Raw genomic sequence first — 229,997 nt, 5'->3', positions numbered from 1 at the left:
CCGCCCGCTGCCCCTGATCCCCGTCGGCCAAGACACGCCCTCCCGTTGCGGTGTGCAGTGCCGGGCATCGTCGCATCCCCGGGCGCGGCCGACAACGCCGCCCGGCCGGCGTTACGGTTCGGGACGTGGCTACCTTGCTGATCGTGCATCACACGCCTTCGCCCAACTGCCAGGCGATGTTCGAAGCCGTCGTGTCCGGCGCGACGGACCCTGAGATCGAGGGGGTACGGGTCGTACGGCTCGCCGCGCTGTCCGCGACGGCGTCGGACGTACTGGCCGCGGACGGCTATCTGCTCGGCACTCCGGCGAACCTCGGCTACATGTCCGGCGCCCTGAAGCATTTCTTCGACCAGGTGTACTACCCCTGCCTGGACGCGACACGGGGCCGCCCCTTCGGCTTCTACGTGCACGGCGGAAGCGACGTGACAGGCGCCCTGCGCGGGATCGAGTCGATCACGACGGGCCTCGGCTGGCGCCGCGCGGCCGAGCCGGTGACCGTCACCGGCGAGCCGGGCAAGGCCGACATCGAGGCGTGCTGGGAGCTCGGGGCGACGGTCGCGGCGGGTTTGATGGGCTGACGGCAGGTCCTTTTGCCGGGAGCGTCAGGACATGCGCCTCCAACTCTCGCTTCAACATGCCGGACCGGGATGAGAACACCACCTACGACGTGGTGTCCGTGCCCCTCGCCTGACGTGGAGGAAGCAGGGCCGGAACACGGCTGGACCCCGCCCCGGGGACGCGGGCGGGGTCCAGCCGTATTTGCTTCTGTCCTTGCGGTCCGTACGTACCTGCTTCTATCCCTGCGTTGTGATGGTGTGCGGTTCCGTGAACGAGAGCAGGCCGTCCGGGCCCATCTCGCGTCCGATGCCGCTCTGGCGGAAGCCGCCGAAGGGGGCTCGGTCGTCGCAGGCGACGGCGTTGGCGTGGTTGATCCAGGTGGTGCCGGTGCGCAACCGCTCCGCGAGGGCCGCCGCGCGGGCGGGATCGGCGCTCCAGACCGAGGAGCAAAGGCCCGACCAGTCGTTGTTGACCTGGTCCAGCACGGAGTCGACGTCGTCGAAGGGCAGGATCGGCAGGGCGGGGCCGAACTGCTCCTCGGTGACGATCCTCAGGCCGGGGTCGGGATCGAGGACGAGAGCGGGTCGCAGGAAGTGTCCGCCTGAGGAGGCGGCGGCGGGGGCCAGGGTGCCCAGTTCGCGGATCTCGGCTCCCGCGCGGGCCGCCTCGGCCAGCATGGCGTTCACCTTGTCGCGCTGGGCGGCGCTGTTGAGCGGGCCCATGGTCGAGGCGGGGTCGGTGCCCGGGCCCACGCGCTGGGTGTCGAGGGCGGAGGTGAGTTCGTCGACGAGTTCGCCGTAACGGGAGCGGTGGACGTACACCCGCTTGACGGCCATGCAGACCTGGCCGCTCGTCAGGAACGCGCCCGTGACGAGCCGTCCCAGGTGCTCCTCGTCGAGTACGGCGTCGTCCATGACGATCGCGGGGTCGTTGCCGCCGAGTTCGAGGGTCACCGAGGCGAGGTTCTGCGCGGCGGCGGCCATGATGTTCTTGCCCGCGGCCGTGCTGCCGGTGAAAACGATCTTCCGGACGCGGGGGTCGGTGAGCAGCGGGGAGACCGCGTCGTTGCTGCCGGTCACGACGTTGAGTACGCCGGCGGGGAGTCCGGCGGCGAACAGTTCCAGGGTGCGCACCATGGACAGCGGCACGGTGGGCGGGGGCTTGACCACGGCCGTGTTCCCGGCGAGCAGCGCGTACGGCAGACTCGCTGCCAGGATCGCGATCGGCCAGTTGAACGGCACGATGACGGTGACGACGCCCATGGGGAGCCGGTGGATGTGCGAGGTCAGCGGCGGGCCGTCGAGGCGCCGTACCTGGTCGAGGTTGTCGACCAGGTCGATCGCCGCCCGGGTGCGGGCGACGAAGACTCCCATCTCGATCTGGCTCTCGAAGGAGATCTTGCCGTTCTCGCGCGTCATCAGGGCCGCTCGCTCGGCCGCGCTGTCCTCGAGCAGGGTGAGCGCCTCGCCGATGATCTCCGCTCGCCGGCGGGCGGGCATCGCGGCCCAGCCGGGGAACGCCGCGTCCGCTGCCGCCACCGCCGCGCGGGCCTGGTCGGGGGTCGCCGCGGCGGCATGGCCGACGATCCGGTCGGGGGCGGCGGGGTCGTGGACGGCCGTCCACTCGTCGGTCTCGACGGTCTTGCCGTCGATGAGCAGTCCGGTGCGGACGGCTTCCGTCCGGGTCTCCTCCGGGTCTGTTTCGAGTTTCTCGGACATGCGGCTCTCCAAGGGATCAGGCATCGGGGATCGGGGAGGTTGATTTGTCAGCGGACGGATATTCGGATGACGGACGAACTGCGGTCAGCGTCACTGCGGTTGCCTGGGTTTGTCCATCCCTCCTCCAGCAGAAGCTCCGGAAACCGGCCCTGTCCGCATCGCGGACACCCGCTAGTCTGAGCGGGAAGCGCAAGCGGACCGCAGCCGAGGAGCCACGTGCCACGTCAGGGAGCAGGACCGGACTTCATCGAGGCGCTGGCCCGGGGCCTGGAGGTCATCGCCGCGTTCCGGCCCGGACAGCCGGCCATGTCGCTGTCCCAGGTCGCCGGCGCCACCGGACTCGCCAGGCCGACAGCCCGCCGCATCCTCCTGACCCTCGAGGAACTCGGCTACGTCCGCTCGGACGCGGCGGGGTTCGCGCTGACCCCGAGAGTGCTCGAACTCGGGGTCGCGTACGTGCGCTCCATGGGCCTGTGGGACATCGCGCGGCCCCACATGGAGCGGCTGGTGGAGCGGACCGACGAGTCGTGCTCCGTGGCCCAGCTCGACGGATCGGACATCGTCTACGTGGCGCGGGTGTCCGTCCCGAAGCTCGTAACCCTGTCGGTGCAGATCGGCACGCGTTTCCCGGCGCTGCCGACCTCCCTGGGCAAAGTGCTCCTCGCGTCCTTGCCGGCCGGCGAACTGGAGAAGGTGCTCGCGCAGCCGTCGCGCTCGGGACTGACGCCTTGCTGGCAACCCGACCCGGAGGAACGCGAGACGGTCCTGCGCGAGGTGCGGGCCCGCGGCTGGGCACTGACCGACGCACAGCTGGCGCCCGGCATCCGCTCGGTCGCGGCCCCGCTGCGGGACGGCTCCGGACAGGTCATCGCGGCACTCAATGTCAACGCTCACGCAGCCGAGACGTCGGTCGAGCGGCTCGTCGAGACCCATCTGCCGCTGCTGCTGCAGACCGCCGGAGACATCAGCGCGGACTTCGCCCGCGTCGCCGCGGTACCGCACGTCTGAGGGTCCCCTGCCGGAGAGGCTCACGGCTGAGAAGCAGACGCCTGAACGGACACTCGTCCGGTGTGCGTCATGATGACCTCCTGCGCTGGGAGCCGGTACGCCGACTCCCTGAGCGTAGGAACGCTCCCGGGCTCAAGGATCCTTCCGATGACGGCACCTGACGGCGACGGATGTCCCGGTCGGTCCGGGACATCCGTCGCGGTCGGCAGGACAGGCGGCCTCTTCAGGACGGGTCCATGGTTCAGACGGCGGTGAACGTCCACAGCAGGTTGGTGCTGGTGTCCCACGTCCACTGCTTGGCGGCGGAACCGGAGGAGACGTTGCCGCCGCTGTCCAGGACGAGTCCCGTGGTGCGGTTGGCGATGGAGTACCTGCCGTCGCCGCGGTGGGTGAGCAGCCACTGCTGGTCGGTGTGGCCGTTCCAGTCCTGTTGTCTGACGGTGGCGCCGTTGCCGGTGGCACCCCATCCGTCGGCGACCATGCCGTTGGTGCGGTTCTCCAGCTTGCAGTAGCCGTTGCCGAGGTCGACCGCGTGCCACTGCAGGTCGGCCCCACCGTCCCAGGTCCGCTGCTTGAGGTCGGAGCCGCCGGAGACGTCGCCGCCGCTGTCCAGGGCCAGGCCATTGGTGACGTTGGTGATCCGGAACCAGGCCGACGGGTCGAGGATGACTTTCAGCGAGGTGATCTTCTTCCGGATGCCGGTGCTGTCCGCGGTGAAGGTCCAGGACGTACCGGTGAAGTCGTCGCCGGAGTAGCCGACGATCCGGTACTCCGGAGCCAGCTTGAGTGAGGAGAGGGTGCGCGGCGGCATTCCGGCGAGGGTCAGCTGTTCGGCGGTGTAGCTGCCGAGGGCGAGTACGGCGCTGTCGCCGCGGTAGTCGGCGTCCTTGAAGAGCAGAGCGCCGGTGAGGGGCTGAAGTACGGGAATCCGGCCGGAGAAGCGGAGCTTCAGGACGTACGCGGGGGCGTCGAACGGCGCCGTCGACGGAAGGGTCACCTGTAGCCCGGTCGCGTCCTGGGCCGGGGTGGCGAGGTCGATGTACTCGCCGGCCGTCGAGCCGAGCAGCTTCACCGAGGACAACGCGTCCAGATCGATCCGGTCGGAGCTGAGCGTGGCGACCGTCAGCGAACTCCCTGGCCAGCCCAGGACCGTGGCGTACAGGACGGTGCCCGCCTTGTCTCGGGTGAACCGTATGTCCTGTGCGGTGCCGGCCGTGGGCCTGGTGAAGGAGCCACCGCCCATCTTCGTCGGGCCCTCGCCGTACGCGGTCCAGGCCCGGGTGCTGTAGATCGACTCGCCGAAGCGCCTGAGGTAGTCGCCGATGCCGAGCAGGAGGTCGCGCTGGCCCTGCGGGATGGTGCCGTCGGCCTTCGGGGCGATGTTGAGCAGCATGTTGCCGTTCTTGCTGACCCGGTCGATGAACGAGTGCAGCACCTGCGGGAGCGTGTAGTAGCCGATGCCCTCGGTATAGCACCAGCTGGAGCTGGAGATGCTGTCGTCGGTCAGCCAGTAGGGCGCGGTGAGGTCGGCCGGGCCGCCCCGCTCGTAGTCGAAGACCTGGCCGTGGTTGTTGAAGCCGTCCTTGTAGGTGGCGACGACTTCCTTGCCCCACTTGTCGGCCTGGTTGTAGTAGTACGCCAGGAAGTTCAGCCGCTGCTGCTCGTCGACCTCGGTCAGGTTGAAGTCCTGCCACAGGATGTCCGGCCTGGCCCGGTCGACGACCTCCTTGAGCTTGTCGTACCAGAGCTGGTTCTCCTGCTCCGGACTGAGCTGCCCGTAGAACTTCTTCAGGCTCGGGTCCGACTGCGCCGGCGCGTACTCGAAGAAGCCGGTGAAGTTGTACGCGTGGTGCATCGCCACCAGCAGCTTCAGGTTCCTGGCGCGGATGGCGTCGGTGAACAGCTTCAGCAGGTTCAGCCGCGGGCCCTTGTCCACGGAGTTCCACTCGTTGACCTGGCTGTCCCACATCGAGTAGCCGTCGTGGTGCTCGGCGACCGGCCCGGCGTACTTCGCGCCGGCGTCGACGAACAGCTGGGCCCACTCGTCGGGGTCGAAGGCGCCGCCGTCCGACTTGAGTTCCGGCGCGAACTCCTTGTGGTTGCCCGCCAGGTCGTCCGCTCCGTTGACGAAGTTGTGGTAAGGCCACACGGACGGGCTGCCGTACGTGGCGACGTGGTGCCGGTTAGCCTTGCTGCCGTCCTCGTACATGTTGCGCGGGTACCACTCACTGTCGTACGCGGGCACGCTGAACGCGCCCCAGTGGAAGTAGATGCCGAACTTGGCGTCCCGGAACCACTCGGGGGCAGCGGGGTGTCGGTTCACTGAGTCCCAGGTGGGTTTGTAGGTCCTCGGAGCGGCCAGGGCACCCCCGGCTGCTAACACGTCGGTGGCCGCCGTGGCCGCCACGACGGCCGTGGTGCCGGTCAATAACCTGCGCCTGCTGATCGATTGCGACATACGCACGAACGTCAGGCACGCCACCCGCTACTGTCAACGGGTGTGAAGCGATGAATACGCCTGCAAGACCAAGGGAATTGACCGTTTTATTGCTTGATTGCACTGTTTATCCAGGGAGAGACATCACATGTCTCTGGGCAACGATCCACTGGTCAGCAACACCGAGCAGTGGCTACGAGAGCACGTCGACGACTCGGGGGGCGATTCCTCCCGGGCGTGAACGTCGTTCGCCACTCAGGCCCGCGGCGGCACCAGTCCCTGCCGTACCGCGAACAGCGCGGCCTGCGTCCGTGATGTGAGCCGGAGTTTGCGCAGGACGTTGCTCACGTGGGTGCGGGCGGTGCGTTCGCTGATCACCAGCTCGTCGGCGATCTGCTGGTTCGACCGGCCCTCGGCGACCAGGACGAGGACGTCGCGTTCCCGGCCGGTGAGCGCGGCGAGACCGGTCGGCGGGGAGACGATCTCCTGGGTGAGCCCCCTGGCCACCTCGGGGTCGAGGAAGACCTGACCCCGGGCCGCCGCGCGGATCGCGGCGACCACCTCGCTCGCTTCGGCGTCCTTGAGCAGATAGCCGGCGGCGCCCTGCGCGAGCGCGGCGTGGACGCGTTCCATCTCGCCGAAGCTGGTGAGCACGACGACCCGCACCTCGGGATGACGGTTCTTGATCACTCCGATCGTCGTCGCCCCGTCCATCCTCGGCATGAGCAGGTCGATGAGCACCACGTCCGGAAGTTCCCGGTGCGCGGCCATCGCGTCCAGCCGGGCGAGCGCCTCCTGCCCGTCGGCGGCCTCCGCGGCCACCTCCATGTCGTCCAGGACCTCGAGGTACGCGCGGATTCCGCGGCGTACGACGGCGTGGTCGTCGACGATCAGGACCCGGATCGGGCGGGCTTCGCCTCCTCCGGGAGCGGGACCGCCGACTGGGCGCTCCGGGACCTCTCCGGGTCCGTGGGGGGCGACTCCGGCACCCGCACGGGGAGGGGAATCACGACGCGCACGGTCGTGCCGCTCTTCGCTCCGGATCTGATCCTCATGGTGCCGCCCCATCGTTCAGCCCTTTCCCGCATGGTCGTCAGTCCGTAGCCGTGATGGCGGGCCGTCCGGCCGGCCTTCCCCTCCGGGGCGCTCCCTCGCCCGGCGGACGCCGCAATCCCGCGCCCGTCGTCTCGTACGCTCGCGGTCAGTGTGTGGTCGCGGACGCCGAGGCGGATGGTGACAGTGGTGGCCTCCGCGTGCTTGACCACGTTGTGGATGGCTTCCGCGATGATCCGGTACATGTCCTCGGCCGGTTCCGGTTCGATCACGTCCAGTTCCTGATCGCAGATGAGGCGGATGCGGAGGCCCGTACGGTTCTCGGTGCTCTTGACGAGCGCGCTCACCGCGTCCTCCAGTCCGAGCCGGGCGGAAGAGGGCGGACGCAGCTCGTGCACCATCGCCCGCAGGTCGGCGAGCACCGTCCGGGAGAGTGCTCCGACCTCGGCCGCGAACTGCTGGACGGCCTCCTCGGGAACCGGCCCGCCGCGGGTGCCCAGCACCCCGGCCGCGTTGGCCTGCATCCCGATGGAGAACACCTGCTGAACGATCGAGTCGTGCAGATCCCGGGCGAGCCGCTGGCGCTCGTTCCGGCGTGCCCCTTCGCGTTCGCTCTGCAGCAGTGTGGCGTAGTCGACGGCGAGGGCGGCCTGTTCCGCCATGGCGCCGAGGAACTCCAGCGTGCGGCTGCCGATCTCCTGCCCGGGTGCGAAGTACGCGTTCAGTACGCCCCCGGGACGGCCGCGCGCCATCAGCGGAACGCTGACGAACGAGTCCCAGTTCAGCTCGCCGAGGTAGGCGTGCAGCGGCTCCCAGGCCGGGTCCTCACGGATCTGGGCCCACCGGTGGGGGACGACGATGGGCTTACGTTCCTTGAGGCTGTCGAGCATGCACAGCCGAGCGCCCCGGTCGCGGCACTCCAGCAGCCGGTCGAGGAACACATCCCAGTGCCGCAGCCCCGCGGAGCCCATCAGCCGCAGTTCCCGGCCCGAGCTGTCCAGGGTGAGGATCTGGGCGCCGGCCAGTCCGTCGGCCTGCACGATCTGCTGGGCCACGGCGTCCAGGGTCGAGCCGAGCGAACCCTCCGTGGCCAGCGCGATCGACGTACGGGCGATCGCCACGAGCCTGCGCTGCCGGTGCGATTCATCGGTCACATCGCGGAACGACACGACGGTGAACTTCGGGTCGGACGCCAGCGTACGGGCCCGGTAGGCGAACTCGTGCCGGGCTCCGGATGCGGACACCCAGTGGGCCACCTGCGCGTCCGACCGCTCCTCCGACGGCTCGTCCGAGTGGCCCTCCGGCTGCTCCTCCAGCAGGCCCACCCAGCAGGCGCCATCACCCTCCGCGAGCGCGAAGGGAGCCGGCGCACCGAGCAGCTCGGCCTCCTCCCCCGCGCCGCACAACGCGACCGCGGCCGGGTTCAGCCGTACGAACCGGCCCACGCAGTCCACTACCGCGAGGCCGTCGGGCGCGACGGCCGCGATGTCGTCCCAGCCCACGAGCGGCGTACCTGGCATGACCGATCCATCTCCTCACCATCGTCATCATCGACGAGCGACGAACCCGCCCCGAAGACCATTGCGAAGGCCATTGCACACTGCACCATGTCGACACATCGACGAAGGGGCGGGCTGGCGAGCGGACCGAGGCGAGTCGCGGTCGGCCCAAGCATCGTAGCCCGGCGAATTCGGACCGGGCCTACGTCATTCGACCTGTTCACCGCCCGGTCGAAGCGCCGAGCCGGTCGCGTCATTGCTCGCGTTCCCGCGGCGGACGACACCTGCCTACCTTGAGGAGGGCGCCCCGTGGATCCACCGGACCCCCGCGCTCCGGGACCACGGGGCCGCACATGAGGCGTGTCCGGCCACGCGGTCTGTCCGAGCCCCGAAGCCCCCGAAGACAAGGAGGTCTGAGGAAATGGACGTGTCCATCGGCACGATCTGGGAGGCGGTCTCCCGTGCGCTGCCCGATGCCGTCGCCGTCGCGGAACCCGGTCGTGAGACCACCTACCGGGAGTTCGACGAGCGCGCGTCACGGATGGCCACCGCGCTGGAGGTGGCCGGGGTACGCGAGGGCGACACCGTGGCCTGTTACCTCTACAACGGCGCCGCCTACCTGGAGACGGTCTTCGCCGCCTTCAAGCTCGGTGCCGTGCCGGTGAACGCCAACTACCGCTACACCGGCGAGGAACTCTCCGAACTCCTCACCGACGCCGACGCGGCGGCACTCGTCTTCAGCGGCACCCTGGCCGACCGGGTCACGCATGCGGCGCAGCATGTGCCCACGCTGAAACTGCTGGTCAGGGCAGGTGAGACACATGCCGACGGCCCGACCGGACCGGCCGTACCCGAACTGGAGGACCTGCTGGCGGCGCACGCACCGCGCGAGCCGCAGCAGCGCCCCGGATCGGACCGCCTCTTCATGTACACCGGCGGGACCACGGGCAAGCCGAAGGGCGTCGTATGGCGGCAGAGCGATCTGCTGCACTCCCTCGTGGTCCCGATCTTCCACCCGCTCGGTGTCAAAGAACTCCCCGCGACCCTCGACGAGGTCGTGGCCATCGCGGTCGAGGCACACCGCGAGGGCCGCGCCCCGACGACCATGCCCGTGGTGCCGCTGATGCACGCCACCGGGCTGTTCAACACCATGGGCGCGCTGATGGTGGGCGGCCGGGCGGTCACCGCGCGGCCAGGCGGTCTCGATCCGGAGCACGTCTGGCACACGATCGCCGAGCAGCGGGTCGACACGGTCATCGTTGCCGGCAACGCCGTATGCCGGCCGCTCGTCGACGAACTCGTCCGCGCGGAACAGGCCGGAACGCCGCATGACTTGACCTCCGTACGCGGAATCCTCAGCTCCGGCACCGCTCTCAGCGATCCGCTCAAGCAGGCCCTGCACGAACGCGCCGAGGTCACGGTCATCGACGCCATCGCGTCGAGCGAAGGGGGCCCGTTCGCCTTCGCGATGACCTCGTCCGTACGAGATCTGCCCGCGCGCTTCTTCCCCGTGCCCGCGACGCGGGTGATCGGCACCGACGACCGCTTCGTCGAACCGGGCAGTGACGAGGCCGGGCATCTCGCCTACTGCGGCCCCATGCCGCTCGGCTACTACAAGGACACGGAGAAGAGCGCGACGACGTTCCGCACCATCGAAGGGGTCCGGTACGCGATCCCCGGCGATCTCGCCCGGATCGAGGCCGACGGCGCGATCCGGTTCCTCGGCCGCGGCTCGGGCGTGATCAACACCGGCGGCGAGAAGGTACACCCCCAGGAGGTGGAGAACGTCCTGCTGACGCACCCCGCGGTGACCGACTGCGTCGTCGTGGGCATCCCCGACGAGACCTGGGGAGAACGGGTGGCGGCCGTCGTGGCGGTCCCGCCGGGCGCGACCGCCACCGTCGATGAACTGCGCGACTGGGTACGGCGCAGCCTCGCCGGCTACAAGGTGCCGCGCTCCGTCGTCCTGACGGAGACCCTGCCGCGCACCCCGACCGGCAAGCTCGAGATCGCCTGGGCCAGGAAGACCGCCCAGGACTCCGCCGCGGGCGACCGATCGTGACGGCCGAGCGCGAGACGTACTGAACGGCGGTCTCGGCGACGGAGTCGACCTCATTCGGTCCCGCCCTCTCACTCGATTCCTCATTGATCCGTCGATTCCTCACTCGACCCCAAGGAGCCCCGATGACCCTCGACACCTCCACCCCGTCCGACGGCTGTACTGGCATGACGGCGCGAAGCGGGACGAGTGACCGTGGGGCCACGCACATCTGGGTGCCCTTCCGCGACACATCCCTCTACGTGGAGTTCGCGGACGAGGCAGGCGAAGCGGTCCGTACGTCCGATCGCCGGGGCCTGTTGGCCGACGCCGTACCGCAGGGCGGCATCACGCGTGACGACCGCTACGGCTCACCGATGTGGCGCATCGACGTCCGGCGGCTGCATGCCGTGGTGGAAGCTCTCTGGAACGACGACGACCGCCAGGTGCGGATCCACCTCGACCAGGCACCGCGGCCCCGACCGGGGCGATGGGGCGCCGGCCCAGCGCGACGGATGACGTAGTCCGTGCCACGACCTTGCGCCGCCCCCGGTCCGGTCATTCGAGCGATGACCTGGGCATTCCCTGGTCGCTAGCGTCGATCGTGCCGCCGCCCACCGCGGCCGGAGCGACGCCCGCCGACCGTACCGAGGAGATGACGAACGTGACGAGCCCTTCAGCCGCCGCCCCGGACACGCGCCCCGTCGGTGCTTCCGAAAGGCGCGGAGCCGAGTTCGAGGGCACCGTCACCGTGCTGTCCCGGCAGACGGTGGCGGAGGGTGTCGTATCGCTGGAGCTCGCACCTGGCTCCAGCGAAGGCGAAGGCGGAGGCGAGGCCGCCTCCCTGCCGCCCTGGCGGCCGGGAGCGCACATCGACGTCGTGCTGCCCACGGGCGTCACCCGGCAGTACTCGCTGTGCGGCCCGGTGGACACGGCAGGGCACTCGGACCGCTGGCGTGTCGCGGTGCTGCGGGAGCCCGACGGGCGCGGCGGCTCGCAGTGGATCCACGACCATGTCCGCGAGGGCGACGAACTCCAGGTGCGCGGCCCGCGCAACAACTTCCCCCTGCGGCCCGCGGCCCGGTACCTGTTCGTCGCCGGAGGCATCGGCATCACCCCCCTGCTCCCGATGATCGCCGAGGCAGAGGCCGCGGGGGCCGAGTGGTCCCTGCTCTACGGCGGCCGGACCCACGGTTCCATGGCCTTCCTGCCGGAACTGGAGGGCTACGGCGAGCGGGTGTCCGTACGGCCGCAGGACCGGTACGGACTGCTCGACCTCGCCGGCTTCCTCGGCGGTCCCGACCCGACCGCCCTGGTGTACTGCTGCGGCCCGGCGGGGCTCATCGACGCGGTCGAGGCGTACTGCGCGGGCCGGCCGTCCGGGTCCCTGAACGTCGAGCGGTTCGCCGCGGCGGCCGTACCGGGGACCGCCGAAGGTGCGGCCGAGCAGCCCATCGAGGTGGAGCTGCGGGCGTCCGGGGTGACGCTGACCGTGCCGGCGGAGCTGTCGGTCCTCGCGGCGGTGGAACAGGCGGGCGTCCCGGTCCTGTCCTCCTGCGAGGAGGGCATCTGCGGCTCGTGCGAGACCCCCGTCCTGGACGGCGAGGTCGATCACCGCGACTCACTGCTCACCGAGGACGAGCGGGCCGCGAACGACACGATGCTGATCTGCGTCTCCCGCGCGCGGGGCGGCCGCCTCGTGCTGGACCTATGACCCCACGACTCTGACACACCGTCACTCGGTGTTCTGCCCAAGGAAGGACCGCCATGACACTGACACAGCACGTGCGCAACGGCTGGTACCTGGGAGCCTGGTCCGACGAGATCGGCCGGACACTCAAGCAGCGCTGGATCACGGACATCCCGGTCTGCTTCTACCGCCTCCCCGACCAGACCGTCACCGCCGTCGAGGACCGCTGCCCCCACCGCAAGTACCCCTTGTCCTTGGGCCACTTGGACGGCGACGGCACCCTACAGTGCGACTACCACGGCTACCGCTTCGACGGACAGGGCGTATGCGTCGGGGTCGCCGAGCAGGCCGACCGGCCCAAGGCGGCGCTGCGCCGGTTCCCGCTGGTCGAGCGGGAGGGCGCGATCTGGATCTGGCCCGGTGACCCGGACCTTGCCGACGAGAGCCTGCTGCCCGACACCTCGTGGCTCACCGACCCGGACTGGACGCACGTACACGGTGTGGTCCCGTTGAAGGCACGGCACATGCTGCTCCTGGAGAATCTGCTCGACCTCACCCACGAGACGTTCCTGCACCCGACGAGCATCGGCAACGCCGCCGTCGCCGCCACCCCCATCGACGTCACCGTGGACGGGGACCGGGTCAGCTTCAGCCGCCGCATGGTCGGCATCGAGGCCCCTCCGTTCTACGAGAAATCGTGCGGGCTGACCTCTCCGGTGGACCGCTGGCAGGACGGCGACTTCTACCCGCCAGGCATCTTCGTCCTCAACATCCGCGTCGCGGCCACCGGTACCGAGGAGCCGGAGGGCTTCCACATGAAGGTGCTGTACGGGCTGACACCGGGACGCGGCAACGAGACGCACGACTTCTACGCACTGGGCCGCGACTACCTCATCGACGACCAGGAACTCACGAAGTTCCAGCATGAGCAGCAGCTCGCCGTGATGCAGGAGGACGTCGACGCCCTGGAGGCGCAGGAGGTCATGTACGCCACCGACCCGGGCGGCAATGCCGAGTCCAGCATCAAGTCCGACCTGGCCGCCCTCCGCGGACGCCGCGCGGTGGCGAAGATGCTGGCCCGCGAGCAGCGTGAACAGGAAGAGCAACAGCAGGGCGCCCGCATCCCTCGCAGCAGGGCGTCCGTATGAGCGGCCGCCACGTCTTCGTACTCCTCCACGGCGCCTGGCACGGCGGGTGGGTGTGGCAGCACGTCACACCGCTGCTGCGTGCGGCCGGGCACGAAGTGCACTCCCCCACGCTGACCGGGGTGAGCGACCGCGCCCATCTGCTCAGCCCGCAGGTCGGGCTCAGCACGCACATCGAGGACGTCGTGGCACTGATCGAGGCCCACGACGCCCGGGACGTCGTACTCGTCGGGCACAGTTACGCGGGCCAGGTCATCACCGGGGTCGCGGACCGCATCCCCGACCGGCTGGCCAAGCGCGTTCACCTCGATGCCTTCGTGGGCGACGACGGGGACGCGGCGATCGACCTGCTTCCCGAGCGCATCGCCGGACACTACCGGGAGTCCGTGGCCGGGCCCGGCTTCGGCTGGCTCGTCCCGGTGCGCTCGCTGAGCGTGCTCGGCGTCGAGGAACAGTCGGACCTGGACTGGCTCGCCCCCCGGCTGACCCCACACCCGTGGCTGACCTACACCGAGCCGCTCCGGCTGACCGGCAAGGCCGACCAGGTCCCCGGCGTCTTCATCGAATGCACCGACTGGATGCGGGTGTTCACCCCGCACGCCGAACGGGCCGCGGCCCGCGGCTGGCCGGTCCACGAGATCGCGACCGGTCACGAGGCCATGGTCACCGCCCCCGGCCGACTGGCCGAACTGTTGCTGGACATCGCGGCAGCCTGACCCGAGATGGGACGCCCCATGGAATTCCTCGTGCGCACCGAGAACCTCCTTCCCCCGGACACCCCCGACGACGTACGCGAGTCCCTGCGCAAGGGCGAGCGCGAACGCGCCATGCAGCTCAGGGAGGCGGGCATCCTCAAGCGGCTGTGGCGAGTTCCGGGCCGCAACGCCACGATCGGCCTGTACGAGGCCGCCGACCCGGCGGAGCTGCATGACGCGCTCGCCTCTCTGCCGATGTGGAAGTGGATGGACATCACCGTCGAGGCGCTCGCCACCCATCCGCAGGAGAAAGCGCCTTGACCGGCCAGGACAGCGGGGACGTCCGACGGGTCGCCGTGGTGACGGGCGCCGCGGGCGGCCTCGGGCAGGCCATCGCCCGCCGGCTGGCGAGGGACGGATTCACGGTCGCCGCACTCGACATCGCCGAACCGGACCCGGACGGCAGCGGCGAGGCTGCCGGCGTGCGGCCGTGGCACTGCGACATCAGCGACCCGGCCGCGACCCGCCGGGCCGTGGGCGAGATCACCGAGGCGTACGGCGGCATCGACGTACTGGTGAACAACGCCGGCCTGCTCTCCGGCCGCGCACCACTGCTCGAGACAACCCCGCGGGAACTGCACCGATTCTTCGACGTCAACGCCGTCGGCCCGCTGTTGATGGTCCAGGCGTGCGTGCCCTGGCTGAGCAAGAGCCCGTACCGCGGACGGGTGGTCAATGTCGCGTCCCGCACCTTCTTCACGGGGTCGCCGGGCCAGATCGCGTACGTCGCCAGCAAGGGCGCGCTCATCGGCATGACCCGGGTGATGGCGCGCGAACTGGGCGAGCACCGGATCACGGTCAACGCGGTGGCGCCCGCGCAGGTGGCCACGCCGGGCACCCGGGCGCACTCCGGCGACGAGGTGTTCGCCGCGACCATGCGCCAGCAGGCGATCAAGGAGTTCGTCACCCCGGAGCATTTCGCGGGGCTCGTCTCGTATCTCGCCTCACCGGACGCGGAGTTGGTCACCGGCCAGACGTTCGTCTGCGACGGCGGCGGACTCCTGCACTGACGGCGCCCGCACAGGAGAGGAGAGGAACGGTATGTCCAGCAGCACACCCCAGGTCCCCGGCACGTACGTCTTCGACGCCGCCGAGAGCCGCCGCGGCCGAGCGCTGAACCGGCTCTGCGGGTCCCTCAAGGACGCCGGGAGCCGGGAGAAGTTCAAGGCCGACCAAGCCGCGTACTGCGACGCGTACGGGCTCACGGCCGAACAACGGGACGCCGTCCTGCGGCGGGACTGGAACCGGATGATGGAGCTGGGCGGCTCCATCTTCTATGTCTTCAAGCTCGCCATGGTCGACCAGAAGTCCATGCAGTACCTCGGTGGGGTCTTCACCGGCATGACCACCGAGGAGTTCGCGGAGGCGCTCAAAGCGGGAGGGCGGAACTTTGGCTGAGGTGATCTGGGGTCTGGCCACCTCGCATGTGCCGTCGATCGGTGCGGCCATGGACCACGGGAAGACCCAGGACCCGTACTGGAAGCCGCTGTTCGACGGGTACGGGCCGGCGCGGGAGTGGATGGCCGAGCACACCCCCGACATCGCGGTCGTCATCTACAACGACCATGCCAACGCCCTCGACATGAGCGTCACCCCGACCTTCGCGCTCGGGACGGCCGAGTCGTACCGAGTGGCCGACGAGGGGTGGGGCAGCCGCCCCGTGCCGTCGGTCATCGGCAACCCCGAGTTCTCCGACCATCTCGTCGAGAGCCTGATCGACGCCTCTTTCGATTTGACGGTCTATCAGGAACTGGACGTCGACCACGGTCTGACCGTTCCACTGTCGGTGTACTGCCCCGACCCCGGCGAACGCTGGCCGTGCGCGGTGGTGCCCCTCCTGGTGAACGTCATCCAGTACCCGCAACCCACCGCCGCACGCTGCCTGGCCCTCGGCCACGCGCTCGGCGAGGCGATCCGCTCCTTCCCCGAGGACCTCAGGGTCGCCGTCTTCGGCACCGGCGGCATGTCGCATCAACTCGCGGGCGCCCGCGCGGGGTTGATCAACCAGGACTTCGACCGGATGTACCTCGACGCGATCGAGCACGACCCGGAGAAGCTGGCCGCGCTGACGCGCGAGGAGTACATCCGCGAGGCCGGCTCCGAGGGCATCGAGTTGATCATGTGGCTGATCATGCGCGGCGCGCTGGGACCCCGGATCCGACGCGTGCACGAGACGTACCACGTGCCCGCGTCGAACACCGCGGCCGGGATGGTCCTGTTCGAGAACCTGAGCCCGGGAAACCGAGCCGGAGAATCTGAGCCGGAGAATCTGAGCCGGTGAAGGGCCCGTCAGCCCAGCTCGGCCAGCGCCCGTGCCGCCGGTGCGGCATGGTGCTCGATCCACTGAGCCGGGGCGGCGACCGGCGGCGCGACGATGGCCTCGTCGACACCGTGCTTGGCGTATTCGGCCATGGCCGCGGGGAGGCCCTCGAGGTTTCCGCTGGGATCCATGTAGAGGACGGTCTTGTGAATGGCGGCGTAATCGCGGCCGACGGCCTCGCAGTGACCGCGCAACACCCCCAGTTTGTACGCGAGTTCGTCGGTGTCGGAGGCGAAGAGGTTGCAGGCGTCCGCGTACTGGGCGACGAGCCGCAGGGTCTTCTTCTCCCCACTGCCGCCGATCATGATCTCCGGCTGCGGGCTGCTCAGCGGCGCCGGTATGCACAGCGTCTCGGCCAGCTGGTAGTGCTCGCCCTCGAAGGGGCCGTTGTTCCCCGGGTCCCACATCTGCCGGCAGATGCGCAGGGTCTCCTCCGGCCGCTCGAAGCGCTCGGCGACCGGCGGGAACGGCACACCCAGGCCCTTGTGCTCTCGCTCGTACCAGACGGCGCCGGCACCGAGGAAGGCCCGGCCGCCGGAGAGTACGTCGAGCGTGGCGACGATCTTGGCCAGCAGGCCGGGATGACGGTATGTCACCCCCGTGACCAGCAGACCCAGTCGGGTCGTGGAGGTGTGGGCGGCGAGATGGCCGAGGGTGGTGTAGCCCTCCAGCATGGGCTCCGTCGCTTCGAGCCCTTATGCCTCCATCATCTGGAAGTAGTGGTCCATGACGGAGAGTCGGCTGATGCCGGCCGCCTCCGCCGCCGCGCCCGTCGCGGCCAGTTCGGGGCCCAGAGCTGCCGGGCCGTCGGGGTGGTCGAAGCGGGTGATGTGTACGCCCAGTCGCATGAGGTCTCCAGTTCAGCCGGCGCGGTACCGAAGTCCGTCGAGGAGCAGATCGAGCATGCGGCCCGCGCGGTCGCGTTGTTCTTTGTCACTGGTGATCAGGAGGATGCCGCCGAGGGCGAACCCGACGTCGAGAGGATCGACGTCCGAGCGCAGGACGCCCGCCTTGGCCCCGGCGTCCAGCACTGTGCTGATGGCCGTGCTGAGCCGGTCGAGACTCTCGGCGAACGGATCGGCGCCGGAGGCGACGACGGCCTTCAACGCCTCCGCCATGCCCTCCTTGGTGGCCAGGTAGTCGATGAACCGGTCCATCCACAGTCGCCGTACGGCCTCGGCCCACTCGTGACGAAGCACCAAGGGCATCCGCTCAGATGGACTTTCGGACTGGGAAGGCCGCCCGGACCTCCCAGCCGTAGCCGGCCCGGGGCCCGGCCCACAGCGTGCCGCCCAGGGCGGTGACGCGTTCCGTCAGGCCGACGAGGCCGAAGCCGCCACCGCGTGCGGCGGCCGGGAGCTGGGTGCCGCCGCGGCCGTCGTCCGCGACCGCGGCCATCAGGCGGTGGTCCTCGCACCACAGGCCGACGCTGACCTCCGTGGCGTCGGCCGCATGGCGTCGTATGTTCGTCAGGGCCTCCTGGACGACCCGGAAGGCGGCCGCCTGCACCTCGTGCAGGAGGTCGTCGCGGACGGACGGGTCTCGGTCGAGCGTGACCTTCTGGACCGGGCTCGCGAACCCCTCGATCAGGCCGGAGATGCCCGCGAGATCGCCCACCGGCCGGTGGGCGATCTCCTCAGGACCGGTGTCGCGCAGCACGCCCACCGTGCGGCGCATGGAGGCCAGGGCCTCGGTGGCGGCGCGTTCGATACCGGCCAGGACCGGGTCGAGGTCGTCGCTCCGGGAGGTCCGGGAGGTCTGGGAGGTCCGGGAGTCAGCCATCATGCGCGCCATCTGCGTCTGCACAAGGATCCCGGTGACATGGTGGGCGACGAAGTCATGCAGGTCGGCGGCGATGGCCACGCGCTCGTCACGGCGGGTCTCGGCCACCGCGACCGTCCGCCGGAAGTCCAGCGAGCGCAGATAGCCCGCGAGCAGGCCGACCAGGCCGATCAGGAGCAGTCCGATCACCAGGTATCCCAGTGTGTCCTCGTCCTGCAGCGAGGGGGAATAACCGACGGGCAGGGCGAGCCCGGCGACCGCGTCGAGCGTGCCGCACACCACGGCCCAGCGTGGCGGGCAGTGCCGTACGGCGATGAACAGCAGGCACAGCATGATCGTGATCTCGCCGGGACCGAAAACGCGCTGCTCGCCGGCCAGCGAGATCCCGACCGTGCCGGCCAGGGAAACGACGGCGGGCACCGTGGTGCGGACCTGAGGGGTGAGCCATGCGGGCCGCAGGCCGGCCGGCCACAGGAGGGCGAAGAGGCCGACGGCGATCACGACGGCGGTCGGCCAGACGTCGGGCCCCTCGGAACTCACCGCGGCGAAGTCGAGGACACACAACCCGAGCAGCGCGCCGAAGCCGAAGCCGCGGGCACAGCCCTGGGCTGAAACGGATTTCATGCGGTCACCGTAGGCGAGGCCGCCGACCCCGGGGATCGGCCGAACGGCCGAGGAGCCCGGCTCCGGGACATGGCATTGTGACCGTTCGGCCGAGGTGGGGGCGCGCCCGTGCCCGCGGGCGACAGTGGAGCGACCGCCCTCCCCGGACAGCTGGACTTCAGGAGTACGTACGTGATGCAGCGCAGCAGGTTCCTCGTCGGTGCGGTCGGCGGTGCCGTCGTCGCGGTCGCACTGGGCGGGGTCGGCACCTGTCTGCTCTCCGGGACCGAGTCGAACACCACCCTGGATGAATACAGCACGGTGACGGTTGACGGTCAGAAGGCTCTGTCTCCGGACATCGTCGCGACCCGCACCCAAGGCAAGTACAACCCGCTGCCCTGGGTCGGGAAGAAGATCACCGACGACGATTCCGGTGCATCGCTGTGCGGCCAGGCCGAGTCCGGCCGCACAGCGGTTACTTCAGCGACACTCGAGTACTGGAAGCGCTCCTCCCAGCCCCCCAGGCGAGCAGCGCGAAGCCCAGGGCGAGGCCGAGCATCGTCCACACGCCGCGTGGCCAGAAGATGTGGCTGTCGACGAAGGACCAGCCGGCCACGAGGAGCACGATCGTGCCGGGAAGGATACGGGCGCCGTGCCTTGGGAGCAGCGCGACGGCCGTGGCCACGACGGCTGCGATGAGGGCGTAGGCACCGGCTTGCCCGAGTGCCTCGCCCGTGTCGTAGAGCGGGCGTTTGACCGGCCCGAGGGCCGCTGTGCCGGCCGCGTGCTCGACCGCGGTTCCGGCCGCGATGCCGGCGACCGCGTCGAGACCGGTGTAGAAGGCCGCGTAGACGAAGGCCCCCACCCACGCCACCACTGTGGCGACGCCCGCGAGGTCGAGTCGGGGCCGATGCCACAGCGGGACCAGGAGACCGATCGTGAGCAGTGGAAAGACCGGCAGCAGTGCGATGTGCAAGTGGGCCCAGTCGGCGGCCGTCGACCTGGACAGCCCGTGTGGATGCGCGATGCCCGCCGCGGCGAGAAGGAGAGGGGCGGCGGTGACGAGGGCGGTGCTTCGGATGGTTGACATGCCTGCGAACGTAGGCGCGTCACGTCACCTGATGCGGCCGCGTAAGGGACTCGTAAGACAGTACGTGCCTACTCGGCCGCCGACTTGACGGGCCCGAGGTGATCGATCGACCGCAATCAGGTGTCCGCGACGGTGAAGGTCTAGTTCCAGCGCATGCCTACCGGCTTTCTGCATGGACGGGCTTCCTGAAGGCCCGGCGTGTGACGCGAGACCTCAGCGGATCTCGAGCAGGAGGTCGCCGCCCTCGACCTGCTGGATGGAGCCGATCGCCAGCCGGGCGACCGTGCCGTCGCGTTGGGCGGTGATGGCGGCCTCCATCTTCATGGCCTCGATGGTGGCGACGGTCTGCCCGGTCTCGACGGACGCCCCTTCCTCCACCTGCAGGGTGACTACACCGGCGAAGGGCGCGGCGACCTGGCGGTCGTCGCCGCGATCGGCCTTCTCGGCGACCTTGACGTCGGTGGCGATCGAGGTGTCGCGCACCGACACCGGCCGAAGCTGCCCGTTCAGGCTGGCCAGCACGCTCCGGTAGCCGCGCTCGTCGGCCTCGGAGATCGCCTCCAGTTCGATCAGCAGCGTCACGCCCTGTTCCAGGGTGACGGTGTGCTCGGTGTCGGGTTCGAGGCCGTAGAAGAAGTCCTTGGTCGAGAGCACCGAGGTGTCGCCATAGGCCTCACGGTGTGTGTCGTACGCCTTGGTCGGGCCGGGGAACAGCAGCCGGTTCAGCGTGGTCCGTCGCGCGTCGCGCAGCCCGCTCCGGTCGTCGTCGGAAAGCTGCGGCGGCTGCGCCTGCGCGGGCCGGCCTTCGAGGGCGCGGGTCCTGAAGGGTTCCGGCCAGCCTCCGGGCGGATCGCCGAGTTCGCCGCGCAGAAATCCGATCACCGAGTCCGGCAGGTCGAACTTGGCGGGGTCGGACTCGAAGGCGCTCGCCTCGACTCCTGCACCGACCAGGTGGAGCGCGAGATCACCCACGACCTTGGAGGAAGGGGTGACCTTCACCAGCCGGCCCAGCATCCGGTCGGCGGCGGCGTAGCAGTCCTCGATCAGCTCGAAGCGGTCCCCGAGTCCGAGCGCGATGGCCTGCTGGCGCAGGTTGGACAGTTGCCCGCCGGGGATCTCGTGGTGGTAGACGCGGCCCGTGGGCGAGGCCGGCCCGGACTCGAACGGCCGGTAGACCTTGCGTACGGCCTCCCAGTAGGGCTCGAGGTCGCCGACTGCCTGCAGAGACAGGCCGGTGGCCCGGTCGGTGTGGTTGGTGGCCGCGACCAGGGCGGACAGCGAGGGCTGGCTCGTCGTGCCCGCCATCGACGCGACGGCCGCGTCGACGGCGTCCACTCCGGCGTCGATCGCCGCGATCAGGGTGGCCAGCTGCCCGCCCGCCGTGTCATGGGTGTGCAGGTGCACCGGCAGGTCGAAGCGTTCCCGCAACGCGGTGACCAGCTTCCTGGCCGCCGGTGGGCGCAGCAGCCCGGCCATGTCCTTGATCGCCAGGACGTGTGCACCGGCCTCGACGATCTGCTCGGCCAGCCGCAGGTAGTAGTCGAGGGTGTAGAGCTGCTCGGCCGGATCGGACAGGTCGCCGGTGTAGCACAGGGCCACCTCGGCCACCGCGGTCCCGGTCGCCCGTACGGCGTCGATGGCCGGGCGCATCTGTGCGATGTCGTTGAGCGCGTCGAAGATGCGGAAGATGTCCATTCCGGTCGCGGCGGCCTCGGCGACGAACGCGTCGGTCACCTCCGTCGGGTAGGGCGTGTAGCCGACGGTGTTGCGGCCGCGCAGCAGCATCTGCGTGCAGATGTTCGGCACCGCCTCGCGCAGCAGCGCGAGCCGTTCCCACGGGTCCTCCGCCAGGAACCGCAGGGCGACGTCGTAGGTCGCGCCGCCCCAGCACTCCAGGCTGAGCAACTGTGGTGCCGTGCGCGCGACGTGCGGCGCCACGGCGAGCAGGTCGCGGGTCCGCACCCGGGTCGCCAGCAGCGACTGGTGGGCGTCGCGGAACGTGGTGTCGGTGACTGCGACCGCGCTGTGCCGGCGCAGTTCGGCGGCGAACGCTTCGGGGCCGAGCGCGGCGAGGCGCTGCCGGGAGCCCTGGGGCGGTGGATCGGAGAGGTTGGTGGAGGGGAGCTTTTCGGCGGGTTCGACGACGGCGGGCCGCGGCCCGTGCGGCTTGTTGACGGTGGTCTCGGCAAGGTGGTGCAGGATGCGGCTGCCGCGGTCGGCCGGGGGCCGGGCCCGCAGCAGCTGGGGGCGTTCGTCGATGAAGCTGGTGGTGACGTGCCCGGCCTGGAAGTCCGGGTCGTCGAGGACGGCGGCCAGGAAGGGCAGGTTCGTGGAGACGCCGCGGATACGGAACTCGGCGATGGCGCGCCGGGCCCGGCGGGCGGCGTTGGGGAAGTCGTGGCCGTAGCAGGTCAGTTTGACCAGCATGGAGTCGAAGTGGGCGCTGACCTGGGCACCTGTGTGGACGGTGCCGCCGTCGAGCCGCACGCCGGGGCCTCCCGGGGACCGGTACGCGGAGATGGTTCCGGTGTCGGGCCGGAATCCGTTGCCGGGGTCCTCGGTGGTGATGCGGCATTGCAGGGCAGCGCCGGACAGCACGATGTCGTCCTGGGTGAGGCGGAGTTCGGGCAGTGTGACGCCGGACGCGATCCGCAGCTGCGCCATCACCAGGTCCCGGTCGGTGACCTGCTCGGTCACCGTGTGCTCCACCTGGATCCGGGGGTTCATCTCGATGAACACGTGGTTGCCGCGCTCGTCGACCAGGAACTCGACCGTGCCCGCGTTCACGTAGCCGATGTGGCGGGCGAAGGCGACGGCGTCGGCGCAGATCCGCTCCCGCAGCCGCGGGTCCAGGTTCGGAGCCGGGGCGATCTCGACGACTTTCTGGTGTCGGCGCTGCACCGAGCAGTCCCGCTCGTAGAGATGGACGACGTTGCCGACGCCGTCGGCGAGGATCTGCACCTCGATGTGGCGCGGGTTCACCACGGCCTGCTCCAGGAACACGGTGTCGTCCCCGAAGGCGGACTTAGCCTCCCGCATGGCCGCCTCGATGGCGTCGCGCAGCTCTCCGGGCTCGGCGACCCGCCGCATGCCGCGTCCGCCGCCGCCGGCGACGGCCTTGACGAACAGCGGGAACCCGACGTCGGCGGCCGCGGTCAGCAGGGCCTCGACGTCCGTGGACGGCGGCGACGACGACAGGACCGGGACCCCGGCCTCGCGGGCCGCCGCGATCGCACGGGACTTGTTGCCCGTCAGGTGCAGCACATGCGCGGGCGGACCGATGAACGTGATGCCCGCGTCCGCGCAGGCGGCGGCCAGGTCGGGGTTCTCCGACAGGAAGCCGTAGCCGGGGTAGACCGCGTCCGCACCGGCTTTGCGCGCGGCCCTGATCACCTCGTCGACCGACAGGTACGCCCGCACCGGGTGCCCGCGTTCCCCGATCAGGTACGACTCGTCGGCCTTGGCCCGGTGCAGCGAGTTGCGATCCTCGTGCGGGAACACCGCCACTGTGGAGATGCCCAGCTCGAATGCTGCCCGGAAGGCCCGGATCGCGATCTCGCCGCGGTTGGCCACAAGCACTTTGGCGAACATCCCACTCCTCAACGTCGGTGGAGAAACACGGTGGGTCTGGCTTGGCGGGGGGTGGGGATACGGACTCCACGACCATATCGATGTGGAACCGCGTCCGCAGGCACCCGTTCGCCCGGCATCAAGGGAGCGTCTACGAAGACCGGGTTGAACCAGGTGATGAGTCCGCCGGCCGGACCCGGGGGTGAGTGCGACGTATACCAGCGGGTTGCCGGCGTGGACGCGTTGCGTCTGTGGCGGGTCAGCGGCTGGTGAAGACCACGTCGTGCCAGGACTTGTGCTGCTCGCCGGTGTTCTCCGACATGACGTGCTTGACGTTGGTGTACTCGTCGAAGGAGTACGCCGACATGTCCTTGCCGAAGCCGGAGGCCTTGTAGCCGCCGTGCGGCATCTCGCTGATGATCGGGATGTGGTCGTTGATCCAGACGCAGCCCGCCTGGATCTCTCGGCCGGCGCGTCCGGCGCGGAATACGTTGCTGGTCCAGGCCGAGGCGGCAAGGCCGTACGGGGTGTCGTTGGCCAGGCGGATGGCGTCGTCGTCGCTGTCGAAGGGCAGGCAGACGAGGACCGGGCCGAAGATCTCCTGCTGGACGATGGCGGAGTCCTGCGACGCGTCGGTGATCAGGGTGGGCTCGTAGTAGGCGCCCTGGCCCAGCGGCCCGTCAGGGATCCTCCCGCCGCGCACGACCGTGGCTCCGGCCTCACGCGCGTTCTCCACCATTGCGGCGACCCTGTCGCGCTGCCGGAGGGAGATCAGGGAGCCCATGTCGGTGGCGGGGTCGTCGACCGGGCCCAGCCGTACGCCGTCCATCAGCTCGGCCACGCGGGTCACGAACGCCTCGTACAGGGGGCGTTGGACGTAGGCGCGGGTGGCGGCCGTGCAGTCCTGGCCGGCGTTGATGAGGGCACCGGCCACGGCGCCGCGGGCGGTGGCCTCCAGGTCGGCGTCGTCGAAGACGAGGAAGGGTGCTTTGCCGCCGAGTTCGAGGTGGACGCGCTTGACCAACCCGGCTGCCTGCGCGGCGACTTGGCGGCCGACGCCGGTGGAGCCGGTGAACGAGACCATGGCGATGTCGGGGTGGGTGACCAGCGCCTGCCCGGCGACGGTGCCACTGCCGGTGACGATGTTGATCACGCCGTCGGGAATGCCGGCCTCCTGCGCCGCCTCGGCGAACATCACCGAGGTGAGCGGGGTGAGTTCGGACGGCTTGAGGACCACGGTGTTGCCGGCGGCGACGGCGGGCAGCACCTTCCAGACGGCCATCTGGAGGGGGTAGTTCCAGGGGGCGATGGAGCCGATGACCCCGATGGGTTCGCGGCGGACGGTGGAGGTGTGGTCGCCGGAGTACTCCGCCGAGGCGCGGCCTTCCAGGTTGCGGGCGGCACCGGCGAAGAACCGTACGTTGTCGATGCTGCCGGGGATGTCGAAGCCGCTTGCCAGCCTGATCGGCTTGCCGCCGATGCGGCTTTCCGTGTCGGCGAACTCCTCGCTGCGGGCCTGGAGTTGGTCCGCCCAGCGCAGCATGGCCTCGGAGCGTTCGGCGGGGGTGGTGCGCGACCATTCGGCGAAGGCGGCGCGAGCGGCGGTCACCGCCTCGTCGACGTCCTCGGGTCCTGCCAGGGTGTCGGTGGCCAGGACCTCGCCGGTGGCCGGATTGGTCACCTGGTACTGCTCGCCGGACGTGCCGGAGCGGCGCTTGCCCGCGATGAACTGCTGTCCGGTGGTCTCCATCAGTCACGTCTCCGATTGCGTTTCGGGAGTGGAGCTCTGCTCGCCCCACAGGTCGCCCAGGTGCAACCGTGCGGGAAGGGGTCAGTCTGGTCCAGGACGTACTGGCTGTACGCGACGCTCTCTGCTCTCCAGCCATCGGACACGACATCGGAAGCCATCATGCACCGCGTCGAGGACACCCGGCCGCGGGCAGCAGGACACTAATAGGATCTGAGCTGCCGTGACGGCCGCACCAACACATGGGTTCGCGTGTGGGCGGCGCCGTTCCGGCAAGCTGGGAAGGTGCCAGCGGTGCATTTTTTCCGGAGGGAGCGGGAATGGCGGAGAGTCCGGCCGAAGAGCGGAGGGGCGGTCCGGCGGCACCCCAGTTGCGGCTGGACGAGCTGCTGGAGGGCCTGCAGGCGCAGGTCGCCCAGGTACGCGCGACCCGGGACCGGGTGCACACGTTGCTGGACGCGGTACTGGCGATCGGCTCCGACCTGGACCTCGATGTGGTGCTGCGGCGGATCACCGAGTCCGCGGTGGCCGTGGTGGATGCCGAGTACGGGGCGCTGGGGGTGCTGGGCGAGGAAGGCCGGATCAAGCAGTTCATCACGGTCGGCGTGGACGAGGAGACCATCAAGGCGATCGGTCACTATCCCGAGGGCGAGGGCATCCTGGGGCTGCTGATCAGGGAGCCGGAGCCGCTGCGCCTTGCCGACCTCGGCACACATCCCGAGTCGGTGGGCTTCCCTGAGGGGCATCCGCCGATGACCACGTTCCTGGGGGCTCCTGTGCGCGTACGCGACCGGGTCTTCGGCAATCTGTACCTGACCGACAAACGCGGCGGAGCGCAGTTCGACGACGAGGACGAGGCGGTGCTGCGCACGCTGGCGGCTGCGGCCGGCGTGGCCATCGACAACGCCCGGCTGTACGAGGACACGCTCCGACGGGAGAAGTGGCTGGCGGCGAGCAGCGAACTGACCCGCACCCTGTTGTCGGGTACCGACCCGGATCAGGTGCTGCACCAGGTCGCCATCACCGTACGGTCGCTGGCAGGGGCCGATCTGGTGACGGTGGCCGTGCCGATCGACGACGGTGACGAGTTGGTGATCGAGGCCGCCGACGGCGAGGGCTCCGAGAGGGTGCGGGGCCTGGTACTGCCGGCCACCACGCTGGCCGCGAAGGTGTACCGCTCCAACGAGCAGATCACCAGCAAAGCGCTGTCCCGGGAGCCGCAGGAAAGCGCCGGCGCCGCAGCTCGTGTGGAACTGGGGCCCGGGTTCCTGCTCCCGCTGGGCGGGCGCGAGCACGCCCGCGGTGTCCTGCAGCTCGCCAATCTGCCCGGCGGCGAGGAGTTCTCCGACGCCACCATGACCATGATCAGGGGCTTCGCCGACCAGGCCGCACTCGCCCTGGAGATCGCCGATCACCGGCGCGAGGCCGAGCATCTCCTGGTCCTGACCGACCGCGACCGCATCGCGCGCGACCTGCACGATCTGGCGATCCAGCGGCTGTTCGCCTCCGGGCTGACGCTGAACTCCGTACTGGGACGGATTTCCGACCGGCCCGAGGCGGCCGAGCGCATCCAGCGTGTGGTCGACGACCTCGACGACACCATCAAAACGGTGCGGACGACGATCTACGCCCTGCGCGAGCGCGACCGCTCCGAGGGGCGTGCCGGACTGCGCGCGAAGCTGCTGTCCGAGACCGACCAGGCCGCCGAGGCCCTCGGCTTCAGCCCCGCCCTGCGCATGACCGGCCTGCTGGACACCGGTGTACCCGCGGGCCACGCCGATCACCTGCTGGCGGTACTGCGCGAGACCCTGTCTAACGCCGCCCGGCACGCACACGCCACCGCCGTCGAGGTCATCGCCGAGACGGACGGCAGTCGGCTGCGCCTGCGTGTGTCCGACAACGGACGGGGGGTCGACCCTGCCGTCACCCGCCGCAGCGGCCTCGACAACCTCCGTCGCCGCGCCACCGACCTGGGCGGCAGCCTCACGCTCACACCGAACGAGCCCACCGGCACCGTCGTGGAGTGGACGGTGCCCCTCCCTGCGGAGGCGGATGAGTAACTCGCGTCTCAGGCCGGCTGTTCAGGACCCCACGCGGTCCCAGCCGCGGCGCGGGGCGCGCGCGCCGAGCTCGGTGTCGCGGCTGCGGTAGACGATGTAGGGGCGGGTCAGGTAGCCGAGCGGTGCGGTGAGCATGTGGACGAGCCGGGTGAAGGGCCAGGCCGCGAACAGGAGCAGGGCGCTGATCGCGTGCAGTTGGAAGAGCACCGGGGCGCCGGTCATCAGGTCCGGGTCGGGCTGGAAGTAGAAGATGGAGCGGAACCAGGGGGAAATGGTCTCGCGGTAGTCGTATCCCCCGCCGACGACGTTCGCGGCCACGGTGGCGGCCAGACCGAGCACGATGGTGACGGTCAGGGAGACGTACATGGCCTTGTCGTTGCGGGTGGTGGCCGAGAACACCGGGCCGACGGTGCGACGGCGGTAGATCAGGATGGCAAGGCCGCCCAGGGTCGCGACGCCGGCGATGGTGCCGAGGACGACCGCGCCGATGTGGTACATGTCCTCGCTGATCCCGGCCGCCTCGGTCCAGCTCTTGGGGACGACGAGTCCGCCGATGTGGCCGAGGAGCACGACGAGGACGCCGAAGTGGAACAACGGGCTGCCGATGCGCAGCAGCCGGCTCTCGTAGAGCTGGGAGGAGCGCGTGGTCCAGCCGAACTTGTCGTAGCGGTACCGCCAGACGTGGCCGAGCACGAACACCGCGAGCGCCACGTACGGCAGCACGACCCACAGCAGGATGCCGCCGGTGCCGGCCTCGACCGCCAGGGTGACGGGCTGCGCGGGTGCGGTCATCGGGGACCTCCTACGACGGGATCGGGCAGGAACACGGGGGATGACGTGGGGGGCGGGTACGCGTCGAGGCCGACTTGTTCCTCGGGCGGGCCCTGGGCGGCGAGGCGCATGACGGCTGTGCGTTCGTCGCCGGCGAGGGCGGGCAGGGTGGCGGACACGGAGTCCAGGACGTGTGCCCAGGGCGACTTGGCGTCGCGCAGGGCGAGGCGCAGGAGTTCCAGGCCGGCGCGGTGGTCGGTGAGCAGCCGGGATCCGAGGGCGGGCTCGGCGGCGGCGAATTCGAGGACGACGGCGAGGTGGTCGGGCAGTTCGTCGTCGGTGACTTGCCATCCGGCATCGGTGTATGTCTGTTTCAGACTCAGCAGGGCGAGGCCGCGCTTTCGGGTGTCGCCGTGCGCGTAGTAGGTCAAAAAGAGGCAGCAGCGTTTGCGGTGGTCGAAGGTGGCGACGTAGTCGGCGGCCAGCTCCGGCAGGGGGGTGCGGGCGGCGTGTTCGGCGAAGCGCACGAGGGGGCCGGCGACCGTCTTCGGCTGGGTGGCGGCGACCTTGAGGGCCAGGGTGAGGCGGTCGGAGAGCTGCTCGTCGGGGTAAGCGAGCAGCAGGGACTGGGCCTGCCAGGCCAGAGAGTTACGGGCGTCAGCGGCGGCGGACTTCATGACGCGGAACCGTTCTCGTCGTCCGCACCGGGTGGGAAGAGGCCGGGAGGGGAGCCCTTGCCGTCCCAGTTGAGGAGGTTGACTCGGGTGGCCTTGTCGGTCGGGGCGGCGGGGGTCTCGGAGGTCTGGCGGTCGCGCAGGGCGTGGAAGTTCTCCACCGCTATCGGGGCGGCGCCGCCGGAGGCCTCGCCGAAGGGGCCGGAGCCGCCCATGCCGGGGCCGCCCTCGTAGTCCAGGCTGCACTCCGTCGCCAGCTCCTCCAGCTTGTGGGCCTGTTCGGCGTGGGCGGGCGGAATGACATAGCGCTCGTCGTACTTGGCCAGGGCCAGCAGCCGGTACATGTCGTAGATCTGCTCGCCGGTCATGCCGACGGACTTGGGGATGGTGTCGTTCGGTTCGCGGCCGAGGTTGATGTCGCGCATGTACGAGCGCATGGCGGCCAGGCGGTGGAGGACCGCGTCCACCGGGGCGGGGTCCCCGGCGGTGAAGAGCTGGGCGAGGTAGTCGACGGGGATGCGCAGGGAGTCGACGGCGGCGAAGAGGTTGTGGTGGTTCTCGGCGTCCTGGCCGGTGTCGCGTACGGCGTCGACGACCGGCGAGAGTGGCGGGATGTACCAGACCATGGGCATCGTCCGGTACTCCGGGTGCAGCGGCAGGGCCACCTTGTAGGTGTTGATCAGGGAGTGGATCGGGGAGCGCTGGGCGGCCTCGATCCAGTCCCGGGGGATGCCCGCCTGCTCGGCTGCGGCGATGACGTCCGGGTCGCTCGGGTCGAGGAAGACCTTCCGCTGCGCCTCGTACAAGCCGGTCTCGTCCGGGGTGGAAGCGGCTTCCAGGACGCGGTCGGCGTCGTAGAGGACGAGGCCGATGTAGCGCAGCCGGCCCACGCAGGTCTCGGAGCAGACGGTGGGCAGGCCGACCTCGACGCGGGGGAAGCAGAAGGTGCACTTCTCGGCCTTGCCGGTGCGGTGGTTGAAGTAGATCTTCTTGTACGGGCATCCGGTCACGCACATCCGCCAGCCGCGGCAGCGGTCCTGGTCGACCAGGACGATGCCGTCCTCCTCCCGCTTGTAGATCGCGCCGGAGGGGCAGGAGGCGGCGCAGGACGGGTTGAGGCAGTGCTCGCAGATGCGCGGCAGGTAGAACATGAAGGTCTGCTCGAACTCGAACTTGATCTTCTCCGAGACCTCGTTCAGCAGAACGTCCTGCTCGCTGGTCGCGGCCGATCCGCCGAGGTCGTCGTCCCAGTTCGCCGACCAGGAGATCTTCATGTCCTTGCCGGAGATCAGGGACTTGGGGCGGGCGACCGGGGTGTGCTCCTGGAGCGGGGCGTTGGTCAGGGTCTCGTAGTCGTACGTCCAGGGCTCGTAGTAGTCGTCGAGGGCCGGCAGGACGGGGTTGGAGAAGATCTGGATGAGCTTCTTGAACCGGCCGCCGGCCTTCAGCGCCAGGCGCCCCCGCTTGTTGAGTTCCCAGCCGCCCTTCCAGGTGTCCTGGTCCTCGTAGCGGCGGGGGTAGCCCTGGCCGGGGCGGGTCTCGACGTTGTTGAACCACACGTACTCGACGCCGGTGCGGTTGGTCCACGCCTGTTTGCAGGTGACCGAGCAGGTGTGGCAGCCGATGCACTTGTCGAGGTTCATCACCATCGCCATCTGAGCCATCACACGCATGATCAGTACTCCACGTCCTGGTTGGCGCGACGGCGGATGACGGTGACCTCGTCGCGCTGGTTGCCGGTCGGGCCCAAGTAATTGAAGGCGTACGACAGTTGGGCGTAGCCGCCGATCAGATGACTGGGCTTGATCAGCAGGCGGGTCAGGGAGTTGTGGATGCCGCCGCGTCGGCCGCTGGTCTCCGTTCGGGGCACGTCGATGAGGCGGTCCTGGGCGTGGTGCATGTAGACGGTGCCTTCCGGCATGCGGTGCGAGACGACCGCCCGGGCGGCGACCACACCGTTTCGGTTGACGGCTTCGACCCAGTCGTTGTCCTTCACGCCGACCTTGGCCGCGTCCTGCGTGCTCATCCAGATCGTCGGCCCGCCCCGGGAGAGCGAGAGCATGAACAGGTTGTCCTGGTACTCGGAGTGGATCGACCACTTGTTGTGCGGCGTCAAGTAGCGGACCGTCACACCGAGTTCGCCGACGTCTCCGAGGCGCGGCTCGTCGAAAAGCGCGTCCATGCTCAACGGGGGCCGATAGACGGGCAGTTGCTCACCCAGCGCGGTCATCCAGTCGTGGTCGAGATAGAAGTGCTGGCGTCCGGTGAGGGTGTGCCAGGGCTTGAGGCGCTCGACGTTGACCGTGAACGGCGAGTAGCGGCGCCCGCCGGTCTCCGAACCGGACCACTCCGGGGAGGTGATGACCGGCACCGGAGCGGCCTGAGTGTCGGCGAAGGTGATCTGCTTGCCCTCGTGCTCGGCGGCCAGGTCCGCAAGTCGTGTGCCTGTGCGGGCTTCGAGGGTGTGGAAGCCCTGGGTGGCGAGATGGCCGTTGGTGGTGCCGGAGAGGGCGAGGATCGCCTCGCAGGCGTTCACATCCCGGGCGATCGAGGGCCGCCCGTCGGCCACTCCCCCGCGCACGGTGCCGTTCTTGTGGCGCAGATACTCCAGCTCGCGGTCGAACTTGAAGGTGATGCCCTTGGTGGTGGCGCCGAGGGAGTCCAGCAGCGGGCCGAGGGCGGCCATCTTCTCCGCCACGGCCCCGTAGTCGCGCTCGACCGTGATGAGCTTCGGCATCGTGCGGCCGGGGACCGCCTCGCACTCCCCCGCCTTCCAATCCCGCACCTCTCCCCGCGGGTTGGCCATTTCGTCGGGGGTGTCGTGGAGCAGCGGCGCGGCGATCACGTCCGTCCGGACGCCGAGGTGGCCTGCGGCCTGGCGGCTGAACTCCTTGGCCAGGGTGTGGAAGGCGTCCCAGTCGGTACGGGTCTCCCAGGGCGGGGAGATCGCCGGGTTGAAGGCGTGCACGAACGGGTGCATGTCCGTACTGGACAGGTCGTGCTTCTCGTACCAGGTGGCGGCGGGCAGGACGACGTCGGAGAAGACGGTCGTGCTGGTCATCCGGAAGTCCAGCGTCAGCAGCAGGTCGAGCTTCCCGGCCGGCGCCTCCTCCCGCCACACGACGTCCCGCGGACGGGCGTCCGGCGGTGCCTCGGTGGCACGCACCGACGCATCGGTGCCGAGCAGGTGCTTGAGGAAGTACTCGTTGCCCTTGGCCGAGGAGCCCAGCAGATTGGCCCGCCATACGGTCAGTACGCGCGGGAAGTTCTCCGGCGCGTCCGGGTCCTCGCCCGCGAACCGCAGCCGCCCCGACTTGAGTTCGTCCACGATGTGCTCGCCGGCCGGGCGGCCCGCGGCCTGTGCCTCGTCAGCGAGGTCGAGCGGGTTGCGGTCGAAGGTCGGATACGAGGGCATCCAGCCCATCCGTGCGGACTGGGCGATGACGTCGGCGGTGGTCTTCCCGGCAAAGGGACCCCCTGCACCGGCCGCCGAGAGCGTGTCGGCCGCGAAGGGGTCGTAGCGGAACTGGTCGCTGTGCAGATACCAGTACGCGGTCTGGATCATCAACCGGGCGGGGCGGTTCCAGTCCGCGGCGGTCGCGATGGCCGAGTAGCCGGTGATCGGGCGGACCTTCTCCTGACCGACGTAGTGGGCCCAGCCGCCGCCGTTGACGCCCTGACAGCCGGTCAGCGTAGTGAGGGCCAGGAAGGCCCGGTAGATGGTGTCGGAGTGGAACCAGTGGTTGGTGCCCGCCCCCATGATGATCATCGAACGACCGCCGGACTCCTCGGCGTTGGTCGCGAACTCCCGCGCGATACGGGCCGCCCGGCCCGCATCCACACCGGTGATCGCCGCCTGCCAGGCCGGGGTGTACGGCTCCGACTCGTCCTCGTACGACGACGGCCAACTGCCCGGCAGGCCCGGCCGCTTCACCCCGTACTGGGCGAGCAGCAGGTCATACACCGTGGTCACCAACCGCCCGGCCACGCGCCGCACCGGCACCCCGCGTCGCAGCCGCCCCGCGCTGCCGTCGGGCGCGTCGAAGCGGGGGAGGCCGACCGCGACCGGCGCCTCGTCACCGCCCTCGACGGACAGCTGGGGCCGGGTGTCGCCGAGGTCCAGGTTCCACTTACCGGCGCCAGCCTCGCCGAAGCGGTCGCCGAGGGTTCCGTTCGGGACCACCGGCCGGCCCGTGGCCGCGTCCAGCAGGACGGTGCGGAACTCGGCGTGCTCGGCCGCCGCATGCTCGCCACCGAGATCGGCGGCGGTCAGGAACTTGCCGGCTGTGTACGTTCCCGCCTCGCCTTCCTCCAGGGTCACCAGGAAAGGCAGGTCCGTGTACTTCTTGACGTAGTCGGTGAAGTACGGCGTGGCCCGGTCGACGAAGAATTCCTTGAGGATCACATGTCCCATGGCCATGGCGAGGGCGCCGTCGGTGCCCGGCTGGGCGGGCAGCCACTCATCGGCGAACTTCACGTTGTCCGCGTAATCCGGGGAGACCGCCACCACCTTCTGGCCTCGGTAGCGGGCCTCCGCCATCCAGTGCGCGTCCGGCGTCCGGGTCACCGGCAGATTGGAACCCCACATGATCAGATAGCCGGCGTCCCACCAGTCCCCCGACTCGGGCACGTCGGTCTGGTCGCCGAACATCTGTGGTGAGGCCACCGGCAGGTCGGCGTACCAGTCGTAGAACGACAGCATCGCGCCGCCGAGCAGCGAGTAGAACCGTGCGCCGGCCGCGTGCGAGACCATCGACATCGCCGGGATCGGCGAGAACCCGGCCAGCCGGTCCGGCCCGTACTCCTTGATGGTGTGTACGTGCGCGGCCGCGACCAGCTCCACCGCTTCGTCCCAGCTCGCCCGCACCAGGCCGCCCTTGCCGCGTACCGCCTTGTAGCGGCGGGCACGCTCCGGGTCGGAGACGATGTCCGCCCAGGCCTCCACCGGGTCTCCGAGGCGGGCCTTGGCCTCCCGGTACATCTGCAGCAGTACGCCCCGCACGTACGGATAACGCACCCGGGTCGGCGAGTACGTGTACCAGGAGAAGGCGGCTCCGCGCGGGCAGCCCCGCGGCTCGTACTCGGGCCGGTCCGGCCCCACCGACGGATAGTCGGTCTGCTGCGCCTCCCACGTGATGATGCCGTCCTTGACGTACACCTTCCACGAACACGACCCCGTGCAGTTCACCCCATGCGTCGAGCGCACCACCTTGTCGTGCGACCAGCGGTCCCGGTAGAACTCGTCCGCCTGCCGCCCGCCCTTGCGGTGCAGGGTGCGCAGGTCATCGGAGACCTCCGCCCGGCTGAAGAACCGGCGGCTGCGCACCAGCGCCTCCGCCAGATCGCCGTCCAAGCCCGCCTGTGCCTGTTCGCCGCTGGTCTCCGTGCTCACCGTGCCACTCCGCCCCGGGCACACCGGGCACCCGTTCGAATTGTGATCGGTCCGGCCGCACACGACTCTATGACCGCTGTCCCCCGGAAGGTCAACAGCCACACCACGAACAACGCGGGGCTCGGTAGAGATCGTCTGCGTGCAGCGGCGGTTACCCCGGCTCCGCTCGGCCATTCCGGCGTGCGTGGTGTGTCGCTGCCTGCCGGAGCTGGAGTGCGATCGGTCAGGCGGTCGGCCGGGACAGGGCGCCGCCCGCCTTCAGGCGCTCGGCCTCGACCGTTTCCCACTCTTCGGTGCTGAGATTGGCGAGTGCGGCCGGGAAGACGCCGTCCTGCTCCTTGAGGATGTGATCGCGCAGCATGGCCATCGCTTCCAGCAGCCGGTCCGGCCAAAGCGGATCCGGGGGCGTGCCGCCGTCGGCGGCCTCGACCAGGACGGCCTCGATGCGGCGGTGCTCAGCCTCCAGAGCGGCGATCTGCTCGGGGAAGTCCCCGGCCATCGCGGGGAACAGCCCGTGCTCCTCCACCTGGGTGTGGGGGCCGAGCACGGTCGCGATCTCGCGGGCGACCTGTGCCATCCGGTCCACGTCACCGTCCCGGTGAGCGGGGCGGAGGTGGCTGATCAAGCGGACGACCTCGTCGTGCTCCCGGGTCAGCTCGTCGATCGACGCCAGAGACTGGCAGCCGCAGTACTCGCACACCGGTCTTCTCCCTGTCCTTGGTTCCCGTTTGTTCCGTCCGTGTGCCCTTACACGGTGGTGCCGGCGGTGGTGCCGGCGGTGGTGCCGTGCCGGCGCCGGCGACCCGTGCGGGGCTTCCGCTCCCCGCCTTCGGCGGCCGCGCGGACGGCGGTGAGGGTGAAGCCCAGTGCTGCGGCGGCCACGATCGCGAGCAGGGCGAGGCCGATCGCGTACGACTCGTACGCCCCGTACAGCGAGCCCATGACCAGCGGCGGCAGGAAGCCGCCCAGGCCGCCCGCGGCGCCGACGACGCCGGTGACGGAGCCGACCTGGTTGGCCGGGGTCAGCAGGGCCACCAGGGCGAAGGTCGCCCCGCTGCCCGCGCCGAGCGCGGCGGCCATGGCCAGGAAGGCGATGGTGCCCAGCGGTGCCAGCGGCGGACTGAACGACTGCACGACCGCCCCGGCCACGACCACGGCGAGCGAGCCGGCGAGCACGCGTGCCGGGCCCATGCGGTCGGAGAGCCAGCCGCCCATCGGGCGCATCGCCACGGCGAGGAGCACGAACCCGGCCATCCGGTTCGCGGCGTCCGCCTGGGTCAGGCCATAACCGGTCTTGAGGTAGGTGGGCAGGTAGACGGAGAACGCCACGTAGCCGCCGAACGCGACCGCGTACAGCGCGGACGCCTGCCAGGTGATGGGCAGCCGGGCGGTGGCGGCCAGTCTGCGGGCCAGCGGCTCGGTCGGCACGGTGCGGCCGGGGGCGTCGCGCAGCAGCAGCGCGGCGGCCACGACGTACACGGCCAGCACGGCGGCGGTGATCAGGAACGGGGTGGCCATGGTGCCCGCGTCGACGAGCTTCACGGTGGTCAGGGCGCTGATGGCGGTGCCGCCCATGCCGGCGCCGAAGACGCCTACGGCAAGACCCCGCCGCTCGGGCGGGAACCAGGCGTTGACCAGCGGCACGCCGACGGCGAAGGCGGTGCCGCCGATGCCGAGGAAGAACCCGCCGATCAGCAGGGCAGCCAGCGAGGAGTGGCCGGCCAGGCCGAGGTAGAGCACCGGCACGATGGTGGCCGCCGACACGATCGGGAACATGACCCGGCCGCCGAACCGGTCGGTCAGCGCACCCACCGGGATCCTCCCCAGCGAGCCGACCACGACCGGCACCGCCACGAGGAGTGACTGCTCGAACGACGACAGGTCGAGCCCGTCCTTGAACCGCGGGCCGAGCGGGCTGAGCAGCGCCCACGCCCAGAAGTTCACGGCGAAACCGACCGTGGCCAGGGCCAGCATCAGCCACGCCCGGCGCGACACCGGCGTACCGGGCGTCGGCACACCCGACGGTGAACTGGCGCTCTTCGACTTCGACGGCTGGACCATGTTGTCCGTCCCTTTCCTCGTGATGGTGGTACGGCGCCACCGGGCTCGCACGCGTTCCGCGGGCCCCTTGCCCGCGGAACGGCGTCACGTCCCCACTCTCCGCATCAGGACTCACCCGAGGCATGGGCCATGAGTCCCTGCCGACGGACAGACGTCCCCTGATCCGGACCGGGCAGTCCCTGCGTACTTCCGCCGTACGGCCCCGGTACCGCGTTGCCCCGCGGCTCGCGCGAATCAACGGCTTCGATCGGCCGTCCTCGCGTCACAAGAGGGCCAAGGGAGTAGGGCCGGTCGGCCCTACCCCCGCACCGCGACCGCGGAGACCATGGACGGATGTTCCAGAACGACGCCGTTCGCGCACTCGACCGGCATGAGAGCCTGCGCCTGCTCGCCGAGGTGCCGGTCGGCCGCGTGGTCTACACCCGGCAGGCTCTGCCCGCGGTCCTGCCCATCAACTTCTCCCTGGACACGGACGCCTCCGTCCTGCTGCGCACCTCAACGGACTCGGACCTCGTACGCGCCATCGGCGGCGTCGTGGTCGCCTTCGAGGTGGACGAGTTCGACGCGGCGACCCGGTCCGGCTGGAGCGTGGTCGTCACCGGCCGGGCCACCGTGGTGACCGATCCGGCCGAGCACGAACGGCTGTCGCAGGCCGGTCCCACGTCCTGGATGCCCCTGCGGGACCCGGTGTTCGTACGGATCGAGTCCGAGATGGTCACCGGACGCGAACTCAGGGGTACGCGCGGCACGCAGTGAGGCGCAGCCCGCAGCGGGCCGATGGGTTGGGGCCGGTCACCCGCCCGTGACCCCGTCACGGATGGTAGATGTCCCAGATCGTCGACCTGGTGGGTGAGGGGTCGGCCGTCGGCCGGTGCGTGGTGCATGCGGTGGGATCCTGCGGCGGGAGCAACCGATGGGCGCCGACCCGATCTGTCCCGAACCGCACGTCCACGTCCTCGGCGATGGCCAAGTCCCGTGTCGTCCATGGCAGTTCCCGATCGCTCAGGGGCGCGCCCGCGTACGCCGCCACAAGGACGCGGGTGCAGATGCCGTCCTGTCCGGCGGGAAGGTCCCTGGGGAACTCGACGATACGGGTCCTGCTGCCGTCCGCGGACAGTTCGTAGCGCATGACGGACGACGTCACCGTCCCCGTCTCCGTCCCCGTCGCCCTGGCCGAGAGGGTCCAGAACTCGACCCGTACACGGAGCGGTTGGCACAGCACCCGGACATCACCCTTGGGCTGTGCGCGGACGACGACCGAAGCGTCCTCGTACGACGGGCCTGCCCCGTCGGCCGTCCCGCGGAAGGCCACCGCGGTCCGCAGCCATGCGGCCTGTTCCCGTCCCGACCAGTGGCCGTCGTCGCGGCAGTCGCCGGCCTGCGCCTCCGCGGACGCCTTCGAGCAGCCGGCGGCGAGCAGCACGAGAGCCGCCGCACACGCCGTCAGGGCTCCGTGGCGGAGGCGGGTCTGGGTGCTGTGCATGGTCTCCCTCGATCGGAACAGGGCGGGCCGCGGACGTCGCGCGGCTCGGGCGGCGAGCAGTCTGCTCACGCCTCGCCCGCGGCGGGGGCGTCGATGGCCCGCTGTGTCCGTCCCGTGATCAAGGAGACGAGCATGTGCCCTGCGGAGGGCGCGCCGTCCGTCTCGTACCAAAGGTCCCGATGGGCTCGGCGGGAGACGGTTTGCCGATCACCTGCCTCGATTTCGGCGATTCGTAGCCGAATTTCCCAAACAGTTGAGCGCTTGTCGTCCTCTCTTCACGATTTGCCTGTCAAGTGCCCGACGGCGAGGCCTCGGGCCCCAGCGCTGCAGAAGCGAGTCCAGCATGGTGCGTGTCCGTGCGTCCCTGTCCCAGCTGCCCGCCTACGTACCGGGCCGCAAACTGCCCGGGGCCGTCGTGCTGGCCAGCAACGAATCCCCGCACGGGTTGCTGCCGGGGGTGGCCGCAACCCTCGCGGAGGCCGCCGGCGGTGTGTCGCGGTACCCCGATCTGCACGCCGCCCCGCTCGTCGAGGCCCTGGCCGCGCACCACGGGGTCGAGCCGGACCGGATCGCGGTGGGCGCCGGTTCCTCCGAGGTGTGCGGGCAGTTGCTGCACACCGTCGTGGGACCCGGTGACGAGGTCGTCTTCGGCTGGCGGTCGTTCGAGGCGTACCCGATCCTCACTGCCGTAGCGGGCGGTACGGCGGTGCGGGTGCCCCTGCGCGAGCACGCCCTCGACCTCGACGCCATGGCGGCGGCGATCACCGCCCGGACCCGGCTGGTCTTCGTGTGCAACCCCAACAACCCGACCTCCACGGCGGTCGGCGCGCGGGCCCTGACCGACTTCGCGGACCGGGTGCCGCGGGACGTGCTGATCGTCGTCGACGAGGCGTACCGGGAGTACACCGATCCCGCCCGGGTCCCCGACGGCCTGACCCTCCTCGGCGACCGGCCGAACGTGGCGGTGCTGCGGACCTTCTCGAAGGCGTACGGCCTGGCTGGGCTGCGCGTCGGGTACTGCGTCGCGCCGTCCGGGATCGCCGCGCACGTGCGCCGGACTCAGGTGCCGTTCAGCGTCAGCGCCCTCGCCCAGCGGGCCGCCGTCGTCGCCCTCGGCGAAGGCGCGGAGGTCGGCCGGCGGGCCGCCCGCACGGTCGCCGAACGCGACCGGGTCACCGAGCGGTTGCGGGCGCTCGGCCACGATGTGCCCGACTCCCAGTCCAACTTCGTCTGGCTGCCGCTCGGCGGCGACAGCGGGGACTTCGCCCTGCACTGCGCGGACGGGAAGGTCATGGTCCGCCCGTTCCTCAGCGAGGGCGTCCGGGTGACGATCGGGCTGCCCGAGGAGAACGACGCCCTCCTCGCGCTCGCGGCGAGCTGGAGAGGCTGACGGACATGCGCCCCGGTCCCTACGAACGGCACCGCGAGCTGCTTCAGAGCATCGTTCGCGCGAGCGCCGCCGGTGAGTGCCGGCGCCACTTCACCGAGGCGACCGGCCAGGACGCGGCCGACGCGGGCATGAGGTCGACCCGTACCGCGGGAAAGGTGTTCCGCTCGCTGCTGGGACGGACCTTCGCCCTGCCGCAGCCCGGCGAGCTCGGTCTTGTGCGCACGGAGTCGTCGCCGTACGGCGTCGGTCCGGCCATCGCCTACCCGCGCTGCGATCCCGCGGAACTGGTCGCGGCGGCGGGGCGGGCGGCGGCCGGCTGGCGGGTGGCCGGGCCGTACGAGCGCGCCGGGCTCGCCGTGGAGATCCTGCGCCGGCTCAACACCCGCAGCCACGAACTGGCCCTCGCGGTGCACCACACGACCGGCCAGCCCCTCCAGGCGGCCTTCCGCGCCGCCGGGCCGCGTGCCCAGGACCGTGGCCTGGAGGCGGTGGCCCAGGCCTTCGCCGAGTCGGAACGTGTGCCGGTCGACTCGCACTGGAAAAGCGCCCAGCGGGGCGGGCCGCCGCGCGCCCTGAGGGGCACCTGCACACTCGTGCCCCGTGGGGTGTCGCTGCTCGTCGGCTGTCCCGACTTCCCGCTCTGGAACGGGTATCCGGGGCTGTTCGCCAGCCTGGTGACCGGCAACCCGGTCGTCGTGGCTCCGCACCCGCGCTCGATACTGCCGCTGGCGATCACGGTGCGGGTCGCCCGGCAGGTGCTCGCGGAGGCAGGTCACTCCCCGGACCTCGTGACCCTGGCCGTGGCGGAACCGGAGCGGCAGGTGCACCGGCGGCTGGCCACGGACCCGGCGGTGCGCATCGTCGATTTCACGGGCTCCGCGCGGTTCGCCGACTGGCTGGAACAACACGCCCACCAGGCCGCCGTGTTCGCCAACCGGACCGGACTGAACACCGTCGTCGTGGACTCGACCGACGACTACCGGGGCCTGGTACGGGGTCTCGCCCTCTCCTCGTGCCGGTGCAACGGCACGGTGCGCACCACGCCGCAGAACATCCTGGTACCGGAACGGGGCTTCAGCACCGACGAGGGGCACAGGACGCTGCGGGACCTCGGGGCCGACGTCGGTGACGCCGTGGTCCGGCTGCTGGGGCATCCCGCCCGCGCGGCAAGGGTGCTGGGTGCGATCACCGCGGACGAGGTACGCGGCGCTCTGACGGAGGCGGCGCGGTGCGGCCCGGTCCTGCACGCGTCCGGTCCCGTGGCCCATCCCGACCACCCGTACGCCGATCTGCGCAGTCCGCTGCTGGTGCGGCTGCGCGCCTCGGACGAGCGTGTCTACACGCGCGAGTGGCCCGGGCCCATCTCCTTCCTGGTGGGCACCGACTCGACCTCGCACAGCCTGGCGCTCCTGGGCCGTACGGTGGCGCGGCACGGCGCGCTCCACGCCTCGGTGCACTCCACCGACCCGCTGGTGCTGGCGGCGGCCGAGACGGCGGCGCTGGACGCCGGGGTGCATCTCGTGGAGAACCTCGACGACCTGCCCGCCGACCCGTCCTCGGCCCTCGCCGAACTGCCGGGCGCCGACGCCCACTTCGTCACGGGACGGTTCCGCGTGGTGCGCTCCCGGCGGCGCGCACCGGCGGCGGATCCCGTCCGGGCACCTGACCGTCCGGAGGTCGCCGCGGGGAGCCCTGCCGCCACCGCCGCGCTGATCGACGTATGACCGCGCCGGTCCCTCAGTCCGTCCAGTTGGCGCCGCGCCCCCGCACTTCGTCGAAGACCAGCCAGGTGCGGGTGGAGCGCACACCCGGCACCGCCTGGATGCTCTCCAGCACCACCTTGCGCAGCGCCAGGTTGTCCGGTGCGCGCACCAGCACCAGGACGTCGAAGTCGCCCGTGACGAGGGCGACATGCTCGACGTACGGGATCTCGCGCAGTTCGCGGGAGATGTTCCGCCATGCGTTCTGGTCGATCATCACCGTCACGTACGCACTCGTGCCCAGGCCCGCCCGCTGGGCGTTGAGCTGCGCGGTGAAGCCCGTGATGACGTCCTCGGCCACCAGCCGGCCGATGCGCGTGTAGGCGTTGGCCCGGGAGATGTGCACCTGCTCGGCGAGGGCGCGGACCGAGATCCGGCCGTCCTCGAGCAGCCGGCTCAGGATCTGCCGGTCGATGTCGTCGAGCGGGACGGCAGTTCGTCCGGTCACTGCCCCCGGCAGGGCGCTTTCCTCGGACACTTTGTCCTCCCGATCTCTTCGATTCGGCAGTTCGTCGCCTGTTTCGCCGAACTATTGAACACATATTCCGCGACGGCGACCATTCTCCTGTCAAGTGTCCAGAGAAAGCGAGTGCCCTCCATGTCTGTGAAGAGCCTCCGCCAGACGGTGCAGGGCCTCCTGCCGTCCCTGTCGCCGGTACGGTTCGTGGCCGAGGACGGCACACCGGTCGCGAAGCAGCCGGCCGACTACACCGAGCCCGAGGTCGAGGCCCTGCTCGAGGCCTGGCGGCGAATGGTCCTGGGCCGCCGGTTCGACACCCAGGCGACCGCCCTCACCAAGCAGGGCCGCCTCGCGGTCTATCCCTCCAGCCGCGGCCAGGAGGCCTGTCAGATCGGCGCCGTGCTCGCGCTGCGCCCGGACGACTGGCTGTTCCCGACCTACCGCGACTCCGTCGCCCTGGTGACCCGTGGCATCGACCCGGTCGAGGTGCTGACACTGCTGCGCGGCGACTGGCACTGCGGCTACGACCCCGCCGCCACCCGCGTCGCACCGCAGTGCACCCCGCTTGCCACCCAGGTGCTCCACGCCGTCGGCATGGCCGAGTCCCTGCGCCGCAAGGGCGAGGACGGCGTGGCGATGGCACTCGTCGGGGACGGGGCGACCAGCGAGGGCGACTTCCACGAGGCGCTGAACTTCGCGGCCGTCTTCCGCGCCCCGGTCGTCTTCTTCGTGCAGAACAACAAGTACGCGATCTCCGTCCCGCTGGCCCGGCAGACCGCGGCGCCCGCCCTCGCCTACAAGGGCATCGGCCACGGGGTGCGCGCCGAGCAGGTCGACGGCAACGACCTGCTCGCGGTGCTGGCAGTGCTGACCGCGGCCGTCGAGCACGCCCGCGCCGGGAACGGCCCGGTCCTGGTCGAGGCGCACACCTACCGCATGGACGCACACACCAACGCCGACGACGCCACCCGCTACCGGGAGGACGACGAGGTGGACCAGTGGCGGGGCGCCGACCCGGTCGACCGCCTGGAGACCTATCTGCGCTCGCGCGGCGCGCTCACCGACGAGGACGTGGCGGCGCTGCGGGAGGAGGCCGAGGAGCTGGCGGCGCGGGTGCGTGCCGGCCTGAACGCGGACTCCGTACTGGATCCGCTGGAGCTGTTCGACCACGTATACGCCGATCTCACCCCGCAACTGCGCGAGCAGCGTGCCCAGTTGGCGGCCGAGCTCGCCGAATCCGCCCAGGCCCAGGAGGACTGACGACCATGGCCAAGGTCACGATGGCGCAGGCGCTCAACACCGCCCTGCGCGACGCACTCGGCGAGGACGAACGAGTCCTCGTCTTCGGGGAGGACGTCGGCCCGCTGGGCGGCGTGTTCCGCATCACCGACGGGCTGACCCGCGACTTCGGCGAGCAGCGCTGCTTCGACACCCCGCTCGCGGAGGCCGGCATCGTCGGGCTGGCGGTCGGCATGGCGATGGGCGGCTTCCGGCCCGTGGTGGAGATGCAGTTCGACGCCTTCGCCTACCCGGCGTTCGAGCAGATCGCCTCGCACGTCGCCAAGCTGCGCAACCGCACCCGCGGGCGGATCGGCCTGCCGATGGTGATCCGCATCCCCTACGCCGGCGGAATCGGCGGAGTCGAGCACCACTGCGACTCCAGCGAGGCCTACTACGCCCACACGCCCGGCCTCAAGGTCGTCACCCCGGCCACCGCCGAGGACGCGTACTGGCTGCTGCGTGACGCGGTGGCCGACCCCGACCCGGTGGTGTTCCTGGAGCCGAAGAAGCTGTACTGGTCGCGCGAGGACACCGAACTGGAGACGCGCGGGGCGCTGCCGTTCGGGCGGGCGGCGATCCGGCGCGCCGGGCGTGACGCCACCGTCGTCGCCTACGGCCCCTCGGTCCCGGTGGCCCTGGCCGCTGCCGAGGCAGCCGCCGAGGACGGAATCGAGCTGGAGGTCGTGGACCTGCGGACGCTGGTGCCCTTCGACGACGAGACCGTCACGGAGTCGGTGCGCAGGACGGGGCGCTGTGTGGTCGTTCAGGAGGCGCAGGGCTTCGCCGGGGTCGGCGCGGAGATCGCCGCCCGGGTGCAGGAGCGCTGCTTCCACTCGCTGGACGCGCCCGTGCTGCGGGTGGCCGGCTTCGACATCCCGTACCCGCCGCCGAAGCTGGAGCACGCGCACCTGCCCGGCGTCGACCGGATCCTCGACGCCGTCGACCGACTGCAGTTCTCCGACGAGCCCGACACCCGGCACCTGTCGAAGGGAGCCATCGCATGACCACCGCAACGCTGCGCGAGCAGCTGTTCAAGCTCCCCGACCTCGGCGAGGGGCTCACCGACGCCGAGATCATCGAGTGGAAGGTCGCCGTCGGCGACACCGTGACGATCGACCAGATCGTCGTCGAGGTGGAGACCGCCAAGGCCGCGGTCGAGGTGCCGGTGCCGTACGCGGGCACGGTGCTGCGGCTGCACGCGGAGGCGGGCGCGGCGCTGGGGGTGGGGGAGCCGCTGATCACCGTGGGCGCGAACACGAATGCCTCCGGCGGGGGCGGCGGCACGGGTGGCTCGGGCGATCCGTCGCCCGCCGCAGTCGGTACCGGGGCTCGCCGGCCCGGCTCGACGAGCGGGCCGGGCGGCGACGGCGACATGGGTGAGGCCCTCGGTTCGTCGCCGTCGGGCGAGCCCATGGCGGGACCGGCGCCATCCGACCCGGCCGGGTCGGCCAGGTCGGCCAGGTCGGCCCGGTCGGCCCGGTCGGCCGCAGAGCGGTACCGGGAGGAAGAGCAGGCCGGATCGGGCAACGTGCTGATCGGCTACGGCACTGGACACGAACCGGTGTCGCGTCGGCGCCGCAGACGAGCGGGGGCCGCGGCGGCGACCGACGGGCCCGTGCCCCAGGCGGCGTCCGCCGGGCCCGTGGCCGAGACGGCAACCGCCTGGCCGGTCGCCGCCACGGCGATCCCCGGACCCGTGGCCGAGACGGCGCCCGCCATGCCGGGGGCCGCCGTGGCATCCGCCGGGCCCGTGGCCCCGGCGGCGCCCGCCGGACCGGTAGCCGGGACGGCGCCGGCGATCGGGCCGCACGCTCCCCGGGTCATCTCGCCTCTCGTGCGCAGGATGGCGCGGGACCACGGGATCGACCTCACCGCGCTTGTGCCGTCCGGTCCCGCCGGGGTCGTCCTGCGGCGGGACGTGGAACAGGCCGTCGCCCAGGGCGCACGGCACGCGGAGGTCCCGTCCGGCGCGCGGACCATCACGGAGCCCACGCCTGCGTCACGGCGGGAACCCACGCCTGGGTCACGGCCGGACACCGCGCCCGTCTCCCGGCCGGACACCGTCTCCAGCGGTCCCGTCCGCATCCCGCTCCGAGGCGTCCGCAAAGCCGTCGCGGACAAGCTCTCGCGCAGCCGCACCGAGATCCCCGACGCCACGACCTGGGTCGACGTGGACGCGACCGGACTGCTCCAGGCCAAGAAGGCGCTGGAGGCCGCCGAACCCGGCCGCCGCGTCGGCCTGTTGGCCCTGTTCGCCCGGATCTGTGTCGCCGGTCTGCGCCGCTACCCCGAGCTGAACTCGGCCGTCGACACCGAACGCCGGGAGATCCTGCGCCACGACGAGGTACACCTGGGCTTCGCCGCCCAGACCGAACGCGGCCTTGTCGTCCCCGTCGTCCGCGACGCCCACCGGCTGACGACGGTCCAACTCGCCGCGGAGCTCGCCCGGTTGACCGAACTGGCGCGGACCGGCAGTCTGCCGCCCGACCGGCTGACCGGGGGCACCTTCACCCTCAACAACTACGGCGTGTTCGGCGTCGACGGCTCCACCCCCATCATCAACCACCCGGAGGCGGCGCTCCTCGGCGTCGGCCGCATCGTGGACAAACCCTGGGTGGTGGACGGCGCGCTCACCGTCCGCAAGGTCACCCAGCTGTCACTCAGCTTCGACCACCGGGTCTGTGACGGCGGCGTGGCCGGCGGCTTCCTGCGCTTCGTGGCCGACTGCGTGGAACGCCCGGCGACCCTGCTCGCCGACGTCTGACCCGACCTGCTTCCCCCTCCCCCTCCCCCGTACCTGGGCGCACTGCACTCACCAACCGACCGAACGTTCGGCCTGGAGCCTCCATGTCCACCGACCAGCATCCCGACCTCCCCGACTTCTACGCACGCCACGCGGACCTGCTCGACCAGGCGGTGGCCCGCACCGTCGACCGCGACTACTGGACGCCCTACCCGGAGGCCCCGAGCACCTCCGTGTACGGCGCCGGAGCACCCGAGGCGGGCGAGGCCGCCTTCCGCGGCCTCCTCGACCACCCCTTCCCACTCGACGGGCACCCCACCACCGGCACCGTCCCCGCCACGGAGGTGTCGCCGTACGGCTTCCCCCTCGGCGTCAGCTATCCGCATCTGGCGCCCGAGGCCGCCGTGGCGACGGCCAAGTCCGCGGCCCCGGCATGGCGTTCCGCGAGCCCCGACGTCCGGGCGGGAGTGGCGGCGGAGATCCTCGCCCGCCTCAACGCGGCGAGCTTCGAGATCGCGCACGCCGTCCAGCACACCACCGGCCAGCCCTTCGTGATGGCCTTCCAGGCGGGCGGCCCGCACGCCCAGGACCGCGGCCTCGAAGCGGTGGCGTACGCCTGGGAGGCCCAGCGGCGCCATCCGGCCACCGCGCGCTGGAGCAAGCCGCGGCGCCGGGGCGGACCGCTGATCATGGACAAGACGTACACGCCGGTCGGCCGGGGCGTCGCCGTGCTCGTCGCCTGCAACACCTTCCCCACCTGGAACGGCTATCCGGGCTTCTTCGCGAGCCTGGTCACGGGCAACCCGGTGATCGTCAAGCCGCACCGGCGGGCCGTGCTGCCGCTGGCGATCACCGTGCGGATCGCCCGCGAGGTGCTGGCGGAAGCCGGGTTCGACCCGGACGTGGTGCTGCTGGCCTCCTCCCGCCCCGAGGAACGCACCGCTCCCGCCCTGGCCACCCACGCCGACGTACGGATCGTGGACTTCACCGGCTCCAGTGAGTTCGGCGACTGGCTGGAGGACAACGCCCGCCAGGCCGTCGTACACACGGAGAAGGCGGGTCTGAACACCGTCGTAGTGGACTCCACGGACGACTACGCCGGACTGCTGCGCAACCTCGCGTTCTCGCTGTCGCTCTACAGCGGCCAGATGTGCACCACCCCGCAGAACATCCTCGTGCCCCGCGACGGGTTCCGCACCGACCAAGGGCCGCGTACCGCCGACGAGTTCGCCGCCGATCTGGGCTCCGCGCTGGACGACCTCCTCGGCGACCCCGCCCGCGCCGCCGCCACCCTCGGGGCGATCGTGAACGGCGGAGTTCTCGCGCGTGTGGAGGAGGCGGCAGCCCTGGGCCGTACCGCGCATCCCTCGCGGGCCGTGTCGCACCCCGACCACCCGGACGCCGTCGTCCGCACCCCGCTGGTGGCCCGGCTCGACGCCGAGGCCGACGAGAAGACCTACACGAGCGAGTGGTTCGGGCCGGTCTCCTTCGTCATCGCCACCGACGACACCGCGCACTCCCTGCGCGTGCTGCACGACACCGTAGGGTGCCACGGCGCGCTCACCGCCTGCGTCTACGCGACCGGCGGGGACGTGCTGGCGGCGGCGCGGGCGACGGCCCTGGAGGCGGGCGCGCACCTGTCGGAGAACCTGACCGGCGACGTGTTCCCCAACCAGTCCGCCGCCTTCAGCGACTTCCACGGCACGTCGGCCAACCCGGCCGCCAACGCGACGCTGACCGACCCGGCGTTCGTCACGGGCCGCTTCTCCGTCCTCCAGTCCCGCCGTCACGCACCGGCCGAGGAGCACGCCGATGTCCGATGAGGTCTATCTGATCGACGGTGCCCGTACCCCGCAGGGCCGTTACGGCGGTGCCCTGTCCTCCGTGCGCCCCGACGACCTGGCCGCGCTCGTCGTCGGCGAGGCCGTGCGCCGCGCCGGGATCCCGGCCGACTCCGTGGACGAGGTGATCCTCGGCGCCGCGAACCAGGCCGGGGAGGACAACCGGGACGTCGCGCGGATGGCCGTACTGCTGGCCGGACTTCCGCACACCGTGCCCGGATACACGGTCAATCGGCTGTGCGCCTCGGGGCTCACGGCCGTCGCGTCCGCCGCGCACTCGATACGGGCGGGCGAGGCCGAGCTGCTCGTGGCCGGCGGGGTCGAGTCGATGACCCGTGCGCCCTGGGTGATGGCCAAGCCGGGCACACCCTGGTCCCGGCCCGGCGACGTCCACGACACCTCACTCGGCTGGCGCTTCACCAACCCGCGCTTCCCCGCGACGACGACCTTGTCGATGGGCGAGACCGCGGAGGAGGTCGCCACCCTCGACGGCATCAGCCGCCTGGACGCGGACTCCTTCGCGCTGCGCAGCCACCGCCGGGCGGTGGCCGCACAGACGGCGGGCCGCTTCGCGGCGGAGATCGTCCCGGTGCCGGTGGCGGACGGTGAGGTCACCCAGGACGAAGGGCCGCGCCCGGCCACCACGTTGGAGAAGCTGAGCGGCCTGCGCACCGTCTTCCGCCCGGGCGGCATCGTCACCGCGGGCAACTCCTCGCCGCTGTCCGACGGGGCTGCCGCCCTGGTGGTGGCGAGCGGGGCGGCGGTGGAGCGCTACGGGCTTACTCCCCGGGCCCGTGTCATCACCGCCGCCTCGGCCGGGGTCGAGCCCCACCTGATGGGGCTCGGCCCCGTGCCGGCCACCGCCAAGGCTCTCGACCGGGCGGGCTGGACGGCCGGGGATCTCGACGCGGTCGAACTCAACGAGGCCTTCGCCGCCCAGGCCCTTGCGGTCGTGCACCGGCTGAAGCTCGACCCGGACCGCGTCAACGCCGACGGCGGCGCCATCGCCCTCGGCCACCCCCTGGGCTGCTCCGGCGCCCGCATCCTGCTCACCCTGCTGGGCCGACTGGAGCGGGAGGGTGGCCGGCGAGGTCTGGCGACCCTCTGCGTCGGGGTGGGACAGGGCGTGGCCATGCTCGTGGAGCGCGTATGAACAAGACACCCGCGGAACGCCCGTACGAGAACCAGTCGTACGAGACGCTCTCGGTCGAGGAGGGCACGGACCGGGTGGTCGTCACCTTGTGCCGGCCCGCCGCCCGCAACGCCATCAACGGCCGCATGATCGCCGAACTGCACGGGGTGTGCGAGGAGTTGGAGCGAGCCCCGAAGTTCCTGCTGCTCACCGGGCACGGCGGGGTCTTCGCGGGCGGTGCCGACATCGGCGAACTGCGCGCTCGGGGCCGCGACGAGGCCCTCCAGGGCATCAACAGCCGCCTCTTCGAGCGGGTGCGCAGGCTGCCCCTGCCCACCGTGGCCGCGGTGCCGGGCTGGGCGCTGGGCGGGGGCGCCGAGTTGGCGTACGCCTGCGACCTCAGAATCGCCGGGCCGGACGCGGTCTTCGGCAATCCCGAACCGGGCCTCGGCATACTCGCCGCCGCCGGTGCGTGCCGGCGGCTGCGCGAACTGGTGGGCGAGTCGGTGGCCAAGCAGGTCCTGCTCGCCGGACGCACCCTCAACGCGCCGGCCGCACTCGCCTGCGGGCTCGTCATGGACGTCGTACCGACGGACCGGCTGATCGACGAGGCGCACGCGCTGCTCGACCGGATGGCCCGCTCCTCGGCCCTCGCCCTGCGGCTGACGAAGCTCGTCACCGATGCCCCGGGTGCCCATCCCGTGGCCGACGACCTTGCTCAGGCGGTGCTCTTCGAGAGCCCGGACAAGGAGGAGCGCATGACGCGCTTCCTGGAGAAGACGGCGAAGACGGAGAAGACGGGAGGCCTGGCATGAACTCGGCAGCAGCACCGCCCTCCGTGGTGGGGGTGATCGGCGGCGGCCGCATGGGCGCCGGTATCGCCCAGTCCTTCGCGGCCGCCGGGTCGCGCGTGGCCGTCGTGGAGCGCGACGGCTCCGCGGGCGCCGCCGCTCTGGAGCGAATCGCCAAGGGACTTCGGCAGGCGACCGAGCGCGGGACGCTCGCACTCGCCGGGCCGTCGGATCTCGACGTGCCGGACCGGGTCGCCGTCGTTTCCTCGATCGCCGCACTGCCCCACGACACCGACCTGGTCGTCGAGGCGGTCCCGGAGGACCCGGCGCTCAAGGCCGAGTTGCTCACCGCCGCCGAGGACGTCGTACACGACGGATGCGTGCTGGCCAGCAACACCAGCTCCCTTTCCGTCACCGAACTCGCGGCGACCCTGCGGCGTCCCGGGCGGTTCCTGGGGATGCACTTCTTCAACCCCGTTCCCGTCTCCGCCCTCGTCGAACTGGTCCTGACCCCCGACACCACCGAAACGACCCGGTCCGCGGCGGTCCGCTGGACGCACGCCCTCGGCAAACAGGACGTCGTCGTCAAGGACTCGCCCGGCTTCGCCAGCAGCCGCCTCGGCCTCGCCCTCGGCCTTGAGGCGATCCGCATGGTCGAGGAGGGGGTCGCCGACGCGGAGGCCATCGACACGGCCATGCACCTCGGCTACCGGCACCCGATGGGCCCGCTGCGCCTCACCGACGTGGTCGGACTCGACGTACGGCTCGCCATCGCGGAGCACCTGCACGCGACGCTCGGCGAGCGGTTCGCGCCGCCGCGGCTGCTGCGGGACAAGGTCGCCCGCGGTGAGCTGGGCCGCAAGAGCGGTCAGGGGTTCTACCGATGGTGACAGGAACTCCGGAACCTCCCAGAACAGGGAACGCCGCGCCCTGGTCTTCCGCGGTCACTGACCGCTCCCCCTCAACGGACCCCTCCCCCGACCCACGACAGGACACGCCATCGTGAACACCCCCACCGCAGCGCCCCCGCCGCCGTACGACCCCGAGGCCGCCTTCGAGAACACCATCGCCCGTGACCAGCGCGTCGAACCCCGCGACTGGATGCCCGACGCCTACCGGGCCACGCTCGTCCGGCAGATCGCCCAGCACGCCCACTCCGAGATCATCGGCATGCAGCCGGAGGGCGAGTGGATCACCCGGGCGCCCTCGCTGCGCCGCAAGGCGATCCTCTTCGCCAAGGTGCAGGACGAGGCGGGCCACGGGCTCTACCTCTACTCGGCGGCCGAGACGCTCGGCGCCGACCGCACGGAGCTGACGGAGCGGCTGATCGACGGAGGTCAGAAGTACTCCTCGATCTTCAATTACCCCACCCGCACCTTCGCCGACGTCGGGGTGATCGGCTGGTTCGTGGACGGGGCGGCCATCTGCAATCAGGTCCCGCTGTGCCGCACCTCGTACGGCCCGTACGGACGTGCCATGGTCCGCATCTGCAAGGAGGAGTCCTTCCACCAACGGCAGGGCTACGAACTGCTGCTGACCATGATGCGCGGCACCGACGAACAGCGCGCCATGGTGCAGGACGCCGTCGATCGCTGGTGGTGGCCGTCCCTGATGATGTTCGGCCCGCCCGACGACGACTCCCCCAACTCGGCACGGTCCATGGCCTGGAGGATCAAGCGGCACAGCAACGACCAACTGCGGCAGCGCTTCGTCGACATGACCGTCCCGCAGGCCGAGAAGCTGGGCGTCACCCTGCCCGACCCGGACCTGCGATGGAACGAGGAGCGCGGCCACCACGACTTCTCCGCCCCCGACTGGGACGAGCTGAAGCGGGTCGTCTCCGGTGACGGACCGTGCAACGCCGAGCGGATCGCCCGTCGCCGGGCCGCGCACGAGGAGGGCGCCTGGGTACGGCGGGCCGCCGCCGCGCACGCCGACAAGCGGACGGCCCGGCTGCGGGAAGGGGCGGCGGCATGAGTACGACGACAAAGGGCGACTGGCCGCTGTACGAGGTGTTCGTCCGCGGCAAGCGCGGGCTCAACCACGTCCACGTCGGCTCCCTGCGCGCCGCCGACGACGAGATGGCCCTCCTGCACGCCCGCGACCTCTACACACGGCGCAACGAAGGCGTGAGCATCTGGGCCGTGCGCTCGGACACCATCGCCGCCTCCGCACCCGACGAGAAGGATCCCTTCTTCGCGCCCAGCGGCGACAAGGTCTACCGGCACCCCACCTTCTACGACATCCCCGACGACGTCCCCCACATCTAGGGAACATCCAGGAACATTTAGGAGCAGCGCATGACCGACGAGGATGTGTACGTCGACGGCGACAGCGCGCGCTGGGCATTCGGCACCGGCTTCACCGACCCCCTGCACGGCGTCGACCAGGCGGTGCCCGACGGGGTCGACGCGGAAGACCTGGCCGCCTGCTGTGCAGCGCTCGGCGACGACGCCCTGGTGTCCGCGCAGCGGCTGGCCGAATGGTGCACCCGCGCCCCGGAGTTGGAGGAAGAGCTGGCACTGGCCAACATCGGACTCGACCTCCTCGGCCAGGCCCGTCTGCTGTACGCCAGGGCGGGCCGGGCCGACGGCACGGGCCGCGGCGAGGACGCGTACGCCTACTTCCGCGAGCCGGAGGACTTCCGCAACGTACGCCTCGCCGAACTGCCGGGCGGGGACTTCGCGTTCACCGTCGTCCGTCTGCTGGTGCTGTCCGTCTGGCGGCTGGCCGTGTGCGAGGCGCTCGCCGCCGCACCCGACCCCGTGCTGGCCGCGATCGCCGCGAAGAGCGTCAAGGAGCTGGCCTACCACCGCCGTTACGCGGCGGAGTGGACGGTACGGCTCGGTGACGGCACCGACGAGTCCGCCAGTCGTGTACGGGCCGCGCTGGACGCCCTCGCCCCCTGGCTGGACGAGCTGCTGACGGACCGCGCCGCCGCACGCCTGGGCGTGGAGCCGGTGGACGTCGCCGCTCGGACCCGGCTGGAGCTGTTCCACGTGCTGGCCGATGCCGGGCTGAACCGGCCCGACGACGTGTCCCGGCTCGATGCGCCGGTGTCCTCGGTCCCGGGCTCCGGCAGGGACGGCGAGCACACCCCGCATCTGGCGCCCCTCCTCGCCGAGCTGCAGAGCGTCGCCCGCGCACACCCGGACGCGTCGTGGTGACGGCGTCGGCGGCACGGGCGTTGCGGATCGCCGCCGAGGTCCCCGACCCCGAACTGCCCATGCTGACGCTCGCGGACCTCGGGGTGCTGCACGGCGTCGACGTGACGCCCGACGGAACCGTCGTCGCACGGCTCACCCCGACATACGCGGGCTGCCCCGCCGTGGCCGAGATGCGTGCCGAGGTGGCGGCCCGGCTGCGGGCCGCCGGCTTCACCGACGTACGGGTGGTCACGGTGCTCGATCCGCCGTGGACCACGGACCGGATCACCGAAGAGGGCCGCCGCAAGCTGGCGGAGCACGGCATCGCGCCGCCCGGGCCACGCAGCGGGCCGGGCCCGGAACCGGGCCGGACCTGGCTGACCCTGTCGACCACACCGACCGAAGTTCCCTGCCCGCGCTGCGCCTCGGTGGACACCGAGGAGATCTCGCGCTTCGCCGCCACCGCCTGCACGGCACTTCGGCGCTGTCGTGCCTGTCTGGAGCCGTTCCCTCACGTCAAGGACCTGCTATGACCCTGCCTCCCGTTCGGTCCCGCCGCCCGGCCTTCCACGCCCTGCGCGTGTCCTCCGTGGAACCGCTGTGCGCCGACGCGGCCGCTCTCACCTTCGACGTACCCGACCGCCTGGCCGCCGAGTTCGCGTTCCGTCCGGGTCAGTGCCTCACCGTGCGCCGCGAGATCGACGGTCGTGACGAACGGCGCTCGTACTCGATCTGCGCACCGGCCGGTACGGCACCGCGCATCGGTGTCCGCGTGGTACCGGGCGGGCTGTTCTCCTCCTGGCTCGTGCACGGCGTACGCCCCGGGGACACTCTGCAGGTCATGGCCCCGACCGGCGCGTTCGCCCCGGATCTGACCGGTGCCGGCGGCCTCGGCCACCAGGTACTCGTCGCCGCCGGGTCCGGTGTCACGCCGATGCTGTCCATCGCCGCGTCCGTCCTCGCCGCGGACGAGGACGCGCGCGTCACGCTCCTGTACGGCAACCGGCGCACCGGCACCGTGATGTTCGCGGACGAGCTCGCCGACCTGAAGGACCGGTACGCGGCCCGTTTCCAGCTCGCCCACGTCCTGTCCCGCGAGCCGCGCGAGGCCGCGTTGCTCTCCGGCCGTCTCGACACCGAGCGGCTCACCGCACTGCTGGACGCTCTCCTCGACGTCCGGGAGGTCGCCCACTGGTGGCTGTGCGGCCCGCACGGCATGGTGCGCGACGCCCGCGCGCTCCTCACCGGACTCGGCGTCCCGGTGGACCGTGTCCACCAGGAACTGTTCCACGCGGACGATGAGCCCCCCGCACCGCCCGCCACGCCCACCACCGACCGCGACGACGCCCCGGGCCGGGGCCCGACGAGCGAGGTCACCGTGGTCCTCGACGGCCGGGCGACCACGTTCGCCGCGCCACGCCACCGCGGCATCCTCGACGGCGCCCAACAGGTCCGCCCCGACCTGCCGTTCGCGTGCAAGGGCGGCGTCTGCGGAACGTGCCGCGCCCTGGTCACCGACGGTACAGCGGACATGCGCCGCAACTACGCCCTGGAACCGGCGGAGGTCTCAGAGGGCTACGTCCTCACCTGCCAGACCTACGCCGCCTCCGACACCCTCACGGTCGACTACGACAGCTGAGCCCCCATCAGCGGCCTCGCGGTGTGCCGGCGCCGTCCGGGCCGTAACCGAAGCGGATCAGCACCTGCGGATGGCATCGCTTGTCTCGCGGGAGGGCTGTCGCGGCCCGCAGGTCGGACCATTCCATGGCCTGGTGCAGGAGTGAGGTGCGCAGTCCGCGCGCGGTCGCCGTGAGGAGTACGTACTGGAGTGCCTGGCCGGCGCGCAGCCAGTCCTCCCGCCGGTCGTGGAGCGTCCACAAGAGGCCCAGCTGGACGTGGCGTTCGAACCACAGGGCGGGCAGACGGAGGGCGGGCAGTGTGCTGGTGAAATCCCGCATCGGCATCCGCCCGGCCGCGTCGGGCGGGCCCAGGGCGGTGACGGGAATGCCGTACGAGGCATTGGAGCCGGGGGCGGTGAGCCAGGTGAGGGTTTCGGCGGAACGTTCCGGGTGTGCACGGTTGCGTTCCTCGGCTGCGGCGGTCAGGCGCAGCAGTTGCCGGGTTCCGGCGATGTCCGGTATGTGCAGGCGCGCGTCGGCGGACCGCGCGGCCGAGGCCATCTCCGCCACGATCGGCTCGGGCACCGGGCGGCCGGTGAAGGGCATCCGGCTGGTGTGCCGTCGTGCGATGGCCTCGTAGAGACCCGGGTCCGACGGCTGGTCGTCCGCGCCGAGGGGACCGGTCAGTCGTACGGCGGCCAGCAGGCCGGGGGTGTGACGGTCCGGCAGCAGCCTCACCTCGGGACGCCGGCCCAAGTGGACTGCGGCGAGGCGGAGGTTGAAGACCGCGGCGCCCACGGACAGATACTGGGCCCGGTGCATCGGGTCGGTGAGCGGCAGGGTGCGCTCCGGTGCCGAATGGACCTCCAGCACCTGGCGGTCGGGGTCCAGGCGAAAGCGCCAGGGCTGTGTGTTGTGGATCGACGGGGCCGCCACGGCCGACGCCAGGAGCGACTCCACGGTGGCTGCGTCCAGCGGGGCTTCGGTGCGCATGATGCCTCCTCTTTTCTTTGTCCCGGGCCATGGGTCATGTGGCCGGGAGAGCGGTGGCCAGTAGGACGACGCCGAGTGAGCCGACGAGGGAGACGACCGCCAGGGCGCGGGCCAGGTCGGAGCGGCCCTTGGCGTGGGCGATGCCGTGTCCGGCCGCGGCGAGCATCACCACCACGAACAGGGCGAGTTTGGTGGCGAGGGTGCGGCCGTAGCCGGGTTCGGCGAGGGAGGCCCAGGTGACGCCCTTGTGCCAGGCCATGGCCCAGCCGGTGGCCAGCTGCACGGGCAGGAACACCGCCCCGGTCAGCATCCCGAAACGGCGGCCCGCCGCGGCGGTGAAGCTGTCCTTGGCCTCCGGGGCGAGCAGATGGCGGGCCAGCGGCAGGATCACCAGGGAGAGGGCCAACTGCCCACCGACCCACAGGGCGGCGCCGGCCACGTGCGCGAACCGCACCAGGGACCACAGGCCGACGGTGTCCATCAGTCGCTCACCTCCACCATGCCATGCGCTCCCGCCTCGGCGTGGCGCATGTCGTGGTCGACGAAGGCGTAGTGGCCGGCCTCGGGGAACGTCGTCTCGACGAAGCCGCCCTGTGCCGGGGCCAGGTCCAGCACCTGCGCGCCGCCCGGATCACCGGGCTTGAGCAGGTAGGCGCCCTCCTTGTAGACGGTGTCGAAGACGGTTCCCACGAGGTGGAAGGCGATGCCGTCGCCGGGTCCGGCGGCGACCACCCAGAAGCGGGCCCGCTCACCGGCCTTCACCTTCAGCGGCTCCTTGGCGTACTGGTTGGCCATGCCGTTGAACACCCAGGCGTCCGGGGTGTTCTGACGCATCTTCGTCACCTGCGCGGTACTGCCCGGGGTGCCGAGGTACAGCTCTGAGGAGACCAGTACGTACTCGTGGTCCACCCTCGCGAGGCCGGGCGGGTCGATGACGATGGCGCCGTACATGCCGTTGCCGATGTGCTGGAGCATCGGTGCGGTGCTGCAGTGGTACAGCCAGGCCCCGGCCTTCTCGGCGCGGAAGCGGTAGACCAGACGCTCGCCGGGCTGGATGGTGCGCATGGGCCGGTCGGGGGCGAGGGAGCCGGCGTGGAAATCGATGCCGTGGCCCATGCCGTGGTCGTCGTTGACGAGGGTGATCTCGAAGACGTCGCCGACCTTGCCGTGCAGGGTGGGGCCTGGTGCGGTACCGCCGAAGGTCCACATCTGCTGCTTCACGCCGGGGGTGACCTCAACTGTCGTATGGGCGGCGTGCAGTTCGACCTTGTGGACCGTCCCGCCGGGCGCGGGGGCCAGGTCGGCGTCGCGTGGCCGCCAGCCGGTGGAGTAGTCGGCGGCGAGGTCCGGACCGGCGTCGTCGTTGTCGGCGGCCGATGCGTGTCCCTCGTGTCCGCTGCTGTCCTTCGCCGTGTCGCCGCCCTTGACGACGATGTCCATGGTCATCCCGGCCGCCTTGTGGCCCGGCAGGGTGCACCACGCCTCGCGGTTCTCGGTGACCTCCCCGAGGTCGAGTACGCGGGTGTCGCCCTTGGCCAGCATCGGCGTGGCGGGACCGTCCTCGACCTTGAGGTCGTGGCGCTGGGCGTCGTCGTTGGTGACCTTCAGCCGCAGCGCGGTGCCTGCCGCGACCTCGATGCGAGCCGGGCGTATGCGCATGTCGGCCAGGGTGACGTTGACGGTACGAGTCGCGGTGGCGGCACCGCCTCCCGCCGCGGAGGCGACGGCCGGGTCGCCCGTGTCCCCTCCGCTGTTGGCCACGAGCACGGCCAGCACGGTCAGTACGGCCCCTGCGGCGGTGCCCCACAGCACGGGGCGCCGTGACGCAGCGGCCGCACGTGCCTCCGACGGCAGTCCCCGGCCGCTGCGTACGAGCACCGGCACCGCGAGGGCGACAAACGAGGCCCCCGCCAGCGCGGCCAGCAGCATGCCCGTCGTCGCGGCCGGGCCGGGCAGCGGGAGTGCCGCCAGAGCGACACCGGTGTTGAGGGCCAGCGTCCTTGCCGGCCAGCCCCGTTCGAGCAGCGCCCGTACCGCCGCCCGGTCCTTCGGGCCGCTGCTGAGGACGACCGGCAGCAGGTACGTGAGCGCGCCGATGAGGATCTGGGCGACGAAGCCGATGAGCAGCACCGGGAGCAGAGCGTCGATCCCGTTCTGTGCCGCCGCGAGCGGCCGGGTGACCAGCCACGCCAGATCCGCCGCCACCGCGGTCAGCAGCCAGCTGGTGGCCGCGGCGAGCATCCAGGCCGCCGCGGCGCAGACGGGGCGGTTGCCGCGTACGGTGCGGACGAGGAGGTTGACGGCGAGGGCCGCTCCCTCCACGTACAGGGCGAGGCCCGCCGCGGCCGGCCAGCGCCAGCCGAGTGCCAGAGCGGCAACCGCGACCAGCAGTCCGCTGCCGGTGAACCACAGCACCCACCGGGACACGTTCGTGGTGCGGTCCTCCATCCGTACGCCCAGCACCGTCGGCCACAGCATGAACAGCGTGCCCAGTACGGGCAGACCGATCCAGCCGAGCAGCGTGACGTGGATGTGCGCCAGGCGCAGCCCGGCGTACCGGTCGGGTCCGCCGACGCCACCGGTGGCCAGCAGCCAGCCGAGAACGGCACCGGCCATCAGGGCCGCTGTGGCCGCCCGGTAGTAGGAGACGACCGGCTTCAGCCGCCCGCCCAGCGCGCCCCGCCCGAGGCGGACCAGCACCACCAGGTGCGCGGTGGCCGCGGCCACCAGGAGCGCGGCGGAGACGGCGGTCAGCACGGGCAGTGCGGTCCACACGCCGATGAGCAGCCCGGCCACGGCGAGGTTGGCGGTCGCGAGCCGGGCGGTGCTCCAGCGCTCGTCGGGGATCTTCGCGTGCAGCAGGGCGACGGCAAAGTGCTCGCTCCAGATCAGGATGGCGGTGGTGACGGCACCGAGCAGGAACATGTGCACCGCCTGCCAGCGGGCCACCGGCAGCGACTCCTGCGCCGCGACCGCCAGCAGGGCCAGGCACAGCCACCCCACGACCAGAACATGGGCGCGCAGATGCCGGGCCTTCACGCCGGACGCGTTGGACCTGCTCCGGTACGGGCGGGGCACGCTCGCGTGGCCGTTCCCGGGTGGCCCACTGGCGATGCTGGTCATGCCATTCCCAGACGCTTGGAGGGATGACGCGCCCGGCCGCAAGGGGCGGCCGGGCGCGTGACCGAACCGGGCGCCACGCGCCGTACGCGCTACACCTGCGGCAGCCAGGGACGGGGGAATCGGCCGCCTGGCAGGCACGGAATGCGGTCGTACAGACAGTTGGGCACCTGCGGTTCGATCAAGGCCAGCATGCAACGCCGACCCCGACCGGCTCCCCGGCCGACCGGACCCACCACCGGGACCATTGGGCCCTATTACGGCCGCTCAGAGTGGGCCGGAAGGTCGCCCGGCAGGGACCGCCGGACCCAGGTGCGAGGCGGCGCGCGACACATAGCGTTCCGGGCCATGGAGAACGATCAGAACGCACGACGCCAGGAGTCGCGCGCCGGTGAAGGCTGGCCGCTGGCCGCCCGGCGACTCCTCACCCGACGCGAGGTGTCGGCCGACGGACGCGCCGTGTTCGGCACGGGCGATCCGCAGTGGGAGGGCTTCTACCGGGACCGCTGGGCGCACGACAAGGTGGTGCGCTCCACGCACGGGGTGAACTGCACCGGTTCCTGTTCCTGGATGGTGTACGTCAAGGACGGCATCATCACCTGGGAGCACCAGGCCACCGACTACCCGTCGATCGGCACGGACTGCCCCGAGTACGAGCCGCGCGGCTGCCCGCGGGGGGCGTCGTTCTCCTGGTACACGTACTCGCCCAGCCGGGTTCGCTACCCGTACGTGCGGGGCGCGTTGCTGAAGCTGTGGCGCGAGGCCCGCAAGCGCCTCGGCGACCCGGTGGCCGCCTGGGCCGAGATCACCGGCGACCCCGCGAAGGCCCGCGCCTACAAACGGGCCCGCGGCAAGGGCGGCCTCGTACGCGCCGACTGGGACGAGGTCAGCGAGCTGGTCGCCGCCGCGCACGTGCACACCATCAAGCAGTACGGCCCCGACCGCGTCGCCGGCTTCTCCCCCATCCCCGCCATGTCGATGGCCTCCTTCGCGGCCGGCGCCCGCTTCATGTCGCTGATCGGCGGCACGCTGCTGTCCTTCTACGACTGGTACGCCGACCTGCCGATCGCTTCCCCGCAGGTCTTCGGCGACCAGACGGACGTCCCCGAGGCGGCTGACTGGTGGAACGCGGGCTACCTGATCATGTGGGGCTCCAACATCCCGGTCACCCGTACGCCCGACGCGCACTTCCTCACCGAGACCCGCTACAACGGCACCAAGGTCGTCGCGGTCAGCCCCGACTACGCGGACAACGTCAAGCACGCCGACGAGTGGCTCGCCCCGCACCCCGGCACGGACGGCGCGCTGGCGATGGCCATGGGCCACGTCATTCTGCGCGAGTTCCTCGTCGACCGCGAAGTGCCGTACTTCCAGGACTACATGCGCAAGTTCACCGACGCGCCGTTCCTGGTGACCCTGCGCGAGCACGACCACGGACTCGTCCCCGACGGGTTCCTGACCGCCGCCGATCTCGGCCATGAGGACGAGCATGCCGAGTTCAAGACGGTCCTCCTGGACGCGGCCACCGGTGAACCGGTGGTCCCCGGCGGCTCGCTCGGCTTCCGGTGGGGGGAAGCCGGGCAAGGCCGCTGGAATCTTGAACTGGGCGATGTCGTACCAGAGTTGACTCTCATCGACCGCGCCGAGGACACCGCCGAGATCGCGCTGCCCAGGTTCGACGAGGGCGGCACCGAGGGCGGTTCGTTCATGGTCCGGGGCGTTCCGGTCCGCAGGATCGGCGGACGGCTCGTCACCACCGTCTTCGATCTGATGCTCGCCCAGTACGGGGTGAAGCGGCCGGGGCTGCCGGGCAGCTGGCCGTCGTCGTACGAGGACGCGACGGAGCCGTACACCCCCGCCTGGCAGGAGACCATCACCTCCGTCCCGGCCGAGCAAGCGGCCCGTATCGCCCGGGAGTTCGCCCGCAACGCGGAGCGGACGCAGGGCCGTTCGATGATCGCTCTGGGAGCCGGCACGAACCACTGGTTCCACTCCGACACCATCTACCGGGCGTTCCTGGCGCTGGTGACGATGACCGGCTGCCAGGGCGTGAACGGCGGCGGCTGGGCGCACTACGTCGGCCAGGAGAAGATCCGCCCCATCACCGGCCTGCAGCACCTGGCCTTCGCCTTCGACTGGCAGCGGCCCACCCGGCACATGGCGGGCACCTCGTACTGGTACCTGAACTCCGACCAGTGGCGGTACGAAGCCTTCGGGCCCGACGAGTTGGCCTCGCCGCTCGGCAACGGGCGGTTCAAGGGCAAGGCGTTCGCCGACTGCCTGGCGCAGGCCGTGCGGCTGGGCTGGACGCCCGGCCACCCCGGCTTCAACCGCAACCCGCTCGACCTGACCGACGAGGCGGCGGCTCAAGGGCGCGAGGTCGCCGAGCACATCGTCGACGAACTCAAAACCGGAAGCCTGAGGTTCGCCGCCGAGGACCCGGACGATCCCGCCAACTTCCCCCGCGTACTGACCGTTTGGCGGGCGAACCTGCTGGGCTCCTCCGGCAAGGGCAACGAGTACTTCCTGCGGCACCTGCTGGGCACGGACGCCGCGGTCCGCTCCGAGGAGACACCGCACGAGGGCCGCCCGAAGGACGTGGTGTGGCGGGACGAGGCCCCCGAGGGCAAGCTCGACCTGCTGGTCACCGTGGACTTCCGGATGACGTCGACCGGCCTGCTCGCCGACGTCGTGCTGCCGGCCGCGACCTGGTACGAGAAGGACGACCTGTCCAGCACGGACATGCACCCCTTCGTGCACGCCTTCACCCCGGCCATCTCCCCTCCGTGGCAGGCCCGCACCGACTACGACACGTTCCTGACCATCGCCGACAGGTTCAGCGACCTGGCCGCCGAGCACCTGGGCACCCGTACCGACGTACTCGCGGTGCCGCTGCTGCACGACACCCCGGACGAACTCGCCCAGCCGGGCGGGGTGGTACGGGACTGGAAGACGGGCGAGTGCGAGCCGATCCCGGGGCGGACGATGCCGAAGCTTGTCGTCATCGAACGGGACTTTGCCGCCGTGGCGCAGAAGATGCGCGCGGTCGGCCCCCTGCTGGACACCTTGGGCACCACCACCAAGGGCATCACCGTCCACCCGAACCAGGAGCTGGACGAGCTGCGCCGGCGCAACGGAACGGTCCGGGACGGAATCGCCGCCGGGCGCCCCTCCCTCGCCACCGCCACCGACATGTGCGAGGCCGTCCTCGCCCTGTCCGGCACCACCAACGGACGGCTGGCCACCGAGGGCTTCCGTGAGCTTCAGCGCCAGACCGGTAGCGAGGGCCTGGTGGAACTGGCTTCCGAGCGCGAGGCGGAGCGCATCACCTTCGCCGACACCCGCACCCAGCCCCGGGCCGTGATGACGTCGTACGAGTGGTCGGGCTCGGAGACCGGCGGGCGCCGCTACTCGCCCTTCGTCATCAACACCGAGCACAAGAAGCCCTGGCACACCCTCACCGGCCGCCAGCACTTCTTCGTCCAGCACGACTGGATCAGCGAGATGGGTGAGCAACTCCCGGTCTACCGGCCGCCGTTGAACACACCCCGGCACTACGGAAACGAGGAACTCGGCGGCGACCGCGCAGAGGTCACGGTCCGCTATCTGACCCCGCACTCCAAGTGGTCCATCCACTCGAACTACCAGGACAACAGGTACATGCTCGATCTGTCCCGCGGCGGCCCGGTGATCTGGATGTCCACCGCCGACGCCGAGAAGATCGGCGTCAAGGACAACGAGTGGATCGAGGCGTACAACCGCAACGGCGTCGTCGCCGCCCGGGCCGTGGTCACCCACCGCATGCCCGAGGGGACCGTGTACATGTACCACGCCCAGGACCGCAACGTGAACGTCCCGAAGACCGAGGTCAGCGGCAAGCGCGGCGGCATCCACAACTCCCTGACCCGGCTCCTGCTCAAGCCCACCCACCTCGCGGGCGGCTACGCCCAGTTCACCTACGCCTTCAACTACTACGGCCCGACCGGCAACCAGCGCGACGAGGTCACCGTCATCCGCAGGCGGTCCCAGGATGTGGAGTACTGACATGCGCGTGATGGCACAGATCGCGATGGTCATGAACCTCGACAAATGCATCGGCTGCCACACCTGCTCGGTCACCTGCAAGCAGACGTGGACCAACCGCACCGGCGTCGAGTACGCCTGGTTCAACAACGTCGAGACCAAGCCCGGCGTCGGCTACCCCCGCCGCTACGAGGACCAGGAGCAGTGGAAGGGCGGCTGGATGCTCGACAAGCGCGGACGCCTCGTCCTGCGCTCCGGCGGCCGGATCAAGCGGCTCCTGTCCCTCTTCTCCAACCCCGACCTGCCGAGCATCGAGGACTACTACGAGCCGGTCACCTACGACTACGACAACCTCGTCAACGCCCCGGCCGGCAAGGACATACCGGTCGCCCGCCCGCGCTCCGTCCTCACCGGCAAACCCACGTCCATCACCTGGGGCGCCAACTGGGAGGACGGCCTGGGCGGCGCCCCCGAGAATGCCGGCGGCGACCCGAACCTGACCGGCGAGTGGGCGCAGAAGGTCAAGTTCGAGTTCGAGCAGACCTTCCTCTTCCACCTCCCCCGCTTGTGCGAGCACTGCCTCAACCCGGCCTGTGTGTCGGCCTGTCCGTCGGGTGCGATGTACAAGCGGGTCGAGGACGGCATCGTCCTGGTCGATCAGGATCGTTGCCGGGGGTGGCGGATGTGCGTGACGGCATGCCCGTACAAGAAGGTGTACGTCAACCACGCCACTGGCAAGGCGGAGAAGTGCACCTTCTGCTTCCCGCGCATCGAGGCCGGCCAGCCGACGGTGTGCTCCGAGACCTGCGTGGGACGACTGCGCTACCTGGGTCTGCTGCTGTACGACGCCGACCGCGTCGGCGAGGCGGCGGCCACCCCGAACGAGCAGGACCTGCTGGACGCCCAGCGCGGCGTCTTCCTCGACCCGCACGACCCCGAAGTGCGCGCCGCAGCACGCGAGTCGGGCATCCCGGATAACTGGCTGGACGCCGCCCGCCACTCCCCCGTGTACGACCTGGTCATGCGGTACAAGGTCGCGCTGCCGCTGCACCCGGAGTACCGCACGATGCCCATGGTCTGGTACGTGCCCCCGCTCTCCCCCGTCCTGGACGCCGTCGACGCGGCGGGCGGAAACCAGGACGACCCCGACCACGTCTTCGCCGCCGTCACCCGGCTGCGCATCCCGCTGGAGTACCTGGCGGAACTCTTCACGGCCGGAGACACGGACGTCGTCGCCGGCGTGCTGATGAAGCTCACCGCCCTGCGCTCGTACATGCGCGAACGCACCCTCGGTGAGGACGGCGACGAGGCGGCGCTGAAGGCCGTCGGACTCACCGTCCGCGAGGCAGAGGACCTGCACCGGCTCCTCGCCGTGGCCAAGTACCAGGACCGGTACGTCGTCCCCGCCGCCCACAAAGAGGACGCCGCCGCGCTCACCGCGATGGAGAACCGCTGCCCGGTGGAGTCCGCGGACGAACCGTCCGACCGCAAGGTGATGCTCGGCATCCCCACCCTGCGCCGCCGTGTGCCCGAAGCCCCTGCCGGAGGCCGTCCGTGAGCCCGCTCCCCGCCACGATTCCCGCCATCGTCCGCACCCGCGTCCGGGCGGCCGTACGTCGCCCCGCCCGCCTCACCCCCGAGGAGGCCGAGGCACGCACCCTGCTCCTGCGCCTGTGCTCGCTGCTCCTGCAGTACCCGGACGCCGAGCTGGCCACCGCCCGACCGGTGTTGACCACGACCGTCGAGGCGCTGCCGCCCTCGCCCGCCGCCGACCACCTGGCCGCCTTCACCACCTGGTTCACCGACCAGGAACCGGAGGTCCTGGAGCGCCACTACGTCGAGATGTTCGACCTGCGCCGCAAGAGCAGCCTCTACCTCACCTACTACCTGCACGGCGACACCCGTCGCCGGGGCATGGCCCTCCTCACCCTCAACCAGCGCTACCGGGCGGCGGGCTGGGACACCGACGGCGGCGAACTGCCCGATCACTTGCCGGTCGTCCTTGAGTTCGCCGCCCTGACGGGCCCCGGTGGTGGTGAGGCACCGCTGCGCCAACACCGGCGCGGTCTTGAGCTGATCCACCGCGCCCTGACCGACGCCGACTCCCCGTACCGGCACGTCCTGGCCGCGCTGCTCACCCTGCTGCCGCCGCCCACCGAGGCGGACCGTGCGGCGGTGGCCCAGCTCGTTGCGGAGGGCCCGCCGAACGAGGAAGTCGGCCTCGACCCCTACGGGACGTACGGGGACGGGGAGTTCGCCCCGCCGGGCACCTTCGTGCCGCCGATGCCCGCTCCGCCGACCCGAGTGCAGCCGACCGCCCCGACCAGCCGTACAGAAGGAACCCGATGAACACCTCGCTCTCCGCCTCGGCGAGCGGCGCCGATCTGCTCCTGTGGGTCGCCGTTCCCTACATCTGCCTCGCCGTGTTCGCCGTCGGGCACGTCTGGCGCTACCGGCAGGACCAGTTCGGCTGGACCTCCCGCACCAGCCAGCTCCTCGAACACCGCTGGCTGCGCTGGGGCAGCCCGCTGTTCCACCTGGGCGCGTTCATGGTGATCGCCGGGCATGTCGTGGGGCTCGCCATTCCCGACTCGTGGACCGAGGCCGTCGGCATCAGCGAGCACACATACCACACAACTGCCGTATGGGCAGGCTCAGTTGCGGGTGTCGCCATGGTCGCGGGGCTTGGCATGCTGTGCGCCCGTCGGCTGCTGACCCGCCAGATCCGCCTGGGTACCGACCGCAGCGACAAGTTCCTCTTCCCGCTGCTGTCCGCCACCGTCCTGCTGGGCATCACCGCCACCGCCGCGCACAACGTCTTCGGCGCCGGCTACGACTACCGCTCCACCGTCTCCGTATGGTTCCGCGGCCTGTTCGTCCTCCAGCCTCAGCCGGAGGCCATCGCGGGAGCCCCGCTGCTGTTCCAGCTGCACGCCCTGACCGCCTTCCTGCTCTTCGCGGCCTGGCCGTTCACCCGGCTCGTGCATGTGTGGAGCGCCCCGATCGGCTACCTGACCCGGCCGTACCTGGTCTACCGGCGGCGGGCCACACCGGCGGCAGTCCCGACGACCGCGGGCCGGACGCGGTCGGCCTCCGGTTCCGGCTCGCGGCGAGCCGCATGAGTTCAGAGCCCGCGCTTGGCGACCCGCGGCGGCGCATGTCGCGAGCGCCGACCGTGACCAGGGCCTCCCGGAGCCAGACGGCCCGGTTGCAGCCAGCCCGCGGCAGAGACCCTCACGAGGGGGAGCGGGGGTGGTTCTGGTCGCGCCAGGCGCGAGGCGAGATTCCGTACGCCTGTTTGAACACCTTGCTGAAGTGGGTCGCGTCCACGAAGCCCCACCTTCGTCCAATCGCTGCGATGGTCCGCAGCCGCCCGTTCGGGCCGGCCAGTTCTCGCCTGCATGCGGCCAGGCGGCGTGTGCGGATCCAGTCTCCGAGGCTGATGCCCGACCGGGACAGCACCGCGTAGAGATGACGTACGGAGATGCCGTGTGCGGCAGCGATCCGTGCCGCCGACAGATCGGGATCAGCCAGGTGGGCCCGGAGGTACTGAGTGATCCGCAGGCTGAGTGTCGCCTCCAACGGCCCCGTGGCCAGGCTGGAGTTGCCGTGCTGGGACGCCAGGACGGCACGGAGGAGTTCGACGCTGGGTTCCACGACGGCGTCGGCGTGCACACCGTGCTGCAGTTCGTCGCTGACGGCCAGTTGGGAGAAGTAGGTGAAGGCGAGGCGCGCAATGGGGTTGTCGGATCCCAAGGGGACCGCGGTGATGTCGCGCAGCAACCGGTCGGGGAGCGCGAGTGCCGCGCGGGGGAAACGGATGAAGCGGTGGTCGACTCCCTCGTCGAAGAGAAGTGTGTAGGGAGCGATCGATTCGTAGACGGCGCAGTCCCCCGGCCTCAGCAGGCACTGGCGACCGTTCTGCACCACCAGGCTGCTGCCCGTCATCTGCACCCCCAGAGTGACGGCCGGCTCCTCGTCCTTTCTGGCGAGCCGCTCCGTGCGACGGAGGGTGACCGCGGTCGCCCGCGCCGAACAGATCCTGATGGGCCCCACGGCACCGAGCCCTACGCGGGCGGAGATGCCCTCAGCCGGAGGACGGTGCTCGATATCGACCGTCACCATCGATTCCCACACCGCGTGCCGGAGCACTTCCTCCCGGTCCCGCGGCGGTATGAACGCGGTGTCCAGGACCGGGCTCATGAGGCAGACCCTCGTCTGCCTCGGTCATAAAACCGGCCTGACAATACTTCGGCCCGTTCCCCCACAAGTCCCCCTCGACACGGACGGTTCAGACATCAGTTTGGCTGGATTCGATCTCGCCGCGCAACGGCTTCGGCGGGCACTCACAGGACCCTCACCTGATACAGCCTCAACTTGATGCGGTGGCACTGCTGACAAAGCTCCGCGTCGTGTACCGCGACGACCCCCTGCGCGTGGCCGGCTTCGCCTCCGCCGCCGGCCAGGAACTGACCGAACACACGTCCGTCCTGCCTGCGGTCATCCAGGTCGTCCAGGGCCGCCTCGACCTGGTCCTGGGCGACGAGCAGACCGAAGCGACGCCCGGGGGTTGGATTCATCCGCCCGTACGGCTGCCGCACTCGGTGTACGCCACCGAGCCGAGCGGGCGGGACGGCCGCCGCAGAGGCTGTTTGCGATCCCGCCCACGCGAGCGGAGTTGCTTTTGCCGGCAGTCAGGCTTGCACGGTGGGCCGGACGACGACCTCGCTGATGTCGATGCCGGCGGGCTGCTCGATCGCGTAGCCGATCGCGGATGCGATGGCGGAGGGCGGGACAGCGATCTCGTCGCGCTGTCGGACCATCGCCGCCGCTGTCTCGGGGCTCGCTCCCTTACCCACACCCTCAGTGTTGGTGAATCCGGGCGAGACGAGGGTGACGCGCAGGTCGGGACCGGACTCCAGCCGCAGCCCCTCAGTCAGTACCTTCACCGCCGTCTTGGTGGCCGCGTAGACGCTCTGCGGGGTTTTCACGATGTAGGCCGCGGTGGAGGCCACGTTGACGAACTGGCCGGAATGCTGCCGCCGGAAGACAGGCAGCGCCGCTCCGATGCCGTTCAGCAGGCCGGTGATGTGCGTCGCGACCATCGCGTCCCAGTCGTCCTGGCGCAGCTCGTCGAACGGTGACACCGCCATCGTGCCGGCGTTGGAGACCAGGACATCGAGCCGGCCGAACCGGTCGATCGCCGTGTCCGTGAGAAGCTTGAGATCTTCCCGGCGCGTCACGTCGACGACGGTTCCCACGGCTGAGCCGCCCTGCGTGGCGATCTGGTCCACCACCGCGTTCAGCCGGTCTTCCCGTCGGGCTCCGAGCACGAGCTTGGCCCCTCTGGCGGCGAGGTATGTCGCCGTCGCCGCTCCGATGCCGCTGCTGGCACCCGTGATCGCTACCACTTTGCCTTCGATTCCCGACATGATCAGAAGTCCTTCCAGAGGAACGCACACAGGCCAGACCATGACCTACAGTGAAAATGGAGGCGCCACCACTTATCCGAGAGTAAGTGGACACGCCCCCACTTAGCAACTGGAGAAGACCGGAGAGGGGACGGCAGCCGCCGATGACCGAAGACGCACAACGTCCGTTGCGCGCTGACGCGCGACGCAACCGGGACAAGATCCTTACGGCTGCGGTGAGCGTGTTCGCCGAGGAGGGGCTGGATGCGCACCTGGAGCGCATCGCCCAGGCAGCGGGCGTGGGCAGCGCAACCCTGTACCGCAACTTCCCTACCCGGGAGGCTTTGATCGAGGCGGTCTACCGCAATGAAGTAGCCCAGCTGTGCGACGCTGTTCCCGATCTTCTGGCGGCGAAGCCGCCGTACGAAGCCCTGCGCGCGTGGACACGCCTCTTCCTGGACTACGTCACCGCCAAACTCGGCATGGCCGACGCCCTGCGCTCCATCGCCGCTACGGGACAAAATCCCTACGGCCACAGTCAGGACATGATCCAGGCCGCCATCACCGCCCTGATGGACGCATGCGCAGCCGCCGGGTCGATCCGTACCGACATCAGCCCGACCGACCTGGGTGCCGCCCTCGCAGGCATCGCCCTCACCTCAGCACAGCCCGAACAACGAGAGCAGGCCGAACGCCTGCTCGACCTCACCCTGGACGGACTGGCTGCGCGTTCGTGATGCCGTCTCCACGCGGACGTCAGGGCCTGTGCACAGGCGCGGTGCGCACTCGGCGAGTCAGTCCAGAGCGCGCGAATCACCACACTCGATGCCTCTGCTGGTCTCACATCAGACCGTTTCCCGGAGCCGCTTCGGGACGTCGGAAAGATGCGGAAACCCCGCGGCCCGGGGCCGCTTGGAGCAACATGCCGGGGCCGCTGAACAACGTCATGGCCAACCAGCCGAAGTGCCGCGTCGTTTACACGATCTCCAGTACGTCCCGCACCGGGCGTCGGGGCGTGGCCGGCCCCCTCGGTCCGTAACCGAGCCGCAGCACCATCTGCACCTGGCCCGCGCCCGACCCCGGGTCGCGGGCCAGCAGCCGCAGCGCGCGGTCCTCCAGCGCGTGCGAGGTCAGAGACGTCGCCAGGTCGACCAGGGTCGCTTCCAGCAGTACGCGCTCCAGGGCCTGCCCTGCGCGCAGCCAGTCGGCCGGGCCGTCTCCGGGAGTGCTCAGCAGGGCCAGGCGCGGGGTGTGCTCGAAGGTGGTGGTTCCGCGGTCCGCGACGGGTCGGCGTCCGGCGAAGTCCCGTACGGGGGCCCTGCCGTTTCGCTTGCGAGGCCCGAACGCGTACTCGGGGACTCCGTCGACGGCCGTGTCCGCCTCCGGCCCGAGCCGGGTCCAGCGGGCCAGGTCCTCGTTCGCGTCCGGCTCCAAGGTGTCCCGGCTCTCGGCGTCGCGGATCAGGTCGAACACGGTCTCGGCGTGCCAGGGTCCGGGGAAGAGCAGTACGGCACCCTCACGCTCGGCGGCGTCCCTCAGGGTGGCCCGTACGTCCTCGGGGACGTCCTTCTCCGCGAAGGGATGGCGGCTGGTGTGCCGTTGGCGGATCGCCGGGTGCAGTCGTGCCAGGTCCTGGTCCCGCGCGCCTTCGGCGTCATCGGACAGTTGGACGGCGGCGAGGGCCAGCGGGTCGCCGGGCTCGGGCAGCAGCCGGCTCTGAGCCACGAGGTCCGCGTGCGCGGCGGCGACGCGCAGGTTGAACAGTGCCGCCCCGCAGCCGATGTGCAGCGCCCGGTTGTCGGGATCGGAGTGGGGCATGGCCCGCTCGGGGTCGCCCCGCAACATCAGGACGCGCTCGCCGGTCAGGTAGCGGAAGCGCCACGGCTGCGCGTTGTGCATGGACGGAGCAGCGGCAGCCTCGGCCACCAGCCCCCTCACAGCCTTCTCGTCCAGATGTCCCTGTCGCGAAGCCATGACATCCTCCTCACACGCCACCGGCGCGCAGCGGGTCTGCATCCCCGTGTACCCCGATGAGCCAGGTGTGGACGTGCCGCTGCGCCGGCCTGGTGACCGGGCATGCGATCGAGCTCGGTCCGTACGGGGTACGGGGCGAGCCGGGGGACGTCAGGCCACCAGCTCGCCGCGTGCCGTCAGCGGCCTTCCTGCTTCAGCCGGTCCTGGGCCTGGGTGGCGATGACTGCGGCCTGGATGCGCCGCTCCACACCGAGTTTGGCCAGCAGCCGGGAGATGTGGTTCTTCACCGTCTTCTCGGCGAGGTAGAGCCGCTGGCCGATCTGGCGGTTGGTCAGTCCCTCCCCGATCAGGGCCAGGATCTCCCGCTCCCGCTCGGTCAGTCCCGGCAGGGCGTCGGGCTCGGGCTCCGGCTCCTGGCCCTGGCGCAGCCGGGCCATCAGCTTGGCGGTGGCGCTGGGGTCGAGCAGGGACTGGCCCTTGGCCACCGTACGGACGGCCGACACCAGGTCCGAGCCCTGGATCTGCTTCAGCACATACCCGGACGCCCCCGCCATGATCGAGTCCAGCAGCGCCTCCTCGTCGTCGAACGAGGTCAGCATCAGACAGGCCAGCTCCGGCATCCGCGAGCGCAGCTCCCGGCACACGGTCACCCCGTCGCCGTCCGGCAGCCGCACATCGAGCACCGCGACCTGGGGGCGCAGCGCGGGCACGCGGACCAGTGCCTGCTCGACATTGGCGGCCTCCCCGACCACGGTGATGTCCGGCTCGTCGTTCAGCAGGTCGTGCACCCCTCGCCGTACCACCTCATGATCGTCCAGCAGGAAGACCCGGATCGGGTTGTCGGGTCCGGGCTGCTCGCCGTCCGCCATCGGAAACTCCTTTTTCTGCTTGCTCTGCCTGTTCGCCCGCATGGTGGCAACGTTCCTGTCTACCCCAGATCCTGCGCGATTCCGGACCGAAGAACCAGGGCCGGTCGGCCCTACTCGCCCCGGCACCCCGTCATCCCGAGACGCTCTCGCGCACGCCTGGCGCACCCACCTGGACTGAGATCGGTCCTCGTTCAGACCGCCCGCAACCCGTGCTCGCGGAACTGCTCCCGCACCCGTTCCGTCAACTCCGTGTCCGGCGTCGGCGTGTCCCGCAGCGGAAACGGGATGCCCAGCCCGTCGTACTTGTGGGCGCCGAGCTTGTGGAACGGCAGGACGTCCACGCGGTCGACGTTGGACAGGCCGGCGAGGAATGTGCCGAGGCCGTCGACGGCAGTCGGGTCGTCGGTCCAGCCGGGTACCAGGACGTAGCGGATCCAGACCGGGACGGCGAGTCGGTCCAGGCGGGTGGCGAAGTTGAGGGTGGGGACGAGGTCGCCGCCGGTCAGTTTGCGGTAGGTGCGGATGTCGAAGGACTTGATGTCGAGCAGGACCAGGTCGGTGTCGGCGAGGAGTTCGTCGGTGGCGCGGGCGCCGAGGAAGCCGGAGGTGTCGAGCGCCGTGTGCAGGCCGAGTTCCTTGCAGCGGCGGAAGATCTCGGCTGTGAAGGCGGGCTGGAGCAGGGCCTCGCCGCCGGTGAGGGTTACTCCCCCGCCCGCGGTGGTGATGAAGGGGCGGTACTTCTCGATCTCGGCCATCACCTCGTCCACCGTCGTCTGCTTGCCGTCGCGCATGTGCCAGGTGTCCGGGTTCGCGCAGTACAGGCAGCGCAGCGGACAGCCGCTGAGGAACAGGACGAACCGGGTCCCGGGACCGTCCACCCCCGTGGACAGGTCCCAGGAGTGGACCCGGCCCGTCACCGGCTCGATCGTGGTGCTCACAGCGATCCATGGAAGGTGCGGCTGATCACGTCGAGCTGCTGCTCGCGCGTCAGGCGGACGAAGTTGACCGCGTAACCGGAGACGCGGACCGTCAGCTCCGGGTACTTCTCCGGGTGTTCCATGGCGTCCTCGAGGGTCGCCCGGTCCAGGACGTTCACGTTCATGTGGAAGCCGCCGGAGGCCATGTACGCGTCGAGGATCCCGGCCAGGTGTGCGGCGCGCTCGTCCGGGTCGTGACCCAGCCCCTCGGGCGTGATCGTGGTGGTCAGCGAGATACCGTCGCGGGCCTGCTCGTACGGGAGCTTGGCCACCGACAGCGCGGAGGCGGCCACGCCGTGCCGGTCCCGGCCGTTCATCGGGTTGGCGCCCGGTGCGAACGGGGCGCCCGCGCGCCGGCCGTCGGGGGTGTTGCCGGTGTGCTTGCCGTACACCACATTCGACGTGATGGTCAGCACCGACTGCGTGTGCTCGGCGTTCCGGTACGTCGGATGCCGGCGCACCTTCGCCATGAACGACCGCACCAGATTGGCGGCCGGCGCGTCCGCGCGGTCGTCGTTGTTGCCGTACGCCGGGTACTCGCCCTCGACCTGGTAGTCGACGGCCAGCCCGGTCGCGTCCCGGATGACCTTCACGCGCGCGTGCTTGACGGCCGAGAGGCTGTCTGCCGCCACCGACAGGCCGGCGATGCCGCACGCCATGAAGCGGTGCACGGGGTGGTCGTGCAGCGCCATCTCGATGCGCTCGTAGGCGTACTTGTCGTGCATGTAGTGGATGACGTTGAGCGCGTTGACGTATGTGGCCGCCAGCCAGCCCAGCATGCGGTCGTACGCCGCCGACAGCTCCTCGTAGTCCAGGTATTCGCCGGTCAGGGCAGGCATCGCGGGGGCGATCTGCTCGCCGGTCATCTCGTCCCGGCCGCCGTTGATCGCGTACAGCAGGGCCTTGGCGAGGTTGACCCGCGCACCGAAGAACTGCATCTGCTTGCCCACCGCCATCGCCGAGACGCAGCAGGCGATCGCGGTGTCGTCGCCGGTGCGCGGGCGCATCAGGTCGTCCGACTCGTACTGGATCGCGCTGGTGTCGATGGAGACCTGGGCGCAGAACTCCTTGAAGCCGGAGGGCAGCCCCGGCGACCACAGCACGGTCAGGTTGGGCTCGGGTGCCGGGCCGAGGTTGTAGAGGGTCTGCAGGAAGCGGAAGGAGGTGCGGGTGACCAGCGGGCGGCCGTCGGTGCCGATGCCACCGATGGACTCCGTCACCCAGGTCGGGTCACCGGAGAACAGGGCGTCGTACTCGGGAGTGCGCAGGAACCGTACGATCCGCAGCTTGATCACGAAGTCGTCGATCAGCTCCTGGGCCCGGGGCTCGTCGAGGGTCCCCTCCTCCAGGTCGCGCTGGAGGTAGACGTCCAGGAAGGTGGAGGTGCGGCCCAGCGACATCGCGGCACCGTTCTGCTCCTTCACCGCCGCCAGGAAGCCGAGATAGAGCCACTGCACGGCCTCGTGGGCGGTGGCCGCGGCGCGGGAGACGTCGCAGCCGTACGAGGCCGCCATCTGGGTCAGCTCTCCCAACGCCCTTACCTGCTCGGCCAGTTCCTCGCGGTCGCGGATGACGTCCGGGGTGGAGGGCTGCGCGTCCAGCCGGGCCAGCTCGGCCCGCTTGGCCTCGATCAGCCGGTCGGTGCCGTAGAGCGCGACCCGACGGTAGTCGCCGATGATCCGGCCGCGGCCGTAGGCATCCGGCAGCCCGGTGATGATTCCGGCCTTGCGGGCGGCGCGCATCTCGGGGGTGTAGGCGTCGAAAACACCGTCGTTGTGGGTCTTGCGGTAGGTGCTGAAGACCCGCTTGACGAAGGGGTCGGCCTTGTAGCCGTACGCCTTCAGCCCGTTCTCGACCATCCGCAGGCCGCCGTTGGGCATGATCGCCCGCCGCAGCGGGGCATCCGTCTGCAGGCCGACGATCAGTTCGCGGTCGCGGTCGATGAAGCCCGGCCGGTGCGAGGTGATGGTGGACGGGAGGCCCGTGTCCACGTCGAGGATGCCCCGGCGCCGCTCCTCCGGGAACAGCCGCGCGACCTTGCCCCAGACAGCGAGCGTGCGCTCGGTCGGCCCGGCCAGGAACGTCGAATCGCCTTCATACGGCGTGTAGTTGGCCTGGATGAAGTCGCGTACGTCGACCTGGTCCCGCCAGTGCGTACCGGCGAAGCCCCGCCATGCCTCGGTTGCCACCCGGGGTCCAGCTGTCACCGTTACCGTCATGGCCGGTCTCTCCCTCACTCCGCACGTGGAACTTCTGCCCGCAGGATCTCTGCGTTTCCGATACTCGTCGCCCGCCATGCCTGCCGGGAGGGCCTGTCGGCGTCCCCGGAGCGTGCCGTACGTCCCTGCTGTGCCGGGCCGTTGGGCACGTCATGCCGAGCCGGCCGCCGGTGGCACAAGACGACCGGGGCACCTCCGCCGACGAGCGGAGGTGCCCCGGTCCGTGGAGCATCCGGCCCTCAGAGGAGCCAGCGGTTGCGGCTGACGAAGGGCAGCCGTGCCCACGCCTTGCCCAGCCCCCAGGTGGCCCCGGCGCCCGCGGCCGCCAGCGCGATGAGGACGACGGCGTAGACGAGGTGGTAGTCGGCGAACGGGTTGGTGGACATGCTCGCCGAGCCGTCGGAGAGGTGCTTTGCCGGCGGCCACTCGGCGATCCACATCAGCGCCATCATGGCGGTGCCGGCGACCGCGGCGAGCCGCAGGCCGATGCCCGCGATCAGGGCGAGGCCGATGCCGAGCAGGCCGAGCATGAACAGCCAGTCGGCCCAGGCCGCCCCGGCCCAGTCGTGGAAAGTGGACTCCATCGGGCCGACGGCCACGCCACTGAGGAAGCCCATGGTCGGCGAGCCGCCGTCGATCCAGCCCTTGCCGGACGGGGTGGCGTAGCCGAAGCCGAAGGTCTTGTCGAGGAAGGCCCACAGGAAAACGAAACCGGTCAGCAGGCGGAGCCCGGCGAACACGTACGCACGGGTCGCCGTCGCGGCGGCGGTCGTCTCACCGGCGGTGGCGTGAGCCGCCCCGGTCCCGCGCAGAGACGGGAAGCGGAATCCCAGATGCCGGTGGGGGTGGTCGTGCACTGCCATGATGCTCATCCCTTTCGAGGGGTGCGACGCGCCGGATGTGGGCGACTCTCGTTCTCCCGTGCTCTGGTTGCGTCTGTTGTGCTTTCAATGTGCCGCGTCGTCGATGCCCGTCGGAGGGGCCCCAAGGCCCGGACAGGTGGGCCGAAAGGCCCCCGGTCCGGGCCCTGTCGGCATCGGTCAGCCGTCCCACGACCAGTCGGCGACCTCCGGCAGGTCGGTGCCGTGCTCGCGGATCCAGTCGTGGTGGCGTTGGCGCGCGTCCTGCATCCGCTGGCGTACGGCGGCGGTGCGTACCGCGAGGCCGGGCACGCGGTCGATGACGTCCATGACCAGGCGGTAGCGGTCCATGTCGTTGCGGACCACCATGTCGAACGGCGTGGTCGTGGTGCCGATCTCCTTGTAACCGCGCACGTGCAGGTTCTTGTGGCCGGTACGGCGGTAGGCCAGGCGGTGGATCAGCCACGGGTAGCCGTGGTAGGCGAAGATCACCGGCTTGTCCGGCGTGAAGAGCCCGTCGTACTCGAAGTCGGTCATGCCGTGCGGGTGCTCCTCGCTCGGCATCAGCCGGGCGATGTCGACGACATTGACGACCCGTACCGACAACTCGGGCAGGTGCCGACGCAGCAGCTGGGCTGCGGCCAGCACCTCCTGGGTGGGCACGTCGCCCGCGCAGGCCAGTACCGCGTCCGGCTCGCGGGTGCCGTTCTCGGTGCCGGCCCACTCCCAGACCCCGGCGCCCCGCGCGCAGTGCGCGACGGCCTGGTCCATCGAAAGCCAGTCGTAGCAGGGCTGCTTGCCGGCCACGATCACGTTGACGTAGTCGCGGCTGCGCAGCGCGTGATCCGCCACGGACAGCAGCGTGTTGGCGTCCGGCGGCAGATAGACCCGTACGGCCTCGGGACTCTTGTTCATGATGTGGTCGACGAAACCGGGATCCTGGTGCGAGAAACCGTTGTGGTCCTGGCGCCAGACGTGCGAGGTCAGCAGGTAGTTGAGGGAGGCGATGGGGGCGCGCCAGGGCAGCCGGCGGGTCACGCGCAGCCATTTGATGTGCTGGTTGACCATCGAGTCGACGATGTGCACGAACGCCTCGTAGCAGGAGAACAGTCCGTGCCGGCCGGTCAGGAGGTAGCCCTCCAGCCAGCCCTGGCAGGTGTGTTCGGAGAGGATCTCCATCACCCGGCCGTGCCGGTCGAGGTGTTCGTCCACGTCCAGGGTGCCGGCCTGCCACGCCTTGCCGCTGGCGGCGTACACGGCCTGGAGGCGGTTGGAGGCGGTCTCGTCGGGGCCGACGAGGCGGAAGTCACGCCGGTCGGCGGTGTTCCGCATGACGTCTTTCAGCAACTCGCCGAGGACGCGGGTGGGTTCGTGCAGGGTCGCGCCGGGTTTGTCGACGGGGACGGCGTAGCGCTCCAGCGAGGGCAGAGGCAGTTCGCGCAGCAGCAGTCCGCCGTTGGCGTGCGGCGTGGTGCCCAGGCGGCGGGCGCCGTCCGGGACGCAGGCCAGGACGTCGGGTACGGGGCTGCCCTGCTCGTCGAACAGCTCCTCGGGGCGGTACGAACGCAGCCACGCCTCCAGCTGCCGCAGGTGTTCCGGGTTGTCGCGGACGGCGGACAGCGGGACCTGGTGGGAGCGCCATGTGCCTTCCACCGGCAGTCCGTCGACCTGAGCCGGGCCGGTCCAGCCCTTGGGGGTGCGCAGCACGATCACCGGCCAGCGGGGGCGCTCGGTCGCGCCGCCCGCGCGTGCGGCGTGCTGGAATTCGGCGATGCGGTCCAGTGCGGTGTCCATGGCCTGCGCCATCGCCTGGTGGACGGCGGCCGGGTCGTCGCCGGTGACGTGGAGCGGGTCGTGGCCGTAACCGCGCAGCAGCTCGTCGAGCTCCGACTCCGGGAGCCGGGCGAGCACCGTCGGGTTGGCGATCTTGTAGCCGTTGAGGTGGAGGATCGGCAGGACGGCCCCGTCGTGCACGGGGTCGAGGAACTTGTTGGAGTGCCAGGACGCGGCCAGCGGGCCGGTCTCCGCCTCGCCGTCGCCGATCACGCAGGCGACCAGCAGGTCCGGGTTGTCCAGGGCGGCCCCGTAGGCGTGCGAGAGGGAATAGCCGAGTTCGCCGCCCTCATGGATGGAGCCGGGCGTCTCGGGCGCGACGTGGCTGGGGACACCGCCGGGGAACGAGAACTGCTTGAACAGCCGCGCCATCCCGGCGGCGTCCCGCGTGACGTCGGGATAGGTCTGGGTGTACGAGCCCTCCAGCCAGGAGCCCGCGACCACCGCGGGGCCGCCGTGACCGGGGCCCCAGATGCACAGAGCGTCCAGGTCACGGGCCCGGATGACACGGTTGAGGTGGGTGTACACGAGGTTCAGCCCGGGCGATGTGCCCCAGTGACCGAGGAGGCGCGGCTTGACGTGCTCGGGGCGCAACGGCTCGGTCAGCAGGGGGTTCGCCATGAGGTAGATCTGGCCGACGGACAGGTAGTTCGCGGCGCGCCAGTGGGCGTCCAGCGTCCTCAGCTCGTCGTCGGCGAGCGCAGCGAGATCGGGGTCCACCCGGCCGGAGGCTGGGGGTGGCGTCGGCGCCTGCTGGTTGTCGACGGACATCATGGAGTCCCTTCCGGATCGGGTTCGGTCGGAGGTGCATGCGGGTCCGTACGTACGTCCCCACCCTCCCTCGTTCCGCCGAGTACCCGACAGGGCCGACCGGCCCATACCGGTCATGGGAAGGAACCGCTCACAACACTCGAGACGTTCAGCGGGTGAGGCCCACTCCATACAGAGTGCGTCCACCGACAAGCTCACGCCCGGTGACCAGCTCGGGCTCGATACGGACGAAGAGCTCCCGCTGCGCGGGCACCCAGGAGTCCGGGCCGGTGCGGGCCAGGCGTTCGTGCTCGGCTGGATCGGTCACGACCGTGGCCGTGCCCGTGACGACGACGCTCCAGCCGGAGTGCCGGTCCGCGTCGACGTCGTCGGTCTCGAAGGCGACCACGGCGCCGTCGATCGCGCGGACCAGTTCCGAGGTTGCGGAGGTACGCAGCAGGACCGTGCCGTCGCCGTCCAGGCCGAAGTTCACCGGCAGCACGGCGGGCAGGGCCCGGCGCGTGTAGACGATGCGGCCGACGGGCACCGTGGCCATCAGCCGCAGGCACTCCTGCCGCTCGAGTTCGCGGAATCCGTCATTGGGGTTCATCGGTCGGCCCGTCCTTCGCCTGGTGCAGCGGTGCCTACGTTCTTCCACCCACACTGAGCCGGATGAGGCTGGAGGGTGAGGGCCATGAGTCCCGGTCCGGTTGGAGAACGACCCGTTGTCCCTTTTGCACTGCGCCGCCCCTCGCGACCCGGCTGGAGGCAATGACCGCAGGCCGCGCCGCAAATCTGATGCTGGACCTGCGCTCCACGTGAGGCCCTGGCCCGTATGCCCGAGGCCGTCGCCCGCAGGCCGAACCCCGAAGGGCCCGGACGCGGTGCCGGGCAGCCCAGCCATAGGGCCGAGTGGCCCATCGCCCGCCGCAGGACACAGGAGCACTCTGGAAGTGGCAGGTTCCGTACGCCCCTGACTGGAGGCATGTCATGAACGCTCCCGCCACGGCCGGCATGCTGCAGGCGCTGCCCACCGAGCACCGGCAGCGGCTGATGCGCTTTGCCCGGGAGGTGTCGTTCCCCGAGGGCACGCGCCTCTTCGAGGAGGGGGGCCGCGCCGACCGGTTCTGGATCATCCGTACCGGCAGCGTCGACCTCGACATGCACGTGCCCGGCCGCCGCGCGGCCGTCATCGAGACCCTCCGGCACAACGAACTCATCGGCTGGTCCTGGCTGTTCGCCCCGCACGCCTGGCACCTGGGCGCGACGGCGACCAGCCCGGTGCGCGCCTACGAGTTCGACGCCACCGCGATCCGCTCGATGTGCAAGGACGACCCCGCGTTCGGCCATGCCGTCACCCAGTGGGTGGGCGAGGTCCTCGCCCACCGCCTGCGCTCGGCCCGCACGCGGCTGCTCGACCTGTACGCCCCGTACGGCAGCGGGAGCCTCCTGTGACCGCGCCGACGCATCGGAGCGACGACGACCCCACCCAAGGAGAGACCATGTACGGCACCCCGCACATCGTCAGCGACGTGATGACCCACACCGTGGCCGCCATCGGCCGTGGCGCCTCCTTCAAGGAGATCGTGCGGATGATGCAGGACTGGAAGGTCAGCGCCGTGCCCGTCCTGGAGGGCGAGGGCCGGGTGGTCGGGGTCGTCTCGGAGGCCGACCTGCTGCACAAGGAGGAGTTCCGCGACAGCGACCCCGACCGGGCCACCCAGCTGAAGCGCCTGTCCGACCTCGCGAAGGCCGGCGCGGTGACCGCCGGGGAGCTGATGACCTCTCCGGCCCTCACCGTCCACGCGGACGAGACGCTCGCCCAGGCCGCGCGGACCATGGCACACGCGAAGGTCAAACGGCTCCCGGTCGTCGACGAGTTGGGCATGCTGCAGGGCATCGTCAGTCGCGCCGACCTGCTGAAGGTATTCCTGCGCGAAGACGATGACATCGCGGAGGAGGTACGCCGGGAAGTGGTGTCGTACCTCTTCCCCGCGCCGACGTCAGCCGCACGCGTGGCAGTACGGGACGGGGTCGTGACGCTGAGTGGACGCATCAAGGACACCTCCCTGGTCCCGGTGGCGGCACGGCTGATCCGAGCCGTGGAGGGAGTCGTGGACGTGGAGTTCGACGTCTCCGAGCAGGCCCGTTCCTCGGAGCCGACCGGCGCCCCGTCGAGTCGCGGCTCGAGTCACAGGGAGAACGCCTCCCCCTCCTGACCCGCAGCGCGGACGGAACCCTCTTCCCCGCACCAGGGCACCAGTGACGACGTCGATTACGTTGAGGTCATTGACGTAGGCAACCGGGCACTGGAGGCGGCATGACCGGCAAGAAGGCGGCGAAGGTGCCGCGCGCGGCATACGAAAAGGAACTGCTGCGCCTGCAGACCGAGTTGGTGAAAGTGCAGGAGTGGGTGCGCGCCGAGAGCGCCCGGCTGGTCGTCGTCTTCGAGGGCCGGGACGCGGCGGGCAAGGGCGGCACCATCAAGCGGGTCGCCGAACACCTCAACCCACGCGTCGCGCGCATCGCGGCGCTGCCGACGCCGACCGAGCGCCAGCGCACCCAGTGGTACTTCCAGCGGTACGTCGAGCATCTGCCGGCCGCCGGGGAGATCGTGCTGTTCGACCGGTCCTGGTACAACCGCGCCGGAGTCGAGCATGTGATGGGCTTCTGCACCAAGGAGGAGTACCAGCTGTTCCTGCGCCAGTGCCCGATCTTCGAGCGGATGCTGGTGGAGGACGGGATCCTGCTGCGCAAGTACTGGTTCTCGGTGAGCGACACCGAGCAGCAGGAGCGCTTCCGGCGCCGGCTGGAGGATCCGCTGCGACGCTGGAAGCTTTCGCCGATGGATCTGGAGTCGATCACCCGCTGGGAGGCGTACTCCCGGGCCAAGGACGAGATGATGGTGCACACCGACATCTCCGAGGCGCCCTGGCACGTCGTCGAGAGCGACGACAAGCGCCGGGCCCGGCTGAACATGATCGCCCACCTGCTGGACTCCGTGCCGTACCACGAGGTGCCGCCGCCGGTCCTTGAGCTGCCGGAGCGGCCTGCGTCGACGGGCTACGAGCGCCCGCCGCGCGATCTGCAGACCTACGTCCCCGATCACGCGGCGAGCCTGTGACTCACAGTCTCATTCCTGCCGCGGCACGATGAGCGCCTTCACCACCCGCTGGGCCGCGACGTCCTCCAGCGCGGCCTGCGCCTCGGCGAGGCCGTACTCCCTGGTGATGAGGTCGGTCCACGGGAAGATCTGCCCGTACCGGGCCATGACCTGGACCGCCCGGTAGACGTGCCCCACGTCGCTGCCCCAGCAGCCGCGGATGTCCAAGTGCTTCTGGTTCAGGTCGAGATGGGGGTTGAAGGTCGCCTCACCGGTGTCGGTGTACTGGCCTACGATCACGTACCGCCCGGCGTCCCGGGTGAGCCGCATGCCCTCGGGCACCGCCGAGGGCACGCCGGTCGCCTCGATCGTGACGTCCGCGCCGCGCCCTCCGGTCGCTTCCTGTACTGCCGCGATCCGCTCGTCGGGCGTGGTGGTGCCGATGTCCGTGACGGTGTCGGCGCCGAACCGTGTCGCCGCGGCCAGGCGGGACTCCGGGCCGCCGATGACGATCACTTTGCCGGCGCCGCGCAGCTGGGCGAGCACGGCGGCGCACAGGCCGACCGGCCCTGAGCCCTGGACCACGACCGTGTCACCGAAGGCGATCTCGCCGAGCGTCACGGCGTGCAGCGCGGTAGGCATGCCGCAGCCTCCGGAGAGGAACGCGCGCCAGTCGAGTTCGTCGGGCAGCGGGATCACGTGGACGCCCGGTTTCAGATGGATGTACTCTCCCCAGCCGCCCAGCAGTCCGTCGTCGGCCGAGAGGGTGACCCCGTAGACCTTCCGCTCCGGGCAACGGGTGGTCGCATGGGCGACGGTGCAGTACCAGCAGCGCCCGCAGGTCCCGTACACGTCGAGGAACGTCACGGTCTGCCCGACCCGCAGCGGAGCTCCGTTCACATCCCGAGGCACCTCGCCCGGTCCCAGCGCGCTGATCCGCCCCACACTGACGTGGCCGGGAATGATCGGGTACGGCACACCCGCGAGCTGCCCCTTCCACAAATGCGCGTCCGTGCCGCACACCTCGCTTCCCAGGGTCCGCAGCAGGATCGCACCCGGCTCCAGTTCGGGCCGGGCGAACGAGCGAACTTCGAGCGGTGCACCGGGTTCGGGCATGACGACGGCGGAGATCACGAGGGCTCCTGTTCGCTGAGGGCGACCCGCTGCTCTCACGCGGGCACATGGATGGGGTCCGGATCCTAAGCGGAGTAGGCGAGATCCGGCGCTGTACCGCGCCCCGTCAGCTCAAGGGGCGCGGATCTGTGTCGAGGTACGGCTCGACCAGCGCCCCGTGAGGGGCGCGGGGCTGTGACATATACGGCTCCGCCGCGCGGGCGCGACCAGCCACGACGGACCCGCAGCGTCGAACCGTCGTCCCTGCGGAGCGCTTTCGCGCACTACCGTCGGCTGCGCACCAGCAGGTGCAAGAAGTACGGCGTACCGATCACCGCCGTCATCAGGCCGGCGCCCAGCTGGGCCGGCGCGATGACCGTACGGCCCAGCAAGTCCGCCGTACACACAAGCGTCGCGCCGAGCAGCACCGCGACCGGCACCACCCGGGCGTGCTGCCGGCCCACCAGGGCCCTGGCCGCGTGCGGTGCCACCAGTCCCACGAAACCGATCGTCCCCGCGGCGGCCACGGCGGTGGCGCTGAGCAGGACGGCCAGCGTCAGGAAGCCGAGGCGTCCCCGGCTCAGGCCGAGCCCCAGAAGCCTCGGGGTGTCCTCGTCGAGCGACACGAGGTCGAGCTCGGTGCGCCGCAGGGATGCGACGAGCAGGCCCACGGCGAGTACGGCCGCGAGGGGCGTCACGTCGGGCAGGGTCCGCCCGTAGGTGGAGCCCGACAGCCAGGTGAGCGCCATCGTCGCGTTGAACGGGTCGGTGAGGATGATGAGCAGGCTGATCAGGGCGGACGCCCCGGTGGCGACGCCGAAGCCGACGAGGACGAGGCGGTTCTGCTGGAACCCTCCCCGCGCGGCCAGCCCGAACACGAGGACGGAACTGATCGCGGCCCCGCGAACGCCGCACCGGCCACGCTGGCATTCTCGGCAGCCGGGAGGCGATGACGACGGACGCGTCCGCCGGGTCGGCCCGTCCGGTGAGCGCCTTCCAGACCTCGGGCGCGCCGACCGCGGCCGTGCCCTGCGTGATGTCCACGCCCGCGAGGGCCGCGACCAGCAGGACCAGGCGGCCGTCACCCCGACCGCGCCCGACCGCGCCCGTCCGGGACGTGGCCGCCGACGGACGGGTGGCGGGGGGTGCGGGTGCGGTCACGGCCATGGTGTTACTTCGTCAGCGCGGCGACGACGGCGCCGATGTACGCCCCCATCGACTCGGGACCGCCGAACATCCAGATGCCGTCGGGCAGCCGGTGCACATTGCCCTTCTCGACGAACGGCAGCGACGTCCACACCTTGTCCTTGGCCAGTGCGCCCGTGAAGGGGGTGCTGGTCTTGTCGCCGTCGTTGCCGATGTACGCGAACTGCACCTCGTCGCCAAGCCAAGGTGAAGGTCGGCCAAAAGGGAAACGCCGTGCGGGGACGGGCAGCTGGCGCGGGCGCCCGGCGTGATGGCCGACCGGTGACCGGACGACGGACAGCATCTCGTCCGAGCGGCGGTCCGGTCGTCCGGACGGTGGTCCGGGCAGTGCGCAGGACCGCCCGGGCCGTTCGCGGGTGCTTCTGATGGACCCCCGCGGGCCTCAGCCCTGCGCCGGGGTCGCCGGAGTCTCCGGCGTGAGTACGACGAAGTCCGCGTTCGACGGGTCGAGGCAGACTGCCATGCGGCCCACGCCCTCCGCGTCCGCCGGGCCCATCTGGACACTGCCGCCGTTCTCGGTGACCTTGGCGACCGCGGCGTCGCAGTCGGTCACGGCGAACACGGGGTGCCAGTACGGCACCCCGCTCGCCAGCGCGAGATCCTCCTTGCTGAGCTCCATGACGCCGCCGAACATGCGCTCCTCGGGAAGTCCGGAGGGGGTGATGAGGGAATACGAGCCCCCGCCGCCCGGCAGCTCCATGTCACCGAACTGCCAGCCGAAGACACTGCCGTAGAACTCCTTCGCGGAAGCGGCGTCGCTGGTGTACAGCTCCGTCCAGGACAGCGAGCCCGCCTCGTCCGCCAGCTCGAAGCCCGCCTGCTTCCCCGGCTGCCAGACGGCGAACTGGCCCCCGAGCGGATCGCTGTACTGCGCCATCCGCCCCCAGTCGTCCAGGTCCCTGGGCTCCACCCGCACCGTGCCGCCCGCACTCTGAACGGCCCGGGTCGTGGCGTCCGCGTCGGTGACGGTGTAGTAGATCATCCAGGCCGAGCGGGCGCCTTCCTCGCTGAGCTTGCCGAGCCCGGCGACGGTCTTGCCGTCCTTCTTGAACATCCCGCCTTCCATGTCGCCCCCCTCGCCCATGGATTCGTACTCCCAGCCGAGCACCGCGCCGTAGAAGGCCGCGGCGGCCGGGACGTCGGGGGCACCGAGGTCGAGCCAGCAGGGGGAGCCGGGAGTGAGGTCAGTGGTGATCACGGCGATTCCCTTTCGCAGGTCCTGTGTCTCATCAGCGTGACACCCACCACTGACAATCGCCCGTCGGTCACTCTCGTACGGGCCCGGGACGCCGCCCTGTCACCGCTGGCAGTGGGAGAGCACGCTGCGTACGGCCGCGGAGGTGAAGGTGACCGCGTCAGGGTGGCCCAGGTCGATGGCCAGGGTGAGGTCGGCTTCGGTGGGCCAGTTGGCTGCCAGGATCTCGAGTTGCAGCTGCCGGTAGCAGTGGATCTCGGGGAAGGCGTCCGAGAGCCGTTCCTCGCAGGTGAAGACCACGACGGCCTGGGTTCCCGGCGGGTACTCGAGTACGGGCAGCGTCATCATGTCCGTGTCCTCGGCATCATGGGCGGCGATGTCGGCCGGCAAGGGCACGAGGACATCGGAGGCGATCAGGGTGTCCAGGGCCGACGGGTCGTAACGGTGGCGCTTGAGATCGCGCAGGGCGTCCTGCGCCGCGGCCGTGAGCACTGCCTCGGGAATGGCGATCATGGCCTTCGTCCTCAGTGCGTTGCGGTTCCGGACGGGGGCGTTTCCCGCGTACCCCAGGTGAGACAGGGTATGCCTGCCGACGCGGTCATGCGTCCGCGCCCCCGTCCCCTGGCACGGCGGGCGCCACGTAGATCCGCACCTCACCGATCCGGTGGTGCGGCCATGTGCGGGCGTACGCGGGCGGCTGTTCCCCCGGCGTGACGAGCGCGGCGACCGGCAGCCGCCGGGCGGTTCGCTCGATCTTCTGAGGGGTGGTGTTGGCGTTGTTGCCGTCGGTGTTGGCGGAGGAGCAGCCGGTGTAGAAGGCGATCGGGATGGCCTCGTACTCGGTCAGCAGGCATGGCGGCCGTACGCCGAGCCGGTGCAGCTCAGCTGCCGTGTGGGCCCAGTCGCGGCGGGCGGCGTGGGTACGGTCCACGATGTGGTTCAGCACCGCGTACTGGATCGCGAGGTGCCCGACGAGACCGAGCGCCACCAGGGTCACGGCGACTTTCCGCCGCGTTCGGCTCCGCGGGGTGGTGACCAGGTGGACGAGCGCGGCTGCGACCGGGAGCGCCAGCAGTGCGTAGGCGGGCTGCAGGAAGCGTGGTGCCGCATATCCGATCAGGAACAGGTAAGGGAAGGCGGCCGTCGCGGCGCAGGTCAGGGGCAGGAGCGTGACGGCCGTGCGGCCCGCCCGGACCGCGACCGCGAGGCCGAGGGCGGCCAGCAGGGGCAGGACGAACCACCAGATCAGCACCGCCGGGTGCGGCCACGGCGCGGTGCACGGGCGGCACAGGGTGCGGCCGACCAGGGAGCGCAACTGGTCGTCGACGGCGAGGTTCCAGCCGAGGCCGCCCTGGACCAGGGAGGCGTCGGCCAGCCGTTGCCTCAGCCCGCCATAGGCGACGTACGCCTCGACGACCCACTCGAGCGCCCCGGCCGCCAGCCCCACGACCAGCGACGCCAGCAGTGGCCATCGCCGCCAACGGCGCACGCACACCAGCACGGCGAGCAACGGCAGGGTGGCCCAGACCGCGTCGGTGGGCCGCATCCCCGCCATCAGCGCCGCGCTCAGGCCGACGCCCCACAGCGCCGCCCGGTCGAAACGGTTCGCCTGGGCGCGCAGGAAATATCCGACGAGGGCCACGGCACCGATCGCGACCCAGTAGTTGGGCATGACCTGCGGCCCGTAGAACAGGGTCACCCACAGCGTCGCGAACAACCCGCCGGCCAAGGCCAGCACGCCCATGGGGAACATTCCCCGCCAGGCGCGCAGTGCGAGGAACAGGCCGAGTCCGGACAGCAGAGCCAGATACACCCGCAGCAGTTCCGTGGAGGTCGACCACGAGGCGACGGGGGCGGCCAGCAGCGAGATGCCGCGGGCGCGCGGCGCGCTGAAGAACGCCGCCGGGGCCTGCGGGCTGACCTGACTGACGTACACCACCTCGTCCCAGCCGAGGCCCATCCCGGGGCGTACGAGTGTCAGTTGAGCGAGCGTGAAAGCACCTGCCACGAGGGCGAGCCCGCTCTGACCGCCGAAGCGCCGCGCGGTGCGGGCCCGTGACGACGGGCGGCGCCGCTCGGCGTCGACGAGCGGGACGTGCAAGGTCTTGGGCATGTCCACCCTTCACCCCGGCCTGAAGAGACCCGGCCTGAATCCAGTCCGAAAATAGTGAAAAACTATCAAACGCGGACAAATTAGCGCACGCCATGCAGGGGCGCAGCGCGGCACGGAGGGAGAGGGCCATCTGGTCGCCCGAAAGGAGGTACGTAGAGTGGCGGCCATGCCGGGAGACGGGTGGGCGCGGTAGTGGCGGAGCCAGATTCCCTTGACATGTCACGCGGTGCCCGGCTGGCCGCCCACAGCGCCGTCTCCACGACGCTCGCCCTGTGCAGTGATCATCAGCTGCGCGAACTGGTGGACACCGCCGTGCCGTTGGGTTCCGGAATCGGCGGGAAGTCGGTGCTGATGGAGGTCGCCGGACGCCCGGTGTTCGTGAAGCGGGTGCCGCTCACCGACCTGGAGTCGCTGCCGGAGAACGTCCGGTCCACGGCGAACCTGTTCGGGCTGCCCGCCTTCTGTCAGTACGGCATCGGTGCCATCGGCCATCCGGGCTTCGGGGTCTGGCGGGAGCTCGCCGTGCACATCATGACCACCAACTGGGTGCTCGGGGACGCTTACCAGGGCTTCCCGTTGCTGTACCACTGGCGCGTTCTGCCGGACACGTCGCAGTCACTGCCCGAGGAACTGGCGGATGTGGACCGGGCCGTCGCCTACTGGGGAGGCGGGCCGGGGATACGCCACCGGATCGAGGCGCTCGGCCGGTCATCGGCGAGCGTGGCGCTGTTCCTGGAGTACATCCCGCAGGACCTGCACACCTGGCTGGCCGAACGGATGCGGACGGACGACGCGAACGCGGCCTGCTCCCTGGTGGAGCGGGAACTGGAGGCGGGCGTCTCCTTCATGAACGCGCGCGGGCTCCTCCATTTCGACGCCCATTTCCAGAACATCCTCACCGACGGCCGACGCCTGTACTTCACCGACTTCGGTCTCGCGCTCTCCTCTCGCTTCGAGCTGTCGCAGAGCCACGCCGATTTCTACGACCGGCATCGCCTCTACGACCGCGCCTACACGATGACCTGGCTGGTGAACTGGCTGCTCAAGGACCTGTACGACTACGAGCGGGAGGAGCGCCAGGTGGCGGTACGCGCATCCGCCCGGGGCGAGCGCCTCACGGGAATCCCCGACGCGGCGGCGGCGATCATCGCCCGCTGGGCACCGCTGGCCGCGGTGGTCTCGGGCTTCAACCACACGTTCCTTGACGAGAGCAGGGAGACCCCGTACCCGGTGGAGGAGATCCACCGGGTCAGCGAGAAGTACGGCCTGCCCCTCTCCTGACGGATGCGGGTCCCCTCAGGCCCGTCCGGACAGCCGTACGTCGATCGCCGTCAGCGCCAGCGCCAACGGCCCCGGCGCCAGAAACGCCAACGGCAGCAGCATCCACGCGCACAGCGCCGCCGCCACCACGGCCAGGAGTACGAGACCGCTGCCGCCCACATCCCGTACGGAATCCCGGGCCGCCTCGCGCACCGCCGCGCGCCAGTCGGTGAGGGACTCCGGGCGGGCGCAGGCGCGCAGGCCGACGACAGCGGCGTACGTACCGATGAGCGCGGCGACGGCTGCGAAGAGCGGCGCGCCCGGCAGGCCCGCCCGGGCCAGCGCCAAGTCGGCGAGCAGGAGCAGCACGCCCGCCGCGGACAGCGCACCGGCCGCGAGGTCCCCGGCCCGCAACCGTCGCCGCAGCACCGCAAAGTACCGTCCCGCCGTGGCGGGTTGGTCCTCCCGCGCACCGCGCAGCACCGCGCACGCCGTGGACAGGGCCGTCGGCAGCGTGACGACCGGCAGCGACACCAGCGCCGTACAGACCCCCACACTCAGCACATCCGCGAACAGGGTCATTCGCGGTCCGAAGATCTCGCCCGTCTCGCGGGCCTGCCCGGCGCTCACCCCTTGATCCCGGAGTTCGCCATGCCCTCGACCAGGAAGCGCTGGAACGCGAGGAAGAACAGCACGATCGGCAGCAGCGCGATCACCGACATCGCGAACATCGGGCCGAAGGCCGACTGGCTGGAGGCGTCCACGAACTGCCTGAGTGCCAGCGTGAGCGTGAACTTCTCCGGTGAGAAGAGATAGATCAGCTGGGTGAAGAAGTCGTTCCAGGTCCAGATGAAGGTGAAGATCGCGGTGGTGATCAGCGCGGGCCTGGTCAGCGGCAGGATGACGCTGAAGAAGCTGCGGAACGGCCCGGCGCCGTCGATCCGCGCCGCCTCCTCCAGCTCACGCGGCAACCCCCGCATGAACTGCACGATGAGGAAGACGAAAAACGCCTCCGTGGCAAGGAACTTGGGCAGGATCAACGGCCAGTACGTGTTCACCATGCCGAGCTGGTTGAAGATGATGTACTGCGGTATCAGCACGGCATGGTGCGGCAGCATGATCGTCGCGATCATGAACGCGAACAGCGGCCCGCGGAAGCGGAAGCGCAGACGTGCGAAGGCGTACGCGGCGAGGGAACAGCTCAGTACGTTCCCGATGACGGCGCCGCCCGCGATGAACAGGGAGTTGCCGAGCAGCCGCCACACGGAGACCTCGTTCACGCCCTCCAGAGCGGTCGAGTAGTTGGACCATTCCAGGCTGCCGGGCAACAGGTTGAGGCTGGCGATCACCTCGTCGGCTGGCTTGACGGAGGTCGCGAGCAGCCAGGCCAGCGGATACAGCATCACCAGGAGCGCGGCCAGGCAGCCGGCGTGCAGGGCCACGCGCCGCCAGGCAATGGGCTTGCGTACGGCGGGAGTTGCGGCGGTTGAGGTGGTCATCGGTCCCCCTCGGAAGCGTAGAAGACCCAGGAGCGCGAGGTCCGGAACAGTACGGCGGTGACGGCGCCGATCACGAGGAGCAGAATCCAGGCCATCGCGGAGGCGTAGCCCATGTGGGAGGCGACGAAGCCGCGGTCGTAGAGGTAGAGGGTGTAGAAGAGCGTGGAGTCGGCCGGGCCGCCCTTGCCCGCGCTGATGGCGAAGGCGGGGGTGAAGACCTGGAAGGCCTGGATGGTCTGGAGCACCAGGTTGAAGAAGATCACCGGGGACAGCATGGGCACGGTGATGGACAGGAACTGCCGCCACCGGCTCGCCCCGTCCACAGCTGCCGCCTCGTACAACTCCCCCGGGATCTGCTGGAGTCCGGCCAGGAAGATGACCATCGGCGCGCCGAACTGCCACACCGTCAGCAGTGCGATGGCCAACAGCGCCCAGCCGGGCTGATTGACCCAGCCACCCGTCCCGAGCAGGTTGTCGACCGTGCCGCCGTCGTTGAAGACCGCCCTCCATACGAGGGCGATGGACATGGAGGCGCCGAGCAGGGAGGGTGCGTAGAAGGCCGAGCGGTAGAAGCCGCGTCCGCGCCGCATGGACTTCAGGGCGAGCGCGACGACCAGGGCCAGGCCGAGTTGGAGGGGCACGGCGATCACGACGTACGTGAGGGTCGCGACGACCGAGCGCCAGTAGCGCGGGTCCTCGGTGAACATCTGCGTGTAGTTGCGCAGGCCCACCCACTGCGGCGGGTTGAACAGGTCGTAGTCGGTGAAGGAGAGATAGAGCGAGACGGCCATCGGGAGCAGCGTCAGCACGGCCGCGCCGAGGACCCACGGGGAGAGGAACACCCAGGCGGCGCCCTCGCGCCCGCGTCGCGGGGGCTTCTTTCCGGTGGCGGTCTGCCGGGTTCGTACGGCCGTCGGCATCTCGGTGGTGGTCATGACCGCAGCTCCGCCTTCGCCTCGGTGATGTAGTTCTCGGCTGCCTCGCGGGGCGACATCCGCTCGTACGACACCTGGTCGTAGTCGCGCATGAAGGTGGTCTGCAGGGCACTGTCGCCCGAAGGCGGCGCCTGGGGCGGGGCGTTGAGGTCACCGTCCACGGAGGCCTGGTAGTCGGCGATCGTCCTGTCGAAGTCCTTCAGCCCGGGCGCGATCGCCTCGCGGACCGTATCGTTGACGGGGATGCCGCGGGTCGCGCCGAGGATCTTCGCCGCGTCCATGTCGTTCAGCATGAAGTCGACGAACCGGGCGGCCTGCTTGGGGTGTTCGGAGGCCTCGGCGACGCCCATGAACATCGACGGCTTGAAGTACTGGCCGGGTGTCCCGTCCTCACCCGACGGCATGGGCGCCAGGGTGACTCCCCCGGGGACGAGAGCGAGGAAGCCGCTGGCGGGCGCGTCCCAGTTCATGTCGGAGATGGCCTTGCCACGGCCCAGCGGGGTGTTCTCGACCGTGCCGTCGAGCTGGGTGGTCTCCTCAGCGGGCGAGACGGCACCCTCGCGGCGCAGCTTGTCGGTGAAGGTCCACCACTCGGTCAAGTCGTCGGCGGTGAAGCCGAGTTGTCGGTCCTTGGTGTAGAGGTCCTTGCCCTGGCCGCGCAGCCACACCTCGAAGCAGTCCTCGCTCTGGCCGGGGTCGGTGCCGCCGGGCTTGCCGGTCTCCTTCGCAAGGGCGCGCATCGCGTCGGCCCAGTCGCTCCAGGTCCAGCCCTCGCGCGGCAGCTCGACGCCCGAGGCCTTCCACTGCTTCGCGTCGTACGCGGTCGTCTCGGTACCGCGCGCCTGGGGGATCGCGTACTGCTTGCCCTCAACGACGCCCGTGGCCAGCAGGCCCTTGTCGATGTCGGCGGTGGTGAGCGCGGACCTCTGCTGCGCGAGGTCCAGGAGGACGCCACCGGAGGCGTACTGGTCGATCATGCGGTAGTCGAGCTGCATCACGTCGGGGGCGTCGCCACCGGCCGCCTGTGTGGCCAGCTTCTGCTTGTACGGCTCGTATCCCGAGAACGACGTCTGGATGTCGATGCCGGGGTTCCGTTCCTCGAACAGCGCGACGGCCTCCTCGGTGCGGGCCGCCCGGTCCGGGTTGCCCCACCAGGTGTAGCGCAGCACGACCTCGCCTCCGCCGGCCGAGTCGCCGGATCCCGAACAGCCGGTGAGCGACGCACAGAGCGCCAGCACCGCGGCCGTCACGCAGGACCTCGTTGTCCTGTTTCCGGGCATGTGTGGGGTCACCTCTCTCGGGCAGAAAGCGCTTGCGAGCAAAACGACCCTAGGTATCGTCCGGATGTCCGTACAAGCCCTCGTGCGCCACTTCCCTGGAACTGTCCGGGATCTTCACCGGCGGAACTGCCACGGCTCTTCGCCGGAGTCATCGACACCCAGCGAACGGAGACATTTATGAGTTTTGAGACCGAACGGCGCCGCCGTCGCTGTGCCGTGGTGGGGCTGGGCGCACGGGCCCGGCTCTTCACCGAGGCGCTGGCCGGTCCCTACGCAGACCGGATCGAGCTGGTGGGTTTCTGCGATGTCAACGCGCACCGCATGGCCGTCCACAACGAGTGGCTGGCCGCCGACCACCCCGGACGGGCGCCCGTACCGGCGTACGCGGCCGAGGACTTCGAGCTCATGCTTCGTGATGAGCGCGTCGACCTGGTCGTGGTGTGCGGCGTGGATCGCACGCACGATCAGTACATCGTGGGGGCTCTGGAAGCGGGCTGCGACGTGGTCACCGAGAAGCCGATGACGACGGACGCCTCGCGGGCCCGGCGCATCCTGGACGCCCAGCGGCGCACGGGCCGCGAGGTACGGGTCGCCTTCAACTACCGCTACAACCCGGTGCATTCAGCCGTCCGTCAGTGCCTGTGGTCCGGCGAGATCGGCGAGATCGGCTCGGTGCACTTCGAGTGGCTGCTCGATCTGCGGCACGGCGCGGACTACTTCCGGCGGTGGCACCGCGACAAGGCCAACTCCGGTGGCCTGATGGTCCATAAGGCGACTCACCATTTCGACCTGGTGAACTGGTGGCTGGGCACATCGCCCGAGACGGTCTTCGCGCAAGGCGGTCTCTTCTTCTACGGGGAGAGTGCGGGGCGGCGGCGAGGACTTGCGCGTTCGTATATGCGGGCTCATGGCGACCCCGCCGCCGACGGCGACCCCTTCGCCGTACGCCTTGCGGATTCGCCCGTGCTTCAGTCGCTGTATCTCGACGCCGAGGGGGAGGACGGGTACCACCGCGACCAGAACGTCTTCGGCCCCGGCGTGACGATCGAGGACGACATGGCGGTACTCGTGCGGTACGCCTCGGGCGCGACGCTGACGTACCACCTGACGGCGTACGCCCCTTGGGAGGGCTACCGGGTTTCGTTCAACGGGAGTTCGGGGCGGCTGGAGCTGCTCGTGGAGGAAACGACGTGGACCCGCCCGGACGCCGTCGGGTCGGAGGGCTCGAGTCCTGTCATGCACGGCTCGGCGGCCGACGATGAGGCGGGCCGTACCGAGCTGCTGCTGCGGCGCTTCTGGGAGCCGCCGCGTGAGGTGAAGGTCTCGACGGGCGAAGGCGGCCACGGGGGAGGGGACGTCCGCATGCTGGCGGACCTGTTCGGCGAGCGGACGGAAACCCCGGATGCCCTGGGCCGCGCGGCGGACGCGACGGACGGGGCGCGGTCCCTGGTCACGGGGCTGGCGGCGAATCGGTCGTTCGAGACGGGGGCAGTGGTCCGGGCTCGGGATTTGCTGGACGTTTGAGGGGTTCGGTTCCCGCGGTTGAGGGGGTGGGGTGGGGTCGTGGGGGTGGGTGCGTGCGCGTTCGGGGTGGCTGGTCGCGCCCACGATGGGGGGTCCCGTCGCGAACACGGCTTTGCTGAACGGCGACTGCCCCCGGCAGGTGGATCCGGGAATGTCACAGATCACCCAGACGCTGTCCCATGCACAGCCGGAACCGTCGCGCCCGCACCCGTCCACCGTCAACAGGAGACCGAATGCCCGATGCGAGTGACATCGAGGTCGTCGTCTTCGACATCCTCGGAACGATGGTCGACGAGCCAGGCGGGCTTCGAGCGGCCATTCGCGACGCGGTGCCCGCGTCCGACGATGCGTCGGTCGACCAGCTGCTCACTGTGTGGCAAGAGCATGTCGAGCACGAGCAGCGACGCATCGAGGAACAAGGCCGGGCGTACGCGAACACCGGGATCATCGACCGCGAGGCAGCTCAACGCGTAGCCGACTGTGCCGGGCTCACCGACCCGGAGGCCATCGGGCGACTGGCTACCGCGAGTCAGCGCCTCAAGCCCTGGAACGACTCCGTCGCCGAACTCACGCGCCTCGCGCGGCGATTTCCTGTACTGGGGCTCTCCAACGCCAGCCGCGCGACGCTGCTCCGACTCAACGCATACGCCGGGCTGCGCTGGCACCAGGCGTTGTCCGCCGAGGATGCCCGGGCCCACAAACCCGCACCGGAGGTCTACCGGCTCGCGATCGACGCGGCAGGATGCCCACCGGAGCGTGTGCTGATGGTCGCCGCCCACGCCTGGGACCTCCGCGGAGCTCAGACGGCGGGAATGCGAACCGCCTACGTTCAGCGACCAGTCGGGGATCCTCCGAAGGGGACCGACACCTTCGATTGGCGGTCAAACACCTTGGAGGAGTTGGTCGCCGAGCTGACGGCGACGTAGCACGCCGATCTGATCGGCGCCGCCCCACGCGGGCTCTGCGAGTCACCCGCGCGGCTAGCCTGCCTACGATCACCTCATGGTCCTCTTCCTCCTGGAACGCGTAGCTCCGAGTCCCGTCGACCAGGTCTGGCGGCGGCTGACGACATGGGAACGCCATGGGGACGTCGTACCGCTCACCCGGGTCACCGTCGTCACCTCGCCGCCGACCCGGGAGGGCACGGTCTTCGTGGCGCGATCGGGAATCGGCCCCCTCACGTTCGACGACCCGATGGAGGTCGTCACCTGGCGACCGCCGACGGAGGGACGCTCAGGGATGTGCCGCCTGCTCAAGCGTGGGACCTTCGTGACGGGGTGGGCCGAGATCGCGGTGCATCCATACGGGAACGGAGGTTCACGGGTGGTGTGGCAGGAGGAACTGCGCGTACGCCGACTGCCGACCGCCTTCGACCGGCCACTGGCGTGGGTGGCCCGGTGGATGTTCGGGCGCGCGGTGGACGGGTTGTTGAAGCTGCCTTGATCGCCGTGTCGGCGCTCATGTGCAATCCCCAAGCATCTGCATGATCAGCTTCACGTACCCTGCGGATTCGGTTCAGTGCCGTTCCGGATCGAACTCCAGCACCTGCGTGAGCCGGATGTTGTTGCCCGACGGGTCCCTGAACGACGTGTCGATCCCGTACGCCTGCGCCGTCGGCGGGTCGTTGAACTCGACGCCACGCGCGGACAGTTCGTCGTACGCGGCCTTGCAGTCATCGGTCTCCAGGAACAGCGTGCCGCCCGCACCCTTGGCCACCAGATCCGACAGCTGGTCGCTGCTCGCCTCGTCCAGCATCGGCTGCCCCGGTATCGGCATCAGCACCAGCGCCGGACCGTCCCCGCCAGGCGGGGCGACGCACAGCCACCGGAAGCCCCATGTCTCCATCGCCACGTCCGCCCGCACCTCCCAGCTGAGTTTCTTGGTGTAGAAGTCAAGAGCCTCGTCCTGGTCGTGCACCCAGAACTGCGCATTGGCGATCTTGATCGTCGTCATGGTCGCTCCTCGGTCGGTTGCCTGGAATCGACGCTAGGCAGTCGGCAACGCCGTGTCTTCTCGAAACGTACGGTTTCGTGGCCGTCCGTAGGTCATCGCCACACAGCGGGGGATGCGCACATGCCGTGCGGCGGGCGGGTGCGCCGCCCGGTACACCTGCGGGGTCATCCCGTACATCCTCCGGAAGCTCGTCGTGAACGAACCGATGCTCTGCACACCGACGGCGACGCCGATCGCGGCCACCGTCCAGTCCGTCGCAAGCAGCAGGGCGGCGGCCCGCTCCAGGCGACGGGTCAGCAGGTACTGGTGCGGCGATTCGCCGAACGCGGCCTTGAAGCGGCGGCTGAAGTGGGTAGGGGACAGCGCGGCGGCCGCGGCCATGTCGGCCACGGTGAGTGCCTCGGAGTAGTGGGCGTCCGCGAGATCCCTGGCGCGGAGCAGGTGACGAGCGATCGGAACATGGGCCACGAGACCCATTGTGAGGCCACCGGGACCCGCCGCTCCCGGAAGTCTCTGTGGCCGGCCGAGGGCATCCTGTGGCGATTGCCTGGGAGGTTCCGGTCCTGCCTGGCACCCTGTCGCACACCGCCGAACCGGGCGGGCACGGTCCGAGCCGCGGAATGAGTGCCCGCGGCACTCCCGCAGGGGGTCGGCTTCGGCCGTGCGGAGCTCATCGCCCCGACTGCGACATTCCGTCCACGAGCTGGCCCAAAAGGACATCTCGGATGCCCTGACCGAAGTCTGTCGGGGTGATCAGTACGCCGAAGACCAGCACGATGACCACGGTCATCTTCTCCGAGTCGGCCGAATCCCTCGGATGCCCGAGCAGCGGGCGCGTCGGCCAGGCCGGCCCGCTGCTCGTCGAACTCCTGGGCCCTCAAAATCCGCCCAGAATCGGCGGATTGGCCAACCGCACCAGTTCCAGGGCCTGTTCGGGGAACCAGTCCCCCGCATCAGGGTCGACCATCCCGCGCTCCGGGTCCTCCGGACCCTCCGTGCCGCGCAGGCACAGCCCGTCCGATTCGCCCGGGATCTTGATCCACAGCCGGGCGTCGTGGAGCGGGTCGCCCGTGCGGAGGGTGGGGCGGGTGCCGAGGCCGCGGTCGGGCGGGTTGCACCAGTCCTGGGGGTCCGTGTACTTCCCCGGGGGCGGGGTCCACGGGCCCCGGCCGTTGCGGCTGGAGTCGGTGACGAAGTGCTTCATACGGGAGGGTGGTACGCGTACGTTCTCCTCCAGCCAGGCCCGGGCGTCGGCGCGTGGCCAGCCCTGGTGGGGGCAGTCGGCCACGTCGCCGCCTCCGTCGACGTACGCGAGGCAGGACGAGATGAGCTTGCCGTACCAGGAGTTGGCGTCGTCGGTCTGGTAGTTGGACGTGTTGGTGTAGAAGCCCGAGGAGCGGGCGATGCCGCCCTTGAGGAGGCGGGGGACGATCGAGTTGACGGTGTGCCAGCCGGGGTGGCCCGTGTCCAGGTACACCCGCGTGCCGCGCAGCGGTTCCAGCTTGTCCACCGCATAGTTGACCTCGGTGTAGCGGGCGGCGGTCAGCGTGCCCTGCGCGTCGTCCTGGCCGCAGTCGGCGGGGACGAGGGCGAGGGAGTCGGGTTCGAGGACCACGAGCGCGTCACGGCTGCCGATCCCGCGCGCGACCGCGTCGATCCACGCCTTGTACTCGGCCGTGTTGGAGGCGCCGCCGCCCGAGTAGTTGGAGCAGTCGCGGCCGGGCACGTTGTAGAGCGCGAAGACGGGCAGGGCGTCGTCCTGGTCCGCATCGCGCGCCACCTCGCGGATCAGCCGCTCGACCTGGGGCGGCGTCTGGTCGCCGTACCAGACCGCCTGCGGCGTGCGTGCCATGGTCAGGATGCCTGCCGCGTCGCGGAGTTGGCCTGCCCGGGTCAGCTCGAAGGCCTGGCGGTACGCCGCCGGGTTGGCCTCGGGGACGTACAGGCCGGGTCTGTGCCGATCGGCATCCGTCGCATCCGTCACAACATTCGCCACATCCGCCGCGCCTGCCGCCGGCGCGCTCAGCACAGAGGCCAGGCCAACCAGTAAGGCAGCCAGGCCTGTTGAGATACGTCGCATGGGTTCACTCCTGTTCGCAACGGTCACCGGGGACTTGCGGACTTACGGGAGCGCTCCCACGAGCCTCGTCGCGTACCTGGCGGCCCGTCAAGGTGGCTGCAACAGACGACTCTTGTCCGCAGCACGACCGGCCTCAGGCCACCGACCCCATCCGCCCCGCCACCGACGCAGCAGCCGTCGCGTCGTGATGAATCGGCGTATGCGCCCCCGTCAGCGAAACCCCGCTCCCCCCACGCCGATTCGCGACGATCTCGGACGCGATCGACAGCGCCGTCTCCTCGGGCGTACGGGCCCCGAGATCCAGCCCGATCGGGGACCGGAGCCGCGCCAACTCCAGTTCTGTTACGCCCACTTCACGCAACCGCACCTTGCGGTCGAGGTGCGTGCGGCGCGAACCCATGGCACCCACGTACGCGACCGGCAGCCCTAGCGCCAGCCGCAGCAGCGGTACGTCGAACTTGGCGTCGTGGGTCAGGACGCACAGGACCGTACGGGCGTCCACCGACGTCCGCTCCAGGTACCGGTGCGGCCACTCGACCACGACCTCGTCGGCCTCCGGGAAGCGGGCCGCCGTCGTGAAGACGGGACGCGCATCGCACACCGTCACGTGGTACCCGAGAAACTTGCCGATGCGCACCAGCGCCGACGCGAAGTCGATCGCACCGAAGACGATCATCCGCGGCGGCGGCACCGACGACTCGACCAGCACCGTGAGCGGCGCTCCGCAACGAGAGCCCTGCTCTCCTATCTCCAGGGTGCCGGTGCGGCCCGCGTCCAGGAAGGCACACGCCTCGGCCACCACCGTGCGGTCCAGCTCGGGATGGGCGCCGAATCCGCCCTCGTACGAGCCTCCCCCGGACTCCGTCCGGGGGGACCCCCACTTTGCTTCGCCCGGCCGTACGAGCAGCGCGCGGCCCAACAACTCCCCCGGCCCGGAGACGATGCGCGCGATCGCCGCCGCCTCCCCGCGGGCGGCGGCGGACAGCGCCGCCGCGAACACATCCCGGTCGGGTGCCGAAGCGCGTACCGGCGTCACCAGGATGTCGATGACGCCGCCGCACGTCAGGCCCACCGCGAAGGCGTCCTCGTCGCTGTAGCCGAAGCGCTCCAGAACCGGGACCGACTCCCCGTCCGCCAAGGCCTGTTGGCACAGCTCGTACACCGCGCCTTCCACGCAGCCCCCGGAGACCGAGCCGATCACCGACCCCTCGGAGTCCACCGCCAGGGCGGCGCCGGGCTGGCGGGGCGCACTGCCGCCGACGGCCACCACGGTGGCCACGGCGAAGTCGCGGCCCTGCTCGACCCACCGGTTCAGCTCTTCGGCGATGTCCAGCATCTCGTTCTCCTCACGGGTACGGGGGCGAGTGGCGGGCGTCATCGAACGCCGGGGGTCGGGGGCGGAGTCCCCAGGAAAACTCCCCTCCGCCCCGGAGCGGTTACATGCCGGTGAGGTGCTCCGGCCGCACCGGCGTCCGGTTCAACTCAAGACCCGTCGCGTTCCGAATCGCCGCCAGGACGGCCGGAGTCGACGAAAGCGTCGGAGCCTCGCCCACGCCCCGGAGCCCGTACGGCGCGTGGGCGTCGGCGAGTTCGAGCACGTCGACGGGCATGGTCGGCGTGTCCAGGATCGTGGGGATCAGGTAGTCCGTGAAGGACGGGTTGCGGACCTTCGCCGTCTTCGGGTCGACGAGGATCTCCTCCATGACGGCCATGCCCAGGCCCTGCGTCGTGCCGCCCTGGATCTGGCCGACGACGGAGAGCGGGTTGAGGGCCTTGCCGACGTCCTGGGCGCAGGCCAGCTCGATGACCTTCACCAGGCCCAGTTCGGTGTCGACCTCGACCACGGCGCGGTGTGCGGCAAAGCTGTACTGGACGTGTCCGAAGCCCTGCCCGGTATGCCGGTCGAACGGCTCGGTCGGCCGGTGCCGCCATTCCTCCTCGACCTCGACCGCCTCGTCCTCGAGTACGTCCGCCAGGCCGGCCAGCACCTCACCGCCGTCGGTGACGACCTTGCCGCCCTCCAGCAGCAGCTCGGCGGTGGCCCAAGCGGGGTGGTACGTACCGAACTTGCGGCGCCCGATCTCCAGGACCCGCTCGCGGACCAGTTCGCAGGCGTTCTTGACGGCGCCACCAGTGACGTACGTCTGACGCGACGCCGAAGTCGAGCCCGCGGAACCCACCTGCGTGTCGGCCGGCTGGATCGTCACCTGAGTGACGCCGAGCTCGGTGCGGGCGATCTGCGCATGGACGGTGACGCCGCCCTGGCCGACCTCCGCCATCGCCGTGTGGACGGTGACGACAGGCTCGCCGCCGACAACCTCCAGACGAACGCGGGCAGTTGAGTAGTCGTCGAAGCCCTCGGAGAAGCCGACGTTCTTGATCCCGACCGCGTACCCGACACCACGCACGACGCCTTCGCCGTGCGTGGTGTTGGACAGGCCGCCCGGCAGCTGGCGTACGTCCGCGCCCTCGGAGCTCGCCCATTGGCGCTCCGGCGGCAGGGGCATCGCCTTGACGCGGCGCAGGAGTTCGGCGACCGGGGCGGGTGAGTCGACGGGCTGGCCGGTGGGCATGATCGTGTCCTGCTCCATGGCGTTGAGCCGGCGGAACTCGACCCGGTCCATGCCGACCTTGTCGGCGAGCTTGTCCATCTGCGCCTCGTACGCGAAGCACGCCTGCACCGCGCCGAAGCCGCGCATGGCGCCGCAGGGCGGGTTGTTGGTGTAGAGGGCGAGGGCTTCGATGTCGACGTGGTCGATGGCGTACGGGCCCGCGCCGAGCGAGGCCGCGTTGCCGACGACGGCGGGTGAGGCCGAGGCGTACGCGCCGCCGTCCAGGACGATGCGGGCCTTCAGATGCGTCAGCTTGCCGTCCTTCGTTGCCCCGTGCTCGTAGAAGAGCTTCGCGGGGTGGCGGTGGACATGGCCGAAGAAGGACTCGAACCGGTTGTAGACGATCTTCACCGGCTTGCCCGTGCGCAGCGCCAGCAGACAGGCGTGGATCTGCATCGACAGGTCCTCGCGCCCGCCGAACGCGCCACCGACGCCGGACAGAGTCATCCGCACCTTCTCCTCGGGCAGGCCGAGGACCGGGGCGATCTGGCGGAGGTCGGAGTGCAGCCACTGGGTGGCGATGTAGAGGTCGACGCCGCCGTCCTCCGCGGGGACCGCCAGACCGGACTCCGGGCCGAGGAACGCCTGGTCCTGCATGCCGAAGGTGTACTCGCCCGTGACGATGAAGTCGGCGCTACGGCGGGCCTGGGCCACGTCTCCGCGGATGATCGGCTGGCGGTGCAGGATGTTGGGGTGAGTGACGTGGGCGGCGTGGTGATCCGCGCGGTTCTCGTGGATCAGCGGCGCGTCGGGGGCGGTCGCGGTCAACTCATCAGTGATGACCGGGAGTTCGCGGTATTCCACCTTGATCTTGGCGGCGGCGCGGCGTGCGGTCTCCGGGTGGTCGGCGGCGACGATCGCGACGGGTTCGCCGTGGTGGCGTACGCGGCCATGGGCCAGTACGGGGGTGTCCGGGAACTCCAGTCCGTAGTGCCGCACGTCGGTCGGCAGGTCGTCGTACGTCATGACGGCGTACACGCCGGCCTGCGCGAGGGCTTCGGAGGTGTCGATCGACACGATCTCCGCGTGTGCCACCGGAGAGCGCAGGATCTGGCCCCACAGCATGTCCTCGTGCCACATGTCGGAGGAGTAGGCGAACTCTCCGGTGACCTTGAGTGTGCCGTCCGGGCGGAGCGTGGACTCGCCGATGCCGCCCTTGGTCCGCGAGCCCTGGGTGACCTTGGTGGGAGTGCCGAGGGGAGTGTTGTCGCCTGCCATGCTCAGACCGCCTCTCCCTGCCGGGCGGCCGCAAGGCGGACCGCGTTCATGATCGTCTCGTAGCCGGTACAGCGGCAGAGGTTGCCCGACAGCGCCTCGCGGATGTCCTCGTCGGTCGGAGTCGGGTTGCGCTCCAGCATCTCGTCGGCCGCGACCAGCAGGCCGGGGGTGCAGAAGCCGCACTGCACGGCGCCTGCGTCGATGAACGCCTGCTGGATCGGGGAGAGTTCACCACCCTCCCCGGTCTGGGAGTCGGTACCGTGCGCGGCCCACCGTTTGGCCTCGTCGAGGGACGTACCGCAGGAACCGGTTGCGCGGGAATCGGTTGCGTGGGAATCACCGCCGCAGGCCCGCTGCCGTGCGTGCTCCGCCAGCCCCTCGACCGTGACGACCTCGCGCCCCTCGACCTGGCCCGCCGCGACCAGACACGAACACACCGGTACGCCGTCGAGCCGGACCGTGCACGAGCCGCACTCGCCCTGCTCGCAGGCGTTCTTGGAACCCGGCAGCCCCAGGCGCTCCCTCAGCACGTACAGCAGGGACTCGCCCTCCCAGACGTCGTCGGCTTCCTGGGGGCGGCCGTTGACCGTGAAATTGACGCGCATTACGCGACTCCCTCCGTGGCGGCGGTGCCGCGGTACGACTCCCAGGTCCAGGTCAGTGTCCGGCGGGCCATGATGCCCACCGCGTGGCGGCGGTAGTTCGCGGTGCCCCGGACGTCGTCGATCGGGCTGCAGGCGGCGGCGCACAGGTCCGCGAACTGCTTGGCGACCGATGGGGTGATGATCTTGCCGTTGTCCCAGAAGCCGCCCTCGTCGAGCGCCGCGTTCAGGAACTCCTCGGCGGCCTTGGCCCGCACGGGCGTGGGCGCGGCCGAGCCGATGCCGGTGCGGACCGTGCGCGACGCCGGGTGCAGGGCGAGACCGAAGGCGCAGACCGCGATCACCATCGCGTTCCGCGTGCCGACCTTGGAGAACTGCTGCGGCCCGTCGGCCTTCTTGATGTGGACGGCCCTGATCAGTTCGTCGGCGGCGAGGGCGTTGCGCTTCACACCGGTGTAGAAGTCGTCGATCGGGATGCGGCGGGAGCCTCGTACGGACTCGGCTTCGACCTCGGCGCCCGCCGCGAGGAGCGCGGGGTGGGCGTCGCCGGCCGGGGAGGCGGTGCCGAGGTTGCCGCCGACGCCTCCGCGGTTGCGGATCTGCGGGGAGGCGACCGTGTGGGAGGCGAGGGCGAGACCTGGGAGTTCGGCCCGCAGGTTCTCCATGATGCTCGTGTACGGGACCGAGGCGCCGAGTCGCACGCTGTCCTCGCCGACCTCCCAGTCGCTCAGTTCGCCGATGCGGTTCAGGTCCAGGAGGTACTCGGGCCGGCGGTGATCGAAGTTGATCTCGACCATCACATCGGTGCCGCCCGCAATCGGCACAGCGGTGGGGTGCTCGGCCTTTGCGGCGAGCGCCTCCTCCCAGCTGCCGGGGCGAAGGAAGTCCATGAGGGGCTCTCTCTTCGTATCGTGGGGCGTTCCGTTTGAGCCAGACCGGGGACGGCGACGGGATCGGCTCGATCAGGAGCTGTTCACAGGGATTGAGATCAGTACACCTCGGGGTCCCTCACCTGGGTCAGTCACGGAAACCATGAAGGAGTCGGCTGGCCAGGGCGATCGTCTTGTAGATTCGTCTGAACGGGGGACGCCTGCAACGTCATCGTTCTCCTCGGGAAACATCGGACACGGTCCCCCGGGAACCAGAGATTTCCAGACAAGGAACGGCGGCGACGAGAATGCGGCTGCGCGCACTGCTGGACACCGACGCTCTGGGCCTCAGGCTGCTCGGCGGCGAGGACGAGCTGGACCGCACCGTGCGCGGGGTGATGACCACGGATCTGCGGGACCCCAGCCGCTATCTCTCCGGCGGTGAACTGGTCCTCACGGGTCTCGCGTGGCGGCGCGGAGCGGCGGACTCCGAGCCATTCGTACGGATCCTCGTGGCGGCCGGGGTCACGGCCCTGGCCGCCGGCGAGGCCGAGCTGGGCGACATCCCCGACGATCTGGTGCTGGCCTGCGCCCGGCACCGGCTGCCGCTGTTCGCCGTCGACGAGTCGGTGGCCTTCGCGACGATCACCGAGCATGTCGTACGGCAGGTCTCGGGCGAGCGGGCCGGGGATCTGGCGGCCGTGGTGGACCGGCACCGCCGGATGATGACCTCCGGCCCGGCGGGCGGCGGTCCGGACGTGGTCCTGGATCTGCTCGGCTCCGATCTGGATCTACGGGCCTGGGTGCTGTCCCCCGCCGGGCGCGCGATCGCGGGCTCGAACCTCTCGGGGCCCCGGCCGTCCGCCGAGGTGCGCGCCGAACTGGCCGCCGAGCACCTGGCGGCGGCGCGAACGGGACGACGCGGGCCGTACCGCGTGTGGGTGGGCGGCACGACGTACTCCCTGTTCCCGATCCTCAGCAGCGGCAGAGGGGCGGCGGCTTCGCGCGACGTACGGGAGACGGTGCTGTCGGACTGGCTGCTCGCGGTGGAGGCGGACGCCGGGGACTGGCCGGAGGAGCGGCTCGACCTGCTCCACGGCGTGACGCAGCTGATCGCGGTGGAGCGCGACCGGCGGGACGCGGCGCGTACGGTACGGCGCAGACTCGCCCAGGAAGTGCTGGAGCTGGTGCAGAGCGGGGCGGCGCCCGCCGAGATCGCGGCGCGGCTGCGGGTTGCCGCGCCCGTGCTGCTGCCGGGGCTCGGCGCGGCCCCGCACTGGCAGGTCGTGGTGGCCCGTGTCGAGTGGGACGGCGGGGAGATCGAGGGCGGTCCTGTGGCTCAGTCCCTGCTGGAGGAGATCCTCGTCGATCCGGTGTCGTCCGGGCCGGAGCCGTCCGACCGGATCGCGGTGGCCCATACGGGTGAGGAGGCGATCGCGCTCGTACCCCTGTCGGCCATGGCCTCGGACCACGACGGCTCGGAGTCGGGGCTGCTCGCCGACGCGCTGCTGGAGGCCGTCCGCGGCCCGCTGTCGGCGGGCCTCAACGACGACGGCCGGCTCACGATCGGCGTCAGCGCGGCCGTGCACTCGGCGGAGGGACTGCGGGGCGCGCTGGAGGAGGCCCGGCATGCCCGCCGGGTCGCCGCCGCCCGTCCAGGCCGGGTGTGCGCGGCGGGGCATCAGGAGCTGGCCTCGCATGTGCTGCTCCTGCCGTTCGTGCCGGACGACGTGCGCCGTGCCTTCACGGCTCGCCTCCTTGATCCGCTACGGGACTACGACCGCCGGCATCGCGCCGAGCTGATCCCCACGCTCGAGGCGTTTCTCGACTGCGACGGCTCCTGGACGCGGTGCGCGAGCCGCCTGCATCTGCACGTCAACACGTTGCGTTACCGGGTGGGCCGTATCGAGCAGTTGACGAGCCGCGACCTGTCACGGCTCGAGGACAAGCTGGACTTCTTTCTGGCGTTGCGGATGAGTTGAGATCACGGGGGGGGCACGGCGCTCGCGAGAAGCCGTGAGTGGTGGAAGGTGGCATGAAGTGCCGTTCGTTGTCCCATAGCTTTGTGAAATCTTTCACCCACCCCCTTGGCCAGGCGCGTCCATTCGTGCTGAGATGCCGCCACCACTCAACAGCTCAATGGCGTGCTCGGGGAGGGCAACGTGGCGTATCCCGCCATGTCTGGTTACGGAACGGCTGCAGGGGACGATCCACTCCAGACCGCGGTATGGCGGCTGCGCTCGCGTGCCTGCTGGGCCGACGCAGCCGCACTCCTCGAACCCGTCACGGCTCCCGCCGCGCTGCAGCGGGCCTCGCTCCTCGTCGAGCGGTGCCTCTACACCGAGCAGGGCTGGGCGGAGGCCGAGGACGCGCTGCGCACGGCGGAGGCGCTGGCACGGAGTGACGAGGAGCGGGGTGCGGCGGCCTGCGAGCGCGGGCAGCTGGCGTACGCGGCCACGCTGCTCGGGGTGCGGGACCGGGCGGACGAGGCGCGGGCCGCGCTCGGCCGGGCGGCGGCGCTGATCGCGCCGAGCGCTCCGGGCCGGGCCCTGCTCGACTTCCGGCGCGGGCTGCTCGCCGAGAACCTCGCGCACTCCCCGCAGGCGGCCCGCGCCGCGTACCGTCGCGCCCACGCCGGGGCGACCGCCCAGGGCGATGCGCTGCTGCTCTCCTTCACCTGGCGTCATCTCGCCGGACTCGCCCTGCGCGAAGGGGAGTTGGCGGAGGCCCGGCACGGTTTCACCGAATCGCTGCGGATCCGAGAGGAGTTGGGTTACCTGGTCGGTACGGCACCCGCGCTGGCCTCCCTCGCCGACGCCGAGACCGAGCCGGACGCGTCCCGGCTGCGGGCCGAGGCGGCAAGGCTGTTCCGGCTCCTCGGGGGCGTACCGACATGGCTGGCACCGCGGTTGGCTCCGCCGGCGGCTACGGCGTGAGGGTGGGGCCGTGACGGTGCCGGGCTGGGCGGCCTTGGTGAAGTCAGGTGCGGTACCGCGCCCCAAGGGAGGCCTCAGGCCCCTTGGGGACGCGGGGAACTGCGCGACCAGCCCCCACCGGCCCGCGGGTTCATCACCGGTCCCCAGCGGAGCGCTTACGCGCCCGTGAAGTGATCCCTTACGAGGGACTGCGTCGTCGCCAGGTCCTTGTTGATCAACGCTTCGAGGAGCTCGGTGTGTTCGGCGGCGTTCGCGGTCAGGGCAGCGCGGCGGCGGGAGGCAGGGCCGGTGGCGGACGGCCACTGGGCGCGGCGGTGCAGGTCGTCGGCGATCCGTACCAACTGCTCGTTGCCCGAGAGGGCGAGCACCGCGCGGTGGAAGGCACGGTCGGACTCGACGTAGGTGGCCCGGCAGCCGGTGGCCGCGGCCCGCGCCGTCGCCTTGGCGAGAGGACGCAGCTCCACCCACCGCTCGGCGGGCACACTACGGGCCAGCCGCTGCATGACGGGCACCTCCAGCAGCACCCGGATCTCGGCAAGCTCGGCCAGCTCCCGCGCCCCACGCTCGACAACCCGGAACCCCCGGTTCGGCACCACCTCCACGGCCCCCTCGACCGCGAGCTGCTGCATCGCTTCACGCACGGGAGTCGCGGAGACCCCGAACCGCTCGCCGAGCACGGGGGCGGAGTAGACCTCGCCGGGCGCGAGCTCTCCGCCCACGAGGGCGACGCGGAGGGCGTCGAGGATCTGGCCTCGGACGGAGGATCGCTGGACGACGGGGCGGGGGGCTGCCGGTTGGGTGGACGGGGCGGGCCCGCCCGCCGCACCGGCCTGCGGGCGCCCGCGTGCCGCGCGTGGTTGCGGGATCGGGGTCTCGCTGTGGGTGTGCTCGCCCCGGGCGGGGTCCGAGTGCGCGGCAGCGCCCTGCGGCGTGCCGCTCCCGGGGCCCGCCTCTACGCGATTGCCCGCGGCACCGCGCGTACGCTCCCGGTCCGCATCCGCCGCCCCCTGCTGCGGGGGCACCTTGGCTCCCGCCGTCCTCGGGCGGACGTCCGGGGCGGGGCCGGCCTCCGCCGACGTATCCCCCGTGTCCCCGGCGGAGCCGTTGCGCGGGCCGACCTGGTTCACGGGGCCTCCTCCGGGGTTGGCGGTACTTGTGGCTATTGCGGGTGATGTGGTCGTAAGTCTGCACGATAGGCGCAGCGGGCGGCAGTTCAAACCTCGACCACATCGGATAAGGTAAGCCTTACCTGGTAGACGAGCGTGAGGGGTGGGGGTCCGTACATGGTCGTCACGGAGGCGTACGACCGCCTGACCGAGGCGTATCCCTACCTGGGCATCACGGAACTCGGCCCCGAGGAGGAGGCTCCGCAGGGTGGCGGCTGGGTAGCCGTCGACCGGCTCGCAGCAGGCGGAGAAGACCTCGACGCGTTCCTCGCGTGGGACAACGCACAGGTACTCAAGGACTACAAACAGCAGGCCCGCCCCGACGTCATCGCCAGCTTCGGTCTCCACCGGTACGCCTGGCCGGCCTGCCTGCTGTTCACGGTGCCGTGGTTCCTGCTGCGCCGCGTGCCCCGTTTCCCCTTGGAGAACGTCTCCTACCAGCGCGAGCTGGGCCGCATGGCGGTGCGAGTCGACGGATTCGCCTGCCTGCCCAACGACCCGGCGGCCACGCTGCCCGGCGCTCGCGTCGTACCGGACGAGGAGGCCCTGCGCGAAGAGGTACGGGCAGCCGTCGCCGAGCATCTTGAACCGGTACTCGGCGGCTTCGGCCCCCGGATGCGCCGCCGGGGCCGTGCCCTGTGGGGCACGGTGACCGACGACCTGGTCGAGAGCCTCCACTACATCGGCCGGCAACTCGGCGAGGAGCCGCGCGTGATGGCCGAGCTGGAGCGGCTGCTCCCGGGCACGACCCGCCCGTACGTCGGCACCCCCGCCTTCCGCCAACTGACCGGCCCCGGCGGCGACTCACTGTCCACCCGCGACCGGGCCAGCTGCTGCTTCTTCTACACCCTGGAACCCGAGGACACCTGCGCCAACTGCCCCCGCAACAGCGAGGCGGTCCGCATCGAGAAGCTGGCGGCGCCAGCGGCAGGTTGAGCGCCCTTCGCAGCAAGTGCGCTGCCGCCAGGGTAAGTTGAGAGCCACTGCGAGCCGCGAGCGAACCCCCCAGGTTACGAGCGATTCACAACTTCCTCACTTGTCGCAGGAACTATCCGTGGAACCACCGATACGGGTAATCTTATTCGCACTCAACTCCTGTCCCTCGACCGGCAGTTCGAGCAGAACGTCGCCCTGCGCATCCCCTTGCACTCCCTTGGCGGCCTCTTGCGCCGAAAACCCCTGAGGGCCGACGGGATTGGGCCACTATGGCGGGCGTTACGCCCTATCCCAATGCAAGGGACCCCAGATGAGACTGACCGACATATCGCTGAACTGGCTGCTTCCGGGCGCCGTACTGCTCCTGGGCATGCTGGCGGCGGTTGCGGTGCTCGCGCGCGGCAAGCGCGCCGGGGAGAAAGCGGAAGCGGACGACTCTTGGGAACGCAGCGAGGAGCGACGCCGGCGCAAGGAGGCCATCTACGGCACCGCCTCCTACGTGCTGCTGTTCTGCTGCGCCGCGGTCGCCGCAGCGCTCTCCTTCCACGGACTGGTCGGCTTCGGTGAGCAGAACCTGAATCTCTCCGGCGGCTGGCAGTACCTCGTTCCGTTCGGCCTGGACGGCGCCGCGATGTTCTGCTCGGTGCTCGCGGTACGCGAGGCCAGCCACGGTGACGCGGCCCTCGGTTCCCGGATACTTGTGTGGACGTTCGCGGCCGCTGCCGCCTGGTTCAACTGGGTGCACGCCCCTCGCGGCGCCGGCCACGCGGGCGCCCCGCACTTCTTCGCCGGCATGTCGCTGTCGGCCGCGGTGCTGTTCGACCGGGCTCTCAAGCAGACCCGCCGGGCGGCGCTGCGCGAGCAGGGCCTGGTGCCCCGCCCGCTGCCGCAGATCCGGATCGTCCGCTGGCTGCGCGCTCCCCGTGAGACCTACGGCGCCTGGTCGCTGATGCTCCTCGAAGGGGTGCGCAGCCTGGACGAGGCGGTCGAGGAAGTGCGCGAGGACAAGCGGCAGAAGGAGACGAACCGGCAGCGCCGGCGCGACCAGGAGCGGCTGGACCGGGCCCGCATCAAGGCGCTCACCCGCGGCCACCGCGGACTGATCGGGCGCGGCGGCAGGCAGGTCGAGGTGCAGGCCGTGCAGGCGCCCGCGGCCCCCGCTCAGGTGACCGCGGAGCCCGCCATATCGACGCCGGAACCACTGCCCATGCGCGCCCCCCGTCCCTCCCTCGCGGCCGTTAGAGGCGCCGAGCCGGTCACGGTCGACCTCACGGCCGAGGACGACACCATGGCTCTGCCGCGACTGGACTCCCTGGAGCGCAAGCTCAAGGACCTGGAGCAGCAGTTCGGCTGAGGCTTGATGCCGATGCTGGTGCTCCCCTGAGGCTTCCCCCACATAGTGGCCTTACTTTCTGCGGCGGCGTGGCCTGAACTAGGCCGCGCCGCCGTTCAGTTCGAACCACACCGACTTGCCCACGCGGTGCGCCCGTACGCCCCACTCGTCCGCGAGCGACTCGACGAGCACCAGGCCTCGGCCGTGCGTATCGTCGCGATGCGTACGCTCGTCGGCGTTCGACGGCCGCAGGCTCGGCTTGCGGCCCAGGAAGTCCCGCACCTCCACCCGGAGGCCACGGGGCCCGACAGTGGCTGTGAGCACCGCGTCGCTGTCGGTGTGGACGAGGGCGTTGGTGACGAGTTCACTGGTCAGCAGTTCCGCCGTCTCGGCCCCGCCGGGCTTCCCCCAGCGCGAGAGGAACTCCCGCAGTGCCCTGCGCACTTCGGGCACGGCCCGCAGATCGGCCCGCCGCAGCCTGCGCCTGAGCCGCTGACCACCCTGCCGGTCCCTCGCGCCGTTCGCCGATTCCTCCGCCGACCTCACCGTCTTTGTCGTCTTCACCGAGAAGGCCCCGGATACCACGGGACCGCCCCCTCGTGCCTGCCTCTTCATGACCCCCGCCCGCACGTCGAAGTCGCCCCCTCTTGTTCGAACACTTACACGGGATGCATGCCCCGCCCGGAACGCGCCAGTCATGTCGAATGGTCAACTACCTGCGACACGGCCACGGGTTCCCCGTACAGGAAGGGACAACCCGGTGGGAATCGGCCGTCCTCCGGCCGCTCCACGCGGACATGAGACGGACGCGTCACGCCTCCCAGACCGCTGCCGCCGTGCGGTCGTCGGCGTATCCCTTGACCCTCACCTGGACGTCGGCGAGGAAGGCCGCCATGCCCGGTGGCTCGCTGTCCGTCCAGCGGGCCGTCAGGTGGTGGGCGAGTTCGGATTCGCCGCGCAGCGGTTCGGCCAGCCCGCCCGTGCACAACAGCAGTGTGTCGCCGGGGCGGGCCACGGAAGCGCGGAAGCGGAAGGGCGGGCGGGGCGGTTGGGGAGCGGGTTCGTACGGGCTCGGGGGTGTCGTGATGCCAAGGTCCATGGTCAGCCGGTCGCCCTCCGGGGTCTCGGAGGGCGGCGAGCCGAAGCCGACCACGGCCCCGCCGGTGGTCTCGGCGACCCTCGGCTCGATGTCCTGAAGTTCGCCGTCGCGCAGCCGGAACAGGCCGCCCTCTCCGACGCCGAAGAAGACGCGCGTACGGCAATCCGGGTCGGCGGGAAGCAGCAGGCAGCGCAGGCTCGCCGTGTACTCTTCCGGGTCGATGCCCTGCTCGGCGGCGGCGGCCCGGAGTTTGCCGAGGCTGCGGTCGACGAGCCGGTGCAGCCCGGATTTGAGGTCGCCGCGCCGGGCCGCCCTGATGTCCTCGACGAGCCGCGCATGGCTGCGGCCCACGGCCCGCCCGATCCACCGGCAGGCCTCGGCGGCGGCCAGATGCGCGCCGGGTGTGGCCCGCGCTCCGGTCGCCATGGCGACGAGTACCAGCGCCTGCTCCCCCGTCCCGAACCGCGCGGTCAGCAACGAGTCCCGCCGTGGCTCGCCCCGGTACCGCGCGGAGTCCCCGCGCACGGAAGCGGCCCGCAGCGTGCAGGCTCCGTAGTGCGCCCCGTCCAGCACCGTGTCGGCGACCAGGTCGTCGAGATCGTCGGGGTTCGCGGGCGGCAGGGCGGTGGGTTCGGGGTCGTAGGTGGGCGGGCCGGAGCCGACGTAGCCGACGGTGGGTGGGGCGGGGGTCCGGAAGGCGGACGGCGTGTCTGAAAAGGCTGCTGACGGGTCGTACGACGGGGTGTCCGAAGGGTCGCCTGCAGGGGCGTCGATCAATGTGTCGGGGCCGCCGGCCGGAGGCTCGGCCCGATCAGCTCGTTCAACTCCTTTGCCGTACGAGGCATCCGTGGGCGCATCGGCCCGCTCACTGGCGGCGGAGGCGGAAGCGACCGGTGCTGCCCCCGGCGTCTCCGTGGACGTATCGCCGCCGGACACCTCCGTACCGAATCCCGGCGGCTTGGGACCCGGTGGAGACGGCCTGGGCCCTGGCGGAAAGGAGGCCGGCCCCGGCGGTTCAGGAGGCGGCGCCTCCCAGGGCGCCCGCTGCCGCCGAAGCCCACTGCGCCGCAGTGCGTCGGCGCCCGGCGGCACCGAGGGCTGCGGCACCGAGGGCTGCGGCTCCGAGGCCGACGGTTTCGCGGGGGCGCCCCCGCCGGGCGGACCCTGACGCGGAACAACTCCGACCGTTCCCGCCGCCGAGGCGAACCGGTCGTCGAGGGAGTCGGCCGCGGCCGCCGGTCCCGTGTCCTCGGTGGAGTCGTCGTACAACTGCCGCCACCAGTCGTCCTCATGACCGGTGGGCGTCTCCCCCTGCTGGCTCATGCCCCCAATTGTCCACTGGACGGGCCGGATGAAAACGGTGCATCCGGAAAAACCGCCCGGTGACCCTGACGACGCACGGCAGTCGGTGCCACAGTGACGCAGCCCGGGCAGGGTGACGCAACCGTGGCAGAGAGGCCGGTGGTACGGGAATGATGTGCGGCGGCACGTTTGCGCCGTGGCACTTTTCCGCCACGGCCGGTCATCGAGGAGGGGCGTCGCCGGATGCTGGGAGCGATCGGTCTGGACGAGACGCATGAGTCGGCGTACCGGGCACTGGTGTCCGTGGGCGCCGCCGACGTGCCGGACCTCGCGCGGCGGCTCACGCTCGGTGAGTACGACACGGAGCGGGCGCTGCGTCGGCTGGAGCGGCACGGTCTCGCGGCCAAGTCCTCGGTGCGGCCGGGGCGTTGGGTCGCGGCGCCGCCCGGGGTCGCCCTCGGCGCGCTGCTCACCCAGCGGCGTCAGGAGCTGGAGAAGGCGGAGCTGGCGGCGGCGCGGCTCGCCGAGGAGTACCGCGCGCAGGCCGCCGAGCCCGCCGGGCACGATCTGGTCGAGGTGGTGACGGGCGCGGCGGCCGTCACGCAACGGCTTCTGCAACTCCGGCTCGGTGCGCGCGAAGAGGTGCGCGCGCTGGTCACCGCCGACGCGTCCCTCTTCACCGGGGCGGAGAACGACGCGAAGGAGAAGGCCGCCCGCCACCGAGTGGTCGTCGAGCGCGCAGTGCTGCACCGGCCCACCGGCATCGCCGAACTCTCCGAGGCGCTCGGCCGCGACGAGCGGATACGGGTCGTGGACGAGGTGCCGACCCAGCTGGAGATCGCCGACCGGGCTATCGCCATGGTGCCGTTGGCGTCGGGCGCCCTCGAACCCGCCGCGCTCGTGGTGCACGCGAGCGGGCTGCTCGCCTCGCTGTCGGCACTGTTCGAGTCGGTGTGGCGGGACGCGCTCCCGCTGCGCCTCGGCACGGCCGGCACACCCGCCGAGCAGGAGCCCGACGGACCCGACACCGCCGACCTGGAGATCCTCTCCCTGCTCCTCGCCGGACTGACCGACGCGAGCGTCGCCAAGCAACTGGACCTGGGCCTGCGGACCGTACAGCGCCGGGTGAAGCGGCTCATGGAACTGACGGGCGTGACGACGCGACTCCAGCTCGGCTGGCAGGCGCACGAGCGGGGCTGGGTCGCCCGGGAGCGCAAGGACTGAGCGCCCCAACACATCGGATCTCTCCCGGCTTATTGACGTGCCCCCGCGTCATCTCTAACTTGCGCTAGGGGATAGCTCCGATGAATCTGTCACGTCCCTGTGTCGTGCGAGCCGCCAGGAGGCGCCATGCCCAGCCCGTCCAGACGTACCGTGCTCGCCACCGGCTCCGCGCTCGGCGGGACGCTGCTCGCGGGTGGCCTGCCCGCACCGGCCACGGCGGCTTCCGGCGCAGCCGGCGCGCCCTCCTCCGACCCCTGGCGTACCGTCCTCGACGACGCCGACCTGGTCTGGCAGCGGATGCCGAAGACCTGGTACGAGGGCCCGTTCCTGGGCAACGGCTTCCTGGGGTCCGGCATCTACGCCGAACCGGGCAGGGAGACCGAGGCCATCCGCTTCAACGTGCAGCACTCCGAAGTCCAGGACCACCGCCCGGAGTTCGGCTCGCTCTTCGGGCTCGCGCGGCTGCCGATCGGCCACTTCACACTCGAACCGGTGGGCGGGATCACCGGCCTTGACTGGCGCCTCGGCCTGCGCGACGCCGAGCTGACCGGCACGCTCACCACCGACCGGGGCACGCTCACGATCCGCGCCCTGGTGCACAACTCCCTCTCCGTACTGGCCATCGAGGTGACGCCGAGCGAGGGCGAGCGCGACTTCAAGTGGGTCTTCCACCCCGCGGAGGCGATCAGCCCGCGCGCCGCTTTCCGGCCGCTGCCGGCGGGGTACGCGGCCAACCCGCCCGCCGAGACCGGGCAACACGACGGCATCTCCACCGCCGTACAGCCGCTGCTGTCCGGCGGTCAGCATGTCACCGCGTGGCGGGAGCGCACCCAGGGCCGTACGCGCACGCTGTACGCGCATGTCGCGCACTCGTACCCGAAGTCGACGGCGCTCGGGCGGGCGACGGCCGCCGTCCGCAGCGCCTCGCTCCTCTCGTACGATCTCCTGGCGGTGGCGCATCGTGCCTGGTGGCGGGCCTTCTACCGGAAGGGTTTCCTCTCGCTGCCCGACGCGCGCATCCAGCGTTTCTACTGGATCCAGCTCTACAAGACGGCGTCCGCGGCCCGGCGCGACGCGCCCGTGATGGCCACGTGCGGCCCCTGGGTCGAGTCCACGCCGTGGCCGGCGACGTGGTGGAACCTGAACGTGCAGCTGGAGTACTGGCTGATCCACGGCTCCAACCACCTCGAACTCGACGCGGTGACAAGGGCGTTGAGCGAGTTCCGGGACAACCTCACCGCCGAGATGGCGCCCGCGTACCGGGCCGACTCCCTCGGCATCCCGCGCACCACCGACGCCTCGCTGGTCAACGGCGGCGCGACGGGCCCCGTACTCGGCTACGGTGTCGGCATCCCGGGCCAGGATCCGCCGACTCCCGAGGTCGGCAACCTGACCTGGGCCCTGCACAACGTCTGGCTCAGCTACCGCCACACCATGGACGAGTCGGTCCTCCGCGACGTCCTGTTCCCCCTCCTCCGCAAGGCGATCAACTACTACCTGCACTTCCTGGAGCCGGGCGCGGACGGCAAGCTGCATCTGCCGGCCACCTTCTCACCGGAGTACGGCGGCAACTCGAGGGACTGCAACTACGACCTGATGCTGCTGACATGGGGCTGTCGTACGTTGCTGGAGTCGGCCGAACTCCTCGGCATCGACGACGAGTTGGCGCCGCGCTGGCGCGAGGTACTGGCGCGACGGGTCGCGTATCCGACCGACGGGAACGGCTTCATGATCGGCGCGGACATCCCCTTCGCGAAGTCGCACCGCCACTACTCGCATCTGCTGGCGGTGTACCCGCTGTACGAGCTGACGGGCCGGACGCCGGACGAAAAGGCCCTGATCGAAAGGTCGTTGGCCCACTGGGTGGGCTTCGAGGGCGCACTTCAGGGCTATACGTTCACGGGCGCGGCCTCGATCTCGGCCCTGCTCGGCAAGGGCGAGGACGCACTCGCATACCTGGGCCAGCTGATGTCCCGCTTCGTCCAGCCCAACACCATGTACAAGGAGACCGGCCCGGTCATCGAAACCCCCCTGTCGGCCGCCCAGTCCCTGCACGACATGGTCTGCCAGTCCTGGGGCGGCACCATTCGCGTCTTCCCCGCGCTCCCCGCGGCGTGGACGGACCTGACGGTCCACAACTTCCGTACGCAGGGCGCGTTTCTGCTCAGCGCGGTGCGGGAGGGCGGGGTGACCCGCTGGGTCCGGCTGGTCAGCGAGGCGGGCGCCCCCTGTGTCGTACGGCATGGCATTGCGGGCCCGATCGACGTACGGGACGGCCGGGGACGTCCGCTGCGATACGACTCCGTCGGCGACGGCACGATCCAAATCCCCCTGAGCAAGGGCGAGTCGGCCCTCATCACCGCCAAGGGCGACCGCCCGGACCTGCGGATCGCACCTGTCGAGCCGAACGAGGAGGCGCCGCGCTGGGGGTTGGCGGAGTGACAGGGCCTCATGCGCGTCGTCGCGATCGGCGCCCGTGTCGAGCCGCAGGCGTCCGTCGGCGGGAGCGCGGCGAGGGCTCCGAGGTGCCGTCCGGTTCGGCCTCGGCGAGGGCGGCCGGTTCGGGAAAGACGTGCGTGACGTCCCGCCGGGCGCATCCAGCCGAGCGCGTCCAGCACCTTGCCGCGCGCCCGTACCAGCCGCTCGGCCTCGTCCCGGCCCACCACCGCGCGTAGTACACGACGTCGGGCAGGCGCCGCACTCACCGGACGGCATGGGGCCGGACCCTCAAAATCCCCTGCGTCCGAAAATGGACGATCGATAACGATCGAATGACCCGTCAATACGAAACATTTCCGTTAGCTCCCATGTACCTCAGGGGTAACACACAGGCCTCAGATTGCCGCGTACCTGCGGCAACCGAGGAGTGGGATGTTCAAATCAGCCAAGTTCGTGGCGATGGCACTTGTGGCCGGCCTGGCGGCAAGTGCCTGTGGCGGCAGCGCCACCGGGGCGCTGAGGAATCGTCGTCCGGCGACACCCTGGTCATCGGTGTCGATCTGCCGCTTCAGGGCGCCTCCAAGGACGCGTCCGAGGCGACCGTCAACGCCATGAAGCTGTACCTGGACCAGGTCGGCGGCAAGGCCGGCAAGTACAAGGTCCAGCTGAAGGTCTACGACGACTCCACGGCCGCCAAGGGTGCCTGGGACGACGCGACGTGTGCGAAGAACGCGCAGGACCATGTGGCCAACGCCAAAGAGGTCGCCGTCATGGGCACCTACAACTCCGGGTGCGCGCAGATCATCGCCCCGGTGCTGAACGCGGACCCGAAGGGTCCGATGCTGATGGTGTCCCACGCGAACACCTACCCCGGACTGACGAAGTCCTGGGATCCGGGTGACCCCGAGAAGTACTCCCCGAGCGGCAAGCGGAGCTACGCGCGCGTCATCGCCACCGACGACTACCAGGGCGCGGCCGGTGCGCAGTTCGCCGCCAAGGACCTCGGCGTCAAGAAGTGCTTCGTCCTCAACGACAACCAGACCTACGGCAAGGGCGTCTCCAAGGCCTTCGAGGACGAGGCCAAGAAGCAGGGCATCACCGTGCTCGGCAACCAGGCCTGGGACGTCAAGCAGCCCAACTACGCCGCCCTGTTCACCAGCATCAAGTCCAAGAAGCCGGACTGCGTCTACCTCGGCGGCATCTTCGACAACAACGGCGGCCAGCTGGTCAAGGACAAGGTCAAGGTCCTCGGCGACAACGACAAGGTCAAGCTCATCACCCCGGACGGCTTCACCGGCTACCCGGAGTTCGACGGCCTGGCCCAGGCGCAGGGCACGTACCTCACCTTCGCGGGCCTGTCCACGGAGGTGCTGCGCGAGCAGGGCGGCACCGCAGCGAAGCTGCTGGACTCCTACAAGAAGAAGTACGGCGAGGACCCGGCCACCAACTACGCGCTCTACGGCGTCGAGGCGCTGCAGGTGATCCTGGCGGCGATCGAGAAGTCCGACGGCACCCGCAAGAGCGTCCGGGACGCGGTGTTCGAGGGTGAGGGGATCACCATCCCGGCCGACGAGTCGGCGGTGGGCAAGGAGATCACCATCTCCAAGGAGACCGGTGACGTGAACGTCCTCGACATTTCGGTCCTCGAACTGAAGGGCAAGACGGAGACCTACCTCAAGCCCTGGCCCGTCAGCTGAGCCGGTGAGTGCGGGGCGGGCGCCGCGGAGTCCCGTGGCGCCCGCCCCGCACGGCTTCGGCACCCGTCCCCGGCACGGCTCCGGCTCTCGTCCCTCGCGTACGCCCCTGTCGCTCGCGCCCCCTTCGCGTACGCCCCGCTCCACTCCACGAGGAACTTCATGGCAGCAACCGCCACCGGCCTGGTGGCTCCGACCGCGATCGACCGAAAGGCTCTGATCCAGCGGTACGCCACCTACGTCATCCTCCTCGGCGTCGTCATCTGGCTCGGCGCCAACCTCATCAAGTCACCGTCCCAGTTCTTCTCCGCGAGCGCGGACGGATTCAACCTGGGGATGCTCTACGCGCTGATCGCGCTGGGCTACACCCTGGTCTACGGCATCATCGAGCTGATCAACTTCGCACACGGCGATCTGTTCATGCTCGGTGCCCTGTGCAGCGGATTCCTGCTGACCACCGTGATGGGCCAGGACCAGTCCAACCTCCTGGGCTGGGTGCTGTTCCTGGTGACCCTGGTCGGCACCATGGTCTTCTGCGGCGGCATCAACGTCACGATCGAGTTCCTCGCCTACCGGCGCCTGCGGCGTGCCCCCAAACTGGCCGCGCTCATCACAGCCGTCGGCATGAGCTTCGTCCTGCAGTTCATCGGCCTGAAGTGGAACGGTTCGACACCCAAGCAGTGGCCGTCGATCTTCCCGGAGGGATCCATCGGCTTCGCCGGCTTCGAGGTCGACTACAGCCTGCTCCTCGTCATCGCCGTGACAGTCCCGATCCTGCTGCTGCTCCGCTGGGTCGTCACCAGCACCAGGCAGGGCAAGGCGATGCGGGCCGTCGCCCAGGACCAGGACGCCGCCCGGCTGATGGGCGTCAACGTCAACCGGACCATCTCCTTCACGTTCCTGATCGGCGGCGCCCTGGCCGGTACGGCGGGCGTGATGTACCAGCAGGTGGTGGGCACCACCGCGTACAACCTGGGCTACCAGATGGGCCTGATCGCCTTCACCTCCGCCGTCCTCGGGGGTATCGGCAACATCACCGGCGCGGTGCTCGGCGGCGTCCTCATCGGCGTCATCCAGGGCATCAACGACGGCGCGCCCTACGGGTTCGGCCAGCAGTGGTCCCAGAGCGTCGTGTTCAGCATCCTCATCCTGCTCATGGTCTTCAAGCCCGAGGGCCTGCTGGGTCGGCCGACCACGGAGAAGGTGTAGCCCATGGCCTCCGCGAAGACCTCCGCCAGGACGGGCCGGCTGCCTGTCCTGCCCGTGCCGCACCACCTGCGCTGGCCGCTCGGTTACACCGCGGCCGCCCTACTCGTGTTCCTGGCCTACTACTACATGGTGCCGAGCCTCCCCGAGGGAGGCCAGCAGTTCTTCCAGACCTGGCTGCCGCTCAGCTCGGTCAACGAGGCCCTGGTCTGGGTGATCTGCGCCCTCGGCCTGAACATCGTGGTCGGCTACGCCGGCCTGCTGGACCTGGGCTTCGTCGCCTTCTGGGCGCTCGGCGGCTACACCGCCGGCTGGCTGATGTCCGGCCACTTCCACCAGGTCAACCTCCATTTTCTCGGCGGCGCGCAGTCGTCCGCGGTCGGCGTGCACGTCAACTTCTGGTTCGTCCTGCTGATAGGCGCCGCCTTCTGCGCCCTGTGGGGCGTGATCATCGGTGCGCCGACGCTGCGTCTGAAGAGCGACTACCTCGCCCTGGTGACACTGGGCTTCGGCGAGATCATCCCGCAGGTCTTCACCAACGGTGACGACATCGGCGGCTTCAACCTCACCAATGGCGCCCGGGGCATCACCCCGGTCGACCCGATCAGCATCGGCGGGTTCACGCTCGGCCCGTTCGACCTGGTGTACAAGTTCGTGATCTTCGTCGTGATCGCGGCCATCGTCATGTTCATCTCGCTGCGGCTGCGCGAGGGCCGCCTCGGCCGCGCATGGCTCGCCATCCGCGAGGACGAGCTCGCCGCCAGCATGATGGGCGTACCGCTGATGCGCACCAAGCTCGCCGCGTACGCCGTCGGCGCGGTGGCCGGCGGTCTGGCCGGTGTCGCCTTCGCCACGCACGTCGGCGGTGTGCTGCCCGACCGGTTCAATTTCTCGATCTCGATCACGCTGCTCGCGATGGTCGTGCTCGGCGGCATGGGCAACGTCTGGGGTGTCACCCTCGGCGCGCTCGTCCTCGCCTGGATCAACTCCACGGGGCTGCCGCAGATGGGCAACACGATCAACGAGAACCTCGGCACCGACATCAACTTCCCCTCGTACAACTTCCTTCTCTTCGGCGGCATTCTCGTACTGATGATGATCTACCGACGCGAGGGCATCCTGCCCGAAGCGCGCACCAGGCTCGTGCTGCGCGAACCCAGCCGGACCGAACGCGAGGCGCTGGGCGCCGACATGGAGGAGTCGGCACCGGAGCTGGACGAGGTGCTGGAGGCCGAGGACGCCGAACTGGAGGCGGCGGCAGACGCGCCGACCGCCGACGTCGTGGGCGCTGACGCGCTGGCTGCCACCGGTACCGAGGGCACTGAGGACGGGCTCGGGCAGAAGGCAGGGAACACGATATGACGACCGCCTCGCAGGAAACGCCTCAGGAGGCCGCGGCGGACGCCCCGCCGAAGCTGCGCGCCGAGCACATCACCGTGAAGTTCGGCGGCCTGGTGGCCGTCAACGACGTGAGCTTCACCATCCCCGACCGGTCGGTGGTCAGCCTCATCGGACCCAACGGCGCGGGCAAGACGACCTTCTTCAACGTGCTCACGGGCCTGTACCGGGCCACCAGCGGCCGGGTGCTCCTCGGCGACAAGGACACCACCAACCTGGTGCCGCACCGGATCGCCGCGCTCGGCATGGCCCGTACCTTCCAGAACATCCGTCTGTTCGGCCTGATGACGGCCGAGGAGAACGTCAAGGTGGCCATGCACTCCCGGCTGAAGTCGGGGCCGTTCCACACCGTCGTACGCACTCCACGGCAGCGCCGCGAGGAGCGCGAGGCCCGCGAAATCGCCCGGGAACTGCTGGACTTCGTCGGCATCGGCAAGTTCGCCGGCGAGTACGCCCGCGGCCTCTCCTACGGCGACCAGCGGCGGCTGGAGATCGCCCGAGCACTGGCGCTGCAGCCCAGCATCCTTCTCCTCGACGAGCCGACGGCCGGTATGAACCCGCAGGAATCGGCCCGGTTCGTTTCCTTCGTGCACCGGCTGCGGGACGAGAAGGATCTGTCGGTCCTGCTCATCGAGCACGACATGAGTGTGGTCATGCAGCTGTCGGACCGCATCACGGTGCTCGACCGAGGCGAGAAGATCGCCGAGGGCGGCCCTGACGACATCAGGAACGACGAGCGGGTCATCGAGGCGTACCTCGGAAAGTCCGGAAGGGGCAAGAGCGCATGAGCGGCACCAGCGCAGAGGGCGGCGTGACCGACACCCGCGAGCCGATGCTGGAGCTGGACGGCATCCACGTCTACTACGGCAACATCGCCGCCGTGAAGGGCCTGTCGCTGACCGTCCACCCGGGCGAGATCGTCACCCTCATCGGGTCCAACGGCGCCGGCAAGTCCACCACCCTGCGGGCCATCTCCGGCCTGCTCCCGCTGCGACACGGCCGGATCACCTTCCAGGGCGAGGAGTTGAACGGGCTGGCGGACCACGAGGTCGTCAAGCGGGGCATCGCCCACTCCCCGGAGGGCCGGCGGATCTTCCCCCGGATGACCGTGGACGAGAACCTCGACATGGGCGCGTTCCTGCGCAAGGACAAGGAGGAGATCGCGGGGGACCGGGAGATGGTCCTCGACCTCTTCCCCCGGCTGCGGGAACGCATCAACCAGAAAGCGGGCACCATGTCGGGCGGTGAGCAGCAGATGCTCGCCGTGGGGCGGGCGCTGATGGCGAAGCCGAAGCTGCTGCTGCTCGACGAGCCGTCCATGGGCCTGGCCCCCGTCCTGGTGGACGTCATCTTCGAAACCATCACCAGGATCCGCGAGCAGGGCACCACGGTGCTGCTCGTGGAGCAGAACGCGCTGGCCGCGCTGGAGATCGCGGACCGTGCGTACGTCCTGGAGTCGGGAGCGCTGAAGCTCCACGGGCCGGCATCCGAACTGGTGGCGGACGAGGACATCGTCAACGCCTATCTCGGCGGCTGAACGGCCGCGCCGGGATGCGGCCACAGGCGCTCGGTGCGCTGTACGGCGGGCTGGCCACCGCCCTGCTCGGCATCTCGTTCGTGGCGAGCAGCACGATGTCGGACTTCCCGCACCTGGGTGGGCAGTCCGTCCGTTACGCCGCCGGGTTCCTGCTGCTGTGTCTGCTCGCCGCGCGCACCGACCGGTCGCCTCTGCGGCGGCTCACGGCACGGCTGTGGCTGCGGCTTGCTGTGATCGGGGCGACCGGGCTGGTCGGCATGAACGTGGCCGTACTCCAGGCCGTGCGCACCGCCGAGCCGACGGTGCCCGGGGTGGTGGTCGCCTGCTCGCCGGTGGTCGTCGCGGCCCTCACCCCGCTGGTGGAGCGGCGCCGGCCCGCCGCCCGCCCGGTTCTCGCGGCCGTGGTGGTGACGGCGGGCGCGGCGGTGGTGCAGGGCTTTGGACGTACGGACCTGGCCGGTGCGCTCTGGTCGGTGACGGCCCTGGTCGGCGAGGTGACCGTGATGCTGCTGATCGGCCCCGCCGTGCGGGCGCTGGGCCCGATGCTGCTCTCCCTGTGCGTGTGCCTGCTGGCGGCGCTGGAGGCCGGCGCCGCGGGGCTTCTCCTCGACGGCAGCGGCTGGCTGCGCACGCCCACCGGGGTGGAGGCGGCGGCGCTCGCCTGGCAGGCGGTCATGGTGACGGCGGTGTGCTTCCTGCTGTGGTTCGCCGCCGTGCAGCGGATCGGGGCCCAGCGGATGGCGCTGCTCACCGGTGTGGCACCGGTGGCCGCGGCCCTCACCGCGCCCCTGGTGGGCACGGGCGCCTTCGGCCTCGCGCAGCTGGGCGGCAGCCTGCTGGTCACGGTGGGCGTGGCGCTCGGCTCGTCCGGCGCCACCTCATGGTCGGCTGCCGCCTCGCGAACTGCAGTGTCCCCAGCGGGCTCTGACACCCCGTCGGACGTCTCTGGAAAATAAGATCACGTTAACGCGGCTCCGCAACCCTTTCCTCACAAGGCGCACACAGAGTACGTTCCCTTCGCTGCCCCCCGCGCCCTCTTCACTCTCAGACCAAGGAGAGCCATGGGAAGAGCCATGGGCAGAGCGAGATCCCGCGTACGCGTCGCGAGTTGTCTCGCCGCGGCGGGCCTTGTCGCCGGTTCGTTCACCGGTGTCGCCCACGCACATGACGGTGTCTCCGCCGACGACGGCGGTATCGACAACGCCAAGGCCACTCACGATCACCACAGCCACCAGCACGGTGGTGACGAGGGCCATCTACCCGCCGGAAGTGACAACGTCCGTCTCGTCAGCAAACTCGGACTGAAGAACGTCGAGCCCGAGAAGATCGCCGACGTCGGAGTGTTCAAGGGACACGCCTATCTCGCCGCCTGGGGCGGCGCGACCTGCAAGTACAACGGCGTGCACGTCGTGGACATCCGCAAGCCCTCCACGCCCAAGGAAGTCGCCTTCATCCAGGCCAAGGAGGGCAGCGCACCGGGCGAGGGCATCCAGACCCTGCACATCGACACCCCGTACTTCAACGGGGACGTGCTGGTCAGCAACAACGAGAAGTGCAAGGCCACCGCCGGCTTCGGCGGCATGAACATCTACGACGTCAGCGACCCGGCGCACCCCACCCCGCTCGCGGAGGGCGTGGGCGACAAAACGGCCATGGGCCAGGGCAAGAAGGACGCCAACGAGATCCACAGCGTCTACGCCTGGGACGCCGGCAGCAAGGCGTACGCCGTCATCGTCGACAACGAAGAGGGCCCGGACGTCGACATCGTCGACATCACCAACCCGAAGAAGGCCAAGGTCATCGCCGAGTACGACCTCGACGAGGCGTTCCCGCAGATCGTCCAGGACGCCCCCGCCAACCTCAGCGAGATCTTCCTGCACGACATGGTCGTCAAGGAAATCGGCGGCCGGCAGATCATGCTCGCCTCCTACTGGGACGGCGGGTACGTCACCCTCGACGTGACCGACCCGACCAAGGCCACCTACCTCGGCGACACCGACTTCGCCGCACTGGACCCCGAGGCCTTGGAGAGCGGGTTCGAGGTCGCGCCGGAAGGCAACGCCCACCAGGCCGAGTTCACCCTCGACAACAAGTACGTCGTCGGCGCCGACGAGGACTTCGGGCCGTACGCCCTCACCGCCCGCAACCTCACCGACGGCACCGGGCTGACGGCGAGCCAGGGCAGCAACACCACACGCCTGGAAGAGGGGCAGACCATCACCGGCGACTCGGTCTTCGCGGGCCGGGCCTGCCCCGGCGACCCGGCGGTCCCGGCCGGCGACCCGAACGCCGTGGACGTCGCCGTCGTCGAGCGCGGCGTGTGCACCTTCACCGAGAAGGTCGCGAGCGTCATCGCGGCCGGCGGCTACGACGCCGTACTCATCTTCAACCGCACCGGCACGGACGCCTGCGACCAGACGCTCGGCATGAGCGTCGAGGGAGACATCCCGACCTTCGGCGTCGCACCGCGCGGCCAGGGCTTCGCCATCTTCGGCCAGGCCTACGACGACGCGGCCTGCCTCGCCGGAACGGGCCCCGGGCAGCTGCCGGTTGCGCTCGGCACCAAGGGCGACCGGCTCAACTTCTCGTCGTACTTCGACGGCTGGGGCTACGCCCACCTCTTCCGCAACGAGGGAGGCAAGCTCACCGAGCTGGACACCTACGCCGTTCCCGAGGCCCACGACGACGCCCACGCGTCGGGATCCGGCGACCTCTCCATCCATGAGGTGGCCGTCTCCGAACAGCGGGCCGACCTGCTCTACTTCTCGTACTACGCCGCCGGTCTGCGCGTCGCGAAGATCGTCGACGACGAGATCGTCGAGGTGGGTCACTACATCGACGAGGGCGGCAACAACTTCTGGGGCGCCCAGGTCTTCGAGTCCGGCGGCAAGGAGTACGTCGCCGCCTCCGACCGCGACCACGGGCTCTACATCTTCGAGTACACCGGAGGACTGTGAGCAGCGGGCGCGGTCCGCGACGGGACCGCTGACAACGCGGGCCGCGCCCTCGGGCGCGGCCCGCGCGTCCGTGCCGCCTCAAACACGGTCCGCGGTGGATCCCCCTACCGCTGGCGTCCCCTCTTCGCGTCCATGGCCGCGCGCCCTTCCGCCCCCTTCCGTTTCCACTCGCGCCGGATCTCCGCCCGCAACCGCGCATCGGTCTTGGCCACGATCCGCTGGTTCTCCCGGAGCAGCTTCCGATAGCTGTCGAGGCGCCGCTCCGGCAGCGCACCCGACTCGACCGCGGCGAGGACCGCGCACCCCGGCTCCGCGTTGTGCGCGCAGTCGTGGAAGCGGCACTCGGCGGCCAGTTCCTCGATCTCCGAGAAGACCTGGCCGACCCCGGTCCCGGCGTCCCAGAGGCCGACGCCGCGCAGCCCCGGGGTGTCGATGAGCACCCCGCCGCCGGGCAGCGCGAGCAGGTTGCGCGTCGTCGTGGTGTGGCGGCCCTTGCCGTCCACGTCACGCGTCGCCTGGACCTCCATGACCTCCTCGCCGAGCAGCGCGTTGGCGAGCGTCGACTTGCCCGTGCCGGACTGCCCGAGCAGTACGGACGTGCCACCGGACACCACCGCCGCGAGGACGTCCAGTCCGTCCCCGAACGTGGCGCTGACCGGCAGCACCGGCACCCCCGGCGCGCTGGTCTCCACGTCCTGCACGAGGTGCCCGAGCGTCACCGCGTCCGGCACCAGGTCGGCCTTGGTCAGCACGACCACCGGCTGCGCACCGGACTCCCAGGCGAGCGCGAGAAAGCGTTCGACGCGGCCGAGGTCGAGCTCCGCGGCGAGCGACACGGCGACGACCGCGTGGTCGACGTTGGCCGCGAGGATCTGCCCCTCGGACCGCTTGGAGGAGGTGGAGCGTACGAAGGCGGCACGGCGCGGCAGATACGTCCGTACGTAGCGGGGATTGCCTGCGGGTTCGACGGCGACCCAGTCGCCGGTGCACACGACGCGCAGGGGATCGTGCGGCGTCACGAACGCGGTGTCCGCGCGCATGACCCCGTCGGCGGTGATCACGTCGCACTGTCCCCGGTCGACGCGGATCACCCGCCCGGCCACGAGCCCCTCGGCGTCGTACGGGGCGAACTCGTCCGACCACGCCTGGTCCCAGCCGTAGGGAGCCAGCGCCGAGAAAGCAGCAGATGAGGATGCAGAGGACGAGGCAGAAGCAGAAGAAGAGGAAGTCAAGGGAAACCCTTCACAAGGGTGGCCCCGGCACACACGCGGTGGCGTGGGAGAAGAAAGAGGTCAGCCGGCGACCACGGAGGTGGAATGGATGAACTTCCGGATGCGGGCAGCGCCCATCTCAACGACAGCCATCGGTCACACCTCCTGATCCTGCTCAGCCGACGACAGCGGCCAACCGGCCGCCAGGGGAACGACGGAGACCCTAGCTCGATGCGCCGGCATGATGCCAACTCTTTTTTGTGCGGTGCTCTTTTCATGCGGAGGAGCGCAGCGTGACCGTGAAGCTCCGTCCGTACGCGTGGCGGGTGTCGAAGTCCAGCCGGGTTCCGCCGTGGACCGCGCGCACGCGTACCCCGTCGTCCGACGTGACCTCTCGCAGTGGCCGGCCTGGGAGCAGGACGGTGACCGTGTCCCGGTGCATGGTCGGGTCGGACACGGCCACGGTGGTCGGGCCACGGCGTTCGCGCCGCACGATCACCGAGGCGGGCCCGTCGATTCGCATACGCATCCCAGGGGCCTCGTGGCGGCCGGTTGTGAAGCTGTTGGCGGCCGTCAGGCCGAGGCCGGTGTGGATGACGGCCTGCAGGCGTGAGGTGTTCGCCAGGACCTTCAGCGGCCCGCCGTGCAGGTACGAACGCAGGCCGGTCTCCACCGCGTTCGGCACCAACGCGTAGGCCAGGCGGGTGGGCCGGGCTCCGGCAGCATGGTCGACCGTGACGCCGAAGACACTGCGGGTCACCGCGGTGTCCGGGTTCGAGGTGCGGACCACCCGGCGGCTGCGGGTGACCCTGTCCAGGGCGACCCTCACCGGCGGGGTGTCGAGGAAGACATAGCCGACGGCGGCCCGCTGCGTGGCATTGGCGTAGCGCAGCCAGTGCAGGTCTCCGATGCCCGTGCCGGTCCAGGGTCGGCCGTCGCGGAGCATTCCGATGACGGAGACCTGATCGTCCGGTGCGGCGGTACGGGCGTCGACCGTCGTGGTCACGGCCCGCCCGGCGCTGTCGCCGACCCCGGCCGCGAGCACCACGATCTCTTCGTCGAGGAGGAACCACGACTTGGTCGCCGTCGCGTTGCGGTACACCACGAAGTCGTCCGGCAGCATGCCCGCCGCCTTGTCGCGGAAGGCGACGTCGTCGGACTGCACCATCCCGGCCGCGCCGTACACCCCGAGGACGGCGCCGCCGGAGTGCCGGTTGGTGCCGCGCGGGAAGTAGACGTACTTGTTCTGCGACTCGGACGACGAGGTGAAGTTCAGTGGGTGGCCGGGGTTGTCGTAGTACGGCTTCCCGTACAGCTCGGGAATCGTCTGCCGCCGCTCGACCGGCGCGGTGACACCGGCGAGGCCGTACGGCGAGACCGTGGTGAAGTAGTCGACGCCGTAGGCCTGGGTCTGGTCCTGTCCGGAGAGGTAGAGGTAGTACGCGCCATCGCCCTGGAACCAGGGCATGAGGTTCTCGCCGTTCATGTACTCGTAATTGCTGATCCTCTCGGAGCTTCGGGCGAGCGCGAAGGCGTACCCCGGTCTGCGGTGCACGGTCCTGTCCATGGCGTTGAAGGCGACGCTGCGCGAGGCGGGGCTGAGGTCCGCGGGCGGGACACCGGCGTCGCCGATGATGTCGGCGTAGCGCACGATGCCGACCGGGGAGACGAAGCCGGCCGGATCGAGGGTGGTGGGCGAGGTCGACCGGATGTACTTGACGTAGCTCTTCAGGGCGGTGGCATCGGCGCCGGTCGCGAGCGAGGAGAGGTCGACGACGGCCTCGACGAGCACCGCGACATCGGTGTAGCCGGTGTTCGTCCGCGCGACCGCCCTCCCCTTGACGATCTCCATCATCCAGCCCTCGAAGATCAGCGGCGCGAAGCCGTTCTTCACCCAGCCGTGCACGGTCGGCACCAGTTCCCCGCCGTGCGCGAAGCCCGTACCGTCGAGGATCTTGAGGGTCTGGACGACACGGGTCAGCAGGGCCTTGCCGTAGGAGCCGGTGTAGGCGACGGAGGCGTGCTGGATGAAGGATCCGTCGGCGTAATGACCGTCCGTGACACCGTGTTCGAGGTGGTACGGGTCGATGGTGACGAAGACCGTCAGCTGGTCGGTGAGGGCCTTGCGGATACGGGCGCCGTCGCCGAGGAGCGCACCCTGCAGGATCCGGTTGGTGGTGATGTCGGCGAGGTTGGCACCGGTGTGGAAGCGCGAGTCGAGGTTCACGTCCCCGTCGACGCCGTTGCGGAGGTAGGCGTCCATCGAGGCGACGTAGGTGCGGATGAGGTCGGGGCGGTACTCCTCCACCTCGTCGGAGAGCAACGCCAGGGTCTTGCTGATGTGCTGGGAGAGACCGATCTCCCAGTGGAACCAGTTGCCGTAGTAGCCCCTGGACTGGTCGCCGTAGTAGCGCGCGTACAGCCAGACGAGACCGTCGATCACCCGGCGCTGCACGGCGGTGTTCTCGTACAGGTCCGCGGAGACGCCGCCCGGTGCGCGGGTGGCGAGGGCGATCTCGTACAGCCGCCTGAACGCGGTGTTGAGGTTGGCCTCGTCGGTGCCGAGCACCAGACCGGCGAAGAGCTCGCCCGCGCCCGCCGCATCCATCAACGTCAGATTCGTCCGCGCGACAGTGTCGATGGCGGCGAGCTTGGCGGCCGTCTCCGGCCGGGCGTTGGACTCGACGGTCCCGGCGAACACCTCCACGGTGTTGGCCAGGAGACGTGCGCTGCCTGCGACGACCTCGGCGGCGCTCGCCGGATACGAGGGGATCGGGATCACCGGCAGAAGACCGGCGGCTGACAGGACGGACAGCAGCTCTCTGCGGGTGATCTCCATGGTGTCCTCCGCCGCTGAATTGGCGTCCTGACGGGCCGGAGTCAAGCGGAGTCGGCAGCCGAGGGCAAGTGGGCTCGCGCCGGGCGCGCGATACGTCCGTACAGGACGAGTGCCCGGGCCAGGCAGCCCAGCGCGAGCGTCGACAGCGCCGCTCGTACGAGGTTCCAGGCCACCCATGGGTCCTCGAACTCCTCACGCACGGCAGCCGGATCGGTGATCCTGGCCGGATCGCCGGCGCCGACGAGGTCGTCGTTGAGCGGGATGTTCACGATGACGGTGAAGACGAATGCGAGGGCGTACGCGGCCAGGGCCGCCCACACCCACCCGCGCAGCCTCTCGGAAGAGCGCAGTTGCCAGGCGGCGATTCCCGTGAGCGGCAGCGCGCCGACGAGGCTCAGGAAGAACACCGGGTTCTCGATGACCTTGTTGATGTCCTGCATGACCTCGACGTAGACGCGGTCGTCGCTACGGGCCAGCCCCGGCATCACGCCGCAGGCGAAGACGTAGAAGCTCCCGGCGATCAGACCCATGGCCACCGTGGCCGCGACCAGCACACCTCCGGCGGCCGTACGCCGCCTCTCTGTGTTGTTCCGTGTCATGGCTGTGAGTCAACCGGCGGCCCGTCGCGCACGACATCGCCAGGACGCGCAGCCGCATGAGCGGCCGTCCAGACCGGCCCAGCGGGCCCTGGGTCGCTCCGGAGCAGGCTCTTCAGCTCGCCTGCGTGCAGTCGTGCCCGTTCAACGTGACGTCGTACGGCGCCGAGTTCTCGCCCTCCCACGACGCGAGGAAGCCGACCGCGAGTCTACCGCCGGCGGGTACGACCTTGTTGTAGTCGGCGGCGGTGGCGGTCACCCTGGAGCCGTCCTGGTCGGCCTTGCCGTCCCACATCTGGGTGATCCGCTGGCCGTCACGGAACCTCCAGCCGACGCGCCAGTCGTCGAGGGCCTTGGTGGAGGTGACGGTGACGGTGGCCTGGAAGCCGTCCGGCCACTGGTTGACCAGGTCGTAACTGGCCTTGCAATAGGCGGGCTTCGTGGGCTCGGGATCATCGTCGGGTTCGTGGGAGGCCGTTGCCTCGCCCTGAGGCTTCTGGCCCTTGTCTGTGTCCTCGTCGTTCTCGTCGTTCTCGTCGGTCTCGTCGGTCTCGTCGTTCCCGTCGCCATCCGAGCCCGACCCGGAGTCCGAGGGCTCCGGAGCGGGGGACGTGGTGGCGGACGGCAGGGCGTCCGCCGGGGGCACCTGGTCCCCCACCGGCTGCCGGCCCGACGCCGACTCGTCCTGTGCGACGGGGTCACTGTCGGAGTCGAAGGCCCCCAGCGAGACCACGAGCGCGAGCATGGACACGATGACGGCCGCGACCAGCAGCCCGGCGCGCCCGATCCGGGCCTTGGCCTCCTCGGGATCCGGCGGCGCCGCCACCTCGTCCGGGTCCGCGCCCGACCGGCTGAGCCCCGACTCCACGGCTCTGCGCCGACGTTCCAGATACGCCAGTCCGCCCCAGCCGAGCACGCCACCCGCGAGAGCCGCGGGCACCCCGCCACCGCCGAGCCGCAGACAGGCGGCGGCCTCCGCGCACTCGACGCAGCGCGCCAGGTGACGGGACAGGTCCTCGGGGGTGTCGGCGCCGGGCGAGCGGGTGACCGCGTCGAGGAGCCGGGCGTAGCTGCGGCACTCCGCGTCGAGCGGGGTGTCGAGATGGTTGCGGTGGCAGCGGTCGCGGAACACGCGGCGCACCTGGGCGAGTTCCTCGGAGGCGCCCTCCGGATCCAGGCCGAGTCGGCCGGTCACGGCGGGCAGCGGTATCGCCTCGACCTCGGCCAGCCAGAGCAGCGCCGCGTCCGCTTCCTGCATGTCCCTGAGCGCGCGCAGTGCGAGCGGCCGTTGCAGTGGCGGTCCCGAATAGCGTTCCGCTTTCTCGGAGTTGAGCCACAGCCGCAGCTCGGGGTCGAGGCGGTCCCCTTTGCCCTGCGATTCCCAGCGGGCAGCCGTCTGGCGTACGGAGGTCAGTAACGACGGGATTCGGGGCAGTCGGGGCGTCCGCGACCGGCGCCCGAAGCTCTTGCCGCCACTGTCCTCGGTGGCGCGTACCTCACGTATGCCATGGGAGAACGCCTCGGAGGCCAGCTGGCGGGCACCGGGGGAACCAGCGGTGCACAGATCGGCGTACGACAGCACCGCGTCCCAGCACTCCGAGAACAGCGTGGCCTCGGCGGCGTCTTGAGGGGTCGGCAGGTCAGGCATGGGCGGGGACTTCACCTGCATCCGAAAAAGAGGGGAGTCAACTCAAGAGGGGAATACGGCAGTTGAGCGGGGACATCTCAAGGGGGACCAGAGTTTTTCACGCGGCCCGCACAACTGACAAGCGTCACTTGCATATGCGGTTATCTCTGGTGCCGCAGAAGCCCCATCCCCATCAAGCCAAATCCTCGCTCCCACCAGCGCGAACAGGTCCCTCGCACCCTCCCCGCGCAAGCCTCCCTCACACCCGTCCCTCAGACCGCGGACGCCTCCTCGTTCGCCGGCAGACTGTCCATGAACGAGCTCACCGAGAAGACCGCGTTCCCCGGCCCGGGCGGGCCGTATCCGGGAGGCGAGGACAGCCCGAAGTCCTCCATGGTCGAGCGGTACGCCTCGAGCAGCCGGATGTGGTATTCCAGCGGCGCACCCTGCGGATTGGCCTTGCCCAGCGGTGTCGTCGGCTCGGGGCACCAGGTGGTGAACCGCGGCGTGATGCCGTGCGACATGAAGAACCGCAGGCCCTCGGTCGTCGACTCGATCGCCTCGTCGACCGTCGTGAAGCCGAAGGGCTCGGCCATCTCCACGCCCGCGACGAAGTTGGGGATGACGTTGCGCGCGCCGAAGATCTCCGCCGAGTCGAGGATGCGCTTGTGCCACTCGTCGCGGCCGACGTAGCGCTCCTTGCCGGGGCAGTACAGCTCGAAGAGACGGCGGTCCCACACCTCGTAGTTCGGGTGGTAGATCTGCACGCCGTAGTCCTTGAAGCGCTGTACGTCGTCACGCGGCAGTGCCTGCGCGACGACCTTGCCGATCCACCGCCCCGGGAAGCGCTCCTCGATGGCCTTGGCGTAGTGCCCGTAGAAGTCGGCCTCGTCGCGGCCCGCGACCTTCGAGGTGATCGCACCACCGGTCAGCGTGTACGCGGTGGACGCCTTGGCGGTGTCGTACCGGTCGATGATCTCCAGTGCTTCAAGGACCTCCTCGACGTCCTTCACACCGGTGTACGGGCGCCCCGCCGCCTTGTGCTGGCGCCAGTTGTGGTTGATGTCGCAGTACTGGCACTCCTCCTTGGCGCCGAAGTACTGGCAGACCCGGAAGACCGTGAGGTAGATCAGGTAGCCCCACTGGATCGTCGGGGCCACCTCCATCACGGACTTCCCGTTGGCGAGCGTGTGCCGGTAGTACTCCGGCATCGGCGGCACCCCGACGTCCGAGATCCGCTTCCCGTCGAGATAGAGCCCGAGCACTCCGTCCTCGCCGGCGGCCACGCGGTAGGGCGAGGAGGGATTGACGCGTACGGAGACGACGGTGCGCCGCAGGTCGTACGGCCCTCCGGTGAGAATGATCTCCTCGGGCGGGCGCCTCAGCGCGGCCTCCCCGAGCTCGGGCAGGGTCCCGTGGTCGAAGGAGAAGATGAAGTACGACTTCGGCTTGACGTCGCCGTCCTCATTGTCGCTGAGCGCCGAGTCGTCGAAGGCCACTCCCCCACGCAGCAGGTCCTCCTTGAAGACGGCCTCCCGTGGCACATGCGGGAACCGCTCCATCAGATCCTCGACCAGTGCGGTACGGCTGCCCATCCCGACCTCCTCGCTCCCGTGCACTTCCGGCTCGTGTGCTCGACTCCTCACGGTATGCCCCTGCCTGCGGAGCTGCGGTGCCGGGGCCCTGGTGGCGGTGCGGGGGCCGTCTGGATCCGGAGAGCGTCGGCCCCCGGCGAAGGGCGGACTCAGGACACCAAGGGCCGTACAGGGGACTTCGGCGGCCAGAAGGTGCGACCGGTGGTGTCCGCTGCCTACGGTGGTCGTCGAGAAGAAGGTGAGTGCGATGTCCCTTGCCCCAGGCCCGGCAGACGCTCCCGGGACCAGCCGCAGCACGTCGGCGACGATCCAGCCGAACATCCTGCGCTATCTCGTCATGGTCGCCGACGAGCGCGGCGTCGACCTGCGGCCCCTGCTGAAGCAGATGGGACTGGACGAGACGGTCATGCGCTCCGCCGCGCTGCGAGTGTCGTACCGGCAGGGCAGCGCGGCGATCCGTCGTGCGCTGGAGCTCACCGGGGACGAGCAGTTGGGGCTGAAGGTCGGTGCTGCGCAGCACCTGACGGCGTGGGGCCTGCTCGGCTTCGCGCTGATGGCCGACGACACGCTGCGGCACGCCATCGAGACCGGGGTGAAGTACCAGAACCTGTCCGGGGCGATGGTGGTGTGGTCGGCCGCTGTGAGTGAGGAGGACGACACGTTCGTGCTGCGCGCCGATCTTCCCGACCCCGCCATGGACCCGGCCGTTGCCTCCTTCCTGAGCGAGGAGGCGTTCGCCTCCGTGGTCACCACGTCCCGGCTGGCCGTCGGCCCGGCCTTCTCGCCGAGGGCGGTGGAGTTCTGCTTTCCGCCTCCGCGCCAACTCGGCTCGTACGAGGCCCTGTTCCGCTGTCCGGTCCGCTTCGGCGCCCCCGCCAACCGTATGGTCTTCGACCCTGCGTGGGCCCGTTTCCGGATGCCCGGCCGGGATCCGGTGAGCTATGCGTCGACGCTGGAGCTGCTCGACGCGCACATGACCTCCCGCCGTGACCAGCAGGATCTGCTGGAGGTACTGGAGATCTCCATCGCGCAGGGCCTGCCGGTGGTGCCGTCGTTCGCTGAGCAGGCGCGGCGGCATGCGACGAGCGAACGGACGCTGCGCCGTCGGCTGGCCGACTGCGGCACGACGTACGAGGCACTCGTCGAGGGAGTACGCCGGGAACGCGTCGAACAGCTCCTGCTGCGCCCGGAACTGACACTGCGTGACGTCGCCCGCCGGGCCGGATTCTCCGACGAACGGGCGCTGCGCCGCGCGGTGCACCGCTGGCACGGCGCCTCCCCGGTCCGGCTGCGGGAACGGATGCGCGCGGATCGCCGCTGAGGCCGAGGTCAGCGCGTGCGGATCCAGATCGTCTTCTCCCGGGTCCACTGGTCGAAGGCGTTGGTGGACTTCTCCGCTCCCCCGAATCCGGACTGTTTCCAGCCGCCGAACGGTGTGGTGATGTCACCCTCGCTGTAGGCGTTGACGGAGACCACACCGGCTTCGATGCCGCGGGCAAGCCGCAGCGCGGTGTCGAGGTCACGGGTCCAGACCGACGCGGCGAGCCCGTACTCGGAGGCGTTGGCCCCGCGTACCGCCTCGTCCTCGGAGGTGAAGGTCTGGACGGTGACGACCGGACCGAACAGCTCCTTGGTGAGGACGTCGCTGCCGTCGGGGGCTCCGGTGATCACGGTGGGTGGATAGTAGGCGCCGTGCGGAGGCAGCCCGTGGGGCAGTCCCCCGGTGTGGATCCGGGCTCCGCCGGACCGCGCGGCCTCCACGGCTGAGGCGACCCGGTCGAAAGCAGTGCGGTCGATGAGCGGCCCCATCTGCGTGCGCGGGTCGCCCGGATCCCCGATGACGAGCCGTTTCGCCGCTGCCGTGAACCGCTCCAGGACCTCCTCGGCGATACTGCGGTGAACCAGGACACGCGAACCGGCCGTGCAGTTCTGCCCCATCGTCAGGAACGCGGCCTCGATCATGTTGTCGACGAGCTCGTCGCCGTAGGAGAGCGCGTCGGCCATCAGCACCTGGGGGCTCTTGCCGCCCATCTCCAGCGAGACGCGCTTGAAGTTGCTCTCGGCGGCGTCCTTGAGGATGCGGCGGCCGGTCGCGGTGGACCCGGTGAAGGAGAGCGCCCCCACAAGAGGGTCACGGGCGAGGGCAGCGCCGGCCTCCCGGCCGTGTCCGGGCAGTACCGTGAGCACCCCGTCGGGCAAGCCGGCCTCAGCGGCGAGTGCGGCCAGGTGCAGGGCCGAGCGCGGCGTCGCCTCGGCGGGCTTGACCAGCAGACAGTTGCCTGCCACCAGGGCCGGTCCGACCTTCCAGGCGGTCATGGCGAGCGGGTAGTTCCACGGCAGGATCGCCGCGACGACCCCCACCGGTTCGCGGCTGACGAGACCGAGACCGTCGGGCCCGCCCGGCGCGAGCCGGCCGAAGACCTTGTCGGCCGCCTCGGCGAACCAGCGGATCGACTCGATCGCCCCCGGTACGTCGCCCGTACGGCACTCCGTGATCGGCTTGCCGGCGTCCTCGCTGTCCAGCCGGGCAAGGACCTCGGCGTCGCGTTCCATCAGGTCCGTCAGCCGCAGCAGCACCGCGCCGCGCTCCCGGGGCGCCAGCCGCGACCACACCCCGGCTTCGTGGACACGCCGGGCCCGCTCGGCCGCCTTGGCGACGTCGTCGGCGCTCGCGGCGGGCAGGGTGGTGATCGGCTCCCCGGTGGCGGGGTTGACGACCTGCAGCAACTCGTTGGTACTGGTCTGGCTCCGGGTCGTCCCGTTCTTGGTCATGCTTCCTCCACCAGCTCCCAGCGCCCATCGGTCCGGCGGGCCAGTCCGCGGCGGCCGAGATCCTCCAGATAGCGGGCCATGCCCCGGTCACCGCGCTTGCGGAACAGCGGGAAGATCCGGGGCAGCAGGTTCGGCATGAGCATCGCGAACCGCACCAGACGGGACTCGGCGGGCCGGGGGTAGGCCTCCAGCCGGGGCCTGTCCAGCAGGCTCACCACGGCCGCCACGACATCGGCCGGCTGTTGCGGCGGGTCCTGGAACTGCATGGAGTTGCCGCCGTCCACAGCCTCCTGCCGCAGCATCCGGGTGTCGGTGGCCGACGGGAGTACCGACCCGGCCAGGATGCCCTTGCTCCTGAGGTCGAGCCCGATGGCCAGCATCGCGCCCCGCAGCCCGAACTTGGAAGCCGTGTAGATGGGGGTCTCGCCGAGCGGGAAGATCCCGCCGAGGGAGACGGTCGTGACCACCCGGGCGTCCCGGGAGGCCAGGAGAAGGGGGATGGCGATCCGGGTCGCGACCAGCGGTGAGGTCAGGTTGAGGGTGATCTCCCGCTCGATGCTCTCGACGCTGCGGACGTCGAAGCGTTCCGCGCTCGTCATGCCCACGTTGTTGACGAGGACGTCGAGGCCACCGTGGTCCTCGGCGACCACCTCGAACAACCGCTCCACCTGGGCGCGGTCCGTCAGGTCACAGCCGATGCCCGTATGCCCGGCGCCGGGAAGGTCTGCCGCCACCCTCATGGCGCGCGCCGCGTCGATGTCGACGACGACACAACGGGCGCCGCCGGAGGCGAAGCGACGGCACAGCGCGCTGCCGATGCCGCCCGCGCCACCGGTCACCAGCATGACCTTGCCGGTGAAGTCGAACCCGCTCATGCCGTCGCCTCCGCGGGCCGCAGGGTCGGTGCGCGCGGCGGCAGGCCCTCGGTGCGCCAGCCCATCTCGCCCGCGACCTTGCCCAGGTACTTCACGAAGGCCCCGCTGTCGACGTAGCCGGTGTGGCGGGGCGAGTCGACGAACTTCAGCCCGCCGGACAGATCGGGGCGGTCGGAGCGGATCCTCTGGGTGAACCGCTCCGCGTTGGGCAGCCGGTGCCGCGCGTCGTGGATGTACCCGGCGATCAGCTGCGCCTGGGAGTCGAAGAGCTGGTACGCACCGGCGTTGGTCTCGATGAAGCCGACGCCGAACAGACCCTCGTGCCGGCGCGAGAAGGACGACAGGTAGAGGTCCGGATGCTGCTCGTCGCCGAAGTACCGCTGCGCGACCGGCACCTTGTGGACGTAGCCCGTGGCCAGCAGGACGAGATCGAAGTCGTCGCTCGTGCCGTCGGTGAAGTGCACGGTCCTGCCCTCGGTGCGGGCGATCCCGGGCCTGGCGGTGATGTCGCCGTGCTGGAGGTGGTGGATCAGCATCGAGTTGATGGCCGGGTGGGTCTCGAACAGCTTGTGGTCCGGTTTCGGCAGCCCCAGCCGGGTCGGGTCGCCGTTGATGATCCGCAGGAGTCCGGCGAAGACGCGCTGTGCCAGCCACATCGGCAGGTGCGGACCGCTGTTGGCGAGGGTGTCCACCGGCCGGCCGAACACGTGCTTGGGGATGAACCAGTACCCGCGCCGCATGCTGATCACCGCGTGGTCCGCGGTCCGGGCCGCGTCGCAGGCTATGTCGCAGCCGGAGTTCCCCGCGCCGACGACCAGGACCCGCTTGCCCTGCAGTTCCTCCGCGCTGCGATAGCCGACGACGTGCCGGACCTCCCCGCTGAACTCACCGGGCAGTTCGGGGACGTTGGGGTGCCACTGCGAGCCCGTACACACGGCCACCCGCCCGTGCACGCTCTGCCGTCCGTCGGCCCGGGTGACCGTCCAGGTGCCGTCCGCGTTCTTCTCGACGTCTTCGACCTCGACGCCGAACTCGATGCGGTCCGTCAGCCCGTAGGCTTCGGCGAAGGAGTGCAGGTACGACAGGACCTGCCGGCGGGGCGGGTAGTCCGCGAAGTGGTCGGGCATGGGGAAACCGCCGAATCCCGACAGGGTCCTGCTGGAGATGAAATGGGCGGACTCGTACATCGGGCTGCCGGGATTGTCGATGTCCCAGATACCGCCGAGCCCGGTGTGCCGCTCCAGGTGCGTGTACGGCAGATTGCGCTCCGCCAGTGCCCTGGCGACCGCCAGCCCGGCAGGTCCCGCCCCGATCACGCACGTATCGAACTGGCTTTCCTTCACGCGCCCGCCTCCTCGTTCATCCCGCTTCGCGGGGGTGCCCTTCACGGGCGTTGAAGGAAACGTATTCACCCGCCGTTCCGCGGGAACTGACCCACGCGGCCACGGACCGGACCTCAGCGGCCGCGCGACCACGGCATCCGTCTGCGCGCGGCCTGACCCGCTCGGGCGACCACCGGCGGCCAGGTGACGCCGCGCCGCCGAACTCGCTGTCCATGAGGTAGGCCGACCTCTTACCTGCCGCGCCCCGGTAAGGCACCGCGTCACCCGTCACGGCACTGCCGGAGGAATTCACTGTCCCTCGTGCAGGAGTGGGCCGCGGCCCTTGTCTCAGAGCTCGTCCGGCAGTTGGTACCAGAACTCCACCTCCGCCAGGTTGCAGCGGCCATTGTGACCGTCGTAGACGCGGATCCGCTGGTACGAGGCCCGCTCAGGCAGCTTGAACTCGTACCACTGGGCAGCATTGATCCCGCTGACCGTGTGGAAGTCCGTCCAAGTGCCCCCGTCATCGTTCGAGCCCCGGAACACGGTCCCATTGGCACGGCTCAGCTGACCGACACGCGGATACAGCCGGACACGGTCCACGGTGATCGGCCCGGAGGCCCCGGCCTCTATGTCGATCCAGCTCTCCGCGGCCAACGTGTCCGTATACGTGGCCGTGTCACCGTCGAAGGCCCGCCACCCGTTCGACGCCGTCGTCCCCGTGCCCGGCCACGCGATGGTCGACGCCTGCACCATCGACGGCGTGACCTCGAACTTCCGCAGCAACGTCTCGATGGAGACGAGGAATTGGTATGCCGCGTACACCTGGTCGATACGGGTGTCCTCGTCCTCCCCCGTCGCCTTCTCGATGCGATCGAGTTCGGCGACAAAGGCCGCGTACGACTTCTTCGTCCACTCGGAGGCGTCCGCCTTCCGGGCGCGGGCGATGACTTGGGCCAAGGTCTCGGCAGAGACGACCACGGAGTCGGTCATCTCCCGGACACCGCCGCCGACGAGTTGGGCGTCAACCTTGTAGTAGCGCCTCCCGTGGCGCAGCCCCTCGTCCTTGTACGAGTACGAGCGCGTGCCCCTCTCCAGCACCTCCCACTCCGTACCGTCCGTCGAGCGGGACAACGTGAACGCCACCGCATCCTCCGGCTTGTTCCAGCGAACAACCGCTGTATCGGCATCCCGCTCGACCGAGACAACAACCGCACCGGCCGCAAGCACATCGACCGCGACCTTCGCGACAGCGGCGTCACCCGTGGCCGCCACGCCCGCATGCACGGCGTACGGGAACGGTGTGAACAGCGAGCCGACCGTCAGCCACACCGACCCATCGGCCGAGACCTGCGCGAGCACACGGTGCGTCGCGAAGTCCCGGACCAGGCGGAGCCAGGGAGTGGCGGCGAGGCTCTGGCCCTCCGGTTTCCGGGTGATGGGCGAGCGCAGATCGTCCTGCCAGTCGTGGCGGCTGTCGCGGGTGCGGTTGTGGAAGACGAGGTTGCCGTCCGCGTCGGCGCCGAAGTAGACGTGGCGGGTGTCGGCGTCCAGCTTGTCGCGGAGCATCAGGCCAGTGAGCGGACCGCGGGCGGTGTCGACGCGAGCGGTCAGCGTGAAGCTGCCGGGCAACGGGCGGCTGACGAAGTGGAGTTCGTCCTCGATGTCTCGCTTCAGAAGCTGATAGTCGTCACCCTCGCCGAGCCCCTCGCCCTTCGCGCCGAGCACGCGGATGGTCGACCCGCGTACGGCCGCGCTGCCCGAGCGGGCGGTGCCCAGGGCATCGTCACGCCAGCCGGAATTGGCGAGACCGGGCGAGACCGAGGCGGGGAGCTTGGTGCGGATCGCGTGTGAACCCGGACCAGAACCAACCTCGTTGACGGCCGTGACCATGTAGTAGTACGTCTCGTCGGTACGAACCTCCGTGTCCGTGAAGTTCCTGCCCGTCGCCCTCGACGCGATCAGGTCGTACGGGCCGGGCCGACGCGTGGCGCGCCGGACCTCATAGTGGGTGGCGCCGGCCGTGGTCTGCCAAGTGACGGCGACCGCGCCGTCGCCGGGCAGCGTGTGCACGAAGTCGACGTGAGCGGGCGGCAGTTGGGGGATATCTGCCGACGACAACTTCAGCACCACACCGGTCTTCGCCGGTACGGTCACACTGCCGTCCCGTATCTCCAGCTCCTTGCCGCTGACCAGGTCGAGGACCGTGGAGCCCGAGTGACCCGACGGGATCCGTACGTCGTACGCGCGCTCGTTGCCATACACCTTGCGCGTCGTGTTGAAGACGAAGAAATAGCGGCCGTAGCGGGCGGTCAGCAGGTCCGGGTAGCCCGAATAGGCGTGGTCGGCCTCGAAGTTCTCGCGACGGACCGTGCCGACACCGGGCTGGTAGGTGATGGGGGCGATCTCTCCGGCGAGAGCCTGCGGCGCCCCGCCGTCACCGGTCTGCTGGTCCTCCATGAAGTCGACGTCGATGTTGTCCATCCGGGCCCAGTAGTCCTCGTACTGGAAGAGCCCGTCGGAGTTGAGCTGCACGAGGTGATCGCGGTTGGCGTACCGGGCATGCAGCCGGCCGTTGCGGGCGAACCCCCGCTGCCGCTCGTTGAGTTGGCCCCACACGTGCAGATCGCCGTCGCGCAGCGACACGAACATGCAGTCCACGTCGACCCAGGCGAAGCGCTCGTACTCGCTCTTCTTGACGGCGAGCGCGTCGAGTTCGGCGGCGGTGTAGCAGTCGAAGTCGGTGTGGGGGTGGACCATGCCGGTCGGCTCGTGTGCCTTGAGGTAGGCGTAGGTCTCGGCGAGCTTCAGGTCGTACTTGTTCTTGGCCCTGACCCCGCCGAAGGTGTTGAAGTACTGGTGGTCGGCGAGCTGTTGCTGGGCGAGACCGACGGCCTCGCGGGCGTGAGCGCGGACCTGCTTCCAGTCGTCGCCCGCGTACCGGTCGGGGTGCTCGGCGATGTGATGGGCCAGGGAGACATAGTTGAGGATCTTGCCCTCGGAGATACGGAGCACATAGCCGGGGAATCCCGGGTAGTTGGTGTTGCGCTCGTCGATCACCATTTCCATGCGCATGGAACGCTTGAGATTGTCGTCGAGGTCCGTCATACGGGCGTGGGAGCGGGCGTGGAGATTGCGCAGCGCTATCTCCAGGATGCGGTCGTTCAGCTCCTCGTCGCCCTCGTGGCCCCAGGTTCGGTGGAACCACTCGGGGAGGTAGTTCGTGGACTCCCCGTAGTTGGCGACGTAGCCGTTCTCCCGGGTGTGGCCGGCCTCGGTGATGCCGGTGAAGTGCGTGCCGAGCGGGAGGCGGCGTACGACGTTGCCGTCACTGTCGAGCTTGGACTTGGCGAGGCCCTTGATGACGTACTGGATGTAGTCGTCGGTCCAGCGCGCCTGGCGGTCGTGGTAGAAGAGCGAGTGAAAGAGGTCCAGGTCCTGGCCGTCCGGACCGACCAGCACCTCCTCGCCGAGGAAGGGCAGCCATCCGAGCGCCTCGCCCGCGATGCGGTGGCTGCGAGCCTTGCCCTCGTAGAACTTCGAGCCGATGACGCGCAGTCCTTCGTGCGCTTCCCAGGCGCCCTCGTAGGTGTACATGACCTGGTTGAAGATGTACGACAGCCGGGAGCGGGCGTAGTCGAAGTTGGCCTTGAGGACGCGGCCCCAGGCGGCGCGGCGGGTCAGCGGTGAGCCGTCGAAGTCGACGTCCTTGAGGGAGGTCTCGCCCTCGCTCGTCCCGGTGGTGAACGGTTCGTCGAGGTAGGTCTCGAAGGCCTCACGTCCGTAGACATCGTTGTCGGCGATCAGGTTCTCGACGACGTACAGGGCCTCGCCGAGTGCTCCGTAGTAGCCGCCCCAGTCGCCCTGGTGGCCGCCCCAGGCCAGCAGCTTGGTGTTGCCGTAGTAGTCCTTGGTGTGGTTGTCGACGCACTTGAAGACGCGCAGCAGGGCGTCCTGCTTGTCGACGGCGGACTGGGCCGGGCACCAGGCGGCCTGAGTCAACGCGGTGGCGTAGAAGCGGAGTTCGTCCTGGTAGCGGACGATGGACAGGCGGGCCGATGCCGAGGCGTCGATCCTCGCCGAGTAGTCGTTGAAGAGCTTCACCTGGCTCGCCACATAGCCGTCGACCAGGTCCTGCTTCTGCGCCTCCGTCAGGTCCGCGACCGTGTCCGTGGGCGGGGTGTAGTCGGCCTGCGGTTCGTCGCTCACGTCGAGATACGCGCCGGTGTGCGTGTACGCCCGGTAGTAGCCGCGGGAGTCGGCGGTGACCCTGCCGCTGAATGCGTTGTCGTACGTCCGCAGCGTGATCTCGGCCGTCTCCTGGCCCCGCGTGTGCTCCAGGGGCAGCATCGTCGTGGCGTAGAAGAAGCGTCCGGGCAGGGGGCGGTTGGTGCCGGTGTTCAGGGCCTCGTAGTCACCGGAGCGGCGGTAGCCGATCTGCTCGCCGTTGATGTACGCGATCGTCTTGTACGTCGAGGTGTCGCCGCCCCAGAACTTGACGGTGAGGTAGTTCTGGTGAACCGGGTCGACCTTCATGGTGAACCGGAGGTCGCCTGCCTTGATGTCGGCGGGGTCGAGGGGCCGCGCTACCCGGGCCTTGTCCCCCGCGTTGCCGTCCACGACCGCCGAGTCCGGGGCGTGCAGGTCGTGTGCGGCCTCGGAGTCGGCGTCGCCGAGGTCGACGAGGTCCAGACGTCTCGCGCCCTCGGCTGCCGCGGCGTCGACGGCTCTGGCCTGGCCGGCGACCGCCGTGGACCAGCCGCTCAGGGCGAGCGCGCCGGTCCCGGCGGCGGCACCGGCCAGGACGGATCTTCTGGTGACGGGCATGCGGGATCCTCACGGTAGCTCTGTAGAAACCGGTCTCTACGGAAGCTATGAGTCCCGATGGAAAGTGGCAAGACATCGTGCACGGAAAAAGTGTCCCACCGCTCAAACCAGGGAAATGCACGGGATTACGAACCGGTAGCAGGCCGAAACGGCACCCATTTACCTAGAGACCGGTTGTCACCGAGGGCTGGGCCGGGGCCGGGGTTCAAGTCGGCATGGTCCGCCCCGACCCTTCGTAGTGCGGAACGTCCCGTGACCAACGGCCTAGCGGACGCGCCGAGTCGAGTCGCGCAGCACCACATGCGTCCCCAGCACCAGATGCTGGCTGTCCGGAAGTTCGTCCCGGTGCAGGGCCAGCCGCACGGCGGCCCGGCCCAGCTCCTCCTGCGGGACGTTGACGGTGGTGAGCGCCGGATAGACGTCCCGGGCCACGGGAATGTCGTCGTATCCCGCGACGGCGACGTCATCCGGGATACGCCGCCCGCCCTCACGAAGGGCATGGATCACACCGGCCGCAACCATGTCCGTGGCCGCGAACACCGCCGTGAACTCCCGCCCGCCTGCGAGGAGTTGCCGTGTCAGCTGATAGCCGACCGACCGGGTGAACGGACCGTCCACGATCAGCTCGGGGTCGGGAACGAGACCGAGCAGTTCATGGGCGCGGGTGAAGCCGCTGATCCGCTGCCCGCTCGTGGACAGGCCCGGCATCCGCCCGACGTAGGCGATGCGCCGGTGCCCCGACGACAGCAGGTGGGTGGTCATGGCGAAGGCGCCGCCCTCGTTGTCGTACTCGACGACCGTGGCCGGTATGCCCGGTCCCAGCGGCGGCCTGCCGACCAGCACGAGCCGCGACCCCACACGCTCCAGGCCGTGCGCGAAGTGCGTCATCCGCTCCTGGTACGCCTTGTCCTCCCAGGCGCCGCCGACCACGATCACGGCGTCGGCCCGCTGCTCACGCATGGTCTCGACGACGGCGAGCACACGCTTCGGGTCGCCGTGCGTGGTGCACAGCATGCACAGCCGGCCCTCCTCGGAGGCCTGTTCCTCCACGCCGCGCGCGATATGGGCGTAGAAGGGACCGGTCACATCGTCGACGACGAACGCGACGGTCTTGTTCGTCGAACCGCCGAGCGCGCGGGCGTGCGCGTTGACCACGTAGTCCAGCTCGCGCATGGCCTTGAGCACCCGCGCCCGGGTGCCCGCGGCGACCGGGTATGTGCCGCCCAGGACACGGGAGACCGTCGAGGCGGAGACCCCCGCCCGCGCGGCGACGTCCCTCACCGTGGACGCGTCCCTGCTCGCCTCCGGCCCCGACTTCTTGGCCACCGCCCGGCCACCTCCCCGTATCGGTGCACGTCACCCTACGAGACGCGTCGCGGGCGCCGCCCACCACTCCTTGCGCCGATCGTCATGCGGCGCGCCCCAGCTCCGCGTGGTCGATGCGGTGCGCGAGGTCGCGTCCGGCGAGCAGCCGCTCCACCTCTTCGACGACGGTGAGACCGAGGCGCGCCACCTCGTTGCCCTGCGAGCCGGCGAGATGCGGGGTGATGAACGCGTTCGGCAGGTCGAAGAGCGGCGAGTCGCCGGGCAGCGGCTCCGGGTCGGTGACGTCGAGGATCGCGCTGATCCGCTCGGTGCGCAGTTCGTCGATCAGGGCGTCGTGGTCGAGGAGCGAGCCGCGCGCGGTGTTGATGAGGACGGATCCGGCGGGCATCAGTGCGAGTTCGCGACGGCCGATCAGATGGCGGGTCTCCGGGGTCTGCGGCGCGTGGATGCTCACGATGTCGCTGGTCCGCAGCAGCTCGTCGAGCGGCAGCAGGGGTACGCCGAGCAGGGCGGCCCCGGCCTCGTCGACGTACGGGTCGGCGAGGCTCACCTCGAGGTCGAAGGGGCGCAGCAGTTCGATGAGGCGGCGGCCGATGCGGGACGCTCCGACAATGCCTGTCCGCCGGCCGAAGTTGCCGATGCCCGGCACGATCTCCCCGTAGGGGAAGGCGCGTTCGGCTCGGAGGCGGTCCCGGTGCGCGAAGAGGTCCTTGCCCGCGAGAAGGATCATGGCCAGCGTGTACTCGGCCACCGGCAGGGCGTTGGCACCGGCCGCGGAGGAGACGACCAGGCCGCGCTCCCAGACCGCCGGGGTGGTGAAACTCTTGACCGAGCCCGCCGCGTGCAGCACGGCCCGCAGCTTCGGTGCCGCCTCCAGAACGCTCACGTCGAGAGTGGGGCAGCCCCAGCCGGTGATCAGGATCTCGGCCCGGGAGAGGACCTCACGTACGCGAGGGTCGGCGAAGTCCTCGACCACCACGGTGGGATCGATTTCTACGGCCTCACACAGACGAGCCAGCACCTCCGCCGGAAAGACCTGCGACACGTTCTCGGCGCTCATGGCGAACAGCGCGACGGGGCCCTCACGTTGGGGTGAGGAGCTCCCCGGGGAATGCTCGGGCAAGGAACTGGCCTCCGGCTCGGTGAGGTGGGTAGGGCGAACGCCTATGGCAACCGGTCCCTACGGTATGGGTCGTCGAGCGAGAGGGCAATGGACATGAAAGCGCTTTCCCCCACTTCTCGAAGGAGCTTCCACCCGCGGCGGCCACGGGAGCCTTCGGCCGGGGTGCGGGAGGTGGACGTGGCTGAATCACACGACTACGAGGAGCTGCCTGCGTGAGCGATCATGAAGCATGCGACGGATGGCTGGCAGTGGGCCGACACACGCTACGCCGACAAGCGCTGCACGCTCTGGGAGACCATTCCTAAAGACTGAGCGGGAGTGAGTCCTGTTGCCAGGACTCGTGCTCAGCCGCGTGCCCCGAACGGTGTTGGGCACGCTGGTCGCCCGCTTTCGCTCCACCGCCGGGCGGCGCGCATCCGGTGCGCGGTCCGGGCAGGTGGAGGCGGGGTCCCTCACGCCGCCGGGCCTCCGGTCGGGCCTGGACGGTCCGATGCCCACCACGATCACTCCGGTCGGGGTGGGGCGGTGCCGTCCTCCCCCAGCTACCGCTGGGAGGTGCCCCCAGCCGGATCGGGTGCCCGAGGGCGCGTCGCCCGACCGCGATGCTCGCCGCATCGTGCCGGGACATCTCACGTCGTGGGATAGTCAGCGGTTTCTGCCAGTGCTGGGCACCCCACCGGCTGGTATATGCCGGGTCGACCGCCACGGTGGCGATGTCCTGCTCAGCGGCCATCGACACCAGCCTGGCCTTGAGTCTCGCGGTGGGGAAGCGGCAGAGCAGCCGGCGGAAGCGCTTGTTGCGGCCGTGCTTCTCCCGGCTCCTCTCCGCCGCGAAGTCGAGGTCCTCGAGAGCGATCGCAGCGGCCCCGCAGCGGCGGGTGTAGTGCAGCAGCCGGGTCAGCGCGTGCCGGATCTGGGCGTCGCGATGTTCCGCGCTGCCCGAGAGGTCGTAGAAGAAACGCTGCGGCTCGCCGACCGGGTTAGTCGGTTTCGGGTGCGCCGTAGGAGAACTTGTACCCGGCGAAGTCGGCGACGTGAAGGTATCCGATCCGCTGGTAGAGGGCGTTGCTGGTGGGGTTGGCCGGGTCCGTGAACAGGACGACGTCCGTCGCACCCGCGGCCAGCGCGGCACCGCTCACCTCGACGGTCACGGCGCCCGCGTAGCCGCGGCCCCGGAGGTGGGCGGGTGTGTAAACAGGGTCCACCCGGATCATGCCGCCGACGATCGAGGTCGTGGCCGCCATGGAGACGGGAGTGCCGTCCGGGTTCTCCCAGAACGTGAAGTGCCTGTCGCCGAAGCGCGAGTCGGCCCAGAAGCCGGAGTCGATCAAGTCGATGGACGGCTGCTCACCGACGTCGACGCAGAACTCACGGCACCAGCGCACGACTTGCTCGTGATCCTTCCCGCCCGCGATGCGACCCTGGCCTTCTGGGCGCGGCTGCGGTGGGGTGAGCGTGCCGAGACGATAAAGATGAGTCCGCCAGAAGGGTTCCGGCGCTGCGCCCGCGTGCTTCTGCCATGTCTCGGCGAAAGCGGTGGCGGTCTCGTGGTCTGCGATGACGGTGGAGGGAGAGTGGCCGAGCGCGGCCAGATGAGCGGCGAGGTGGTCGGCCCACTTGGCAGAGAGGGGTGTAAGGCCCAGACGGCCGCGCGGAGTGCGATAGAAGATGGCGCGGACTTCGCCTCCTGACTCCAGTCTGCCGAAGACGGCGGCTTCGGCACCGTGTGCGTCCGCTCCGCGGGCACGCAGTTTCTCGATGTCCGTCAGCGGCGTGTTGTGGAGGGCGGGCCGAGAGCGCAGGAAGTCTCCGGCTTGGGCGAGGAAGTCGTCGACGTCTTCGGTGAGTTGCCAGTCATCCGGGAGCATGCTTCATGATCCCTTATGTGCTCGACTCGGGGGAGCACTTGCTCAGAGAGGCACTATCGCTACTACTGGTCCAACGCCTTTCAGCCATGTGACATAGCTGCTCGTGATCAGGCAAGAGTCTTCCCCGTCCAACGGCTCGTTCGGGGTCTTTTGCGGGTGAGGCGTCGGTTCGTCTTGGTGATGAGTGCCCAGTTTCAGGTGGGCTTCGGAGTGCTGGGGCAGACGTTCGTAGTCGCGTGCGTGGCGGCGGGCGTTCATGCACCAGCCGATCGGCCGCTCGACTTGGGTGAGAGCTGCTCGTAACGCTGCCGGGTGACGTTCCCGATCCGGTCGGTCATGATGGCCACCGCCCTCGCCCGGCCCGGTCACCACGACGAGACCGGTCCAAGGGGCGTCGGCCCCGGTCACCGTGACGCGGGCGCGACACGCCGGGTCAGAGCTGAAACAGGGGGCTCGAAGCACCCGGCAATCTCTCTCAACTACCTTGCAAACCATGAGGCGTTCGAGGTTCTCAGAGGCGTTCTGCTACAGCGTTTCCGTAAGGCCGTTCCGCGACGCCCACCGCTGAGGACAGGCCCTCACCCGGCAACGGTCTGAGCAGAACACAGCCTCCGCCGCCATCGTCTGCAGCAGCGGATCACCGCACTCTCGGCAGTACCGCCGAGATTTCCCGCCGACCCCCACAACTCAGATCATTCAGCCGTACCAACCTCACGGCCAGGGATCAAATACACCTACTCACCAGAAGTCGCTCCCGCTCTGCCACCGGCAGCAGCTCCCAACCCCGCCGGCTACGCCCTTTATCAGCGCCTCGGCTAGCGCACGCTCACCGACTGGGCTGTGACGACTTCGCGTATGCCGCACCGGAAGCCGGTTGAGAGCTCCGGAAGGGTTCCGCGGGCTTCTGGATGGACGCCTTCCCGCGCACTTCCATCCAGAGCCCGAGGGGGGCCTGCCGTATATGCCGGTTCTCATCTTCGACTGGCGTGAGTGGCTCCCGTTCGCCGGAGCCGGTATCTACCTGCTCTGGGAACTCGGCCGCCTCGACAGCGCATTCGGCGAGCTCGCCGACCTCTGGAACGAGCAGCACCAGCAGCGGCAGGGGCCGGCTCGAAGCAACTCCCTCAAGTGACATGGCCGCGTCAGCGGCTGGATGACGATTCCGCAGTCGCCCTAGGCACTCGCCCCTGATCCACCACACCGCCGAGGAAGCCCGGCCACCCGCCAAGGTAGCTTCCACCTACAAGAGGGCTTCCTGGGGAGGGACTACATGGCAGGGATGACAGAGCCCGTGACCAACTGGGCGGGCAACATCACCTATTCCGCCAAGGAGCTGCACCGCCCGCACTCGCTCGACGCGCTGCGCGCGCTCGTCGCGCAGAGTGCCCGAGCGCGGGTGCTGGGCAGCGGACACTCGTTCAACGAGATCGCCGAGCCGGGCAGCGAGGGTGTGCTGATCTCGCTGACCGCGCTGCCGCCGTCGGTCGAGGTGGACTCGGCGGCTCGTACGGTGCGGGTGGCCGGCGGTGTGCGGTACGCGCAGCTCGCCCGGCGCGTCCATGAGCACGGGCTCGCATTGCACAACATGGCCTCCCTGCCGCACATCTCGGTGGCGGGCTCGGTGGCGACCGGCACGCACGGCTCGGGGAACACCAACGGCTCGCTGGCCGCGACCGTACGCGAAGTGGAACTGGTCACCCCCGACGGCTCGATGCTGACGATCGGCCGCGACGACGCCCGCTTCGACGGTGCCGTGACCTCCCTGGGCGCGCTCGGCGTGGTCACCGCGCTCACCCTCGACGTGGAGCCGGACTTCGAGGTTGCCCAGCAGGTGTATGGCCAATTCCCCCTCGCTGGGTTGGACTTCGAGACGGTGTCGGCATCGGCGTACAGCGTGAGCCTGTTCACCGACTGGCGGCAGTCCGGCTTCGTACAGGCGTGGGTCAAGCAGCGCACTGACCAGCCGCTGCACGACTTCCCGTGGGCCGCGCCCGTCACCGAGGCCATGCACCCCGTGCCGGGCATGCCCGCGCAGAACTGCACGCAGCAGTTCGGCGTGCCGGGCCCCTGGCATGAGCGACTGCCGCATTTCCGCGCCGAATTCACCCCGAGCAGCGGCGCCGAACTCCAGTCGGAGTACCTGCTCCCACGCCCGTATGCGCTCGACGCCCTGCATGCCCTCGACGCGATCCGCGCGACGATCGCCCCGGTCCTGCAGATCTGCGAGGTTCGCACGGTCGCCGCGGACAGCCAGTGGCTGAGCCCCGCGTACGGGCGCGACACCGTGGCGTTCCATTTCACCTGGGTCCCGGACACGGCAGCCGTGCTGCCCGTGGTGCGGCGCGTCGAGGAAGCACTCGCCCCCTTCGATGCGCGCCCGCACTGGGGCAAGGTGTTCACCACGGCACCGGCTACGCTGCATGAGAGCTACCCGCGGATGAACGCGTTCGCGGCGCTGACCGAGGAGCTGGACCCGACGGGCACGTTCCGGAACACCTTCGTCCGCGAAGTGCTCGGCGTCTGACGTCCAGGCGTCCGCCAAGTAAGCCCTCTCTTTCTACAACCCCTTTCCTAACCCCTTGTCGAAAGTCCGGTGCAGGCCATAGCCTTGCGCCGCGTCGGGGCCGACGTGGCTCGGCATGGGTCTGAAGGGATCGAGGGGGCCGCCCGGTGAAGCGCACATCCCGCGACATACGCACCGCGAACCGCTACGAGGTGCTGCGCCAGATCATCGCCGAGTCGCCCACGTCCCGGCAGGAGCTGGCGGCCGCCACCGGGCTGAGTCTGGCTACCGTCGCAACCCTGGTGGGCGAGCTGCTCGACCTCGGGATGCTCACGGAGGTCGGGTTCGAGGACTCGGCGGGTGGTCGCCCGCGGGGCCTCGTGGCCGTCAACGCGTCGGGGGGCGCGTTGATCGGCGTGGACATCGCGGAGACGTACGTACGGGTCGAGCTGTTCGACCTCGCGCTGAACGTTCTGGCCCGCGCGGACGAGGACATGCGCCCCGGCGAGAGCCGTCCGGTGCAGGTCGTCGGGCATGTCGCGGCGGCCGTCGGCTCGGTGGTCGCGCAGGCCGGGGTCGAGGGCGCGCGCGTTCTCGGAGTCGGGGTCAGCGTGCCGGGCCAGGTGGACCGCGCCACCGGCATCTCGGAGTACGCGCCGAACTGGGACTGGCACGACGTGCCCCTGCTCGATCTGCTCTCCGAGCACATCTCGTATCCCCTGTACCTCGACAATCCGCTGCGCGCCTGCGCGGTCGCCGAGCTGTGGTTCGGCGCGGCCCGCGGGCGCGGGGACGCCGTGGTGGTGAACCTCGGTACGGGGGTGGGCGCCGGGCTCGCTCTCGGCGGCGGGCTCCATCGCGGTGTGAGCAACAGTGCGGGCGAATGGGGACACACCACGCTCGTACTGGACGGACGACTCTGTCACTGCGGCAACCACGGATGCGTGGAGACGTATGTGGGAGCCCCCGGAATCATGCTGAACCTACGGGAGTTGAGCCCCCGCAGCCCGCTGCTCCACCCCGAGGACCAGACGGCGACCATCGACGCCCTGGCCCGTGGGGTCGCCGCCCAGGATCCGGTGGCGGTCAAGGTCGTCCGGGACACGGCCCGTTACCTCGGTGCCGGCATCGCGGATCTGGTGAACCTGCTCAACCCCGAGGTGGTCGTGCTCAGCAGCTGGGTCGCGGCCGCCCTCGGCGAGCCCCTGCTCGAGGAGGTGCGCGAGGCGGTGGCCCGGCATGCGCTGAAGCGGCCACTGGCCGCCACCGAGATCGTCCTGTCCCCGATTCCCACCGATCCGGTGTGCCTCGGCGCGGCGACGTTCGCGCTGGAGGGCGCCCTGTCCTCGATCACCCAGAAGGCCAGTCAGAGGTCCAACCGACGCACCTGGTCCAAGCAGTGACGAACCCGGGGGCCGAGGGCCGCCGGTCAACCTGGCCCGGCGGCCCTCACCTCCGCACGCCCTGAATCCGCCCCTCACAACATCCCTCGCAGCACCCCACGTTCGGAATTCCGAACTGAACGCAACGCTTCGAGCAGACTTCGTCCAACCCCTTGCCGAAGCCTTAGCCGAAGGTTAACGTCCCGCACCGCACCTGGATTCGAGCCATTGGCTCATCGAGCAAGCGAGCCGCAGCCGCACTTAGAGACAAGGACGTCAGCATGTCGGCACTGAGCAGCAACAACTGGGATCGCCGCAACGTACTGAGGGCCGCCATGGGTCTGGCCGCCGCCGGCGGGCTGGCCGCCTGCGGTGGCAACACCGGCCGCTCCGAGGGAGGCGCCTCGGGCAAGGCCCTGACGCAGTACTTCCACGCGTACGGCGAGGCCGGCACCCAGGAGGCCATCAAGCGTTACGCGAAGGACTTCGACGGGGCCAGCGTGGCCACGCAGTGGATCACCGGTTCCAACTTCGAGAGCAAGCTGTTCTCGGCCCTGCTCACCAAGAACGCGCCAGACGTCTTCGAGTTCCACCCGCAGCTCCAGCTCATCAGGAGCGGCCAGGTCGCGGACCTGAGCGACCTCGTCAACCCGGTCAAGGACGACTTCAACCCCGCCGACCTCAAGTCGCACACCGTCGACGGGAAGATATGGGGCGTCCGCATGATCGACGACCCGCAGTTCTTCTACTACCGCAAGTCGATGCTGGAGAAGGCGAAGGTCGACGTACCGCAGACCCTCGACGAGCTCGTCGAGGCGGCGGCCAAGCTCACCACCGACAAGGTCAAGGGCCTGTTCATCGGCAACGACATCGTCCAGACGCAATACCCCCTGGTGTGGTCCTCGGGCGCGGACCAGCTCACCGCCGACAACCAGATCGCGTACCACACGGACGCGGTGGCCGAGACGCTGTCGAAGTACCGCACGATGTTCAAGGCCGGCCACCTGTTGACCGGCGCGCCCGCCGACTCCTGGGACCCCTCCGCCCTGATCCAGGGCCTCTGCGCCATCCAGTGGTGCGGCATGTGGGCCATGCCCGCGATGCAGAAGGCGCTCGGCGACGACCTCGGCGTCTTCCCCTACCCCGTCGCCGCGGACGGGGCCAAGCCGTCCGTCTTCAACGGCGGTTGGTCGATGTTCGTGAACGCCAAGGGCAAGGACGTCGACCTGGCCAAGGAGTACGTCAAGTGGCTGTGGATCGACCAGAAGGAGCACCAGGAGGACTGGGCGCTCAGCTACGGCTTCCACGTCCCGCCGCGCAAGTCGATCGCCGAGTCCGCGGACAAGCTCAAGTCGGGTCTGCCGGCTGAGGGCGTCAAGTTCTTCAACGAGTACGGACGGTTCGAGAACCCGTCCTGGACCCAGGCGATGATCGACGCCTTCGAAGAGGCGATCGCCGACGTCGTGCGCAAGGGCGTGGAGCCGCAGAAGGCCCTCGACACCGCGGACGCGAAGGTCAACCGCGAACTCAAGAAGCTCTTCGGATAGGCCGCCGGACAGGTAACGACATGTCGACCACGACTACGCGTGACGTCACGCGCCCCGCCCCGGCCAAGGTCTCCAAGACCAAGCCGCGGCGGGGCGTGCGGGGCACCACGTTCAACTTCTGGCTCTTCACCGGACCGTTCCTCGTCGGTCTGCTGATCTTCGTCTACGTCCCCATCGTCTGGAGCGCCTGGCTCAGCTTCTACGAGGCGCGCTACACAGTCACGCCGGACAAGTTCGTCGGCTTCGACAACTACGAGTACATGCTGACGAACGGCGACTTCGTCAGGTCGCTGGGCACCTTCACCGTCTTCGCCGCGATCGTCGTGCCGATCACCTGGGCGCTGTCGCTCGGCTTGGCGCTGATGGTGCACCGGCTGCGCTTCATGAAGGCGTTCTTCCGGTCGGTCTTCTTCCTGCCGACGGCGGTCAGCTTCGTCGCCGCCTCGCTGATCTGGAAGATGTCCGTCTTCAGCGGCGTGCGGTTCGGGCTGATGAACACCGTGCTCGGCTGGTTCGGCATCGAGAACGTCGCCTGGCTGGCCGACCCCAATCCGCCCTGGTACTGGCTGGTCATCCTCACGGTGCGCCTGTGGCTCCAGGCCGGTTTCTACATGATCCTCTTCCTGGCGGCACTGCAGAACATCCCGCCGGAGCTGTACGAGGCCGCCGCCATCGACGGCGCCAAGCCGGGCTGGCAGACCTTCCGGCACATCACGCTGCCCCAGCTGCGGGCGACGTCGACGGCCGTGATCCTGCTGCTCCTCGTGGCCGCGTACCAGGCCTTCGACGAGTTCTTCAACCTGCTCACGAATACGACGTGGGGCCGACCACCACTCGTCGAGCTGTACTACCTCGCTCTGGGCGAGAACCAGGACTACGGCGCCGGCAGCGCGGGCGCGATGATCCTCACCATCCTGATCTGCACGGTGACGCTGCTGCAGGGCAGGATCATGGGCTTCGGAAGGGGGGACGAGACCAAGTGACCACCACCACGCCTCCGATCAAGAAATCCGCGCCCGCGGCGAGCAAGCCGCAACGCATCAGGCGCGGCAGCGTCATCGGCTCCACCGGCCTCTACATCGCCACCGGCGTCGCGGCCTTCCTCTTCCTGATCCCCTTCTATCTGATCGTCCGCAACGCCCTGTCCACGGACGCCGAGATCACCGGCGACACCTGGAAGTTCTTCCCCACCGACATCCAGTGGGGCAACATCAGCGAGCTGTTCAGCGACAACACCGTGCCGTTCGCGACGTCCCTGTGGAACTCGACGGTCGTCGGCGTCGCGCACACCGTGGGCGTCCTGCTGGTGTGTTCGCTGGCGGGGTACGGCCTGGCGCGCATCCCGTACAAGCACGCCAACAAGATCTTCTACCTGGTCCTGGTGACCTTGATGGTGCCGGCCGCCGTCACCTTCGTACCGAGCTTCGTGCTGGTCTCGTCGCTCGGCTGGGTGTCGAGTTTCCGCGGTCTCATCATTCCGGGGCTTTTCAGTGGTTTCACGTGCTTCCTGTTCCGGCAGTACTTCCTGGGGTTCCCCAAGGAGCTGGAGGAGGCGGCGCGCGTGGACGGACTCGGGTACTGGGGCGCGTACTGGCGCGTCGTCGTGCCCAACTCGCTGAACTTCTTCGCGGCCATCGCCACCATCACCTTCATCCAGGGCTGGAACGCCTTCCTGTGGCCGCTGGTCATCGGCCAGGACCAGGAGGCGTGGACGGTCCAGGTGGCGCTCTCCTCGTACATGACCAACCAGACCGTCAACTTCCATCTGATCTTCATGGCCACCGCCATCTCGATCCTTCCCCTGGTGCTCGTGTTCCTCTTCCTCCAGCGCTGGCTGGTGCAGGGGGTCGCACAGACCGGCATCAAGGGCTGACGAGTGCTCCGCGGGAATGTGGGGCGATGGCTGCGTGCCGTCCGTGGCTGGTCGCTCCCCCACTCTCGACTTCGCTCGAGCGGGGGGACCCCCATCGCGGCGGAGCCGCATGGTGTCACTGACCCGCGCCCCTGAAGGGGCGCGGGGGCAGCGTCACAATTCGTCAATTCTGCTGAGGAGACCGATGTCTTTCCGCACCACCTCTTCCGTCGACTACGTCGAGGACGTCTCGCCCGGGAGCGGGGCCCTGCCGCCCCGCGCCTGGTACGCGTCCTCCGACGCCGCCTCCCTTTCCCTGAACGGGGGTTGGCGCTTCAGGCTGTCGGCGACCGCCGATGCCGAGGACGACTCGTTCGCCGCCGAGGGATACGAGGCAGGGGACTGGGCCGAGGTGCAGGTGCCCGGCCACTGGGTCCTTCAGGGCCACGGCTCGCCCATCTATACCAACCACCTGTACCCGTTCCCGGTCGACCCGCCGCGCGTGCCGACCGAGAACCCGACCGGTGACCATCTGCGGGTCTTCGACCTGCCGGACGACTGGCCCGCTCTGACGGACGGTGGCTCGGTACTGCGATTCGACGGCGTCGAGTCCTGCGCCCGGGTCTGGCTGAACGGCACCGACATCGGCGAGTTCAAGGGCTCCCGGCTGCCGCACGAGTTCGCGGTCGGCCATCTGCTGAAGCCGACGGGGAACGTCCTTGCCGTCCGCGTCCACCAGTGGTCGGCGGGCTCGTACCTGGAGGACCAGGACCAGTGGTGGCTGCCCGGCATCTTCCGGGACGTCACGCTGCTGCACCGCCCGGCGGGCAGCGCGCTCGACTTCTTCGTACACGCTTCGTACGACCACGTCAGCGGCGAGGGCACCCTGCGCGTCGACTCCGATGTCGACGGCCGGGTCACCCTGCCCGCCCTGGACATCGATGTCGCGACCGGCGAGTCCGTGACGGTCCCGGTCAAGGCGTGGACCGCCGAAACGCCGCATCTGTACGACGGCGTGCTGGCCACCGAGGGCGAGCAGGTTCCGCTGCGGATCGGCTTTCGCACGGTCGCGCTCGAGGACGGCCTGATCAAGGTCAACGGCAGGCCGATCCTGTTCAAGGGCGTCAACCGGCACGAGTGGCACCCCGAGCGCGGCCGTGCCCTCGACCTGGAGACGATGCGCGAGGACGTGCTGCTGATGAAGCGGCACAACATCAACGCCGTCCGCACCTCCCACTACCCGCCGCACCCGGCCTTCCTCGACCTGTGCGACGAGTACGGCCTGTGGGTCATCGACGAGTGCGACCTGGAGACCCACGGCTTCGTCGAGCAGGCCTGGCGGGACAATCCGGTCGACGACGACCGCTGGACCCCGGCGCTGATCGACCGTGCGGCCCGTATGGTCGAGCGCGACAAGAACCACCCGTCCGTCGTGATCTGGTCCCTCGGCAACGAGGCCGGCACCGGCCGTGGCCTCACCGCGATGGCCGAATGGATCCGCGGCCGGGACGGCTCGCGCCTCATCCACTACGAGGGCGACATCAACTGCCGTGACACGGACATGTATTCACGCATGTACGCGGCCCATGACGAGGTCGAGCAGATCGGCCGCGACCTCGACGGCGGCACGCACAAGCGGCGCGGACTCCCCTTCATCCTCTGCGAGTACGGGCACGCCATGGGCAACGGCCCCGGTGGCATCGCCGACTACCAGCGGATCTTCGAGGCGTACGACCGGCTCCAGGGCGGTTTCATCTGGGAGTGGATCGACCACGGCATCAAGGACGCGCGGTTCGGCTTCGCGTACGGCGGCGACTTCGGGGAGGAGCTGCACGACGGGAACTTCGTCTGCGACGGGCTGATCTTCCCGGACCGCAAGCCCTCGCCGGGGCTCGTCGAGTTCAAGAAGGTGATCGAGCCGGTCCGTATCGAGGGCGACGGCACGGACGGGACCGTACAGGTCACGAACGCGTACGACTTCGCCGACCTGTCGGCGCTGGCCTTCGAGTGGTCGTACCAGGTCGACGGCAAGACGGTCGAGGCAGGCAGCCTGTCCGTGCCCGCGCTGGCGCCGGGCGAGTCGGCGGAGGTGAAGCTGCCGGAGCCGCCGTCGGGCGACGGGCGCGGGTTGGAGACGCAGTGGACGGTACGGGCGCTGCTGGGCGACGACACCGCGTGGGGGAAGAAGGACCATGAGGTGGCGTGGGCTCAACTGCCGGCCAGTGCACGGTCGTTGCCGTCTGTCGCGGCGAGTGACAGTCCCTCGGCGAGCGAGCGGCTGATCATCCTCGGCCCGGCGTCCTTCGACGTACGCACCGGGGCGCTGAAGACGATCGGCGGGGTGGACGTGACCGGCCTCCGTCTCGACGTGTGGCGGGCGCCGACCGACAACGACGAGGGCGCCTCCTGGCAGGACGACATCCGCTGGGCCCAGCTGTGGCGCAAGTACGGCCTGCACCGGATGCAACACCGCCTGGACGCCGTGGAGGTGGGCGACGACGCGTTGACCGTACGGACCCGGGTGGCGCCCGCCGCCTGGGAGGTGGGCCTGCGCACGGTGTACCGGTGGACGTCCGACGGTACGCGGCTGAAGCTGACCGTGTCCGTGGCGCCCGAGGGCGACTGGACGGTGCCGCTGCCGCGGCTGGGCATTCGCTTCGGGCTCGCGGAGGCGGACCAGGTCAAGTGGTTCGGCGGCGGTCCCGGCGAGGCGTACCCGGACACCAAGTCGGCCTCGATGCTGGGTCGTTGGCACGCCTCGGTGGACGAGTTGCAGACCCCGTACGTCCGTCCGCAGGAGAACGGCGCCCGAGCTGATGTCCGTTGGGCGGAGCTCGGCCGGCTGCGGATCGAGGGCGACCCGGAGTTCTGGTTCTCGGCCCGGCGCTGGACCAACGAGCAGTTGGACGCGGCCCAGCACCTGACGGACCTGACACCCGGCACTGCATCCGACAGCGGCTCCCCCGCGAGGGTCTGGGTCAACCTCGACCACGGCCAGCAGGGCATCGGCTCGCAGTCCTGTGGTCCGGGCGCGCTGCCGCAGTACCAACTGCGGGCGGCACCCGCCGAGTTCTCGTTCGTGTTCTCGGAAACTCGTGACTGACAACACGGTCATACCGACCGCGGCCGGACGGCTCTTCAGCCGTCCGGCCGCGGTTGCGTCGTGTGTGGGTTTCGTCCTCATCGGCATGCTTCAGGCGCTCTACGGCCCGGCGGTCCCGGGCCTGCGCGAGGAGTACGGCCTCTCCCCCTCCGCGGCCGGACTCGGGCTCAGCCTGCACTTCACGGGCGGGGTCGCGGGCGTACTGGCCTTCAACGCGATCCACTCCCGGATCAGCAACAGGGCGCTGCTCGGTACGAGTTACGCCTTGATGGCCGTCGGCGGCGCGGGATTCGCCTTCGCCCCGAACTGGCCGCTCGCGCTCGCCGCGGCCTTCCTCGGCGGCCTCGGTTTCGGCGGTATCGACTACGGCCTCAACCAGCTCTTCGCGGTCGGCTTCGGCAGCCGCTCGACGGCGATGCTCAACATTCTCCACGCCCATTTCGGCATCGGCGCCGTGCTCGGCCCGGTGCTCATCGCATGGACGGGCCCGGCCGAGTACGCGTACGCCTTCGGGGCGTGTGCCGTGCTGGCGGGTGCGCTGATCCTGTGCACCGGCGGTGTAGGGAGCGAGGAACCGGCACTGTCGGTTGAAGAACCTGCTGCCACCGGCGGCCTTCTCTCCCGCGTACTCATCGGATTCGTCGGCCTGTACATCCTCAACGTGGCCGTCGAGGCGGGCGTCGGCGGCTGGGAGCCCACGCATCTGGAGACCGTCGGCTACAGCGCCACCGTCGCGGCCTCCGCCACCTCCGTGTACTGGCTGATGATGACCGTCGGCCGCTTCCTCGTCGTCCCCGTCACGCTGCGGTACTCGCCCGAACGCATCCTCACGGTGTGCGCGGCCGGGATGACGGTGTGCCTGCTGCTTTCGCTCGTAAAAGGTGTGGCGCCGGTGGCGTACGCGGGTGTTGGCTTGTTCATTGCGCCCGTCTTCCCCACCGGCCTCCCCTGGCTGAACCGGGCTCTCCCCCGGGCCAAGCGTGCCGGTGCCTGGGTCATCGCCGCGTCGATGCTCGGCGGAGTGGCAGCGCCGCCGATGCTGGGCATGGGCATCGAGGCCTTTGGCATCCGCGCGGTGCCATGGCTGCTGACAGCGTTGTCGGGGGCCGGTCTCGTCGCAACCGTATGGCTGATCAGGCTGACCAGGAGGTCCGCTGCATGAGCGGCAGCATCGAGGTCCGGAGCCTTTCCCGGACGTTCCACACGACCGTGCGGCGCCCCGGTTTCCTGGGGGCCGTCAGATCACTCATCAACCCGGAGCGGGCCGCCAAGCACGCCGTCACCGACATCAGTTTCGAGGTGCAGCCCGGCGAACTGCTCGCCCTGCTCGGGCCGAACGGCGCGGGCAAATCGACCACCATCAAGATGCTCACCGGCATCCTCACGCCCACAGCCGGTGAGGCGCGGGTCGCGGGCGTCGTCCCGTACGAGGAGCGGGAGCGCAACGCGCGCAACATCGGTGCGGTGTTCGGGCAGCGCACCCAGCTGTGGTGGGACCTGCCAGTGCGGGAGTCCTTCGCGATCCTGCGGGACATCTATGACGTACCGGCAGACGAACACCTTTCGCGGCTGCGGGAGTTCGACGAGCTCCTCGATCTGTCCTCGTTCTGGGACACGCGGGTACGGCATCTCTCGCTCGGCCAGCGTGTGCGCTCCGACCTTGCCGCCGCGCTGCTGCACGATCCGCCGGTGGTGTTCCTCGACGAGCCGACCATCGGCATGGACGTGGTGGTCAAGGAGCAGGTACGGGAGTTCCTCCGGTACCAGGTGGAAGAGCGCGGGAGGACAGTGCTGCTCACCACGCACGACATGACGGAGGTCGAGCGGCTCGCGGAGCGCGTCGTGCTGATCAACCACGGGCGGCTCGTCCTGGACGGCACGCTGGACGAGATCCGCCGGAAGTTCGGCTGGACGTGGCAGGTGCGGGCCACGCTCGCCGAAGCGCACGCCGCCGTCGAGCCGTGGCCGGGGGTCGTGCTCGTACGGCGGGAGGGTCCTCAGGTGGTGTTCGGCCCGGACGGGCCGGCCGCGCCGACGGTGCACCAGGCGCTGAAGCAGGTCATCGAGCGGTACGAGGTGACCGACATCGCCCTGGACGAGGCCGAGTTGGAGGACGTGATGCGGGCGGCGTACGTCCAGGCGGGCGACCTGGCCGCTGACACGGCCGGCGACGTGGCCGCCCAGGCACCGGCTACGGCTCAGACACAGGGAGGCTGACCCCGTGGCCATGCCCTCCGCCCTGCGCGCCTGGCGGGCTGCTCGGGTCACCCCGCTCGGCGAGCTGCACACCCCGCCCCGTATGACCGCCGCCCTGCTGCGGCTGTCCGTCCAGGTGGTGCTGGTCGCCTCGCTGTGGCGCGGCCTGTACGCGGCGACGGGAACCACCGCCGGGCTCGACCGCGACCAGGCCGTCAGCTATGCCGTGCTCGCCGTACTGGCCACGCGCGTCCGGGAGTTGGACCAGTACTCGGGCCGCGACACGGTGCTCCAGCACATGCACTTCGGCACCATCGTGTACTGGTATCTGCGCCCGCTCCCGCCGCAGCGCTACTACGCCCTGCGGGCCCTGGGCGAGCAGATCTACGGCTTCGCGTGGGCCATCGTCGGCTACGCGGTCTGCGTGGCCGCCGGAGTCGTACAGCCGCCCGAGTCGGCTGCCGTGGCAGGAGTGTTCATGGTGAGCCTGCTCCTGGGCCAGTGGGTCCTGTACTACATCATGCTCGCCATCGACCAACTGTGCTTCTTCACGCTCCGCAACGGTGCCGCGATGTTGATCCTGATCTTCGCGCAGAACCTGCTGTCCGGGGTGTACGCGCCCCTGTGGTTCTTCCCCGACTGGTTCATCACCCTCAGCGGCTTCCTGCCCTTCCAGGCGACGCTGAGCGTGCCGCTGTCACTGTACGTAGGCCGGATCCAACTGTCGGACGCCGGGGCGCAGTTGGCGATACAAGCCGCCTGGGTGGTGGCCCTCGCCCTGCTCACCCGGCTGGTGTGGCGGCGGGCCGCCCGGCGCGTGATCTCCCAGGGAGGCTGACCGTGTCCTCGCAGAAAACCTGGTCCTCGCCGAAGGCGTCGTTCTCGCTGAAGCCCTGGCGGACCGTCTGGCGGATCACGAAGCTCAACTTCCGTTCGCAGCTGGAGTATCGCTCCGAGTTCCTGATGATGATCGCGATCGGTGCGATCTGGCAGGTGTCGGTGATCGTGTTCGCGACGGTGCTGCTGACCCGGTTCGCCGGGATGGGCGGCTGGGAGAGTGCGGACGTCCTGCTGATCGCGGCGATCCGGATGCTGGCCCACGGCCTGTTCGTGCTCTTCCTCGGCCGGGTGCACGGTCTGAGCCGGCACATCCAGGAGGGGGTGATCGACACGTACCTCGTCCGCCCCATGCCGGTCTACCGCCAGCTCCAGCTGCAGTACTTCCCCACGAACGCGATCGGCGACCTGACGGTGGCGGCGGGCCTGATGGTGGGCGCGCTGACACGCAGCGAACTGGACTGGACGGCGGGGCGGATCACCTACCTCATCATCTGCGTACTGGGCGGAATGCTCCTGGAAGCAGCCCTGTTCACGGTGGTGGCCTGCGCCTCCCTCCGCTTCCCGGCCGCCGACTACTGGGGCCGCTGGCTGGAGGAGCTCCTGGGCACCTTCGGCAGCTATCCCCTGAACGTCCTCCCGAAGGCGGTGGGCGGCTTCCTGACGTTCGCCCTGCCGCTGGCGTTCGTGGCGTACTTCCCGGCAGCCGTACTGACCGGGCACGGCTCCGACTCCGGCGTCCCGTACTGGCTCGCCGCCGCTTCCCCGTTCCTGGGCGCCGCGGCGTACGTGGGGGCGCGGTTGTTGTGGCGGTGGAGTCTGCGGCACTACACGGGGGTGAACGGGTGAGGACGGGCACGAGGGCTGCTCCGAGGCCTCTCGCAGGTTGTCCACGACCGCCCAGAGCTCATCCCGCCGAAGGGAATCACCAACGTCACGAGCCAAACCCACAGATATCCCAGTCCGAACAGCACGCACTCAAGTACCAGAGCTATGGGGCGAAGCCCGCCTGCACCGGCCTGTCGAAGGGCCTCGACCCGGCTGCCTGACGACCGACGAGGCCCAGAAAGTCCGTGCTGTCCGCCCACTGATCCACCCCACCGATCAGTGGCCGGGAGCGCAGCTCCGGGTCGGTGACCGTCCTGCTCAGGGCTTGTGCGAAGCGTTCGGCGTGCAGGACCAGGAACGGGCGGCTGTGGTAGCGGCGGCAGGTGGGCTCGACGGGGTCGGTGAGGCCGGAGGCGTTCTGGAGGGTGGCGACCTTCTCGTACGCGTCGCACAGGTGCCGTTCCCGGTCCGCGTACTCCGTCGCGGCTAGCGCGCCGCGCAGCGATGGGGTGAGGTCGGCCGCCACCGGCAGGCGGGCGAAGGCGCTGCCGAGCCATTTGCTGTACGGGGCGTATGTCCGCGACAGGAGAAGACACAGCCGCATCAGGTCGCGTACCAGGCGCGCGGCGACCACCGCGGAGCCCAGCTCGTCCCCGACCTCCGCGCAGCGGCCGACGAACGCCTCCTCCTGGGACAGCCGCTGCCACTGACAGGCCAGGAGGTGGCGCCACACCTGGTCGGGGTACCAGGCAAGGCGTCGCCGTACGGCGTCCAATGTGCCGAGTCCGTCGTGGAAGACGGCGCCCCACGTCACTTCGACGAGCCGCTGCTGGGGGATGGAAAGCCAGTCGTGCACGGTCAGTTCGGCGGTGGCGAGCACGTCGACGCCGAGCTGCGCCGCGAGCCACGGCTGGAGCCCGTCCACGGACACCCGGTGGTCGACGGGCCCGTCGACCAGCTCCATGTGGCCCGACACCGGGTCCAGCGCGTACTCGTCCCGGCGCCGGAAGTGCGTGGGCCACCCGCGCACCTCCTTGGGCAGGCGCTCCGCCAGCAGCCGGTGGATACGCTCGCCATGCTCAGCAACGTCCTCGTCCGACAGGAACAGGTTCAGCCGCGGCCCCCACTCGTGATCCGCCGAGCGCGCCGTGTCGAACCCGAGCACCTCGGAACCCGAGCCGATCCGCGCGGCCGTATACCGCACGGTTGGGTACGCCTCGGCCAGCAGCGGCCGCACAGCCTCCTCGTACAGGATCCGGGAGAGTTCGAGGCCCGGGACGAACGCGGCAGGGAGTGGTGTCGGCATACGGTCACTCTGCCGGGGCTGGACGCCGCCCACCAAGCCCGCTCCCAGCCTGCACCGGACCTACAGCGGCCTGCACCGTACGCTCACCGCGTCGTGCCGGGTACGCCGACGCCGCGTCGGCCGGTGCGGGGGCGTTGGGCGCGGATCGTCACATAGACGCCCAGCAGGACCACGGCGATCCCAGCGGCGACGGCCGGTGACGGAGTCTGGCCGAGCCAGACGGTGGCCAGGAGTGCGGCGCCGGGGACTTCGAGCAGGGTGATCGTGGCGACGGTGTGCCCGTTGAGGAGCTTTAGGGACCGGTTGAAGAGCGTGTGTCCGACGAGCTGGCCGCACACCGTGAGCGCGGCCAGCAGCAGCCAGGTGCGGGCGGAGTAGCCGAACAGGGCACTGCCGGAGAGAAGACATGTCAGCAGCAGGAGTACCGCCGCCGCGGCGTAACTGGTCCTGGAGTACGTCGCCGTGTCCACTGCCCTGCGCGCGGACTCCCCGACCGTCAGATAGGCGGCCATGCACAACGCCCCGGCCAGGGCGAGCAGGTCACCGGCCAGCGCGGTGGACGAGGTCTGGAAGTCGGCTCCCCCGATGAGGAGTACGCCGCCCAGCGCCAGCGCCATCCCGGCCCACACGCGACCACCGAGCCGTGCCCCGCGCGCGTGCGCGATGAGGCCGGACCACAAGGGCGCGGCGCACACCAGTGCGGTCGAGGCGGCCACCGACGTCATGGTGAGGCTGGGAATCCAGGTCGCGAAGTGCCCAGCGAGGAACACCCCGGACAGCAGGGACAGTCGCGTCGCCTTCCGACGCCCTCTCCCTTCTCTGCCCTCCCCTTGCTCCCGCTGCTTCCCGGTGCGGAGGGCCAGAACGCCCAGCAGGACGGTGCTCGCCGCGGCGTTCCGCCAGAAGGCGATGGCCAGCGCCGGGGCCTGCGCGGCCGCGGCGAGCGGTCCGGTGGCCGAGACACCCAGCACGGCCACCCCGAGCAGCACGACCTCCACCATCGGAAGACGACCGTGTGACAACGAGCCCGTGCGGACGGTATCGGAGGTCCCGGGTGTCTCGGAGGTCTCTGCACCAGTCATGCCGCTGAAACTAATGACCGCTGGCGCGGTGGGAAAATGCTTTCTGCCTGTGACTCATGCGCCACATGCATAAGCGCCGATCACCGCACTGCCGGAGGCATGGCCGCGGCCGCGGCTGACGAGTCGAGTCATCGCAGAGGCTGGGAGCCTGTCGAGACCGTGACGTAGGCCAGCCCGTCGTACTCCTCGGCCAGGGAGACGGGGCTCAGGTTGAAGCGATAGGTCCAGCGCGGCACCACGGCGCCGAAGCTGCGCATGGCATGCCGACCGTTGAGCCACTCCCGTACGGCCGTCGGCGCGTCGGCTGTGCCGCGAAGGTCCACGAGATGGTTGCCGGGGTTTGCGGTGGCGAGCCGGGCTTCAAGGGCGTCGGGGCGGGCAGGGCCGATCCGGTTGGTGACGACGGCGCCGGCTCGGGGACGAGAACTGGGACGACCGGGCCAAGGGCCGGGCCACATCCGGCGGGCGCGGAAGGAGCCGCTGCCGAACAGCAGGCCGAGTGCGTAGTAGGCCTCGCCGTACCGTGTATGAAGGTGTTGCCCCAGTGCCGGTACCGCGCGGCCGTAACGGCTCTTGGTGATGTGGCCGTTGTGTGCCCAGAGGGCGACTTTGGCGGACGGATCATCGAGGAGTTCCCCGACGGCCTCGGCCATGTACCGGTCGCGTGCGGCGAAGACGGTCTGTTCCGGGTCCGTGTGCTGCCTGCTGCGTGTCACCAGGTCGGCGGCCTGCACCAGAATCCGTGCGTGCCGGAGCAAGTCGGCTGCTTCGGGGGCTCGTTCGCGGAGGAACTCCAGCAGTTCCTCGGCATCGTGCACCAGGCGCCGTTGAGGATCGGGGTGCGATCCCGGATACGCCATTTCGAGCACACGGAGTGTGGAGAGAAGTCCGGCCACACGGTCCGGTGCCACCTTGTGCGGGAAAGAGTCGATCACCGCCAGAGAGCCGCCGCACTGCTGCGGGTCTACGCCAACGAAGCGCACCTTCTGGCCTTCTGGCCGCCCCCGGTTGTAGCCACGCATCCACTCGATCATCTCGAGCACCTCATGGGTCCGCCAGGTCCAGAACCCCAGCCCGGCAAGCACACTCGCAGCATCGCCGACGCCTTGGCGGACATAGGCGTCGACGGCTGGGCCGGCCGATGCGCTGGCCTCCATGGCCAGGACCGAGAAGCCCAGCTCGGTCACCAGGAACTCCAGCAGCCGATGCTTGAGCTGGAAGAACTCTCGGGTCCCGTGAGTGGCCTCCCCCAAGCCCACGATCCGCACGCCGTCGAGGACTTTCTTCAGCGGCTGGAGATCAGTAGTGGACCCGCCTGCGGTCAGGCCGGTCAGCGGTAGAGCGGTGCGGGCCAACCAGCCCGTGACCTCATCGGACACGGCTTTGCCCAGCCGCTTCGCGCAGTTCGCGTGCCGTCTGGCCGTAGCGCGTCTTGAGGGCGCGGCCGAGATGCCGTGGGTCGTGGATGCCCCAGCGGGCGGCCACCGCGGCCGCCGTACGCCCGGAGTGCGCCGGGTCGAGGAGATCACGGCGGATGCGGTCGAGGCGTTCGTTTCGCAGCCATGCGGCGAAGGAGATACCGGTGCGCCGGAAGAGACGGTGCAGGTGGCGGGCCGAGATGCCGTGCGCGGCGGCGACGGAGTCTACGCAGAGGGACGGGTCCGCGATGTTCGCCCGTGCGTAGACGCGGATGCGGTCGACCAGGTCGGTGGCCATGTCCACGTGCCCGGGCGCACGGTCCGCGAATGCGGCGATCAGCAGGGAGACGAGCGCGTCGCCGAGGTGGCCGTCGGCCGGTCCTGCCAGTTCATCCAGATGACGGCCCAGGCCGGAGAGGAAGGCGGCGAGGACCGCCTGGCTGCCGCCGTCGGCCGGCAGGCGCTGCGCGGTACGGCGGGTGACGGTGTCGGCATGGGGTCCGAGTGCGGTGCGCGGTACGCCGACGGCGAGGACGTCGCATCCTTCGGAGACGGTGAGCCGGTACGGCCGCGTCATGTCGAAGACCGTCAGATCACCGTTGTGAACCGGGGTGTGGTTGCGCCCTTGGGTGGCCACCGCCGCCCCCGACCGGTGCCACGTCACCTTCAGCAGCTCGGGGTCGGAGGACGTGATGGCGCGGGGCGGACGCGACACGACATGGCCGGAGCCGCGAATCCGGGCGACGGCTCCCGGCCCCAGGGCGGCGGCATCGATGTCCGCTCGGAACGCGTCGGTACCCGGCGCCGTCACGGTGAGCGGCGCGAGGATCGAGGAGGCCGCGGTCTGTAACTGGTCGACGGTGGCGTGGTGTACGTGGAGAGCACCGCTTGTCATGCGTCGTTCCCTCGTCGTCGTGAGGCCCGGTTGGGACGGGGACGTCCAAGTTCCTGACGTCCAAGGGGAATTGTGCGGTTTCGTGGCACGAATCGGCGACAGGCGCGGCGCGATCTGGAGGGTCGCAGGGAAGCATTCTGCGTAGCGTTCTTCGTGGGGGAGCACTGTCGGCCGGGACCACTCGGCCCCGGCCGACCGTACCCCGGCCGACCCATGCCCCGGCCGCCCGCAGGGCCGATGCGCTTACTCCGCCCGCAACGCCCGTCCCGTCGCCGTCTTCGCCGCCCAGCCCGCGGGCAGCAGGGCACCCGCCACCGCGATACCGACGCCCGCCAGCCCCAGCAGCACCAGCAGGCCGATGCCGTACACATCAATGAAGGCCTGCGGGATTTCCGTACTCACCGTGTCGCCCATCTCCGGCAGAACCCAGCCGTGCAGCGCCACGCCCAGCGGTACCCCGATCGCCCCCGCCACCGCGCCGATGCCCGCCACCGAGGTGAGGACCTGGGTGATCGTCTGCCGTGGTGTCATCCCCAAGGCCTTGAAGACCCCCAGGTCACGCACCCTGTCCCGGGTGTCGAGCACCACCGTGTTGAGCACGCCGAGGCAGGCCACGGTCACCAGCATCAGCGTGAGCATCGCGATCAGCGCCTGCATCGCCAGGAGCACCTCCGAGTCCTCCTCCTCGGTGAGCCCGGCGAGCGCGCCCAGCGGCTCCAGGTCGGCGTTGAGTGCGGCGGCGTACTTCGCCGGATCCGTACCGGACTTCAGGGAGACGGAGAACTCCGGCGGCATGTCCTTCAGTCCGAGCGCGGACAGCGAGGCCTGGGACGTACGCACCGTCATGCCCTCGTCGCTCAGGTCGAAGACCTCACCGACGATCTTCAGCCGGACCGTGCGTCCCTGCTCGGAGAGCGTCAGGGTGTCCCCGATCTCCTTCCCGGTCACCTGAAGGAACCGCGAGGGGACCACCGCCTCTCCGGCAAAGCCGAACCAGCGGCCTTCGGTCATCGGCTGAGAGGCTTCGGCGATCTGCCTCGAGTACGTCACCACCGACGTGCCGCCCTTCAGGCCCGACACCGTCACATCGGCTCGGGCGGCGCTGTAGTACGACTCCGTCTCCGGGCGGTCGCCGATCGCCGCGGCCACCGCCGCCGGGTCGGCGGGCTCGGGCGGCCCGGCCGACCGGCCCCCTTCCGGCGGCGCGAGCGTCTGTACCGTCACCTCCCCAGCAGGCTGGTCCGCATCCCCCTTGCGCTGGATGTCCAGCAGCGAGCTGCCCAGCCCCACCGCGAAGGTCACCGCCAGCGCCCCGAACGCCACCGCACCGGCCATCGTCGCCGAGCGCGAGGGCCGGGCCAGCGGGCCGGCAAGGCCCAGCGTCACCGGGCGCGGCAGCGGCAGCCGGCCGAGCAGCCGCCGCACTCCGCGGCCCCGGGACGAGACGGTGAACCGGCCCACGCTCAGCACCGCCGCGGTACGCAGCCGTGCCGCCCGCAGCGCGGGAGCGAGCGCGGTCACCGCCACCACCGCCAGCACCCCGAGGGGTACCACGACACTCACCCAGAGCGGGATCGCCAGCGTTCCCGTCCGGTAGGCCTGAGCCACCTGAGCCATCAGCGGTACGGCGAGCAGATTGCCCAGCACCGCGCCCAGCGCCGCGCCCACCGCGGACGGGATCAGCGCCTGCGCCACATAGGCCCGTCCGACCTGCGACGGGGTGAAGCCCAAGGCCTTCAGAATGCCGATCCGCCGGGTGGCGGAGCTCACCGCACCGCTCACCACGATGCTGATCACCAGCACCGACAGCGCCAGACCCAGCAGGGCGAAGGCGGTGATGAAGGGGATGAAGGAGCTGGTGCTCGCCTCGGCTTCCTGTTTGACGTCCAGATAGGACTGGGTGCCGGCGAGGGCGTCCTTCGGCAGGCCGGCGGCGACCGCCTTGCGACCGTCCGCGATATCGCCGCGGCCGGCGGCGTCCGTGAAGCGGTAGAGCATCTGGTACGAGGGCTGCGCGGCCAGCTCGGTCAGCTGGGCCGGCACCACCCAGGCGTCGGCGCTCTCACCCACCGACTCGGCGATGCCGACGACGGTGAGCGTGGTGCCGTCGGCGTCCAGCTCGGCACCCAGATACATGTTCGGGTTCCGGGCGTCCGCCTCGAGGACGATCTCCCCGGGCGCCTTCGCCCAGCGGCCCTCCGTCAGGCTCACCTTGTCCAGCGCGGGCTCCGCCGAGGCCCGCCCCACCACCGTCAGCGGCGGCGGCTCGAAGAACCCCGGGCCGTTCCCGGCGCCCAGTCGCAGCGAGGCCACTGGGAACGGCCCCGCGGTGGCCGACACTCCGGCCGCGGAGGCAGTCCGGGTCACCTGCTCCTCGGAGACCCCTTTGAACTCCGCCGTCAGATGCGCCCCTTGCTGCCGCGCGAACGCCTTTTCAAACGGCTTCTGCGACGCCTCCAGCAGCCCCAGCGCCAGTACGGACGCGGCCACCGACAGCAGCGTCGTCAGCACCATCACGGCCGTCTGCACGCGCTTCCGGCCCACCCCGGAGCGCACGACCCTGCCGAGAGCACTCACCGGACCACCGCCGCCTCGTCACGGGCGATCCGCCCGTCGACCAGCTCGATGGTCCGGGTGGCGCACTCCTCGGCCAGCGTCAGGTCGTGCGTGACCAGCACGATCGTCTGACCGTCGGCGTTCAGCTCGCGCAGCAGTTCCCGTACTTCCGCTCCGGAGGCCGTATCGAGCGCCCCCGTCGGCTCGTCGGCGAGCAGCAGCGGCGGGCGGTTCATCAGCGCGCGGGCGACGGCGACCCGCTGCCGTTCGCCGCCGGAGAGGCGTCCGGGGTAGGCGTCGGCGTGCCGGTCGATGCCGAGGGAGGCGAGCAGGTCGGCGGCACGGGAGGCCGCGGCCTTGCGGGACATCCCGGACAGCTGCGCCGGGAGCAGCACGTTGTCGGTGACCGTCAGGTCGTCGAGCAGGTTGAAGAACTGGAACACCATCCCGATCCGGGAGCGCCGGTAGCGCGCTGAGGCGGTCTCGCTGAGCTCGTCGACGCGCAGGCCGTCGACGCTCACGCTGCCCTCGGTGGGCCGGTCGAGGCCGGCGATCAGATTGAGCAGGGTGGACTTGCCGCTGCCGGACGGGCCCAATACGGCGAGCGCCTCCCCGGTACGCACCTGGAGCGTCAGTCCGGCCAGCGCCGGCGGTCCTCCGTCGTACGCCTTGCGCACCTCGCGCACATCGATGAGGGGTTCGGTCACGGCTCCTCCAGGGCTCGGCTCCTCGGGTCCCCGAAGCTAGGTGCGGGACGGTGACCGGCACGTCGGCCGCGGTGCGGAAGGTGCGTACCGTGCTCGGCCCATGTCCGTGCGCGTCATCCCTGCGATGTATGCCATGGGTGGACGGCGCTGCGTCTCGCGGAGGATCCGGGAGCGGGCGGCCGCTTGACACACTTGCCCGGTGAACCCGGTGCACAGGGACAGGGGCTGACCGGTGATCAGGGACAGGGGCCGGTGGGCCGCGCGGCTGCGCTCGTCCGTGGCGGCGTGGCTGCCGTTCGCCGTGCCCGCCGGGGCACTGTCGCACAAGTCCCGGCCGTCGCGCTGGATGTGGGCGGCGGACGCGCTGCTGGCCATGGCACTGGCGGTGGGCGTGGTGAGCGCCGATCTCGACCGGTCGTTCGTCGAAGTGCAGGACCGGCCGGCCGCCATCTGGCAGGGAACCGACGATGTACCCGCGCCGCCCGAGCCACCGCCGCCGCCCGAGCCGCCCATCTGCCCGCCTGCGGATCCCCTGGGGGTCGGCACGCTGGACTGCGTACCGCGCGGCACCCAGTTCAGACCCGCGGTGGAGCACAGCCTCGGCCCTGTCCAGTGGTGGGAGCTGGGGCTGGGGGTGCTGGCGGTGGCGCCCCTGGCGCTGCGGCGGCGGTATCCACTGGCGGTTCTGTGGGCGGTGCTGGGGATGACGGCGCTCTTCCATCTCGGGGAGGTCGCCCCCAATGCCACTGCGGTCACCTTCGCTGCCGTGCTGATCGCCGCGTACAGCGCCGCGATGTACAGCCCGCACCGCCGGGCCGCGGCGGGCAGCCTGCTGGCGGCCGTGGTGCTGCTGATGCTGGGCAAACTGGTGCCGGACGTCAGCCGGAGCATGATCCCGCTGCTGGTGCTGGTGCCGATCGCCCTGGCCGCCAACGCGTTCCACGCCTGGCAGCAGCGGGTGCGCAGGCTGCAGGCGGAGCAGGCGACGGCGACCAGACGGGCTGTCGACCAGGAGCGGCACCGGATCGCGCGCGAGCTGCACGACGTGGTCACGCACAACGTCAGCATGATGACCATTCAGGCGGGCGCGGCCCGCAAGGTGCTGGACACGGCACCCGGCCAGGCCCGGGAGGCGATGCTGGCCGTCGAGGCGGCCGGGCGGTCGGCGCTGACGGAGCTGCGCCAGGTGATGGGGCTGCTCACGATGACCGCCGACGCGCCCGATGCGCCCGATCCGGCGGTCATCGCCGATCTTGCCCCGCAGCCGGGCTTGGACCGGCTGGAGGAACTGGTCGACCGGGTGCGCGCCACGGGGTCGTCCGTGGATGTCAGCACGAAGGGCGATCCCGTGCCCCTGCCCCCGGGGGTGGATCTGGCCGCGTACCGCGTCGTCCAGGAGGCCCTGACGAACGCTGTGAAGCACGCGTCGGGGGCCGCCATCACGGTCCGGGTGGAGTACGCGCCCGGCGAACTACGGATCGGCGTCGACGACACCGGCGGCGTACCGCTGCCCGCCGAGGGCAACGGCCGGGGGCTGATCGGTCTGCGCGAACGGCTGGCGGTCTACGGCGGTACGCTCCAGGCCGGCAAGCGCCCGCGCGGGGGGTACCGGGTTCGCGGGGTCATCCCAGTGGAGGTCGCGTGACCGAGACACCCCGGGTCGTCATCGTGGACGACCAGGCGCTGGTGCGTACCGGTTTCCGGATGATCCTGGCCGCGGACGGCATCGAGGTGGTCGCGGAGGCGTCCGACGGCGAGGAGGCGGTGGCGGCGGTAGGGCGTACCCGCCCGGACGTCGTCCTGATGGACATCCGGATGCCGGGGACGGACGGCTTGGAGGCCACCCGCCGGATCCTGGACGGCGACCCGTCGCCGCCGCGCGTCATCATCCTCACCACGTACGACCTCGACCAGTACGTCTACGAGGCGCTGACGAGGGGAGCGAGCGGCTTCCTGCTCAAGGACGTCACCCCGGAGCAACTCGCGGCGGCCGTCCGTCTGGTGCGCTCCGGCGACGCGCTGCTGGCACCGACGATCACCCGCCGGCTGGTGGAGCGCTTCGCCACCGGCGGCGCCCGCAATGCCGGGCTGCACCGCGATCTGTCGGTGCTCACCCCGCGCGAGTTGGAGGTGCTTCAGGCCCTGTCGCGCGGCCACACCAACGCAGAGCTGGCCAGGCGCTTCCACCTGAGCGAGGCCACGGTGAAGACGCATGTGGCCCGCATCCTGTCCAAACTGCAACTCCGCGACCGTGCACAGGCGGTGATCGCGGCGTACGAGACGGGGCTGATCACCCCGGGCGGGGAGTGACCACGCCGGCCCCGCCCGACCCATGCCCCGGAGCGTCCCTCGCCTCAGTGATCCGCGCAGCAAGGCGTAGGGTCCGGTACCTCGAACGGGACCAGGAGGCCCCCCGCGGCAGGCATCGCCGTCAGGAGCAGTTCCCCGTCCCGCCATTGCGGACGTACGAAATCCCGCGTCAGGATCCGCTGCTCCGGCGCGGGTTCGCCGGACGTCCCCAGGACCACGACCCGGTCGATCGCGGAACCCGACACCATCTCCGCGACCGTCAGCGTCCCGGTCAGCTGCGAGACCCCGGGGTAGAGGACGGCACGGCCCACCTCGTCGGGTGCGCCGGCCGTCACCTCGTACCCTTTCAGGGCCAGGCTCCGCTCCGTCTCCTCCGGCGCCCGCGTGAACGACAACACGACCCGTGGCCGTTCGCCGCGCATCAGGTGCGTGCAGCCGAACACGCCCTCGGGTACGGCGAGTTCGGCGGCCAGCGACTGGAGCAGGTGGTCCGCCTCGCGCAGGGTCGTCGCCTCGGTGTCGACCCAGAACCCACCGCTCACGAGGGATGCGGTCATGACGGGAGGACCCACACGGGGTTGGAGTAGAACCACAGGTCGAGCCACGGGTCCGCGTCGCCGACTACGTCGATCGCCGGGCCGGCCGGGTCAACCGCCTTGCCCATCAGGCCCGTTGCCGAGCGGTTGCCGTCGGTGCCGCGCAGGCGGACGTACAGCGGGCGGTCGACGCGGCCGAGTTCGTACGTGAGCTTGACCCTGCCGGTGGACTTTCCGACCTCGTACGACTTGACGACCTTCGCGGTCGGGGCGGTGAAGGTGTCCTTGTCCTTCGCCGCACCGGTGACATCGCCCTGGATGACGTCGACTCGGGCCAACTCGGGGACGTAACCGGCCCAGTTGGGGCCGCTCGCGAGCGCGACCTCCACGGTCAGCGTCACGCGCGTGCCCTTCTTGACCTGCAGCGCGCCGCCGAGCGTGGCCCAGCGGCTGCCGCCGGAGACGCGTACGTCCAGGCCGCTGATGAGCTGGCCGTGGTCGACCCAGACGCGGCCGGCGCGGATGCCGTCCATGACGGCGGCGTAGTTGAAGCCGTCGGCGCCGACGTGGGTGCGGCTGTACTGGCCGGGCCAGAAGTCGCCCTCGGTGAGGTCGATCTTGCCGCTGTAGACGGGGTCGGTGTGCTTGCCGTTGGTGACGTAGTCGCTGTCCGGACCGCCGCGCTTGGCGGTGTCCGTGTAGACGTTGTGGGAGTCTGAGTTGGCGGTGATCCACCAGGGCTTGCCCTCGGCGAGGAGGCTGTCCCACAGGCCGCCGACGGTGGAGGTCATCCAGTCGAAGCCGCCCCAGGTGCGGTAGCTCTCCAGGGGGTAACCGGCGAAGGAGTTGGCGCCCGGGCTGCCGTCGTAGATGCCGCGGGCGCGGCCCATGCCGATGGACTTCTCGATACCGCCGGCCTGGTGGCCGGGCGCGCCCTCCATGCCGACAGCGATCTGGTGGCGCGCGGATGTGGCGTCGCGCCAGGCGCGGATCTCGTGCGGCGAGTCGATGCCCTTGCGCGCGGGGTGGTTCGCGAGCATCAGGATGTCCTTGACCTTGCGCCGCTGGACCTGCTCCGCAAGGAAATTGAGGCCCGCGATGGCGAGGGCCTCGTTGGCGGGCGTCGAGTCCGTCGCCTTCTTCACGCCGCCGTCGTAGTCGGTCTCGAACTGCTTGAGGACGGAGACCTCGTTCTTGCCGGGGTGGACGAAGACGGTGCCGTGCTCGGCGGCCGGGATGTTCCACTCCAGGCCCTGGAAGACGAGGGTGTCCTCGTACGTGTCGCGGGCCTCCCGGATGTCCGGGTTGACCTTCTCCACACCGATCTTGGCGTGCGTCTCGTTGCCGTGGTCGGTGATGACCATCCAGTCCAGGCCGTGCCGGGCGCCCTGGCGGACCTGGTCGGAGACGCGGTACTTGCCGTCGTTGCTGTACTGGGTGTGGATGTGGTGGTCGCCGGCCAGCCACAGGAATCCGTCCCGGCGGCGGCCCTTGGCTGCCGGCGCGGACGTGGACACCTGCGCGGCGGCCGTGCCGCCGAGCACTCCGGCCGCCGTCAGGCCCGCACCGAGCAGGCCCGCGCGCCGCAGCATGGAGCGGCGCGAGTGCTGATCGGGGGTCAGGGCCTCGTCGGATACGGAGGTGTCGAAGGCGGCCGGGAGATCGGTGCCCTGCTGGTCGTGCTCGTGGTGGTGATGCCCGTGTCCATGCGCGTGACCGTGCCCGTGCCCGTGACCCATGTCGGCCTGCCTTCTGTGCCTTCTTCGCCTTCGCGCTGTCGGTATGACCGCGCGGGTGCGAGACTCTGCGCGAAACATGAACAATGCTCAACCACATCGTGATTCGCAGGTGACTTGGTCGCATCAACTCATCCCACGCTTCACAGTTCTCGCAGCATTCTCCCAACTACCCCTGTACAGCACATGAGTTGGCCTCGACCCTGAACACCGTTGATCTCCCTCTCCCGTTCCTCCGTCACCAGGAGACACCCCCCATGAGAAGGCTCATCGGAACGTTCGTGGCGGGCGCGCTGGCCCTGGCCGGGCTCGCCACCACAGCCACGGCCAGTGCTCCCGCCGCCACCACGACTACGGGATCCGCGACGGCCGCCGCCCCCGCCGCTCCCTCGTCGGGCACTTTCAACGTCCTCACGTACAACGTCGCGGGCCTTCCGGAGGGGCTGAGCTCCGGCAACCCATCGAAGAACACCCCGCTGATCTCCCCGCGGCTCGGGGCGTACGACATCGTCAACGTGCAGGAGGACTTCAACTACCACGCGGCGCTGTACGCGGGCGACGACCACCCGCACCGCACCGCGACCAGCGGCGGCGTCCCGTTCGGCGACGGCCTCAACACCCTCTCGGACTACGCCTTCGAGGACTTCCAGCGGGTGAAGTGGAACAAGTGCACCGGCACCAACTGCCTTACCCCCAAGGGCTTTTCACTGGCCCGGGTCCGGCTCGCCGAGGGCGTCTTCATCGACCTCTACAACGTCCACACGAACGCCGACTCGACCGATGACGCCCTCGCGGCCCGTCGCGCCAACATCGACCAGCTATCCGACTTCATCCAGGCGAACTCGGCGGGCAACGCGGTGATCGTCATGGGCGACACCAACACGCGCTACACGCGCGCGGGCGACAACATCCGCACGCTCGTGAACGAGAACGGCCTGAGCGACCCCTGGGTCGACCTGGCCCGCGGCGGCAACGCCCCCGCGCAGGGCAGCGAAGCGCTCGTCTGTCCCCAGACGGCGCCGACGAACGACTGCGAGGTGGTGGACAAGGTCCTCTACCGCGGCAGCGACCTGGTGAACCTGGACGCCACCCGCTACAACAACGACTGGTCCAAGTTCCTGGACTCCGCGGGCGGCAACCTCTCCGACCACTTCCCGCACACGGTCGACTTCTCCTGGACCCTGCCCTCGAAGCTCCGCGCCAGCGACTTCTTCGGCGGCCCGCACGGCACGGCCTTCAACGACGCGGACGACCTCCCTTCCACGCCCGCACCCCGCACGCTCACCCTGCGCGGCGCGTCCCGCCTGGACGCCGTATCCCTGACCCACGACGGCGGTACGTCCCTCACCCACGGCGGTACGGGCGGCACGGCCACGTCCCTCACCCTGGCCGCCGACGAGCACCTCACCTCGGTGAAGCTCACCAGCGGCCAGAAGGACGGCCGGACGCGCATCTTCTCGGCGGCCTTCGCGACGGACAAGTCCCGTACGGTGACGGCCGGCTCGCCCACATCGAACACCGTGACGTACACGGCCCCCTCCGGCTGGCAGATCGTCGGCTTCACGGGCCGCGCGGGCGCGGAGATCGACAAGTTGGGGGTGCTGTACGCACCTGTCGACTGAGCTGAAGCACCGTCAACCCCCTCCCCGCCTATACCCCATGGGTATAGGCGGGGAGTGCCCTCTTCGTGCACGCGTGGGGGGCACTCGACACCGGACCACGGGACGAGGGGAGACAGACATGGCGCGGGTGGAGGGGTACGCGGAGGACGGATTCGAGGCGGTGCGCCGGGTCTTCGAGGAGCTGGTGGCCGACGGCCGGGAGACGGGGGCGGGGCTGTCGGTCTGGCGGGACGGCCGCGAGGTCGTCCGGCTCAACGGCGGATGGGCCGACGCCGGACGGAACCGCCCCTGGCAGAGCGACACACTGGTCATGCCCTACTCACTGTCGAAAGCGTTCGCCGCGCTCGCAGCCCTGACGGCCGTCCGCAGGGGGCGCACCGGGCTCGACGAACCTGTCGCCAATTGCTGGACCGAGTACGGGCGTCCGACGTGGTGCGGCCCGCACTTGACCTCGACGCCTGGTTCGCGGTGCCCGCACACGCGCCCCCCCCCGCGTCGCCGACGCCCGCAGGTCGGCCGACCGACGACCGCCACCGCGTCCAGACGCTGGAAGCCGTGCTGCTGCACGGACTTCGACACCTTCCTCCCTATGTAGATTGGGCCTTTGCCTAGACGCACCAGGCAGCGTTCCTACGGAGGTAACCACCCATGGCCCGAGTCGGGCTCACGACCGACCGTGTCGTGGCAGCCGCCGCCGATCTCGCCGACGAGGTCGGGTTCGAGAAGCTCACCGTCACCGCGCTGGCGCGGCAGTTCGGCGTGAAGGACGCCAGTTTGTACTCACACGTCAAGAACGTGCAGGAACTGCGCACGCGGCTCGCGTTGCTGGCGGGTGGCGAGATGACCGAGCGGATCGAGCTCGCCGTGGCCGGGCGGGCCGGGAAGGACGCGCTGGTCGCGTTCGCCGGCGCCTACCGTGAGTACGCGCTGGAGCACCCCGGACGGTACGCGGCCACGCAGATCCGGATCGACCCTGCCGTGGTCGCCGAGTCCGAGGTGCTGCGGCGGACCGCCGAGGTGACATATGGAATGCTGCGCGGCTATGGGCTCTCGGAGCCCGATCTCACGGACGCCGTACGCCTGTTGCGCAGCACCTTCCACGGTTACTGCAGCCTCGAGGCCAGTGGCGGATTCAGCGCCCCACGCGACGTACAGGCGTCCTGGGAACGGGCCCTCGACGCCCTGCACGTACTCCTGGAGCACTGGCCCCGTCAGGAGAGGAAGCCTTCCTGAAGCCACCGGGTATCACCCGGGTATCACCGATGTGTCACCGATGGAGAGAGTGCTTCCGGTCCCAACACCAGCCGTCCCACTGACCACTTAGACTGGAAGCTTCGCCATGACCCACATGTGCCGCCCCTGGGGAGGGAGCGCGCCTTGACTCAACAGCAGCTGGGACGGGGGCCGTTGAGAACGGATCCCGTGCCGCCCGTGCCGGACGGTCCCCGGCCACCGCGTTTCGTACGGTGGCTGGGCGGCTTCGGCTGCGCGGCCGCCGGTTACGCGGTGTTCCAGGCGCTGTTCGGCCTGCTGCCGGACAGCATCGACGGGCAGGCCGCACGGTATGCGATCGCAGGGGTCGCCGGACTCGGTACGGCGCTCGCGGCCTGGCTGGCGGCGGAGCTGCTGCGGGCCCGGTCAGAACGCGCGCCTGCCGGGACCGGGCCGTTCACCGCGGGATCTGCGTCGCTGTCCGGGCCAGGACCGCTCCCCCAGCTGTTCTCGTCGGCGTACGACGCTCTCGCCGAGCAGCTCTGCGTGGTCGACGATCCGGGGTGCGGGCGGCTCACCGGCTGGCCGCATTCGCTCGGCGAGAGCGCGGGCCGGCCGACGCCGGTCGGTACGGCGTACGGGCTGCACATCGCGCTTGATCTCGGTGTCCCCGACGGGCGGTTGAGCACGGGCGACCTGGTCGAGACGCTGTGGCGGCTGCGCCTGCCGGACGGCGGCTGGTCGGCGCGCTCGCAGGGGACGGTGGCCCGGCCCGAGGTGACCGCGCTGGTGCTCGGCGCACTGGCCAGAGCCGGTGCGGAACCGGCTCGGGTGGCCGCGGAGGTGGCGCGCTGCGAGTCGGGCTTCACTCTCGAACTCGACCGCACCGGGCGTGAGTTGACACATGTCGTGACGACCGTGCTGCGCGGCCTGCTGCGTGCCGCGCCCCGCTCGGACGTACTGCCGGTGCTCCAGGAGGCCCTCGTCGACGGCGCCGTCACCGACCCGCGCCGCCAGCACCGCCGCTGCTGGAGCTACCGCCTCGCGCCCCTGCACGGCCCGCCGTCCCCGCTGCACACCTCGCTGGCCGTGGTCGCCCTTGACCGTGCGGCCCGCGTCCTGGGCGAGAGCGCGGGCGCGCGCGCCGCCCGCGAGGACGGCGTCCGCTGGCTGCTGGCCTGCACGGACGCCCCGCACGACTCCTGTCTCGACCTGTCCAGCCTCCGCGAGGAGGTCCGCAGGCCACGTTCCGACGATCCCTCACGCCACGAGGTCCTGAACGTACGGCACTTCACCGCCTCCTGGGTCGTCCGCGCCCTGCTCACTCCGGGCGCCCGCGACATCGCGCGCGAGGACGGCCTGGAGGCGGAGTGGCGCGAGCGGCTGGACGGCGCGGCCACCGCCGTATGGGCCGCGCAGACGGACGGCATATGGACCTGGCCCCGCGAGGACACCACCAGTGAGCTGCGCCGTCCCATGTGGATGACCTATCAAGGTCTTTCGGCGCTGCGCGGTCATGCCGTATGGATGTACCAGCCGCATGGCTGAGTCGGAGGGAGCGTGCATGGGTGGTCGGCAGGTCCAGGCGGCGAGGCGACTCCTTGCCGAGGCACTGGACGGCGAACTGCCCGAGCACGAAAGGGTGTTGGCGGCCCGTTCCGTCATCGCCGAACTCGGCTCCCCCGACCGGCTGTTGGAACTGACCGCCGAACTCGCCTCCGGCGAGGGCGATCCGGAGGGCTGCGCCCGGCTCTCGTACCGCCATGTCCTCGGCTTCGACAAGCTCCTGCTCATCGACGGCGGTCCGCACCACATGCTGCGCGCCCACCTGTGGCACGCCGGCCGCGGCGCGGTCGGTAAGGAGGACATCCACAACCACCGTTCCCCGCTTGCCTCTTATGTCGTACGGGGGCAGCTGACGATGGAGTTGTACGCGCCCGTGCGCATCGCGGGCGACGCCGACGGAGGAATCGAGGCGGACCGCTACCAGGAGTCCCTGTCCGAGACCGCCGCCGACTGGCTTCTTGAGCCCGCGGGCCCGTCCCGGCTGCGTCTGACGCACGTGGCTCAGTACGCGGCGGGCAGCACCTACGCTCTCCCCGCCCACACCCTGCACCGCGCGTGGACCGAGACGGCGCAGCCGACGGTGACGCTCTTCCTGGAGACGGGCAGCGGGCGACGGCGGCACACCGATGTGTTCACGGCGGCGGGACCGCATCCGGGCGCGGTGCCGAAGGTGCCACTGAGGGTGGAGGAGTATCTGAGCGAACTCGCCACACTGACGGAGCTGCTCAGGTGCTGACGGGCGCCTGTGCCCCGGTCATGGCCGCTGGAGCGCCTGCCGCACGATGTCCAGGTTGTACTCGTCGATGTCGACGCTGCTCAGCTCGGCCGGGCTCAACCAGGCGTACGCCTGGTCGGGCTCGGGCAGCGTGATGTGCCGGGAGAGGGGCTTGACCAGGAAGTTGTCCTGCCAGTTCTTGACCTCGTGCCCGCGATACTCACTCACGAACGACGACTCGCCGACCTTCCGGACGACCTCGCCGAGAAGCCCGGTCTCTTCCTTCAACTCCCTCAGAACGCCGTCCTGAGGGCTCTCCCCCGGTTCGAGCTTCCCGCAGGGCACACCCCACACCCGGGGCAGAAACCGCTCGGTCTCACTACGCCGCACCAGCAGGACACGCCCTTCGTGCATCACAACGGCGGCGGCCAGTCGCTTGTCGCCGGGGACGTCCATATCCATGGTTTTCCTCGGTCCCTTGCCGGTCGGAGTCCACAGGGCTACGTACCCACGAAAGCTATAACCGTACCAGGTTCACCCCTCTCGGCGCGGGCTCAGCGCCTCCACCTGGTGGTATGCGGGGGCGCTGCCGCTGGGCGTGCGCCCGGCCCGGATGTCGGCGGCCGTCTCCAGCGCCGCGCCCAGTGCCCGCCGGTACAGCAGGGAGCCGAGGCTGACCCTGCGCACGCCGAGGTCGCCGAGCTGGGTGACGGTCGGGCCGGACGGTGAGTAGAGGATGTTGAGGGGGACGTCGAGGGTCCTCACGAGGGCGGCGATGCGTGTCGCGTCGGTCAGTCCTGGGACGAACACGCCGTCGGCGCCTGCCTGCTGATAGGCATGGAGGCGACGGGACGTCTCCTGCTCGTCGCCATCGCCCAGCCAGTACGTGTCCGTGCGGGCGTTCACGAAGAGGCCCGGCACGACGGCCTTCACGGCGGCGATCTTCGCGGCGTGCCGTCGCACGGACCCGAGACCGTCCTCCAGGTTGATGCCGACGGCTCCGGCGGCGGCGAGTTCGCGGGCGGCCTCGGCGACCTCGTCCGGGTCGTCGCTGAAGCCGCCCTCGGCGTCCACGGACAGCAGATACGGCCCTTGCCCGAGCCGCAGGGCCAGGTCCAGCGTCGCGTCCCGGGTGGCGCCCGCGCCGTCGGGCAGTCCGGCCGCGGCGGCGACTCCCAGGCTGGTCGTACCGATCGCCTCGAAGCCCTGCGCGGCGAGGGCCGCCGCCGAGGCGTGGTCCCAGGCGTTGGGCAGAAGCAGGGGCGCGTTCCGGTGGTGGAGGTCGGCGAAGGCGGTCATGAGAGGTCACCCACCGCGTCGGCGCAGTACGTGGATTTCGTGAGGTGGAAGGCCGGTTGACGGATGGTCCAGCCGTCGCCGGGAGAGTGGTCGAGCTGTTCCGGGGTCAGGGTGCCGAGCCGCTTCGCCCAGATCCGAGCGAGCCGCGTCAGCCGACTTCGGGGCTCCGACACGGCCAGGTGGTCGACACGATGGTCGGCGATCCCACGGATCGCCTTATGGGGGGTGTAGATCCGGTCGTCGGTCATAGCGCAACGCTAGAAGCGGAACACTTCGGTGCCGGCCGAAGTGTTCCGAACCTCGATCGCACGGCAACCTCCACCCGGCCGGCGGCGACTCGGAGGCATGACACCCGCAACATCCGTAACGCCCACAACAAGGCACCGCCGGCGCCGAGTGGCCCGCAAGCCCATGGTGGGTTCGCTCGCGGCTGCCGTCGTGCTGACCGGTGCGTGGTACGCGACCGCCACGGCGAACCCCGCGCCGAAGGCCGCCGACGGCCTCGCCATCACGAACACCACGGTGAATCTCCCCGCCGAGTTCCCCTATCTGTCGGCGGGTTACAACAACACCCGGGAGTGGACGCGCACGGCGACCGCCGTGGCGCCGAACGGCACCCTCCGGGTGGCCTGGCCCGCGTCCGACGGGATTCACGTCACGCCGCTCACGAAGGCCGGGAAGCGCTCCGGCTCCGACACGGTCGTCAAGGGCGCCAAGGAGGTCGGCGGGCTGGTCGCGCACAACGACGGGTTCGCGCCGATGACCCGCGTTTCCGACAGCAACAAGTGGAAGGAGACGGCCGCCGCGCTCTCGACCCTCGCGGACGGCTCCCTCACTTGGGCGTACGCGCCCGTCACGCCGTCCTACTCGACGGCACTCACAGGGGCGTCACCGACCACGAAGACCCTGCGGATCGCCCGTCTGAAGCGCTGAACCGAAAACGCGTCCCGGGGCCGTCGGCCCAGCGGACGCGCACCTGATACGCCCCCTCCACCTCCACGGACACCAGGGCCTGGAGCGGGAGGGGGTCCGACTCGGCGGTGAGGCGGGCGAGGGCTACGAACAACGTCGGTTCCTCGCCCGTTACGCCGGTCAGGGTGGATGTGCCCGACAGGCCGAAGGCCGGGAGGAGTTCAGCCCGTAGCCCCTCCTGGCCGTGCTGCCCGTCCTGTCCGACCCGCCCCGCCCCCGTCGACCAGCCCGTGACCCGCACGGGGGTTCCGGGAGGCGCGCCCGTCACCAGGTGGGCGCGTACCTCCACCGCGCCGGACGCCACGACCAGGCTCGTGACTCGCGCAGAGGCCCCGGCCTCGTGCCGCGACGCCACCCATCCCTCGCCGACTCCCAACGGCTCGATGCGCGTTCGGCTCGCGTCCTCGTCGACGATCACGCTGTTGTCGTACGCCTCCGAAGGCGCCGTAACCGTCGAGTACGCGAGTCGCGTGTAGTACGGGTCGTAGCGGACGTCCTCGCTGCCGTGGTTGTGGAGGCGGACCAGGCCGTCCGAACTGGTCGACTGGAGCAGCCAGTTGGGCGGGCCGACCGGCCGCACCTCGTCCTGCCGCTCCACCGGGCCGGGCTCCTCGGTCGCCGTCCACACCTCGTGGTCCGCGGGGAGAAGCAGACCGAGGAAGCCCTTGCTCGCCCAGTACGGGGACGCCGGTCCCGAATAGCCTTGCAGAACAGCCGAGTTGGGACCGTGCCAGCCGAGGGTCAGCAAGCCTCGGTCGTCGACGGCTCCCCGGTCGAGGAAGTACTTCAGCGCGCCTGACGCCAGCCGTCGCGTCTCCCCCGCAGGCAGTGGCGTACGCCCCGTGAGAGCGCCCAGCCACAGCGGGGCGGTCGTCGCGAAGCGGTACGTGAGTGAGCGGCCCTGGTGCATGGGGGCGCCGTCGGTGCCGAACAGGCGGGCGTAGTCCTCGAGATGGGCCGACAGCCGGCCGCCGTACAGGTCGAGCAGGCGCGTGTCGTCCGCGAGCCAGGCGTGCAGCACCGGGTACAGGTGCATCGCCCAACCGTTGTAGTAGTCGAACTTGCGGCCGTCGCCGTCGGTGTACCAGCCGTCGCCGACGTACCACTGCTCGATGCGTTCGAGGCCGCGGTCGATCGCCGCCCGCGACGCCTCGGCCTCGTAGCCGATCTCCGCCAGGAGGCCGCCGACCGTCACCGGGAACAACTCCCAGTTGCAGGGCCAGGGTTCGGCGGTCAGTGCGTCGCCGAGCCAGGCCGCCGCCCGCTGCCGTACGCCGTCGTCGAGGCGGTCCCACAGGAGGGGGCGGGTCAGGCGCAGGGCGAGGGCGATGGAGGCGGCCTCGACGAGGGGCTGGCTGTGGTCCCCGATACGCGGCCAGACTCCCGCGGTTCCGGCGGCGAGCCCGTCGGCGTAGCGCGCGAGGGCCTGCTCGTCGCGGCGGAAGGCCGCCAGCAGGAGCGTACGGGCGTATCCCTCCAGGCCGTCCGACAGGCGGCCCGACCAGCTCTCGCGGTCGCCGGGCAGGTGGTAGAGGGCTCGGTCCTCGGAGGCGTAGGGCTCCACGGCGGCGAGCAGGGAGTCGGCCGCCACCTCCCAGTGGGCGCGCGTGTAGCCGGTGTACGGGCTGAGGGTGCGGTCGTCCTCGGGAACGCCTGCGGGCATGGCTGGTGCTTCCTGTCTAGGCGGCCTTGATGAGTTCCGGTGCAGTATCGCGCCCCGTCAGGGGCGCGGGGTGTGGCAATTCACGGCTCCGCCGCGTGGGCGCGACCAGCCCCCGTCCGCGTATTGATCACTGCTCTCCGAGCGGAGCGCTGAGGTACCTGGGGCGCCCCGGTTCCGGTCGGGACGCCCCAGGGTCTTGGGTCACCTCACCAGGCCCCTGGGGACCAGGCGCTGGGCGACCAGCTCGTCGCGGACGAGGTCCGCATAGACGGTCGCGCCGTGCGCGGAGGTGTGGGTGTTGTCCCGCTTCTCGTTGTAGAGGTAGAGCGCCTTGGATGCCTCCACGCCGAGCGACTCCACCAGGGCCTTGGTCCTGGCGGTCATGTCGATGAGCGGTACGTCGTGCGCGGCGGCCACCGAGCGGGCGACGGCGGGGTGGTCGACGCCGAGGCCGTTGACCAGGAGCGCCGTGTCGTTGTTGAGGGTGCCGTCCGCGTTGAACCAGCGGCGGACGATGGGCGTGAGCAGTACTGGCCGGCCGCCCCGGTCGCGTACGCCGGCGACAAGCGTTTCGAGGTTCGCGCGATACGTCGCCTCGTCGGTCTGCTTGTCGTTGTGGGCGAGCTGGATGAGGACCAGGTCGCCCTTGCGGATCAGTGGCTGAACGGTCCCGAAGAGCGCGGGGTTGGCGAGGTAGCTGACCGTACTCTCCCCGGAGTCCGCGTAGTTGGCGACCGACAGGCCCTTGCGGAGGTACTGGGGCAGTTGCTGGCCCCAGCCGGAGTACGGGGCGCCGGGCTGGTCGCAGGAGGTGGAGTCGCCGACGAGGAAGATCTGGCGGGCGATGGGGGTCCCCCCGCGCGAGCGAATTCGAGCGTGGGGGAGGGCCGGGGTGACGCGGATGCCGGCCAGTGCGGGGGCCGAGCCGCCGAGGACGAGGTCGAGGCCGGGAGTGCCGTCGGGGCCGGTGGGTTCGCCTTCAGGGCTGCGGACGTTCACGGTGAAGCTGCGGGCCACGCGCTCACCCGCTGCCGTGGCCGTCTCGGGGAGGAGGGTGCGGCGGGTCTCGCCGGTGATGCCGGTATCCGCCGCGGTGTCGCCGCCCAGCCGGACGTGTACGTCGTACGTACCGGGCGCGACGTCGAAGTGACAGACCGTCGCGGTGCAGTTCTCCAGGCCCGCGCCGCGGGCGCCCGCCTGCGCCGGGGTGGCGGACGAAGCCGGGGTGGCGGACAGAGCCGTGGCAGCGGTCAGCGTGGCCAGCACGGCGATCAGGGTGCGTCTCAACGCGGCTCCTTCAACAGGTCGACTTCTCCTGGTCGCTGGACCGTACCCCGCGATGGCAAGCGCTTTCTAGAGGCGGGCGGCATCTCGATTCCGTACCACCGGAAAGAAACCGGCCGCGACTGGAAGGCGCCCTGGCCGGCCCACGTTTCGGAGTGTTCGAATCGGGACCTCAGGCGACACGACAAAAGGGAAGTCACAGTGAATTCAGCCTCATATCTGGACCTGTACCGGCAGTTCTCCTCGGATATCGACGCGGAGATGAAAGCCGGCGTCGAACGACTCGGCCCCTCCGCGACCGCTGTCAAGGACGCGGTCACCCGACTGCTTCAGCACCAGACGTTCAGGTATCCCCTGCAAGTGCTGCCGCTCCTGGTGCATGGCGCCGAGACGGGAGATCCCGGACCGGCTGTTCCGCTGTCCGCGATCCATGTGCTGTGGTGGACTTCCGCGTGCTATCTCGACGATTTGGCGGACGGGGAAGCCGCGAGCGTTTCGCTGGAAATCGGTGAGAACGAGGCACTGCTCGCGTCGATCATCAGCGGTAACGCCCTCCCCCTGCACATCATCCAGTCGCAACAGGTTCCCGACTCGGTGCGCAGCGCCCTGACAGCCGAGCTCGTGACCTGCGCAATCGTCGGCACCGAGGGCCAGCTGAGCGATCTTCGCCGACATGCCGGCGACGCCACGCGGGACTCGGTGGTCGCGACGTACCGAGGTAAATCCGGGGCCCCCTTCGGCATGATCACGGCGATGGGTGCGATATTGGCCGGCGCGGAACACGAACGAATACGGATGTGGCGTGAGTTCGGCGATGTCTTCGGCATCCTGTGGCAGCTGTTCAACGACCAGGAGGACATCCTCTCCGGCCGCAATGAGGACCTGCGGAACGGAACGGTCACCTACCTCTTCGCCTGTGCCCTCGAGAACGCGTCACCGCGGTCCAGGAACCGTCTCCTGGACCTGCACGCCGCCGCGAGAAGTTCCGAGAAAGCGCGGTCGGAACTCACAGCTGTCCTTCTCGCGCCCGCCGTTCTTCAGCGGTACCGAGCAGATCTGGACCGCTTCCGCGACGAAGCCGCGCGCCTCCTGACCGAACTCGGTGGCGACGGAAACTACGTACCGGTGCTGCACCGCCTGGTGGAGGAGTCGGCCGAACCCCTCCTCCACCGGACGGACTGAGCGTGAGCGTCAACTGGCCCGCGCCCACTGCTGATTGGCCGCTCCATTGCAGGCGTACGTGATGATCGTCGCGGAGTCGGCGGTCGACGCGCCGTTCACGTCGAGGCACTCGCCGCTGGCGCGGGACCTCAGCGTGACGTAACCGCCGGACGTGGTGACCGACCACTGCTGCGTGGTGACCGAGGTGGAGCAGGCCTCCTGGGTGACGTTGGAGGCGTTCTCCCGCAGGCACAGCGAGCTGTGACGGGCCATCAGCTGGACATGGCCGTTGCCGAGGTCCTTGAACCAGAACCGCTGGTTGCCGCCGCCGTTGCAGGTCCACTGCTTGATCTGGGCGCCGGCGACGATCGACTGGTCGGGGACGTCGGCGCACTTGCCGCTGTGCCGGGCGGTCAGCGTCTCGTACGGGCCGCCCCGACCGGTGATCGTCCCGGCGGCCGTGTCGATGGTGACCTCCGGATACCAGGACATGGACATCGTGGTGGAGTTCGAGAAGGCCAGCGGCAGCCAGACGTACCGCGAGTCGTTGACTGTCCCGCCGAAGGAGTTACCCCAGCGGTCGCCCATGTAGAGATAGGAGGTGCCCGAACTGCCCTGCACGGGAAGGACGTACGCGGTCTGCGAGCCGTACGTCGTCGAGTCGCCGATGTTCCGCATCGCCGTCCATGGGCCGGCGAGCGAGGTGGCGGTCGCGTACTGCTGCTGGTTGGGGTTCCAGCCCGTGGCGCCCGAAGTCAGCATGAAATAGACGCCGTTGCGCTTGAACAGGGCGGGAGCCTCGCGGTGGCCGCCGTGCCAGGGGTCGGCGACCAGGGCGGCGATACCGGTGTAGTCGCTGGTCAGCCGGTAGATGTGCAGGTCGTAGTTCTCGCGGGCGGCGGACACCATGTAGCCGGTGCCGTCGGTGTCGGTGAAGACGGTGATGTCACGGGACATGTGCTGGCCCAGCGGGCGGAAGCTGCCCTGCCAGGTGTAGTCGCCGTCGACGGTGTCCGAGACGGCGACGGCGGCACGGGCCTCGCTGTAGTCGACGCCGTTCTCCTTGTGCATCCACATCACGTACTTGCCGGTGGCCGCGTTGTACATGACCTTCGGCCGCTCGATGTTGGCGGTCGCCAGCTCCGGGTCGGTGGCCTCGGTCAGGACGTTGTTGCGGAACTCCCAGTTCTTCAGGTCCGTGGAGCGGTAGGCCGACACGTACCGGAAGGTGTTGTCGGAGTTCCGGTGCTCGCCGAACCAGTAGTAGTACGAGCCGACCTTGATGACCCCGCCGCCGTGTGCGTGCAAGGAGTTGCCCGAAGTGTCGGTGAACTGCGTGCCGTTGGTGATGGTCTGGGGCGCCGCCTGGGCCGGGCCCGCGGTCACGAGCGCTCCGGCGACCGCGAGAGCGAGGGCGGCGAGGATCGCGTACAGACGTCTCATCCCAGCACGCCCTGCTCCATCACGTCGTGTTGCGGCACGTCTTGTCCCAGCATGTGGCATCTAGACACTCTCCCTCAGAACAGTGAAGTGACGTGCGAAGCCGGTCAGTTGGGGCACTTGCCGAATAGGGGTCCAGGTCTTGAGACCGTCGAGACTGTCGCTGTAGTAGTACTTCTTCTCGGCGTAGCCGTCGAAGTAGATCCGCCAGCCGCCGTCGTCGAGCCGTACGAGCGCGGGGCCCTCGCGCCAGCTGCCCCAGCCCGTCCAGTCGTCCTTGCCGAGGAAGGTGTACGGCCCGGCGAGACGGTCGGCGACCGCGTACTCCAGGTACTTGGTCGTCTCCTGCTTGGTGATCGCGTGGTACTTGCCGCCGTGCCGGACGATGAACGTGTCGATGTAGTTGGAGTCGTCCAGGCCCGAAAGGGGCTTCGGTACCGACCAGTTGCGCAGCGAGGAGTTGGTCGCGGTGAGCAGGTGCGGCCGGAAGACGTGGTTGTTCGTGGTGTCGAGCGAGACGATCACGTTGACGCTGCCGTTCGCGTCGACGAACCACTCGGGCGCCCAGGTGCGGGCCAGGCCGGGGGTCGGGAGCGTGTGGTTGGCGACGGAGGACCAGTTGACGCGGTCCTTGCTGCGCGCGAACCCGATGGTGTTTCCGGTCCAGTTGGTGGTGTAGACGATCCAGTAGTACCCGTCCGTGTGCTTGATGATCGACGGGTCGCGGATCAGGCCGGTGGGCGGGGTGTAGGCGGGGCCTTTCAGCAGGTTGTACGCCAGTGCGTCCGCGGACTCGTAGACGTACAGGTTGGATTCGCTGCTGTTGGTGAAGGCCGTCATCGTGTAGCGGGTGGTCGCCTTCGGCTCGCGGACCCGGGCGTCGGCGACGGGGATGCCGAAGTCGGGTGTGCCGTCCGGCTTCCAGCCCAGTTTCTGGATGCGGGTGTGGCGGTTGGGGTCGTTCAGCGGGTCGCCGACGATCTCCTTGTACTGGCGGGCGTGGTAGACGAGGACGTCGGTGCGGCCGTCCTCGGCGACGGTGAAGCTGTTGTGGCCGGGGCCGTACTGCTTCGTGGTGTCGTTGCTGGTGAAGACCGGGGTCGGCGACTTGGACCAGCTCGCCGGGTCCATGAGGTCGCTGTCGGCGTCGGCGGTCAGCAGGCCGAGGCAGTAGTTGTGGTCGGTGGCGCTCGCCGAGTACGACATGAAGACGCGGCCGTTGCGCTCGATGACCGACGGGCCCTCGTTGACCTTGAACCCGATGGTCTCCCAGTCGAACTCCGGTGTGGTGAGCCGGACTTGAGGGCCCGTCAGCGTCCACGGATTGGCCATCTCGGAGAGCCAGATCGCGGTGTTGTTGTCCATGCCGGGCTCGTGCTGCGCCCAGGAGAGGTAGCGGGTGCCGCCGTGGGTGAAGGTGGTGGCGTCGAGGGAGAAGGTCTCCCAGGCCGTCTTCAGCCGGCCCTTCTCCGTCCACTCCCCTTCGAAGGGATTGCGGCTGGCGTTCTCCAGGACCCAGATACGGATCGCCCAGATGTCGTGCGCGGGCGCGGCGGCGAAGTAGATGTACCACTTGCCGTCGATGTGATGGATCTCCGGCGCCCAGATGTGCGCGCCCATGTCTCCAGTGGCGTGCTTCTTCCAGATGACGGACTCGGATGCTTTCGTCAGTCCGCGCAGGGTGCGGGAGCGGCGCAGGATGATCCGGTCGTACTCGGGAGCGGTGGCCGTGAAGTAGTAGTAGCCGTCGCTGTGACGGTGGATGTGCGGATCGGCGCGGTTGCGGACGAGCGGGTTGACGTACGAGGAGCCCGCGCCGGTGGCGTCCGGGGTGGCGGCCTCCGCGATTCCGGGCACGGCGGTGAGCGCGCCCGCGGCGAGGGCGCCCTTCAGCACGAGTCTGCGGCTCGGGATGTCGGGGCTCTCGTCAAGGCGGCTCATGTCGTTCCCTCACACTGGGCCATTCGAAATTTCGAACGGTATCTGCCATTCCGAACGCCGAAACGGTAAGGGTGTGTTACGAAGAGGTCAACGGGTCGGGAGCTTAGAAAAAGTCGGACACTTTCTGATCCAAGCGGGGCCCAAGTTTTTGTTATCGGACCCGCACCGCTTCCGTCTCCACAGGCGTGAACAAGAACATCCATGTGCGGGCAGCAGGAGCGGGCGCGGCACTGGCCGTGCTCGCTACAGGGATCATCACGCCGAGCGCGACGGCGGCACCCGCCGCAGCCGACGACGTCACCGCGGCGGTACTCGCGGGCCGCGACGTGACGCTCGACGGCGACGCGGTGGTGACGGTGCCGACCGGGGAGACCACGTACAACGGGGTGTTCCGGGGCGAGGGCACGCTCACCGTGCGCGGCTCCGGCACGCTGATCCTGACCAAGGACAGCGACTTCACGCTGCCGAAGTCACGGCAGCGGCAAGCGGTGAGGACGCAGGGCGGCAACCACCCGTACGTCACCACGACCAACCCGGACCCGCCCGCGATCACGGTGGAGCGCGGTGCGACCCTGCAGTACGGCAACGGCGGCACCACCGGGCTGATCGGCCACTTCCCGTACAACACCCCGGCGTTCCGGCTCAACCAGGACAACATCCGGGTCGACGGCACCCTGCGGCTCTCCCTGACGAGCGCCTACAACCTGGGCACCATCAGCGGCTCGGGGCTGATCACCCAGCCGCGATTCCTCTGGGGCACCTGGGACATCTCAGGCACCCACCCCTTCTCCGGGGTGATCGACAACGGCACACAGGCGAACGCCGGACGACCGGAGTACGCGACGTCACTGCCCAATGTGCGCAAGATCCTCAACCAGGGCACCTGGACCGTCGACACCCCGCTGGGCCAGACCGTCACCCAGCGCATGGACTTCTACCAGCGCGAGTACGGCAGCGACATCAACGTGCAGTCCCGGCCGGGGAGCAAGGTCGTCCTGACCGGCCAGTACAGCTGGTCGAACCAGGGTGGCGACACCAACCCCTCGCTCAGCGACCCCGCCCTGAACTGGACGCCCGCGCGGAAGAACATCAACAAGCGCGGCACCAACATCAAGGGCGCCAACGTCCAGTGGGGCGACGGCACCACGAACGAGATCTTCATGCCGGGCACCGCCGAGACCGTATACATCAACCTGCTCGCGGCCCGGTCCCGTTCGCTGCTCACGTTCAACTACAACGGGCCCGTGACGCTCGGCGCGCCGATCGGCGGCGGCGTCTTCCACGACACCCTGTCCGCTCCCGGCGCCGGCGACATCGTCATCAAGGGGACGAGGGGCAACGACGTCACCTTCGCCGCCGTCCAGCACTACAACGGCTCGACGACCATCGAAAAGGGTGCGGTACTGCGCCTTGGCAGCGGCAGGTCGGGCGGCGACGGCGGCCTCTATACCAAGGGCGACCTCTACAAGCTCGTCAACAACGGCTCGCTGGTACTCCGCAACACCGCCAAGCCGCTCTCCCTGTCCAGGATCAGCGGCAGCGGCTCCCTCACGCAGTCGGGTGCCGCCACGACCACGCTGACCGGCGGCGTGACGTACTCGGGCACAACGACCGTCACAAAGGGCACGCTCGCGCTCGACGGGGCGAGCCTGGCGCGCAGCAAGGGGATCCGGCTCACTTCACCGGGCGCGCGGCTGGATGTGCGCAAGGCGTCCGGAGGGGCGCTGAACCTCAGCTCGTCCCTGAGCGGCAAGGGCAAGGTCGTCGGAACGGTGACGAATACGGGTACGGGGAAGGTCGCCGGCGGAGTCACGGTGACCGGGGACTACACGCAGGGCGCGGGCGGCCAACTGACCGTGAAGGACCGGGCGCTGAAGGTCGAAGGCGCGTTGCGGCTGGGCGGGAAGCTCGTTGTCGAGCCGGCCTCTGCGACGTCTTCCAAGCCGGTCACCGTCATCGACCACACCGGCAGGTCGAAGACCACCGGCACCTTCAGGGGTCTGAAGGAAGGCGCCAAGCTCAAGGTGGGCAAGACCGAGTACCGGATCAGCTACCGCGGCGGCGACGGCAACGACGTCGTCCTCTCCGGCAAGAACACCCCGAGCCCCTCAGCGACCTCCCGCGCCACTCCCCAGCCCTCCGGCGCCGCCCCGAAGTCCGCCGCTACCGAGAACGCGAGCGACGGGAGTTCCGTACCGCTCGCGTGGTGGGTGGCAGCGGCGGTTCTGGGAGGCCTGGCGGCGCTGATCGTGCCGGTGAGCAGGCGCAGGCGAACGGGACGAAGGGGTGGGCGGCATGCTGCGTGAACCTTCCTGGACGGTCAAGCGTCCAGACGTCAGCTGACGAGGACGGACACCTTCCGGGCCGCCCGCAAATAGTCGAGTACCAGTGGGCGGTGGTCGTCGGCGCGGGCGGCGAGGGCGAGTCTGCTGGGTGACAGGCCGTGGACCGGGCGGGTGACGACTCCGCCCAGGCTGATCAGGGGCGCGTTCCCGGCCGCGACCAGGCAGACGCCACGGCCGTCCACCAGTGCCTCGTACGTCTCCTCCGTGCTGGCGATCTCCGCTCCGATACGCGGCGGGCCGCCGGGCCGTTCGTCGAGGGCCAGCCAGTACTCGCGCAGCACGCCCGCGCTCTTCGGCAGGGCGAGGAACGGTTCGTCCAGCAGATCGGCGAAGTCGACGGACTCGCGCGCCGCGAGGGGGTGCGTCTGGGGCAGGGCCACCAGGCGTGGCTCCTCGGCGACCACGACGTACGTATAACGGTCGAGGGCGGGGACCGGCAGCCATACGTACGCCACGTCGACCGAGCCGTCCGCGAGCCCGGCGGTCGGGTCCTCCCAGCCGGTCTGCCGCAGCCGCAGCGTGGCTTCCGGACGCGCTTCGGTGAACCGGGAGCGGATGGCCGGAAGCAGGCCGCCCCGCGCGGGGCTCGTACTCATGCCCACGACGAGGACGGCGGCCTGCTCGGCCTTGGCCCGCTCCATCGCGTCCCGGGCCTCCTCCCAGTCGGCGAGGACCCGACGGGCGTACGGCAACAGCGCCGCGCCCACCGGTGTCAGCCGTACCCCCTGCCTGTCCCGCTCGAACAGCGGCGCTCCCAACTGCCGCTCCAGCGACCTGACTTGCTTGCTCAGGGCAGGCTGCGAGACATACAGCCGCTCGGCGGCCCGCGTGAAATGCAGTTCCTCGGCGACCGCGACGAAGTACCTCAGATCCCTGCCGTGCACGTCCATAACCAACGGTTATCACGACAGGTCTTGGACGGGCGACCGGGTTCACGGACAGGCTTGTCGGCACAGGGAGTCGACGCGCGAGGAGCCTGAGATGAGCAAGGTATGGCTGGTGACCGGGGCTAACAGCGGCTTCGGGCGGGCGATCACCGAGGCGGCGGTCGCGGCGGGTGACGTCGTGGTGGCGACGGCGCGCCGTCCGGCCGCACTGGACGATCTGGTCGCGGCCCATCCCGACCAGGTGGAGGCGGTGGCCCTGGACGTCACCGACGCGGCTCGGATCGACACGACCGTGCGGGACGTGGTGGAACGGCACGGGCGGATCGACGTGCTGGTCAACAACGCGGGCCGCAGCCATGTCGGCGCCTTCGAGGAATCCACGGACACCGAGCTGCGGGACCTCTTCGACGTGCACGTCTTCGGACCCGCCGCCCTGGTCCGCGCCGTGCTGCCGCACATGCGCGACCGCCGCTCCGGGGCGATCGTGCAGCTGAGCAGCATGGGCGGACAGATGTCGTTCGCCGGATTCTCCGCGTACAGCGGGACCAAGTTCGCCCTTGAGGGCATGTCGGAGGCGCTGGCGGACGAGGTACGGCCGTACGGCATCAAGGTGCTGATCGTCGAGCCGGGTGCCTTCCGTACGGGATTGTTCGGCAACATCAGCGCGAGTGCGGAACTCGATGCGTATGCCGAGACGGTGGGGCCGACGCGGCGGATGGTCGCCGCCGGTGACGGCAGCCAGCCCGGTGATCCGGCGAAGGCGGCCGCTGCGATCCTCGCGGCGCTGAACGCCGAGCAGACTCCGCTGCGGCTTCCCCTGGGCGACGACGCCGTGGATGCGGTGGTCGGCCACCTCGACGGGGTCCGTGCGGAGATCGCCGACTGGGAGAAGGTCACACGGGCGACCGCGTTCAGCGACTGAAGGATTCAGTGGCCGAAGCCGAGTTCGGTCGCGATACCGCGGGCTTCCCGGGCCCAGTCCGCCAGGAAGGCCAGCACCATGCCGCGTTCGCGGTAGCGGTGCTCGGCCTCCACGGCGCGGCTGCCGCCGTAGTCGAGCTGTTGGGCGTCGCCCGCGCGGGACAGCATCAGGGCGGTGAGCCAGTCGTACTTCACCGCGGAGGCGCACACGCCGAGCCGGACGAGCCGTTCGTCGCCCTGCCAGCCGCTGTCGCGCAGGCCGCGTACGTAGCCCTCGTAGACGGCGGTCGCGAGTTCGGGCAGCCGGGCGGCGGGCAGGAACCCGTCGAAGATCGTGTCGGGGATGTAGTTGCCGATGTCCTCGCCGAGGGCGCCGTCGCCCGCGAACGCCCAGTCGAACAGCACGCTTCGGCCGTGGTGCGAGACGAGGTTGGCGGGCCACTGGTCGAGGTGGCTGAAGACGCGGGGCAGCGACTCCATGACCCGCAGGAACCACTCGCGTTCGTGGCGCAGCCGCACCATCTCCTCACGGAGCCCGGCGGGGAAATGGTCGCGCACCAGCGGCTGCCGCCACGCCACGTCGTCGTCGAGCAGCTCGCGGCCCACCGTCTGGGCGGCGGTGTAGTCCCGCAGGAAGCGGCGGCTGAACCAGGGCCGGTCGAGGACCACGCCATCCATGCCGTCCATGCCCTCCACACCGTCCGCGCCGTCCGCGCCGTCCATGCCCTCCGCGCCGTCCGCGCCGTCCGCGAGCGCCCTGCCGTGGGCCGCGCCCAGCCGCCGCGCGTGCCGGGCGTGGGCGTCGACGGACCATCCCGTGGCCGGTTCGCCCGCCACATCCTCGAGCCACAACGCCACGTCGCCGTCGGGGCGTTCGACGGAGGCGAGCAGCTTGGGCGCGGTGATCCCCCACGGCTCCCAGGTCCGGGCGATCCCGTCCTCGTACACATGTGCCTCGCGCCGCCAGAAGTTCCAGTGCCGCGGATCTTCCGAGGCGGCCCAGGTCGGGGTCGTGGGCTTCCCGCGGGTCAGCACCTTCAGCACGGCCGACCGGTCGGCGACGCGGACGCGCCATACGCCTCCGGTGACGCCGTTCTTCGGGTTGTGCGTGAGGGGCTCGAACTCCGCGCGGTCCAGCGGGACTTGGAATATCGTTCGGACTTCGTCCGCGAGCCGTGGGAAGAGAGGGGCGGCGGCCTCAGGCATGCGGTGATCATAAGCGGCGGGGCGGGAATCCGCAGCCTCCCCGCCGGCCACGCGGCCCGCCGTGGCGGTGGGTTGAGCGAGGGAGTCGCAGGACGACGGCCCCCTGCATCACGTGAACCACGTGGAAGGGAAGCGAGGGTCGGGGAAGTACGCGCAGAAGGCTCCCGTGCGGATGGTGCGGTCGAGATGGTCGCCGAGCGGTGGGCAGGCGTCACGGATGCGGTCGATGGCCTTGCGCAGGGCTTGGGTCACCGCGGCCCGGGCCCGCTCGGACGCCGCGCCGGCACGCCGGTCGCGTCCGCCGAGTCCGACCGCCCGGGCGAGTTCATTGATCAGGAAATCGCGTTCGAACTCGGCCTGTGCCTGCCTGGTCATGTCGCCCGCGACTTGGGCTTCTTCGATGTCGTCGTCGATCTCGGCGAGCCGCCGGCGGTACATCTGCTTGGCACGGTCGTCCAGGAGGGGACCGGCGTCGCCGGAGCGCAGAAGCCTCCCCGTGGCGGTGGGGTCGTCGCTGTCGGCTGCGACGAGGTCGAGGACATGGAACTCCCGGCCGGGCGCGGCGAGCAGCCGGGCGAGGTGGTGCATGCCCTTGCTGTCGCGGACGGTCACGCGCCGACCGTCGAAGACGACCCTCCAGTAATCGGCCTCCCGGACGAACGTGTTCGGCTCGGTCGTCGCCGACTGCGATGGGTCGGTCGTCGCCGTCTGCGACGGGGCGTCCGCGGGTGCGGTGGCGATCCGTTCGAGCTCGGCACGCGCCGCCTCCCGCTCAAGCGTTTCGGCCTGGGTGCGGCCCAGGTCGTGGTGGGCATCCGCGAGGCGAAGCCGGCACTCGGCCGTCTCAAAGGGCGCGCCGATCTCGCTCCAGGCGCGGACGGCGTCGGCGAACAGCGCCGAGGCTCCGGCCGCGTCGCCCTCGGCGAGGAGGACCTCGCCCCGTGCCCGCAGCGCTGACGCGGCGAGCGCGTTGCTGGCGAAGCGGACGGCCACGTCGTCGAGCTCGCGGGCCGCGGCCCGCGCCGTCTCCAGGTCGAGGCGGGCACTGGCGATCTTGACCTGCGCGTCCAGCAACGGCGCCCGGCGCAACTCGGTGGTGGGGGGAAGTTCCTTCGAAGGAACCGGCAGCGGCCGGGTCAGCGCCTCGCGGATCGTGGCGGCCGCCGTGTCGGCGTCGCCGTCGGCGAGTCGGACGAGCGAGAGTCCTGGTTCGGGATCCCATCCGAGGCGATGGGCGGCGAGCAGCGCCTCTTCGGCGCCGGTCAGATCCCCGCGCCGCAGCCGGATCCGGGCCAGCTCCGTCAGCGGCCAGCCCAGCTCGCGCCGGACATAGGGACGCAGCTCGTCGCACGCGAGCAGTACCTGCTGCTCGGCGTTGGCGCACTGGCCCCGCAGGCGCAGGATCTCGGCCCGATGCACTCGGCACCGGCCGTGCAGGCTGCCGATCGCGTTCGTGCGCGCCCACCGCTCCATCGCCTCGGTCCACTGCTCGGCCAGGTCGTACTGGGCCAGGCCCTGCAGCGCACACACCAGCTCGCAGTAGACGACCCCCGTCGAGAGCGGGTCGAGGTCGCCGGACATCGCCGCCGCGCCCGCGTCGTCGAGGAGTTCCAGCCCCCGCTCGATGTCGCCGTCGAGAATCACCAGCCGGGCCTGGGCCACACGCCCGACCGCCGCTGCCGCCGGATCGGTGTGCGTGCCGGTCTCGACCGCCCGCCCGGCCCAGTCCCGAGCGTCGTCGAGGTCGCCGCTGAGGAGACGCTCGAAGGTGCGCACCACCGCGAACCATGCGTGCGCGGGAGTCTCCGACGCGGGATCGAGATCGAGATCGAGGAGGTGTTCGGCGCGACGGAGCCATCCCCGCACCGGTGCCATGAGGGCGGTGTCGAGCAGCAGGTGCATGGCCACCCGAACGGCCGCTCCGGCCGCGCCGTTGGCCTCGCCCAGCCCGGCCAGCTCGCTGTGGAGCCGCTCCCACGTCTCGATCGTGACATCGAGATGCCCCGCGGCATACGCGACGTCGGCGAAATCGGCGAGCTCCTCAGGGCCGAGCTCGCCCGTATTCCGGGCCGCCAGGTAGGCGTCGTAGGCGTCCGCCCACGCGCCGCGGGCCGCGGCGTCCCTGGCCCGCTCCAGCGCGGCCCCGTCGCCGGTGGCATCGGTCACGAACACGTTCCTTCGATCCCGGGGGCGAGGCGGTTACGGCGGTAACAGTCTCGCTTACGCCTTCTTGGTGAGCCATGACAGTCGAGGAGGACGCCATGAACACCCTCACAGTGAACGACATCCAGATCGAATGCGAGGTCCGCGGGTCCGGCGAGCCGGTGCTGTTCATCAGCCCGGTCCTCGCCGACGGGTTCGTCCCGCTCGTCACCGAGCCGGCCCTCACCGGCCGCCGCCGGCTCATCCGCTACCACAAGCGGGGATGGGGCGGCAGCACCCACACCTCCGGGCCGGTCACCGTCGCCGACCACGCCACCGACGCCATCGCGCTGCTCGACCGCCTTGGCGTGACCCGCGCCCACGTGGCCGGGCACTCGAGCGGCGCGGCGGTCGCCGCCCAGCTCGCCCAGGACCACCCCGACCGCATCGCCACGGTCGCCCTGCTGGAGCTGTCCCTGTTGTCGGTGCCCGCCGGCGAGGGGTTCTTCGCACAAGCGGCACCGGCGTTCGAGGCGTACGCCGACGGGGACGCCGAACGAGCCCTCGGGCTGTTCATGTCCGTCGTCAGCGGGATGCACTGGGAGCGCTGCCGGACGTTGCTCGAAACGCGCGTGCCGGGCAGCGTCGCGCAGACGGTCAAGGACGCCGACACCTTCTTCGGTGTCGAACTCCCCGCCCTGACCGAGTGGCGGTTCGGCCCCGATCATGCCGCGGCGATCAGGCAACCGGTGCTGTCCGTGCTCGGGAGGAACACCCAGCGGTTGTGGGTCGAAGTCGCCGAGTTCCTGCGTTCGACCGTGCCCGACATCGAGGAACGCGTCATCGACGGTGTGGGCCACCTCCTCCACATCGAACGGCCTCAGCCGGTCGCCGATGCCCTGGCCCAGTTCCTGGACCGTCACCCGATCACGTCCTGACCGGGCCGGTCGAGGCGTCTTCCCAGCGGACGGCGAGTCGTTCGGAGTGGTGTGGGAGGGAGAGGGCCCGCTCGACGACGTAGCGGACGTAGCGGAAAAAGTCTCGAGCGGACGACGAGGCGTCCCTGCTACCGTCCCCGGCATGAAGCGCGCCCACATGACGACGACGCCGGAGAGTGTCCCGGCGCGCTGACCGATGTCTGAGTCCGAAGCCCCGGGGCGAGTGCCCCGGGGCTTCGGCTTGTGCGGTCACTCGCCCGGAGCCCACCGCGAGGAGACCGCCATGAACGACCACCGCAAACTCGGGCGTGAGCTCGGCCTGTTCGACACCGACCCGCTGATCGGAGCAGGGCTGCCGTACTGGCTGCCTGATGGCGCGGTCGTACGGCACGCCCTGGAGGAGTACATCCGCACCGTCGAGCGAAAGGCGGGCTATCGGCATGTGTACTCGCCGGTGCTCGGCAAGCGGGAGTTGTACGAGATCTCGGGGCACTGGTCGCACTACAGCGACGACATGTTCCCACCGATGGAGCTGGGCGGGGAGCAGGTCGTGCTGCGGCCGAGCCTGTGTCCCCATCACGCGGTCATCTATCGCTCGCGCTCGCACAGTTACCGCGAACTGCCCCTGCGTATGGCCGAGTTGGGCGGCATGTACCGCTCCGAGCTGTCCGGTGTACTCGGCGGGCTGACCCGCGTACGGGCCATCCAGCTCAACGACGCGCACATCTTCTGCACCGTGGAGCAGGTGGCGGAGGAAGCAGAGGCCGCCCTGGAGATGATCCGCCGGGCATATGAGGCGCTCGGTATCAGCCCGGCGCGCTACCGGCTGTCCCTCCCCGGCCCCGGTGGGAAGTACGTCGCCGCCACCGAGTTGTGGGAGCGGTCGACCGCGCTGCTGACCGACGTCCTGGACCGATCGGGTCTGCCGTACGAGGCTGCCGAGGGCGAGGCCGCGTTCTACGGGCCGAAGATCGACGTACAAGTCACCGACGGCGCCGGCCGGGAGTCCACCCTGTCCACCGTCCAGGTCGACTTCCACCAGCCGGAGCGGTTCGGCCTGCACTACATCGGCGCGGACGGTGCGAAACACCGGCCCGTCATGGTCCACCGCAGCATCATCGGAAGTGTCGAGCGGGTCGTCGCGCATCTCATCGAGGAGCACGGTGGCGCCTTCCCGGCCTGGCTCGCGCCCACCCAGGTGGCGATCCTTCCCGTCTCCGCCGCCGAGTTGCCGAACGCCGTCGCGCTCGCGGGGACTTGTGCCCGGCGCGGACTGCGGGCCGAGATCGCCGGACCGGAACGCGGCAGCCTGGGCGCCCGTGTCCGGGAGGCCCGCCTCGTGCCGTACCAGGCGGTGATCGGCGCCAAGGAGGCCGCCGATGATCTGGTCGCGGTGCGTCTGCGGGACGGTCGACGCCTCGATCCGCTGCCCGTGGGGGAAGTCCTCGCCCGGATCGCCGCCCTGGTCGGCGCCCACCGCACCGACCTGTGGGACGGCGCGCCCCGCTGAGGCCGCGTCCGAGCACGAACTCCGCGGACTCCTGACGGAGAGCAGGCGCGCAGCCGCGGTTTCGAGGTGCTGAAAGCATCGTGAAACCGGGCTGAATGCGCCCTGCCGCAACCTCTGCGTCATGACGACAACGACATCGCACTCACTCGCCATCGCGGCCAAGGGGCTGCGCAAGGCCTACGGGGACAAGACGGTCCTCGACGGTATCGACCTGGCGGTACCGGCCGGCACCGTCTTCTCTCTGCTCGGTCCGAACGGCGCCGGCAAGACCACCGCCGTCAAGATCCTCTCCACACTGATCACCGCCGACGCCGGCGATCTGCACGTCGGCGGCCACGACCTGGCCGCCGACCCGCAGGCCGTGCGTGCCGCGATCGGCGTCACCGGGCAGTTCTCCGCTGTTGACGGCCTGATCACCGGCGAGGAGAACATGCTCCTCATGGCGGATCTGCACCTGCTCTCCCGCAGCGAGGGCCGCCGTACCGCCGCCGAACTCCTTGAGCGCTTCGACCTGGTGGAGGCCGCGAAGAAGCCCGTCTCCACCTACTCCGGCGGCATGAAGCGCCGTCTCGACATCGCCATGACCCTGGTCGGCAACCCGCGGATCATCTTCCTCGACGAGCCGACCACCGGACTCGACCCGCGCAGCCGCCACAACATGTGGGGGATCATCCGCGAACTGGTCTCCGACGGCGTCACCGTCTTCCTCACCACGCAGTACCTGGAGGAGGCCGACGAACTGGCCGACCGCATCGCGGTGCTGAGCAACGGCAAGATCGCCGCCGAGGGCAGCGCCGCCGAACTGAAGCGGCTCATCCCGGGCGGGCATGTGCGGCTGCGGTTCACCGACCCGTCCGCGTACCAGTCCGCCGCCGTCGCCCTGCGCGAGGCCGGCAGGGACGACGAGGCGCTGGCGCTGCAGATCCCCAGCGACGGCAGCCAGCGCGAGCTGCGCTCCATCCTCGACTGGCTGGACTCGGCCGGCGTCGAGGCGGACGAGCTGACCGTGCACACCCCCGACCTCGACGACGTGTTCTTCGCCCTGACCGGCGGAACCAAGGTCCCCAACCAGCCCAAGGAGTCTGTCCGATGAGCGCCAGCGCCCTCTCCATTGCGGTACGCAACTCGAACACGATGCTGCGCCGGAACCTCCTGCACGCCCGGCGCTACCCGTCCATGACCCTGAACCTGCTGCTGACGCCGATCATGCTGCTGCTGCTCTTCGTCTACGTCTTCGGAGGTGTGATGAGCGAGGGCATCGGTGGCGGCGGCGCGGACCGCTCCGACTACATCGCCTATCTCGTACCGGGCCTCCTGATCATGACCATCGGCAGCACCGTGATCGGAGCCGCGGTCTCCGTCTCCATGGACATGACCGAGGGCCTCATCGCCCGCTTCCGCACGATGGCGGTCTACCGCGGCTCTGTGCTCGTCGGGCACGTCGTCGGCAGCGTGCTGCAGGTGCTCGCCAGCCTTGTCCTCGTCGGTGCCATCGCCGTGGCCATCGGCTTCAGGTCCACGGACGCCACGGCCCTGGAGTGGCTGGCGGCGTTCGGGTTGATCGCGCTGTTCACCCTGGCGCTCACCTGGATCGCGGTCGGGATGGGCATGGCCAGCCCGAACCCCGAGGCGGCCAGCAACATGGCAACGCCGCTGATCCTCCTCCCGCTCATCTCGAGCGCCTTCGTCCCCATCGACGCGATCCCGGGCTGGTTCCAGCCGATCGCCGAGTACCAGCCGTTCACACCGGCCATCGAGACCCTGCGCGGCCTGCTGCTCGGCACCGAGATCGGCAACAACTGGTGGATCGCGCTCGCCTGGTGCGTCGGCCTGACCGTGCTCGGCTACCGCTGGTCCACGTCGCTGTTCAACCGCGACCCGAAGTAGCCGAGATGATCGCGCGGGCTGCCTCGCGCAGCTCGTCCCGCCCCAGGGCGGCGTACTCCGACACCGCGTCGGCGTACGCCGCCCTGTCGGCCTCCTCGGCGGCCCCGACCGCCTGCCGGGCGCGGTCCGCCGACATCGTCGGCTGGAAATCGCGCAGCACCCGCAGCCGTTCGGCCAGCGCGATCATCCGTACGGCACCGGCGTCACCGGACGCGAGCCCCGCCATGCCGAGCGCGTGCAGCACCGTCCCGATCACAGGGAACTCCATGTGCGAGCCGGACGGACCGGAGAGCAGGGTCCGCAGCCCCTGCCGCAGCCGGTCGACCGGCTCCGCGACCAGCTCGAGACGGTCGGCGTATGCGTGCGCCGTCACCGCCACCGCCAGGATCTGCAGCACCCACCGGTCGAAGAAGGGGTCGCCGCCGTGGATCGAGTCGGCTTCGGGCAGCGGCTGCACGGCGCTGCGCCACAAGCCGAGCCCCACCTCCGTCAGTCCGCGGGCGAGCGCGATCTCGGCGCGCCCGAGGAGGTCCATGCTGTAGGCCTCCTGCTTCGTGGGGTCGGCGCCCTCCGCCTGCCGCAGCCAGTACTCGGCCTCGTCGGGGTCGCCCCGCTGCAGGCAGGCGAGGACGAGGGCCCAGCGGATGCCGATGAGGTCGTGCTCGTCGCCGAGCCGCGGCAGCGCCTGGAGCGCCGCCTTGAGGTGTCCGTATGCGGCCTCGCCCTGCTCCGTCTGCAAGCACAGCTCGCTCAGCCGGGCGTGACCCATGAGCTGCAGGAACGGGTTGTCGACCGGCGCCAGTGCGGCGATGATCCGCCGAGCCGAGGCGAGCGCGCGGTCGATGTCGTGCTCCGACTCCCAGACGTAGGTGGCGACGCACTCCGCGATGCCGGCGAGCAGTGGCTGCTCGCTCTCGCAGAGCTCGCGCAGCACTTCGTAGTCGGGCGGCAGCATCTCGGGGACCGCGCTCAGCACCACCCCGATGGCGCGCAGCAGCGTGTCCGGCGGGGCCGGGGGCAGCCGCCGGAGGGTGACGAGCTGGCGTATGGCGACCGGGCCGTAGCCCATGAACAGGCTCGTCGTGCACAACACCGCGGCGGAGCGGGCGACTTCGACGTATGCGGGCTCGGGGTGGTAGTGCGACAGCGGCGGGCCGGTGTCCGCGGCGAGGGAGGTGAGGCGGGGGTAGTTGGAGCCGATGGACCACAGGGCGGCGAGGACCGCGGTGAGGGCGGCGGTGGTGGGGCCGTCCGTACGGGCCAGGGCGAGCCGCAGGGCCAGCACGAGGTTGTCCTGCTCGGCCCTGATCCGCTCCAAGTCGATCAGCGGTTCCGAGCGGAAGAGCCAGTCGTGGTTCGCGACCCCGAAGTCCCGCGCCCAGGCGAGGAACCGGCCGATCGTCTCGTCCTCCTCACCCGCCTCCGCGCACCGGGCCGCGCTGAACTCGCGTACGGTCTCCAGCATCCTGAACCGCACGCCGGCGCTGGTGTCGGCGACGGTGAGCAGTGACTGATCGGCCAACTGCTCCAGCAGAAACAGCGCATCCTCACCGAGGACCTGCTCCGCCGCTTCGCCCGAGAAGCCGCCGGGGAAGACGGACAGCGTGCGCATCGCCGCCCTGGCCTCGTCGTCGAGGAGGTTCCAGCTCCACTCCACGACCGCGTGCAGCGTGCGGTGGCGCTCCGGCACGTCCCGCACCCCGCCGCGCAGCAGCGCGAACCGGTCGCCGAGGCGACGGGCGATCTCCTGCACCGAAAGGACTCGCACCCGCGCCGCGGCCAGCTCCACGGCGAGCGGCAGTCCGTCGAGGTGGCGGCACAGCTCGGCCACCGCGTCCGGCGGCAGCTCCACGCCGGGCCGGGCGGCCCGGGCCCGCTGCGTGAACAGCTCGACCGAGGTGTCGAGACCGAGCTCCGGCAGCGCGTACACCGCCTCCGAGGTGAGGCCCAGCGGGGCCCGGCTGGTGGCGAGCACCCGCAGGTCCTTCGAGGACGAGACCAGGGCCTGTACGAGGCCGGCGGCGCCCCGGATGACCTGTTCGCAGTTGTCGAGGACCAGCAGAGCGGGCCCGGAGCCGAGCACGCCGAGGATGCCGGACACCGGGTCGGCCGGGGCGTGGCCGCTCATGGCGCCGTGCCGCCCCTCGCCCGCGCCGAGCGCGGAGGCCACCTCCGCGGCCACGTCCGCGTCCGCGGTGACGCCGGCGAGCGGCACGAAATACACCACGCGCTGCTCGGCCCGGCGGCTGACGGCGTACGCGAGCCGGGTCTTGCCGAGGCCACCGGGACCGGCGACGGTGACGGCGCGGGAGACGCGCAGCCGCTCCACCGCCGCAATGTCCTCGTCCCTTCCCAGCAGCGGGTTCGGCTCGTGCGGCACGCCGTGCCGTACGGTGGGCGCCTCGCCCCGCAGCAACTCCTGCTGTACGACCTTGAGCTGAGCCCCCGGATCCGTGCCGAGCGTCTTGCGCAGCTCACGCCGGTACGCCTCGTACCGCATCAGCGCGGCGGACGGGCCCGCCGTCGCCGCTTCGCCGCGCAGCAGCTCGGCGAGCACCTCCTCGTCGCGCGGATACTCCGAGGCGGCCACGGCCAGCGGCCCGGCCGCCTCCGTGTGCCGCCCGAGCCGGGCGAGCGCGAGCGCCCGCGCGCGTACGAGAGCGGCGCGGACGGGGGCGCGCTCGGCGCGTAACACGGCTACTGGGTCGTCGGTGTCGCCGCCCCCGGCAGGAGTGCCCTCCCACAGCGCGAGCCCGGCCTCGGCCGCGGCCAGCGATCCCGCGTGGTCCCCTGCCCTGGCCCGGTCCGCTCCGGCGGCGGCGTGCAGCAGCAGGGCGGAGCTGTCGACCTGGTCCTCCGCGAGGTTGAGCCGGTATCCGGTAGGCGTGCTGACGACGGCATCGGCGCCCAGCTGCGCCCGCGTCCTGGACACCAGGACCTGCACCGCCTTGCCCGGCCGCTCCGGCAACTCGTCCGGCAGCCACAGCCCTTCCACAAGCCGCTCGATGCTGCAGCCCGTGCGCAAGTCGCCCGCGAGCAGCGCCAGGAGGCCGCGGAGCCGGGGCGCGGTGACCTCCTGTCCGCGATAGGCGACACGCGGCAGCAGAGTCAGGTCAGTGGTCACCCGTGCAGGTTAGCCAGGTCACGGCCCGTGGGTTGCCTCCGGCCGTTGGGCGGGGCGCCTTCCGGGCTGGCGGGTTGGGGTGCACGGGCGACTGCGGGTCCGTCGTGGCTGGTCGCTCCCCACTCTCGAATTCTCCCCCCACTCTCGGCTTCGCTCGAGCGGGGGGGACCCCCATGAGGGGGCCCCCATCGCGACGGAGCCGCATGTCCCGCGTAGCCGGCGCCCGCGATCAGCCAGAAGGAGAAGGCGAAGGAGAGGACGGCCACGACCAGATCGCCGGCCGGCCCGGCGGGGCGTACCCGCTCGCGGGACCGTGGGGAGAAGGGGGGAGGCGCGTGATCGTATCCCGCGATCCCATATCGTGGTCGATCTGTTCATGTACTGGACACACAGGGGCGTTTGCCCCCGCTTCGGTTAGCGTCGTTGCATGACCAGCGACGCCCCCTTCTCCGCTCCTCTCCTCGCCGACGCACTCGCCACGGGGACGCTCGTGCTCGACGGCGGCATGTCCAACCAGCTGGAGTCCGCCGGGCACGATCTGAGCGACGAACTCTGGTCGGCGCGGCTGCTCGCGGAGCGGCCCGAGGCGATCACCGAGGCGCACCTCGCGTACTTCGAGGCGGGTGCGAACGTCGCGATCACCTCCAGCTACCAGGCCACCTTCGAGGGCTTCGCGAGGCGCGGGATCAAGCGCGAGCGGGCAGCCGAACTCATGTCCCTGAGCATCGAGTTGGCCCTGAACGCGACGGAGGAGGCGCGCGCGAAGGGCGTCACGCGGCCGCTGTACGTGGCGGCCTCGGTCGGGCCGTACGGCGCGATGCTCGCGGACGGCTCCGAGTACCGCGGCCGGTACGGCCTGAGCGTGGCCGAACTGGAGGCCTTCCACCGGCCTCGCCTGGAGGCGCTGGCGTTCGTCGGGCCGGACGTCCTGGCTCTGGAGACGGTGCCGGACGCCGACGAGGCCGAGGCGCTGCTGCGGGCGGTGCGCGGGCTGGGGATGCCGGCCTGGCTGTCGTACAGCGTGGCAGGCGACCGCACTCGCGCCGGGCAGCCGCTGGAGGAGGCGTTCGCGCTGGCCGCCGACGTGGACGAGGTGATCGCGGTCGGCGTGAACTGCTGCGCCCCCGAGGACGTGGACGGCGCGATCGAGATCGCCGCCCGTGTCACCGGCAAGCCGGTCGTCGTCTACCCCAACAGCGGCGAGACCTGGGACGCCGAGGCCCGCACCTGGGCGGGCCGCTCCACCTTCGCGACCGAGGAGGTACGCGGCTGGCAGGAGGCCGGTGCCCGGCTGATCGGCGGGTGCTGCCGAGTGGGGCCGGAGGCGATCACGTCGATCTCGGGGGCGCTCAGGGCGAGTTGAGGTTACGGCCGGTCGGCCTTACGACCTGTTGACGTTCGGGGAACGGTCGCTCGTGCATGCTCCGGACCGGGCGTTCCCAGGGTGCCGTCCCGGAAAGAAGGCCGCCGAACTGGGGCGCGGCAGCGCGAAGCCGGTCGGCATGCCGGAACTGACGGACGGTCGCTGAGCCCTCAGCCGTCGAAGCGGTGGCGGGAGGCCTCGATGTGCGGGAGGTACCGGCGGGTCCAGTCGCACATGCCGTCGATCGTGGCTCGCAGGCCCTGGCCGGCCTCGGTGAGCGTGTACTCGACCCGTGGCGGCACGGTGGGGTGCACTCGCCGCTCGACCAGACCGTTGCGCTCCAGCATGCGCAGGTTCTGGGTGAGCATCTTGTGGCTGATGCCCTCGACCTCGTTCCGCAACTCGCTGAAGCGCAGGGTGCGGTCACCGATGAACTCGATGATCAGGAGCGCCCATTTATTGGCGACGTCCGAGAAGATCTCCCGCGCCAGAGAGTCCGCGCGGCTCAGGTCCGCGTCCTCGGGTGAGCCCGTGAACTGCTTGGTTCCCATACGGTTCCCCAGTCACTGAAAAGTGCGTTCTTCCATGTCAGCTCTCACTCTCTTACGGTTTCTGAGTAACCACAAGAGAGCACGAGAACTCGGGCTCTCACGACAAGGAGGCTGACAACATGGCCATCAAACTGCTGAACCCCAGCGGACTTCCGGAAATCCCGGTCTACCGGCAGGTGTCGATCGCGACCGGCTCGAAGCTGGTCTTCATCGCCGGGCAGGTCGCCTGGGATACCGACGGGGTCACGGTCGGCGAAGGCGACCTCACCGCTCAGGTCGAGCGGGCCTACCTCAACCTCGGCACCGCCCTGGCCGAGGCCGGCGCGTCCTTCGCCGACGTGGCGAAGCTGATCCTCTACGTCGTCGACTGGACCCCCGACAAGATGCCCCTGCTGCTGGAGGGGATCGACCGGGCCTCGGCAAAGCTCGGCGTCACGCCGATGGCGCCGGCCACGCTGATCGGCGTTGCGGCACTGGACGTTCCCGAGCATCTGGTGGAGGTTGAGGCCACCGCGGTCGTCGACTGAACAGGTCCCGCCTGTTCGACATTTCGAAAGTTTCGACTTCCGAGAATTCCTACGATCACCACCCCTTCCCCGTACACTTCCCACGGCCGTAATGTAGGAAGCGCTTTCTAACCGGTCGACGCCCTCCTGCGTGCCAGACCGTGGTGACACGAAACTTTCGCCGGCCCTCGGGACGGGGCGGAGAGGTGGGCTTCCATGGTGCGTACCGGGACCGATGCCGGCCCGACGCTGGCGGTCGTGGCCCGCGAGGCCGGGGTGTCCGTGCCGACGGCGTCGAAAGTGGTCAACGGCCGTGAGGACGTGGCGCCGGAGACCCGCCGCCGGGTCACCGAGGCGCTCGACCGGCTGGGCTACGTCCGCAGACCGCGGTTCGACGCCGCGAAGTCGCCGGGTCTGGTCGATCTCGTCGTGCACTCGCTGGGCTCCTCCTGGTCGGGCGCCGTGCTGCACGGCGTGGAGGAGGCGGCGCACGACGCGGGCTTCGAGGTGGTCGTCTCGGCCGGCCTGACCCGGACGCGCGGCGGGCGTCCCGAGCGCGGCTGGCTGGACAAGCTGTCCGCGCGTGGCTCCGCCGGTGTGCTGTTCAACCTGGCGGAGCTCACCCAGTCGCAGTACGCCTGGCTGGACCAGCACCGCATCCCGTTCGTCCTGATCGACCCGGTGATCGATCCGCCGCCCGGCGTGGTCTCGGTCGGCGCCGCCAACTGGCAGGGCGGCGTGACGGCCACCGAGCACCTGCTCTCCCTCGGTCACGAGCGGATCGCGGTCATCGCCGGCCACCGGCGCAAGATGTGCAGCAGCGCCCGCGTCGCCGGCTACCGCTCGGCGCTCGCGGCGGCCGGGGTCCGCCACCGGCCCGAGTACCTCCGTTACGGCAGCTTCGACGAGGTCACCGCCCACCGCCGCATGCTGGAACTCCTCGACCTGCCCGAACCGCCCACGGCCGTCTTCGTCTGCTCGGACAAGATGGCCCTCGGCTGCTACCAGGCCCTGGCGGAACGGAAGTTGAGCGTCCCCGACGACATGAGCGTCGTCGGCTTCGACGATCTGCCCGAGGCCCACTGGGCCGCACCCTCGCTGACCACGGTGCGCCAGCCCCTGTCGGAGATGGCCGCGACCGCACTGCGCCTGCTGGTCCGCATCATGTCGGGCGAACGGCCGGAAGGCACCCGGACGGAGCTGTCCACACGGCTGGTGGTGCGGGAGAGTACGGGGCCGGTGGCGGGGGCCGCCTGAAGGCACCTATCCACCCGGGCCTCGGCACGCTCGTCGAGCTGCCGCATGACGGCCTCGGATGCATCCACGCGAGCCTTCAACTCCGCCTCGATCACTGGCAGTTCCCCTCTCAGATCGTGCGCTGTGCGCCTGCGACGAGCGCCTCGAACATCCTGCGAAAGCCCCGGAACAGAGGACCGTGCGGCGTCTCCATCACCTTGTACGTCGCGCTCTCGTGGCCTTCCCACCCGGCGTCGAAGGCGCTGACGAACATCGCGGAGTCCGTGCGGATGAGCCGCCAAGTGGGCAGCATCCGGTACCGGTGCACGGTGATGTCGCAGCCGTCAGCGAGCAGCTCGCGAAGCCGCGCCTCCGCCAGGTGCACGCCGCCCGCGAGGGACTCGGCCGACTCCCCGATCTCCGCAGCCCGCTGCACCAGCGCATCCGAGTCGGGATCGAGCAGGAGCACGCGGACTCGCAGCCTCTTGCCGTCCTGCTCGCGCGGCAGACAGGCGCGCAGCAGCGAGTCATTCAGCCCGATCAGGCCGAGGCCCCTGACGGCGAGCACGTCCAACTCCTCTGCTTCGCGGGCTTGCTGCTGGATCTCTTCGCCCGCGGAGTTCTGCGTCGCGTAGTTGGAGATGCTCACCCTCCAACTACGCGGACATATCAACTTGCTCGTGCCGGAAGTCGAGCAGGCGTCCGCCCGGCTGCCGTACGACGACATCCCCCGTTACTGCGCTCTCGCCTGCATCGGCGAGGCACGCATGAAGCTCAGCCTGGAGCCGAGTCCCGGACTGCACGGTGGGATCGCGCTCGCCCGGCGCCTGTCCCGCGTCGTGCACGCCCTGTGCGACCACCTGCAGAACTTGGGCGGTGGCCACGCATGACCACGACGCTGCACATGTGCCGCTACTGCGACGGGCTCATCACCGACCCCGGCGACGCCGTCCGGATCACCTACGAGGACGGCATGTCAGGCCCCGGCCGGATCGTGTGGGCCCACCGTGAGCACGCGCACCTCGTCACACCCGATCCGCGCCCGCTCGCCCTGCTGGCCCGAATCCGGGCGCGACGCACCGGACACCCCGTTCCTGAACCCTGGCCACTCCAGTACCGGGTGGCAGGCAACTCACGGTTCACGCGACCCTTGATCCAGGCGGTACGGCGGTAGGAGTCCGTCAGCAGCGTCGCGTACGCCACCACGCGACAGGCCGTTCGTCTCCCCCCACAGGGGCGGAACAGATCCGCCCGCTTTCACCGCATACGGACCTTTGTTTCCGTGTACTGGCGGGCGGACGGCTGGGCAATGTGTCGGGTACGGACGTGTCCGATTCCTACAAGACCACGCTCCGACTGCCTGCCTACGGTGGCCGCATGACTCCACGATTCGATGCGATCGGCATGGTGGCCTCCGACATGGCCGCCTCAGTAGCCTTCTACCGCCGCCTCGGATTGGCCTTCCCCGAGGGCTCCGAGAAGCAGCCGCACGCCGAGGCCCAGCTACCGGGCGGGCTGCGTCTGATGCTCGACAGCGAGGCGGAAATCAGCTCGTTCGCGCCGGAGTGGCAGCCGCCGAGCGGGGGCGGGCGTATCTCGCTGGCCCTGCTGTGCGAGAGCCCGGCCGAGGTCGACTCCGTGTACGGGGAGATGGTCGGCGCCGGGTACGACAGCGGGCTCAAGCCGTGGGATGCCGAATGGGGGCAGCGGTATGCGAGCCTGCTCGACCCGGACGGCAACGACGTCGGCCTGTTCGCGCCGCTACCCGGTGCGTGCCAGTAGCTCACCCAACGGCATGCCCGCCAACTCCCGTACGTCCCGGGCCAGATGAGCCTGGTCGGCGAAACCGGTCCGCGCCGCCGTGTCCGCGTAGGGCACCCCGGCGCGGGCCAGGGCGAGGGCGCGCTGCAGCCGTAGGACCCGGGCGAGGGTCTTGGGGCCGTAGCCGAAGGCGGTCAGTGAACGGCGGTGCAACTGGCGGGCGCCGACGCGGAGTTCGTCGGCGGTCGCGGCGACGGGGCGGCCCGCGCGGAGGGCGGCCACGACCTGTCTCAGCAGCGGGTCGGGGGGTGCGGCGCCGGACGCCCACCGCAGCGCCACCTCTTCGAGGCCGCTCGCCGGGTCGTCGGCCGCGTTCACGAGCGCGGCCAGGCGCCGTACCTCGGACAGCGGCCGGAGGTCGGCCAACTCCACGCGCCGGTCGCGCAGTTCGTGCGCGGGCACGCCCAGGAGTGTGGGCGCGGTGCCGGGGTAGAAGCGGACGCCCGCCCAGGATTGCGGCGTGTCCTCGGTGACGTGCGCGTGTGTGTCGGGCCCAGCGACCAGCAGCCGTCCCTCGTTCCACAGGAGGTCCATGCAGCCGTCGGGCAGGACGGGCCCGGCGCCGGTGCCGGACGGGGTGTTCGTCCAGACGACGGCGCCCGTCAGCCGGGAGGGCCGCTCCGCGTACACGTACGCCAGGCTACGCGTGCAAGCCGACCCGGGTCCGGTGCTCCTGCGGGCTGACCCCGTACACCCGCTTGAAGGCGCTGGACAGGGCGAACGCGCTGCCGTAGCCGACCTGGCGGGCGATCGCGCCGATGGTGTCATCGGTGTCGCGCAGCCGGTCCGCGGCGAGGGCGAGGCGCCAGCCGGTGAGATACGTCATCGGGGGCTCGCCCACGAGTTCACTGAAGCGGCGGGCGAGCGCGGCCCGGGAGACGCCCGCCTTCGCGGCGAGCGAGGCGACCGTCCAGGGATGCGCAGGGTCGTCCTGGAGGAGCCTGAGCACCCGGCCCACCACGGGGTCCGCGAGAGCCTGGTACCAGGCGGGCGCCTCGGCTTCCGGGCGGGAGAACCAGACCCGTAGCGCTGCGATGACCAGCAGGTCGAGCAGCCGGTCGAGGACGACTTCCTGGCCGGGCTCGTCGCGCACGATCTCCTCGGTGAGCAGCGGCGTGAGCGGGCAGGCCCATTCGTCGGAGGTCAGGCGGAGCAGCGGTGGCAGGGCGTCGAGCAGCCGGCCGTTGATCTCGCCCTGCATGGTGTACGTCCCGATCAGCACGACCGTGGAGCCGTCGAGCCGGTCGCCCCAGGTGCGGACTCCGAGGTCCATGATCCCGTTCAGGGAACGGCCGTCGGGATAGAAGCACTCGGCGCCCGCCCCGATCAGCGCCTGCGGCGGGGTGGAAGGGTCGTCGGCGCAGGTGTACGGGTCCGGGCCGCGCGCGATGGCGAGGTCGCCGGCCCGCAGGAACAGCCCGTCTCCCTTGTCCGGGGTGATCCAGGCGTCACCACGGACCATGAGCATCACTGTGAGCGGGGCGCGGTCTTCGACACGTATGCACCAGGGTGGATCGAAACACGCTCGGATCATGAAGGCGCCACGCGCGCGTGGACCCTCCAGAAGGCCTGCGAGTACGTCCATGACCTCAGAGTAGACGCGCGCTTACAGGAACGAGAGCTTCAGCGATGTTCCCTTTCCGCGCAGGGCAGTTCACTGGATTTCATGACAGAGAACACGCGGAACGAGACGCTGTTGGTTACGGGAGCCTCGGGCAGGACGGGTCGCAGGGTGGCTCAGGCGGCGCAGGCGGCGGGATTCGACGTACGGGCCGCGTCGCGCGGTGGCTCGGTGCGCTTCGACTGGGCCGACTCCTCCACCTGGGACGAGGCGCTGCGTGGCGCCGACGCGGCGTATGTGGCGTATCCGGGGGACATCGGTGCGCCGGGCGCCGCCGAGAGCATCGGTGCCCTCGCGCGGCGGGCGCTGGAGCTCGGCGTACGGCGGCTGGTGCTGCTGTCGGCGCGCGGTGAGGCGCAGGCGGAGCCGGCCGAGCGGGCGGTGCGCGAGTCGGGTGCCGAGTGGACGGTGGTGCAGGCGGACTGGTTCATGCAGAACTTCAGTGAGGGTCTGCTGCTGGAGGGGGTGCACAGCGGTGAGTTCGTGTTCCCGGCGGGCGAGGTGCCGGTGCCGTTCATCGACGCGCGGGACATCGCGGACGTGGTGGTGAAGGCGCTCACCGACTCCTCGTACGTGGGGCGGACCCTGGCGATCACCGGGGCGCGGCTGCTGTCCTTCCGTGACGCCCTGGCGGAGATCTCCGCGGCGGCGGGCCGGGAGATCCGCTATGTGCCGGTGCCGGCCAAGGAGTACGGCGCCATGCTGACCGACTTCGGGCTGCCGGCCGAGGAGGTCGCGTCCCTGCAGGAGGTCTTCGAGGCGCTGCTCGACGGCAGCAATGCGCAGACCACCGACGGGGTCGAGCAGGTGCTGGGCCGCGCTCCACGCGACTTCACGGACTTCGCGCGGGAGCACGCGGCGCAGGGCGTGTGGAGGGTCTAGCCCCGGTCTGGCCCCGGTCTGGCCCCGGCGGTCAGTCCTGCGAGGGCGGCTCGTCCCCGTTCTTGGGCGAGCTCTTCGCGGTCGTCCGCAGCCGTGACGTCACGTCCTCCGGGGGAAGGAAGCGGGACCAGCGCTCCGGGAACTCGGAGGGCATGTCCGGGTCGTCGGGGTCGGCGGCGGCGCGGGCTGCCGCCGCGCGGGCCACGAGGTCGGCGGCCTGCGCGGCGCGCAGCTGCTCGTTGACGGCGCGGGCGGCGGCCGTGGCGGCGGCCGGCCAGACCCGGTCGATGGCCGCGTTGACGGCCGCTCCGACGAGCACGGCGAAGGCCGAGACGCCGATCCACAGCAGTACGGCGACGGGGGCGGCCAACGATCCGTAGATCGTGGGCCCTTCGACGGTGTTGGTCAGGTAGATCCGCAGCAGGAAGCTGCCCAGCACCCACATGCCGAGCGCGACCAGGGCGCCGGGCACGTCCTCGATCCATGGGGAGCGCACCGGCACGGACACGTGGTAAAGCGTCGTCAGGAAGATGATGGACAGGATGATGACCACGGGCCAGTACAGGATCTGTACGACGGTCGTGGACCACGACACGAGGTTCACCACGGCGTCCGGGCCCGCGACCATCAGCGGCAGCGCCACAGAACCGATCAGCAGCGCCACGAGGAACAGCAGGAATGCCATCAGCCGGGTCTTGACGATGCCGCGAACCCCGTCGAGGCCGTACATGACGGTGATGGTGTCGATGAAGACGTTCACGGCGCGCGAGCCCGACCAGAGGGCGAAGAGGAAACCGAGGGAGATGACGTCGGGTCTGCCGCCCTTCATCACGTCGTGGAGGATCGGCTGGGCGATCTCCGAGACGCCCTTGTCCGTGAGGATCGTGCGCGAGGCCTCCAGCAGGTTGGTCTCGACGCTGGCGATGGTGTCGGCGCCGGTCCAGGAGTCCACGTAGCCGAGCAGCCCCAGCATGCTCAGCAGCAGCGGCGGCACGGACAGCAGCGTGAAGAACGCGGCCTCCGCGGCGAGGCCCAGAATCCGGTACTCGATGCAGGAGTTGACGGTGTCCTTGACCAGCAGCCAGGCGGTTCTCCGCTTGGAGACATTCCGGTAGAGAGCACGGGCCCGGTGAAGCCGACCGGGCGGGCTCTCTGGTGTTTCACTTGCTGGCTGCACGCTCCTAACCGTATCGGTCGCGAGCTGCGTTTCTCACCCTCCGCACTCGAGGGTGACGGCCGCCCTACCCGGGGGTAGTTTTCACCCATGGCAACCGGCACCCACGCAGTGATCAACCAGGTTCCGCCCCTTGTCGGGTATGACGTCTTCGGCGCCGACCGGGTGCTGACGGAAGCGGTCGAGCGGCATCTCGATCCAGGGCTCCTCGACGAGGCGCGCGAGGAGCTGTCGCGGCTGGGGCGCACAGCCGGTTCCGTGCAGGCCCAGGAGTGGGGGGTGCTGGCGAACGAGAATCCGCCGAGGCTGCGTACGCATGACCGTTACGGTCACCGGATCGACGAGGTCGACTTCCATCCGTCCTGGCACCGGCTGCTGGGCAAGGGCGTCTCGGCGGGCCTGACGGCGGCGTGGACGCGGCCGGGCGGGCATCTGCGGCGGGCGGCCGGGTTCCTGGTCTGGACGCAGGTCGAGGCGGGCAACGGCTGCCCGCTGTCGATGACGCACGCGGCGGTGCCCGCGCTGCGCACGGACCCGGAGCTCGCTGCCGAGTGGGAGCCGCGGCTCACCTCCACCGTCTACGACCAAGGGCTGCGGCCCGCCTCTCAGAAGGCGGGCGTTCTCTTCGGCATGGGCATGACGGAGAAGCAGGGCGGCAGCGACGTCCGGGCGAACACGACGGTGGCGCGTCCACTCGCCGAGGACGGGACGTACGAGCTGACGGGCCACAAGTGGTTCTGCTCGGCGCCGATGTCGGACGGCTTTCTGGTGCTGGCGCAGGCGCCCGGCGGGCTCACGTGCTTCCTGGTGCCGCGGGTGCTGGAGGACGGCACGCGCAATGTGTTCCTGATCCAGCGGCTGAAGGACAAGCTGGGCAACCGGTCGAACGCGTCGAGCGAGGTCGAGTTCGACGGGACCTGGGCGCGCCGGGTCGGGGACGAGGGGCGCGGGGTGCGCACCATCATCGAGATGGTCGCGGTGACCCGGCTGGACTGCGCGCTCGGTGCCGCCTCGCTGATGCGGCAGGCGGTCGCACAGGCCGTGCACCACTGCACCTACCGTGAGGCCTTCGGCGGCAAGCTGATCGACAAGTCGCTGATGCGCAACGTACTGGCCGATCTCGCCCTGGAGTCCGAGGCCGCGACGACGCTGTCGCTGCGGCTGGCCGCCGCGTACGACGACGGGAGTGAGCAGGAGCGGGCGTTCCTGCGGATCGCCGTGCCGGCCGCGAAGTACTGGGTGACCAAGCGCTGCACGCCGCTCGTCGTCGAGGCGTCGGAGTGCCTGGGCGGCAACGGGTACGTGGAGGAGTCCGGGATGCCTCGGCTGCTGCGCGAGTCGCCGCTCAACTCCATTTGGGAGGGCGCGGGCAACGTCCAGGCACTGGACATCCTGCGGGCCATGCAGCGCGAGCCGCACGCCCTGAACGCCTACCTGGAGGAGATCGGCCGGGCCCGTGGCGCCGACCACCGGCTGGACGGGGCGATCAAGAACCTGCTGGCCGAACTCGCCGACCTGGACGGCATCGAGGGCCGCGCCCGGCGCCTGGCCGAGCGGATCGCGCTGGTGCTCCAGGGCGCGCTGCTCGTCCAGTACGCACCTGCTGAGGTCGCCGACGTGTTCTGCGCGTCGCGTCTCGGCGGGGACTGGGGGGCGGCGTTCGGGACGCTGCCGCACAGCCTGGACCTGGCCTCGGTGGTGGAGCGGGCACGGCCCGTCTCCTAGTCGGGGCGTAGGCAGGCGTACGACACAAGGAGGGCGCGGCGTCGAACCGGCGCCTCCCTCTCGTACCACCTATTCCGGCGTAATCGCCCAGGCCCGGCGACACCTGACGTACCATCCCTCCCACGGCCCCCCACACTGTCGCGCCCGTGTTCAACGCACTGATCGGGAAGGGCAGTTGGCCGACGACGCGGGAGGAACCATGGCGTATCGAGGTAAGCACCGCCGCCGCAAGAAGGGGCGCGCGCTGCGCGCGAGCCTGGCCGGGACCGCTCTCGCCCTCACCGTCGCCGCGGGAATCATCAGCACGTCACAGGCCGCGAGCAGCGACAACCCGGGCGCCCTCACCACGCTCAGCTCCTCGTCCGAGACCGACAAGCTCGAGCTGCACGAAAACCTCGTCGGCCAGGACACCCTCGACACCCTCGCCGGCGGGATGGGCGGGAACGTCGGCGTGGACGGCGTCCTGAAGAACGCCAACCACACGATGCGTAACAGGGCGGACTGCGGCGCCACGGAGGAGGCCGCGCTGCCCGTCGAGCCGGCCGCCACGCGCGCGTACTGCTGGGCGGGCAGCGACGCGCGGACCCCGAAGTGGCAGCCCCAGTCGGTGACCACCTCCGGGGATTCCGACGAGGACGGCAGGTGGGGTTCCAACCGTGTGATCCTCTCCGGCTGGACGCACGACGGTCAGGGCGCGGGCGCGCAGGAGGAGGACCGGGGCCTCGCCCGGGTCGCCTTCATCGACGCGAACGACCCGGGGAACCTGAAGTACCGCTGGGTCCTGCTGGTGGCCCCGCTGGACGGCGGCAGGAACTTCGAGGCCGTCCGCTCCCGTATCGGCGGCATGGTCTGGTACCAGGACAAGCTGATCGTCACCGCCCGGAACGGCGCCGCCGACAACGACGCCCTGTTCGTCTTCGACATGAACCGCATCCTGCGCGCCGACGTCGTCAGCGGCGCCGTCGGCAGGGTGAAGGACGGCTGGTCGGCGCACGGCTACCGGTATGTGATGCCGGCCATGGGCTCGTACAGCCTCACCGGCGGCGCCTGCGACGCCACCACGAACGACCGCGTCCCCTGCTTCGCCTCGGTCTCCCTGGATCGCACCTCCACGCCGGACAGCCTGGTCGCCAACGAGTGGTTCCGCCCGGACAGCGGCGAACCGGGCCGTGTGTGGCGTTACGACTACAGCAGCGCGGGCGACCGCACGGGCCTGCTCGCCACCGACGCCCAGGGACGCGTCCACGCCGACGAGGCGTACGAGACGGACGCCGTCGGCCTGCAAGGGGTCCTCTCGCACCGGCCGAACGGCGCGAGCGAGCCGAACTGGTACACCGGGCACGCACCGGACGCGCGCGGCGAGCACGGCACGCTCTGGCGGCAGAACAAGAGCACCGCCAAGGCCGCGAAGTGCGGGGCGGACGAGTCGTACGCCTGCTGGGGACGGGACACGGAGGCGATGTCGTACTGGCAGGAGACCGGCGAGCTGTGGACGCTGACCGGGCGGGCGGCAACCGCGTCGGGCCGGGCGAACGAGCTTCCGGAGCGGGCTGCGGACCGGGCCACCGCGTGGCAGCCGGGCACCGTCTCCGAACGCGTGTTGTACGCGGTTCCGCTGTCCTCGGTGGACCGCTCGTTGGAGTGAGCCGTTTTTTTGAAGCCGGGCTCGCCTTCGTGGTATCGCTGACCCGCATGAGCATCACTGTCACCACCTGGTCGCTGGAGCAGACCTCGCCTGCCGACCTGCTGCCCGCCGCCGAGCCGGCCGGCGACGTCCGGATCGTCCGCTCCGAGGTGCCCTCGCCCGAGTTCAGCCGCTTCCTGTACACCTCGGTCGGCGGCGACATCCGCTGGACCGACCGGCTGGGCTGGACGTACGCCCAGTGGAAGGAGGACCTGGAGCGGCCGGGGGCCGAGACCTGGGTCGCGTACGAGCGCGGGACGCCCGCGGGATACGTACAGCTGGAGGCGCAGGCGGAAGGCGTCGTGGAGATCGTCCACTTCGGGCTGATCCCGGCCTTCCGGGGCCGGCGGATCGGCGGGCATCTCCTGTCGTACGGGGCCGCGCGCGCCTGGGACCTGGCCGAGCGCTGGCCGGGCAGGGCTCCGACGAAGCGGGTCTGGCTGCATACATGCAGCAAGGACGGGGAGCATGCGATGGACAACTACCTGCGCCGCGGCTTCAAGCTCTTCGACACGAAGGTGGCCGAGGAGCCGGACATCGCCTCCGCCGGTCCCTGGCCCGGGGCGTCGGCCGTCTGACCTGGTCAGACCGGGAAAGACAAGCCCCGTGGCAGGGCTTGTGACCAACAACACCCTTGTCTCACGATACGGGACAAGGGTGTCCGCATCGTGGACGAAGCTGGACTCTGTCCAGATCGCCATGACACGCTTCCGTCATGTCTGGAACTGGAATTGCCTTGGTGAGTCGGCGCCACGTCGACCTCGGCCGCATGTCCAGCGCCATCTGTCCGGCGAGCTGAGCAGCTGCATCCGACAGGGCCTTCCGGTCCCGGGCAGCACCGCCGCCGAACTTCTCCCATTTGCCTCGCCTGGCGCAATGACGCGCGCGTATGCCCACATGCGCGCCCATGCGCAGGTTCACGAGTAGCTTTCCCCGTCTGTCCCGAAGGACGTAAACCATGGCCGCCACCCCACAGAAGCCTGCTGCCGCCGCGCCCCGCCGCAAGGTGAGCCGTCACCGTGGCGAGGGCCAGTGGGCCGTGGGTCACTTCACCCCGCTCAACGGCAACGAACAGTTCAAGAAGGACGACGACGGTCTCAATGTGCGGACACGCATTGAGACCATCTACTCCAAGCGGGGCTTCGACTCGATCGACCCCAACGACCTGCGTGGCCGGATGCGCTGGTGGGGTCTCTACACCCAGCGCAAGCCCGGGATCGACGGCGGCAAGACCGCGATCCTGGAGCCGGAGGAGCTGGACGACAAGTACTTCATGCTGCGGGTGCGGATCGACGGCGGTCGGCTCACCACCGAGCAGCTGCGGGTGATCGGCGAGATCTCCCAGGAGTTCGCGCGCGGCACCGCCGACCTCACGGACCGGCAGAACGTGCAGTACCACTGGATCCGTATCGAGGACGTCCCGGAGATCTGGGACCGTCTGGAAGCCGTCGGGCTGTCCACGACCGAGGCCTGCGGTGACACGCCCCGCGTGATCCTCGGCTCGCCGGTCGCCGGGATCGCCGAGGACGAGATCATCGACGGCACCTCCGCCATCGACGAGATCCACCGCCGGATCATCGGCAACAAGGACTTCTCGAACCTGCCCCGCAAGTTCAAGTCCGCGATCTCCGGCTCCCCGCTCCTCGACGTGGCGCACGAGATCAACGACGTCGCCTTCGTCGGTGTGAACCACCCGGAGCACGGCCCCGGCTTCGACCTCTGGGTCGGCGGCGGCCTGTCCACCAACCCCAAGATCGGCCAGCGGCTTGGCACTTGGGTGCCGCTGGACGAGGTCGCGGATGTGTACGAGGGCGTCATCTCGATCTTCCGCGACTACGGCTACCGGCGCCTTCGTACGCGCGCCCGCCTGAAGTTCCTGGTCGCCGACTGGGGCGTGGAGAAGTTCCGTCAGGTCCTGGAGGACGAGTACCTGAAGCGCAAGCTCGTCGACGGCCCGGCGCCCGACCAGCCCGTGGAGCGCTGGCGCGACCACGTCGGGGTGCACCGGCAGAAGGACGGCCGCTTCTACGTCGGTTTCGCACCGCGCGTGGGCCGGGTGGACGGCACGACCCTCACGAAGATCTCCGAGCTGGCCGAGGCACACGGCTCGGGCCGGCTGAGTACGACCGTCGAGCAGAAGATGATCGTGCTCGATGTGGAGGAGTCGCAGGTCGCCTCGCTCGTCGAGGGCTTGGAGGCGCTCGACCTCACCACCAAGCCGTCGCCGTTCCGGCGCGGCACGATGGCCTGTACCGGCATCGAGTACTGCAAGCTCGCGATCGTCGAGACCAAGGCGCGCGGGGCCTCGCTGATCGATGAACTCGAGCGCCGCATCCCCGAGTTCGACGAGCCGATCACCATCAACATCAACGGCTGCCCGAACGCCTGCGCCCGTATCCAGGTCGCGGACATCGGCCTCAAGGGCCAGTTGGTCCTGGACGACGAGGGCAACCAGGTCGAGGGCTTCCAGGTGCACCTCGGCGGCGCACTCGGCCTGGAGGCCGGCTTCGGCCGCAAGGTCCGTGGCCTGAAGGTCACTTCGGAGGAACTGCCCGACTACGTCGAGCGGGTCCTCAAGCGCTTCGAGGCGGAGCGCGAGGAGGGCGAGAGGTTCGCCACATGGGCGGCTCGCGCTTCTGAGGAGGCGTTGTCGTGAGCCTCCTCGTGGTCGTGGCCATGAGCGCCCTCCTGTGTGCCGGCGCGGGCGCCGTGATCGGCGCTCTCGTGGTCCGCGTACGCATGGATGCGGGCGGAGGGCAGCAGCGGTGAGCGAACGAGCCGCGCCCTTCTACTGCCCTTACTGCGGCGACGAGGACCTGCGTCCGAGCGAGCAGGCGCATGGCGCGTGGGAATGCGGAGCGTGCAATCGAGCCTTCCAGTTGAAGTTCCTCGGGCTGCTGTCCCGGGGGCTTCAGCGCACCGACGGTGGAGGGGAACAGATATGACGACGGTTCAGGCAGAGCCTGATATCGAGACGGATCCGGATGCGGAACTGAAGGCGCTCGCCGAGCAGGCGGGCCGCGACCTCGAGGACGCGTCCGCGCTCGAGATCCTTCAGTGGGCCGCCAAGACCTTCGGCAAGAAGTTCTGCGTGACCTCCTCCATGGAGGACGCGGTCGTCGCCCATCTCGCCGCCCGCGCCATGCCCGGCGTGGACGTCGTGTTCCTCGACACCGGCTACCACTTCCCCGAGACCATAGGCACCCGGGACGCGGTCGAGGCCGTGATGGACGTCAACGTCATCACGCTCACCCCGCGGCAGACCGTGGCCGAGCAGGACGCCGAGTACGGGCCGAAGCTGCACGACCGCAACCCCGACCTGTGCTGCGCCATGCGCAAGATCAAGCCTCTGGAAGAGGGGCTGACGAAGTACACCGCATGGGCCACGGGCCTGCGCCGCGACGAGTCCCCGACCCGGGCGAACACCCCGGTCGTCGGATGGGACGAGAAGCGCCGCAAGGTCAAGATCTCGCCGATCGCCCGCTGGACGCAGGACGACGTGGACGCGTACGTCACCGAGCACGGCGTCCTCACCAACCCGCTGCTCATGGACGGTTACCCCTCCGTGGGCTGCGCCCCCTGCACCCGCCGCGTGCTCGAGGGTGAGGACTCGCGCGCCGGCCGCTGGGCGGGCCGCGCCAAGACCGAGTGCGGGCTGCACGACTGACCATGGCAGTGCCTTCGACGATTTCGACGACTCCGAGGAACCAGGAGAACCAAGTGACCGGAGCCACGATCTGGCTCACGGGTCTGCCGAGCGCCGGCAAGACCACGATCGCGTACGAGCTGGCCGACCGGCTGCGTGCGGAGGGCCACCGCGTCGAGGTGCTCGACGGCGACGAGATCCGTACGTTCCTGACGGCGGGCCTCGGCTTCAGCCGCGAGGACCGGCACACGAACGTGCAGCGCATCGGCTACCTCGCCGACCTGTTGTCCCGTAACGGCGTCAAGACGCTCGTTCCGGTGATCGCGCCGTACGCGGACAGCCGTGAGGCGGTGCGCAAGCGCCACATGGCCGGCGGCACCGCGTACCTCGAGGTCCATGTCGCCACTCCGGTCGAGGTGTGCTCCGAGCGCGATGTGAAGGGGCTGTACGCCAAGCAGGCGGCGGGCGAGATCTCCGGGCTCACCGGGGTCGACGACCCGTACGAGGAGCCCGAGTCGCCCGATCTGCGCATCGAGTCGCACACCCAGACCGTGCCGGAGTCCGCGGCAGCGGTTCACGCGCTGCTCACCGAAAGGGGTCTCGCATGACGACCGTCGCCACTGTTCCTGAGGAGACGGACAGCCCGTACGCGCTCTCCCATCTGGACGCCCTGGAGTCGGAGGGTGTGCACATCTTCCGTGAGGTGGCGGGCGAGTTCGAGCGGCCGGTGATCCTGTTCTCCGGCGGCAAGGACTCCATCGTCATGCTGCATCTGGCGCTGAAGGCGTTCGCCCCGGCGGCGGTTCCCTTCTCGCTGCTGCATGTGGACACCGGGCACAACTTCCCCGAGGTCATCGAGTACCGGGACCGGGTGGTCGCCGAGCACGGGCTGCGGCTGCATGTGGCCTCCGTGCAGGACTACATCGACGCCGGCAAGCTGCGCGAGCGGCCGGACGGGACGCGCAATCCGCTGCAGACCGTACCGCTCACCGAGAAGATCCAGACCGAGCGGTTCGACGCCGTGTTCGGCGGCGGGCGCCGGGACGAGGAGAAGGCCCGGGCAAAGGAGCGGGTGTTCTCGCTGCGCGACGAGTTCTCCCAGTGGGACCCGCGCCGGCAGCGGCCCGAGCTGTGGAACCTGTACAACGGCCGCCACGCGCCCGGCGAGCACGTCCGCGTCTTCCCGCTCAGCAACTGGACCGAGCTGGACGTCTGGCAGTACATCGCCCGAGAGAAGATCGAACTCCCGCAGATCTACTTCGCGCACCAGCGTGAGGTGTTCCAGCGCAGCGGCATGTGGCTGACCGCCGGCGACTGGGGCGGCCCGAAGGCCGGCGAGACCGTCGAGAAGCGCCTCGTCCGCTACCGCACCGTCGGCGACATGTCCTGCACCGGCGCCGTCGACTCCGACGCCACCACGCTGGACGCGGTGATCGCCGAGATCGCCGCCTCCCGGCTCACCGAGCGGGGCGCGACCCGCGCGGACGACAAGCTGTCCGAGGCCGCGATGGAAGACCGCAAGCGCGAGGGGTACTTCTAACCATGACCAGCACCACCGAACCCACCGAGCCGCTGTCGGTCGAGCAGCTGTCGGGGACGACCCTGCTGCGGTTCGCGACCGCGGGGTCCGTCGACGACGGCAAGTCGACGCTCGTCGGACGGCTGCTGCACGACTCCAAGTCGGTCCTCACCGACCAGCTGGAGGCCGTCGCGCACGCCTCGCGCAGCCGCGGTCAGGACGCACCCGACCTGGCGCTGCTCACCGACGGGCTGCGGGCCGAGCGCGAGCAGGGCATCACCATCGACGTGGCGTACCGCTACTTCGCCACCGCCCGCCGCCGGTTCATCCTCGCCGACACCCCCGGCCATGTGCAGTACACCCGCAACATGGTCACCGGCGCCTCCACCGCCGAGCTGACGGTCATCCTGGTCGACGCCCGCAACGGCGTCGTCGAGCAGACCCGCCGGCACGCCGCGATCGCGGCTCTGCTGCGCGTTCCGCACGTCGTGCTGGCCGTCAACAAGATGGACCTCGTCGACTATCAGGAGACCGTGTTCGCCGCGATCGCCGAGGAGTTCACGGCGTACGCCTCCGAACTGGGTGTCCCCGAGATCACCGCGATCCCGATCTCGGCGCTCGCCGGGGACAACGTCGTGGACCCGTCCGCGAACATGGACTGGTACGGCGGCCCGACCTTCCTGGAGCACCTGGAGACGGTTCCGGTCACCCATGACCTGGCCACCTGCCACGCGCGTCTGCCCGTGCAGTACGTGATCCGCCCGCAGACCGCCGAGCACCCCGACTACCGCGGCTACGCGGGCCAGATCGCGGCCGGTGCCTTCCGCGTCGGCGAGGAGATCACGGTGCTGCCCTCGGGCCGTACCTCGAAGATCTCCGGGATCGATCTGCTGGGCCTGCCGGTGGACGTGGCCTGGACGACGCAGTCGGTGACGGTCCTGCTGGAGGACGACATCGACATCTCGCGCGGCGATCTGATCGTGCCCAGCAAGGACGCGCCCGCGACCACGCAGGACATCGAGGCGACCGTGTGCCACGTCGCGGACGCGGCGCTGACCATCGGCCACCGTGTGTTGCTCAAGCACGGCACCCGCACGGTCAAGGCGATCGTCAAGGACATCCCGTCCCGCCTCACCCTCGACGACCTGTCCCTGCACCCGCACCCGGGGCACCTGGTCGCCAACGACATCGGCCGCGTGAAGATCCGTACCGCCGAGCCGCTGCCGGTCGACGCGTACGCCGACTCCCGGCGCACCGGCTCGTTCATCCTGATCGACCCGGCGGACGGGACGACGCTGACCGCGGGCATGGTCGGCGAGTCCTTCGCCTCGCCGGAACCGGTGAAGACCGAGGCCGACGACGACGGCTGGGACTTCTGACATGACCACCAATGACATGACCAGCGACGATTTCTTCTCGACGTTCGCGAAGGAGGGCGGCCGGGTGGGCAGCGGCGCTCTCGGTAGCGGGCAGGGCGGGGTGGCGCGATGTGCGGTGTGACGCCCTCAACGGTGAAGGCGTACGCGCCTTGCCGACGCGCCCCGTACCGACGAAAACCCCCTGCCGATCCCCCGGCCACGACCTGAGAGCGTGACCGCCGGGCCGACGAGAGGAACCCCTCCCGTGCCTGCCACCCACTCCGCCCTCCGCCGCGGCCTCGCCGTGGTGGTGGCCGTGCCCCTGCTGGCGCTCGCCGCGCCGGCCTGCGGGTACGGCTCCCAGGCCAAGGACAACGGCACGGCGAACGTCGCCGCCCATGGCAAGAAGCTCTCCGCCGACACCGTCAGGATCGGCTACTTCCCGAACCTGACGCACGCCACGGCGCTCGTGGGCGACGAGAAGGGGCTGCTCCAGAAGGAGCTCGGGGGCACACAGGCCACGTACTCGCAGTTCAACGCGGGTCCTGCCGAGATCGAGGCGCTCAACTCGAAGTCCATCGACATCGGCTGGATCGGCCCGTCGCCCGCGATCAACGGCTACTCGACGACCGAGGGCAAGGGTCTGCGCATCATCGGCGGTTCGGCGTCGGGCGGTGTGAAGCTCGTGGTGAATCCGGAGAAGATCAAGTCCCTGAAGGACGTCAAGGGCAAGAAGATCGCGACTCCACAGCTCGGCAACACGCAGGACGTGGCGTTCCTCAACTGGGTCGCGGAGCAGGGCTGGAAGGTCGACGCGCAGAGCGGCAAGGGCGATGTGTCCGTGGTGCGTACGGACAACAAGATCACCCCCGATGCCTACAGGTCCGGTTCCGTGGACGGTGCGTGGGTGCCGGAGCCGACCGCGTCCAAGCTGGTCGCGGAGGGCGGCAAGGTGCTGCTGGACGAGGCCGATCTGTGGCCGGACAAGATGTTCGTGATCACGAACATCATCGTGTCGCAGACGTTCCTGAAGGAGCACCCGGACGTCGTCGAGGCCGTACTGCGCGGCTCGGTGAAGACCAACGCCTGGATCAACACCCACCCGGACGAGGCGAAGGCCGCGGCCAACGCCAAGCTCGAGGAGCTGACCGCCAAGCCGCTGCCGGCCCAGGTGATCGATCCGGCCTGGAAGTCGATCCGGTTCACCGACGATCCGCTGGCCGCCACCCTCGGCGCCGAGGCACGGCACGCGGTCGACGCGGGCCTGCTCGAGAAGCCTGACCTCAAGGGCATCTACGACCTGGCACCACTGAACAAGGTCCTCAAGGCCGAGGGCGAGCCCGAAGTCGACGACGCCGGTCTCGGCGTCAAGTAAGTCCCGAAGCCCACGTTGAGATCACAGGAGGTGACGACCATGGCAACCGCCCTCGCCAAGGCCGCCGACGCCGGTACGTCGGTGGCGCACGCCGCGCGCATCGAGCATGTCTCGAAGTCCTTCGCCGGCCCGGCCGGACAGCAGCTGGTCCTCGACGACATCACGCTCGATGTCGCGCCCGGCGAGTTCGTCACCCTCCTGGGAGCCTCCGGGTGCGGCAAGTCGACGCTGCTGAACCTGGTGGCGGGCCTGGACCGGCCTACCGCGGGCGGCATCACGACGGACGGCCGTCCGGCGCTGATGTTCCAGGAGCACGCCCTCTTCCCGTGGCTGACCGCGGGCAAGAACATCGAACTCGCCCTGAAACTGAGGGGCATCGCGAAGTCCGAGCGGCGCGGCAAGGCCGAGGAGCTGCTGGAGCTCGTCCGGCTGAAGGGCGCGTACGGCAAGCGCGTGCACGAGCTGTCGGGCGGTATGCGGCAGCGCGTCGCGCTGGCCCGCGCGCTCGCGCAGGACAGCAAGCTCCTGCTGATGGACGAGCCGTTCGCGGCACTCGACGCGATCACGCGGGACGTGCTGCACGACGAGCTGACCCGCATCTGGCGCGAGACGAACCTGTCGGTGCTGTTCGTGACGCACAACGTGCGCGAAGCGGTGCGGCTTGCCGAGCGCGTGGTGCTGCTCTCCTCGCGCCCCGGCCGTATCGCACGGGAGTGGACGGTCGACATTCCGCAGCCGCGCCGTATCGAGGACGCCGACGTGGCGGAGCTGTCCGTAGAGATCACCGAACAACTGCGTGGGGAGATCCGCCGTCATGGCCAGCACTGAGGCGACGGACGCCAAGACCACCGGGGGCAAGGCCACCGGGGACGGAAACGATCTCGCCGGGCTCGAAGCGGGCCTGGACGCCCTGGAGACGGTCCAGACCGGACGTACGCCCTTCCGGAAGACCCTCGTCGACAAGATCCTGCCGCCGGTCGTCGCCGTACTCCTGGTCCTGGTGGTCTGGCAGGTCCTGGTGTGGGCGAAGGTCGTCGACAGCTACAAGCTGCCCGCGCCGTCCGAGGTCTGGGGCGAGGTCCGGGACGCCTGGCTGCAGGGCACGCTCCACGAGTACATCTGGACGAGCGTCTCCCGCGGACTGCTGGGCTTCCTGCTGGCGCTGGCGATCGGTACGCCGCTGGGTCTGCTGGTGGCGCGCGTGAAGTTCGTCCGGGCCGCGATCGGGCCGATCCTGTCCGGCCTTCAGTCGCTGCCGTCGGTGGCCTGGGTGCCGCCGGCGGTGCTGTGGCTGGGCCTGAACGACCGGATGATGTTCGCGGTGATCCTGCTGGGCGCGGTGCCCTCCATCGCCAACGGTCTGGTGTCGGGCGTCGACCAGGTGCCGCCGCTGTTCCTGCGGGCGGGCCGCACGCTCGGGGCGACGGGCCTGCGTGGCACCTGGCACATCGTGATGCCCGCCGCGCTGCCCGGCTATCTGGCCGGTCTGAAGCAGGGCTGGGCGTTCTCATGGCGCTCGCTGATGGCCGCGGAGATCATCGCGTCCTCGCCGGAACTGGGCATCGGTCTCGGTCAGTTGCTGGAGAACGGCCGTACGGCGAACAGCATGTCCATGGTCTTCTTCGCCATCCTCCTGATCCTGATCGTCGGTATCGCCATCGACCTGCTGATCTTCAGTCCGCTGGAGCGGTGGGTGCTGCGCAGCCGCGGTCTCCTCGTGAACCCCTGACCCGAGGAGTGTCACGTCCCATGCGCCGACCGGTCCTACTCGTCATCGCCCACGGCAGCCGCGACCCGCGCCATGCCGCGACGGTGCACGCCCTGGTGCGCCGAGTACGCGCCATGCGTCCGGGCCTGCGCGTGGAGACCGGCTTCCTGGACTTCAACATCCCGTCCGTCCCGTCGGTGCTGGAGTCACTGGCGGCAGAGGGAGTACGGGACGTGGTGGCACTCCCCCTCCTCCTCACCCGCGCCTTCCACGCGAAGGCCGACATCCCGGCGGTGCTGCGGGAGGCACCGTCGCGGCTGCGGATCCGGCAGGCCGAGGTGCTCGGCCCGTCGCCGCTGCTGACCGCGGCGCTCGAACGGCGGCTGTACGAGGCCGGGTTGAGCCCTGCCACTGCGTTTCCTCGGGGGACAACCCCCGTACCCCCGGCCGAAAACCCCGCCTGGCGGAGGCAAGTCGGCCAGATGAAGTCCTCGACCGGGGTCGTGCTGGCCTCGGCGGGGTCCACCGACCCGGAGGCGATCGCAGTGATCGCAGAAATCGCGCGGGAGTGGCGGCACACCGGTTGGTGCGCCGTGCGACCTGCGTTCGCCTCCGCATCCCTCCCCCGCACGGAGGACGCGGTCCACGAACTCCGCGCCCTCGGCTGCGCCCGCGTGGCGGTGGCCCCGTACGTTCTCGCCCCCGGCTTCCTGCCGGACCGGATCGCGCGGGGCGCGGCCGAGGCGGACGTACTGGCGGATGTGCTCGGCCCGGCGCCAGAGGTGGCGCGGGTACTGCTGGAGCGGTACGACGGGGCGCGGGTGCCGGTGCTGGCGGCGCTCGGCGCTTGAGCAGCCGCAGACGCCCGCGGCTTCTTCCCTTGACGACCGCGGCTGCTTCCCTGCCCGAGCAGAAGCGACGCTCAGTCCTCATTGAACAGACGCGACCGCCTCGCCTGCCAGCCGTGTCAGCTCGGACACCGGCATCGACCCCGCCTCCGTGCGCTCGCGCGCGAAGTCGTTCGCGAGCTGTTGCAGCAGTTCGTTGAGCGGGGTCGGCACGCCGTGCAGGCGGCCCAGGAGGGCTATCTCGCCGTTGAGGTAGTCGGCCTCGATCGTGCCGGTGCCTCGGTGGAGCGACTGCCAGGAGGAGCCGGCGCCGCGGGCTGAGCCGTCGAAGGGTTCGAAGCGGATCTTGTCGGCGCGGGCCTGCTTCTGCTCCTCGTCACCGGCGTACGCGATGCCCGCCGCGGCGAGCACGGCCTCGCCCTCCGCACGGACGCGCTCGTAGAGCGCGATGCCCTCCTCGCTGGTGAGCACGCCGCTGACCGCCTCGATCGCGTTGGCGAGGTTGCCGAGGAGCTTGGCGTACTGCCAGCGCGTCACATCGGGTACGACCGGAGCCTCGAAGCGGGACTTCTCCAGGTCGGCCGCGATTCGGCGGGCTGTCTCGTCCGTGCCGGACGGGTAGCGGCCGAGGTGCAGAATGCCGGTCAGCGGGGTACCGGCGGCGGACACGACGCCCGGCTCGACAAAGGCCGCGGGCAGCCAGACACACATGCCGTACACGCGCCGGAAACGCCGCAGCGCGAGCCGCTGACTCTCCACCCCGTTCTGCGCGCAGACCAGCGGCAGCCGCTCACCCGCCGTCCCTCCGCCCGCCACCGTGACGGGAGCCCAGCTCTCCAGGGCCGCCGCACTGTCCTGCGTCTTGACGGCGAGCACGAGCACGTCGTCCGCCCGCAACTCCCCGAGGGCGTGCGGCCCGTCGACCGTGGTCAACCGATGGACGTGCGGCCCATCGGGCACCACCAGCCGCAACCCACGCTCGCGCAGCGCCTCGTGCTGTGCGCCCCGCGCGACCAGGACGACCTCGTGCCCCGACTCGGCAAGGCGGCCGCCGATGGCTCCGCCCACGGCCCCCGCTCCGACGATGATGTAGCGCATGGTCCGAGCCTCCCACAGCCGCGTGACCGGTCAGCTACGGGTCAGCTCCGCCAGCTTGACCACGGTGTTCCAGTTGCGGGTAGTGGCGATCAGGCCCTTGACCGTGCGGGGCTTCGCCAGCGCCTCCGCCAGCTTGGAGCGGCCGAGGCCGTCGGGAGCGTACAGGTAGAGGCAGCGGTCCCCGAGGCGGAACTCCTCGGGGAGGAAGGCCTGTTGGTCGATCGACGCGAACCGTTCGGGGGCGACCTGCGCGGAGAAGTACGTGATGTGGAGCTGTTTCGGCTGGAGTTCGGCGGCCGGGAACGGGCAGGCGTCCAGCACAGCCTGGAGGTAGGTGTGATCGCGGACCAGGACGTCGACGGTGAAGCCGAAGTGCTTCTCGACGGCCGTGGTGATGTCCGCGGCCAGGGAGTCCTCGTCGCCACTGTCCGCGGTGAAGATCGCGTTGCCGCTCTGGAGGTAGGTGCTCACCCCGCCGAGATCGAGTCCCTCGAGCAGCGTGCGCAGTTGGGCCATCGGCACCTTCTTGCTGCCGCCCACGTTGATCCCGCGCAACAGCGCCGCATACGTCGTCATCCGCACACCATAAAGCGGCCGCCGTGCCCCGTGGGGGCGGGCACGACGGCCGCGGTCGGAGACGTTACGGCAGTTACGGGTTACTCAACGACCTTCAGGAGCTTGTTCGGCGTGCCCGGGGACGCGTTGGAGATCGTGTCCGCGGTCGCGCCGTCGGTGAGCGCCTTGGTGACCGCCGCCGGGTCGGCGTCGGGGTGGCCGGCCAGATGGACGGCGGCGGCGCCCGCTACGTGCGGGGTCGCCATGGACGTACCGGAGATGGTGTTGGTGGCGTCGTCGCCGGTGTTCCAGGCGGAGGTGATCTCCGAGCCCGGGGCGTAAAGGTCGACGGAGGAACCGAAGTTGGAGAAGTCCGACTGCTGGTCGTCCTCGGTGGAGGAGGCGACCGTGATGGCCTCGGGGACGCGGGCCGGTGAGCCCTGGCTCGCGTCGGCCGACTCGTTGCCCGCCGCGACTGCGAAGGTGACGCCGGACGCGATGGCCTTCTGTACGGCCGCGTCGAGGGCTTCGTCGACCCCGCCGCCGAGGCTCATGTTGGCGACGGACGGGCCCTCGTGGTTGGCGGTGACCCAGTCGATGCCCGCGACGACCTGCTCGGTGGTGCCGGAGCCCTGGTCGTCGAGGACCCGGACGCCGACGATCTTCGCCTTCTTCGCCACCCCGTGCGCCTCGCCCGCGATGGTGCCCGCGACATGCGTGCCGTGGCCGTTGCCGTCCTGCGCGGTGTTGTCGTTGTCGACCGCGTCGAAGCCGTCCGAGGCACGGCCGCCGAAGTCGCTGTGGCTGACACGGACTCCGGTGTCGATGACGTACGCGGTGACGCCCTCACCCGCGCTGTCGGGGTAGTTGTACGCACCGTCGCCCGCGGTCGCGGTCTGGTCGATGCGGTCCAGGCCCCAGGAGGGCGGGTTGGCCTGGGTGGCGTCGATGTGGAACTTCTTGTTCTGGACCACCTTGGCGACCGACGGATCGGCGGCCAGCCGCTTGGCCTCGGTCTGCGAAAGGCCGGACGCGGAGAAACCGTTGACGGCCGAGGCGTACGTGCGCTTCAGGGAGCCGCCGTACTCCTGGGCGAGGTCCTTCTTGGCGCCCTTGGTGGCCTTCTCGTCGAGCAGCACGATGTAGCTGCCGGAAACGGCGCCCTTGGCGTCGAGCCCGTAGACCTTGCCCTCGGCCGGAGTCGCGGCGCCGGCGGTGGTCCCGGCGAAGACGGTCACGCCCACCGCGGTGGCGGTGGCGGCTATGGCCGCGGTCAGCTTGATTCTGCGGGCACGCTGGTTTTTTGCCATGAAGAGGTGTCTCCTCGTGGTTTCCGTGGGGGGATTTGTGGGGGGAAACTCGCCGCCGGGCAATGAAAGTTACCCGGCGGTTGGCACGAAACCCTGACTGATTGACGCGCGCAGATCAACACCTACATACACCTGTGACACATTCAACAAGTGTTCGCAATAACAAAGGGGTTGAGGGGCGACAGATCGGACGGAGCGTCCGACGGGCCGGAGATCGTGGTTGCGACCCTCTGACACTCCCTTTACGTGTAGGGGCCACCTCCTCCGCAGTGCGGAGGTCACGGGGGCCAAGGGGAGGACTCGGTCCTCCGTCACTTCACCGGGCAGCACGAGGAGATGCCCTTATCCGCCCCATACCTTCAAAGCGAGGGAGGCGGCAGGGGGCCGTCAACCCGAGACAAGGGGGCAAGCCCGTCATGGGGAACGGAGACACACGGGTGCGGGGCATAGCCGCCCGGGCCGGCGGCTGGAGCGCCCGGCACCGCTGGGCGGCCGTCGGGATCTGGCTGCTGTTCGTCGTCCTGACGATGGGGCTCGGCTCCGCGGCGGGCACGGTCGAGGTCAAGGACAGCGATCAGATCAGCGGCGAGACCAGCCAGGCAGCGGCCATCGCCGAAGAGGCAGGAATCGACGAGCCGGCCGGGGAGACCGTGCTCGTCCAGGCCAAGGACTCCGGCGTGAAGGCGACGGACGCGGACTTCCGCGCAGCCGTCACGGCCGTGATGCAGGCGGTCGAGAAGACCGGCGAAGTGACGGCCGTGACCTCGCCGTACGAGACGGACACCATCTCCAAGGACGGCCGCAGCGTGCTCGTGCAGTTCGACATGCGCGGCGAGGCGGACACCGCGGGCGAGCGCGTGGAGCCCGTACTCGACGCCGTCGAAGAGGTGCAGAAGGACCATGAGTCGCTGACGATCGAGCAGATCGGCAGCGCCAGCATGATGAAGACGTTCGACGACGCGTTCGGTGAGGACTTCCAGAAGGCGGAGTACTCCGCGGTGCCCGTGGCGCTCGGCATCCTGCTGGTCGCGTTCGGTGCGGTGGTGGCGGCGCTGGTGCCGGTGGCCCTCGCGATCACCGCGATCATCGCGACGATGGGTCTGATGGGCATCGTCAGCCATGTGATGCCCATGAGCGACACCGCCAGCTCCGTGATGCTGCTGGTGGGCCTCGCGGTCGGCGTCGACTACTGCCTGTTCTACCTGCGGCGCGAGCGCGAGGAGCGGGCGGCCGGACACGACCCGCAGACCGCGCTCCGTATCGCCGCGGCGACCAGTGGCCGCGCCATCATCGTCTCCGGTGTCACGGTGTGCGTGGCGATGGCGGGCATGCTGTTCACCGGGATCGCGGAGTTCGAGGGGATGGGCCTGGCCTCGCTGATGGTCGTGGCGGTCGCCATGGTCGGTTCGGTGACGGTGCTGCCCGCACTGCTCTCGCTGCTCGGTGCGCGGGTGGAGAAGGGGCGGATCCCGTTCCTGCACCCGGACAAGCGGCGTAAGCGCAAGGATGGTTCGGCCGGCGGCGAGAGCCGGTTCTGGAAGAGCGTGCTGCGGGTGGTGCTGGCGAAGCCCGCGATCTCGTTGATCGTGGCGGCCGGCGCACTGCTGGCCATCGCGGCTCCCGCGCTCGGCATGAAGACCCAGAACCTCACCCTGGACCAGGAGTTCGGCGACTCGCTGCCCATCGTGGCGACGTACGACCGGGTCAACGAGGCCTTCCCCGGCGGTTCCGACCCGGCCGAGGTGGTCGTCAAGGCCGACGACATCAACGCGCCCGAGGTGAAGTCCGCGATCGCCGACTTCCGTGCCCAGGCGGTGGAATCGGGTGCCTCACGCGGCCCGGTCGACGTCAAGGTCCACGACGCGCAGAACATCGCCTTCGTGTACGTACCGCTGGTGGGCGGCTCGGACCTGGACAAGGCGGAGAAGAGCCTTGAGACCATCCGCGACGAGGTGCGCCCGGCGACGCTCGGCAAGGTCGACGGTCTCGAGGCGCCGGTCACCGGTCAGGTCGCGGGCTCGAAGGACTTCAACGACCAGCTCGCCGGCGCGGTGACCCCGGTCTTCGCCTTCGTCGTGGTTTTCGCCTTCCTGCTGATGCTGCTGTCTTTCCGCTCGCTGACGATCGCGATCACCTCGATCGTCCTCAACCTCCTTTCGGTGGGGGCGGCTTACGGCATCCTCGTCGGCGTCTTCCAGCACGGCTGGGGTGCCTCGCTGGTGGGTGCGGAGGGCGTGGGCGCCATCATCACCTGGCTGCCGCTGTTCCTCTTCGTGATCCTCTTCGGCCTGTCCATGGACTACCACGTGTTCGTGGTCTCCAGGATCCGCGAGGCGCGAATGCGGGGCCGCAGCACGAATGACGCCATCCAGCACGGTGTTGTCACCACAGCCGGTGTCGTCACCAGCGCCGCGGTCATCATGGTCGCCGTCTTCGCGATCTTCGGCACCCTGTCCATGCAGTCCATGAAGCAGATGGGCGTGGGCCTCGCGGCGGCGGTCCTCATCGACGCGACGATCATCCGCGGCGTCCTGCTCCCCGCGGCGATGGCCCTCCTCGGCGAACGCAACTGGTACTTCCCGAAGTGGCTCCACCGCCTCCCGGACCTCACCCACGACGAGTCCCCGCAGGGCCCGGCGCCCTCGCCTCCGCCGCCGGCGGTGGAGGAGGAGAAGGTGGGAGTCTGATCTTCTCGCGGTAGTTCGGTACGTGGCCGGGGTGTGCGCATCCCGGCCACGTTGCTGTGTGCTGGTGCCCAGGCCGCCTCGGTGACGGCCACGCGCTCGCGGCATCGCAGAGACCGGCGCTCCGGCCGATGCGTTGCGATTTTCGCAAGACGCGGTTACGGTGGGTGCATGGATGAGACTGTGATCGACCGCGTACGCAGGGTCATGGACGCAGCCTCAATGAGCCAGGCCGCGTTCGCCGAGAAGATGGGGCTCACGCCCGACAAGCTGTCGAAGTCGCTCACC

The 229,997-nt window shown here is 70.2% G+C and carries 192 protein-coding genes and 5 pseudogenes (2 of these 197 cut by a window edge); 102 read left to right on the top strand and 95 right to left on the bottom strand.

Annotated elements, in window-relative coordinates:
• Positions 1-76: the 5' end (the start) of a class I SAM-dependent methyltransferase gene (locus ACFYO0_RS19830; RefSeq protein WP_388677327.1), read on the bottom strand. The gene continues 614 nt to the left of window position 1, outside the view; the window shows 76 of its 690 coding nt (coding positions 1-76); its start codon is at positions 74-76; the stop codon falls past the left edge of the window.
• A 49-nt stretch (positions 77-125) separates the two neighbouring features.
• Here ACFYO0_RS19830 and ACFYO0_RS19825 point away from each other — a divergent pair, with 49 nt between their 5' ends.
• Positions 126-578 carry a flavodoxin family protein gene (locus ACFYO0_RS19825; RefSeq protein WP_388677325.1) on the top strand — a complete coding sequence of 151 codons (453 nt, stop codon included), beginning with the start codon at positions 126-128 and terminating at the stop codon, positions 576-578.
• A 216-nt stretch (positions 579-794) separates the two neighbouring features.
• Here the strand turns inward: ACFYO0_RS19825 and ACFYO0_RS19820 are convergent, their stop codons facing one another.
• The gene (locus ACFYO0_RS19820; protein ID WP_388677322.1) at positions 795-2,276 is read right to left on the bottom strand and encodes an aldehyde dehydrogenase family protein; all 1,482 of its coding nucleotides are present in this window, start codon (positions 2,274-2,276) and stop codon (positions 795-797) included.
• Positions 2,277-2,492: 216 nt separating this feature from the next.
• Between ACFYO0_RS19820 and ACFYO0_RS19815 the strand changes: the two genes are divergently transcribed.
• The gene (locus ACFYO0_RS19815; protein WP_388677319.1) at positions 2,493-3,284 is read left to right on the top strand and encodes an IclR family transcriptional regulator C-terminal domain-containing protein; all 792 of its coding nucleotides are present in this window, start codon (positions 2,493-2,495) and stop codon (positions 3,282-3,284) included.
• Positions 3,285-3,525: 241 nt separating this feature from the next.
• Here ACFYO0_RS19815 and ACFYO0_RS19810 read toward each other — a convergent pair whose 3' ends face one another.
• The 3 genes from ACFYO0_RS19810 to ACFYO0_RS19800 all read right to left on the bottom strand — a co-directional run bounded on the left by ACFYO0_RS19810 (position 3,526) and on the right by ACFYO0_RS19800 (position 8,294).
• Positions 3,526-5,742 carry an alpha-L-fucosidase gene (locus tag ACFYO0_RS19810; protein ID WP_388677318.1) on the bottom strand — a complete coding sequence of 739 codons (2,217 nt, stop codon included), beginning with the start codon at positions 5,740-5,742 and terminating at the stop codon, positions 3,526-3,528.
• A 234-nt stretch (positions 5,743-5,976) separates the two neighbouring features.
• On the bottom strand, positions 5,977-6,624 hold the full coding sequence (locus ACFYO0_RS19805) for a response regulator (protein ID WP_388677619.1): 648 nt from the start codon (positions 6,622-6,624) through the stop codon (positions 5,977-5,979).
• Positions 6,612-8,294 carry an ATP-binding protein gene (locus ACFYO0_RS19800; RefSeq protein WP_388677316.1) on the bottom strand — a complete coding sequence of 561 codons (1,683 nt, stop codon included), beginning with the start codon at positions 8,292-8,294 and terminating at the stop codon, positions 6,612-6,614. Before ACFYO0_RS19800 ends, ACFYO0_RS19805 begins: the two co-directional genes overlap by 13 nt.
• Before the next feature lie 400 nt (positions 8,295-8,694).
• Between ACFYO0_RS19800 and ACFYO0_RS19795 the strand changes: the two genes are divergently transcribed.
• From ACFYO0_RS19795 to ACFYO0_RS19755, 9 genes are all read left to right on the top strand, one after another.
• A complete protein-coding gene (locus ACFYO0_RS19795; RefSeq protein WP_388677314.1) occupies positions 8,695-10,335 on the top strand; it encodes an AMP-binding protein in 1,641 nt (546 codons plus the stop codon).
• Positions 10,336-10,457: 122 nt separating this feature from the next.
• Complete coding sequence (locus ACFYO0_RS19790; protein WP_388677311.1) at positions 10,458-10,835, top strand: hypothetical protein; 378 nt, start codon at positions 10,458-10,460, stop codon at positions 10,833-10,835.
• Between the two features lie 131 nt (positions 10,836-10,966).
• Complete coding sequence (locus tag ACFYO0_RS19785; RefSeq protein ID WP_388677309.1) at positions 10,967-12,025, top strand: PDR/VanB family oxidoreductase; 1,059 nt, start codon at positions 10,967-10,969, stop codon at positions 12,023-12,025.
• 53 nt (positions 12,026-12,078) lie between these two features.
• Positions 12,079-13,149 (top strand): Rieske 2Fe-2S domain-containing protein, encoded by a 1,071-nt coding sequence (locus ACFYO0_RS19780; RefSeq protein ID WP_388677306.1) that lies wholly within the window; start codon positions 12,079-12,081, stop codon positions 13,147-13,149.
• Positions 13,146-13,862 (top strand): alpha/beta fold hydrolase, encoded by a 717-nt coding sequence (locus ACFYO0_RS19775; protein ID WP_388677303.1) that lies wholly within the window; start codon positions 13,146-13,148, stop codon positions 13,860-13,862. The genes ACFYO0_RS19780 and ACFYO0_RS19775 overlap by 4 nt, the downstream gene beginning before the upstream one ends.
• A gap of 18 nt (positions 13,863-13,880) precedes the next feature.
• Positions 13,881-14,162 (top strand): muconolactone Delta-isomerase family protein, encoded by a 282-nt coding sequence (locus ACFYO0_RS19770; protein ID WP_165338486.1) that lies wholly within the window; start codon positions 13,881-13,883, stop codon positions 14,160-14,162.
• On the top strand, positions 14,159-14,911 hold the full coding sequence (locus ACFYO0_RS19765; RefSeq protein ID WP_388677300.1) for an SDR family NAD(P)-dependent oxidoreductase: 753 nt from the start codon (positions 14,159-14,161) through the stop codon (positions 14,909-14,911). Before ACFYO0_RS19770 ends, ACFYO0_RS19765 begins: the two co-directional genes overlap by 4 nt.
• Positions 14,912-14,942: 31 nt before the next feature.
• Complete coding sequence (gene ligA, locus ACFYO0_RS19760) at positions 14,943-15,299, top strand: protocatechuate 4,5-dioxygenase subunit alpha (RefSeq protein ID WP_388677297.1); 357 nt, start codon at positions 14,943-14,945, stop codon at positions 15,297-15,299.
• 1 nt (position 15,300) lies between these two features.
• On the top strand, positions 15,301-16,182 hold the full coding sequence (locus tag ACFYO0_RS19755; protein ID WP_388677616.1) for a class III extradiol dioxygenase subunit beta: 882 nt from the start codon (positions 15,301-15,303) through the stop codon (positions 16,180-16,182).
• Positions 16,183-16,190: 8 nt separating this feature from the next.
• Here ACFYO0_RS19755 and ACFYO0_RS19750 read toward each other — a convergent pair whose 3' ends face one another.
• The 7 genes from ACFYO0_RS19750 to ACFYO0_RS19720 form a co-directional block, all read right to left on the bottom strand.
• Positions 16,191-16,895 carry an LLM class F420-dependent oxidoreductase gene (locus tag ACFYO0_RS19750; RefSeq protein ID WP_388677294.1) on the bottom strand — a complete coding sequence of 235 codons (705 nt, stop codon included), beginning with the start codon at positions 16,893-16,895 and terminating at the stop codon, positions 16,191-16,193.
• Positions 16,896-16,916: 21 nt separating this feature from the next.
• Positions 16,917-17,069 carry a hypothetical protein gene (locus tag ACFYO0_RS19745; protein ID WP_388677292.1) on the bottom strand — a complete coding sequence of 51 codons (153 nt, stop codon included), beginning with the start codon at positions 17,067-17,069 and terminating at the stop codon, positions 16,917-16,919.
• A 12-nt stretch (positions 17,070-17,081) separates the two neighbouring features.
• Positions 17,082-17,420 carry a TetR/AcrR family transcriptional regulator gene (locus tag ACFYO0_RS19740; protein ID WP_388677289.1) on the bottom strand — a complete coding sequence of 113 codons (339 nt, stop codon included), beginning with the start codon at positions 17,418-17,420 and terminating at the stop codon, positions 17,082-17,084.
• A 13-nt stretch (positions 17,421-17,433) separates the two neighbouring features.
• Positions 17,434-18,627 (bottom strand): sensor histidine kinase, encoded by a 1,194-nt coding sequence (locus tag ACFYO0_RS19735; RefSeq protein WP_388677287.1) that lies wholly within the window; start codon positions 18,625-18,627, stop codon positions 17,434-17,436.
• A gap of 454 nt (positions 18,628-19,081) precedes the next feature.
• The gene (locus tag ACFYO0_RS19730) at positions 19,082-19,696 is read right to left on the bottom strand and encodes a hypothetical protein (protein WP_388677284.1); all 615 of its coding nucleotides are present in this window, start codon (positions 19,694-19,696) and stop codon (positions 19,082-19,084) included.
• A gap of 213 nt (positions 19,697-19,909) precedes the next feature.
• A complete protein-coding gene (locus tag ACFYO0_RS19725; protein WP_388677281.1) occupies positions 19,910-23,287 on the bottom strand; it encodes a pyruvate carboxylase in 3,378 nt (1,125 codons plus the stop codon).
• Positions 23,288-23,525: 238 nt separating this feature from the next.
• Positions 23,526-25,016, bottom strand: coding sequence for a gamma-aminobutyraldehyde dehydrogenase (locus ACFYO0_RS19720; RefSeq protein WP_388677278.1), 1,491 nt, complete (start codon positions 25,014-25,016; stop codon positions 23,526-23,528).
• A 317-nt stretch (positions 25,017-25,333) separates the two neighbouring features.
• Here ACFYO0_RS19720 and ACFYO0_RS19715 point away from each other — a divergent pair, with 317 nt between their 5' ends.
• Positions 25,334-27,073 (top strand): GAF domain-containing protein, encoded by a 1,740-nt coding sequence (locus ACFYO0_RS19715; protein ID WP_388677276.1) that lies wholly within the window; start codon positions 25,334-25,336, stop codon positions 27,071-27,073.
• Positions 27,074-27,094: 21 nt separating this feature from the next.
• Here the strand turns inward: ACFYO0_RS19715 and narI (ACFYO0_RS19710) are convergent, their stop codons facing one another.
• From narI (ACFYO0_RS19710) to ACFYO0_RS19685, 6 genes are all read right to left on the bottom strand, one after another.
• Positions 27,095-27,865, bottom strand: coding sequence for a respiratory nitrate reductase subunit gamma (narI, locus tag ACFYO0_RS19710; RefSeq protein WP_388677273.1), 771 nt, complete (start codon positions 27,863-27,865; stop codon positions 27,095-27,097).
• Positions 27,862-28,521, bottom strand: a complete 660-nt coding sequence (gene narJ, locus ACFYO0_RS19705) for a nitrate reductase molybdenum cofactor assembly chaperone (protein ID WP_388677270.1) — start codon at positions 28,519-28,521, stop codon at positions 27,862-27,864. Before narJ (ACFYO0_RS19705) ends, narI (ACFYO0_RS19710) begins: the two co-directional genes overlap by 4 nt.
• Positions 28,518-30,191 carry a nitrate reductase subunit beta gene (gene narH, locus ACFYO0_RS19700; RefSeq protein WP_388677268.1) on the bottom strand — a complete coding sequence of 558 codons (1,674 nt, stop codon included), beginning with the start codon at positions 30,189-30,191 and terminating at the stop codon, positions 28,518-28,520. Before narH (ACFYO0_RS19700) ends, narJ (ACFYO0_RS19705) begins: the two co-directional genes overlap by 4 nt.
• A 2-nt stretch (positions 30,192-30,193) precedes the next feature.
• A complete protein-coding gene (locus ACFYO0_RS19695) occupies positions 30,194-33,910 on the bottom strand; it encodes a nitrate reductase subunit alpha (protein ID WP_388677265.1) in 3,717 nt (1,238 codons plus the stop codon).
• 223 nt (positions 33,911-34,133) lie between these two features.
• Positions 34,134-34,610, bottom strand: a complete 477-nt coding sequence (locus tag ACFYO0_RS19690; protein WP_388677262.1) for a hemerythrin domain-containing protein — start codon at positions 34,608-34,610, stop codon at positions 34,134-34,136.
• 47 nt (positions 34,611-34,657) lie between these two features.
• Positions 34,658-35,971 carry an MFS transporter gene (locus ACFYO0_RS19685; RefSeq protein ID WP_388677260.1) on the bottom strand — a complete coding sequence of 438 codons (1,314 nt, stop codon included), beginning with the start codon at positions 35,969-35,971 and terminating at the stop codon, positions 34,658-34,660.
• Between the two features lie 333 nt (positions 35,972-36,304).
• Here ACFYO0_RS19685 and ACFYO0_RS19680 point away from each other — a divergent pair, with 333 nt between their 5' ends.
• Complete coding sequence (locus tag ACFYO0_RS19680; RefSeq protein ID WP_388677257.1) at positions 36,305-36,727, top strand: pyridoxamine 5'-phosphate oxidase family protein; 423 nt, start codon at positions 36,305-36,307, stop codon at positions 36,725-36,727.
• A gap of 55 nt (positions 36,728-36,782) precedes the next feature.
• On the opposite strand, the gene ACFYO0_RS19675 is transcribed toward ACFYO0_RS19680, so the two are convergent.
• Positions 36,783-37,454 (bottom strand): hypothetical protein, encoded by a 672-nt coding sequence (locus ACFYO0_RS19675; RefSeq protein ID WP_388677255.1) that lies wholly within the window; start codon positions 37,452-37,454, stop codon positions 36,783-36,785.
• Positions 37,455-37,797: 343 nt separating this feature from the next.
• Between ACFYO0_RS19675 and ACFYO0_RS19670 the strand changes: the two genes are divergently transcribed.
• Together ACFYO0_RS19670 and ACFYO0_RS19665 are read left to right on the top strand one after the other, a co-directional pair.
• A complete protein-coding gene (locus ACFYO0_RS19670; RefSeq protein ID WP_388677252.1) occupies positions 37,798-38,844 on the top strand; it encodes a histidinol-phosphate transaminase in 1,047 nt (348 codons plus the stop codon).
• A gap of 5 nt (positions 38,845-38,849) precedes the next feature.
• Positions 38,850-40,568, top strand: coding sequence for an aldehyde dehydrogenase family protein (locus ACFYO0_RS19665; protein ID WP_388677249.1), 1,719 nt, complete (start codon positions 38,850-38,852; stop codon positions 40,566-40,568).
• A gap of 13 nt (positions 40,569-40,581) precedes the next feature.
• Here ACFYO0_RS19665 and ACFYO0_RS19660 read toward each other — a convergent pair whose 3' ends face one another.
• Positions 40,582-41,082 (bottom strand): Lrp/AsnC family transcriptional regulator, encoded by a 501-nt coding sequence (locus ACFYO0_RS19660; protein WP_388677245.1) that lies wholly within the window; start codon positions 41,080-41,082, stop codon positions 40,582-40,584.
• A 120-nt stretch (positions 41,083-41,202) separates the two neighbouring features.
• Between ACFYO0_RS19660 and pdhA the strand changes: the two genes are divergently transcribed.
• The 12 genes from pdhA to paaE all read left to right on the top strand — a co-directional run bounded on the left by pdhA (position 41,203) and on the right by paaE (position 53,637).
• Positions 41,203-42,324, top strand: coding sequence for a pyruvate dehydrogenase (acetyl-transferring) E1 component subunit alpha (gene pdhA, locus ACFYO0_RS19655; RefSeq protein WP_388677242.1), 1,122 nt, complete (start codon positions 41,203-41,205; stop codon positions 42,322-42,324).
• Between the two features lie 5 nt (positions 42,325-42,329).
• Positions 42,330-43,349 carry an alpha-ketoacid dehydrogenase subunit beta gene (locus ACFYO0_RS19650; RefSeq protein WP_388677240.1) on the top strand — a complete coding sequence of 340 codons (1,020 nt, stop codon included), beginning with the start codon at positions 42,330-42,332 and terminating at the stop codon, positions 43,347-43,349.
• Positions 43,346-45,109: a dihydrolipoamide acetyltransferase family protein gene (locus tag ACFYO0_RS19645; RefSeq protein ID WP_388677237.1), complete on the top strand. Its 1,764-nt coding sequence runs from the start codon at positions 43,346-43,348 to the stop codon at positions 45,107-45,109. Before ACFYO0_RS19650 ends, ACFYO0_RS19645 begins: the two co-directional genes overlap by 4 nt.
• Positions 45,110-45,192: 83 nt before the next feature.
• On the top strand, positions 45,193-46,911 hold the full coding sequence (gene paaN / locus ACFYO0_RS19640; RefSeq protein WP_388677234.1) for a phenylacetic acid degradation protein PaaN: 1,719 nt from the start codon (positions 45,193-45,195) through the stop codon (positions 46,909-46,911).
• Entirely contained in the window at positions 46,901-48,082 is a 1,182-nt protein-coding gene (locus ACFYO0_RS19635) for a thiolase family protein (protein WP_388677232.1), read from the top strand. Before paaN ends, ACFYO0_RS19635 begins: the two co-directional genes overlap by 11 nt.
• The gene (locus tag ACFYO0_RS19630; protein ID WP_388677230.1) at positions 48,079-48,876 is read left to right on the top strand and encodes an enoyl-CoA hydratase/isomerase family protein; all 798 of its coding nucleotides are present in this window, start codon (positions 48,079-48,081) and stop codon (positions 48,874-48,876) included. Before ACFYO0_RS19635 ends, ACFYO0_RS19630 begins: the two co-directional genes overlap by 4 nt.
• A complete protein-coding gene (locus ACFYO0_RS19625) occupies positions 48,873-49,742 on the top strand; it encodes a 3-hydroxyacyl-CoA dehydrogenase family protein (RefSeq protein WP_388677227.1) in 870 nt (289 codons plus the stop codon). The genes ACFYO0_RS19630 and ACFYO0_RS19625 overlap by 4 nt, the downstream gene beginning before the upstream one ends.
• Before the next feature lie 109 nt (positions 49,743-49,851).
• Complete coding sequence (gene paaA, locus ACFYO0_RS19620; RefSeq protein ID WP_388677614.1) at positions 49,852-50,829, top strand: 1,2-phenylacetyl-CoA epoxidase subunit PaaA; 978 nt, start codon at positions 49,852-49,854, stop codon at positions 50,827-50,829.
• Positions 50,826-51,122: a 1,2-phenylacetyl-CoA epoxidase subunit PaaB gene (gene paaB / locus ACFYO0_RS19615; protein WP_388677224.1), complete on the top strand. Its 297-nt coding sequence runs from the start codon at positions 50,826-50,828 to the stop codon at positions 51,120-51,122. Before paaA ends, paaB begins: the two co-directional genes overlap by 4 nt.
• 30 nt (positions 51,123-51,152) lie before the next feature.
• Positions 51,153-52,019 carry a 1,2-phenylacetyl-CoA epoxidase subunit PaaC gene (gene paaC / locus ACFYO0_RS19610; protein ID WP_388677221.1) on the top strand — a complete coding sequence of 289 codons (867 nt, stop codon included), beginning with the start codon at positions 51,153-51,155 and terminating at the stop codon, positions 52,017-52,019.
• A complete protein-coding gene (paaD, locus tag ACFYO0_RS19605; protein ID WP_388677218.1) occupies positions 52,013-52,531 on the top strand; it encodes a 1,2-phenylacetyl-CoA epoxidase subunit PaaD in 519 nt (172 codons plus the stop codon). The genes paaC and paaD overlap by 7 nt, the downstream gene beginning before the upstream one ends.
• The gene (paaE, locus tag ACFYO0_RS19600) at positions 52,528-53,637 is read left to right on the top strand and encodes a 1,2-phenylacetyl-CoA epoxidase subunit PaaE (RefSeq protein WP_388677216.1); all 1,110 of its coding nucleotides are present in this window, start codon (positions 52,528-52,530) and stop codon (positions 53,635-53,637) included. The genes paaD and paaE overlap by 4 nt, the downstream gene beginning before the upstream one ends.
• 7 nt (positions 53,638-53,644) lie before the next feature.
• On the opposite strand, the gene ACFYO0_RS19595 is transcribed toward paaE, so the two are convergent.
• Genes ACFYO0_RS19595 through ACFYO0_RS19585 form a run of 3 tightly spaced genes read right to left on the bottom strand, consistent with a single transcriptional unit; the run spans position 53,645 to position 57,733 of the window.
• Complete coding sequence (locus ACFYO0_RS19595) at positions 53,645-54,610, bottom strand: Acg family FMN-binding oxidoreductase (protein WP_388677213.1); 966 nt, start codon at positions 54,608-54,610, stop codon at positions 53,645-53,647.
• Between the two features lie 34 nt (positions 54,611-54,644).
• The gene (locus ACFYO0_RS19590) at positions 54,645-55,091 is read right to left on the bottom strand and encodes a hypothetical protein (RefSeq protein WP_388677210.1); all 447 of its coding nucleotides are present in this window, start codon (positions 55,089-55,091) and stop codon (positions 54,645-54,647) included.
• Positions 55,091-57,733 (bottom strand): multicopper oxidase domain-containing protein, encoded by a 2,643-nt coding sequence (locus ACFYO0_RS19585; RefSeq protein ID WP_388677207.1) that lies wholly within the window; start codon positions 57,731-57,733, stop codon positions 55,091-55,093. Before ACFYO0_RS19585 ends, ACFYO0_RS19590 begins: the two co-directional genes overlap by 1 nt.
• A gap of 345 nt (positions 57,734-58,078) precedes the next feature.
• Here ACFYO0_RS19585 and ACFYO0_RS19580 point away from each other — a divergent pair, with 345 nt between their 5' ends.
• Genes ACFYO0_RS19580 through narI (ACFYO0_RS19565) form a run of 4 tightly spaced genes read left to right on the top strand, consistent with a single transcriptional unit; the run spans position 58,079 to position 64,875 of the window.
• Positions 58,079-61,774 carry a nitrate reductase subunit alpha gene (locus tag ACFYO0_RS19580; protein WP_388677204.1) on the top strand — a complete coding sequence of 1,232 codons (3,696 nt, stop codon included), beginning with the start codon at positions 58,079-58,081 and terminating at the stop codon, positions 61,772-61,774.
• A gap of 1 nt (position 61,775) precedes the next feature.
• Positions 61,776-63,311, top strand: coding sequence for a nitrate reductase subunit beta (narH, locus tag ACFYO0_RS19575; protein WP_388677202.1), 1,536 nt, complete (start codon positions 61,776-61,778; stop codon positions 63,309-63,311).
• Positions 63,308-64,102 carry a nitrate reductase molybdenum cofactor assembly chaperone gene (gene narJ, locus ACFYO0_RS19570; protein ID WP_388677199.1) on the top strand — a complete coding sequence of 265 codons (795 nt, stop codon included), beginning with the start codon at positions 63,308-63,310 and terminating at the stop codon, positions 64,100-64,102. Before narH (ACFYO0_RS19575) ends, narJ (ACFYO0_RS19570) begins: the two co-directional genes overlap by 4 nt.
• Entirely contained in the window at positions 64,099-64,875 is a 777-nt protein-coding gene (narI, locus tag ACFYO0_RS19565; protein ID WP_388677196.1) for a respiratory nitrate reductase subunit gamma, read from the top strand. Before narJ (ACFYO0_RS19570) ends, narI (ACFYO0_RS19565) begins: the two co-directional genes overlap by 4 nt.
• Positions 64,876-64,987: 112 nt before the next feature.
• Here narI (ACFYO0_RS19565) and ACFYO0_RS19560 read toward each other — a convergent pair whose 3' ends face one another.
• From ACFYO0_RS19560 to ACFYO0_RS19550, 3 genes are all read right to left on the bottom strand, one after another.
• Positions 64,988-65,956, bottom strand: a complete 969-nt coding sequence (locus ACFYO0_RS19560) for a helix-turn-helix domain-containing protein (RefSeq protein ID WP_388677193.1) — start codon at positions 65,954-65,956, stop codon at positions 64,988-64,990.
• A gap of 143 nt (positions 65,957-66,099) precedes the next feature.
• Positions 66,100-66,333 (bottom strand): hypothetical protein, encoded by a 234-nt coding sequence (locus ACFYO0_RS19555; RefSeq protein ID WP_388677190.1) that lies wholly within the window; start codon positions 66,331-66,333, stop codon positions 66,100-66,102.
• A gap of 114 nt (positions 66,334-66,447) precedes the next feature.
• Positions 66,448-67,185 (bottom strand): SDR family oxidoreductase, encoded by a 738-nt coding sequence (locus tag ACFYO0_RS19550; RefSeq protein WP_388677188.1) that lies wholly within the window; start codon positions 67,183-67,185, stop codon positions 66,448-66,450.
• Between the two features lie 143 nt (positions 67,186-67,328).
• Between ACFYO0_RS19550 and ACFYO0_RS19545 the strand changes: the two genes are divergently transcribed.
• Entirely contained in the window at positions 67,329-67,901 is a 573-nt protein-coding gene (locus tag ACFYO0_RS19545) for a TetR/AcrR family transcriptional regulator (protein WP_388677185.1), read from the top strand.
• A 238-nt stretch (positions 67,902-68,139) separates the two neighbouring features.
• Here ACFYO0_RS19545 and ACFYO0_RS19540 read toward each other — a convergent pair whose 3' ends face one another.
• The 7 genes from ACFYO0_RS19540 to ACFYO0_RS19510 form a co-directional block, all read right to left on the bottom strand.
• Positions 68,140-69,138 (bottom strand): Acg family FMN-binding oxidoreductase, encoded by a 999-nt coding sequence (locus tag ACFYO0_RS19540; RefSeq protein ID WP_388677183.1) that lies wholly within the window; start codon positions 69,136-69,138, stop codon positions 68,140-68,142.
• 176 nt (positions 69,139-69,314) lie between these two features.
• Positions 69,315-70,007, bottom strand: a complete 693-nt coding sequence (locus tag ACFYO0_RS19535; RefSeq protein ID WP_388677180.1) for a response regulator — start codon at positions 70,005-70,007, stop codon at positions 69,315-69,317.
• Positions 70,008-70,198: 191 nt separating this feature from the next.
• A complete protein-coding gene (pflA, locus tag ACFYO0_RS19530) occupies positions 70,199-70,945 on the bottom strand; it encodes a pyruvate formate-lyase-activating protein (protein ID WP_388677178.1) in 747 nt (248 codons plus the stop codon).
• Entirely contained in the window at positions 70,942-73,203 is a 2,262-nt protein-coding gene (gene pflB / locus ACFYO0_RS19525) for a formate C-acetyltransferase (protein WP_388677175.1), read from the bottom strand. Before pflB ends, pflA begins: the two co-directional genes overlap by 4 nt.
• A gap of 239 nt (positions 73,204-73,442) precedes the next feature.
• Positions 73,443-74,066, bottom strand: a complete 624-nt coding sequence (locus ACFYO0_RS19520) for a hypothetical protein (RefSeq protein WP_388677173.1) — start codon at positions 74,064-74,066, stop codon at positions 73,443-73,445.
• A 177-nt stretch (positions 74,067-74,243) separates the two neighbouring features.
• Complete coding sequence (locus ACFYO0_RS19515) at positions 74,244-76,667, bottom strand: phosphoketolase (protein ID WP_388677612.1); 2,424 nt, start codon at positions 76,665-76,667, stop codon at positions 74,244-74,246.
• Between the two features lie 148 nt (positions 76,668-76,815).
• The gene (locus ACFYO0_RS19510) at positions 76,816-77,256 is read right to left on the bottom strand and encodes a pyridoxamine 5'-phosphate oxidase family protein (protein WP_388677170.1); all 441 of its coding nucleotides are present in this window, start codon (positions 77,254-77,256) and stop codon (positions 76,816-76,818) included.
• A 380-nt stretch (positions 77,257-77,636) separates the two neighbouring features.
• On the opposite strand from ACFYO0_RS19510, the gene ACFYO0_RS19505 reads away from it, so the two are divergent.
• From ACFYO0_RS19505 to ppk2, 3 genes are all read left to right on the top strand, one after another.
• Positions 77,637-78,101 carry a Crp/Fnr family transcriptional regulator gene (locus ACFYO0_RS19505; protein ID WP_388677167.1) on the top strand — a complete coding sequence of 155 codons (465 nt, stop codon included), beginning with the start codon at positions 77,637-77,639 and terminating at the stop codon, positions 78,099-78,101.
• A 47-nt stretch (positions 78,102-78,148) separates the two neighbouring features.
• A complete protein-coding gene (locus ACFYO0_RS19500) occupies positions 78,149-78,865 on the top strand; it encodes a CBS domain-containing protein (protein ID WP_388677609.1) in 717 nt (238 codons plus the stop codon).
• Positions 78,866-78,966: 101 nt separating this feature from the next.
• Positions 78,967-79,770, top strand: a complete 804-nt coding sequence (gene ppk2, locus ACFYO0_RS19495; protein ID WP_388677165.1) for a polyphosphate kinase 2 — start codon at positions 78,967-78,969, stop codon at positions 79,768-79,770.
• A 9-nt stretch (positions 79,771-79,779) separates the two neighbouring features.
• Here the strand turns inward: ppk2 and ACFYO0_RS19490 are convergent, their stop codons facing one another.
• The 6 genes and pseudogenes from ACFYO0_RS19490 to ACFYO0_RS19465 form a co-directional block, all read right to left on the bottom strand.
• Positions 79,780-80,883, bottom strand: coding sequence for a zinc-binding dehydrogenase (locus ACFYO0_RS19490; RefSeq protein ID WP_388677162.1), 1,104 nt, complete (start codon positions 80,881-80,883; stop codon positions 79,780-79,782).
• 263 nt (positions 80,884-81,146) lie between these two features.
• Positions 81,147-81,790 (bottom strand): annotated as a pseudogene (locus tag ACFYO0_RS19485) (iron chelate uptake ABC transporter family permease subunit); the annotation flags it as partial.
• 243 nt (positions 81,791-82,033) lie between these two features.
• Positions 82,034-82,249 (bottom strand): annotated as a pseudogene (locus tag ACFYO0_RS19480) (iron-siderophore ABC transporter substrate-binding protein); the annotation flags it as partial.
• Positions 82,250-82,450: 201 nt separating this feature from the next.
• Complete coding sequence (locus ACFYO0_RS19475) at positions 82,451-83,266, bottom strand: VOC family protein (protein ID WP_388677160.1); 816 nt, start codon at positions 83,264-83,266, stop codon at positions 82,451-82,453.
• Positions 83,267-83,365: 99 nt separating this feature from the next.
• Positions 83,366-83,776, bottom strand: a complete 411-nt coding sequence (locus ACFYO0_RS19470; protein WP_388677157.1) for an SseB family protein — start codon at positions 83,774-83,776, stop codon at positions 83,366-83,368.
• Between the two features lie 85 nt (positions 83,777-83,861).
• Positions 83,862-85,376, bottom strand: a complete 1,515-nt coding sequence (locus tag ACFYO0_RS19465) for a hypothetical protein (protein ID WP_388677154.1) — start codon at positions 85,374-85,376, stop codon at positions 83,862-83,864.
• A 216-nt stretch (positions 85,377-85,592) separates the two neighbouring features.
• Here ACFYO0_RS19465 and ACFYO0_RS19460 point away from each other — a divergent pair, with 216 nt between their 5' ends.
• Complete coding sequence (locus tag ACFYO0_RS19460; RefSeq protein WP_388677152.1) at positions 85,593-86,657, top strand: protein kinase family protein; 1,065 nt, start codon at positions 85,593-85,595, stop codon at positions 86,655-86,657.
• Positions 86,658-86,672: 15 nt separating this feature from the next.
• Here ACFYO0_RS19460 and ACFYO0_RS19455 read toward each other — a convergent pair whose 3' ends face one another.
• Genes ACFYO0_RS19455 through ACFYO0_RS19440 form a run of 4 tightly spaced genes read right to left on the bottom strand, consistent with a single transcriptional unit; the run spans position 86,673 to position 90,350 of the window.
• Positions 86,673-87,218, bottom strand: coding sequence for a hypothetical protein (locus tag ACFYO0_RS19455; protein ID WP_388677606.1), 546 nt, complete (start codon positions 87,216-87,218; stop codon positions 86,673-86,675).
• A gap of 44 nt (positions 87,219-87,262) precedes the next feature.
• Positions 87,263-88,135 (bottom strand): carbohydrate ABC transporter permease, encoded by an 873-nt coding sequence (locus ACFYO0_RS19450; RefSeq protein WP_388677149.1) that lies wholly within the window; start codon positions 88,133-88,135, stop codon positions 87,263-87,265.
• A complete protein-coding gene (locus ACFYO0_RS19445) occupies positions 88,132-89,070 on the bottom strand; it encodes a carbohydrate ABC transporter permease (RefSeq protein ID WP_388677146.1) in 939 nt (312 codons plus the stop codon). Before ACFYO0_RS19445 ends, ACFYO0_RS19450 begins: the two co-directional genes overlap by 4 nt.
• On the bottom strand, positions 89,067-90,350 hold the full coding sequence (locus ACFYO0_RS19440) for an ABC transporter substrate-binding protein (RefSeq protein ID WP_388677143.1): 1,284 nt from the start codon (positions 90,348-90,350) through the stop codon (positions 89,067-89,069). The genes ACFYO0_RS19445 and ACFYO0_RS19440 overlap by 4 nt, the downstream gene beginning before the upstream one ends.
• A 177-nt stretch (positions 90,351-90,527) precedes the next feature.
• Between ACFYO0_RS19440 and ACFYO0_RS19435 the strand changes: the two genes are divergently transcribed.
• The 3 genes from ACFYO0_RS19435 to ACFYO0_RS19425 all read left to right on the top strand — a co-directional run bounded on the left by ACFYO0_RS19435 (position 90,528) and on the right by ACFYO0_RS19425 (position 93,317).
• Positions 90,528-91,874, top strand: coding sequence for a Gfo/Idh/MocA family protein (locus ACFYO0_RS19435; RefSeq protein WP_388677140.1), 1,347 nt, complete (start codon positions 90,528-90,530; stop codon positions 91,872-91,874).
• Between the two features lie 233 nt (positions 91,875-92,107).
• Positions 92,108-92,800: a haloacid dehalogenase type II gene (locus ACFYO0_RS19430; RefSeq protein WP_388677136.1), complete on the top strand. Its 693-nt coding sequence runs from the start codon at positions 92,108-92,110 to the stop codon at positions 92,798-92,800.
• Between the two features lie 76 nt (positions 92,801-92,876).
• Positions 92,877-93,317, top strand: a complete 441-nt coding sequence (locus ACFYO0_RS19425) for an SRPBCC family protein (RefSeq protein ID WP_388677133.1) — start codon at positions 92,877-92,879, stop codon at positions 93,315-93,317.
• A gap of 72 nt (positions 93,318-93,389) precedes the next feature.
• On the opposite strand, the gene ACFYO0_RS19420 is transcribed toward ACFYO0_RS19425, so the two are convergent.
• The 7 genes from ACFYO0_RS19420 to ACFYO0_RS19390 all read right to left on the bottom strand — a co-directional run bounded on the left by ACFYO0_RS19420 (position 93,390) and on the right by ACFYO0_RS19390 (position 101,229).
• Complete coding sequence (locus ACFYO0_RS19420) at positions 93,390-93,827, bottom strand: VOC family protein (protein WP_388677129.1); 438 nt, start codon at positions 93,825-93,827, stop codon at positions 93,390-93,392.
• A gap of 33 nt (positions 93,828-93,860) precedes the next feature.
• Positions 93,861-94,304, bottom strand: a complete 444-nt coding sequence (locus ACFYO0_RS19415) for a helix-turn-helix domain-containing protein (RefSeq protein WP_388677126.1) — start codon at positions 94,302-94,304, stop codon at positions 93,861-93,863.
• A 400-nt stretch (positions 94,305-94,704) separates the two neighbouring features.
• Positions 94,705-95,907 (bottom strand): glycoside hydrolase family 6 protein, encoded by a 1,203-nt coding sequence (locus ACFYO0_RS19410; RefSeq protein ID WP_388677124.1) that lies wholly within the window; start codon positions 95,905-95,907, stop codon positions 94,705-94,707.
• Between the two features lie 133 nt (positions 95,908-96,040).
• A complete protein-coding gene (locus ACFYO0_RS19405) occupies positions 96,041-97,243 on the bottom strand; it encodes an XdhC family protein (RefSeq protein ID WP_388677121.1) in 1,203 nt (400 codons plus the stop codon).
• 100 nt (positions 97,244-97,343) lie between these two features.
• On the bottom strand, positions 97,344-99,737 hold the full coding sequence (locus tag ACFYO0_RS19400; protein WP_388677118.1) for a xanthine dehydrogenase family protein molybdopterin-binding subunit: 2,394 nt from the start codon (positions 99,735-99,737) through the stop codon (positions 97,344-97,346).
• A gap of 2 nt (positions 99,738-99,739) precedes the next feature.
• Positions 99,740-100,342, bottom strand: a complete 603-nt coding sequence (locus ACFYO0_RS19395) for a (2Fe-2S)-binding protein (RefSeq protein ID WP_388677116.1) — start codon at positions 100,340-100,342, stop codon at positions 99,740-99,742.
• Complete coding sequence (locus ACFYO0_RS19390) at positions 100,342-101,229, bottom strand: FAD binding domain-containing protein (RefSeq protein WP_388677114.1); 888 nt, start codon at positions 101,227-101,229, stop codon at positions 100,342-100,344. The genes ACFYO0_RS19395 and ACFYO0_RS19390 overlap by 1 nt, the downstream gene beginning before the upstream one ends.
• 287 nt (positions 101,230-101,516) lie before the next feature.
• Between ACFYO0_RS19390 and ACFYO0_RS19385 the strand changes: the two genes are divergently transcribed.
• Positions 101,517-103,190, top strand: a complete 1,674-nt coding sequence (locus ACFYO0_RS19385) for a PucR family transcriptional regulator (RefSeq protein WP_388677112.1) — start codon at positions 101,517-101,519, stop codon at positions 103,188-103,190.
• 180 nt (positions 103,191-103,370) lie between these two features.
• A complete protein-coding gene (locus ACFYO0_RS19380) occupies positions 103,371-104,144 on the top strand; it encodes a hypothetical protein (RefSeq protein ID WP_386350490.1) in 774 nt (257 codons plus the stop codon).
• A 155-nt stretch (positions 104,145-104,299) separates the two neighbouring features.
• Here the strand turns inward: ACFYO0_RS19380 and ACFYO0_RS19375 are convergent, their stop codons facing one another.
• The gene (locus ACFYO0_RS19375) at positions 104,300-105,271 is read right to left on the bottom strand and encodes an FCD domain-containing protein (protein ID WP_388677108.1); all 972 of its coding nucleotides are present in this window, start codon (positions 105,269-105,271) and stop codon (positions 104,300-104,302) included.
• A 156-nt stretch (positions 105,272-105,427) separates the two neighbouring features.
• Between ACFYO0_RS19375 and ACFYO0_RS19370 the strand changes: the two genes are divergently transcribed.
• Positions 105,428-106,246, top strand: a complete 819-nt coding sequence (locus tag ACFYO0_RS19370) for a (2Fe-2S)-binding protein (RefSeq protein ID WP_388677105.1) — start codon at positions 105,428-105,430, stop codon at positions 106,244-106,246.
• A 310-nt stretch (positions 106,247-106,556) separates the two neighbouring features.
• Complete coding sequence (locus ACFYO0_RS19365) at positions 106,557-107,600, top strand: DUF2637 domain-containing protein (protein WP_388677102.1); 1,044 nt, start codon at positions 106,557-106,559, stop codon at positions 107,598-107,600.
• A 78-nt stretch (positions 107,601-107,678) separates the two neighbouring features.
• Here the strand turns inward: ACFYO0_RS19365 and ACFYO0_RS19360 are convergent, their stop codons facing one another.
• Both ACFYO0_RS19360 and ACFYO0_RS19355 read right to left on the bottom strand, forming a co-directional pair.
• The gene (locus tag ACFYO0_RS19360) at positions 107,679-108,143 is read right to left on the bottom strand and encodes an ATP-binding protein (protein ID WP_388677100.1); all 465 of its coding nucleotides are present in this window, start codon (positions 108,141-108,143) and stop codon (positions 107,679-107,681) included.
• Positions 108,144-108,390: 247 nt separating this feature from the next.
• Positions 108,391-110,001, bottom strand: a complete 1,611-nt coding sequence (locus tag ACFYO0_RS19355; RefSeq protein ID WP_388677098.1) for a protein phosphatase 2C domain-containing protein — start codon at positions 109,999-110,001, stop codon at positions 108,391-108,393.
• 222 nt (positions 110,002-110,223) lie between these two features.
• Here ACFYO0_RS19355 and ACFYO0_RS19350 point away from each other — a divergent pair, with 222 nt between their 5' ends.
• The 9 genes from ACFYO0_RS19350 (at position 110,224) to ACFYO0_RS19310 (ending at position 122,435) form a co-directional block, all read left to right on the top strand.
• Entirely contained in the window at positions 110,224-111,204 is a 981-nt protein-coding gene (locus ACFYO0_RS19350) for a helix-turn-helix domain-containing protein (RefSeq protein ID WP_388677095.1), read from the top strand.
• Between the two features lie 126 nt (positions 111,205-111,330).
• The gene (locus ACFYO0_RS19345) at positions 111,331-113,646 is read left to right on the top strand and encodes a glycoside hydrolase family 95-like protein (protein WP_388677092.1); all 2,316 of its coding nucleotides are present in this window, start codon (positions 111,331-111,333) and stop codon (positions 113,644-113,646) included.
• Positions 113,647-113,975: 329 nt separating this feature from the next.
• Complete coding sequence (locus ACFYO0_RS19340; RefSeq protein WP_388677090.1) at positions 113,976-115,340, top strand: branched-chain amino acid ABC transporter substrate-binding protein; 1,365 nt, start codon at positions 113,976-113,978, stop codon at positions 115,338-115,340.
• 159 nt (positions 115,341-115,499) lie between these two features.
• On the top strand, positions 115,500-116,546 hold the full coding sequence (locus ACFYO0_RS19335) for a branched-chain amino acid ABC transporter permease (protein WP_388677087.1): 1,047 nt from the start codon (positions 115,500-115,502) through the stop codon (positions 116,544-116,546).
• 3 nt (positions 116,547-116,549) lie between these two features.
• Positions 116,550-117,905 carry a branched-chain amino acid ABC transporter permease gene (locus ACFYO0_RS19330; protein WP_388677085.1) on the top strand — a complete coding sequence of 452 codons (1,356 nt, stop codon included), beginning with the start codon at positions 116,550-116,552 and terminating at the stop codon, positions 117,903-117,905.
• Positions 117,902-118,729: an ABC transporter ATP-binding protein gene (locus tag ACFYO0_RS19325; RefSeq protein WP_388677082.1), complete on the top strand. Its 828-nt coding sequence runs from the start codon at positions 117,902-117,904 to the stop codon at positions 118,727-118,729. Before ACFYO0_RS19330 ends, ACFYO0_RS19325 begins: the two co-directional genes overlap by 4 nt.
• The gene (locus ACFYO0_RS19320; protein WP_388677079.1) at positions 118,726-119,478 is read left to right on the top strand and encodes an ABC transporter ATP-binding protein; all 753 of its coding nucleotides are present in this window, start codon (positions 118,726-118,728) and stop codon (positions 119,476-119,478) included. Before ACFYO0_RS19325 ends, ACFYO0_RS19320 begins: the two co-directional genes overlap by 4 nt.
• A 14-nt stretch (positions 119,479-119,492) precedes the next feature.
• On the top strand, positions 119,493-120,434 hold the full coding sequence (locus ACFYO0_RS19315) for an EamA family transporter (protein WP_388677076.1): 942 nt from the start codon (positions 119,493-119,495) through the stop codon (positions 120,432-120,434).
• A gap of 117 nt (positions 120,435-120,551) precedes the next feature.
• Positions 120,552-122,435 (top strand): PA domain-containing protein, encoded by a 1,884-nt coding sequence (locus ACFYO0_RS19310; RefSeq protein WP_388677073.1) that lies wholly within the window; start codon positions 120,552-120,554, stop codon positions 122,433-122,435.
• A 104-nt stretch (positions 122,436-122,539) separates the two neighbouring features.
• On the opposite strand, the gene rsgA is transcribed toward ACFYO0_RS19310, so the two are convergent.
• The 5 genes from rsgA to ACFYO0_RS19285 all read right to left on the bottom strand — a co-directional run bounded on the left by rsgA (position 122,540) and on the right by ACFYO0_RS19285 (position 130,303).
• Positions 122,540-123,667 carry a ribosome small subunit-dependent GTPase A gene (gene rsgA / locus ACFYO0_RS19305; protein ID WP_388677071.1) on the bottom strand — a complete coding sequence of 376 codons (1,128 nt, stop codon included), beginning with the start codon at positions 123,665-123,667 and terminating at the stop codon, positions 122,540-122,542.
• Positions 123,668-123,920: 253 nt separating this feature from the next.
• Positions 123,921-126,485 (bottom strand): polysaccharide lyase family 8 super-sandwich domain-containing protein, encoded by a 2,565-nt coding sequence (locus ACFYO0_RS19300; protein ID WP_388677069.1) that lies wholly within the window; start codon positions 126,483-126,485, stop codon positions 123,921-123,923.
• Between the two features lie 41 nt (positions 126,486-126,526).
• Positions 126,527-127,084: a DUF1772 domain-containing protein gene (locus ACFYO0_RS19295; protein WP_388677066.1), complete on the bottom strand. Its 558-nt coding sequence runs from the start codon at positions 127,082-127,084 to the stop codon at positions 126,527-126,529.
• A 112-nt stretch (positions 127,085-127,196) separates the two neighbouring features.
• Positions 127,197-128,729 (bottom strand): cellulose binding domain-containing protein, encoded by a 1,533-nt coding sequence (locus ACFYO0_RS19290; RefSeq protein WP_388677063.1) that lies wholly within the window; start codon positions 128,727-128,729, stop codon positions 127,197-127,199.
• A gap of 251 nt (positions 128,730-128,980) precedes the next feature.
• Complete coding sequence (locus ACFYO0_RS19285; protein ID WP_388677060.1) at positions 128,981-130,303, bottom strand: radical SAM protein; 1,323 nt, start codon at positions 130,301-130,303, stop codon at positions 128,981-128,983.
• Positions 130,304-130,550: 247 nt separating this feature from the next.
• Between ACFYO0_RS19285 and ACFYO0_RS19280 the strand changes: the two genes are divergently transcribed.
• The gene (locus ACFYO0_RS19280) at positions 130,551-131,624 is read left to right on the top strand and encodes an AraC family transcriptional regulator (protein ID WP_388677057.1); all 1,074 of its coding nucleotides are present in this window, start codon (positions 130,551-130,553) and stop codon (positions 131,622-131,624) included.
• 8 nt (positions 131,625-131,632) lie between these two features.
• On the opposite strand, the gene ACFYO0_RS19275 is transcribed toward ACFYO0_RS19280, so the two are convergent.
• The 9 genes and pseudogenes from ACFYO0_RS19275 to ACFYO0_RS19235 form a co-directional block, all read right to left on the bottom strand.
• On the bottom strand, positions 131,633-133,075 hold the full coding sequence (locus ACFYO0_RS19275; protein ID WP_388677054.1) for an aldehyde dehydrogenase family protein: 1,443 nt from the start codon (positions 133,073-133,075) through the stop codon (positions 131,633-131,635).
• A complete protein-coding gene (locus ACFYO0_RS19270; protein WP_388677052.1) occupies positions 133,072-133,950 on the bottom strand; it encodes an SDR family NAD(P)-dependent oxidoreductase in 879 nt (292 codons plus the stop codon). The genes ACFYO0_RS19275 and ACFYO0_RS19270 overlap by 4 nt, the downstream gene beginning before the upstream one ends.
• Complete coding sequence (locus ACFYO0_RS19265; protein ID WP_388677049.1) at positions 133,947-135,293, bottom strand: flavin-containing monooxygenase; 1,347 nt, start codon at positions 135,291-135,293, stop codon at positions 133,947-133,949. The genes ACFYO0_RS19270 and ACFYO0_RS19265 overlap by 4 nt, the downstream gene beginning before the upstream one ends.
• Positions 135,294-135,620: 327 nt before the next feature.
• Entirely contained in the window at positions 135,621-140,099 is a 4,479-nt protein-coding gene (locus ACFYO0_RS19260; RefSeq protein ID WP_388677046.1) for a Tat pathway signal protein, read from the bottom strand.
• A gap of 264 nt (positions 140,100-140,363) precedes the next feature.
• The gene (locus ACFYO0_RS19255; RefSeq protein WP_388677043.1) at positions 140,364-141,425 is read right to left on the bottom strand and encodes a LacI family DNA-binding transcriptional regulator; all 1,062 of its coding nucleotides are present in this window, start codon (positions 141,423-141,425) and stop codon (positions 140,364-140,366) included.
• Between the two features lie 82 nt (positions 141,426-141,507).
• Complete coding sequence (locus ACFYO0_RS19250) at positions 141,508-142,485, bottom strand: hydroxyacid dehydrogenase (protein ID WP_388677041.1); 978 nt, start codon at positions 142,483-142,485, stop codon at positions 141,508-141,510.
• A 364-nt stretch (positions 142,486-142,849) separates the two neighbouring features.
• A pseudogene (locus tag ACFYO0_RS19245) lies at positions 142,850-143,530 on the bottom strand (IS200/IS605 family accessory protein TnpB-related protein); the annotation flags it as partial.
• Positions 143,529-144,416 carry a GNAT family N-acetyltransferase gene (locus ACFYO0_RS19240; protein ID WP_388677038.1) on the bottom strand — a complete coding sequence of 296 codons (888 nt, stop codon included), beginning with the start codon at positions 144,414-144,416 and terminating at the stop codon, positions 143,529-143,531. The pseudogene ACFYO0_RS19245 and the gene ACFYO0_RS19240, both read right to left, overlap by 2 nt.
• Before the next feature lie 110 nt (positions 144,417-144,526).
• Positions 144,527-144,698, bottom strand: a pseudogene (locus ACFYO0_RS19235) (IS5/IS1182 family transposase); the annotation flags it as partial.
• 679 nt (positions 144,699-145,377) lie between these two features.
• Between ACFYO0_RS19235 and ACFYO0_RS19230 the strand changes: the two are divergent.
• From ACFYO0_RS19230 to ACFYO0_RS19180, 11 genes are all read left to right on the top strand, one after another.
• Positions 145,378-145,548: a hypothetical protein gene (locus ACFYO0_RS19230; RefSeq protein WP_388677035.1), complete on the top strand. Its 171-nt coding sequence runs from the start codon at positions 145,378-145,380 to the stop codon at positions 145,546-145,548.
• A gap of 147 nt (positions 145,549-145,695) precedes the next feature.
• On the top strand, positions 145,696-146,940 hold the full coding sequence (locus ACFYO0_RS19225; protein WP_388677603.1) for an FAD-binding protein: 1,245 nt from the start codon (positions 145,696-145,698) through the stop codon (positions 146,938-146,940).
• 146 nt (positions 146,941-147,086) lie between these two features.
• A complete protein-coding gene (locus tag ACFYO0_RS19220; RefSeq protein ID WP_388677032.1) occupies positions 147,087-148,322 on the top strand; it encodes an ROK family transcriptional regulator in 1,236 nt (411 codons plus the stop codon).
• Between the two features lie 260 nt (positions 148,323-148,582).
• A complete protein-coding gene (locus tag ACFYO0_RS19215; RefSeq protein ID WP_388677029.1) occupies positions 148,583-149,848 on the top strand; it encodes an ABC transporter substrate-binding protein in 1,266 nt (421 codons plus the stop codon).
• A gap of 20 nt (positions 149,849-149,868) precedes the next feature.
• Positions 149,869-150,831 (top strand): carbohydrate ABC transporter permease, encoded by a 963-nt coding sequence (locus ACFYO0_RS19210; RefSeq protein WP_388677026.1) that lies wholly within the window; start codon positions 149,869-149,871, stop codon positions 150,829-150,831.
• Entirely contained in the window at positions 150,828-151,721 is an 894-nt protein-coding gene (locus ACFYO0_RS19205; protein WP_388677024.1) for a carbohydrate ABC transporter permease, read from the top strand. The genes ACFYO0_RS19210 and ACFYO0_RS19205 overlap by 4 nt, the downstream gene beginning before the upstream one ends.
• Positions 151,722-151,905: 184 nt before the next feature.
• Positions 151,906-154,803: a glycoside hydrolase family 2 TIM barrel-domain containing protein gene (locus ACFYO0_RS19200; protein WP_388677021.1), complete on the top strand. Its 2,898-nt coding sequence runs from the start codon at positions 151,906-151,908 to the stop codon at positions 154,801-154,803.
• Positions 154,796-155,965: an MFS transporter gene (locus ACFYO0_RS19195; protein WP_388677018.1), complete on the top strand. Its 1,170-nt coding sequence runs from the start codon at positions 154,796-154,798 to the stop codon at positions 155,963-155,965. Before ACFYO0_RS19200 ends, ACFYO0_RS19195 begins: the two co-directional genes overlap by 8 nt.
• A complete protein-coding gene (locus ACFYO0_RS19190) occupies positions 155,962-157,020 on the top strand; it encodes an ATP-binding cassette domain-containing protein (protein WP_388677016.1) in 1,059 nt (352 codons plus the stop codon). The genes ACFYO0_RS19195 and ACFYO0_RS19190 overlap by 4 nt, the downstream gene beginning before the upstream one ends.
• A gap of 10 nt (positions 157,021-157,030) precedes the next feature.
• Positions 157,031-157,837, top strand: a complete 807-nt coding sequence (locus ACFYO0_RS19185) for an ABC transporter permease (protein ID WP_388677600.1) — start codon at positions 157,031-157,033, stop codon at positions 157,835-157,837.
• A 2-nt stretch (positions 157,838-157,839) separates the two neighbouring features.
• Positions 157,840-158,685, top strand: coding sequence for an ABC transporter permease (locus tag ACFYO0_RS19180; protein ID WP_388677013.1), 846 nt, complete (start codon positions 157,840-157,842; stop codon positions 158,683-158,685).
• Between the two features lie 142 nt (positions 158,686-158,827).
• On the opposite strand, the gene ACFYO0_RS19175 is transcribed toward ACFYO0_RS19180, so the two are convergent.
• The 6 genes from ACFYO0_RS19175 to ACFYO0_RS19150 all read right to left on the bottom strand — a co-directional run bounded on the left by ACFYO0_RS19175 (position 158,828) and on the right by ACFYO0_RS19150 (position 166,628).
• Positions 158,828-159,970, bottom strand: coding sequence for a DUF4037 domain-containing protein (locus ACFYO0_RS19175; protein ID WP_388677010.1), 1,143 nt, complete (start codon positions 159,968-159,970; stop codon positions 158,828-158,830).
• 83 nt (positions 159,971-160,053) lie between these two features.
• Positions 160,054-160,971: a DMT family transporter gene (locus ACFYO0_RS19170; protein ID WP_388677008.1), complete on the bottom strand. Its 918-nt coding sequence runs from the start codon at positions 160,969-160,971 to the stop codon at positions 160,054-160,056.
• 209 nt (positions 160,972-161,180) lie between these two features.
• Positions 161,181-162,431: an erythromycin esterase family protein gene (locus tag ACFYO0_RS19165; RefSeq protein WP_388677006.1), complete on the bottom strand. Its 1,251-nt coding sequence runs from the start codon at positions 162,429-162,431 to the stop codon at positions 161,181-161,183.
• A complete protein-coding gene (locus ACFYO0_RS19160) occupies positions 162,421-163,365 on the bottom strand; it encodes a helix-turn-helix domain-containing protein (RefSeq protein WP_388677003.1) in 945 nt (314 codons plus the stop codon). Before ACFYO0_RS19160 ends, ACFYO0_RS19165 begins: the two co-directional genes overlap by 11 nt.
• Before the next feature lie 243 nt (positions 163,366-163,608).
• Positions 163,609-165,942, bottom strand: coding sequence for an ABC transporter permease (locus ACFYO0_RS19155; RefSeq protein WP_388677000.1), 2,334 nt, complete (start codon positions 165,940-165,942; stop codon positions 163,609-163,611).
• Positions 165,939-166,628, bottom strand: coding sequence for an ABC transporter ATP-binding protein (locus ACFYO0_RS19150; RefSeq protein WP_388676996.1), 690 nt, complete (start codon positions 166,626-166,628; stop codon positions 165,939-165,941). Before ACFYO0_RS19150 ends, ACFYO0_RS19155 begins: the two co-directional genes overlap by 4 nt.
• Before the next feature lie 232 nt (positions 166,629-166,860).
• Here ACFYO0_RS19150 and ACFYO0_RS19145 point away from each other — a divergent pair, with 232 nt between their 5' ends.
• Both ACFYO0_RS19145 and ACFYO0_RS19140 read left to right on the top strand, forming a co-directional pair.
• Positions 166,861-168,273 carry a sensor histidine kinase gene (locus ACFYO0_RS19145; protein ID WP_388676993.1) on the top strand — a complete coding sequence of 471 codons (1,413 nt, stop codon included), beginning with the start codon at positions 166,861-166,863 and terminating at the stop codon, positions 168,271-168,273.
• Entirely contained in the window at positions 168,270-168,938 is a 669-nt protein-coding gene (locus tag ACFYO0_RS19140) for a response regulator (RefSeq protein ID WP_388676991.1), read from the top strand. Before ACFYO0_RS19145 ends, ACFYO0_RS19140 begins: the two co-directional genes overlap by 4 nt.
• A 44-nt stretch (positions 168,939-168,982) precedes the next feature.
• Here ACFYO0_RS19140 and ACFYO0_RS19135 read toward each other — a convergent pair whose 3' ends face one another.
• Both ACFYO0_RS19135 and ACFYO0_RS19130 read right to left on the bottom strand, forming a co-directional pair.
• Positions 168,983-169,495, bottom strand: coding sequence for a hypothetical protein (locus ACFYO0_RS19135; protein WP_388676989.1), 513 nt, complete (start codon positions 169,493-169,495; stop codon positions 168,983-168,985).
• Positions 169,492-171,213, bottom strand: a complete 1,722-nt coding sequence (locus tag ACFYO0_RS19130; protein ID WP_388676986.1) for a PHP domain-containing protein — start codon at positions 171,211-171,213, stop codon at positions 169,492-169,494. Before ACFYO0_RS19130 ends, ACFYO0_RS19135 begins: the two co-directional genes overlap by 4 nt.
• A 254-nt stretch (positions 171,214-171,467) precedes the next feature.
• Here ACFYO0_RS19130 and ACFYO0_RS19125 point away from each other — a divergent pair, with 254 nt between their 5' ends.
• The 5 genes from ACFYO0_RS19125 to ACFYO0_RS19105 all read left to right on the top strand — a co-directional run bounded on the left by ACFYO0_RS19125 (position 171,468) and on the right by ACFYO0_RS19105 (position 176,346).
• Positions 171,468-172,832: a jacalin-like lectin gene (locus ACFYO0_RS19125; RefSeq protein WP_388676982.1), complete on the top strand. Its 1,365-nt coding sequence runs from the start codon at positions 171,468-171,470 to the stop codon at positions 172,830-172,832.
• A gap of 118 nt (positions 172,833-172,950) precedes the next feature.
• Positions 172,951-173,427: a serine hydrolase domain-containing protein gene (locus ACFYO0_RS19120; protein ID WP_388676979.1), complete on the top strand. Its 477-nt coding sequence runs from the start codon at positions 172,951-172,953 to the stop codon at positions 173,425-173,427.
• A gap of 53 nt (positions 173,428-173,480) precedes the next feature.
• Positions 173,481-174,065 (top strand): WHG domain-containing protein, encoded by a 585-nt coding sequence (locus tag ACFYO0_RS19115; RefSeq protein WP_388676976.1) that lies wholly within the window; start codon positions 173,481-173,483, stop codon positions 174,063-174,065.
• 198 nt (positions 174,066-174,263) lie between these two features.
• Positions 174,264-175,592, top strand: coding sequence for a hypothetical protein (locus tag ACFYO0_RS19110; protein WP_388676973.1), 1,329 nt, complete (start codon positions 174,264-174,266; stop codon positions 175,590-175,592).
• 16 nt (positions 175,593-175,608) lie between these two features.
• Complete coding sequence (locus tag ACFYO0_RS19105) at positions 175,609-176,346, top strand: hypothetical protein (protein ID WP_388676971.1); 738 nt, start codon at positions 175,609-175,611, stop codon at positions 176,344-176,346.
• Positions 176,347-176,364: 18 nt separating this feature from the next.
• On the opposite strand, the gene ACFYO0_RS19100 is transcribed toward ACFYO0_RS19105, so the two are convergent.
• The 3 genes from ACFYO0_RS19100 to ACFYO0_RS19090 form a co-directional block, all read right to left on the bottom strand.
• Positions 176,365-176,787 carry an NUDIX hydrolase gene (locus tag ACFYO0_RS19100; protein ID WP_388676968.1) on the bottom strand — a complete coding sequence of 141 codons (423 nt, stop codon included), beginning with the start codon at positions 176,785-176,787 and terminating at the stop codon, positions 176,365-176,367.
• A 72-nt stretch (positions 176,788-176,859) separates the two neighbouring features.
• Entirely contained in the window at positions 176,860-177,624 is a 765-nt protein-coding gene (locus ACFYO0_RS19095; RefSeq protein ID WP_388676966.1) for an isocitrate lyase/phosphoenolpyruvate mutase family protein, read from the bottom strand.
• Positions 177,621-177,872: a hypothetical protein gene (locus tag ACFYO0_RS19090; RefSeq protein ID WP_388676964.1), complete on the bottom strand. Its 252-nt coding sequence runs from the start codon at positions 177,870-177,872 to the stop codon at positions 177,621-177,623. The genes ACFYO0_RS19095 and ACFYO0_RS19090 overlap by 4 nt, the downstream gene beginning before the upstream one ends.
• Positions 177,873-178,020: 148 nt before the next feature.
• Between ACFYO0_RS19090 and ACFYO0_RS19085 the strand changes: the two genes are divergently transcribed.
• Positions 178,021-178,557, top strand: coding sequence for a hypothetical protein (locus tag ACFYO0_RS19085; RefSeq protein ID WP_388676962.1), 537 nt, complete (start codon positions 178,021-178,023; stop codon positions 178,555-178,557).
• On the opposite strand, the gene ACFYO0_RS19080 is transcribed toward ACFYO0_RS19085, so the two are convergent.
• Both ACFYO0_RS19080 and ACFYO0_RS19075 read right to left on the bottom strand, forming a co-directional pair.
• Positions 178,502-180,259, bottom strand: a complete 1,758-nt coding sequence (locus ACFYO0_RS19080) for a DUF2264 domain-containing protein (protein ID WP_388676960.1) — start codon at positions 180,257-180,259, stop codon at positions 178,502-178,504. The two genes, ACFYO0_RS19085 and ACFYO0_RS19080, sit on opposite strands and share 56 nt — an antisense overlap.
• 201 nt (positions 180,260-180,460) lie before the next feature.
• Positions 180,461-181,546 carry a rhamnogalacturonan acetylesterase gene (locus ACFYO0_RS19075; RefSeq protein WP_388676958.1) on the bottom strand — a complete coding sequence of 362 codons (1,086 nt, stop codon included), beginning with the start codon at positions 181,544-181,546 and terminating at the stop codon, positions 180,461-180,463.
• A gap of 198 nt (positions 181,547-181,744) precedes the next feature.
• On the opposite strand from ACFYO0_RS19075, the gene ACFYO0_RS19070 reads away from it, so the two are divergent.
• Positions 181,745-182,725 carry a polyprenyl synthetase family protein gene (locus ACFYO0_RS19070; RefSeq protein ID WP_388676956.1) on the top strand — a complete coding sequence of 327 codons (981 nt, stop codon included), beginning with the start codon at positions 181,745-181,747 and terminating at the stop codon, positions 182,723-182,725.
• Between the two features lie 9 nt (positions 182,726-182,734).
• Here ACFYO0_RS19070 and ACFYO0_RS19065 read toward each other — a convergent pair whose 3' ends face one another.
• The 3 genes and pseudogenes from ACFYO0_RS19065 to ACFYO0_RS19055 form a co-directional block, all read right to left on the bottom strand.
• A complete protein-coding gene (locus tag ACFYO0_RS19065; protein ID WP_388676953.1) occupies positions 182,735-184,147 on the bottom strand; it encodes an RICIN domain-containing protein in 1,413 nt (470 codons plus the stop codon).
• 60 nt (positions 184,148-184,207) lie between these two features.
• On the bottom strand, positions 184,208-184,984 hold the full coding sequence (locus ACFYO0_RS19060) for a glycoside hydrolase family 43 protein (protein ID WP_388677598.1): 777 nt from the start codon (positions 184,982-184,984) through the stop codon (positions 184,208-184,210).
• A 39-nt stretch (positions 184,985-185,023) separates the two neighbouring features.
• Positions 185,024-186,085: pseudogene (locus tag ACFYO0_RS19055) on the bottom strand (family 43 glycosylhydrolase); the annotation flags it as partial.
• 185 nt (positions 186,086-186,270) lie between these two features.
• Here ACFYO0_RS19055 and ACFYO0_RS19050 point away from each other — a divergent pair.
• A complete protein-coding gene (locus tag ACFYO0_RS19050) occupies positions 186,271-188,391 on the top strand; it encodes an autotransporter (RefSeq protein ID WP_388676951.1) in 2,121 nt (706 codons plus the stop codon).
• 29 nt (positions 188,392-188,420) lie between these two features.
• Here ACFYO0_RS19050 and ACFYO0_RS19045 read toward each other — a convergent pair whose 3' ends face one another.
• Complete coding sequence (locus tag ACFYO0_RS19045; protein WP_388676948.1) at positions 188,421-189,320, bottom strand: LysR substrate-binding domain-containing protein; 900 nt, start codon at positions 189,318-189,320, stop codon at positions 188,421-188,423.
• Positions 189,321-189,411: 91 nt separating this feature from the next.
• Between ACFYO0_RS19045 and ACFYO0_RS19040 the strand changes: the two genes are divergently transcribed.
• Positions 189,412-190,239, top strand: a complete 828-nt coding sequence (locus ACFYO0_RS19040) for an oxidoreductase (protein ID WP_388676945.1) — start codon at positions 189,412-189,414, stop codon at positions 190,237-190,239.
• 5 nt (positions 190,240-190,244) lie between these two features.
• On the opposite strand, the gene ACFYO0_RS19035 is transcribed toward ACFYO0_RS19040, so the two are convergent.
• Both ACFYO0_RS19035 and ACFYO0_RS19030 read right to left on the bottom strand, forming a co-directional pair.
• The gene (locus tag ACFYO0_RS19035; protein WP_388676942.1) at positions 190,245-191,444 is read right to left on the bottom strand and encodes an aminoglycoside phosphotransferase; all 1,200 of its coding nucleotides are present in this window, start codon (positions 191,442-191,444) and stop codon (positions 190,245-190,247) included.
• A 108-nt stretch (positions 191,445-191,552) separates the two neighbouring features.
• Positions 191,553-193,610, bottom strand: a complete 2,058-nt coding sequence (locus tag ACFYO0_RS19030) for a transcriptional regulator (protein ID WP_388676940.1) — start codon at positions 193,608-193,610, stop codon at positions 191,553-191,555.
• 95 nt (positions 193,611-193,705) lie between these two features.
• Here ACFYO0_RS19030 and ACFYO0_RS19025 point away from each other — a divergent pair, with 95 nt between their 5' ends.
• From ACFYO0_RS19025 to ACFYO0_RS19010, 4 genes are all read left to right on the top strand, one after another.
• Positions 193,706-194,524: an alpha/beta fold hydrolase gene (locus ACFYO0_RS19025; RefSeq protein ID WP_388676937.1), complete on the top strand. Its 819-nt coding sequence runs from the start codon at positions 193,706-193,708 to the stop codon at positions 194,522-194,524.
• 196 nt (positions 194,525-194,720) lie between these two features.
• A complete protein-coding gene (gene thrS / locus ACFYO0_RS19020; RefSeq protein WP_388676934.1) occupies positions 194,721-196,034 on the top strand; it encodes a threonine--tRNA ligase in 1,314 nt (437 codons plus the stop codon).
• Between the two features lie 121 nt (positions 196,035-196,155).
• Entirely contained in the window at positions 196,156-197,127 is a 972-nt protein-coding gene (locus tag ACFYO0_RS19015) for an ATP-binding cassette domain-containing protein (protein ID WP_388676930.1), read from the top strand.
• Positions 197,124-197,921, top strand: coding sequence for an ABC transporter permease (locus tag ACFYO0_RS19010; protein ID WP_388676927.1), 798 nt, complete (start codon positions 197,124-197,126; stop codon positions 197,919-197,921). The genes ACFYO0_RS19015 and ACFYO0_RS19010 overlap by 4 nt, the downstream gene beginning before the upstream one ends.
• On the opposite strand, the gene ACFYO0_RS19005 is transcribed toward ACFYO0_RS19010, so the two are convergent.
• Positions 197,902-201,045 carry a BTAD domain-containing putative transcriptional regulator gene (locus ACFYO0_RS19005; protein ID WP_388676924.1) on the bottom strand — a complete coding sequence of 1,048 codons (3,144 nt, stop codon included), beginning with the start codon at positions 201,043-201,045 and terminating at the stop codon, positions 197,902-197,904. The genes ACFYO0_RS19010 and ACFYO0_RS19005 overlap by 20 nt on opposite strands.
• 427 nt (positions 201,046-201,472) lie before the next feature.
• Here ACFYO0_RS19005 and mmuM point away from each other — a divergent pair, with 427 nt between their 5' ends.
• Positions 201,473-202,408 carry a homocysteine S-methyltransferase gene (gene mmuM / locus ACFYO0_RS19000; protein WP_388676921.1) on the top strand — a complete coding sequence of 312 codons (936 nt, stop codon included), beginning with the start codon at positions 201,473-201,475 and terminating at the stop codon, positions 202,406-202,408.
• 170 nt (positions 202,409-202,578) lie between these two features.
• On the opposite strand, the gene ACFYO0_RS18995 is transcribed toward mmuM, so the two are convergent.
• Positions 202,579-202,959 carry a winged helix-turn-helix transcriptional regulator gene (locus tag ACFYO0_RS18995; protein WP_388676918.1) on the bottom strand — a complete coding sequence of 127 codons (381 nt, stop codon included), beginning with the start codon at positions 202,957-202,959 and terminating at the stop codon, positions 202,579-202,581.
• Between the two features lie 119 nt (positions 202,960-203,078).
• Here ACFYO0_RS18995 and ACFYO0_RS18990 point away from each other — a divergent pair, with 119 nt between their 5' ends.
• Together ACFYO0_RS18990 and ACFYO0_RS18985 are read left to right on the top strand one after the other, a co-directional pair.
• A complete protein-coding gene (locus ACFYO0_RS18990; RefSeq protein WP_388676915.1) occupies positions 203,079-203,486 on the top strand; it encodes a RidA family protein in 408 nt (135 codons plus the stop codon).
• Positions 203,487-203,681: 195 nt separating this feature from the next.
• Complete coding sequence (locus tag ACFYO0_RS18985; RefSeq protein ID WP_388676912.1) at positions 203,682-204,722, top strand: LacI family DNA-binding transcriptional regulator; 1,041 nt, start codon at positions 203,682-203,684, stop codon at positions 204,720-204,722.
• A gap of 109 nt (positions 204,723-204,831) precedes the next feature.
• On the opposite strand, the gene ACFYO0_RS18980 is transcribed toward ACFYO0_RS18985, so the two are convergent.
• Complete coding sequence (locus ACFYO0_RS18980; RefSeq protein ID WP_388676909.1) at positions 204,832-205,350, bottom strand: hypothetical protein; 519 nt, start codon at positions 205,348-205,350, stop codon at positions 204,832-204,834.
• Positions 205,351-205,381: 31 nt separating this feature from the next.
• Between ACFYO0_RS18980 and ACFYO0_RS18975 the strand changes: the two genes are divergently transcribed.
• The 3 genes from ACFYO0_RS18975 (at position 205,382) to ACFYO0_RS18965 (ending at position 206,483) form a co-directional block, all read left to right on the top strand.
• A complete protein-coding gene (locus ACFYO0_RS18975) occupies positions 205,382-205,591 on the top strand; it encodes a DUF6415 family natural product biosynthesis protein (RefSeq protein ID WP_388676905.1) in 210 nt (69 codons plus the stop codon).
• Positions 205,588-205,875 carry a hypothetical protein gene (locus ACFYO0_RS18970; RefSeq protein ID WP_388676902.1) on the top strand — a complete coding sequence of 96 codons (288 nt, stop codon included), beginning with the start codon at positions 205,588-205,590 and terminating at the stop codon, positions 205,873-205,875. The genes ACFYO0_RS18975 and ACFYO0_RS18970 overlap by 4 nt, the downstream gene beginning before the upstream one ends.
• A 203-nt stretch (positions 205,876-206,078) precedes the next feature.
• Entirely contained in the window at positions 206,079-206,483 is a 405-nt protein-coding gene (locus tag ACFYO0_RS18965) for a VOC family protein (RefSeq protein WP_388676899.1), read from the top strand.
• On the opposite strand, the gene ACFYO0_RS18960 is transcribed toward ACFYO0_RS18965, so the two are convergent.
• Positions 206,463-207,152 (bottom strand): helix-turn-helix domain-containing protein, encoded by a 690-nt coding sequence (locus tag ACFYO0_RS18960; protein WP_388676896.1) that lies wholly within the window; start codon positions 207,150-207,152, stop codon positions 206,463-206,465. The two genes, ACFYO0_RS18965 and ACFYO0_RS18960, sit on opposite strands and share 21 nt — an antisense overlap.
• Before the next feature lie 10 nt (positions 207,153-207,162).
• On the bottom strand, positions 207,163-208,107 hold the full coding sequence (locus ACFYO0_RS18955; protein WP_388676893.1) for an AraC family transcriptional regulator: 945 nt from the start codon (positions 208,105-208,107) through the stop codon (positions 207,163-207,165).
• A gap of 81 nt (positions 208,108-208,188) precedes the next feature.
• Between ACFYO0_RS18955 and ACFYO0_RS18950 the strand changes: the two genes are divergently transcribed.
• On the top strand, positions 208,189-209,025 hold the full coding sequence (locus ACFYO0_RS18950; RefSeq protein ID WP_388676890.1) for an NmrA family NAD(P)-binding protein: 837 nt from the start codon (positions 208,189-208,191) through the stop codon (positions 209,023-209,025).
• Positions 209,026-209,056: 31 nt separating this feature from the next.
• Here the strand turns inward: ACFYO0_RS18950 and ACFYO0_RS18945 are convergent, their stop codons facing one another.
• Positions 209,057-210,202, bottom strand: coding sequence for a YihY/virulence factor BrkB family protein (locus ACFYO0_RS18945; protein WP_388676887.1), 1,146 nt, complete (start codon positions 210,200-210,202; stop codon positions 209,057-209,059).
• An 87-nt stretch (positions 210,203-210,289) separates the two neighbouring features.
• Between ACFYO0_RS18945 and ACFYO0_RS18940 the strand changes: the two genes are divergently transcribed.
• The 14 genes from ACFYO0_RS18940 (at position 210,290) to ACFYO0_RS18875 (ending at position 224,065) form a co-directional block, all read left to right on the top strand.
• A complete protein-coding gene (locus ACFYO0_RS18940) occupies positions 210,290-211,924 on the top strand; it encodes an acyl-CoA dehydrogenase family protein (RefSeq protein WP_388676884.1) in 1,635 nt (544 codons plus the stop codon).
• A 199-nt stretch (positions 211,925-212,123) separates the two neighbouring features.
• Entirely contained in the window at positions 212,124-213,569 is a 1,446-nt protein-coding gene (locus tag ACFYO0_RS18935; protein ID WP_388676881.1) for a hypothetical protein, read from the top strand.
• A gap of 47 nt (positions 213,570-213,616) precedes the next feature.
• Positions 213,617-214,186 (top strand): GNAT family N-acetyltransferase, encoded by a 570-nt coding sequence (locus ACFYO0_RS18930; RefSeq protein ID WP_388676878.1) that lies wholly within the window; start codon positions 213,617-213,619, stop codon positions 214,184-214,186.
• 137 nt (positions 214,187-214,323) lie between these two features.
• Positions 214,324-214,407 (top strand): putative leader peptide, encoded by an 84-nt coding sequence (locus ACFYO0_RS18925; RefSeq protein ID WP_309486338.1) that lies wholly within the window; start codon positions 214,324-214,326, stop codon positions 214,405-214,407.
• Positions 214,408-214,566: 159 nt separating this feature from the next.
• Positions 214,567-216,264: a nitrite/sulfite reductase gene (locus ACFYO0_RS18920; RefSeq protein ID WP_388676875.1), complete on the top strand. Its 1,698-nt coding sequence runs from the start codon at positions 214,567-214,569 to the stop codon at positions 216,262-216,264.
• Positions 216,265-216,373: 109 nt separating this feature from the next.
• Complete coding sequence (locus ACFYO0_RS18915) at positions 216,374-216,553, top strand: hypothetical protein (protein WP_388676873.1); 180 nt, start codon at positions 216,374-216,376, stop codon at positions 216,551-216,553.
• On the top strand, positions 216,550-217,275 hold the full coding sequence (locus ACFYO0_RS18910; protein WP_388676870.1) for a phosphoadenylyl-sulfate reductase: 726 nt from the start codon (positions 216,550-216,552) through the stop codon (positions 217,273-217,275). The genes ACFYO0_RS18915 and ACFYO0_RS18910 overlap by 4 nt, the downstream gene beginning before the upstream one ends.
• Before the next feature lie 2 nt (positions 217,276-217,277).
• A complete protein-coding gene (gene cysC / locus ACFYO0_RS18905; RefSeq protein ID WP_388676867.1) occupies positions 217,278-217,862 on the top strand; it encodes an adenylyl-sulfate kinase in 585 nt (194 codons plus the stop codon).
• Positions 217,859-218,794 (top strand): sulfate adenylyltransferase subunit CysD, encoded by a 936-nt coding sequence (gene cysD / locus ACFYO0_RS18900; protein WP_388676865.1) that lies wholly within the window; start codon positions 217,859-217,861, stop codon positions 218,792-218,794. Before cysC ends, cysD begins: the two co-directional genes overlap by 4 nt.
• A 2-nt stretch (positions 218,795-218,796) precedes the next feature.
• Positions 218,797-220,152: a sulfate adenylyltransferase subunit 1 gene (locus ACFYO0_RS18895; protein ID WP_388676862.1), complete on the top strand. Its 1,356-nt coding sequence runs from the start codon at positions 218,797-218,799 to the stop codon at positions 220,150-220,152.
• Between the two features lie 244 nt (positions 220,153-220,396).
• Positions 220,397-221,506: an aliphatic sulfonate ABC transporter substrate-binding protein gene (locus ACFYO0_RS18890; protein WP_388676859.1), complete on the top strand. Its 1,110-nt coding sequence runs from the start codon at positions 220,397-220,399 to the stop codon at positions 221,504-221,506.
• A 39-nt stretch (positions 221,507-221,545) separates the two neighbouring features.
• Positions 221,546-222,334 (top strand): ABC transporter ATP-binding protein, encoded by a 789-nt coding sequence (locus ACFYO0_RS18885; RefSeq protein ID WP_388676856.1) that lies wholly within the window; start codon positions 221,546-221,548, stop codon positions 222,332-222,334.
• Positions 222,321-223,235 carry an ABC transporter permease gene (locus tag ACFYO0_RS18880; protein WP_388676854.1) on the top strand — a complete coding sequence of 305 codons (915 nt, stop codon included), beginning with the start codon at positions 222,321-222,323 and terminating at the stop codon, positions 223,233-223,235. Before ACFYO0_RS18885 ends, ACFYO0_RS18880 begins: the two co-directional genes overlap by 14 nt.
• Positions 223,236-223,255: 20 nt before the next feature.
• Positions 223,256-224,065 (top strand): sirohydrochlorin chelatase, encoded by an 810-nt coding sequence (locus tag ACFYO0_RS18875; protein ID WP_388676851.1) that lies wholly within the window; start codon positions 223,256-223,258, stop codon positions 224,063-224,065.
• Between the two features lie 78 nt (positions 224,066-224,143).
• Here the strand turns inward: ACFYO0_RS18875 and ACFYO0_RS18870 are convergent, their stop codons facing one another.
• The 3 genes from ACFYO0_RS18870 to ACFYO0_RS18860 all read right to left on the bottom strand — a co-directional run bounded on the left by ACFYO0_RS18870 (position 224,144) and on the right by ACFYO0_RS18860 (position 227,025).
• On the bottom strand, positions 224,144-225,160 hold the full coding sequence (locus ACFYO0_RS18870; protein WP_388676849.1) for a ketopantoate reductase family protein: 1,017 nt from the start codon (positions 225,158-225,160) through the stop codon (positions 224,144-224,146).
• Between the two features lie 30 nt (positions 225,161-225,190).
• Positions 225,191-225,736, bottom strand: a complete 546-nt coding sequence (locus ACFYO0_RS18865; RefSeq protein WP_388676846.1) for a DUF1697 domain-containing protein — start codon at positions 225,734-225,736, stop codon at positions 225,191-225,193.
• An 80-nt stretch (positions 225,737-225,816) separates the two neighbouring features.
• The gene (locus ACFYO0_RS18860) at positions 225,817-227,025 is read right to left on the bottom strand and encodes a S8 family peptidase (protein ID WP_388676843.1); all 1,209 of its coding nucleotides are present in this window, start codon (positions 227,023-227,025) and stop codon (positions 225,817-225,819) included.
• A gap of 416 nt (positions 227,026-227,441) precedes the next feature.
• On the opposite strand from ACFYO0_RS18860, the gene ACFYO0_RS18855 reads away from it, so the two are divergent.
• Entirely contained in the window at positions 227,442-229,712 is a 2,271-nt protein-coding gene (locus tag ACFYO0_RS18855; RefSeq protein WP_388676840.1) for an MMPL family transporter, read from the top strand.
• Between the two features lie 168 nt (positions 229,713-229,880).
• Positions 229,881-229,997 carry the 5' portion of a helix-turn-helix domain-containing protein gene (locus tag ACFYO0_RS18850; RefSeq protein ID WP_388676837.1) on the top strand. The gene runs 1,074 nt beyond the window's last position, so the window shows 117 of its 1,191 coding nt (coding positions 1-117); its start codon is at positions 229,881-229,883; its stop codon lies beyond the right edge, outside the window.

This window comes from Streptomyces sp. NPDC006365, from assembly GCF_042870755.1.
In the GTDB taxonomy this organism is placed as follows: Bacteria; Actinomycetota; Actinomycetes; order Streptomycetales; family Streptomycetaceae; genus Streptomyces; species Streptomyces xiangluensis.
The sequence above is the reverse complement of the archived record's forward strand: the minus strand, read 5'-3'. Positions and strand labels throughout refer to the sequence as shown.

Coding starts and splice junctions, on each gene's coding strand:
- ACFYO0_RS19820 (WP_388677322.1), bottom strand. CDS start 2,276: ATGTCCGAGAAACTCGAAACAGACCCGGAGGAGACCCGGACGGAAGCC.
- ACFYO0_RS19810 (WP_388677318.1), bottom strand. CDS start 5,742: ATGTCGCAATCGATCAGCAGGCGCAGGTTATTGACCGGCACCACGGCC.
- ACFYO0_RS19800 (WP_388677316.1), bottom strand. CDS start 8,294: ATGCCAGGTACGCCGCTCGTGGGCTGGGACGACATCGCGGCCGTCGCG.
- ACFYO0_RS19795 (WP_388677314.1), top strand. CDS start 8,695: ATGGACGTGTCCATCGGCACGATCTGGGAGGCGGTCTCCCGTGCGCTG.
- ACFYO0_RS19790 (WP_388677311.1), top strand. CDS start 10,458: ATGACCCTCGACACCTCCACCCCGTCCGACGGCTGTACTGGCATGACG.
- ACFYO0_RS19785 (WP_388677309.1), top strand. CDS start 10,967: ATGACGAACGTGACGAGCCCTTCAGCCGCCGCCCCGGACACGCGCCCC.
- ACFYO0_RS19780 (WP_388677306.1), top strand. CDS start 12,079: ATGACACTGACACAGCACGTGCGCAACGGCTGGTACCTGGGAGCCTGG.
- ACFYO0_RS19775 (WP_388677303.1), top strand. CDS start 13,146: ATGAGCGGCCGCCACGTCTTCGTACTCCTCCACGGCGCCTGGCACGGC.
- ACFYO0_RS19770 (WP_165338486.1), top strand. CDS start 13,881: ATGGAATTCCTCGTGCGCACCGAGAACCTCCTTCCCCCGGACACCCCC.
- ligA (WP_388677297.1), top strand. CDS start 14,943: ATGTCCAGCAGCACACCCCAGGTCCCCGGCACGTACGTCTTCGACGCC.
- ACFYO0_RS19750 (WP_388677294.1), bottom strand. CDS start 16,895: ATGCTGGAGGGCTACACCACCCTCGGCCATCTCGCCGCCCACACCTCC.
- ACFYO0_RS19745 (WP_388677292.1), bottom strand. CDS start 17,069: ATGCGACTGGGCGTACACATCACCCGCTTCGACCACCCCGACGGCCCG.
- ACFYO0_RS19735 (WP_388677287.1), bottom strand. CDS start 18,627: ATGAAATCCGTTTCAGCCCAGGGCTGTGCCCGCGGCTTCGGCTTCGGC.
- ACFYO0_RS19730 (WP_388677284.1), bottom strand. CDS start 19,696: ATGTCAACCATCCGAAGCACCGCCCTCGTCACCGCCGCCCCTCTCCTT.
- ACFYO0_RS19725 (WP_388677281.1), bottom strand. CDS start 23,287: ATGTTCGCCAAAGTGCTTGTGGCCAACCGCGGCGAGATCGCGATCCGG.
- ACFYO0_RS19720 (WP_388677278.1), bottom strand. CDS start 25,016: ATGGAGACCACCGGACAGCAGTTCATCGCGGGCAAGCGCCGCTCCGGC.
- ACFYO0_RS19715 (WP_388677276.1), top strand. CDS start 25,334: ATGGCGGAGAGTCCGGCCGAAGAGCGGAGGGGCGGTCCGGCGGCACCC.
- narI (WP_388677273.1), bottom strand. CDS start 27,865: ATGACCGCACCCGCGCAGCCCGTCACCCTGGCGGTCGAGGCCGGCACC.
- narJ (WP_388677270.1), bottom strand. CDS start 28,521: ATGAAGTCCGCCGCCGCTGACGCCCGTAACTCTCTGGCCTGGCAGGCC.
- narH (WP_388677268.1), bottom strand. CDS start 30,191: ATGCGTGTGATGGCTCAGATGGCGATGGTGATGAACCTCGACAAGTGC.
- ACFYO0_RS19685 (WP_388677260.1), bottom strand. CDS start 35,971: ATGGTCCAGCCGTCGAAGTCGAAGAGCGCCAGTTCACCGTCGGGTGTG.
- ACFYO0_RS19680 (WP_388677257.1), top strand. CDS start 36,305: ATGTTCCAGAACGACGCCGTTCGCGCACTCGACCGGCATGAGAGCCTG.
- ACFYO0_RS19675 (WP_388677255.1), bottom strand. CDS start 37,454: ATGCACAGCACCCAGACCCGCCTCCGCCACGGAGCCCTGACGGCGTGT.
- ACFYO0_RS19670 (WP_388677252.1), top strand. CDS start 37,798: ATGGTGCGTGTCCGTGCGTCCCTGTCCCAGCTGCCCGCCTACGTACCG.
- ACFYO0_RS19665 (WP_388677249.1), top strand. CDS start 38,850: ATGCGCCCCGGTCCCTACGAACGGCACCGCGAGCTGCTTCAGAGCATC.
- pdhA (WP_388677242.1), top strand. CDS start 41,203: ATGTCTGTGAAGAGCCTCCGCCAGACGGTGCAGGGCCTCCTGCCGTCC.
- ACFYO0_RS19650 (WP_388677240.1), top strand. CDS start 42,330: ATGGCCAAGGTCACGATGGCGCAGGCGCTCAACACCGCCCTGCGCGAC.
- ACFYO0_RS19645 (WP_388677237.1), top strand. CDS start 43,346: ATGACCACCGCAACGCTGCGCGAGCAGCTGTTCAAGCTCCCCGACCTC.
- paaN (WP_388677234.1), top strand. CDS start 45,193: ATGTCCACCGACCAGCATCCCGACCTCCCCGACTTCTACGCACGCCAC.
- ACFYO0_RS19635 (WP_388677232.1), top strand. CDS start 46,901: ATGTCCGATGAGGTCTATCTGATCGACGGTGCCCGTACCCCGCAGGGC.
- ACFYO0_RS19630 (WP_388677230.1), top strand. CDS start 48,079: ATGAACAAGACACCCGCGGAACGCCCGTACGAGAACCAGTCGTACGAG.
- ACFYO0_RS19625 (WP_388677227.1), top strand. CDS start 48,873: ATGAACTCGGCAGCAGCACCGCCCTCCGTGGTGGGGGTGATCGGCGGC.
- paaB (WP_388677224.1), top strand. CDS start 50,826: ATGAGTACGACGACAAAGGGCGACTGGCCGCTGTACGAGGTGTTCGTC.
- paaC (WP_388677221.1), top strand. CDS start 51,153: ATGACCGACGAGGATGTGTACGTCGACGGCGACAGCGCGCGCTGGGCA.
- paaE (WP_388677216.1), top strand. CDS start 52,528: ATGACCCTGCCTCCCGTTCGGTCCCGCCGCCCGGCCTTCCACGCCCTG.
- ACFYO0_RS19595 (WP_388677213.1), bottom strand. CDS start 54,610: ATGCGCACCGAAGCCCCGCTGGACGCAGCCACCGTGGAGTCGCTCCTG.
- ACFYO0_RS19590 (WP_388677210.1), bottom strand. CDS start 55,091: ATGGACACCGTCGGCCTGTGGTCCCTGGTGCGGTTCGCGCACGTGGCC.
- ACFYO0_RS19585 (WP_388677207.1), bottom strand. CDS start 57,733: ATGACCAGCATCGCCAGTGGGCCACCCGGGAACGGCCACGCGAGCGTG.
- ACFYO0_RS19580 (WP_388677204.1), top strand. CDS start 58,079: ATGGAGAACGATCAGAACGCACGACGCCAGGAGTCGCGCGCCGGTGAA.
- narH (WP_388677202.1), top strand. CDS start 61,776: ATGCGCGTGATGGCACAGATCGCGATGGTCATGAACCTCGACAAATGC.
- narI (WP_388677196.1), top strand. CDS start 64,099: ATGAACACCTCGCTCTCCGCCTCGGCGAGCGGCGCCGATCTGCTCCTG.
- ACFYO0_RS19560 (WP_388677193.1), bottom strand. CDS start 65,956: ATGAGCCCGGTCCTGGACACCGCGTTCATACCGCCGCGGGACCGGGAG.
- ACFYO0_RS19555 (WP_388677190.1), bottom strand. CDS start 66,333: ATGAATCCAACCCCCGGGCGTCGCTTCGGTCTGCTCGTCGCCCAGGAC.
- ACFYO0_RS19550 (WP_388677188.1), bottom strand. CDS start 67,185: ATGTCGGGAATCGAAGGCAAAGTGGTAGCGATCACGGGTGCCAGCAGC.
- ACFYO0_RS19545 (WP_388677185.1), top strand. CDS start 67,329: ATGACCGAAGACGCACAACGTCCGTTGCGCGCTGACGCGCGACGCAAC.
- ACFYO0_RS19540 (WP_388677183.1), bottom strand. CDS start 69,138: ATGGCTTCGCGACAGGGACATCTGGACGAGAAGGCTGTGAGGGGGCTG.
- ACFYO0_RS19535 (WP_388677180.1), bottom strand. CDS start 70,007: ATGGCGGACGGCGAGCAGCCCGGACCCGACAACCCGATCCGGGTCTTC.
- pflB (WP_388677175.1), bottom strand. CDS start 73,203: ATGACGGTAACGGTGACAGCTGGACCCCGGGTGGCAACCGAGGCATGG.
- ACFYO0_RS19520 (WP_388677173.1), bottom strand. CDS start 74,066: ATGGCAGTGCACGACCACCCCCACCGGCATCTGGGATTCCGCTTCCCG.
- ACFYO0_RS19515 (WP_388677612.1), bottom strand. CDS start 76,667: ATGTCCGTCGACAACCAGCAGGCGCCGACGCCACCCCCAGCCTCCGGC.
- ACFYO0_RS19510 (WP_388677170.1), bottom strand. CDS start 77,256: ATGAACCCCAATGACGGATTCCGCGAACTCGAGCGGCAGGAGTGCCTG.
- ACFYO0_RS19505 (WP_388677167.1), top strand. CDS start 77,637: ATGAACGCTCCCGCCACGGCCGGCATGCTGCAGGCGCTGCCCACCGAG.
- ACFYO0_RS19500 (WP_388677609.1), top strand. CDS start 78,149: ATGTACGGCACCCCGCACATCGTCAGCGACGTGATGACCCACACCGTG.
- ppk2 (WP_388677165.1), top strand. CDS start 78,967: ATGACCGGCAAGAAGGCGGCGAAGGTGCCGCGCGCGGCATACGAAAAG.
- ACFYO0_RS19470 (WP_388677157.1), bottom strand. CDS start 83,776: ATGATCGCCATTCCCGAGGCAGTGCTCACGGCCGCGGCGCAGGACGCC.
- ACFYO0_RS19465 (WP_388677154.1), bottom strand. CDS start 85,376: ATGCCCAAGACCTTGCACGTCCCGCTCGTCGACGCCGAGCGGCGCCGC.
- ACFYO0_RS19460 (WP_388677152.1), top strand. CDS start 85,593: ATGTCACGCGGTGCCCGGCTGGCCGCCCACAGCGCCGTCTCCACGACG.
- ACFYO0_RS19455 (WP_388677606.1), bottom strand. CDS start 87,218: ATGACCCTGTTCGCGGATGTGCTGAGTGTGGGGGTCTGTACGGCGCTG.
- ACFYO0_RS19450 (WP_388677149.1), bottom strand. CDS start 88,135: ATGACCACCTCAACCGCCGCAACTCCCGCCGTACGCAAGCCCATTGCC.
- ACFYO0_RS19445 (WP_388677146.1), bottom strand. CDS start 89,070: ATGACCACCACCGAGATGCCGACGGCCGTACGAACCCGGCAGACCGCC.
- ACFYO0_RS19440 (WP_388677143.1), bottom strand. CDS start 90,350: ATGCCCGGAAACAGGACAACGAGGTCCTGCGTGACGGCCGCGGTGCTG.
- ACFYO0_RS19435 (WP_388677140.1), top strand. CDS start 90,528: ATGAGTTTTGAGACCGAACGGCGCCGCCGTCGCTGTGCCGTGGTGGGG.
- ACFYO0_RS19430 (WP_388677136.1), top strand. CDS start 92,108: ATGCCCGATGCGAGTGACATCGAGGTCGTCGTCTTCGACATCCTCGGA.
- ACFYO0_RS19425 (WP_388677133.1), top strand. CDS start 92,877: ATGGTCCTCTTCCTCCTGGAACGCGTAGCTCCGAGTCCCGTCGACCAG.
- ACFYO0_RS19420 (WP_388677129.1), bottom strand. CDS start 93,827: ATGACGACGATCAAGATCGCCAATGCGCAGTTCTGGGTGCACGACCAG.
- ACFYO0_RS19415 (WP_388677126.1), bottom strand. CDS start 94,304: ATGGGTCTCGTGGCCCATGTTCCGATCGCTCGTCACCTGCTCCGCGCC.
- ACFYO0_RS19410 (WP_388677124.1), bottom strand. CDS start 95,907: ATGCGACGTATCTCAACAGGCCTGGCTGCCTTACTGGTTGGCCTGGCC.
- ACFYO0_RS19405 (WP_388677121.1), bottom strand. CDS start 97,243: ATGCTGGACATCGCCGAAGAGCTGAACCGGTGGGTCGAGCAGGGCCGC.
- ACFYO0_RS19400 (WP_388677118.1), bottom strand. CDS start 99,737: ATGGCAGGCGACAACACTCCCCTCGGCACTCCCACCAAGGTCACCCAG.
- ACFYO0_RS19395 (WP_388677116.1), bottom strand. CDS start 100,342: ATGCGCGTCAATTTCACGGTCAACGGCCGCCCCCAGGAAGCCGACGAC.
- ACFYO0_RS19390 (WP_388677114.1), bottom strand. CDS start 101,229: ATGGACTTCCTTCGCCCCGGCAGCTGGGAGGAGGCGCTCGCCGCAAAG.
- ACFYO0_RS19385 (WP_388677112.1), top strand. CDS start 101,517: ATGCGGCTGCGCGCACTGCTGGACACCGACGCTCTGGGCCTCAGGCTG.
- ACFYO0_RS19370 (WP_388677105.1), top strand. CDS start 105,428: ATGGTCGTCACGGAGGCGTACGACCGCCTGACCGAGGCGTATCCCTAC.
- ACFYO0_RS19365 (WP_388677102.1), top strand. CDS start 106,557: ATGAGACTGACCGACATATCGCTGAACTGGCTGCTTCCGGGCGCCGTA.
- ACFYO0_RS19355 (WP_388677098.1), bottom strand. CDS start 110,001: ATGAGCCAGCAGGGGGAGACGCCCACCGGTCATGAGGACGACTGGTGG.
- ACFYO0_RS19350 (WP_388677095.1), top strand. CDS start 110,224: ATGCTGGGAGCGATCGGTCTGGACGAGACGCATGAGTCGGCGTACCGG.
- ACFYO0_RS19345 (WP_388677092.1), top strand. CDS start 111,331: ATGCCCAGCCCGTCCAGACGTACCGTGCTCGCCACCGGCTCCGCGCTC.
- ACFYO0_RS19340 (WP_388677090.1), top strand. CDS start 113,976: ATGACCCGTCAATACGAAACATTTCCGTTAGCTCCCATGTACCTCAGG.
- ACFYO0_RS19335 (WP_388677087.1), top strand. CDS start 115,500: ATGGCAGCAACCGCCACCGGCCTGGTGGCTCCGACCGCGATCGACCGA.
- ACFYO0_RS19330 (WP_388677085.1), top strand. CDS start 116,550: ATGGCCTCCGCGAAGACCTCCGCCAGGACGGGCCGGCTGCCTGTCCTG.
- ACFYO0_RS19325 (WP_388677082.1), top strand. CDS start 117,902: ATGACGACCGCCTCGCAGGAAACGCCTCAGGAGGCCGCGGCGGACGCC.
- ACFYO0_RS19320 (WP_388677079.1), top strand. CDS start 118,726: ATGAGCGGCACCAGCGCAGAGGGCGGCGTGACCGACACCCGCGAGCCG.
- ACFYO0_RS19315 (WP_388677076.1), top strand. CDS start 119,493: ATGCGGCCACAGGCGCTCGGTGCGCTGTACGGCGGGCTGGCCACCGCC.
- ACFYO0_RS19310 (WP_388677073.1), top strand. CDS start 120,552: ATGGGCAGAGCGAGATCCCGCGTACGCGTCGCGAGTTGTCTCGCCGCG.
- ACFYO0_RS19300 (WP_388677069.1), bottom strand. CDS start 126,485: ATGGAGATCACCCGCAGAGAGCTGCTGTCCGTCCTGTCAGCCGCCGGT.
- ACFYO0_RS19295 (WP_388677066.1), bottom strand. CDS start 127,084: ATGACACGGAACAACACAGAGAGGCGGCGTACGGCCGCCGGAGGTGTG.
- ACFYO0_RS19290 (WP_388677063.1), bottom strand. CDS start 128,729: ATGCCTGACCTGCCGACCCCTCAAGACGCCGCCGAGGCCACGCTGTTC.
- ACFYO0_RS19285 (WP_388677060.1), bottom strand. CDS start 130,303: ATGGGCAGCCGTACCGCACTGGTCGAGGATCTGATGGAGCGGTTCCCG.
- ACFYO0_RS19280 (WP_388677057.1), top strand. CDS start 130,551: ATGTCCCTTGCCCCAGGCCCGGCAGACGCTCCCGGGACCAGCCGCAGC.
- ACFYO0_RS19275 (WP_388677054.1), bottom strand. CDS start 133,075: ATGACCAAGAACGGGACGACCCGGAGCCAGACCAGTACCAACGAGTTG.
- ACFYO0_RS19270 (WP_388677052.1), bottom strand. CDS start 133,950: ATGAGCGGGTTCGACTTCACCGGCAAGGTCATGCTGGTGACCGGTGGC.
- ACFYO0_RS19260 (WP_388677046.1), bottom strand. CDS start 140,099: ATGCCCGTCACCAGAAGATCCGTCCTGGCCGGTGCCGCCGCCGGGACC.
- ACFYO0_RS19250 (WP_388677041.1), bottom strand. CDS start 142,485: ATGAGCGCCGAGAACGTGTCGCAGGTCTTTCCGGCGGAGGTGCTGGCT.
- ACFYO0_RS19240 (WP_388677038.1), bottom strand. CDS start 144,416: ATGCTCCCGGATGACTGGCAACTCACCGAAGACGTCGACGACTTCCTC.
- ACFYO0_RS19230 (WP_388677035.1), top strand. CDS start 145,378: ATGCCGGTTCTCATCTTCGACTGGCGTGAGTGGCTCCCGTTCGCCGGA.
- ACFYO0_RS19225 (WP_388677603.1), top strand. CDS start 145,696: ATGACAGAGCCCGTGACCAACTGGGCGGGCAACATCACCTATTCCGCC.
- ACFYO0_RS19215 (WP_388677029.1), top strand. CDS start 148,583: ATGTCGGCACTGAGCAGCAACAACTGGGATCGCCGCAACGTACTGAGG.
- ACFYO0_RS19210 (WP_388677026.1), top strand. CDS start 149,869: ATGTCGACCACGACTACGCGTGACGTCACGCGCCCCGCCCCGGCCAAG.
- ACFYO0_RS19200 (WP_388677021.1), top strand. CDS start 151,906: ATGTCTTTCCGCACCACCTCTTCCGTCGACTACGTCGAGGACGTCTCG.
- ACFYO0_RS19190 (WP_388677016.1), top strand. CDS start 155,962: ATGAGCGGCAGCATCGAGGTCCGGAGCCTTTCCCGGACGTTCCACACG.
- ACFYO0_RS19185 (WP_388677600.1), top strand. CDS start 157,031: ATGCCCTCCGCCCTGCGCGCCTGGCGGGCTGCTCGGGTCACCCCGCTC.
- ACFYO0_RS19175 (WP_388677010.1), bottom strand. CDS start 159,970: ATGCCGACACCACTCCCTGCCGCGTTCGTCCCGGGCCTCGAACTCTCC.
- ACFYO0_RS19170 (WP_388677008.1), bottom strand. CDS start 160,971: ATGGTGGAGGTCGTGCTGCTCGGGGTGGCCGTGCTGGGTGTCTCGGCC.
- ACFYO0_RS19160 (WP_388677003.1), bottom strand. CDS start 163,365: ATGACAAGCGGTGCTCTCCACGTACACCACGCCACCGTCGACCAGTTA.
- ACFYO0_RS19135 (WP_388676989.1), bottom strand. CDS start 169,495: ATGACCGCATCCCTCGTGAGCGGTGGGTTCTGGGTCGACACCGAGGCG.
- ACFYO0_RS19130 (WP_388676986.1), bottom strand. CDS start 171,213: ATGGGTCACGGGCACGGGCACGGTCACGCGCATGGACACGGGCATCAC.
- ACFYO0_RS19125 (WP_388676982.1), top strand. CDS start 171,468: ATGAGAAGGCTCATCGGAACGTTCGTGGCGGGCGCGCTGGCCCTGGCC.
- ACFYO0_RS19120 (WP_388676979.1), top strand. CDS start 172,951: ATGGCGCGGGTGGAGGGGTACGCGGAGGACGGATTCGAGGCGGTGCGC.
- ACFYO0_RS19115 (WP_388676976.1), top strand. CDS start 173,481: ATGGCCCGAGTCGGGCTCACGACCGACCGTGTCGTGGCAGCCGCCGCC.
- ACFYO0_RS19105 (WP_388676971.1), top strand. CDS start 175,609: ATGGGTGGTCGGCAGGTCCAGGCGGCGAGGCGACTCCTTGCCGAGGCA.
- ACFYO0_RS19100 (WP_388676968.1), bottom strand. CDS start 176,787: ATGGATATGGACGTCCCCGGCGACAAGCGACTGGCCGCCGCCGTTGTG.
- ACFYO0_RS19095 (WP_388676966.1), bottom strand. CDS start 177,624: ATGACCGCCTTCGCCGACCTCCACCACCGGAACGCGCCCCTGCTTCTG.
- ACFYO0_RS19090 (WP_388676964.1), bottom strand. CDS start 177,872: ATGACCGACGACCGGATCTACACCCCCCATAAGGCGATCCGTGGGATC.
- ACFYO0_RS19080 (WP_388676960.1), bottom strand. CDS start 180,259: ATGCCCGCAGGCGTTCCCGAGGACGACCGCACCCTCAGCCCGTACACC.
- ACFYO0_RS19065 (WP_388676953.1), bottom strand. CDS start 184,147: ATGAGACGTCTGTACGCGATCCTCGCCGCCCTCGCTCTCGCGGTCGCC.
- ACFYO0_RS19060 (WP_388677598.1), bottom strand. CDS start 184,984: ATGACGGCCTTCACCAACAGCAGCGAATCCAACCTGTACGTCTACGAG.
- ACFYO0_RS19045 (WP_388676948.1), bottom strand. CDS start 189,320: ATGGACGTGCACGGCAGGGATCTGAGGTACTTCGTCGCGGTCGCCGAG.
- ACFYO0_RS19040 (WP_388676945.1), top strand. CDS start 189,412: ATGAGCAAGGTATGGCTGGTGACCGGGGCTAACAGCGGCTTCGGGCGG.
- ACFYO0_RS19035 (WP_388676942.1), bottom strand. CDS start 191,444: ATGCCTGAGGCCGCCGCCCCTCTCTTCCCACGGCTCGCGGACGAAGTC.
- ACFYO0_RS19025 (WP_388676937.1), top strand. CDS start 193,706: ATGAACACCCTCACAGTGAACGACATCCAGATCGAATGCGAGGTCCGC.
- thrS (WP_388676934.1), top strand. CDS start 194,721: ATGTCTGAGTCCGAAGCCCCGGGGCGAGTGCCCCGGGGCTTCGGCTTG.
- ACFYO0_RS19015 (WP_388676930.1), top strand. CDS start 196,156: ATGACGACAACGACATCGCACTCACTCGCCATCGCGGCCAAGGGGCTG.
- ACFYO0_RS19010 (WP_388676927.1), top strand. CDS start 197,124: ATGAGCGCCAGCGCCCTCTCCATTGCGGTACGCAACTCGAACACGATG.
- mmuM (WP_388676921.1), top strand. CDS start 201,473: ATGACCAGCGACGCCCCCTTCTCCGCTCCTCTCCTCGCCGACGCACTC.
- ACFYO0_RS18995 (WP_388676918.1), bottom strand. CDS start 202,959: ATGGGAACCAAGCAGTTCACGGGCTCACCCGAGGACGCGGACCTGAGC.
- ACFYO0_RS18990 (WP_388676915.1), top strand. CDS start 203,079: ATGGCCATCAAACTGCTGAACCCCAGCGGACTTCCGGAAATCCCGGTC.
- ACFYO0_RS18985 (WP_388676912.1), top strand. CDS start 203,682: ATGGTGCGTACCGGGACCGATGCCGGCCCGACGCTGGCGGTCGTGGCC.
- ACFYO0_RS18970 (WP_388676902.1), top strand. CDS start 205,588: ATGACCACGACGCTGCACATGTGCCGCTACTGCGACGGGCTCATCACC.
- ACFYO0_RS18965 (WP_388676899.1), top strand. CDS start 206,079: ATGACTCCACGATTCGATGCGATCGGCATGGTGGCCTCCGACATGGCC.
- ACFYO0_RS18955 (WP_388676893.1), bottom strand. CDS start 208,107: ATGGACGTACTCGCAGGCCTTCTGGAGGGTCCACGCGCGCGTGGCGCC.
- ACFYO0_RS18950 (WP_388676890.1), top strand. CDS start 208,189: ATGACAGAGAACACGCGGAACGAGACGCTGTTGGTTACGGGAGCCTCG.
- ACFYO0_RS18940 (WP_388676884.1), top strand. CDS start 210,290: ATGGCAACCGGCACCCACGCAGTGATCAACCAGGTTCCGCCCCTTGTC.
- ACFYO0_RS18935 (WP_388676881.1), top strand. CDS start 212,124: ATGGCGTATCGAGGTAAGCACCGCCGCCGCAAGAAGGGGCGCGCGCTG.
- ACFYO0_RS18930 (WP_388676878.1), top strand. CDS start 213,617: ATGAGCATCACTGTCACCACCTGGTCGCTGGAGCAGACCTCGCCTGCC.
- ACFYO0_RS18925 (WP_309486338.1), top strand. CDS start 214,324: ATGTCTGGAACTGGAATTGCCTTGGTGAGTCGGCGCCACGTCGACCTC.
- ACFYO0_RS18920 (WP_388676875.1), top strand. CDS start 214,567: ATGGCCGCCACCCCACAGAAGCCTGCTGCCGCCGCGCCCCGCCGCAAG.
- ACFYO0_RS18910 (WP_388676870.1), top strand. CDS start 216,550: ATGACGACGGTTCAGGCAGAGCCTGATATCGAGACGGATCCGGATGCG.
- cysC (WP_388676867.1), top strand. CDS start 217,278: ATGGCAGTGCCTTCGACGATTTCGACGACTCCGAGGAACCAGGAGAAC.
- cysD (WP_388676865.1), top strand. CDS start 217,859: ATGACGACCGTCGCCACTGTTCCTGAGGAGACGGACAGCCCGTACGCG.
- ACFYO0_RS18895 (WP_388676862.1), top strand. CDS start 218,797: ATGACCAGCACCACCGAACCCACCGAGCCGCTGTCGGTCGAGCAGCTG.
- ACFYO0_RS18885 (WP_388676856.1), top strand. CDS start 221,546: ATGGCAACCGCCCTCGCCAAGGCCGCCGACGCCGGTACGTCGGTGGCG.
- ACFYO0_RS18880 (WP_388676854.1), top strand. CDS start 222,321: ATGGCCAGCACTGAGGCGACGGACGCCAAGACCACCGGGGGCAAGGCC.
- ACFYO0_RS18875 (WP_388676851.1), top strand. CDS start 223,256: ATGCGCCGACCGGTCCTACTCGTCATCGCCCACGGCAGCCGCGACCCG.
- ACFYO0_RS18870 (WP_388676849.1), bottom strand. CDS start 225,160: ATGCGCTACATCATCGTCGGAGCGGGGGCCGTGGGCGGAGCCATCGGC.
- ACFYO0_RS18865 (WP_388676846.1), bottom strand. CDS start 225,736: ATGACGACGTATGCGGCGCTGTTGCGCGGGATCAACGTGGGCGGCAGC.
- ACFYO0_RS18860 (WP_388676843.1), bottom strand. CDS start 227,025: ATGGCAAAAAACCAGCGTGCCCGCAGAATCAAGCTGACCGCGGCCATA.
- ACFYO0_RS18855 (WP_388676840.1), top strand. CDS start 227,442: ATGGGGAACGGAGACACACGGGTGCGGGGCATAGCCGCCCGGGCCGGC.